Annotated in this window: 184 protein-coding genes, 2 tRNA genes and 2 pseudogenes; 99 read left to right on the top strand and 89 right to left on the bottom strand. The window is 63.2% G+C overall.

What is annotated here, in order from left to right:
* The first annotated feature begins 320 nt into the window (after nucleotides 1–320).
* Entirely contained in the window at nucleotides 321–1103 is a 783-nt protein-coding gene (locus IVB22_RS23575; protein WP_247519628.1) for a class II aldolase/adducin family protein, read from the top strand.
* A 152-nt stretch (nucleotides 1104–1255) separates the two neighbouring features.
* Here IVB22_RS23575 and IVB22_RS23570 read toward each other — a convergent pair whose 3' ends face one another.
* Nucleotides 1256–1759, bottom strand: coding sequence for a mismatch-specific DNA-glycosylase (locus tag IVB22_RS23570; protein ID WP_247519627.1), 504 nt, complete (start codon nucleotides 1757–1759; stop codon nucleotides 1256–1258).
* Nucleotides 1760–1772: 13 nt separating this feature from the next.
* Nucleotides 1773–2426, bottom strand: a complete 654-nt coding sequence (locus tag IVB22_RS23565) for a helix-turn-helix transcriptional regulator (RefSeq protein WP_247519626.1) — start codon at nucleotides 2424–2426, stop codon at nucleotides 1773–1775.
* A gap of 178 nt (nucleotides 2427–2604) precedes the next feature.
* Here IVB22_RS23565 and IVB22_RS23560 point away from each other — a divergent pair, with 178 nt between their 5' ends.
* Nucleotides 2605–2949, top strand: a complete 345-nt coding sequence (locus IVB22_RS23560) for a DUF952 domain-containing protein (RefSeq protein ID WP_247519625.1) — start codon at nucleotides 2605–2607, stop codon at nucleotides 2947–2949.
* Nucleotides 2946–4043 carry a quinone-dependent dihydroorotate dehydrogenase gene (locus IVB22_RS23555; protein WP_247519624.1) on the top strand — a complete coding sequence of 366 codons (1098 nt, stop codon included), beginning with the start codon at nucleotides 2946–2948 and terminating at the stop codon, nucleotides 4041–4043. Before IVB22_RS23560 ends, IVB22_RS23555 begins: the two co-directional genes overlap by 4 nt.
* Nucleotides 4044–4146: 103 nt before the next feature.
* On the opposite strand, the gene IVB22_RS23550 is transcribed toward IVB22_RS23555, so the two are convergent.
* The 5 genes from IVB22_RS23550 to IVB22_RS23530 form a co-directional block, all read right to left on the bottom strand.
* The gene (locus tag IVB22_RS23550; protein WP_247519623.1) at nucleotides 4147–5469 is read right to left on the bottom strand and encodes an MATE family efflux transporter; all 1323 of its coding nucleotides are present in this window, start codon (nucleotides 5467–5469) and stop codon (nucleotides 4147–4149) included.
* Nucleotides 5470–5471: 2 nt separating this feature from the next.
* A complete protein-coding gene (locus tag IVB22_RS23545) occupies nucleotides 5472–6206 on the bottom strand; it encodes an MBL fold metallo-hydrolase (protein ID WP_247519622.1) in 735 nt (244 codons plus the stop codon).
* 24 nt (nucleotides 6207–6230) lie between these two features.
* Complete coding sequence (locus tag IVB22_RS23540; RefSeq protein ID WP_214492052.1) at nucleotides 6231–6533, bottom strand: DUF6460 domain-containing protein; 303 nt, start codon at nucleotides 6531–6533, stop codon at nucleotides 6231–6233.
* A 96-nt stretch (nucleotides 6534–6629) separates the two neighbouring features.
* Complete coding sequence (locus IVB22_RS23535; protein ID WP_247519621.1) at nucleotides 6630–8282, bottom strand: cisplatin damage response ATP-dependent DNA ligase; 1653 nt, start codon at nucleotides 8280–8282, stop codon at nucleotides 6630–6632.
* The gene (locus tag IVB22_RS23530; protein ID WP_247519643.1) at nucleotides 8279–9316 is read right to left on the bottom strand and encodes a ligase-associated DNA damage response exonuclease; all 1038 of its coding nucleotides are present in this window, start codon (nucleotides 9314–9316) and stop codon (nucleotides 8279–8281) included. Before IVB22_RS23530 ends, IVB22_RS23535 begins: the two co-directional genes overlap by 4 nt.
* A 136-nt stretch (nucleotides 9317–9452) precedes the next feature.
* Here IVB22_RS23530 and IVB22_RS23525 point away from each other — a divergent pair, with 136 nt between their 5' ends.
* The 4 genes from IVB22_RS23525 (at nucleotide 9453) to pdeM (ending at nucleotide 15092) form a co-directional block, all read left to right on the top strand.
* Nucleotides 9453–10379 carry a class I SAM-dependent methyltransferase gene (locus IVB22_RS23525; protein ID WP_247519620.1) on the top strand — a complete coding sequence of 309 codons (927 nt, stop codon included), beginning with the start codon at nucleotides 9453–9455 and terminating at the stop codon, nucleotides 10377–10379.
* Nucleotides 10380–10486: 107 nt separating this feature from the next.
* Nucleotides 10487–11716, top strand: a complete 1230-nt coding sequence (locus IVB22_RS23520) for an ABC transporter substrate-binding protein (RefSeq protein ID WP_247519619.1) — start codon at nucleotides 10487–10489, stop codon at nucleotides 11714–11716.
* A gap of 73 nt (nucleotides 11717–11789) precedes the next feature.
* Entirely contained in the window at nucleotides 11790–14369 is a 2580-nt protein-coding gene (locus IVB22_RS23515; protein ID WP_374207617.1) for a ligase-associated DNA damage response DEXH box helicase, read from the top strand.
* A gap of 51 nt (nucleotides 14370–14420) precedes the next feature.
* Nucleotides 14421–15092 carry a ligase-associated DNA damage response endonuclease PdeM gene (gene pdeM / locus IVB22_RS23510; protein ID WP_247519618.1) on the top strand — a complete coding sequence of 224 codons (672 nt, stop codon included), beginning with the start codon at nucleotides 14421–14423 and terminating at the stop codon, nucleotides 15090–15092.
* A gap of 129 nt (nucleotides 15093–15221) precedes the next feature.
* Here the strand turns inward: pdeM and IVB22_RS23505 are convergent, their stop codons facing one another.
* Nucleotides 15222–16085 (bottom strand): LysR family transcriptional regulator, encoded by an 864-nt coding sequence (locus IVB22_RS23505; protein ID WP_247519617.1) that lies wholly within the window; start codon nucleotides 16083–16085, stop codon nucleotides 15222–15224.
* Nucleotides 16086–16182: 97 nt separating this feature from the next.
* On the opposite strand from IVB22_RS23505, the gene IVB22_RS23500 reads away from it, so the two are divergent.
* The 3 genes and pseudogenes from IVB22_RS23500 to IVB22_RS23490 all read left to right on the top strand — a co-directional run bounded on the left by IVB22_RS23500 (nucleotide 16183) and on the right by IVB22_RS23490 (nucleotide 19324).
* Nucleotides 16183–17115 carry a DMT family transporter gene (locus IVB22_RS23500; protein ID WP_247519616.1) on the top strand — a complete coding sequence of 311 codons (933 nt, stop codon included), beginning with the start codon at nucleotides 16183–16185 and terminating at the stop codon, nucleotides 17113–17115.
* Nucleotides 17112–17914, top strand: a pseudogene (locus IVB22_RS23495) (MBL fold metallo-hydrolase). Before IVB22_RS23500 ends, IVB22_RS23495 begins: the two are co-directional and overlap by 4 nt.
* A gap of 54 nt (nucleotides 17915–17968) precedes the next feature.
* Complete coding sequence (locus tag IVB22_RS23490; protein ID WP_247519615.1) at nucleotides 17969–19324, top strand: NRAMP family divalent metal transporter; 1356 nt, start codon at nucleotides 17969–17971, stop codon at nucleotides 19322–19324.
* A gap of 116 nt (nucleotides 19325–19440) precedes the next feature.
* Here the strand turns inward: IVB22_RS23490 and IVB22_RS23485 are convergent, their stop codons facing one another.
* The 5 genes from IVB22_RS23485 to IVB22_RS23465 form a co-directional block, all read right to left on the bottom strand.
* The gene (locus IVB22_RS23485; protein ID WP_247519614.1) at nucleotides 19441–20223 is read right to left on the bottom strand and encodes a TIGR02186 family protein; all 783 of its coding nucleotides are present in this window, start codon (nucleotides 20221–20223) and stop codon (nucleotides 19441–19443) included.
* Nucleotides 20220–21146, bottom strand: coding sequence for a sulfite exporter TauE/SafE family protein (locus IVB22_RS23480; protein ID WP_247519613.1), 927 nt, complete (start codon nucleotides 21144–21146; stop codon nucleotides 20220–20222). Before IVB22_RS23480 ends, IVB22_RS23485 begins: the two co-directional genes overlap by 4 nt.
* A 284-nt stretch (nucleotides 21147–21430) precedes the next feature.
* Complete coding sequence (locus IVB22_RS23475; RefSeq protein WP_247519612.1) at nucleotides 21431–22234, bottom strand: hypothetical protein; 804 nt, start codon at nucleotides 22232–22234, stop codon at nucleotides 21431–21433.
* A gap of 112 nt (nucleotides 22235–22346) precedes the next feature.
* Nucleotides 22347–25733, bottom strand: a complete 3387-nt coding sequence (locus tag IVB22_RS23470) for a tetratricopeptide repeat protein (RefSeq protein ID WP_247519611.1) — start codon at nucleotides 25731–25733, stop codon at nucleotides 22347–22349.
* A gap of 201 nt (nucleotides 25734–25934) precedes the next feature.
* The gene (locus IVB22_RS23465; protein WP_247519610.1) at nucleotides 25935–26531 is read right to left on the bottom strand and encodes a PadR family transcriptional regulator; all 597 of its coding nucleotides are present in this window, start codon (nucleotides 26529–26531) and stop codon (nucleotides 25935–25937) included.
* A 129-nt stretch (nucleotides 26532–26660) separates the two neighbouring features.
* Between IVB22_RS23465 and IVB22_RS23460 the strand changes: the two genes are divergently transcribed.
* From IVB22_RS23460 to IVB22_RS23445, 4 genes are all read left to right on the top strand, one after another.
* Nucleotides 26661–27047, top strand: coding sequence for a nuclear transport factor 2 family protein (locus IVB22_RS23460; RefSeq protein WP_247519609.1), 387 nt, complete (start codon nucleotides 26661–26663; stop codon nucleotides 27045–27047).
* Nucleotides 27048–27213: 166 nt separating this feature from the next.
* Complete coding sequence (locus IVB22_RS23455; protein WP_247519608.1) at nucleotides 27214–29004, top strand: acyl-CoA dehydrogenase C-terminal domain-containing protein; 1791 nt, start codon at nucleotides 27214–27216, stop codon at nucleotides 29002–29004.
* Nucleotides 29005–29067: 63 nt separating this feature from the next.
* Entirely contained in the window at nucleotides 29068–30276 is a 1209-nt protein-coding gene (locus tag IVB22_RS23450) for an acetyl-CoA C-acetyltransferase (RefSeq protein WP_247519607.1), read from the top strand.
* 161 nt (nucleotides 30277–30437) lie between these two features.
* Nucleotides 30438–32651, top strand: a complete 2214-nt coding sequence (locus IVB22_RS23445; protein WP_247519606.1) for an FAD-dependent oxidoreductase — start codon at nucleotides 30438–30440, stop codon at nucleotides 32649–32651.
* 219 nt (nucleotides 32652–32870) lie between these two features.
* Here the strand turns inward: IVB22_RS23445 and gstA are convergent, their stop codons facing one another.
* Complete coding sequence (gene gstA / locus IVB22_RS23440) at nucleotides 32871–33485, bottom strand: glutathione transferase GstA (protein WP_247519605.1); 615 nt, start codon at nucleotides 33483–33485, stop codon at nucleotides 32871–32873.
* Between the two features lie 122 nt (nucleotides 33486–33607).
* Here gstA and IVB22_RS23435 point away from each other — a divergent pair, with 122 nt between their 5' ends.
* The 3 genes from IVB22_RS23435 to IVB22_RS23425 all read left to right on the top strand — a co-directional run bounded on the left by IVB22_RS23435 (nucleotide 33608) and on the right by IVB22_RS23425 (nucleotide 36335).
* A complete protein-coding gene (locus tag IVB22_RS23435; RefSeq protein WP_247519604.1) occupies nucleotides 33608–34096 on the top strand; it encodes a MarR family winged helix-turn-helix transcriptional regulator in 489 nt (162 codons plus the stop codon).
* 96 nt (nucleotides 34097–34192) lie between these two features.
* A complete protein-coding gene (locus tag IVB22_RS23430; RefSeq protein WP_247519603.1) occupies nucleotides 34193–35563 on the top strand; it encodes a glutamate--cysteine ligase in 1371 nt (456 codons plus the stop codon).
* A gap of 214 nt (nucleotides 35564–35777) precedes the next feature.
* A complete protein-coding gene (locus IVB22_RS23425; protein ID WP_247519602.1) occupies nucleotides 35778–36335 on the top strand; it encodes a PAN domain-containing protein in 558 nt (185 codons plus the stop codon).
* 123 nt (nucleotides 36336–36458) lie between these two features.
* Here the strand turns inward: IVB22_RS23425 and IVB22_RS23420 are convergent, their stop codons facing one another.
* From IVB22_RS23420 to IVB22_RS23400, 5 genes are all read right to left on the bottom strand, one after another.
* Nucleotides 36459–37034 (bottom strand): nucleotidyltransferase family protein, encoded by a 576-nt coding sequence (locus IVB22_RS23420; RefSeq protein WP_247519601.1) that lies wholly within the window; start codon nucleotides 37032–37034, stop codon nucleotides 36459–36461.
* 97 nt (nucleotides 37035–37131) lie between these two features.
* On the bottom strand, nucleotides 37132–37473 hold the full coding sequence (locus tag IVB22_RS23415; protein WP_247519600.1) for an MmcQ/YjbR family DNA-binding protein: 342 nt from the start codon (nucleotides 37471–37473) through the stop codon (nucleotides 37132–37134).
* A 115-nt stretch (nucleotides 37474–37588) separates the two neighbouring features.
* The gene (lepB, locus tag IVB22_RS23410) at nucleotides 37589–38377 is read right to left on the bottom strand and encodes a signal peptidase I (RefSeq protein ID WP_247519599.1); all 789 of its coding nucleotides are present in this window, start codon (nucleotides 38375–38377) and stop codon (nucleotides 37589–37591) included.
* On the bottom strand, nucleotides 38374–39801 hold the full coding sequence (gene tldD / locus IVB22_RS23405) for a metalloprotease TldD (RefSeq protein WP_247519598.1): 1428 nt from the start codon (nucleotides 39799–39801) through the stop codon (nucleotides 38374–38376). The genes lepB and tldD overlap by 4 nt, the downstream gene beginning before the upstream one ends.
* Nucleotides 39802–40021: 220 nt before the next feature.
* Nucleotides 40022–40426 (bottom strand): helix-turn-helix domain-containing protein, encoded by a 405-nt coding sequence (locus IVB22_RS23400; RefSeq protein ID WP_247519597.1) that lies wholly within the window; start codon nucleotides 40424–40426, stop codon nucleotides 40022–40024.
* A gap of 135 nt (nucleotides 40427–40561) precedes the next feature.
* On the opposite strand from IVB22_RS23400, the gene IVB22_RS23395 reads away from it, so the two are divergent.
* The 3 genes from IVB22_RS23395 to IVB22_RS23385 are packed head-to-tail and all read left to right on the top strand — an operon-like array spanning nucleotide 40562 to nucleotide 42112.
* Complete coding sequence (locus tag IVB22_RS23395; protein ID WP_247519596.1) at nucleotides 40562–40954, top strand: DoxX family protein; 393 nt, start codon at nucleotides 40562–40564, stop codon at nucleotides 40952–40954.
* A 10-nt stretch (nucleotides 40955–40964) separates the two neighbouring features.
* A complete protein-coding gene (locus tag IVB22_RS23390; protein ID WP_247519595.1) occupies nucleotides 40965–41468 on the top strand; it encodes a DsrE family protein in 504 nt (167 codons plus the stop codon).
* 29 nt (nucleotides 41469–41497) lie between these two features.
* Complete coding sequence (locus IVB22_RS23385; protein WP_247519594.1) at nucleotides 41498–42112, top strand: TlpA disulfide reductase family protein; 615 nt, start codon at nucleotides 41498–41500, stop codon at nucleotides 42110–42112.
* A 32-nt stretch (nucleotides 42113–42144) separates the two neighbouring features.
* Here the strand turns inward: IVB22_RS23385 and IVB22_RS23380 are convergent, their stop codons facing one another.
* Nucleotides 42145–42669: an invasion associated locus B family protein gene (locus IVB22_RS23380; protein ID WP_247519641.1), complete on the bottom strand. Its 525-nt coding sequence runs from the start codon at nucleotides 42667–42669 to the stop codon at nucleotides 42145–42147.
* Nucleotides 42670–43218: 549 nt separating this feature from the next.
* Here IVB22_RS23380 and coxB point away from each other — a divergent pair.
* The 9 genes from coxB (at nucleotide 43219) to IVB22_RS23335 (ending at nucleotide 50531) form a co-directional block, all read left to right on the top strand.
* Nucleotides 43219–44055 (top strand): cytochrome c oxidase subunit II, encoded by an 837-nt coding sequence (gene coxB, locus IVB22_RS23375; RefSeq protein WP_247519593.1) that lies wholly within the window; start codon nucleotides 43219–43221, stop codon nucleotides 44053–44055.
* An 83-nt stretch (nucleotides 44056–44138) separates the two neighbouring features.
* Entirely contained in the window at nucleotides 44139–45758 is a 1620-nt protein-coding gene (gene ctaD, locus IVB22_RS23370) for a cytochrome c oxidase subunit I (RefSeq protein ID WP_247519592.1), read from the top strand.
* 63 nt (nucleotides 45759–45821) lie between these two features.
* Entirely contained in the window at nucleotides 45822–46760 is a 939-nt protein-coding gene (locus tag IVB22_RS23365; protein ID WP_247519591.1) for a heme o synthase, read from the top strand.
* A gap of 18 nt (nucleotides 46761–46778) precedes the next feature.
* Nucleotides 46779–46943 (top strand): CoxF protein, encoded by a 165-nt coding sequence (locus tag IVB22_RS23360; RefSeq protein WP_247519590.1) that lies wholly within the window; start codon nucleotides 46779–46781, stop codon nucleotides 46941–46943.
* Nucleotides 46944–46948: 5 nt separating this feature from the next.
* The gene (locus tag IVB22_RS23355; RefSeq protein ID WP_247519589.1) at nucleotides 46949–47599 is read left to right on the top strand and encodes a cytochrome c oxidase assembly protein; all 651 of its coding nucleotides are present in this window, start codon (nucleotides 46949–46951) and stop codon (nucleotides 47597–47599) included.
* A 105-nt stretch (nucleotides 47600–47704) separates the two neighbouring features.
* Complete coding sequence (locus IVB22_RS23350; protein WP_247519588.1) at nucleotides 47705–48595, top strand: cytochrome c oxidase subunit 3; 891 nt, start codon at nucleotides 47705–47707, stop codon at nucleotides 48593–48595.
* Between the two features lie 217 nt (nucleotides 48596–48812).
* Nucleotides 48813–49202, top strand: coding sequence for a DUF983 domain-containing protein (locus IVB22_RS23345; protein ID WP_247519587.1), 390 nt, complete (start codon nucleotides 48813–48815; stop codon nucleotides 49200–49202).
* Complete coding sequence (locus tag IVB22_RS23340) at nucleotides 49199–49966, top strand: SURF1 family protein (protein ID WP_247519586.1); 768 nt, start codon at nucleotides 49199–49201, stop codon at nucleotides 49964–49966. The genes IVB22_RS23345 and IVB22_RS23340 overlap by 4 nt, the downstream gene beginning before the upstream one ends.
* 181 nt (nucleotides 49967–50147) lie before the next feature.
* Complete coding sequence (locus IVB22_RS23335; protein WP_247519585.1) at nucleotides 50148–50531, top strand: nuclear transport factor 2 family protein; 384 nt, start codon at nucleotides 50148–50150, stop codon at nucleotides 50529–50531.
* 65 nt (nucleotides 50532–50596) lie between these two features.
* Here the strand turns inward: IVB22_RS23335 and IVB22_RS23330 are convergent, their stop codons facing one another.
* Nucleotides 50597–51949: a histidine kinase gene (locus tag IVB22_RS23330; protein WP_247519584.1), complete on the bottom strand. Its 1353-nt coding sequence runs from the start codon at nucleotides 51947–51949 to the stop codon at nucleotides 50597–50599.
* An 83-nt stretch (nucleotides 51950–52032) separates the two neighbouring features.
* Here IVB22_RS23330 and IVB22_RS23325 point away from each other — a divergent pair, with 83 nt between their 5' ends.
* Complete coding sequence (locus tag IVB22_RS23325) at nucleotides 52033–52677, top strand: response regulator transcription factor (RefSeq protein ID WP_247519640.1); 645 nt, start codon at nucleotides 52033–52035, stop codon at nucleotides 52675–52677.
* A 25-nt stretch (nucleotides 52678–52702) separates the two neighbouring features.
* On the opposite strand, the gene IVB22_RS23320 is transcribed toward IVB22_RS23325, so the two are convergent.
* The gene (locus tag IVB22_RS23320) at nucleotides 52703–52921 is read right to left on the bottom strand and encodes a hypothetical protein (RefSeq protein WP_247519583.1); all 219 of its coding nucleotides are present in this window, start codon (nucleotides 52919–52921) and stop codon (nucleotides 52703–52705) included.
* 359 nt (nucleotides 52922–53280) lie between these two features.
* On the opposite strand from IVB22_RS23320, the gene IVB22_RS23315 reads away from it, so the two are divergent.
* Nucleotides 53281–53493: a hypothetical protein gene (locus tag IVB22_RS23315; RefSeq protein ID WP_247519582.1), complete on the top strand. Its 213-nt coding sequence runs from the start codon at nucleotides 53281–53283 to the stop codon at nucleotides 53491–53493.
* Nucleotides 53494–53611: 118 nt separating this feature from the next.
* A complete protein-coding gene (locus IVB22_RS23310; protein ID WP_374207618.1) occupies nucleotides 53612–53827 on the top strand; it encodes a hypothetical protein in 216 nt (71 codons plus the stop codon).
* Between the two features lie 60 nt (nucleotides 53828–53887).
* Here the strand turns inward: IVB22_RS23310 and IVB22_RS23305 are convergent, their stop codons facing one another.
* Nucleotides 53888–54781, bottom strand: a complete 894-nt coding sequence (locus tag IVB22_RS23305; protein ID WP_247519580.1) for a LysR family transcriptional regulator — start codon at nucleotides 54779–54781, stop codon at nucleotides 53888–53890.
* Between the two features lie 224 nt (nucleotides 54782–55005).
* Between IVB22_RS23305 and paoA the strand changes: the two genes are divergently transcribed.
* From paoA to IVB22_RS23250, 11 genes are all read left to right on the top strand, one after another.
* Nucleotides 55006–55659 (top strand): aldehyde dehydrogenase iron-sulfur subunit PaoA, encoded by a 654-nt coding sequence (gene paoA / locus IVB22_RS23300; RefSeq protein ID WP_247519579.1) that lies wholly within the window; start codon nucleotides 55006–55008, stop codon nucleotides 55657–55659.
* A complete protein-coding gene (locus IVB22_RS23295) occupies nucleotides 55656–56606 on the top strand; it encodes a xanthine dehydrogenase family protein subunit M (protein ID WP_247519578.1) in 951 nt (316 codons plus the stop codon). The genes paoA and IVB22_RS23295 overlap by 4 nt, the downstream gene beginning before the upstream one ends.
* Nucleotides 56607–56609: 3 nt before the next feature.
* Entirely contained in the window at nucleotides 56610–58814 is a 2205-nt protein-coding gene (paoC, locus tag IVB22_RS23290; protein ID WP_247519577.1) for an aldehyde oxidoreductase molybdenum-binding subunit PaoC, read from the top strand.
* A 158-nt stretch (nucleotides 58815–58972) separates the two neighbouring features.
* Complete coding sequence (locus IVB22_RS23285; RefSeq protein ID WP_247519639.1) at nucleotides 58973–59368, top strand: cupin domain-containing protein; 396 nt, start codon at nucleotides 58973–58975, stop codon at nucleotides 59366–59368.
* 209 nt (nucleotides 59369–59577) lie between these two features.
* Nucleotides 59578–59832: a hypothetical protein gene (locus IVB22_RS23280; protein WP_247519576.1), complete on the top strand. Its 255-nt coding sequence runs from the start codon at nucleotides 59578–59580 to the stop codon at nucleotides 59830–59832.
* Nucleotides 59833–60176: 344 nt separating this feature from the next.
* On the top strand, nucleotides 60177–60560 hold the full coding sequence (locus IVB22_RS23275; protein WP_247519575.1) for a hypothetical protein: 384 nt from the start codon (nucleotides 60177–60179) through the stop codon (nucleotides 60558–60560).
* A 701-nt stretch (nucleotides 60561–61261) separates the two neighbouring features.
* Nucleotides 61262–62533 carry a lipoprotein-releasing ABC transporter permease subunit gene (locus IVB22_RS23270; protein WP_247519574.1) on the top strand — a complete coding sequence of 424 codons (1272 nt, stop codon included), beginning with the start codon at nucleotides 61262–61264 and terminating at the stop codon, nucleotides 62531–62533.
* Nucleotides 62534–62787: 254 nt separating this feature from the next.
* On the top strand, nucleotides 62788–64206 hold the full coding sequence (gene thrC / locus IVB22_RS23265; RefSeq protein WP_247519573.1) for a threonine synthase: 1419 nt from the start codon (nucleotides 62788–62790) through the stop codon (nucleotides 64204–64206).
* On the top strand, nucleotides 64203–65492 hold the full coding sequence (locus IVB22_RS23260; RefSeq protein ID WP_247519572.1) for a pitrilysin family protein: 1290 nt from the start codon (nucleotides 64203–64205) through the stop codon (nucleotides 65490–65492). The genes thrC and IVB22_RS23260 overlap by 4 nt, the downstream gene beginning before the upstream one ends.
* A 10-nt stretch (nucleotides 65493–65502) precedes the next feature.
* Nucleotides 65503–66090, top strand: coding sequence for a GNAT family N-acetyltransferase (locus tag IVB22_RS23255; RefSeq protein ID WP_247519571.1), 588 nt, complete (start codon nucleotides 65503–65505; stop codon nucleotides 66088–66090).
* 130 nt (nucleotides 66091–66220) lie between these two features.
* Entirely contained in the window at nucleotides 66221–66829 is a 609-nt protein-coding gene (locus IVB22_RS23250) for a hypothetical protein (RefSeq protein ID WP_247519638.1), read from the top strand.
* Between the two features lie 52 nt (nucleotides 66830–66881).
* Here IVB22_RS23250 and IVB22_RS23245 read toward each other — a convergent pair whose 3' ends face one another.
* The 5 genes from IVB22_RS23245 to IVB22_RS23225 all read right to left on the bottom strand — a co-directional run bounded on the left by IVB22_RS23245 (nucleotide 66882) and on the right by IVB22_RS23225 (nucleotide 69463).
* Complete coding sequence (locus IVB22_RS23245; RefSeq protein ID WP_247519570.1) at nucleotides 66882–67367, bottom strand: ATP F0F1 synthase subunit B; 486 nt, start codon at nucleotides 67365–67367, stop codon at nucleotides 66882–66884.
* A gap of 4 nt (nucleotides 67368–67371) precedes the next feature.
* A complete protein-coding gene (locus IVB22_RS23240; RefSeq protein ID WP_247519569.1) occupies nucleotides 67372–67920 on the bottom strand; it encodes a F0F1 ATP synthase subunit B' in 549 nt (182 codons plus the stop codon).
* A gap of 59 nt (nucleotides 67921–67979) precedes the next feature.
* On the bottom strand, nucleotides 67980–68210 hold the full coding sequence (locus tag IVB22_RS23235) for a F0F1 ATP synthase subunit C (protein ID WP_016847054.1): 231 nt from the start codon (nucleotides 68208–68210) through the stop codon (nucleotides 67980–67982).
* A gap of 56 nt (nucleotides 68211–68266) precedes the next feature.
* Entirely contained in the window at nucleotides 68267–69022 is a 756-nt protein-coding gene (locus IVB22_RS23230) for a F0F1 ATP synthase subunit A (RefSeq protein WP_247519568.1), read from the bottom strand.
* A gap of 69 nt (nucleotides 69023–69091) precedes the next feature.
* The gene (locus IVB22_RS23225) at nucleotides 69092–69463 is read right to left on the bottom strand and encodes an AtpZ/AtpI family protein (protein WP_247519637.1); all 372 of its coding nucleotides are present in this window, start codon (nucleotides 69461–69463) and stop codon (nucleotides 69092–69094) included.
* A 275-nt stretch (nucleotides 69464–69738) separates the two neighbouring features.
* Here IVB22_RS23225 and IVB22_RS23220 point away from each other — a divergent pair, with 275 nt between their 5' ends.
* From IVB22_RS23220 to IVB22_RS23210, 3 genes are all read left to right on the top strand, one after another.
* Nucleotides 69739–70362, top strand: a complete 624-nt coding sequence (locus IVB22_RS23220) for a 2-hydroxychromene-2-carboxylate isomerase (RefSeq protein ID WP_247519567.1) — start codon at nucleotides 69739–69741, stop codon at nucleotides 70360–70362.
* A 66-nt stretch (nucleotides 70363–70428) separates the two neighbouring features.
* The gene (locus IVB22_RS23215) at nucleotides 70429–70968 is read left to right on the top strand and encodes a hypothetical protein (protein ID WP_247519566.1); all 540 of its coding nucleotides are present in this window, start codon (nucleotides 70429–70431) and stop codon (nucleotides 70966–70968) included.
* Between the two features lie 160 nt (nucleotides 70969–71128).
* The gene (locus IVB22_RS23210; protein WP_247519565.1) at nucleotides 71129–71602 is read left to right on the top strand and encodes a secondary thiamine-phosphate synthase enzyme YjbQ; all 474 of its coding nucleotides are present in this window, start codon (nucleotides 71129–71131) and stop codon (nucleotides 71600–71602) included.
* Nucleotides 71603–71668: 66 nt separating this feature from the next.
* Here the strand turns inward: IVB22_RS23210 and IVB22_RS23205 are convergent, their stop codons facing one another.
* The 6 genes from IVB22_RS23205 to IVB22_RS23180 form a co-directional block, all read right to left on the bottom strand.
* Entirely contained in the window at nucleotides 71669–73459 is a 1791-nt protein-coding gene (locus IVB22_RS23205; RefSeq protein ID WP_247519564.1) for an MFS transporter, read from the bottom strand.
* Between the two features lie 176 nt (nucleotides 73460–73635).
* Nucleotides 73636–73995, bottom strand: coding sequence for a hypothetical protein (locus IVB22_RS23200; RefSeq protein WP_247519563.1), 360 nt, complete (start codon nucleotides 73993–73995; stop codon nucleotides 73636–73638).
* 105 nt (nucleotides 73996–74100) lie between these two features.
* A complete protein-coding gene (locus IVB22_RS23195; protein ID WP_247519562.1) occupies nucleotides 74101–74424 on the bottom strand; it encodes a hypothetical protein in 324 nt (107 codons plus the stop codon).
* Nucleotides 74421–74741 (bottom strand): hypothetical protein, encoded by a 321-nt coding sequence (locus IVB22_RS23190; RefSeq protein WP_247519561.1) that lies wholly within the window; start codon nucleotides 74739–74741, stop codon nucleotides 74421–74423. Before IVB22_RS23190 ends, IVB22_RS23195 begins: the two co-directional genes overlap by 4 nt.
* Before the next feature lie 174 nt (nucleotides 74742–74915).
* A complete protein-coding gene (locus IVB22_RS23185) occupies nucleotides 74916–76895 on the bottom strand; it encodes a sodium:solute symporter family protein (protein WP_247519560.1) in 1980 nt (659 codons plus the stop codon).
* Nucleotides 76896–76908: 13 nt separating this feature from the next.
* Nucleotides 76909–77187, bottom strand: a complete 279-nt coding sequence (locus tag IVB22_RS23180) for a DUF4212 domain-containing protein (RefSeq protein WP_247519559.1) — start codon at nucleotides 77185–77187, stop codon at nucleotides 76909–76911.
* 336 nt (nucleotides 77188–77523) lie between these two features.
* On the opposite strand from IVB22_RS23180, the gene IVB22_RS23175 reads away from it, so the two are divergent.
* From IVB22_RS23175 to IVB22_RS23160, 4 genes are all read left to right on the top strand, one after another.
* A complete protein-coding gene (locus IVB22_RS23175) occupies nucleotides 77524–78132 on the top strand; it encodes a hypothetical protein (RefSeq protein WP_247519558.1) in 609 nt (202 codons plus the stop codon).
* A gap of 69 nt (nucleotides 78133–78201) precedes the next feature.
* Complete coding sequence (locus tag IVB22_RS23170; protein ID WP_247519557.1) at nucleotides 78202–80334, top strand: DUF294 nucleotidyltransferase-like domain-containing protein; 2133 nt, start codon at nucleotides 78202–78204, stop codon at nucleotides 80332–80334.
* 229 nt (nucleotides 80335–80563) lie between these two features.
* On the top strand, nucleotides 80564–81238 hold the full coding sequence (locus IVB22_RS23165; protein ID WP_247519556.1) for a response regulator transcription factor: 675 nt from the start codon (nucleotides 80564–80566) through the stop codon (nucleotides 81236–81238).
* A gap of 57 nt (nucleotides 81239–81295) precedes the next feature.
* The gene (locus IVB22_RS23160; protein WP_247519555.1) at nucleotides 81296–81832 is read left to right on the top strand and encodes a transposase; all 537 of its coding nucleotides are present in this window, start codon (nucleotides 81296–81298) and stop codon (nucleotides 81830–81832) included.
* Between the two features lie 85 nt (nucleotides 81833–81917).
* Here IVB22_RS23160 and IVB22_RS23155 read toward each other — a convergent pair whose 3' ends face one another.
* From IVB22_RS23155 to IVB22_RS23130, 6 genes are all read right to left on the bottom strand, one after another.
* Nucleotides 81918–85427, bottom strand: coding sequence for a hybrid sensor histidine kinase/response regulator (locus IVB22_RS23155; RefSeq protein WP_247519554.1), 3510 nt, complete (start codon nucleotides 85425–85427; stop codon nucleotides 81918–81920).
* 173 nt (nucleotides 85428–85600) lie between these two features.
* Nucleotides 85601–86830, bottom strand: a complete 1230-nt coding sequence (gene hemA / locus IVB22_RS23150; protein WP_247519553.1) for a 5-aminolevulinate synthase — start codon at nucleotides 86828–86830, stop codon at nucleotides 85601–85603.
* Between the two features lie 203 nt (nucleotides 86831–87033).
* Complete coding sequence (locus tag IVB22_RS23145; protein WP_247519552.1) at nucleotides 87034–88095, bottom strand: MBL fold metallo-hydrolase; 1062 nt, start codon at nucleotides 88093–88095, stop codon at nucleotides 87034–87036.
* Between the two features lie 196 nt (nucleotides 88096–88291).
* A complete protein-coding gene (locus IVB22_RS23140) occupies nucleotides 88292–90418 on the bottom strand; it encodes a methyl-accepting chemotaxis protein (RefSeq protein WP_247519551.1) in 2127 nt (708 codons plus the stop codon).
* 215 nt (nucleotides 90419–90633) lie between these two features.
* The gene (locus IVB22_RS23135; protein WP_247519550.1) at nucleotides 90634–91359 is read right to left on the bottom strand and encodes an outer membrane protein; all 726 of its coding nucleotides are present in this window, start codon (nucleotides 91357–91359) and stop codon (nucleotides 90634–90636) included.
* Nucleotides 91360–91584: 225 nt separating this feature from the next.
* Nucleotides 91585–91905, bottom strand: a complete 321-nt coding sequence (locus IVB22_RS23130; RefSeq protein WP_247519549.1) for a DNA-binding transcriptional regulator — start codon at nucleotides 91903–91905, stop codon at nucleotides 91585–91587.
* A 100-nt stretch (nucleotides 91906–92005) separates the two neighbouring features.
* Between IVB22_RS23130 and IVB22_RS23125 the strand changes: the two genes are divergently transcribed.
* Nucleotides 92006–92239, top strand: coding sequence for a hypothetical protein (locus IVB22_RS23125; RefSeq protein WP_247519548.1), 234 nt, complete (start codon nucleotides 92006–92008; stop codon nucleotides 92237–92239).
* Between the two features lie 6 nt (nucleotides 92240–92245).
* Here the strand turns inward: IVB22_RS23125 and IVB22_RS23120 are convergent, their stop codons facing one another.
* Entirely contained in the window at nucleotides 92246–93709 is a 1464-nt protein-coding gene (locus IVB22_RS23120; RefSeq protein ID WP_247519547.1) for a GH1 family beta-glucosidase, read from the bottom strand.
* A gap of 12 nt (nucleotides 93710–93721) precedes the next feature.
* On the bottom strand, nucleotides 93722–94663 hold the full coding sequence (locus IVB22_RS23115; protein ID WP_247519636.1) for a family 16 glycosylhydrolase: 942 nt from the start codon (nucleotides 94661–94663) through the stop codon (nucleotides 93722–93724).
* Nucleotides 94664–95007: 344 nt separating this feature from the next.
* On the opposite strand from IVB22_RS23115, the gene IVB22_RS23110 reads away from it, so the two are divergent.
* Nucleotides 95008–96048 (top strand): HD-GYP domain-containing protein, encoded by a 1041-nt coding sequence (locus tag IVB22_RS23110; RefSeq protein WP_247519546.1) that lies wholly within the window; start codon nucleotides 95008–95010, stop codon nucleotides 96046–96048.
* 76 nt (nucleotides 96049–96124) lie between these two features.
* Here the strand turns inward: IVB22_RS23110 and IVB22_RS23105 are convergent.
* Nucleotides 96125–96199: transfer RNA gene (locus IVB22_RS23105), tRNA-Thr, on the bottom strand.
* A 279-nt stretch (nucleotides 96200–96478) separates the two neighbouring features.
* Between IVB22_RS23105 and IVB22_RS23100 the strand changes: the two genes are divergently transcribed.
* The 6 genes from IVB22_RS23100 (at nucleotide 96479) to IVB22_RS23075 (ending at nucleotide 101132) form a co-directional block, all read left to right on the top strand.
* Nucleotides 96479–96736 carry a hypothetical protein gene (locus tag IVB22_RS23100; RefSeq protein ID WP_247519545.1) on the top strand — a complete coding sequence of 86 codons (258 nt, stop codon included), beginning with the start codon at nucleotides 96479–96481 and terminating at the stop codon, nucleotides 96734–96736.
* An 83-nt stretch (nucleotides 96737–96819) separates the two neighbouring features.
* Nucleotides 96820–98526 (top strand): cyclic nucleotide-binding domain-containing thioredoxin-disulfide reductase, encoded by a 1707-nt coding sequence (locus IVB22_RS23095; protein ID WP_247519544.1) that lies wholly within the window; start codon nucleotides 96820–96822, stop codon nucleotides 98524–98526.
* Between the two features lie 51 nt (nucleotides 98527–98577).
* On the top strand, nucleotides 98578–98889 hold the full coding sequence (locus IVB22_RS23090) for a UBP-type zinc finger domain-containing protein (protein ID WP_247519543.1): 312 nt from the start codon (nucleotides 98578–98580) through the stop codon (nucleotides 98887–98889).
* A 194-nt stretch (nucleotides 98890–99083) separates the two neighbouring features.
* Entirely contained in the window at nucleotides 99084–99584 is a 501-nt protein-coding gene (locus IVB22_RS23085) for a hypothetical protein (RefSeq protein WP_247519542.1), read from the top strand.
* Between the two features lie 46 nt (nucleotides 99585–99630).
* Entirely contained in the window at nucleotides 99631–100455 is an 825-nt protein-coding gene (locus IVB22_RS23080; RefSeq protein WP_247519541.1) for an alpha/beta fold hydrolase, read from the top strand.
* Nucleotides 100456–100472: 17 nt separating this feature from the next.
* Nucleotides 100473–101132 carry an epimerase gene (locus IVB22_RS23075; protein ID WP_247519540.1) on the top strand — a complete coding sequence of 220 codons (660 nt, stop codon included), beginning with the start codon at nucleotides 100473–100475 and terminating at the stop codon, nucleotides 101130–101132.
* A 177-nt stretch (nucleotides 101133–101309) separates the two neighbouring features.
* Here the strand turns inward: IVB22_RS23075 and IVB22_RS23070 are convergent, their stop codons facing one another.
* Genes IVB22_RS23070 through IVB22_RS23055 form a run of 4 tightly spaced genes read right to left on the bottom strand, consistent with a single transcriptional unit; the run spans nucleotide 101310 to nucleotide 104343 of the window.
* Entirely contained in the window at nucleotides 101310–102071 is a 762-nt protein-coding gene (locus IVB22_RS23070) for an ABC transporter ATP-binding protein (protein ID WP_247519539.1), read from the bottom strand.
* Nucleotides 102068–103087 carry an iron ABC transporter permease gene (locus IVB22_RS23065; RefSeq protein WP_247519538.1) on the bottom strand — a complete coding sequence of 340 codons (1020 nt, stop codon included), beginning with the start codon at nucleotides 103085–103087 and terminating at the stop codon, nucleotides 102068–102070. Before IVB22_RS23065 ends, IVB22_RS23070 begins: the two co-directional genes overlap by 4 nt.
* A gap of 27 nt (nucleotides 103088–103114) precedes the next feature.
* Nucleotides 103115–104137 carry an iron ABC transporter substrate-binding protein gene (locus IVB22_RS23060; protein WP_247519537.1) on the bottom strand — a complete coding sequence of 341 codons (1023 nt, stop codon included), beginning with the start codon at nucleotides 104135–104137 and terminating at the stop codon, nucleotides 103115–103117.
* On the bottom strand, nucleotides 104134–104343 hold the full coding sequence (locus tag IVB22_RS23055; RefSeq protein WP_247519536.1) for a molybdopterin-binding protein: 210 nt from the start codon (nucleotides 104341–104343) through the stop codon (nucleotides 104134–104136). Before IVB22_RS23055 ends, IVB22_RS23060 begins: the two co-directional genes overlap by 4 nt.
* 293 nt (nucleotides 104344–104636) lie before the next feature.
* Between IVB22_RS23055 and murA the strand changes: the two genes are divergently transcribed.
* The 9 genes from murA (at nucleotide 104637) to IVB22_RS23010 (ending at nucleotide 111754) form a co-directional block, all read left to right on the top strand.
* Entirely contained in the window at nucleotides 104637–105926 is a 1290-nt protein-coding gene (gene murA / locus IVB22_RS23050; protein ID WP_247519535.1) for a UDP-N-acetylglucosamine 1-carboxyvinyltransferase, read from the top strand.
* Between the two features lie 18 nt (nucleotides 105927–105944).
* Nucleotides 105945–106391, top strand: a complete 447-nt coding sequence (locus IVB22_RS23045; protein WP_247519534.1) for a DUF2948 family protein — start codon at nucleotides 105945–105947, stop codon at nucleotides 106389–106391.
* A gap of 185 nt (nucleotides 106392–106576) precedes the next feature.
* A complete protein-coding gene (gene hisD / locus IVB22_RS23040) occupies nucleotides 106577–107872 on the top strand; it encodes a histidinol dehydrogenase (RefSeq protein WP_247519533.1) in 1296 nt (431 codons plus the stop codon).
* Nucleotides 107869–108372, top strand: coding sequence for a UPF0262 family protein (locus IVB22_RS23035; RefSeq protein ID WP_247519532.1), 504 nt, complete (start codon nucleotides 107869–107871; stop codon nucleotides 108370–108372). Before hisD ends, IVB22_RS23035 begins: the two co-directional genes overlap by 4 nt.
* 29 nt (nucleotides 108373–108401) lie before the next feature.
* The gene (locus tag IVB22_RS23030; protein ID WP_247519531.1) at nucleotides 108402–108866 is read left to right on the top strand and encodes a low molecular weight phosphatase family protein; all 465 of its coding nucleotides are present in this window, start codon (nucleotides 108402–108404) and stop codon (nucleotides 108864–108866) included.
* Nucleotides 108867–109049: 183 nt separating this feature from the next.
* Nucleotides 109050–110462: an amidase gene (locus tag IVB22_RS23025; protein ID WP_247519530.1), complete on the top strand. Its 1413-nt coding sequence runs from the start codon at nucleotides 109050–109052 to the stop codon at nucleotides 110460–110462.
* 261 nt (nucleotides 110463–110723) lie between these two features.
* Nucleotides 110724–111347 carry a Maf-like protein gene (locus IVB22_RS23020; protein WP_247519529.1) on the top strand — a complete coding sequence of 208 codons (624 nt, stop codon included), beginning with the start codon at nucleotides 110724–110726 and terminating at the stop codon, nucleotides 111345–111347.
* Nucleotides 111337–111540 (top strand): DNA gyrase inhibitor YacG, encoded by a 204-nt coding sequence (gene yacG, locus IVB22_RS23015; protein ID WP_247519528.1) that lies wholly within the window; start codon nucleotides 111337–111339, stop codon nucleotides 111538–111540. Before IVB22_RS23020 ends, yacG begins: the two co-directional genes overlap by 11 nt.
* Before the next feature lie 138 nt (nucleotides 111541–111678).
* Nucleotides 111679–111754 (top strand) — tRNA-Phe (locus IVB22_RS23010).
* A gap of 546 nt (nucleotides 111755–112300) precedes the next feature.
* Here the strand turns inward: IVB22_RS23010 and IVB22_RS23005 are convergent.
* From IVB22_RS23005 to IVB22_RS22985, 5 genes are all read right to left on the bottom strand, one after another.
* Nucleotides 112301–112606: a hypothetical protein gene (locus IVB22_RS23005; RefSeq protein WP_247519527.1), complete on the bottom strand. Its 306-nt coding sequence runs from the start codon at nucleotides 112604–112606 to the stop codon at nucleotides 112301–112303.
* 39 nt (nucleotides 112607–112645) lie between these two features.
* Nucleotides 112646–112960, bottom strand: coding sequence for a hypothetical protein (locus IVB22_RS23000; RefSeq protein WP_247519526.1), 315 nt, complete (start codon nucleotides 112958–112960; stop codon nucleotides 112646–112648).
* Nucleotides 112961–113236: 276 nt separating this feature from the next.
* Nucleotides 113237–114079 (bottom strand): tripartite tricarboxylate transporter substrate binding protein, encoded by an 843-nt coding sequence (locus IVB22_RS22995; RefSeq protein WP_247519525.1) that lies wholly within the window; start codon nucleotides 114077–114079, stop codon nucleotides 113237–113239.
* Between the two features lie 1711 nt (nucleotides 114080–115790).
* On the bottom strand, nucleotides 115791–116081 hold the full coding sequence (locus IVB22_RS22990) for a hypothetical protein (protein ID WP_247519524.1): 291 nt from the start codon (nucleotides 116079–116081) through the stop codon (nucleotides 115791–115793).
* Nucleotides 116082–116138: 57 nt separating this feature from the next.
* The gene (locus IVB22_RS22985; RefSeq protein WP_247519523.1) at nucleotides 116139–116735 is read right to left on the bottom strand and encodes a TetR/AcrR family transcriptional regulator; all 597 of its coding nucleotides are present in this window, start codon (nucleotides 116733–116735) and stop codon (nucleotides 116139–116141) included.
* Between the two features lie 197 nt (nucleotides 116736–116932).
* On the opposite strand from IVB22_RS22985, the gene IVB22_RS22980 reads away from it, so the two are divergent.
* Nucleotides 116933–117313, top strand: a complete 381-nt coding sequence (locus IVB22_RS22980) for a tautomerase family protein (RefSeq protein WP_247519522.1) — start codon at nucleotides 116933–116935, stop codon at nucleotides 117311–117313.
* Nucleotides 117314–117320: 7 nt separating this feature from the next.
* Here the strand turns inward: IVB22_RS22980 and IVB22_RS22975 are convergent, their stop codons facing one another.
* Nucleotides 117321–117605 carry a hypothetical protein gene (locus IVB22_RS22975; RefSeq protein ID WP_247519521.1) on the bottom strand — a complete coding sequence of 95 codons (285 nt, stop codon included), beginning with the start codon at nucleotides 117603–117605 and terminating at the stop codon, nucleotides 117321–117323.
* Nucleotides 117606–117763: 158 nt separating this feature from the next.
* Here IVB22_RS22975 and IVB22_RS22970 point away from each other — a divergent pair, with 158 nt between their 5' ends.
* Together IVB22_RS22970 and IVB22_RS22965 are read left to right on the top strand one after the other, a co-directional pair.
* Nucleotides 117764–117952 carry a hypothetical protein gene (locus IVB22_RS22970; protein WP_247519520.1) on the top strand — a complete coding sequence of 63 codons (189 nt, stop codon included), beginning with the start codon at nucleotides 117764–117766 and terminating at the stop codon, nucleotides 117950–117952.
* Nucleotides 117953–118274: 322 nt separating this feature from the next.
* Nucleotides 118275–118565 (top strand): hypothetical protein, encoded by a 291-nt coding sequence (locus IVB22_RS22965; RefSeq protein WP_247519519.1) that lies wholly within the window; start codon nucleotides 118275–118277, stop codon nucleotides 118563–118565.
* A 96-nt stretch (nucleotides 118566–118661) separates the two neighbouring features.
* On the opposite strand, the gene IVB22_RS22960 is transcribed toward IVB22_RS22965, so the two are convergent.
* From IVB22_RS22960 to IVB22_RS22950, 3 genes are all read right to left on the bottom strand, one after another.
* Nucleotides 118662–118907 (bottom strand): PilZ domain-containing protein, encoded by a 246-nt coding sequence (locus tag IVB22_RS22960; RefSeq protein ID WP_247519518.1) that lies wholly within the window; start codon nucleotides 118905–118907, stop codon nucleotides 118662–118664.
* A 126-nt stretch (nucleotides 118908–119033) separates the two neighbouring features.
* Entirely contained in the window at nucleotides 119034–120056 is a 1023-nt protein-coding gene (locus IVB22_RS22955; protein WP_247519517.1) for an aldo/keto reductase, read from the bottom strand.
* Between the two features lie 67 nt (nucleotides 120057–120123).
* A complete protein-coding gene (locus IVB22_RS22950) occupies nucleotides 120124–120549 on the bottom strand; it encodes a PaaI family thioesterase (RefSeq protein ID WP_247519516.1) in 426 nt (141 codons plus the stop codon).
* A gap of 80 nt (nucleotides 120550–120629) precedes the next feature.
* Here IVB22_RS22950 and IVB22_RS22945 point away from each other — a divergent pair, with 80 nt between their 5' ends.
* From IVB22_RS22945 to IVB22_RS22935, 3 genes are all read left to right on the top strand, one after another.
* Nucleotides 120630–121259, top strand: coding sequence for a CoA pyrophosphatase (locus tag IVB22_RS22945; protein ID WP_247519515.1), 630 nt, complete (start codon nucleotides 120630–120632; stop codon nucleotides 121257–121259).
* 120 nt (nucleotides 121260–121379) lie between these two features.
* Complete coding sequence (locus IVB22_RS22940; protein ID WP_247519514.1) at nucleotides 121380–122360, top strand: tripartite tricarboxylate transporter substrate binding protein; 981 nt, start codon at nucleotides 121380–121382, stop codon at nucleotides 122358–122360.
* A gap of 108 nt (nucleotides 122361–122468) precedes the next feature.
* Nucleotides 122469–123662 carry a hypothetical protein gene (locus tag IVB22_RS22935; protein ID WP_247519513.1) on the top strand — a complete coding sequence of 398 codons (1194 nt, stop codon included), beginning with the start codon at nucleotides 122469–122471 and terminating at the stop codon, nucleotides 123660–123662.
* Nucleotides 123663–123704: 42 nt separating this feature from the next.
* Here the strand turns inward: IVB22_RS22935 and IVB22_RS22930 are convergent, their stop codons facing one another.
* On the bottom strand, nucleotides 123705–124010 hold the full coding sequence (locus IVB22_RS22930) for a hypothetical protein (protein WP_247519512.1): 306 nt from the start codon (nucleotides 124008–124010) through the stop codon (nucleotides 123705–123707).
* A 199-nt stretch (nucleotides 124011–124209) separates the two neighbouring features.
* Here IVB22_RS22930 and IVB22_RS22925 point away from each other — a divergent pair, with 199 nt between their 5' ends.
* A complete protein-coding gene (locus IVB22_RS22925) occupies nucleotides 124210–124689 on the top strand; it encodes a hypothetical protein (protein WP_374207612.1) in 480 nt (159 codons plus the stop codon).
* A gap of 7 nt (nucleotides 124690–124696) precedes the next feature.
* Here the strand turns inward: IVB22_RS22925 and IVB22_RS22920 are convergent, their stop codons facing one another.
* The 3 genes from IVB22_RS22920 to IVB22_RS22910 form a co-directional block, all read right to left on the bottom strand.
* Entirely contained in the window at nucleotides 124697–125914 is a 1218-nt protein-coding gene (locus tag IVB22_RS22920; RefSeq protein WP_247519510.1) for an EAL domain-containing protein, read from the bottom strand.
* A gap of 474 nt (nucleotides 125915–126388) precedes the next feature.
* A complete protein-coding gene (locus IVB22_RS22915) occupies nucleotides 126389–127348 on the bottom strand; it encodes a TAXI family TRAP transporter solute-binding subunit (protein WP_247519509.1) in 960 nt (319 codons plus the stop codon).
* Between the two features lie 22 nt (nucleotides 127349–127370).
* Entirely contained in the window at nucleotides 127371–129398 is a 2028-nt protein-coding gene (locus tag IVB22_RS22910) for a TRAP transporter fused permease subunit (protein ID WP_247519508.1), read from the bottom strand.
* Nucleotides 129399–129655: 257 nt separating this feature from the next.
* Here IVB22_RS22910 and IVB22_RS22905 point away from each other — a divergent pair, with 257 nt between their 5' ends.
* Nucleotides 129656–130462, top strand: coding sequence for an SDR family NAD(P)-dependent oxidoreductase (locus IVB22_RS22905; protein WP_247519507.1), 807 nt, complete (start codon nucleotides 129656–129658; stop codon nucleotides 130460–130462).
* 136 nt (nucleotides 130463–130598) lie between these two features.
* On the opposite strand, the gene IVB22_RS22900 is transcribed toward IVB22_RS22905, so the two are convergent.
* Both IVB22_RS22900 and IVB22_RS22895 read right to left on the bottom strand, forming a co-directional pair.
* A complete protein-coding gene (locus IVB22_RS22900) occupies nucleotides 130599–132143 on the bottom strand; it encodes a sodium:proton antiporter (RefSeq protein ID WP_247519506.1) in 1545 nt (514 codons plus the stop codon).
* A 62-nt stretch (nucleotides 132144–132205) separates the two neighbouring features.
* Nucleotides 132206–132976 (bottom strand): hypothetical protein, encoded by a 771-nt coding sequence (locus IVB22_RS22895; protein WP_247519505.1) that lies wholly within the window; start codon nucleotides 132974–132976, stop codon nucleotides 132206–132208.
* A 230-nt stretch (nucleotides 132977–133206) separates the two neighbouring features.
* Here IVB22_RS22895 and IVB22_RS22890 point away from each other — a divergent pair, with 230 nt between their 5' ends.
* The gene (locus IVB22_RS22890; protein WP_247519504.1) at nucleotides 133207–133971 is read left to right on the top strand and encodes a tetratricopeptide repeat protein; all 765 of its coding nucleotides are present in this window, start codon (nucleotides 133207–133209) and stop codon (nucleotides 133969–133971) included.
* Nucleotide 133972: 1 nt separating this feature from the next.
* Here the strand turns inward: IVB22_RS22890 and trpS are convergent, their stop codons facing one another.
* The 4 genes from trpS to IVB22_RS22870 form a co-directional block, all read right to left on the bottom strand.
* The gene (gene trpS, locus IVB22_RS22885) at nucleotides 133973–134974 is read right to left on the bottom strand and encodes a tryptophan--tRNA ligase (protein ID WP_247519503.1); all 1002 of its coding nucleotides are present in this window, start codon (nucleotides 134972–134974) and stop codon (nucleotides 133973–133975) included.
* A 296-nt stretch (nucleotides 134975–135270) separates the two neighbouring features.
* Entirely contained in the window at nucleotides 135271–135570 is a 300-nt protein-coding gene (locus tag IVB22_RS22880; protein ID WP_247519502.1) for a hypothetical protein, read from the bottom strand.
* Nucleotides 135557–135973, bottom strand: coding sequence for a hypothetical protein (locus IVB22_RS22875; RefSeq protein ID WP_247519501.1), 417 nt, complete (start codon nucleotides 135971–135973; stop codon nucleotides 135557–135559). The genes IVB22_RS22880 and IVB22_RS22875 overlap by 14 nt, the downstream gene beginning before the upstream one ends.
* Before the next feature lie 56 nt (nucleotides 135974–136029).
* On the bottom strand, nucleotides 136030–136317 hold the full coding sequence (locus IVB22_RS22870; RefSeq protein ID WP_247519500.1) for a hypothetical protein: 288 nt from the start codon (nucleotides 136315–136317) through the stop codon (nucleotides 136030–136032).
* Between the two features lie 264 nt (nucleotides 136318–136581).
* Between IVB22_RS22870 and IVB22_RS22865 the strand changes: the two genes are divergently transcribed.
* A complete protein-coding gene (locus tag IVB22_RS22865; protein WP_247519499.1) occupies nucleotides 136582–138492 on the top strand; it encodes a propionyl-CoA synthetase in 1911 nt (636 codons plus the stop codon).
* A 44-nt stretch (nucleotides 138493–138536) separates the two neighbouring features.
* On the opposite strand, the gene IVB22_RS22860 is transcribed toward IVB22_RS22865, so the two are convergent.
* From IVB22_RS22860 to IVB22_RS22850, 3 genes are all read right to left on the bottom strand, one after another.
* Nucleotides 138537–140066, bottom strand: coding sequence for an ankyrin repeat domain-containing protein (locus IVB22_RS22860; RefSeq protein ID WP_247519498.1), 1530 nt, complete (start codon nucleotides 140064–140066; stop codon nucleotides 138537–138539).
* Between the two features lie 195 nt (nucleotides 140067–140261).
* Nucleotides 140262–140513, bottom strand: coding sequence for a hypothetical protein (locus IVB22_RS22855; protein WP_247519497.1), 252 nt, complete (start codon nucleotides 140511–140513; stop codon nucleotides 140262–140264).
* A gap of 100 nt (nucleotides 140514–140613) precedes the next feature.
* Nucleotides 140614–141642 (bottom strand): YafY family protein, encoded by a 1029-nt coding sequence (locus tag IVB22_RS22850; RefSeq protein WP_247519496.1) that lies wholly within the window; start codon nucleotides 141640–141642, stop codon nucleotides 140614–140616.
* A gap of 87 nt (nucleotides 141643–141729) precedes the next feature.
* On the opposite strand from IVB22_RS22850, the gene IVB22_RS22845 reads away from it, so the two are divergent.
* Complete coding sequence (locus IVB22_RS22845; RefSeq protein ID WP_247519495.1) at nucleotides 141730–142374, top strand: glutathione S-transferase family protein; 645 nt, start codon at nucleotides 141730–141732, stop codon at nucleotides 142372–142374.
* Nucleotides 142375–142394: 20 nt separating this feature from the next.
* Nucleotides 142395–142829: a DUF6157 family protein gene (locus IVB22_RS22840; RefSeq protein ID WP_247519494.1), complete on the top strand. Its 435-nt coding sequence runs from the start codon at nucleotides 142395–142397 to the stop codon at nucleotides 142827–142829.
* Nucleotides 142830–142839: 10 nt separating this feature from the next.
* Here the strand turns inward: IVB22_RS22840 and IVB22_RS22835 are convergent, their stop codons facing one another.
* Together IVB22_RS22835 and IVB22_RS22830 are read right to left on the bottom strand one after the other, a co-directional pair.
* Nucleotides 142840–143625, bottom strand: coding sequence for an enoyl-CoA hydratase/isomerase family protein (locus IVB22_RS22835; RefSeq protein ID WP_247519493.1), 786 nt, complete (start codon nucleotides 143623–143625; stop codon nucleotides 142840–142842).
* A 45-nt stretch (nucleotides 143626–143670) separates the two neighbouring features.
* A pseudogene (locus IVB22_RS22830) lies at nucleotides 143671–143835 on the bottom strand (cyclic nucleotide-binding protein); the annotation flags it as partial.
* Between the two features lie 313 nt (nucleotides 143836–144148).
* On the opposite strand from IVB22_RS22830, the gene IVB22_RS22825 reads away from it, so the two are divergent.
* Both IVB22_RS22825 and IVB22_RS22820 read left to right on the top strand, forming a co-directional pair.
* Nucleotides 144149–144814, top strand: coding sequence for a Crp/Fnr family transcriptional regulator (locus tag IVB22_RS22825; RefSeq protein ID WP_247519492.1), 666 nt, complete (start codon nucleotides 144149–144151; stop codon nucleotides 144812–144814).
* A gap of 19 nt (nucleotides 144815–144833) precedes the next feature.
* On the top strand, nucleotides 144834–145709 hold the full coding sequence (locus IVB22_RS22820) for a DUF6537 domain-containing protein (RefSeq protein WP_247519491.1): 876 nt from the start codon (nucleotides 144834–144836) through the stop codon (nucleotides 145707–145709).
* 2 nt (nucleotides 145710–145711) lie between these two features.
* On the opposite strand, the gene IVB22_RS22815 is transcribed toward IVB22_RS22820, so the two are convergent.
* Together IVB22_RS22815 and IVB22_RS22810 are read right to left on the bottom strand one after the other, a co-directional pair.
* On the bottom strand, nucleotides 145712–145870 hold the full coding sequence (locus tag IVB22_RS22815; protein WP_247519490.1) for a hypothetical protein: 159 nt from the start codon (nucleotides 145868–145870) through the stop codon (nucleotides 145712–145714).
* Nucleotides 145815–146849, bottom strand: a complete 1035-nt coding sequence (locus IVB22_RS22810; RefSeq protein WP_247519489.1) for a TAXI family TRAP transporter solute-binding subunit — start codon at nucleotides 146847–146849, stop codon at nucleotides 145815–145817. The genes IVB22_RS22815 and IVB22_RS22810 overlap by 56 nt, the downstream gene beginning before the upstream one ends.
* A gap of 669 nt (nucleotides 146850–147518) precedes the next feature.
* Between IVB22_RS22810 and IVB22_RS22805 the strand changes: the two genes are divergently transcribed.
* Nucleotides 147519–147872, top strand: coding sequence for a DUF3307 domain-containing protein (locus IVB22_RS22805; protein WP_247519488.1), 354 nt, complete (start codon nucleotides 147519–147521; stop codon nucleotides 147870–147872).
* A 197-nt stretch (nucleotides 147873–148069) separates the two neighbouring features.
* On the top strand, nucleotides 148070–148474 hold the full coding sequence (locus IVB22_RS22800; RefSeq protein ID WP_247519487.1) for a hypothetical protein: 405 nt from the start codon (nucleotides 148070–148072) through the stop codon (nucleotides 148472–148474).
* Nucleotides 148475–148565: 91 nt separating this feature from the next.
* Here IVB22_RS22800 and IVB22_RS22795 read toward each other — a convergent pair whose 3' ends face one another.
* Both IVB22_RS22795 and IVB22_RS22790 read right to left on the bottom strand, forming a co-directional pair.
* Nucleotides 148566–148913: a YkgJ family cysteine cluster protein gene (locus tag IVB22_RS22795; protein ID WP_247519486.1), complete on the bottom strand. Its 348-nt coding sequence runs from the start codon at nucleotides 148911–148913 to the stop codon at nucleotides 148566–148568.
* 59 nt (nucleotides 148914–148972) lie between these two features.
* Nucleotides 148973–149671 (bottom strand): YafY family protein, encoded by a 699-nt coding sequence (locus IVB22_RS22790; protein ID WP_247519485.1) that lies wholly within the window; start codon nucleotides 149669–149671, stop codon nucleotides 148973–148975.
* Nucleotides 149672–149773: 102 nt separating this feature from the next.
* Between IVB22_RS22790 and IVB22_RS22785 the strand changes: the two genes are divergently transcribed.
* Together IVB22_RS22785 and IVB22_RS22780 are read left to right on the top strand one after the other, a co-directional pair.
* A complete protein-coding gene (locus IVB22_RS22785) occupies nucleotides 149774–150022 on the top strand; it encodes a hypothetical protein (RefSeq protein ID WP_247519484.1) in 249 nt (82 codons plus the stop codon).
* A gap of 63 nt (nucleotides 150023–150085) precedes the next feature.
* Entirely contained in the window at nucleotides 150086–150817 is a 732-nt protein-coding gene (locus IVB22_RS22780) for a glutathione S-transferase family protein (protein ID WP_247519483.1), read from the top strand.
* On the opposite strand, the gene IVB22_RS22775 is transcribed toward IVB22_RS22780, so the two are convergent.
* Complete coding sequence (locus IVB22_RS22775) at nucleotides 150818–151438, bottom strand: pyridoxamine 5'-phosphate oxidase family protein (RefSeq protein WP_247519482.1); 621 nt, start codon at nucleotides 151436–151438, stop codon at nucleotides 150818–150820.
* Nucleotides 151439–151556: 118 nt separating this feature from the next.
* Here IVB22_RS22775 and IVB22_RS22770 point away from each other — a divergent pair, with 118 nt between their 5' ends.
* Nucleotides 151557–152450 carry a LysR family transcriptional regulator gene (locus IVB22_RS22770; protein ID WP_247519481.1) on the top strand — a complete coding sequence of 298 codons (894 nt, stop codon included), beginning with the start codon at nucleotides 151557–151559 and terminating at the stop codon, nucleotides 152448–152450.
* Nucleotides 152451–152518: 68 nt separating this feature from the next.
* Here IVB22_RS22770 and IVB22_RS22765 read toward each other — a convergent pair whose 3' ends face one another.
* Nucleotides 152519–152944, bottom strand: a complete 426-nt coding sequence (locus tag IVB22_RS22765; RefSeq protein ID WP_247519480.1) for a PaaI family thioesterase — start codon at nucleotides 152942–152944, stop codon at nucleotides 152519–152521.
* 282 nt (nucleotides 152945–153226) lie between these two features.
* Entirely contained in the window at nucleotides 153227–154396 is a 1170-nt protein-coding gene (pobA, locus tag IVB22_RS22760) for a 4-hydroxybenzoate 3-monooxygenase (RefSeq protein WP_247519479.1), read from the bottom strand.
* Nucleotides 154397–154663: 267 nt separating this feature from the next.
* Between pobA and IVB22_RS22755 the strand changes: the two genes are divergently transcribed.
* The 10 genes from IVB22_RS22755 (at nucleotide 154664) to IVB22_RS22710 (ending at nucleotide 164686) form a co-directional block, all read left to right on the top strand.
* A complete protein-coding gene (locus IVB22_RS22755) occupies nucleotides 154664–155680 on the top strand; it encodes a TRAP transporter substrate-binding protein (protein WP_247519478.1) in 1017 nt (338 codons plus the stop codon).
* A 77-nt stretch (nucleotides 155681–155757) separates the two neighbouring features.
* On the top strand, nucleotides 155758–156270 hold the full coding sequence (locus IVB22_RS22750) for a TRAP transporter small permease (protein WP_247519477.1): 513 nt from the start codon (nucleotides 155758–155760) through the stop codon (nucleotides 156268–156270).
* A gap of 3 nt (nucleotides 156271–156273) precedes the next feature.
* Complete coding sequence (locus IVB22_RS22745) at nucleotides 156274–157590, top strand: TRAP transporter large permease (protein ID WP_247519476.1); 1317 nt, start codon at nucleotides 156274–156276, stop codon at nucleotides 157588–157590.
* A 15-nt stretch (nucleotides 157591–157605) separates the two neighbouring features.
* Nucleotides 157606–158067 carry a DUF3237 domain-containing protein gene (locus IVB22_RS22740; RefSeq protein WP_247519475.1) on the top strand — a complete coding sequence of 154 codons (462 nt, stop codon included), beginning with the start codon at nucleotides 157606–157608 and terminating at the stop codon, nucleotides 158065–158067.
* Nucleotides 158068–158303: 236 nt separating this feature from the next.
* On the top strand, nucleotides 158304–159104 hold the full coding sequence (locus IVB22_RS22735; protein ID WP_247519474.1) for a crotonase/enoyl-CoA hydratase family protein: 801 nt from the start codon (nucleotides 158304–158306) through the stop codon (nucleotides 159102–159104).
* Between the two features lies 1 nt (nucleotide 159105).
* Nucleotides 159106–160992, top strand: a complete 1887-nt coding sequence (locus tag IVB22_RS22730; protein ID WP_247519473.1) for a feruloyl-CoA synthase — start codon at nucleotides 159106–159108, stop codon at nucleotides 160990–160992.
* A gap of 34 nt (nucleotides 160993–161026) precedes the next feature.
* Entirely contained in the window at nucleotides 161027–161788 is a 762-nt protein-coding gene (locus IVB22_RS22725; protein WP_247519472.1) for an SDR family NAD(P)-dependent oxidoreductase, read from the top strand.
* Between the two features lie 9 nt (nucleotides 161789–161797).
* Entirely contained in the window at nucleotides 161798–162217 is a 420-nt protein-coding gene (locus IVB22_RS22720; protein WP_247519471.1) for a thioesterase family protein, read from the top strand.
* An 89-nt stretch (nucleotides 162218–162306) separates the two neighbouring features.
* A complete protein-coding gene (locus IVB22_RS22715; protein WP_247519470.1) occupies nucleotides 162307–163458 on the top strand; it encodes an ABC transporter substrate-binding protein in 1152 nt (383 codons plus the stop codon).
* 199 nt (nucleotides 163459–163657) lie between these two features.
* Nucleotides 163658–164686, top strand: a complete 1029-nt coding sequence (locus tag IVB22_RS22710; RefSeq protein WP_247519469.1) for an IS110 family transposase — start codon at nucleotides 163658–163660, stop codon at nucleotides 164684–164686.
* A 362-nt stretch (nucleotides 164687–165048) separates the two neighbouring features.
* Here the strand turns inward: IVB22_RS22710 and IVB22_RS22705 are convergent, their stop codons facing one another.
* A complete protein-coding gene (locus IVB22_RS22705; protein ID WP_247519468.1) occupies nucleotides 165049–167622 on the bottom strand; it encodes an EAL domain-containing protein in 2574 nt (857 codons plus the stop codon).
* A gap of 336 nt (nucleotides 167623–167958) precedes the next feature.
* Between IVB22_RS22705 and IVB22_RS22700 the strand changes: the two genes are divergently transcribed.
* A complete protein-coding gene (locus IVB22_RS22700) occupies nucleotides 167959–168885 on the top strand; it encodes a hypothetical protein (protein ID WP_247519467.1) in 927 nt (308 codons plus the stop codon).
* Nucleotides 168886–169025: 140 nt separating this feature from the next.
* Here IVB22_RS22700 and pip read toward each other — a convergent pair whose 3' ends face one another.
* From pip to IVB22_RS22685, 3 genes are all read right to left on the bottom strand, one after another.
* The gene (gene pip / locus IVB22_RS22695; protein WP_247519466.1) at nucleotides 169026–169982 is read right to left on the bottom strand and encodes a prolyl aminopeptidase; all 957 of its coding nucleotides are present in this window, start codon (nucleotides 169980–169982) and stop codon (nucleotides 169026–169028) included.
* A gap of 190 nt (nucleotides 169983–170172) precedes the next feature.
* Nucleotides 170173–171813 carry a chaperonin GroEL gene (groL, locus tag IVB22_RS22690; protein WP_247519465.1) on the bottom strand — a complete coding sequence of 547 codons (1641 nt, stop codon included), beginning with the start codon at nucleotides 171811–171813 and terminating at the stop codon, nucleotides 170173–170175.
* A gap of 137 nt (nucleotides 171814–171950) precedes the next feature.
* A complete protein-coding gene (locus IVB22_RS22685) occupies nucleotides 171951–172268 on the bottom strand; it encodes a co-chaperone GroES (protein ID WP_074272317.1) in 318 nt (105 codons plus the stop codon).
* Between the two features lie 264 nt (nucleotides 172269–172532).
* Between IVB22_RS22685 and IVB22_RS22680 the strand changes: the two genes are divergently transcribed.
* Nucleotides 172533–172817, top strand: coding sequence for an usg protein (locus IVB22_RS22680; protein WP_247519464.1), 285 nt, complete (start codon nucleotides 172533–172535; stop codon nucleotides 172815–172817).
* A 110-nt stretch (nucleotides 172818–172927) separates the two neighbouring features.
* Here the strand turns inward: IVB22_RS22680 and IVB22_RS22675 are convergent, their stop codons facing one another.
* From IVB22_RS22675 to IVB22_RS22665, 3 genes are read right to left on the bottom strand one after another with little or no spacing between them, the layout of a single operon-like run.
* Nucleotides 172928–173659, bottom strand: coding sequence for an ABC transporter ATP-binding protein (locus tag IVB22_RS22675; protein WP_247519463.1), 732 nt, complete (start codon nucleotides 173657–173659; stop codon nucleotides 172928–172930).
* Nucleotides 173656–175425 carry an ATP-binding cassette domain-containing protein gene (locus IVB22_RS22670; RefSeq protein ID WP_247519462.1) on the bottom strand — a complete coding sequence of 590 codons (1770 nt, stop codon included), beginning with the start codon at nucleotides 175423–175425 and terminating at the stop codon, nucleotides 173656–173658. The genes IVB22_RS22675 and IVB22_RS22670 overlap by 4 nt, the downstream gene beginning before the upstream one ends.
* 5 nt (nucleotides 175426–175430) lie before the next feature.
* Complete coding sequence (locus IVB22_RS22665; RefSeq protein ID WP_247519461.1) at nucleotides 175431–176471, bottom strand: branched-chain amino acid ABC transporter permease; 1041 nt, start codon at nucleotides 176469–176471, stop codon at nucleotides 175431–175433.
* A 175-nt stretch (nucleotides 176472–176646) separates the two neighbouring features.
* Between IVB22_RS22665 and IVB22_RS22660 the strand changes: the two genes are divergently transcribed.
* Nucleotides 176647–177177, top strand: a complete 531-nt coding sequence (locus IVB22_RS22660; RefSeq protein ID WP_247519460.1) for a MarR family winged helix-turn-helix transcriptional regulator — start codon at nucleotides 176647–176649, stop codon at nucleotides 177175–177177.
* Nucleotides 177178–177186: 9 nt separating this feature from the next.
* On the opposite strand, the gene IVB22_RS22655 is transcribed toward IVB22_RS22660, so the two are convergent.
* The 4 genes from IVB22_RS22655 to IVB22_RS22640 all read right to left on the bottom strand — a co-directional run bounded on the left by IVB22_RS22655 (nucleotide 177187) and on the right by IVB22_RS22640 (nucleotide 183548).
* On the bottom strand, nucleotides 177187–179334 hold the full coding sequence (locus tag IVB22_RS22655) for an EAL domain-containing protein (RefSeq protein WP_247519459.1): 2148 nt from the start codon (nucleotides 179332–179334) through the stop codon (nucleotides 177187–177189).
* 181 nt (nucleotides 179335–179515) lie between these two features.
* Nucleotides 179516–180805, bottom strand: a complete 1290-nt coding sequence (locus tag IVB22_RS22650) for a glycerate kinase (protein WP_247519458.1) — start codon at nucleotides 180803–180805, stop codon at nucleotides 179516–179518.
* A 127-nt stretch (nucleotides 180806–180932) separates the two neighbouring features.
* Nucleotides 180933–182159, bottom strand: a complete 1227-nt coding sequence (locus IVB22_RS22645) for an ABC transporter substrate-binding protein (protein WP_247519457.1) — start codon at nucleotides 182157–182159, stop codon at nucleotides 180933–180935.
* Between the two features lie 159 nt (nucleotides 182160–182318).
* On the bottom strand, nucleotides 182319–183548 hold the full coding sequence (locus tag IVB22_RS22640) for an ABC transporter substrate-binding protein (RefSeq protein ID WP_247519456.1): 1230 nt from the start codon (nucleotides 183546–183548) through the stop codon (nucleotides 182319–182321).
* Between the last annotated feature and the right edge of the window lie 145 nt (nucleotides 183549–183693).

Here is a 183693-nt window from a genome sequence, read left to right as displayed (position 1 = left end):
GGGTATCGGGCGACATCGCCGCGCGCTTTGGCCGGTGGCCACCGGCCAAAGCGCTCAGTCGCTTCCATCGCACATTTTGCTCAATGGGCAGATACAAGGGGTCTGTCTCCGCGGAGAGAACCCCTCATCCGCCTCCGCTTCGCTCCGGCACCTTCTCCCACAAGGGGAGAAGGAAGAATCAAGCCGATGTACCCCGCAAACCGGGATGGCAGGCCCGCCGCAATTTCAGCCGCGGTCCGCGCCGGATTGCGCTACAATACCCCGCATAACAGCCGTCAAAGCCCCCGCGGAGGGGTAGGCCACACAGTGGGAGAAAGCTCATGCAGTTCAGGGTTTCGCCGAAGACGCTCAGCGAGTACAGCGCCGAGCAATGGCAGGCGCGGGTCGACCTCGCGGCCGCGCACCGGCTGGCCTTCATCCAGGGATTTTCCGAAGGCATCTTCAATCATCTGACCTTCGTGGTGCCTGATAGCACCGATCGCTACTATCAGATCCCGTTCGGCACGCATTGGTCCGAGGTCACGGCTTCCTGCTTCATGGAAGTCGGCATCGACGACGGCGAGGTCAAGCGCGGGGAGGGCGAAGTGGAGCGCTCCTGCTATTGCATCCACGCGCCAATCCACAAGGCTCTGCCGCAGGCGAAGGCGGTGTTTCACACCCACATGCCGCATGCCAGCGCGCTGACGCGGCTCGAAGACCCCCGCATCAAGGAGATCGGCCAGACCGAGGTCGGGCTGTCGGGCGCCATCGCCTATGACGACGAATATTCCGGCCCGGCGCTCGATCCTGCCGAAGGCGCGCGGCTCGCAAAAGTCATCGGCGACAAGACCGTGCTGTTCATGGCTAACCACGGCATCTCCACCGTCGGCGCGACCGTCGCGGAAGCCTACGACATGCTGTACTACGTCGAGCGGGCCGCCCAGGTGCAGATCTACGCGATGTGGACCGGCCAGAAGCTGAAACAGCTTCCTGCGCCTGTGGTGGAAAAAACCAAACGTGATTACAAGGACGAGCATCTCTACAAGGGACCGACCCCGGCCCAGCGGCATTTTGATGCGCTGAAGCGGATGCTGGACAGGAAAGAGCCTGATTACGCGACGTAATCGCTGCTGCCGTGTAGACGGCTTGTAGGGTGGGCAAAGGCGCGCTCTTCGCGCCGTGCCCACCATCTTCTATCCGGATTGGTGCTGCAAAGGGTGGGCACGCTTCGCTTTGCCCACCCTGCGCCTTCCTTCCTGTGGGAGAAGGAAGGCAGTCAGCCCGCCGCCCTGACGCCGTCCGCAAACTGGTGCCAGATCTCAGGCCGCCAGCTTCCATTGGCAGCGCCCGAGGTCGACGGCAATATCCATACCCTGGTGTCGCCGATCAGTTCCACCTGCTCGCCATAGTCTCGCGTGCCGTCGAAGAATTTCTGTCCGGCCGTCTTGCTGGTGAATGCCAGGAACTGCGGACGAAAGGTCGCGATGGCATTACTCAGGCGTAAGCGATCCGCCGCCGTCAGTTTGGGAAGCGTGGCGCGGTCCATCCCGGCGCCCGCTTTCACGAGATCAGTCAGGCCGATCCCATGTTGCAGCAGGCTGCGATATTGATGCGGCCGCAGCAGCTCCGGCGTAAGCTTTGTCTCGTGCAAGATCTTCCAGAACTTGTTTTGCCGGTGCGCGTAATAGGCCCGCTCAGCAGCGGACGTCGTGCCGGCCGCGGTTCCGCACAACACGATGCGAAGGGAATGTTGCAGCAGGTCGCTCAGCACATCAGTCACGCTAGCGACAATCCTATTGGCTCGCCCACACGATCCTTGCGATCCAGGCGACGTCGTCGGCGTCGAGCGTGCGATCGGCCTGGGACGGATTGAGCGACTGCAGTTCCAGCGTCTTGGTGGTGCGGCGCTTCAATTCCTTGACCATCACTTCGCCATCCGACGTTTTGAGCACCACGCGGTCGCCGCGCCGGATCGGCGTTCCCGGCGACACTACGATGATGTCGCCGTCGCGATAGGTCGGCTTCATCGAATCGCCGGATATCTCCAGCGCGTAGGCGTGTTCGTCAGAGGCCTGTGGCAGCGCGACCTCGTCCCAGCCACGGCCGGCGGGAAAGCCGCTCTCGTCGAAATGGCCGCCGCTGCCGGCTTGCGCCAGGGCAAGCATCGGCACCGATTGCAGGCCGCGTGCGCCGTCGCCGATCAACTGCACAAAGGTGTCGATCGACGAATTGGTCGCGGCCAGCGCCTTCGATACCGATTCGGTGGAAGGCCACCGCTCGCGGCCGTCAGCCGTGATGCGCTTGGATTTGTTGAAGGTGGTGGGGTCGAGTCCACTGCGTTTGGCGAGCCCCGAGGGCGACATGCCGGCGCGTTCGGCCAGCCGGTCGAGCGCGGTCCAGACCTGGCCGTGGGTCAAGATGCGCTGTGTCTTGGAATGCCTGGCCATCGAGAATCCCGAAATCGCCTAGGAATTATTGCCTCATTCGGCCCCTTTGCGCAAATCTCCGCGTTGGGCCTGCTGCGCAGCGCTTGAGTTAGCGGCCTGCGGCCTTTACGGTCTGCCGCCACCCCGGCCATTTCCGGGAAAATCCCAAGAGACTCAACGACAAGCCCCGGGAAAGGCCGTGCGAACCATTTATAAAATCACTCCGGCCTCGGCCTGGCGCGAGGCCGAACGGCAGGGCGTCTACCGGGGTAGTAGCGACGATCTGCGCGACGGCTACATTCATTTCTCCACGGCATCCCAGGTCGCCGAGACGGCGCGAAAGCATTATTTCGGCCAAACCGGCCTGTTCCTGGTCGCGGTCGACGCGGCCGCGCTGGGCGACGCCTTGCGCTGGGAGCCTTCGCGCAACGACGAACTGTTCCCGCATCTCTACGGCGAACTCGATCTCGGGGCGGTGACCGCCATCCTCGACATGCGCGCGCGATCCGATGGCACTCACGACATTCCGGAGCTTCTCCCGTGATCCGCGCCTTCGATGCCTTTTCGCTGCCGCTGTTGCGCTGGTTCGATCCGGAAGATGCGCATCGCATGGCGATCCAGGGGCTGCGGCTGCTGCCCCCGGTCAAGCCGCGCGCCGACGACCACAAACTGGCGGTGCGCGCCTTCGGCCTGAACTTTCCCAATCCGATCGGCATGGCCGCGGGCTTCGACAAGAGCGCGGAGGTGCCCGACGCGTTGTTGCGGCTCGGTTTCGGCTTCGTCGAAATCGGCACGGTGACGCCGAAGCCGCAGGGCGGCAATCCGCGGCCGCGGCTGTTTCGGCTGGAGCGGGATGAAGCCGTGATCAACCGCATGGGCTTCAACAATGACGGCGCCGAAGCCGCGCTGCGCCGGCTTGCGGCGCGCGCCAACCATGGCGGCATCGTCGGCGTCAATGTCGGGGCCAACAAGGATTCGTCCGACCGCGTCGCCGACTACGTCAAGCTGATCGAGACATTTGCGCCGGTCGCGAGCTATTTCACCGTCAACGTCTCCTCGCCGAACACGCCGGGCCTGCGCAACCTGCAGCAATCCGCAGCGCTTGACGACCTGCTCGCCAAGGTCATCGATGCCAGGGAGCGGGTGCGCAAGAATGCCGGCGATTCGCCGGTGCTGCTGAAGATCGCGCCGGATCTGAGTTTGACGGAACTTGACGACGTCGTGCACATCGCGCGCTCGCGCGGTGTCGACGGCATGATCGTCGCCAACACCACGCTGGCGCGGCCCTCGAGCTTGCGCGAACAGGCCCGCGCGAAAGAGCAGGGCGGATTATCGGGGCGGCCGCTGTTTCGATTATCGACCCGCATGGTGGCGGAGACTTTTGTCCGCACCGAAGGCGCGTTTCCGCTGATCGGAGTCGGCGGCATCGATTCCGGCGGTGCCGCGCTGACGAAAATCCGCGCCGGCGCCAGCCTGATCCAGCTCTACTCGTCGCTGGTCTACAAGGGCCTTGGCCTCGTCGACGACATCAAGAACGATCTGGCCTCGACCTTGCTGCGCACGGGACGTGACTCGCTGTCGGAGATCGTCGGCGCCGATGCGGCGACGATCACGGCAGAGGACTGGCCGGTTGTGTAGTTGCGTTCTCGTAGCCCGCATGGAGCGAAGCGCAATCCGGGATCGGACTCTCCGCTTGCACAAGGCCGCGGATTTCGCTTCGCTCCATCCGGGCTACGAGCTACTAGCCAAACGACTTCTTCAACAGCGCCGGATAGCGCAACGCCTCCAGCCCACCGCGGGCGGCGTAGTGCACGAGTAGCGCGCCCCATAGTCCGGCATTGCCGAACGAGCGCAGCGCGAACCATGCGGCAAGGAAGATCGCCAGCGAGGCCACCATCAGATTGCGCATGTCGCGCGCCCAGGTCGCGCCGATATAGACACCGTCAAAGGCAAAGGCGAACACGCCAAGCAGCGGCGCAAAAATCACGAACGGCAGATAATCGCGCGCGATGCGCCGCACCTCCGCGCTTGCCGTCATGATGTCGATAAACGCAGGCCCGAACAGCAGGAAACAGGCGGCGACCGCGAGCGCGAAGCCAAAGCCCCACATCACGACGAGCTTCACGGCGCCAGCGAAGGCCGCCTTGTCGCGTGCGCCATAGGCACGGCCGCAGAGCTGCTCGGCTGCGTTGGCGAGGCCGTCGAGAAAAAAGGCGCCGAACAGCAGAAAATTGTTGAGTACGGCATTGGCGGCGAGCGTCATGTCGCCGGCACGGGCGCCCTGCGCGGTGAAGAACAGAAACGCCGCGATCAGCGACGCGGTGCGGATCATGATGTCGCGGTTGACCGAGAGCATGCGCATCAGCTTGGTGCGGTCGAACAGCAACGCGCGGGAAGCCGCGAACTGCCCTTTCGAAAGGTGGCGCGCGATCAGCAAGCCGAGCAGGAGGCCTGCGGCCTCCGCGATCAGCGCCGCGATTGCAGCGCCGGCAATTCCGAAGTCGAAAACCAGCACCAGCACGACGGTCGCCGCCACGTTGATGAGATTGATGGTGATCTGCATGCCGAGCGCCAATTTGGCGCGGGCCTGCCCGATCAACCATCCCAGCACGACATAATTGCCGAGCGCCAGCGGCGAAGACCAGATCCGGATGATGAAGTAGGTTTTGGCCGCGCGCGTGACGCCCTCGCTGCCGCCCATCGCGTTGAGCAGAATAGTGGCGAGCGGAATCTGCAGGGCGATCAGCGTCGCGCCAACCAGCGCCGCAACGATCAACCCGCGCATCAGGATCGCGCGTAATTCCGACGTCTCGCCTGATCCCAGCGATTGCGCCGTGAAGGCCACCGTGCTCATGCGCAGGAACCCGAACAGCCAGAATACGCAGTCAAAAAGCACGGACGCCATCGCGACACCGCCGAGCAGCGTGGCGTCGCCGAGCCGGCCGATCGCCGTGGTCGCGACGATGCCGATCAGCGGCGTGGTCAGGTTCGCGACCATCGCGGGGCCGGCGATGGCAAATACCTGTGCCGTCGTGACTCTGGATGGAGTTACGGGCGAATGCATGCCTAGAGCTCGACGGCCATGCCGTCATGCGCGGCCGTGTAGGGCAGTTCGTCCAGCCGGCCGAGCATGTCGTCGCTCATATGCGTCAGCACCAGCTTTTTCGCGTTGATCTCAGGAAGGTGCGCTTCCAGCGTTTTCAGGCTGAGATGATTCCTGATGATTTTGTCGTAGTAGTAGGCCTCGGCAATGAACAGGTCCGCGCCGCGCGCCGCCGGGATCAGCATATCCGTCCACTCGGTATCGGCGCTGTAGGTGATGACGCGCCCCTCGGCCTCGACGCGATAGGCCAGGAATGGTCCGCCGGATTCGCCGTGGACCACGGGATATGGCGTCACCTTGACGTCGCCAAACGTCCGGCTCTGTTGCGGTTCAAGCGCAACGACCGAGAGATCGAATCGCTGCTTTGTCTTCGAGGAATGCTCGAACAGCGATTCCATCAGGTTGGCGAGCTTCGTCTCGATGCCCTGAGGACCTGCGATGACGAGCGGACGGGCGCGCCGTGTGAACTGCGCGTCTAGCAGCAGGAACGGCAAGCCGCCAAAATGGTCGCCGTGGAAATGTGTGATCAGGATCAGGTCGATCTCGTCGCGCGCGATGCCGAGACGCTTCAGCGCGGGCAGCGACGACGCGCCGCAATCGATCAGGAAATTGGCGCTAGCGCCCGTGACGTGGAAGCAGGTGTTGAACCTGCCGCCGGAACCGAGCGCGTCGCCGCAGCCGACAAATCGCAATTGCATCGGCTGCTCACCGCCTCCAAGTTACTATCGCCCGCGGGGGCTGCCGAACAGCCGCGACAACAGCCAGATCGGGATCACGATAACAGCGCCGAGCAGGAAGTAGCGCCACAGCCAGTTGACGGCGTCGAAGCCGAGATCCCATAGCCGTCGGAACAGCATCTGGATGCTGTGCAGGATATTCCAGGGATCGAAGCCGATGGCGGCGAGCACGACGCCGACCAGGATCGACAGCAGGATGAGCCGGAACGCCACCGCCAGCGGCGAGCCGCCGAGGAAGCGGTACAGGCCGTCATTGCTGGCCGGCAGGTCTCTGACGTCGTTGGGCATCGGTCTCTCCTCGCAGGTCGCGCGCATTATAGGCACGGCGGGGCAGATGGGGAACCCGCTCGTATCAGTCAATGGCCGCCATGCGCCCTTGGAATGTTAATTTGCCGTCACGTCCTTCAGCATTCGCTCCAGCGTCTCCAGCCGGTCGGCCTCGCGCGGCGGCTTGTCCCAGCGCAGCCGGCTGATGCGCGGAAACCGCATCGCGACGCCGGATTTGTGCCGCGGCGAGCGCGCCAATCCCTCGAAGGCGACTTCCAGCACCAGGCCCTGGTCCGGTTCGTGCACGACATGCCGCACGGGGCCGAACTTTTCCGTCGTGTTGCGGCGGACGAAACGGTCGATCTGCAAGAGTTCCTCGTCGGTGAAGCCGAAATAGGCCTTTCCGACCGGCACCAGCTGCTCGCCGTCCTCGCCCGAAGTCCAGACGCCGAAGGTGTAGTCCGAATAATAGGACGAACGCTTGCCGTGGCCGCGCTGGGCGTACATCAACACTGCGTCGATGATGTGCGGGTCGCGCTTCCATTTCCACCACTGGCCCTTGGGTCGCCCCGGCAGGTAAGGCGCGTCGCGGCGCTTGAGCATCACGCCCTCGACGGCTTCGGCATCCTCGCCCGCGCCAGCGCTTGAGGGATCGGCACGCGCGGCCATTAGCGTCTCCCAGCTATCGAAGGCGATCGTCGGCGAGAGATCTATGCGCGGGTCGTCAAGCTTCCTTACGAAGGCGTCGAGATGGGCGCGGCGTTCTGCAAACGGCAATTCGCGCAGATCGTTCTCGTCGTCGCCGAGCAGGTCGTAGGCGCGCAGATGGATCGGAAAATCCTTGATCAGCTTCGGCGAGACAACTTTTCGGTTCAGCCGCTGCTGCAGAACGTTGAAGGTCTGCACGCGGCCTTCGCGCAGCACCAATAGCTCGCCATCGATGGCGCCGGGCAGATGCAGCGACGGCACGAGGTCGGGAAAGCTCTTGGTGATGTCCTCGCCGGTGCGGGAATAGAGCCGTGCCTGCATGTAGCCGCGCTCGTCGCGGCCCGCGACCGCCTGCACGCGAATGCCGTCCCATTTCCATTCCGCGATGAAATCGGCCGGATCGAGACTGGCGAAATCCGTATCCTCGATCGCATGCGCCAGCATCACCGGGCGGAACGGCGCCGGGTCGCGGTTGACCGGCTTCTCGCCGCGGCCTTCCAGCCATGCGAAAAGGTCGAGATAGGGCGGGGCGAGCCCCGGCCAGATCAGTTCGATCTCGTGCGGGTCCTTGTCGCCCAGCGCGGCCGCCGCGGTTTTCGCAAGCCGCGCCGAAATCCCGATCCGCATCGCGCCGGTGACGAGTTTTAGCAGTGCCCAGCGCCCGATCTCGTCGAGCTCATCGAGCCAGCGCGCGAGCTGTTTTGGGAGGTCGGTCTTGCCGAGCGTGCGAAGGGTGGTGACGACTTCGGACAGGGTGGGGGGAGGCGGGTTGTTATGGCCGGCTGGTGCCGCCTTCGGCCACATCAGCGCGACCGTCTCGGATAAGTCGCCGACATAATCATACGACAGCCCAAACAGCACCGGATCGGTACGATCCATAATCAAATCGCGGATCAGCCCCGGCTTGGCGTGTTTGAACGACAGCGCGCCAGTCAGCGCCGCCAGCGCGTAGCCGCGGTCGGGATCGGGCGTGTCGCGAAAATAGGCCGTGATCAGCCGCAGCTTGTTGTTGCGGCCGGGCTCATAGGCGAGGCGATCCAGAAGTTCGGCGAAGCGGTTCATGCCTCGGCCTCGTCGGCCGCGACCACCTCGTGCTCCTCCTCGTCGCCATAGCCGACGAGATCGAGCGGCCGCGCGGCAAGCCCGCGGGTCTTGCACCAATGCACCAGCGCGTCTTCCTGCCCGTGGGTGACCCAGACTTCGCCGGCGCCGGTGGCTTCGATGGTCGCGGTCAGGCCGTCCCAATCGGCGTGGTCCGATATCACCAGCGGCAGTTCGACGCCGCGCTGGCGGGCGCGCGCCCGCACCCGCATCCAGCCCGAAGCGAATGCCGTGACCGGATCGGGAAATCGCCTGGTCCAGATGTCTGATGTGGCCGACGGCGGCGCCAGCGTGATGGTGCCGGCGAGATCGGCCTTCTTCACGCCCTTGACGGTGCGTAGCTCGCCAAGCGCGATGCCGCGGCTTTCATAGTAGTGCGTGATCTCTTCCATCGCGCCATGCAGATAAATCGGCGCGTCGCAACCTTCCTGGCGCAGCAGCGCGATCACGCGCTGCGCCTTGCCGAGCGAATAGGCCCCGACCAGATGCGCGCGCTCGGGAAACAGTGCGACGGATGCCAGCAGCTTCTTCACCTCGTCGGCCGCATCGCCATGGCGGAACACCGGCAGGCCGAACGTCGCCTCGGTGATGAAGACGTCGCAGGGCACCACTTCGAATGGCGTGCAGGTCGGGTCGATGGCGTCCTTGTAGTCGCCGGACGCGACGATGCAGGTGTCCTTGCAGCTCACCGCGATCTGCGCCGAGCCCAGCACATGGCCCGCGGGATGGAATTTGATTTTGACATCGCCGAGCCGGATTTCTTCGCCATAGCGCACCGCCTGCGTGCTGCGGGCAAAATTGTCGCCATAGCGCAGCCGCATCATGTCGAGCGTTTCCTGCGTGGCGAGCACGGCGCCATGGCCGGCGCGGGCATGGTCGGAATGGCCGTGGGTAATCACGGCGCGCTCGACCGCACGCACCGGGTCGATGTGGAAGCCGCCCGGTTTGCAGCACAGGCCGGCGGCAGCGGGGATCAGGATGTCCTGCGGGCGCATGCCAGACATATAGGTGCTTTGGCCGCAAAGTTTAGCTGTCGTGCGCGGGCTTGACCCGCGCATCCATCTTCGCGAAGAGTCCTTGCTTTGATGGATTGCCGGGTCAAGCCCGGCAATGACAAGCCTGGTTCCTGAAATGCCCGCCCGCGTTTTTCTGTCTTCCGGCGATCTGATGGCCGACCGCCGGTTCGAATTTGCCCGCGACCTGCAATTGAAGGGCGATCTGCCCACCGCTGCCGATCTGCTGATGCAGGCGATCGAGCTGGCGCCGAATTTCACATCCGCCTGGTTCACGCTCGCCGGCATCCGCGAAGAACTCGGCGAGCACCGGGCGGCGATTGCGGCGTATCAAAAGGCCCAGGCCGGCGATCCCGGCGACCGCCACGGCGCCGGGCTTCGATTGATGCGGCTCGGCGCCGAGCCCGTGTCCGGCATGCCGCAGGCCTATGTGCAGGCGCTGTTCGACCAATATGCGCCGCGGTTCGAAGCTTCGCTGGTCGGCGATCTCGGCTATCGCGGCCCGGCGCTGCTGTTCAAGGCGGTGCTGTCGGTGCGATCGGCCGCCGGCAAGCCGGCGTTATTCAAGCGCGCCATCGACCTCGGCTGCGGCACCGGGCTGGCTGCGGCCGCCTTCGCCCGCACGGTCGATCATTTCATCGGCGTCGACCTGTCGCCGCGCATGATCGAGCGGTCGCGCGCCACTTCGCTGTATGCGGAGCTGAAAGTCGCGGACATGTTGCAGGGCCTGCGTGCGCGGCCGGACGCCAGCGCCGATCTCATTCTCGCTGCGGACGCCATGGTGTACGTCGCCGAGCTTGCACCGGTTCTCGCGGAAGCCGCTCGCGTACTGGCCTCCGGCGGGCTGCTTGCTTTCACCACCGAAACCCATGACGGCGAAGGCGTCGTCATCGGCCACGGGCTGCGCTATGCCCATGCGGCGGCTTACGTGCGCGCCGCGGTCGAATCCGCCGGCCTCAAATTGCCCCTGCTGGAAGATCGCTCCGCCCGCAACGAGGACAACGCGCCGGTTCCAGGCCTCGTCGCCATCGCCGCGAAAACTTGAGTCTAGACGCTACGCAATGGCCGAATGGCGGCATTGCGTGCGACATGTCCGCTATTGCCAGTGGCGCCGGAATGGCTGATCAAGACTCCCATAAGGGAGAAACAACAATGAAGAACAAACAAACCCGGCGCGAATTCGGCGCCACCGCGCTCGCTACCGTCCTCGCATCCGCCATGCCCGCGCCATCAGTCTGGGCGGCCGAGAAAAAATACGATCCCGGCGCCAGCGACACAGAAATCAAGCTCGGACAAACCGTGCCGCATTCAGGTCCCGGCTCGCTCTATGGCGTGCTGGGGCGGGTCGGCGAGGTCTATTTCCAGATGCTGAATGAAAAGGGCGGCATCAATGGGCGCAAGGTGAAGTTCCTCTCCATGGACGATGCCTACAGCGCGCCGAAATGCGTCGAGGCGACGCGGCGGCTGGTCGAGCAGGAGGAGGTGCTGGCGCTGTATGGCTCGCTCGGCACCGCGCCGCAGACCGCCGTGCACAAATATCTCAACTCGAAGGGCGTGCCGCAGCTATTGCTCAACACCGGCGCGTCGAAATGGAACGATCCGAAGAATTTCAAATGGACCATGGCGGGGCTGCCGCTGTATCCGACCGAAGCACGCATTCTCGCCAAGCATGTCGTGGGCGTGAAGCCGAACGCCAAGATCGGCATCCTCTACCAGAACGACGATTTCGGCCGCGATTTCCTCGCGCCCTTCAAGAAGGTGCTGGCGGATGCCGGCGGCATCGCCAAGGTGATCATCGAGCAGACCTACGATCTGACCGAGCCGACGATCGATTCGCAGATCATCAATCTCTCGAAATCCGGCGCGGATGTTTTCTACAATATCTCCACCGGCAAGGCGTCGTCGCAGTCGATCCGTAAAGTCGCCGAACTCGGCTGGAAGCCGCTGCATCTGTTGTCGGCGGGCTCGACCGGCCGCTCGATTCTTGGCGCCGCCGGCCTCGAGAACTGCACGGGCATCGTCGCGATCCGCTACGCCAAGGAGGTCGGCGTGCCGCGCTTCGAGAAGGATCCCGACGTGATGGCGTTCGAGGAACTGCGCAAGAAATACCTGCCTAATGTCGACCCCGATAACACCATCGCCTTTGCCGGCTACGGCCAGGTAGTGGCGATGGCGGAGATCCTGCGCCGCTGCGGCGACGAGCTCACCCGCGCCAACGTTCTGAAGCAGGCCACGACGCTGGCGGGCTTCCATTCCCCCTACATGCTGGACGGCGTAACCTACAGCTACACGCCCGACGACTACACGCCGATGAAGACGCTCTACATCTCAATCTTCAACGGCAAGGACTGGGACATTTCCGACAAGCCGGTGACGGAGTAGAGGCGGCGGGCGCGCCGGCCGCTGCCACCTGCTGCCACTCGACGAAGCCGCCTGAACCGCTTACCTCTTAGGCGTGTCGACGCTCGATCTTTTCTCCGTCACGCCGCTCGAAACGGCCGACCTGCTGCCGCGCCGGTTTCGCGACTGGTTCGCCGCGCGCGGCTGGTCGCCGCGCGAGCATCAGTTGTCGCTATTGGCAAAAGCCCGCGACGACCGTTCGGCGCTGCTGATCGCGCCGACCGGCGCCGGCAAGACGCTGGCCGGATTTCTGCCGACGCTGGTGGAACTGTCTTCTACCGCTGACTCAAGGGGCGGAGGCGACAAGAGCCTCATCTCGACCGGCCGCGGCGTGAAGCGCACCGGCGGCCTCCACACCCTCTACATCTCGCCGCTGAAGGCTCTCGCGGTCGACATCGCGCGCAATCTGGAGACGCCGATCGCCGAGATGGGGCTGCCGATCAAGGTTGAGACCCGCACCGGCGATACGCCGGTGTCGCGGCGGCAGCGGCAGCGCCGCTATCCGCCGGACGTCCTGCTCACCACGCCGGAACAACTGGCGCTGCTGCTGTCCTCCGATGACGCACCGTTCCTGTTCTCTTCACTCAAGCGCATCGTGCTCGACGAACTGCATGCGCTCGTCACCTCCAAGCGCGGCGATTTGCTGTCGCTCGGGCTGGCGCGGCTGTGGCGGCTGGCGCCCGAGATGCGCGCGATCGGTCTTTCGGCGACGGTAGCGGAGCCGGAATCGCTGGCGCGGTTTCTGGTGCCGCAGCGCGACGGCAGGGAGGTCTCCGCCGACATCGTCGTGGCCGGCGGCGCGGCGGCGCCCGTCGTCGAGATGCTCGACACAAAAGAACGCCTGCCATGGGCCGGCCATACCGCGCGCCACGCGCTCGGCGAAATGTACGAGCTGATCAAGCGCAACAAGACCACGCTCATTTTCGTCAACACCCGCAGCCAGGCCGAAATGCTGTTCCAGGATTTCTGGCGGATGAACGACGACGGCCTCGCGATCGCCCTGCATCACGGCTCGCTCGATGTCGCGCAGCGCCGCAAGGTCGAGGACGCGATGGCGGCCGGAAAACTGCGCGGCGTGGTCTGTACCTCGTCGCTCGATCTCGGCATCGACTGGGGCGACATCGATCTCGTCATCAATGTCGGCGCTCCCAAAGGCTCCTCGCGGCTGATGCAGCGGATCGGCCGCGCCAACCATCGACTCGATGAGCCCTCGCGCGCGGTCCTGATCCCGGCCAACCGCTTCGAGGTGCTGGAATGCCGCGTCGCGATCGATGCGATCGCTGAAAATGCACAGGACACGCCACCCTTGCGCACCGGCGCGCTCGACGTGCTGGCGCAGCACGTGCTCGGCTGCGCCTGCGGCGAGCCGTTTCTATCCGACGAACTCTACGCGGAAGTCCTGACCTCGGCGCCATACGCGTCGCTGACGCGAACCGATTTCGACGACGTGGTCGATTTCGTCGCCACCGGCGGCTATGCGCTGAAGACCTACGAACGCTTCGCGCGCATCAAGCAGGACAAGCAGGGGCGCTGGCGCGTCGCCAACCCAAAAGTGCGGCAGAGCTATCGCCTCAACGTCGGCACCATCGTCGAAGAGCCCATGCTGAAGGTGCGCCTGGTGCGCGGGCGTGGCGGCGGTTCGGGATCGACCGGCGCACTCGGGCGCGGTGGACGGATGCTCGGCGAAATCGAAGAATATTTCATCGAGGGGTTGGTGGTCGGCGATACCTTTGTCTTCGGCGGCGAAGTGGTTCGCTACGAAGCGCTTGCTGAAGACCAGGTCTACGTCTCGCGCGCCAACGACATGGACGCAAAGGTGCCGTCCTATGCGGGCGGCAAGTTCCCGCTTTCCACGTATCTTGCCGAGCGTGTTCGCAAGCTGCTCGACGACCGCCGCGCCTGGAATGCGTTGCCGGATCAGGTGCGCGACTGGCTGTCGCTGCAAAAGCATTTTTCACTGGTGCCGGCGGTTAGGGAACTGCTGATCGAAACCTTTCCCCGCGGCAACAAGCACTACCTCGTCTGCTATCCCTTCGAGGGACGGCTGGCGCATCAGACGCTCGGCATGCTCTTGACGCGGCGGATGGAGCGCGTGCGGGTGCGGCCGCTCGGCTTCGTCGCCAACGAATACGCGCTCGCCGTGTGGGCCCTCGGCGACATGTCATTCATGATTCGGCACGGCAAGCTCGATCTCAACGCGCTGTTCGATCCGGACATGCTGGGCGACGACCTCGAGGCGTGGCTCGCCGAATCCGCGCTGATGAAGCGCACCTTCCGTACCTGCGCGGTAATATCGGGCCTGATCGCCCGCCGTTTCACCGGCGAAGAAAAATCCCGCCGCCAGGTGCTGTTCTCCACCGACCTGATCTACGACGTGCTGCGCAAGCACCAGGCCGACCACGTGCTGCTGCGCGCGGCGCGCGCGGATGCCGCCGCGGGTCTGCTCGATCTCAAGCGTCTTGGTGATATGCTGTCGCGCATCCAGGGACGAATCACCCATCGGGAACTTGAACATGTTTCGCCGCTCGCAGTCCCCGTGATGCTGGAAATCGGCCGCGAGTCAGTTTATGGCGAAGCGGGAGATGAGTTGCTGGCGGAAGCTGCCGATGAACTCGTCAAAGAGGCGATGGGATAGACGGGAAGGCACGTGACGGCAGGGGCGCAATCTTCGGGAGACGATCAACAGATGCGCGCCTCGAAGGTCATGGTTGCTGACGTGACGTTCGTTGCCGATCTCTCCGGCGCGCTGTTCTGGCAGGAGCAGCGCCTGCTCGTCGTCTCCGACCTGCACCTGGAAAAGGGCTCCAGCTACGCGAAGCGCGGCGTGCTGCTGCCACCCTATGACACGGTTGCGACGCTGGGCCGTCTCGCCGCCGTCATCGCGCGCCACGACCCGCGCATGGTGATCGCGCTTGGCGACAGTTTCCACGATCGCGATGCGCATGAGCGGCTGTCAGCGCCCGACCGCGACGCGCTCTCGGCGATGCAGGCGCGGCGCGACTGGATCTGGATATCAGGAAATCACGATCCCGCCCTGCCGTCCGATCTCGGCGGCGTGGTGGCGAGCGAAGTTGCGATCGGTCCAATCGCGTTCCGCCATGAGCCGACGGGGAAAGCGGGCGAAATCGCCGGCCACCTCCATCCCAAAGCCCGCGTCGCCACCCGCGGCCGGTCGATGGAGCGGCGATGCTTTGCTTCCGACGGCGAGCGTGCGGTGATGCCGGCGTTCGGCGCCTATACGGGCGGCCTGAGCATCCGCGATCCGGCGTTCGCAAAAATTTTCCAGACGCCGGGTTTCATGGCGCATGTGCTCGGCGACAACCGGCTGCACGCCATTGCGGCGTCCCGCTGTTATTGAAAATTCGTTGCGCGCCGCAGCGACGTAGGGTGGGCAAAGCGAAGCGTGCCCACCATTCACGCCAACGATTTCGGAGAGGTGGTGGGCACGGCGCTAGTGCGCCTTTGCCCACCCTACGATCTGCGTCCTTTACGCTGCCTTCGCCTGTACCGTGCCGCAGAACTCGGCGAGCCGATCCGCCAGCCGCAATGTCGCATGGCTGGCATCGGGGGCCGCCACCAATGCCACTTCGGTGCGGTCGATCGGTGCGAAGCCGTCCTTCGCGGTCAGCACGCGATGGTCGGCCTGGATCGCCATCTCGGACAAAATGCTGAGGCCCATGCCGGCGGCGACAGCGGCCTGGATGCCCGAGAGGTTGGAAGAGGTGTAGGTCATGTGCCAGCTCCGCCCGGCGCTTTCCAGCGCGTGGATCGCGCCCGCACGGTACAGGCAGCCGGTGGGAAAGCCGATCAGCGGCACCGAGCCGGTGCTGACATCGCGCGGATGGCTCTTGCTGGTGACCCAGTGCACGCGCTCCGGCCACACCGCAATGCCGCCCTTTTCCCCTGCAGCACGCTTGAACAATGCGAGATCGAGTTCGCCACGTTCGAGCTCCCGCTTGAGGTTGGCGCTTTGGTCGGCGCGGACGTCGAGCCGCAGGCCGGGATGCGAGCGCGAGAATGCCGCAAGCAGTTTCGTCAAGCGATAGGCGGCAAAATCCTCGGGCACACCCAGCCGCACCGCGCCCTCGCTCTCGGGGCGCGCCACCACGTCGCGCGCCTCTTCTGCGAGCGATAGCAGCCGCCGCGCATAAGACAACAGCCGCTCGCCGGCTTCCGTCGGCGTCACATCCTTGCCGTTACGGTTGAGCAGCGGCTGGCCGACATCGTCTTCCAGCCGCTTGATCTGCTGGCTGACGGTCGATTGCGTACGATGGACGCGCTCGCCGGCGCGGGTAAAGCCGCCGGAATCGACGACGGAGACGAAGCTGCGCAGGAGTTCGAGATCGAGCATCTGAATGCTCCATTTATAAATCCACTGAATGGCAGTTTATCATTTAATTTCCAAATATCAAGGCGAGGGCCTACCTGATTGGGAAAGGAGACTTCCCATGTCGCTCGCGCCCTCGGTCGCGGTTCCCCGCGCCGCCTTCAATCCGCTCCCGCTCTATATCGCGCTCTTCTGCCTGCTCTGGAGCTTCGCCTTCGTCGCCGGCAAGATCGGCGTCACCGATTGCCCGCCGCTTATCCTGCTCACGGCGAGATTCTCGCTGGCCGGCATCCTGATCCTCGGCGTCACCGCGCTGCGCGGCGAAGCCTGGTCCTCGCTCACCTGGCGCGATGCCGGCATTTTCGCGATCCTCGGCGTCGCCAATAACGCGCTCTATCTCGGCCTCGGTTATACCGGATTGCAGACCGTATCCGCCGGCCTTGGTGGCCTGATCGTCAGCGCCAATCCGGCGTTCACCGCCGTGCTCGCGGCGGCCTTTCTGGGTGAGGCGCTGACTTGGCGCAAAGTAATGGGCCTCCTGCTCGGCATATCCGGCGTCGGCTTCATCGTCTGGCACCGCATGTCGGTCGGTACAGACGACTGGCACGGCATCCTGTTCACGTTGGCCTCATTGGCCTCGATCGTGGCCGGCACCATCCTGTTCAAGGTGCTGGCGCCGAAGGGGAGTCTCTGGGTCGGCAACGGCGTGCAGAATCTCGCCGCGGGAATCGTGCTGCTGCCGTTCGCGTTCACCTTCGCCAGAGTCGGCGATATCGTGCCGAGCGCGCGGCTGCTGGGCGCGTTTGCCTTCCTCGTGCTCGGCGGTTCGATCCTGGCCTATCTGCTCTGGTTTCATCTGTTGAAGGTCTGTGGCGCGACGGCCGCGAGTGCCTATCACTTCCTGATGCCGCCGCTCGGCATGCTGTTCGCCTTCCTCGTGCTCGGTGAGCACGTCGAATTCCGCGACCTGCTCGGGATCGTTCCGGTGGCGCTCGGTATCTATCTGGTGACCCGTCCCGCGGCGTCGGCGTCGATCAAGAGGAGTACGACATGACCCTCACTATCACCCTGATCGGAGGCCCAACCGCCTTGATCGAGATCGACGGCTTCCGTCTCCTCACCGATCCGACCTTCGACGAACCCGGCGCCTATCAGTTGCCGCATGTGAAACTGGAAAAACTGACCGGGCCCGCGATGAGCGCGCGCGAGGTCGGCGCGATCGACGCGGTGCTGCTGAGCCATGATCAGCACTCGGATAATTGAGCCATGATCAGCACTCGGATAATCTCGACCATTCCGGCCGTGACTTTCTCGGCGAGGCGAAGCGCGTGCTGACGACGGAGGCGGGTGCAAACCGGCTCGGCTGCAAGACCGAGGGCTTTGCGCCCTGGGCATCGACCGAGTTGAAGAAGGGCGGCCAGTCGTTGACCATCACCGCAACGCCCGCGCGTCACGGGCCGGCCGGCATCGAGCCGCTGTCGGGCGACGTCATCGGCTTCGTGGTGGAATCGAGCAAGGCGGGGAGCCGCCCGATCTACATCAGCGGCGACACCACCTGGTTCGATGGCGTCGCAGAAGTCGCACGCCGCTTCAAATGCGGTGTGGTGTTGCCGTTCGCCGGCGCAGCCCAGACCCGCGGTCCGTTCCATCTCACCATGGATACCAACGACACCATCGAGACCGCGCGCGCCTTTGCCGATGCGGTGATCGTGCCCGTGCATACCGACGGCTGGGCGCATTTCCGCCAGAGCGCCGGCGATTTGCGCGCCACCTTCGACACGCTGGGCTTTGGATCGCGATTGCGGATCCTGGAGCCGGGCGTGGCGACGATCATCGAAACGGCGCCCGCGTAATGGCAGGTTCCTCTGTCAGGAACTTGCGCCATCCAGTTTCGTTATCGTGGCTGCATGGACCAGACGACATCGAATTCAAAACATCCCGGCAATGCAGGCGTTACGGGCGCGAGGTCGGCGGCGAAAGCCGGCCCTACCCGGCCGTTTCGCTTTCGCGATGCGGTCAAGGCGCTCGGCCCCGGCCTGATCACCGGCGCGTCCGACGACGATCCGTCGGGAATCGGCACCTACAGCCAGGCCGGCGCGCAGCTCGGCTACGGCATCGGCTGGACCATGCTGCTGACGTTTCCGTTGATGGCGGCGATCCAGGAAATTTCCGCGCGCGTCGGCCGCGTCACCGGCCACGGCCTATCGGGCAATGTGTGCCGGCATTATTCGTCATGGCTGCTCAATGTGGTGGTGGCGCTGTTGTTCATCGCCAACACCATCAACATCGGCGCCGATCTCGGCGCCATGGCGGACGCCACCAAACTGCTGATCGGCGGCCACGCCATCATCTATGTCCTGCTGTTCGGTGTGACGTCGGTGGCGGCGCAGATCTTCCTCGACTACAAACGCTATGTCTCGGTGCTGAAATGGCTGACGCTCAGCCTGTTCGCCTATGTCGCGGCGCTGGCGTTTGCGAAGGTGTCGTGGGGCGAGGCGCTGGCCGGCATCCTCGTTCCACGCGTGACCTGGAGCGCGGACTATTTCACCACCATCGTCGCGATCCTCGGCACCACGATCTCGCCCTATCTGTTCTTCTGGCAGGCTTCGCAGGAAGCCGAGGACCAACGCGTCGATGCGGCCAAGCGTCCCCTGATCGAAAAGCACTACGGCGCGCGAAAGGAATTTTCTCGCATCCGCGCCGACACCATCATCGGCATGGCGTTCTCCAATTTGATCGCGCTGTCGATCATCGTCACTGCGGCGGCGACGCTGCATGCGGCTGGCAAGACCGATATCCAGAGCTCGGCGGAAGCCGCCGAAGCGCTGCGTCCGATCGCGGGTGCGTTCGCGGAAGCGATCTTTGCGCTCGGCATCGTCGGCACCGGCCTACTGGCGATTCCCGTGCTCGCCGGCGCCACCGCGTATGCCGTCGGCGAGGGGCGGCGATGGCCGGTCGGGCTCGCGCGCAAGCCGAAGGAAGCCGCTGCCTTCTACGCCGTGCTGGCGCTGTCGGCGGGTATCGGCATCGCGCTGAACTTCACGCCGATCAACCCGATCTCGGCGCTGTACTGGAGCGCCGTCATCAACGGCGTCCTTGCCGTGCCGGTGATGGTGCTCTTGATGTTCATGGCGCGGCGCAAGGACGTGATGGGCCGCTTCGTCGTCGGGGGGCCGCTGTATTGGCTCGGCTGGCTGTCGACGGCAGCGATGATGCTTAGCGTGGTGGCGATGGGCCTCGGGTTTTTTGTCGGGAAGTCGTGACGACGGATGTGTAGGGTGGGCAAAGGCGCGCTTGCGCCGTGCCCACCATCTATCCAATTCGTTGTCGGAATGGTGGGCACGCTGCGCTTTGTCCACCCTACACGATGTGGCTCGCCTCAATCCTTCCGGAACACGATGGACGCCATCCATCCCGTCATCAGCGCCATGAAGGCGGTGATCAGCCCGTAGACGAAGCCGTGCTGCTGCGCCGTGGTGGCGACGAACTGCTCGAAGCCTACCTTGACGATTTCGAACGCGGTGTCGGTCTTGGTCACCAGCGCGCCATCGGCGAACAGCTTGATCTCGACGTTGTACAGACCTATCGGCACCTCGGCCGGCAGCGGAATGCTGGTGCGGAACAAGGTCGGCGTCAGGAACGTCACTGCCGAGGTCTCCTCGCGATACAACCCATGCTGCTTGCGCAACCGCACGAAGGCGCTGCGGAAGGCGTCGTCAGGCACCACGTCGGCGTAATCGCCGCCGACGCGCTGGGTCAGCAAGACGTTGTTCAGCCCGAGCTGCTGCCGCCGCTGCACCTCGGGCGAGGCGATGGCATCGAACGGCCGGTTGGAGAAAAGCGCCAGGTAGGCCGGCACTTTCAGGAACTGCCGGGAGTCGGTGTTGATCCAGATCCCGAACCGGCGTTCCTTGCGGCGGGTCACCATGTCGGCGCGCGGGCCGGCAATCGTCACCACCAGATCGTAAGTGCGATTGGCTGGCGTGTTGGCGTCCTTCTCCACCGAGCCAAACAGGACCAGTTCCTCGCCGGAGTAGTTCGGCGTCACGGTGACGCGATGGTTCGATACCGACACGATCAGCTTTTCGGCCCGCGCGGGCGTGACCGCGAGCGTGGCGCCCAGCGCAAGACCTCCAAGTATGAGCAGGAGGCGCGCGATCATCCCGTCACTCCGGTTTCCCGCACGGTGAAGAGATCCTCAGGCCGGATCACCAGTTCGACGGCAAAGCGGATGCCGACGGCGAGCACCAAGAGCCCGAGCAGGAGTCTCAAATGTTCGCCGCGGATTTTCTGCCCGGCGCGCGCGCCGAACTGGGCGCCGGTGACGCCGCCGACCATCAGGATCAGCGCCAGCACGGCATCGACCAGATGGTTGGTGACCGCATGCAGCATGGTGGCGAACACCATGGTGACCAGCGTGAGCACCATCGAGGTGCCGATCACGGTCGAGGTCGGCACCCGCAGCACGTAGATCAACAGCGGCACCAGGATGAAGCCGCCGCCGATGCCCATCACGGCGCCAATGAAGCCGATGACCAGGCCGATCACAACGACGGGAATCACGGACAGATAGATCTTCGAGCGCTTGAAGCGCATCTTCAGCGGCAAGCCATGGATCCAGACATGGCTGCCCGGGCGGCGCGTGGTGACCGGGCCGCCGCGGCGGGCGCGCAACAGCGCCCGCAGGCCCTCCCAGAACATCAGGCCGCCGACGGTGGTCAGCAGGATCACGTAGGACGTCGCGATCATGAGATCGAGCTGACCCAGCGAGCGCAGCAGCGTGAAGGTCCAGACCCCGAGCGCGGTGCCCATACTGCCGCCGGTCAACAGCACCGCCGCCAGCAGCGGATCGATGGCGCGCCGTCGCCAATAGGAGAGCGCGCCGGAAAACGACGAGGCGGCGATGTGGCTGGCGACGGAGGCGACCGCGACCGCCGGCGCAATGCCGACGAAGATCAACAGCGGCGTCATCAGGAAGCCGCCACCGATCCCGAACATGCCGGACACGAACCCAACCGCCGCGCCCATCGCCAGGATGAGGAAAACATTGACCGGAATGTCGGCGATCGGGAGGTAGAGCTGCACGCGCGTCTGCTTTTTTAAGCTTTGCCGCAAGAGACGGCCGGGGCCGCTCTTGGCACGGTTTCTGTTGTATTTGCCGGCAGTGGAAGCCGGTTCGCGCATGCACCCTTGCGTGCGCAGGGCCGGTTCCCGCGCCTTTGCATAACTGAATTCGGGGGGATGAGGGACTAAAAATGCCCGGGAAGGCAAATTTTTGCCTCACGCGGCCACGCGTCCGTCAGGACGTTGAAACGCTGTTACAAATCCGCGCGGCGCAGGTCGGTCGCCGGGCCCGGCGATTGGCCGGCTCAGGGCTTCCCGAGCGGGTCGGTGACGAGGTTCATCGCGAGCGCCTGCTTGGGGCTGAGCCAGCGAATCTCCCGTGTCTCGGACATCGCTTCCACAACGGAGGATGAGACCCCCATTTTGGTCATGTAGCCCAGCACCGCGCCGGAAATTCGCTGCGCCTCCGCGACGGGGTCGTCCACGGGCCGGGTTGTGACGAACCGATGAACGCCCAGGGCCGAGCCCAGTACGCCGAACCGGGTTTTGCCGCCGGCATAGACGAGCACGCAGGCGCTGGCGCAATAAGCGGGCTTGATGCGGCCCGAGGCATCGGCGCTGCCGACCGCGGTCACCAGGCCGCGCGACCTGATGATCTCGCCCATGATCACGGCCTGATTCAAATTGCCGCCGGGCGAGGACAACAGGATCATGTCACCGGCGGTGAGATTGAGCTGGTCTAGTCTGTCGCGGAACAGTTTTGCGGCGGCGGGGCCGATCGTCCCGCTGACCTGGAGCGCACGCCGGCCATGCGCGGCGCCGTCGAGATCGACCTTGGCGATCGGCGTGAACGTCATGCTCGACGAGACGTACTGATCCTTCCAGTAGTCCCAGGCTTCGGGATGTGACAGGTCGCGGTAGGCGCGAATGCAGACACCGGAAACCAGCAGGACGAAGATGGCAACCGTCCAGAAATGCGGTTTGCGGCGAGGCGGATGGACCGGCGGCGGGGGAGGTTGATGGAGCGGAATGCGAGGCGGTGCGACCGAAGGGCCTGTCGGCGGCCTCCGGAAATTATTCTCCCCGCCCTGGCTATTCTGGTGTGACAAACAATCCTCTTCGCAAGCCGAGCCGATTGGGATCGGGGTGGTCCGATCCGCTACACCAATTTATGGCCTGGGAGATGGCCATGCCAGCGGCATGGCCGCGACTTACGTAATCTTAATTCGCGGCGGCGGTGCGCTTGCTCGCGACCGGCTTGGCGCCGGGCTTGCCCGTGGCGGGCGCCGGTGCCGAATCCCAGCCCCCGGCAGGTGCTGCCACGTTGACGACGTCGTCGGGCTGCGGCTCCGGCGTAAAGGTCTGGATCGCGAGTCTCGCGGCCGCCAGCGACTGGACGTCCAGGCGCTTGGCGATATCGTCGCGCTTGCGCCCCGCATCCGCGTCGCCTTGGGCCGTGGCGAGGCTGAACCATTTGAAGGATTCGGCGAGGTTCTGTTCGACGCCGATGCCGCGGGCATAGAGGATGCCGAGGTTGAACTGGCTGTCGGCGACGCCGCGATCGGCGGCCTTGCGGAACCAGATCGACGCGCTCTTGTAATTGGCGCCCCTGCCGCCGCCATCGGCGTCGAGCACGGCCAGATTATGCATAGCCTTGGCGCTGCCGCGCTCGGCCGCCTGCAGATAATAACGCCGCGCGGTATCGACGTCCTTTTTCACGCTGAGGCCCTTCTCGTAGAAGGTCCCGAGCCGGAAGATTGCGGGCACCACGCCGGCCTGCGCCGCGCGGTCGTACCATTTTGCGGCCTGGTCGAGATCCGCGGCAACGCCCTTGCCTTCGGCAAAACGCACGCCGACTTCGTAAGCCGCGGCCGGGTCGCCCTTCAGCGCGGCGGCGCGCAATACCGGGCCGCCGATGCCGTCAGGCAGCCGCTCGGTCGGCGGCACGGCGATCATGGCAAGCTTGCCGCCGGTGGGGGGCATCGTCGTGATCGCGCCGGTGATATCGCTGGCTGCAGCAGGCGGCGGCGCGGCCTGCGGCGGGACTGCGATCCGCGCGCTATCGAGCGTGTTCGGTGCGGAAGAATTGTTCGACTGCTTCTCGACCGGCGTTGGCGAGATCATCAAGGGTCCAGGCGTCGCGGGCATCGCAGGCGCCGCAGGCATTGCGGGCCTGGCGTTGCTCTCCGACGGCGCAGGCGCCTGCACTGGTGCGGCTGGCTCGCTGGGCTGCTCCATCATCGGCAGTTGCAGCACGCTGCCGGTGTCGAGCAGCGTCACCGCCATCTTGAACGTGCCGAGCACGATCACGACCACGCTCGCGCCGACCAGCAGCGAGCGGATCTTGGAGGAAATGTTCGAGGGGTTCTTGTCGTCCGCCTTTTCGCCGCCCTTGGCCTTGTCGCCGCCCTTGTCCTTTGGCGCGGCCTTCGCCGAACGTCCTGCCTTCTCGGGAGGCGGCGCGGCGGCTGCGGCCTGCGCGGCGCGGCGCGCGGCGGCAATGAAGCTCGACGAACTGACCGGCTCCTTCGGAGCGGAAGCAATTTCGCTGATCGCGTTTTCAGAAGCGGCGATCCGCTCCGACGGCGAAGACATGCGCACGGGCGGCCGCGTGCCCGGCTCGAGCGGATGATCCGGCGGCAATTCCGGCGCGATCGCGGCGCGGGGCGCTGCGGCATGCGGCTCCAGGATTTCGCTGATCGCGCGCGGCGGCAATGGTGGGGCGGCCGGCGCGGCCGGCGGCTGCACCGCATGGAATTCGCGCGGCGCGGCGACAAAATGTTCCTGCGGGCCGGCTTGCAGCGCGGCGGGGTTCGGCAATTCCGGCTTCGATTGCTGCGGATAGGTCTGCAGCGGCGTCATCACGCGGGGCGCTTCCTCGCGCATTTCGGCGGCTGCAGGAGAAGAGGCGATCGCGGCCGGCGCGCTGCGAACCGTGCGCAGATCGCCTTCGATCATCGACAGGCGATCGACCACGTGGCCGAGCGTGCTGTGAACGGTTTCCAGTGAGTCCTGCGTGCGGCGATCGGTTTCCGACTGGCTGAAGCGGATGTCGGACAGCTCGCGCTTGACGAGATCGACGATGCCGGAGTCCATCGGCTGGGCCGTGTCACCGGAATTGCGGTTGTTGGATTCGGCGAGCGCGACCAGGCTGGCGTGCTGGCGTTCGAGCGAACGCAGAATATCGTGCAGCCCTTCCTCGACCCGCCCGAGGTCGATGGCGGGCGCGGCGGAACGATCGCCGGAGGCTTCCAGGCGCTCCAGCAGATAGGACACGCGCTGTTCGAGATGGGCAAACGCCGACGCATTGTCGTCGCCGGCCGGGATACGGTCGAGCCGCTCCGACAGCGTGCGCAGCGCGTTTTCGAGATATTCCGAATTGTCGCTCGCGGCCGGCGGCTGCCTTGTTTCCAGCGTCGAGGTCAGCGCGGCCAAGCGCTGCTCGAGCATGCCGAACGCATCGCTGTTGCCGTCAAAGCGGGAAAGCTGATCGACCTTGGCCGACAGCGTGTGCACGTCTTCGGCGAGCCGGGCCAGCGCGTCGTTGGAGGCGACGTTGGAGACGATGCCGCGCAACGCCGCGATGGCGCTTTCGAGCTGCTGCACCGTCGACGGATCGTCGTTCGAGCGCAGGATCAGATCGAGCTTGGCGCCGAGATTGCGGATCGCCTCGTCGTAGCCGGAGAGCTGCTCGGCCGGCGTCAGCGAGCGCAGCACCTCGCGGATTTCGCCGAGCGCGCGTTCGATACCGGTCAGCGTCTGGCCGTCGCTGCCGTGCTGCCTGTTTTCGTCGATGCGGCGGGATAGCGAGCGGATTTCGTTCTCGAGCGATTCGATCTCCCGGCGCGGCACCGCCTCGGTGATGGCCTGGCGGATTTCGGCGAGTTCGCTGCGGAATGCGGCAATCGACTGCTCGATGTGATCGGGACGCTGCAGCGCCTCGATCTGGCTGGTGATCTTGAGCAGGTGCTGTTCGAGCGAAGAAAAATCCGGACCGGCCGGCGCTGCCGGCATCATGGGCTGCAAAAAATTGGGCTGGGCGGAGGACGCCGCCGGTGCGGCATGGCGCTGCGGCATCTGCCGCGGCGGCGGACTGTCGAGTTCGTTCTGGCGCGCGGCGATTTCTGCGATCGCAAAATCCATCGAGGCCGGACTGAGCGGCGGCGCGGGGCGATAGACTTGCGCCGCGGCACGCTCGACAATCTCGGTCTGGCGCTGCTTTTCCTGCGCCTGGGCCTGACGGACCGGCGCCGGGTTTGAAATCTGCGACAGCCGCGCGTCGAGGCGCGAAATGGCGTCGTTGAGCTGTCGGGCCACAGTCGGCTCGCCACGGGCGGCTTCGCCGCGCGGCGTGGCCGGCCGCGAAATCTGCTCGATCTGCTTGGTGATCGAATCCAGCCGCTGGTGAATGTCCGCCACGTCGGGGATTTGCCGCGGCATCGCCGGCCGCGGCTCGGAAGGCGCGCCGAAACTGTGCGGGGCTGGTTCGCCGACGGTAGAATTGAGCCATTCGTTCAGCGACATGCCGGCGCGGCGCGCTGCCGCCTCGGCCCTTTCGCGGACGGAGGGATCGATGCCGTCAACACTCCACGATACGCGCGAATTCATGCTTTCGTCCGGTTCCGCTTCGGCGCCCCACCTGCGCCATCAGCCTCCCCGCGCGTCCCAGAGAAGAGACAATCGTATTTTCGCGCAGGTCGCCTGCCTCGGAACTGACTTTTGTTCCTTACGGTAAATAACGGGTTAAGGAATGGGACGGACGGCCCTAAAAGTTACCGGGCGGCCAAAATCGGCTGGCTGTAAAAGGCTCTAGCCGTTTTTTTCCCGCTGGCCGTCCTCGATCGGCACGACGTTGCTCCACCCCGCGCCGGCGGACAGCGCCGACAATGCTTCGATCGCCTCTTCGCACCATTCCGCCACGGCGCGCTCGTGGGCGAGGCCGATGCGAAGTCCGAGCAATTTGCCCACATCGGCCGGCGGCGCAGTACCATCCGGGAATCGTTTGTTGAGCAGGCGCTCGTAGCGGGCGAACCGGTCGCGGTGATGTTCCAGCCGCGCCATCAGGTCGGTGCGCAACGGTTCGACGTCGACGCTGTCGAGCGCGTAGAGCCGCACCAGCAGGTCGTCCTTGATCGAGGCCGGAACGCTCGGCCGCGCGGCCCAATGCCTGAGCGCGGCCCGGCCTTCCGGCGTGAGTGTATAGACCAGCTTGTTCGGCTTGCCTGATTGCACCACCTCGCGGCCCTGGATATGGCCGCGGTCGCGAAGTTTGGTGAGCTCGCGATAAATTTGCTGGTGGTCGGCCTTCCAGAAGAATCCAATGGAGTTGTCGAACGTCTTGGCGAGCTCATAGCCCGTCATCGGACGTTCGGTCAGGCAGGCAAGGATCGCGTCACCAAGCGCCACGACGCCGGCCTCCGGCTTTCAGTTTGTAATTTGACATTATGCATAAAGTTGCATATGCGTCAACGCGCATAATCGGACCGCGCCTTGCGCGAAGGCCCGAGCGCGTCATCGCCCGCCAGAGGAGACATGATGACCATGAGCGGCCTCGACAAGTGGTACGGCTACATGAAGTCCCATGACACGGCGGCGTTGTGGGACCTGCTGCATCCGGATGCGGTGTTCGAAAGCCCCGTCGTCCACACGCCGCAGCGCGGGCGCGACATCACCTTCAAATATCTGGCGAGCGCCGAGAAGGTTCTTGGCGGCCCCGGCTTCAAATACACGGGCGAATGGCGCAGTGCCAACGGCGCGGTCCTCGAATTCGAAAACGAGATCGAGGGAATCAAGATCAACGGCGTCGACATCATCACCTTCAGCGATGACGGTAAGATCACGCATTTCAAGGTGATGGTGCGTCCGCTGAAGGGAATCAACCTGCTGCACCGCTTGATGGGGGAGCAACTCGCCAGGCAGTGAGGCGAAAGTCCCCGGCGCCGTTTATGCCGCAATGGCTGCCCGGATATTTGCTGGTCTGCTCACTCCCTAGGACATCGGGAACCGGATAAGGTCGCTTTCCGGACACCGCAGAATTTCACAAGCGCCGCCGCCGATTTTTCAAGCTTGCCCCTGCCGGGAGAACATCATGCCGATCTACAAAGCCCCCGTGGAAGACGTCACCTTCCTGCTCAACGACGTGTTCCAGATCGATCGCTACGACAATCTGCCCGGTTTCACCGACGCCTCAGCCGATGTGCGCGAAGCGATCATCGGCGAGGCCGCAAAACTCTCCGAAGAGGTATTGCAGCCGCTCAACCGTGTCGGTGATCTCGAAGGCTGCAAGCGGCATGACGACGGTTCGGTGACAACGCCGAAGGGTTTTAAGGAAGCGTTCAAGCAGGTCGCCGAAGGCGGCTGGCTCGGGCTGTCGGCGCCGGCAGAATATGGCGGGCAGGGGCTGCCGGTGACGCTGAGCCAGGTCGTCACCGAATTCCAGAGCGCGGCCAACATGGCGTTCTCGATGTATGGCGGTCTCACCATGGGTGCGACCGCGGCGCTTCTGGTGCATGGCAAGCCCGAGCAGAAGAAGATGTTCGTGCCGAAGATGGTGGCAGGCGAGTGGACCGGCACCATGAACCTCACCGAGCCGCAATGCGGCACGGATCTCGGCCTGTTGCGCACCAAGGCGGTGAAGCAGGCCGACGGCAGCTACAAGATATCAGGCACCAAGATCTTCATCTCCGCGGGCGAGCACGATATCGCCGAGAACATCATCCATCTGGTGCTGGCGCGCATCGAAGGCGCACCAGCAGGCATCAAGGGCGTGTCGCTGTTCGTGGTGCCGAAGGTGCTGGTCAACGCCGACGGCTCGCTCGGCGCGCGCAACGGCGTGTCCTGCGGCTCGATCGAGCACAAGATGGGCATCCACGGCAACTCCACCTGCGTGATGAACTACGACAGCGCCACCGGCTGGCTGATCGGCGAAGAGAACAAGGGCATGCAGGGCATGTTCGTGATGATGAACGAGGCCCGCCTCGGCGTTGCCGTGCAGGGCCTCGCGCAGTCCGAGGTCGCCTATCAGAACGCCGTCAATTACGCGCGCGAGCGCTTGCAGGGCCGTTCGCTGACGGGCGCCAAGGAGCCGGAGAAGCCGGCCGACCCGATCATTGTGCATCCCGACGTGCGCCGCGTGCTGCTCACCATCCGCGCCTTCAACGAGGCGGCGCGCGCCATGGTGGTGTGGACCGCGCTGAAGAGCGACGTCGCCCACCGGTCGTCCGATCCGAAGGACCGCCAGGAGGCCGACGACCATATGGGCCTGATGACCCCTGTCATGAAGGGCGTGATGACGGACGTCGGATTCTCCAACGCGGTGCTGGCGCAGCAGATGTATGGCGGCCACGGCTATATCGCCGAACACGGCATGGAGCAGTTCGTGCGCGATGCGCGTATTGCCATGCTCTATGAGGGCGCCAACGGCATCCAGGCGCTCGATCTGGTCGGCCGCAAGCTGCCGCGCGACGGCGGCCGCGCCGTGATGGCGTTCTTTACCGAAGTCGGCGCCTTCGCCAAGGAGCATGGCGGCGATGAGGCGATGAAGCCGTTCGTCACGCCGCTGTCGGCAGCCCTCGGCCATCTGCAGCAGGCCACTGGTTGGCTGATGCAGAACGCGCTGACAAAACCCGACAATGCCGGCGCCGCCGCCACCGATTACATGCAATTGTTCGGCCTCGTCACCTTCGCCTACATGTGGGCGCGGATGGCCAAAGTAGCTCAGGACAAGATTGCGGCCTCCGGCGCCACGCCCTATCTGAGCACCAAGCTGGTGACCGGCCGCTTCTTCATGGAGCGGATGTTGCCGGAAACCCACGTCCATCTTGCGCGCATCCAGACCGGTTGCGCGACCACCATGGAATTGGCGGCGGAAGCGTTCTGAGATTTTTCGCCGTTTCCCCGTCCTTTCGCTATAATATTATGATCCTCATACCAGGAGGGCGTCATGCCTGAGGCATATATCTACGATCACGTTCGCACCCCGCGCGGCCGCGGCAAGGCCGATGGCGCGCTCCATGAGGTTACCGCGCTGGCGCTGGCGACGGTGCCGCTGCAGGCGCTGAAGGAACGCAACAATCTGGCCGAGGACGTCGTCGATGACGTGGTGCTCGGCGTGGTCGATCCGGTCGGCGAAGCGGGCTCCGACATCGCGCGCTTCGCGGCGCTGAAGGCAGGCCTCGGCGAGACCGTCCCCGGCGTGCAGATCAGCCGCTTCTGCGCCTCCGGCCTCGATGCCGTGAATTTTGCCGCCGCCCAGATCATGGCCGGCCAGCATGAGCTCGTGATCGGCGGCGGCGCCGAGTCCATGAGCCGCGTCGGCATCGGCGCTTCCGGCGGCGCCTGGCCGATGGATCCCTCGATGGCGGTGCCTTCCTATTTCATGCCGCAGGGTGTCTCGGCCGATCTGATCGCAACAAAGTATGGCTTCTCGCGCGACGACGTCGACGCCTACGCCGTGCAGAGCCAGCAGCGCGCCGCAAAGGCCTGGGATGAAGGGCGCTTCAACAAGTCGGTGGTGCCGGTCAAGGACATCAACGGCCTGACCATCCTGGCCAAGGATGAGCACATGCGCCCGACCACGACGATGCAGTCGCTGGCGCAGTTGCAGCCGTCGTTCGTCGTCATGGGCCAGATGGGCGGCTTCGACGCGGTCGCGATCCAGTCGCATCCGGAAATCGAGCGCGTCAATTACGTCCACCATGCCGGCAATTCCTCCGGCATCGTCGATGGCGCGGGCGCCGTGCTGCTCGGCAGCAAGGAAGCGGGCGCCAAGCACGGCCTGAAGCCGCGCGCCAAAATCCGCGCCTTTGCCAATATCGGTTCCGAGCCCGCGATGATGCTGACCGGGCCGGTCGACGTCACCGAAAAGCTGTTCGAGCGTTCCGGCATGAAGAAGTCGGACATCGACCTGTTCGAGCTCAACGAAGCCTTCGCCTCGGTGGTGCTGCGCTACATCCAGGCGTTCGAGATCGACAATGCGAAGATCAACGTCAATGGCGGCGCGATTGCGCTCGGCCATCCGCTCGGCGCGACGGGAGCCATGATCCTCGGCACCGTGCTCGACGAGTTGGAGCGCACCAACAAGTCCACCGCGCTGGTGACGTTGTGCATCGGCGGCGGCATGGGGACAGCTACGATCATCGAAAGAGTCTGAGAACGTAGGGTGGGCAAAGGCGCTCTTGCGCCGTGCCCACCATCACGCACTCCGCTGGGAATGGTGGGCACGTTTCGCTTTGCCCACCCTACGAGAGCTACGGGATCACAATTTAACCGCCGCGCCTGACATCGGCTGCCGGCATCGAGGGAGCAACCAACATGGCCTTCAAGAATTTCAAGCTAGAGACCGACGCCGACGGCATTGCGCTCGCCACCTGGGACATCCCCGGACGTTCGATGAACGTGCTGGATGAGACCTCGACGACCGAGCTCGAGGAGATCCTGAAGCAGACCACGGCCGACGCCGCAGTGAAGGGCGTCGTCATCACCTCCAGCAAGGAAGCCTTCTGCGCCGGCGCCGATCTTTCCATGCTCGAGGGCATGAACGTCGCCTATGCCAAGATGCTGAAGGAGAAGGGCGAGGAAGCTGCCAACCAGATGCTGTTCGACCAGAGCCGCCGCTTCTCGCTGGTGCTGCGCGGCATCGAAACATGCGGCAAGCCGTGGGCGGCCGCGATCAACGGGCTGGCGCTCGGCGGCGGTTTCGAGGTGACGCTGTCCTGCCACTATCGCGTCGCGGCTGAAAATCCCAAGACCCGGCTGGGCCTGCCTGAAGTGAAGGTCGGCCTGTTCCCCGGCGCCGGTGGCACCCAGCGCGTGCCGCGCCTGGTGCCGCCGCAGGATGCGATGACGATCCTGCTCAAGGGCGATCCGGTCACGGTCGACAAGGCCAAGGCGCTCAATCTGATCCACGCCATCGTGCCGGCGGCCGATCTGATCAAGGCGGCCAAGGACTGGATCAAGGGCGGCGGCAAGGCTGTCGCGCCGTGGGACGAAAAGGGTTTCAAGCTGCCGGGCGGCCCGGTGTTCTCCAAGGCCGGCATGATGATGTTCCCGGCCGGCAACGCCATCTATCGCCGCGAGACCTACGACAATTACCCGGCGGCGCGCGCCATCATGAGCTGCGTCTATGAGGGCCTGCAGTTGCCGATCGACGCTGCGCTGCGCGTCGAATCGCGTTACTTCACCAAGGTGCTGCGATCCAAGGAAGCCGCGGCGATGATCCGCAGCCTGTTCCTGTCAATGCAGGAACTGAACAAGGGCGCGCGGCGTCCGCAAAACGTACCGCCGACCAAGATCAAGAAGGTCGCCGTGATCGGTGCCGGCTTCATGGGCGCCAGCGTCGGCTACGTCTCGGCCCGCGCCGGTCTCGACGTCGTCCTGATCGACCGCGACCAGGAGAGCGCCGACAAGGGCAAGGCGCATGCGCAGAAGGTGATCGACGAGCAGATCGCCAAGGGCCGCGCCAAGGCAGGCGACCGCGACCCGCTGCTGGCGCGCATCACGCCGACCGCTGACTACGCCGCGCTCGGGGATTGCGACCTCGTCATCGAGGCCGTGTTCGAGGACCGCAAGGTCAAGGCGGAGACTTTTGCCAAGGCGCAGCAGTACTTGAAGCCTGAGGCGATCTTCGCTTCCAATACCTCGACGCTGCCGATCACTTCGTTGGCCGAAAGCTTCAAGGAGCAGGGCAAGTTCGTCGGCATCCACTTCTTCTCGCCGGTCGAGAAGATGATGCTGGTCGAAATCATCCTCGGCAAGAACACCGGGGACGTCGCGCTCGCCGCCGCCCTCGACTATGTCCGGGTAATCGGCAAGACGCCGATCGTCGTCAATGATTCGCGCGGCTTCTACGCCAACCGCTGCGTCGGCCGTTACATCGCCGAAGGCAACGAGATGTTCCTCGAAGGTGTGCCGTCGGCGATGATCGAGAACTGCGCCAAGATGGCCGGCATGCCGGTCGGTCCGCTGTCGCTGTCCGATGAAGTCGCCCTCGACCTCGGCCTGAAGGTCATCAAGGCAACCGAAGCCGATCTCGGTCCCAATTCCATCAACCCGGATCAGAAGAAGCTGATGGTGGAGCTGGTCGAGAAGCAGGGCCGCCTCGGCCGCAAGAACAGCAAGGGTTTTTACGACTATCCCGAGAAGGGCAAGGGCCAGAAGAGCCTGTGGCCGGGGCTATCAGCGCTGCAGCCGAAGCAGCTCGATCCGGATACTCTCGACATCGAGGAGCTGAAGCAGCGTTTCCTGGTGGTGCAGGCGGTGGAAGCCGCGCGCACGGTGGAGGACCACGTCATCACCGATCCGCGCGAGGCCGATGTCGGCTCGATCCTCGGTTTTGGCTTCGCGCCGTTCACCGGCGGCACGCTGTCCTATATCGACTTCATGGGAACGCGGAAGTTCGTCGAGCTCTGCCACAAGCTGGAGGCCAAATACGGCTCGCGCTTCACCCCGCCGAAATTGCTGGAAGACATGGCGGCCAGCGGCGAGACCTTCTACGGCCGCTTCCCGCCGAAGAAGGCGGCGGCGTAAGGCGGCAGCGCAAAATCCATCGTCGTCCCTGCGAACGCAGGGACCCATACCGCGTGATCTATCGATAAGACGTCTTGGTCGACGCCTTCGGCAAACAACAACTCCCTGTGGTTATGGGTCCCTGCGTTCGCAGGGACGACCACCGGAGAGAGCAGTGACACGAACAAAAAGGGGCCGGATCATCGATCCGGCCCTTCGTTCGTCGCAATCCTGAAACCCTCACGCGGCCTTCAGCAGCCCTTCCTTGGTCATCGCTTCCTGCACCTTCGGACGGGCGGCGACGCGGGCCTTGTAGGCCAGAAGGTTCGGCATATCAGAGAGATCGAACTTCAACCGGTCGGTTGCCCACATCAGCATGGTGAAGAGGTAGCCGTCGGCGACGGTGAACTGCTTGCCCATCAGGTAGTCGCGCCCCGTTAGCGCGGTTTCAAGATATTTGAACTTGCCCATCGCGCGGTCCTTGAAGAAGGGTTTGGCGTCGTCGGCGAGCAGCGGAGAGAACATCGGTCCGAGATTCTTGTGCAGCTCGGTCGTGATGTAGTTCAGCCATTCGAGCAGCTTGTAGCGCTCTTCCGAATCGCGGGAGGGCGCCAGATTCTTGCCCGCCTTATCGGCGATCATCTGCACGATAACGGGCCCCTCGGTGACCAGTTCGCCCGAATCGAGCGCCAGCACCGGCACCTGACCCTTCGGGTTGACCTTCAAAAAGTCGTCACCGTTTTCCAGCTTCTTGGCGCGCAGGTCGACCTTGACCAGATCGTAGGGCAGACCGGCCTCGAGAAGGGCGATATGGGGGGACAGCGAGCAGGCGCCCGGGGAATAATAAAGTTTCATCGGATTTTTCCTTCCCTCGACATTTTTGGTGGGCTGACTAAATGCATCTGCATGGAATAGTCAAGATTGATGCAGCTGCATTTAGTGCGGTACACTGATCTGTGACTGATACGGACTGGATGATGAAACGCAAACCATCGACCGAGGCGACCGCCGCCTGGATCCGCCTGATGCGGGTGCAGAGCCGGGTGCTCGATGCCGTCGAGCAGGATCTAAAGAGAGCCGGCTTTCCGCCGCTGGCCTGGTATGACGCGCTGCTGGAACTGTCGCGCGCCCCCTCCGGCGAGATGCGCCCGGTGGAACTGGAAAAGCAGATGCTGATCCCGCAATATTCCACCTCGCGGCTGATCGACCGTCTGGTGGACGAGGGCTTGGCGGCGCGGCGCGAGTGCAAGATCGACAAGCGCGGCCAGTTCGTGGAGATCACCGAGGCCGGGCGCGAACTGCAGAAGAAAATGTGGAGCGCCTATTCGGCGGCGATCGAAAAGCACGTCGGCTCCAAACTGTCCGATGCCGACGCGATGAAGCTTTGCGGTCTGCTCGACCGGCTGGGCTGCTCCTGCTCCGACGTCAAGACGGCCGCTGCCCGCGACGGCGTGCCGGCGCGATGACGGCCCTGATATGTTTCGTTGATGCGGACGTCGCCGTCCGCATTCCCTTGGCCACACGGCGCGTTCGGTCGAATCGCCAGTTATCCGGATTTTTTCATGGCGCGTGACCAGATCGATATGACGCCGCTGCAATCGCGTGACGAGCTCGTCGCGTGGTTCGAGGCGGGCATCAAGCCGCCGTCCGAGTTCCGCATCGGCACCGAGCACGAGAAGACCCCGTTCACGCTGGAGGGCCGCCAGCCCGTGCCGTATGAAGGCGCGCGCGGCATCGGCGCGCTGCTCGAAGGCATGCAGCTCCTGCTCGGGTGGGAGCCGATCATGGAGCGCGGCAACATCATCGGGCTCTATGACGTCACCGGCGGCGGGGCGATTTCGCTGGAGCCCGGCGGGCAATTTGAGCTGTCCGGCGCGCCGGTCGAAAACGTGCACCAGACCCAGGCCGAGCTGATGGCGCATCTGGCGCAGGTGCGCGAGATCGCGACGCCTTTGGGGATCGGCTTTCTCGGACTCGGCATGACGCCGTCCTGGTCGCGGGAGCAGATTCCGGTGATGCCCAAGGGCCGCTACAAGATCATGTCCAACTACATGCCGAAGGTCGGGAAATACGGCATCGACATGATGTACCGGACGTGCACGGTGCAGACCAATCTCGACTTCTCCTCGGAAGCCGACATGGTCAAGAAGCTGCGCGTGTCGATTGCGCTGCAGCCGGTCGCGACCGCCTTGTTTGCCAATTCGCCGTTTACCGAAGGCAAGCCCAACGGCTTCCTGTCGTTCCGCTCCGAGATCTGGCGCGACACCGACAATGCCCGCTCCGGCATGTTGCCGTGGGTGTTCGAGGACGGCATGGGGTTCGAGCGCTGGGTCGACTACGCGCTCGACGTGCCCATGTATTTCGTCAAGCGCGGCGAGACCTATATCGATGTCGCCGGCTCGTCGTTCCGCGCCTTCTTCGAGGGCCGCAACAACTCGCTTCCCGGCGAGCGTCCGACCTTGTCGGACTGGGCCAATCACCTCTCGACGATTTTCCCGGAAGTCCGCATGAAGCGTTATCTGGAAATGCGCGGCGCCGATGGCGTGCCATGGGGCCGGCTGCCGGCGTTGCCGGCATTCTGGGTCGGGCTGCTGTATGACGACGAAAGCCTGGATGCGGCCTGGGATCTGGTCAGTCACTGGACGGCGCAGGAGCGTCAGGCATTGCGCGACGACGTCCCACGCTTCGGCTTCAAGGCCAGGATCAGGGATCGCTACCTGTTCGAGATCGCCCGGGAGTGCCTGAAGCTGTCGCATGCGGGCTTGCGGCGGCGTGGCCGCATTGATCAACTCGGCCGCGACGAAAGCCGCCACCTCGAACCGTTGGAGCGCATCCTCGAATCGGGCCGCACGCCTGCGGAAGAGATGCTGGACAAATTCAACGGCGAGTGGGGCGGTTCAGTGGAGCCGGTCTATCAGGAATACGCGTTTTAATTGAACGGGTTGCTTAACCTTTGGGCCGTTCATCCACCGTACAGGTTGATGGCGCTCAAATGACGGCCGGATGTGGAGCATGGTCCCCGCGCAAACGCGTTTGCGCGGAGATCATGCTCGAATCAAAGGGCTGAGGCGGGACGACTTTTCGAAGAAGAGCCATCCCGCGCTGGAAACGCGTACTCGAAAGCAACGTACTCGAAAGCAACCGTGCATGGAGACTGTTCGCCTGCTCAGGGCGTGTCTGGTGACGCTCGCCTTTTTGGCGGCGGCCGTTGGCGCGCGCCCGGCGCTGGCGCAGGCCAATTTCGATCGTCCCGGCGGTGACTATCTCAGCGCGCCCGTGATCTCGGGCGATCCGGCAGAATGCGCGCTGGTGTGCGAGCGCGACCGCCGCTGCCGCGCCTGGACCTTCAGCTATCCGACTGACCTCGCCAACCGCGCGGTGTGCTGGCTCAAGAGCAACGTGCCGGCGCGGGTGCAGAGCGATTGCTGTGTCTCCGGCGTGCGCGGCGCCGGCGTGGTCGAACGGCGCAACGATAGCATCGAAACCTCGATCGACCGCTTCGGCGGTGACTACAAGAGCTTCGATCTCAAGAGCAGCGACGGCGGCGATGACGCCTGCAAGGCCGCCTGCGCCGCCGACAACAAATGCCGCGCCTGGACCTATGCCCGGCCGGGCTATGCCGGCAAGGAGGCGCACTGCTTCCTGAAGAAAGACATCAAGCCGCCGCGGCGGAAGGCGGGGTTTACTTCGGGCGTGGTGCGGTAGCGGGCCTGCAGAAAAATCGTAGCGAAACTTGTAGGGTGGGCAAAGGCGCACTTGCGCCGTGCCCACCATATCTCGCGCGCAATTGACATAGGAAGATGGTGGGCTCGCTTCGCTTAGCCCACCCTACGATTCCGTATCCGCCGGCAGCACCGTGATCTCAGGCCACAGCGCCTTCCAGCGCTCCGCCTTCGCTGCATAATTCGCCGCGGAAAAATTCGCGCCGGGATTGGGCCGCACGATCAGTGCGGCGACATCGTCGTAGCCATTCGGCGCATACACCTCGTAGGCCTCGCCCGTTCGCCGGATTCCGATCTGGGTGTTCTTGGTCAGGAAGCGGTCGATGCCTTGCGTCGAGCGATGCAGTTGCGGGTAGGGCAGGCCATGCTTTTCGGGGTACCAGAGATGAACGCGCGCCTGGTTGCGCGCCTCAACCGCAATGCCGCGGTTTGCAAACCGCTCCGAGAGCGTGCGGATCACCTTGTCCTCCGCCTCCCACGACGTATCGGGATCGAAATAGAACACGTCGTAATCGTTGATGCCGTAATCGACCGCGCGCTTCGTCAGCACGTTCCACACCGTCTGCACGAGGCATCCGGAGACCAGCCACGCATCCGGCAGCGCCAGCCGAAGCAGCTCTTTGGCAATGATTTCGTTGGCGGGATTGCGTAAGGCGGCGGTGAGGAATTGGTCGGTATTCATGATGATGCCGTAGGGTGGGCAAAGCGAAGCGTGCCCACCATTTCTCTCACGATCGTGGAAACATGGTGGGCACGGCGCTTGCGCGCCTTTGCCCACCCTACAAAGTCGTATCGAATTCCTTCACCGCCTTTTTCGACGCCAGCGTGCGCCAGTGCCGGCGCAGCAGCGGCTCGACGGTGGCGCGGCTTGCCTTCGACAGGCGGATCAGCACCATCGGATAATCGCGGTAGTGATCGGTGAAGTAAAACACCTTCGGCTGGCTTTCCACCAGCATCTCGCGCTCGTCTTGCGGCACGCCCGGCATCACCAGGCTGTCGTTGTCTTCCCTCAGCCGCGCCAGCATCTTCTTGCGCACCTTGAGGGCCGGCGTGCCGTAGGAGCTGCCGTCCTCGACCTCGGGCCAGAGAAGCGCGAATTTTCTGACGTCGTCGAAGGTCATGGGGTCAGTTGCGCCGTAGGGTGGGCAAAGCGAAGCGTGCACACCATGAGCTTAATCGCTGGAGAGATGGTGGGCACGGCGCAAATGCGCCTTTGCCCACCCTACGCGGTAGTGCTCAATGCACCGATGTGAAAAACCGCGCCAGCCGAAAACCCGACAGCCATGTCCACATCGGCTGGCTGCGCATGCCGAGATCCCACGAGCCGACCACCGCATCGGCCCGGCCGATCAGATTGTCGATCGGCAATAATCCCACGCCGCCGTCGCGCACCGCGACGCGGCTGTCGGCGGAATTGTCCCTGTTGTCGCCGAGCACGAACAGTTGGCCCGGCGGCACCGTCACCTCGGGCGTGTTGTCGAGCCTACCATTGTCGCGCATCTTGAAGATCGCGTGGCTGACGCCGTTCGGCAGCGTCTCGACGAAACGATAGGCCCGCTCGGTATTGCCGCGATCGTCTTCCGCTTCACCCATCCCATCGGGCTTCAACGCCGCCGCATGGTCGTTGATGAAGAGCTGACCCTCCCGCAACTGGATGCGGTCGCCCGGCAACCCCACCACGCGCTTGACCCAGGCCTGCGAGCGGTCGCCCGGCCAGCGGAACACGACGACGTCGCCGCGCTTGGGCGTGTCGCCGAACAGGCGGCCGGTTTCCGGCAGCGTGATCTGGATCGGCAGCGACGCCGCGCCGTAGCCGTAGGGGAATTTCGACGCCACCAGCGCGTCGCCGATCAGAAGCGTCGGCTCCATCGAGCCGGACGGAACATAAAACGGCTCGGCAATCGCGCCCTTGGCAACGAACACGACGGCCACGATCGCAGCTAACTGCACGGCCTGCGCGCGCCAGCTCACCGGCTTGCCGATCGAGCCCTCCTTCTGGTCATCAGCCACCTTCTCTTCGCTCATGCGCCGGTTCCTCCGACCGTGATCTTTTCCATCCGCAGCGTCGGCTGGCCGACGCCAACCGGCACGCCCTGGCCGTTCTTGCCGCAGGTGCCGATGCCGGTATCGAGCGCGAGGTCATTGCCGACCATGGTGATCCGATGCAGGTCGGTCGGCCCGTTGCCGATCAGCATCGCGCCCTTCAAGGGCGCGCCGAGCTTGCCGTTCTCGATCTTGTAGGCCTCGGTGCACTGGAACACATATTTGCCGGAGGTGATGTCGACCTGGCCGCCGCCGAAATTCGCGGCGTAGATGCCGTTCTTCACCGAGGCGAGAATTTCCGCGGGGTCGCGCTGCCCCGCCAGCATGTAGGTGTTGGTCATGCGCGGCATCGGCACGTGGGCATAGCTCTGGCGGCGGCCGTTGCCGGTCGGCTTCATGTTCATCAGCCGTGCGTTCTGGCGGTCCTGCATGTAGCCGACGAGAATGCCATCCTCGATCAGCACGGTGCGGTTGGTCGGCGTGCCCTCGTCGTCGATTGAGAGAGAACCGCGCCGCGAGGCCATGGTGCCGTCGTCGACCACAGTGACGCCCTTGGCCGCGACCTGCTTACCCATCAGCCCTGCGAAGGCCGAGGTCTGCTTGCGGTTGAAGTCGCCCTCGAGCCCATGGCCGACCGCTTCATGCAGCATCACGCCGGGCCAGCCAGCGCCCAGCACCACGTCCATCTCGCCGGCGGGGGCGGGGACCGATTCCAGATTGACCAGCGCCTCGCGGATCGCGCCGTCGGCGGCCTCGCGCCAAGCCTTGGTTTCGATGAAGCGCGCATAGCCCTCGCGGCCGCCATAGCCCTTGCTGCCGCTCTCCTGCCGGTCGCCTTGCCCTGCGACCACCGAAATATTGACCCGCACCAGCGGGCGGATATCGCGATAGCTCTCGCCGTCGGGGCGCAAAATTTCCACCACCTGCCAGGTGGCGCCCAGGCTGATCGAAGCCTGCCGCACCCGCGGGTCCTTGTCGCGCACATAGGCATCGATCTCGGCCAGCAACTTCACCTTGGCCTCGAAGCCCGGCGCATCCAGCGGATTGTCGTCGCCATAGAGCCGCACATTGGTATGCGCCGGTGCGGCGGCAAAATTGCCGCTGTAGCCCCCGCGCACGGCGGCCACCGCATCCGCCGCACGGATCAGCGCCGGCAGCGAGACGTCGGAGGAGTGCGCATAGCCGACCGCGTCATCCTTGACCGCGCGCAGGCCGAAGCCCTGCGAAGTGTCGTAAGTCGCCTGCTTCAGCCGGCCATTGTCAAAACCGAGCGCTTCGGTCTGGCCATATTCCAGAAACAGCTCGCCATCGTCGGCCCCCTCAAGCCCCCGCGCGATCTCGCGTTGGACGGCATCGCGGTCGAGATTGGCACGGTCGAGAAGGGAGGTCGTGGCGGGATTGGTCATGCAGACTCCGATTCAGCGCAAATGCTTGGTCGTCCCTGCCTGGTGCGGAATTCCGCACAGGCGCAGGGACCCATAACCACAGGCCTCGGTATTGTAAGCGCAGACCAACGGCGAGCTCATCTTACAACACGGTAACCTGTGGTTATGGGTCCCGGCTTCGCTTGGCCGGGACGACGATGATTCGAAAGATAGTCATGACCGCAGCGAAAGGGGAGGCCCCTCACGGCAGCTTGTCATTCCCTTTGCCGGCCGCGTTCGCAGCCTCTGCATCGGGCTCCGGCCTGGCGTGAGCATTGGCCCAGCGGAACAGCTCGTCGAACACGGGCCGCAACGCCCGGGCCGCCGGGGTCATCTCGTATTCCACCCGCGGCGGCACTTCGGGAAACACCGTGCGCTTCACCAGGCCTTCGCTTTCGAGGTCGCGGAGCTGGGTCGTCAGCATGTGCTGGGTCACGTCGGGGATGGCGCGCCGCAATTGGCCAAAGCGCTGCTTGCCGTCGACAAGCTGCCAGAGGATTTCGCCCTTCCACTTGCCCGAGAGCAGACGAAGCGCCCGATGCAACTGCGCTCTGGCCCGTTCGGAGGGGCATTCTCGCCCTTCACTCTCATTAGTCTGCTTTTTCATACTACCCCAGAAAAATCATCCTACTTGTCAATTTCATCTTAGTCCCGAATTTTGGGTTTGACAGCCCCTTGGGTTTTCTCTGCCGGCGGAAGGCGCTGCTGTCGGCCTCCGCTCTCACCATTCCGGGAGTTCTCGATGTCGACAATTGTTGCGCCTGCCAGACCGCGCTGGACCTCTGCCGCCCTGTGGGTCGTCAGGGGATTGCTTGCGCTCGCCTTTATGGCGGCCGGCGGGGCGAAGCTCTATGGCGTTCCCATGCTGGTCGAGGAGTTCCAGCACATCGGGCTCGGGCAATGGTTTCGCTATTTCACCGGCGGTCTCGAAATCATGGGCGCGATCCTGCTGCTTCTGCCGCAGAAGGCCGCCCTCGGCGCGCTGCTGCTGATCTGCATCATGATCGGCGCGGTGATCACCCATTTGTTCGTCATCGGCGGTTCGCCGGTGCCGGCCATTGTTCTGCTGGCGCTGAACGCCGTGGTCGCCTATGCGGAGCGCGGCCAGATCGCATGGCTTGCCGAGACCGCGTGAGGCTGCTGCGATGCGCATTTCTCGCCGCGAATTGACAACTGTTGCAGGGCTTGTGCTGGCCTTCGTCCTGCCGCTGACGGTGACCCTGTTACTGACAGGATCCGAAGCGGCGACCTCAAAACCGCAGGCGAAGCCCGCATTGCCCCCGATGCACCGGCTGGTGCTGCCGATCAACACCGATGACCCCACCACGATGCGGGCGCTGATCTCGACCTCGCTCAACCTTCCGAAATATTATCAGGAGCGGAACGAAGCGTTCACGATCGAAGTCGTCGCCTACAACGCCGGCGTTCACATGCTCCGCGCCGATACGTCACCGGTGAAGGACATGCTGCGCGTATTGAGAGCGGTCAATTCGAACATCCGTTTCGTGGTCTGCGAGGCGACCAAGCTTGGCATGGAGCGCCAGGAGGGGCGTCCACTCACGCTGATCGACAACGTCGATCTCGTGCCGAGCGGACCCGGACGCATCATTGAATTGCAGGAAGCCGGCTGGTCCTACATCCGGTCGTGACACCAGACCTGTACAGCAGAGCATCAGACATGACATCGCATCGCAGGCCGAACCGCCGCACCGTCGTTGCCGGCATGATGGGCGCGACCGCCTCGCTCGCAATGCCGGCGTTGCCGGCGCGCGCGCGGGCCGGCGGACCGCCGCCGTTCGCAACGGTCAGGCATCAGTTCACGGAGGTTCGCGGCGCGCGCCCGGTCCCGGCGGTGCCAATCCCGCGCCTCGGCGCCGCTGCGCTCGATCTGGCGTCCTTCCGCGGCAAGGTGGTGCTCGTCAATTTCTGGGCGACGTGGTGCCCGGCCTGCCGCACTGAACTGCCGATACTGGATCGGCTCGCGGGAAACGGCCGCGCCGACCTCGCGGTTATTGCCATCGCGACCGATCGCGATCGATCGCTGGTCGCGCCCTTCGTCAAAAAACTGAAGCTTCGCCACCTCACGATCGGCTTCGATCCCGGCGGGCTGGTGGCGCGGGCCGGCGCAAGCGACGGCATCGACACGCCGTTCGCGCTTTACGGCATGCCGATTTCCTTCGTGCTCGGCGTCACCGGGCAAGTCGAAGGCTACATGACAGGTGAAGCGGATTGGCTCTCGCAGGAGGCGGGCCGACTGTTCGACTACTACGCCAGCGCCGGCGCGGGCGACTAAGACGACCCGGCTTTGAGGCTAGCTCCGGCCCCTCACGGCAGCTTGTCATATCCCTCGCCAAGCCCGTTCAGGCTGAGCGGAAAGCCGATGCCCTCTTCGGGCGTCTCAAAAATAATAAAAGTCGCGGTTTTGGCCGACCGGAGCTGCCCGAGCAGCTTCTCGTCCATCACTACCTCGGCCACGCAGCCATTGGGCAGGCAGCGGACAAAGCCGGCGCGGCCGACGTCCTGGTTGTCGAGCTTCAGGCCGAGCCCGGACGGCAGCAGGACGCCCAGGGGCGCCACCACCCGCATCAGCTTGCTCTTCTGGTCGGCCGTCTTGAGCACGATCACGGTGAGGCCGGCGTTGGAGCGGTCCTCGGCCACCACGCTCTGGATCAGGGCGCATTGCTCGCCCTGCGCGCCCGGCGGGGTGTCGCAGCGGATCTGCCAGTCGCCATGGACCGACCGCACCGCGCCTTGCGCGCTCGCCGCCTGGGTCAGGCCGAGCAGGAGTGCCGCGGCGAACAGGCCGCCCAACCAGCGGGCCGGTTCCAGACCAAGTCCCGTCTGACGCATTCCCGACTGATGTTTCGAACGCCCCATCCGGGTCGATCCTCTTACCATTTCCGGCCGCGCCGGCGACATTTCCGCCAGCCCGGCACCACATTGTAATTGGGCTTACCGGACTGATACGCAATGACGGCGCCTTGAAGGCGGCCCGATAGCCGATCCACGCCGTCGAGGACCCACGCGAATCAGGCCGCTCGGGAGCGCCGTTCCTGTGCCTACATCCGGCAACCGGGCTGTCAAGCGGCGAAGCCTTGCAAAACGGCGGGTTTTTGCGGATTTGCCGGGAAAATCCGACATCCGGCGAATAGCAGGTGACGCATGGCTTTGCTCTCCACTACTGCATTGCGAGAGCCTTAGAATTATGGTTTGAGAGGCTGGATTTCGACGCGTTCTAACGATGTGGCCCAGGGTACTGTAGCAATGCTGTTGCAGGTACTTTTGAAGGTGTACTTCCAAAAGTACCTCCGGTAGGCCGTTTGTGAGGGCGGATCGTGCGGCATTCCCTGCCATTCGGTGGGAGTGCTTTGGGGATTTATTCAAGGGAGCGCGAGCGGCATGAAGATGTCGAGTGGCCAGATGGGCCGGCGGTTGCTGGGGTTGACGGTGGCGGGCATGACGCTCGCAGCCGGCGGGGCGGCTTTTGGGGCGCAGCCCAAGCCGTGGGAAATGACGCTGCAGGAAGCCGCGACCCCCGTGATGGAAAACATCATCAGCTTCCATAACCTGCTGCTGGTGCTGATCACGCTGATCACCCTGTTCGTGCTGGCGCTGTTGGTCATCGTGGTGGTGAAGTTCAACGCCAAGGCCAATCCGATCCCCTCCAAGACCACCCACAACACGCTGATCGAGGTGGCCTGGACGCTGATTCCGGTACTGATCCTGGTCGCCATCGCGGTGCCGTCGTTCCGCCTGCTGTTCCAGCAGCTCGACATTCCCAAGGCCGACTTGACGGTGAAGGCCACCGGCAAGCAGTGGTACTGGAGCTATTCCTATCCCGATAACGGCAAGTTCGAATTCGATTCGCTGATGGCGGCCGACAAGCTGCCGCGCCTGCTCGGCGTCGACAACGAGATGGTGGTGCCGGTCAACAAGGTGATCCGCGTCCAGACCACCGGCGCCGACGTCATTCATGCGTTCGCGGTGCCGTCGTTCGGCATCAAGATCGACTCGATCCCCGGCCGCCTGAACGAGACCTGGTTCAAGGCCACCAAGGTCGGCATGTATTACGGCCAGTGCTCCGAACTGTGCGGCAAGGATCATGCCTTCATGCCGATCGCGGTGCGGGTAGTGACCGATCAGGAATTCGCTTCCTGGGTTGAGGCGGCGAAAAAGAAATATGCGACCAACCCGGCGAACACGTTCGCTTCGGCTGGTGGTCAGGCCGCGCAGTAAGGCGCGGCCAAGGGATACGCTAAGGGACAAGGGCGACGGGACCTGAAAAGGTCCGAAAAGGGACTGCAAGGCAGGATTTCAAAATGGCAACGACCGCAGCGACACACCACGATCACGCCCATGATGACCACGCCCATGCCAATCCGACCGGATGGCGGCGCTGGGTCTATTCGACGAACCATAAGGACATCGGCACGATGTACCTTATCTTCGCGATCTTCGCGGGTGTCATCGGTGCGGCGATGTCGATCGCGATCCGTGTCGAGCTGATGTATCCCGGCGTCCAGTTTTTCCACGAGTCCCACACCTACAATGTGTTCGTGACCTCGCACGGCCTGATCATGATCTTCTTCATGGTGATGCCGGCGATGATCGGCGGCTTCGGCAACTGGTTCGTGCCGCTGATGATCGGTGCGCCGGACATGGCGTTCCCGCGCATGAACAACATCTCGTTCTGGCTGCTGCCGGCCTCCTTCGCGCTGCTGTTGATGTCGACCTTCGTTGAGGGTGAGCCGGGCGCCAACGGTGTCGGCGCGGGCTGGACCATCTACGCGCCGCTATCGACCTCGGGCCATCCGGGACCGGCGGTGGACTTCGCGATCCTGTCGCTGCATCTGGCCGGCGCTTCGTCGATCCTTGGCGCCATCAACTTCATCACCACGATCTTCAACATGCGCGCGCCGGGCATGACCCTGCACAAGATGCCGCTGTTCGTGTGGTCGATCCTGGTGACGGTGTTCCTGTTGCTGCTGTCGCTGCCGGTGCTCGCCGGCGCCATCACCATGCTGCTCACCGACCGCAATTTCGGCACCACCTTCTTCTCTGCCGACGGCGGCGGCGACCCGCTGCTGTTCCAGCATCTGTTCTGGTTCTTCGGCCATCCCGAAGTGTACATCCTGATCCTGCCTGCGTTCGGCATGATCAGCCAGATCGTCTCCACCTTCTCGCGCAAGCCCGTGTTCGGCTATCTCGGCATGGCCTATGCCATGGTCGCGATCGGCGGCATCGGCTTCGTGGTGTGGGCGCACCACATGTACACCGTCGGCATGTCGTCGGCGACGCAGGCCTATTTCGTCGCCGCCACCATGGTGATCGCGGTGCCGACCGGCGTGAAGATCTTCTCCTGGATCGCCACGATGTGGGGCGGCTCGATCGAGTTCAAGACGCCGATGCTGTGGGCGATCGGCTTCATCTTCCTGTTCACGCTCGGCGGTGTCACCGGCGTCGTGCTGGCCAATGCCGGCGTCGACCGCGTGCTGCAGGAAACCTACTACGTGGTCGCGCACTTCCACTACGTGCTGTCGCTCGGCGCCGTGTTCGGCATCTTCGCGGGCTGGTACTACTGGTTCCCGAAGATGTCGGGCTACATGTACTCGGAAACCATCGGCAAGCTGCACTTCTGGTTCACCTTCATCGGCGTGAATCTCGTGTTCTTCCCGCAGCACTTCCTCGGGCTATCAGGCATGCCGCGCCGCTACGTCGACTATCCGGATGCATTTGCGGGGTGGAACCTGGTGTCGTCGCTCGGTTCCTATATCTCGGGTTTCGGCGTGCTGATCTTCATCTACGGCGTGGTCGATGCCTTTGCGAAGAAGCGCGTGGCCGAGGCCAATCCGTGGGGCGCCGGCGCTACCACGCTGGAATGGACGCTGCCGTCGCCGCCGCCCTTCCACCAGTTCGAAGTGCTGCCGCGCGTGCAGTAAGGCAAACCGCGGCGCGCTCTCAAAGAAGGCGCGTCGCACTCTTTTAGGGAAAACGAGTCCATCGTGTCGGTTGTCGATCACCACGCCGTCGAGCTTGGCCCCCGGATTTCCGAGGCCGAGGTCGGTGATTACATCGCGCTGCTGAAGCCGCGGGTGATGTCGCTGGTGATCTTCACCGCGCTGGTCGGCCTCGTGATCGCGCCTGGCCACGTTCATCCGATCCTGGCGTTCACCTCGATCCTCTGCATTGCGGTCGGCGCCGGCGCCTCGGGCGCGCTCAACATGGCTCTTGAAGCCGACATCGACGCCCTGATGTCGCGCACCGCCAACCGGCCGATCCCGCGCGGACGCATCACCCCGCCGGAGGCCATGGCGTTCGGCCTGACGCTGGCGTTTTTCTCGGTGATGACGCTCGGCGTCCTCGTCAACTGGCTGGCCGGCGGACTGCTGGCGTTCACCATCTTCTTCTACGTGGTGATCTACACCATGTGGCTGAAGCGCTGGACCGCGCAGAACATCGTGATTGGCGGTGCCGCCGGCGCGCTGCCGCCGGTCGTGGCGTGGGCCGCGGCCACCGGCTCGCTATCGATGGAGCCGGTGCTGCTGTTCCTGATCATCTTCTTCTGGACCCCGCCGCATTTCTGGGCGCTGGCGCTGTTCCGCAGCGACGACTATGCCCGCGCCGGCATTCCGATGCTGCCCGTCGTCGCCGGGCCGGATGCGACGCGGCTGCAGATCCTGCTCTACACGATCGTGCTGGTCGCGATTGCGGCTGCACCCTGGCCGCTCGGCTATTTCGACGCGGTCTACGGCGTGACCTCGCTTCTGCTCGGCGCCGGCATGATGTGGCTTGCGATCAACGTCTTTCGCCACCGCGAGGGCAAGCAAGCGGTGCGCGCCACGCGCCGGCTGTTTGCTTTCTCGATTCTCTATCTGTTTGCGCTGTTTGCGACCCTCCTGCTCGAAGTGGTCGTCCGCGCCGTCGTACCTCTGATCGGGTAGGGGGCGAATGGCGAAGGCATGGACGACAAGCAGAAGTCAGATGGAATTGTCCTCACCGAGGCGCAGAAAAGAAGCCGCCGTCACCGCTCGATCGCCATTGCGCTCGCGCTCGGCGTGCTGGTCGTACTGTTTTTCGCGGTCACTATGGTCAAGGGGCCGGCCGTTCTCGTCCGGCCGATGTGATTGAGATGGAAAACCAGCCGCAGACGCACGAGGGCGTGGGCGTGACGGGAGGCGACAAGGTCGCTTCGCGTCGTACCCTGACGCGCGATGCGGTGGTGGCCTCGATCTGCGGCTTCGTCGTGGTGTTCATGGTCGGCGCGTCCTATGCCGCCGTGCCCTTCTATGACTGGTTCTGCCGCGCCACCGGTTTCAACGGCACCACCCAGGTCGCGACCTCGGCGCCGTCTGACGCGCCGTTGGCGCGCAAGATCGCGGTGCGGTTCGACGCCAATGTCGGCCCCGGCCTGCCGTGGAAGTTCGAGCCCGAGCAGAACGAGATCGAGGTCCGGATCGGCGAGGTCGTCACCGTGTTCTATACCGTGACCAACCAGGCCGCCCGCACCACCGCAGGCGTTGCTGCCTACAACGTCGCGCCGCTGACGGTCGGCGCCTATTTCCAGAAGATCAACTGCTTCTGCTTCAGCGAACAGACCATGGGCCCGGGCGAGAAGCGCGAGATGCCCGTGGTGTTCTACGTCGATCCGGCGCTGGCCAAGGACAGCGAGAACGACGGCCTGAACACCATCACGCTATCCTACACTTTCTATCCCGTGCGCGATCCGGCGCCGAAGCCGGTCGCAGCCGGCGAAGGCGACAAGCGCAAGGGAAACTTGTGACGGGAAACCTGTGACCGCCGGATTCCGTATCTAACGGGATTTCGGCTTTGAAATTTGAGACGAATATGTGCCGACGGGAACGGCGCATCTAACGGAGAGACCGCAATGGCTACGGCGCACGCGAAGCACCACGACTACCACCTCGTCGATCCGAGCCCGTGGCCGGTGGTCGGCTCGATCTCGGCCTTCATCATGGCTGTTGGCGCCATCGCCTGGATGCATAAGATGTTCGCCGGCGCACCGGTTGTCTTCGGCATCGGCACGATCGGCGTGCTCTACACCATGGCGAGCTGGTGGGGCGACGTGATCCGCGAAGCCCAGTACAAGGGCGACCACACGCGCGTGGTGCAGATCAGCCACCGCTACGGCATGATCCTGTTCATCGCCTCCGAGGTGATGTTCTTCGTCGCCTGGTTTTGGGCCTTCTTCAATTCCGCGCTGTTCCCCGCCGATGCGATCCATGCCACCCGCGACGCGGTGTTCGGCTGCGGTCCGGGCACGGCGATGGGCGCCTGCAGCGTGCCGGGCACCTGGCCGCCGAAGGGTATCGAGACCTTCGACCCCTGGCATCTGCCGCTCCTCAACACGCTGATCCTCTTGACCTCGGGCACGACCGTCACCTGGGCGCACCACGCGCTGCTCGAGGACGACCGCCAGGGCCTGAAATACGGCCTGATCCTCACCGTGCTGCTCGGGGCCGCTTTCACCGGCGTGCAGGCCTATGAATACGCCCACGCCACGTTCGGCTTCTCCGGCAACATCTACGGCGCGACCTTCTTCATGGCGACCGGCTTCCACGGTTTCCATGTGCTGGTCGGCACCGTGTTCCTGCTGGTCTGCCTGATCCGCGCCTATGCCGGCCACTTCACGTCGAAGCAGCATCTCGGCTTCGAATTCGCCGCCTGGTACTGGCACTTCGTCGACGTGGTGTGGCTGTTTCTGTTCATCTGCATCTATGTCTGGTTCCGCGGCGCGGGGCCGGTGGCCGGACACTGATACAGGCTTGACGTGCTACAAGGGGGCGGTCGGAAGGACCGCCCCTTTTTCTTTCTTCCCTTCTCCCCTTGTGGGAGAAGGTGGATCGCCGACGCGGAGCGGCGGCGAGACGGATGAGGGGTCTGTCTCCGCGGATAGAGACCCCTCACCCGTCTCGAATGAGCTGACGCTCATTCGATCCACCCTCTCCCACAAGGGGAGAGGGGAAGGACAGAGCATGACAGATAGTGCGGCAATCACCCTCACCCAGAGCGCGCTACGCGGCATGGCCTGCCGCTGCCCGCGTTGCGGCAAGGGCAAGCTCTATGCGGGCTTCCTGGACCTGCGCCCGAATTGCGAAGCGTGCGGGCTCGACTACGCCTTCATTGATGCCGGCGACGGGCCTGCGATCTTCATCATCATGCTGGCGGGCGCCATCGTCGTCACCGCGGCCCTGATCGTTGAAATCAAGTATCAGCCGCCGTTCTGGCTGCATGCGGCGCTCTGGCTGCCGCTGATTATCGCTACCACGCTGCTGCCGCTGCGCTCGATGAAGTCGCTTCTGATCGCGCTGCAGTTTCATCACAAGGCGGCGCCCGGCCGCCTGATCGACCGCGAGCCGAAATGACCGCGCTCTTGTCACGGCGGCCGGCGGTTACCGGTTTTGCCATCTTCACGCTGCTGATGGTCGCGGTCTTCACCGGCCTCGGCATCTGGCAATTGCAGCGCCGGGTCGAGAAACATGCGCTGATCGCGATGTTGAACGAACGGCTTGCGGCCGCGCCCGAGGCGCTGCCGGCGCAAGCGCAGTGGAATGCGCTGACGGCGGCCAAAGACCAATTCCGCCGCATCAGCTTTACCGCCACCTACGCGCCGTTGCCGGACGCGATGGTCTATAGCGCGGGCTCCGCGGTGCGCGACGACATCTCCGGCCCCGGCACATGGGCCTTCCTGCCGGCGCAACTCGCCGATGGCAACACCATCGTGATTAACACCGGCTTCGTGCAGAACACGATGCAGGACCGCGCCCAGCAGGATCGCGCCGTGAGACGGCTTATCACCGGTGATCCGGTGCAGTTCACCGGCTACATCCGCTTTCCCGAAAGCGCCGGCACGCTGACGCCGCCGGAGAGCGTGGCAAAACGGCTCTGGTTCACCCGCGATCATCTCGCCATGTCCCGTGTGCTCGGCTGGGTCGAGGGCGGCAAGGCTGTCGCACCGTTCTATGTAGATCTGGAAACGCCCGCGCCCGAGAGCGGCATTCCAAAACCCGGCCCGCTTTCGGTTCATCTCAAGGACGATCATCTGCAATACGCCATCACTTGGTTCACGCTGGCGTTTGCGGTCGTGATCGCGTTCGGCGTGTGGTGGCGCGGGCAGCGTCGCGGCTAAAGCTCCGTCCCCGTATTCACCCGGACTAGCTTGTCGGAACCTTTGTTCCGCACAATCGTTTGAGTTCCACGGTGCGTTCCGAAAGGCAGGCCGTTCAGTGTCCATTCACGACGATCACCATACTCCCTCACCCGCGTCGGCGCTCAGGACGAGGTATCGCGACGTGGATGGAGTCGCGGACTTGGCGGACGATTTCGATCAGATAGCCTTGGTGGTCGACTGGCTGGACGCATGCCGGAATCGTGACCTGTCGGCATTGCTCGAGCTCTATGCCGACGACGCGATGCTCAAATGCCAGTGCGGCGAGGTCAAGGTCAGCGAGGGCCGCGCCGGGCTCGAATCCTACTGGCGGCCGCGCCTCGATGCGCTCGCCTCGGATGCATTCGGGTTGGAGGAAATCACACCGACCGCTGAAGGCGTCGTGCTCGATTATCTCAGCCATGAAGGCAAGCCGGTGCGGATCGCATTTCGCTTCACCGCCGACGGGAAAATCCTGCGAAGCGATTGCCAGCCGGCGCCGGCCTCGTTGCCGGATGCGGCCGCCGTTCAGAATGAAGCCGGCTGATCACCCGGCGTTTGCATGCGCTGCAATCGTTGCCGGCTTGCGCGTTCTGCAGGATCGCTTCCCCGTTAGGCTTGCGCTGAGCCTCGCGCCTGTGAGGCGGAATCTCCCGCGGGAAGCCGGCAGCGAACGCAGGTGCGACCTTCTTCGCGCAGCAGTTCAAGCGTCCCGCTCAGCGCGCGAACGCGCTCCAGCATTCCCGTCAATCCCCGCCCGAACACCCGGTCCGCCGGAAAACCTATGCCGTCATCGGATACTTCCACGATCACTCCGGGGTCGTTGATCCCTGCCGTGACGTGCATCGCGTTCGCCTTGGCATGGCGAAGCACGTTTGTCACCGCCTCCTGGATAACGCGATAGATTGTCTGGGACAGCAAGCCGTCGACCTCGTTCAGCGTCGTGTCGATTTGCGACGTCACTTTGAGGTCAGGCGCCTGCGCCTTCGCGTTCTGCAGCAGTGTCTGGATGCTCTTCTCGAGGCCGAGCTCCTGAATGTAGAGCGGCCGCAGCCGGTCGAGGATGCGGCGGTTCGCCTGCTGCAATGTTTCGACCGACTGCAGAATGCCCTCGGCGGCGCTTCTCAACTCCGCCTGGCCGGACGGGATGGATTCCAAAAGCGCCACCGTGTTGGCGCGGATGCCGAACAACAGCGGCCCGAGTTCGTCATGAAGCTCGCGCGCCATATCCTGCCGCTCGTCGTCCTGCAGCGACACGATCCGGCGCAGCAGGCTGCGGTTATCCTGGCTGAGGCGATTGAGGGTGCGGGCGAGCTCGTTGGCTTCCTGCGCGCTCTTGCGGATCTCGGGCGGGCCGGCGGGAGCAATCGGCTGCTCGTAATCGCCGGTTCGCATTCGGGTCAGGCCGTCGCCCAGGCTCTGCAGCGGTCGCAATGCGGAGCGCGCAGCGAAATGGGCAATGGCCGCCGTCAACAGCATCAGGGTAATTCCGGAGCAGACGATCGCCAGAAACCCGATCCACTTCTCGTAGATGTCGGCGGCCATGTCGGGCGCAAATACGATGTCGCCGACCTGTTTTCCCTCGATCATCACGGGGAAGGCGGCTCTGGATTCGGGTATGACGAGGAGGCGGACGAACCAGTCAGGCACCGTTCCCAAGGGGGCCTGCGCCCCGGGCGGACGAGCATCGAGGTCGGTCCCGACGCGCCGAAACCGGATTGCTTCAGAGGCTCCTAGCGATTGCGCGAACGCGTCCAGCGTCGCTTGCGGATTGGTGGAGGTTCGAAGCGCGCCGTTGAGCGCAGCCGCAACCGCTCTGGCCGAGCGAGCCGCCGGCTCGACTTCTTCCATAAGTTGCGCCGTGGCAAATATCTGCAGCGAAACGCCTCCGGCCAGCAGAGCGGCCACGAACATCAGGCCGAGCGGCAGCAACAACCGCGTTCGAAGAGAAAGTCTTTCCCACATTTCGACTAATATAACTCCCGCAACCCAAGATTTCTCTTTTCAAATACCGCCAACCGCCTATTTAATCCTAAAGAGGATGGATGATGCAGAATTCTAGCAGATCGGCAACGAAGGTCCTGATCGTCGACGACCATCCGGTGGTCCTGTCGGGTTGCCGGTCGCTGTTTGCGTCGGACAATTCCGTGAAGATCGAAGAGGCCACCGACGCCAAGTCCGGCCACCGCGCCTACGTGGCGAAGCGGCCGGACGTCACGGTCATCGATATCAAGCTTCCGGATGTGTCGGGTTTCGAACTGATGCGCCGCATCCGCAAGGATGATCCGGACGCCAGGATCATCATGTTCAGCATGAATGACGACCCGGCGTTCGTGGTTCGCGCCATCGAGATGGGCGCGCAGGGCTATGTCTCGAAGGGCGACGATCCAAGGATGCTGGTGAAGGCCGTTCGCAAGGTGGCCGCGGGAGACAATTTCATTTCACCGCAACTGGCGGAGGCGGTAACCTTTTCAGGCGCTTCGATCAAGGCCAATCCGGCGTCGCAAATGACGGCGCGCGAGCTGGAAATCCTGCGGCTGCTCGGCCGCGGCGACAAGATCGTCGAAGTCGCCGATGCGCTCGAGATTTCCTACAAGACGGTCGCCAACACCACCTCGCTGCTCAAGCAGAAGCTCGGCGCTAAGAATCATTCGGACCTGATCCGGATCGCGGTGGAGATGGGGCTCGGCTGAGCACGGTCTGATTCAATCACTCTGATCACCGAACCGGCCGCGCCTCGAGGGCGCGACCGTTCGTGTCGCTGCCATCGCGTATCATCAGGGCAATGGGAATGACAAACGCGAAGACAGCGAGAGCCTTACCAGCGGCGATGGTGGCGCCATTTGTGGTGACCGCGACCTCTGTGCCATCCGTAATGGTGGCCGCGTCCGCGGTGCCAACCTCCATGGCCATGGCCATGGCCATGACCGCGCCCATGCTTGACCTCGATCACACCGCCATCCGGCGCAGCCATCGGGGCCATCCCCAATCTGGCGGAAGCAGATGCGGTCATGGCTAGCGAAGCAAGCAGCGCAGCAGCAATCAGAACGAAACGTCTCATCAAACTCTCTCCCCATCGCGTGATCGCGATGAGGCACAAGTTCCCGACAAGTAGATTTGTTCCGTGGTCACGAAACTAAATCATTAAGGGTATATTCGAGCGCAAGTTGCCGCTTATCCCCGCGAGTGCGAGGGCGCCGCCTACCAGTTTGCCGGCGCGATTTTGCCAAAACTTGCATGGAAATTTTCGGGAAAGACTGGCAAAACAGGCTCTCGTGATTTGCAGGGAGAGCTGGATGAACAGCCCGGATATCGCGGAAGCCGCCTTTGCACGAGCCTGGAGCGTCTACCGGCTGATCCACAGCGGTATTGATGAGAACGACTCGCGGCGCGCAAGTCTCCAGCGCTTTATCCGCCAGCGCTGCGAAGCGGGCGAGACCGACACGGAACTACTGGCGGTCGAGGGGCTCAAATATCTCAAGAGGCTGGAAGGTCTCCCGGAGGACTAGTCCGCGGCAGTGCCGAAAGCTCGTCCCGTATCGGGAAAAAGTGGAACTATTTGAATTCCTCGGGAGTTGCCGGTTGCAACGTGAGAAACTGGAGGAGGACGCCTTGAAGAAATTTCTGATGATCGGAACCTTAGTCGTTGCCGCATCGGTGGTCGCCGAAATCGCGGTAGCCGCCGAATTCTACGTCGTGCGCGACGCCTCCACCAAGAAATGCACGGTGGTCGATACCAAGCCGACGACGACCACGACGACGATCGTCGACAACGGCACGTTCAAGACCAAGACCGAGGCCGAGACGGGCATGAAAACCATGAAGGTCTGCACCACGAACTGACAGACCCTTCCAGGAGAGAGAGCCGTGGCGTTGCTGCTGCGGCCCTTTTCGTTTAGCGCATCAGCCCCGGTAACGCAGCGCCGCGACCAGCACGGCAAAGGCCGGAGTTGGCTGGCGGCGGCTCGGGTAATAGAGGTGATAGCCCGAGAAGGGCGGACACCAGTCGGCCAGCACGCGGATCAGGCGGCCGTCGGCGAGATGGGCCTGCACCTGGTCCTCGGGCAGGTAGGCGAGGCCGAGCCCGGCGAGAGCCGCATTCATCCGCAGCGTGATGTTGTTGAATACCAGCTGGCCGTCGACCCGGACCTTCAGGGCGCGTCCGCGCTTCTCGAACTCCCAGGCGTAGATCCCGCCATAGGTCGGCAATCGGATATTGATGCAGCTATGGGCCACGAGGTCCTGCGGCTTGGCGGGCTTGGGGTGAACAGCGAAATAGCCTGATGTGCCGACCACCGCCATGCGGAAATCCGGTCCGATGCGCACCGCGATCATGTCCTTGGCCACCTGCTCGCCGAGACGAACGCCGGCGTCGAAACGCTCCGCGACGATGTCGGTGAAACCGTAGTCGACGTTCACCTCCACCTTGATGTCGGGATATCGCGGCAGCAGTGTTGCCAAAGCAGGCCAGAGGATCGTTACGGCCGAATGCTCGGCCGCGGTGATGCGGATGGTGCCGGCCGGCTTGTCGCGCAATTCGGTCAGTGCGGAAAGCTCGGCGTCGATCTCCTCCAGCTTCGGCGCCACCGTTCGCATCAGGCGCTCGCCAGCCTCCGTCGGCGCGACGCTGCGGGTGGTGCGGGTCAATAACCGCAGGCCGAGCCGCTCCTCCAGCCCGCGGATCGTATGAGAGAGCGCGGATTGCGAAACATCGAGCTGCGCCGCTGCCCGGGTGAAGCTTTTCTCCCGCGCCACCACCAGGAACGCGAGGAGATCGTTGATGTTCTGGCGCGCCATTCATGAATCCATTTCATAAGTACAAGCTGATTGTACCACCTAATCGAAGCTCCGTGCAGCCGTTAGCTTGTGCGAAGCCGGCAAGCGCGGTCCTCCCGCGACAGCTCTTTCAAACGTGAACGCCGGCGAGGAACAGCCGAAACCCGGCGCGGTTACACGACGATAGATGCGGACGCCGGCACGGTCGCGCCGAACATCAACCGACAGCAAAATGGGAACACGACATGCAAGGTCCGAGCGACTTCGATCTATCGCGGCGGAAACTGTTGCTGGGAACCGCCGCATCGGTGGCCTTTGGCGCGGCACCCCCGGTGGCCAATGCGCAAACGCCGGTGGCTCCTGCGCAGGCCGCCCCCCAGGCTGTCCCGATGTCGAAGGTCTCCTTCAACGTGAATGGCAGGCCGCGCGAAGTCACGCTCGACACGCGCACCACGCTGCTCGATGCGCTGCGCGAGCACCTGCATCTCACCGGCTCCAAGAAGGGGTGCGATCACGGTCAGTGCGGTGCCTGCACGGTCATATCGGGGGGGCGGCGGATTAATTCCTGCCTGACCCTGGCGGTCATGCATGAGGGCGACGAGATCAGGACGATCGAGGGACTGGGTACGCCTGAGAACCTGCACCCGATGCAGGCCGCATTCGTAAAACATGACGGCTATCAATGCGGCTATTGCACGCCCGGACAGATCTGCTCGGCGGTTGCCGTGCTGGACGAGATCAAGGCCGGCATTCCGAGCCATGTCAGCGCCGACCTCAACGCGCCGGCGCAACTGACCAATGCCGAGCTCCGCGAGCGCATGAGCGGCAACATCTGCCGTTGCGGCGCCTATTCCAACATCGCCGAGGCGATATCAGAAGTTGCCGGGAGACCCGCATGAGATCTTTCACTTACGAGCGCGCCCGCACGCCGGCTGATGCCGCCGCTGCCGCCTTGCGCAATCCCGATACCAAGTTCATCGCCGGTGGCACCAATCTCCTCGATCTGATGAAACTCGAGATCGAGACGCCGGCCCATCTGATCGACGTCAACGGCCTCGCGCTCGACAAGATCGAACCGACATCGGAGGGCGGATTGCGTATCGGCGCACTGGTGCGCAACACCGATCTCGCCGCTGATAGCCGCGTGCGGCGCGACTATGGCGTATTGTCGCGCGCGCTGCTGGCGGGCGCCTCGGGCCAGTTGCGCAACAAGGCGACCACGGCGGGCAACCTGCTGCAGCGGACGCGCTGTCCTTACTTCTACGACACCAACCAGCCCTGCAACAAACGCCGGCCCGGCAGCGGCTGCGCGGCAATCGGCGGGTTCAGCCGCCAGCATGCCGTGTTGGGCGCAAGCGAAGCCTGCATTGCCACCCATCCGAGCGACATGGCGGTCGGGATGCGCGCGCTTGATGCGACGGTGGAAACCGTGCGGCCGGACGGCGCGACGCGAACGATCCCGATCGCCGAATTCTACCGCCTGCCCGGCGACACGCCGCATATCGAAACCACGCTGCAGCCGGGCGAGCTCATTACCGCGGTGACGCTGCCAAAACCCGTCGGCGGCAGGCAGGTCTATCGCAAGGTGCGCGATCGCGCCTCCTATGCTTTCGCGCTCGTCTCGGTCGCCGCGATCGTGCAGCGCGACGGCACCGGACGCGTGGCGCTTGGCGGCGTCGCCCACAAACCGTGGCGCGTCGAAGCGGCTGAGGCCGCAATGCCGCGCGGCGCCAAGGCCGTCGCCGCGCAATTGCTCGCCGATGCGAAGCCGACGCGCGAAAACACATTCAAGCTGTCGCTGGCCGAGCGCACGCTCGGCGCGGTGCTGACCGAAGCGAAGGGCTGACACATGAAATTCGAATCTCCCGCCACGACCAACCCGATTGATCAGCTCAGAATCGTCGGCAAGCCCGTCAGCCGGATCGATGGTCCGCTCAAGGCCACCGGCACGGCGCCCTACGCCTATGAGCGCCACGATGTCGTGGCAAACCAGGCCTATGGCTATGTCGTCGGTTCGGCGATCGCCAAGGGACGGATCGCCGGGATGGATCTGAGTCATGCCAAGGCCGCGCCCGGCGTGCTCGCGATCGTCACGGCTGACAACGCCGGCAAGCTCGACAAGGGCAGGCTCAACACGGCAAAACTCCTCGGTGGTCCCGAGATCCAGCATTATCACCAGGCCATTGCCGTCGTCGTCGCGGAAACGTTTGAGCAGGCGCGCGCCGCCGCGCAGTTGATCCGCGTCGATTACGTCAGGGAGCAGGGTGCGTTCGATCTCGCTTCTCTGCTGGATAAGGCAAAACCAAATCCCATCACCGGCGGTCCCGGCGATACGGCGGTCGGCGACTTCGCCGCGGCGTTTGCGGCCGCGCCGGTCCGGCTCGATGCGCGCTACAGCACGCCCGATGAAGCGCACGCCATGATGGAGCCGCACGCCACGATCGCCGCATGGGAGGGCGACAAGCTCACGCTATGGACCTCGAACCAGATGATCGCCTGGAACAAGGCGGAGATGGCCACAACGCTGGGCATTCCGAAGGAAAACGTCCGCCTCGATTCGCCGTTCATCGGCGGTGGTTTTGGCGGCAAGCTGTTCCCGCGCGCCGACGCGCTGCTCGCCGCATTGGGCGCGCGCGCGGCGAAACGGCCGGTGAAGGTGGCGCTGCAGCGTCCGCTGATGTTCAACAACACCACGCATCGCCCGGCAACGATCCAGCGCATCCGCATCGGGGCCACGCGGGACGGCAAGATCACGGCGATCGGTCATGAGAGCTGGTCCGGCGATCTGCCGGGCGGCAAGGCCGACGGCGCGGTCAGCCAGACCCGGCTGCTCTATGCAGGCACGCACCGCATGACCGCCACGCGGCTCGCGACGCTCGATCTGGCCGAAGGCAATGCGATGCGCGCGCCGGGCGAGGCGACGGGCATGATGGCGCTGGAAATCGCCGTCGATGAAATGGCCGAGAAGCTCGGGATCGACCCGATCGAGTTTCGCATCCTCAACGACACCCAGGTCGATCCGGAAAAGCCGGAGCGGCCGTTCTCGCAGCGTCAGCTCGTCGAGTGCCTGCGTACGGGCGCCGAGCGCTTCGGCTGGAACAAGCGCAACCCGCAGCCGGGCAGGGTCCGCGACGGGCGCTGGCTGGTCGGCATCGGCGCCGCCGCCGCGTTCCGCAACAATCTGCTGACGAAGTCGGCGGCGCGGGTGCGGCTCGACAAGAGCGGTGTCGTGACCGTCGAAACCGACATGACCGACATCGGCACCGGCAGCTACACCATCATCGCGCAGACCGCGGCCGAGATGATGGGCGTGCCGCTCGAGAATGTGAAGGTGCGTCTCGGCGACTCGGCTTTCCCGGTGTCGGCCGGTTCCGGCGGGCAGTGGGGCGGCAACAACTCGACCGCCGGCGTCTATGCCGCCTGCGTCAAGCTGCGCGAGATGATCGCGCAGAAGCTCGGGTTCAACTCCGCGGAGGCGGAGTTCGTCGATGGGGCCGTGCGCGCGGGCAATCGCAGCGTGCCGCTGATGCAGGCTGCGGCCGATGGCGGCATCTCGGCCGAAGACGAAATCGAATATGGCGATATCGCCAAGAAGTACCAGCAATCGACCTTCGGCGCGCACTTCGTCGAAGTCGGCGTCGATGCGGCGACCGCCGAGATCCGCGTGCGCCGCATGCTCGCGGTGTGCGCCGCTGGCCGTATCCTGAATCCAAAGACGGCGCGGAGCCAGGTGATCGGCGCCATGACCATGGGCGTCGGCGCGGCGCTGATGGAAGAACTTGTGGTCGACAAGCGCGCCGGCTTCTTCGTCAACCATGACCTCGCCGGTTACGAGGTGCCGGTGCATGCCGACATCCCCCATCAGGAAATGTTCTTCCTTGATGAGACCGATCCGATGTCGTCGCCGATGAAGGCCAAGGGCGTCGCCGAGCTCGGCATCTGCGGCGTGGCGGCTGCCGTTGCCAACGCGGTCTACAACGCGACCGGCGTGCGCGTCCGCGATTATCCGATCACGCTCGACAAGCTGCTGGAGCAAATGCCGGACGTGGGTTGAGCGCTTCGATTGCGTTGCTGCCGCGTATCTCGAAGCTCGCCGCAAGTGCGATTAGGGGAAGCACCATGTTCACGCGAAGACGCCTGCTCGCCACCACCGCGCTCGCGGTGGCAGCGGGCACCATGCCGGCTGTCCCGGCGAAGCCAAGGAACGGAACGATGGAAATCAAGCGAAGCGGTTCACGACCATCAGGCAAAGGGCCGGTGGAATACTTCACGGGCAATGTGCGCGTCGATCCGCTGATGCAGGCTCCCGGTCCCGCGCGTGTCGCCGGCGCCAGCGTCACCTTCGAGCCCGGTGCGCGGACGGCATGGCATACCCACCCCTTGGGCCAGACCTTGATCGTCACGTCCGGACGCGGCTGGGTGCAGGTCTGGGGCGGCCGTGTCGAGGAAATTCACCCGGGCGACGTCGTCTGGTTTCCGCCGGGTGAAAAGCACTGGCATGGCGCGACGCCGACGACGGCCATGACGCACATCGCCATCCAGGAGCGGCTCGACGGCAAGGCCGTCGACTGGATGGAGAAGGTCAGCGACGAACAATACCGGGCTTGATGGGGCGCGGTTGTCTCGAGGGTTTGATCGTGTGGTTCGATGGCATGTCCGCTATGCCCCGATAGCGACCAAATACCGGATCGCACCGAAATGACGGGACGTGCCACGTTCAGAGATCCGCAGGGCTACCGGGTTCCTCCTGACGCCTTTGGTTGTTGGAACAAACTTGGGTTAGGCTGGTTTCGTTTGCTGAATTGGAGAATGCACAGATGAAGCCCTTCTTGATGGCGTTCGGCGCTGCACTTGTAAGCAGCACTTTCGCGCTTGCTGACACCCCAGTGACACCGGCGGAGGCCGAGAAGATCAAAGCTGCCTTGGAAGTCCTTGGCTGCACGGGCGGCAAGATGGAAAAGGAAACCGAGGGCAGCGGTTACTTTGAAGTCGATGACGCCAAGTGCAAGGGCGGGCAGTACGACATCAAGCTCGACAAGGACTTCAATATGATCGCGATGACTCGCGACTGATCCTGCTCAAGACCTGTTCCGCAGTCGTGCTTTACCGAAACAACGGTAGCGGTCCAGCGATGTCCGTTTTCGGACACCGGCAAACCCGGACGTATTGGCGTGTCCGCTTTGGGGCCAAAGATCTAGACCGGCGGTTAACCCTGTCTGCAAACGCCCTGTACGTGGGTCGCGTTGTTAGGTCAGCCGCCGCCAAGTTGCCTCATTAGATCGGAGAATTTTCACCGGCACTAATTCAAGCCGGAGGGAGCATCATGCTGAGAATGATGTTGTTGGGCCTCCTCATCCCATTGGGTGTAGGAGTACTTGCGGCAATGGAACTCAGAGCCCCAGCGCGGAGTGCAGGAGTGGTCGTCCAGCCCGTTGTCGAGTCAACCGCAGCCATTTCCGATTCACGTGATGCGTTGGCGAAGGCTGATCGACTTGAAATTGCCGCTGCGAGCAGCGAGACACCAGCGCAGCCTGCTCTGGTCGACGAACGCATTTCTCCGTCGGAAGGCATCAGTGTCGGTCCTTCGGAGCCGCCGAGGGTGATCAACCGCCATCGGCACGATCCCAAATCAAAGAAGGTCGCTACCGCTGCCCTTCCCAAATCGAAGCCAAAGAAAGCCGATGTCAAGCGAACCGCAATTTCGGAGCGGCGAAAGGCCGCCAGCGACACCGGGCCCTGTCGGCTAAGCGCGTTTGGTGGCTTGCGCAAGGCTTTGAATTCAGTCGACTGCGAAATCTGATTTCACCGAGCCATAATTCCCCTTGAAACGGCTTCGGTCGCTCTAACCTGTTGTTATCTTCAGAACGGCGCGGCCGATGCCCGCTCTGGGTCAAACTGAGAAGAACTCGACGCGAACAAATGTCTTCCGAGTTACGCCTGAGAACGGACGTCGCTCAATACAGGCATGTGTCAAAAGTACCAATTGGTGACATCGCATGGGTTAGTCTGATACGAAAGACGCCGCCAACAGAGGTACTCCAAACTAGTTCGGAACGATCAACCGGGTTGCGGTAAATTGGCTGACCGTTGGCCGCTTGTTTCCGCGTTGCTGGCGGTTAAAATGGGCGGCCCCAGCTCAGCCCCTAGCCCCCCGCTGCTGGGGCCGCTTATCTCCGGCTCGTGAAATGAAAGGCCACCGACTGAGGCGGCCTTACTGCACTCCTCCTTGATCGCCAGAGCCGAAAAATCCGCGGGGTCACGCACGCCGGACGTGGAGGTCGCCCGGCGCGATAGTTCTGGGCGATGGTTTTGAGACCGCCACGATCGACGTCGTGCTTCATGCCGGCCGCAGCGCGGTCGATCATTATCCATCCCTGACCTCATTCCGCGCCCCGTGTGTTCGCGGCGCCCGATCCGGCATGGCGGGAATATGGCGGTGGATGAAGATCGTTCATCGAAGCGAGTGCTCGAATTGTACCAAAAAAGCGCTAAAGTGGAGCCATGGAAAAATCCCCGCGCCCGCTGCCTTTCTCGGCATTCGAATGGTTGGTTTCCGGGCGCTACTTGCGGGCGCGTCGCAAGGAAGGCTTCATTTCCGTCATTGCCGGTTTCTCGTTCCTCGGCATCATGCTCGGCGTTGCGACGCTGATTATCGTGATGGCCGTCATGAACGGCTTTCGCAAGGAATTGATCGACAAGATCGTCGGCCTGAACGGTCACCTTGTGATGCAACCACTCGAGTCGCCGCTGACGGATTGGAAGGACGTCACTGAGCGCATCAGCCAGGTGCCAGGCATCCGGCTCGCCGTTCCCGTGGTGGACGGACCTGCGCTGGCATCATCGGCGCACAATGCCTCAGGCGTGCTCGTTCGCGGCATTCGCGCCGAGGATATGAACAAACTCACCTCGATCGCCAGCAACGTCCAGCAGGGCTCGCTGGACGCATTTGTGCAGGGACAAGGGGTCGCCATCGGACGCAGGCTTGCCGATCAATTGTCGCTGCGTGCCGGCGACAACATCACACTGGTCGCGCCCGGCGGAGCCGTGACGTCGAAGGGGGCGGCACCTCGTATCAAGCCTTACAAGGTCGCGGCGGTGTTCAGCCTCGACATGTCGGAATATGATTCCGTGATGGTCTTTCTGCCGCTCGCCGAGGCGCAGGCCTATTTCAAGCGCGCCGATGACGTGAGCGCGATCGAAATTTTCATCGAAGCCAGCCCCGACAGGGTCGACGAATTCCGAAGGCCGGTGGCAGACGCCGCCGGGCGGCCGGTGTTCCTTGTCGACTGGCGACGGCGCACCTCGGCCTTTTTCGCCGCACTTCAGGTCGAACGCAATGTCATGTTTCTGATCCTGACCTTGATCGTGCTGGTCGCAGCGCTGAACATCGTTTCGGGCCTGATCATGCTCGTGAAGGACAAGGGCAGCGATATCGCCATTCTGCGCACCGTGGGAGCCTCGCGAGGATCGATCATGCGGGTATTCCTGATCGCGGGTGCTGCGATCGGCGTGCTCGGTACGCTGACCGGGCTTCTCGTCGGCATGCTGGTTTGTCTGAACATCGAATCGATCCGGCAGTTTCTGTCCTGGCTCACCAATACCGAATTGTTTCCGCCAAAACTCTACTTCCTGTCGAAGCTGCCGGCGGAGATCGATTTTGGCGAGACCGCTGCCGTTGTGGGCATGGCACTGACGCTGTCATTCCTCGCGACGCTCTATCCATCGTGGCGCGCGGCGCGGCTCGATCCGGTCGAGGCATTTCGATATGGGTAGTTGGACGCCGCCTCCGCTCTCGTAGGGTGGGCAAAGCGAAGCGTGCCCACCATTCAAAACGACGGTCGCGGATAGGTGGTGGGCACGCTGCGCTTTGCCCACCCTACCGATCCCACCCCCGATTTTTCGTCGTCATCCCCATTTCCCCTTCGCCCCAAAACGCTTTATGGTGCCCCTCACTTCGCGCTTGGCGAAATCTAATTCATGATCAATATCAAAGGCTTGGCGTGGGGCCTGTGCCTTTGGAGGGTGGTTTGACGCGCTATATTTCGACGCGGGGGGAGGCCCCCGTCCTGGGTTTCTGCGATGTGATGCTGACCGGGCTTGCCCGGGACGGCGGCCTCTATGTGCCCGAGGTCTGGCCGCAGCTCTCTCCTGAAACCATCGCCGGATTTTTCGGCCGGCCGTATTGGGAAGTCGCGGTCGACGTGATCAAGCCGTTTACCGCGGGCGAAATTTCCGACGCCGATCTCGGCCGCATGGCGAATGAGGCCTACGCCACGTTCCGCCATCCGGCGGTGGTGCCGCTCGATCAGGTCGGGCCCAATCAATTCGTGCTGGAGCTGTTCCACGGCCCGACGCTGGCGTTCAAGGACGTCGCGATGCAGTTGATCTCGCGGCTGATGGATCACGTGCTGGCCAAGCGCAACCAGCGCACCACCATCGTGGTCGCTACCTCAGGCGATACCGGCGGTGCTGCGGTCGATGCGTTTGCCGGCCTCGACAATGTCGATCTGGTCGTGCTGTTCCCGAACGGGCGTATCTCCGACGTGCAGCGTCGGATGATGACGACGACGGGTGCCACCAATGTGCATGCGCTCGCGATCGAAGGCACGTTCGACGATTGCCAGGCGATCGTGAAGGCGATGTTCAACCATCACGGCTTTCGCGACGCGGTCTCGCTGTCGGGCGTCAACTCGATCAACTGGGCGCGGATCGTGGCGCAGGTCGTGTATTATTTTACGTCGGCCGTCGCCCTCGGTGCGCCTGCACGCACGGTCGATTTCACCGTGCCGACCGGGAATTTCGGCGACATTTTTGCGGGCTATGTTGCCAAGAAGATGGGCCTGCCGGTTCGCTGGCTGCGCATCGCCTCCAACGTCAACGACATCCTGCCGCGCACGCTCAAGACCGGCATTTACGAAGTGCGCGAGGTTCACGCCTCCGCTTCGCCCTCGATGGACATCCAGATCTCCTCGAATTTCGAGCGCCTGCTGTTCGAGGCGAGCCGCCGCGACGCCGACAGCGTTCGCCGGCTGATGGGCTCGCTGAAACAGTCCGGACGTTTCGTGCTGCCGGATGCCATGCTGGCGGCGATCCGCGAGGAGTTCGATGCCGGCCGCGCCGACGAGACCGAGACGTCGGCTGCGATCCGGGCCGCCTGGCGCGAGGCGGGCGACCTCGTCGATCCCCATACCGCTGTCGCGCTGGCGGTGGCGGATCGCGACACCTCGGATTCGAATATCCCCAACATCGTGCTGTCGACCGCGCATCCGGCCAAGTTCCCCGATGCGGTGGAAGCCGCATGCGGTGTGCGGCCGCAACTGCCGGCCTGGCTCGACGGTCTCATGACCAAATCCGAACACATCACAGTGATGAAAAACGATTCAGCCGAAGTGGAGAGATTCGTGCGCTCGGTGAGCCGTGCCGCGAAGCAGGGAGTTTCCGGATGAGCGTTGACGTAACCAAACTGCCATCCGGCCTGACGGTTGTCACCGACACCATGCCGCATCTGGAAACCGCGGCGCTCGGCGTCTGGGCCGGCGTCGGCGGCCGGGACGAGAAGCCGAACGAGCATGGCATCTCGCATCTGCTCGAACACATGGCATTCAAGGGCACGACGCGGCGATCCTCGCGCGAGATCGTCGAGGAAATCGAGGCGGTCGGCGGCGATCTCAATGCCGGAACCTCCACCGAAACCACCGCCTATTATGCGCGGGTGATGAAGGCCGACGTGCCGCTCGCGCTCGACGTGCTCTCCGACATTCTCGCCAATCCGTCCTTCGTGCCTGATGAACTGGAGCGCGAGAAGAGCGTCATCGTGCAGGAAATCGGCGCGGCGCAGGATACCCCTGATGACGTCGTGTTCGAGCACCTCAACGAACTCTGCTTTCCGGACCAGCCGATGGGCCGCTCGCTGCTCGGCACCGCCAAGACGCTGAAGAATTTTGATCGCGACATGCTGCGCGGCTATCTCTCGACGCACTACCGCGGCCCCGACATGGTGGTGGCGGCCGCGGGCGCGGTCGACCACAAGCGCGTGGTGGAGGACGTGGCGCAAAGATTTGCCAGCTTCGACGCCACGCCCGCGCCGAATCCGGTGCCGGCAATGTTCGGCAAGGGCGGCTCGCGCGTGGTGCACCGCGACCTCGAACAGGCGCATCTGACGCTCGCGCTCGAAGGGGTGCCGCAAACGGATCTATCGCTGTTCTCGCTGCAGGTGTTCACCAACACGCTCGGCGGCGGAATGTCGTCGCGGCTGTTCCAGGAAGTGCGCGAGAAACGCGGCCTGTGCTACTCGATCTATACCTTCCACGCGCCCTATTCCGACACCGGCTTTTTCGGCCTCTATACCGGCACCGATCCCGGCGACGCGCCGGAGATGATGGAAGTGATCGTCGACGTCATCAACGACGCCGTTGAAACCCTGACCGAAGCCGAGATCGCCCGCGCCAAGGCGCAGATGAAGGCCGGGCTGTTGATGGCGCTGGAAAGCTGCTCCTCCCGCGCCGAACAACTGGCGCGGCACATCCTGGCCTATGGCCGGCCGCAGACGGTGGAAGAGCTGGTGGCGCGGATCGACGCGGTCAGCGTCGAATCGACCCGCAACGCCGCGCACGCGCTGCTGACCCGCAGCCGGCCGGCAGTTGTCGCGCTTGGCAGCGGCAGGGGTCTGGACACGGCGGTGTCTTTTGCGGAAGGATTGACGAGGTCGAAGGCGAAGACGCTGCTGCATTGAGGTAAAGGGCATGGCCCTGTTTCGTTTGCCAACCAGCGGACCGGCCGCGCTCGTGCCGCGCGGCCACGGCCTGCTGCTGCGCGCACCGCAAATGGCGGATTTCCTGCAATGGTCGCAGTTGCGCGAACAAAGCCGGGCCTACCTCACGCCGTGGGAGCCGATCTGGCCGTCGGACGATCTGACCCGCGCCGGCTTTCGCCGCAGGCTGCTCCGCTACGCCGAGGATATCGCCGCCGACCGCTCGTATCCGTTCATCATTTTCCGCGAGTCTGACGGCACCATGATCGGCGGCATCACGCTCGCCAATGTCCGCCGCGGCATCGTGCAGGCCGGCACCATCGGCTATTGGGTCGGCGCACCCCATGCCCACCGCGGCTATATGACGGCGGCGCTCCGGGTGCTGCTGCCGACGCTGTTCGGCGAGCTCAACCTGCACCGCATCGAGGCCGCCTGCATTCCCTCCAACTCGCCGTCGATCCGGGTGCTGGAGAAATGCGGCTTCACCCGCGAGGGGCTGGCACGGCGCTATCTCTGCATCAACGGCGTCTGGCAGGACCATTTGCTGTTCGGCCTGCTGCATGAGGATTTCCGCGGCTGAACCGTTGATTTCTAAGCCTTTTGGGTGCCTTGGGTTCGCCGCCATTGGGCTGCTATAACGCCGCCGGGAACAATGCGGAACGATGGGATTTCAGGGACGTCGCATGGGTAACAATCGTTTGGCCAAGGTGATGGCCGCGGCTGCGGTTGCGGGCGGGCTGGCCTGCCTGACAGCGGCGCCGGCATCGGCGCAATCGATCACCGATCGTTTCAAGAGCCTGTTCGGCGGCAAGTCGGACGAGGAGCCGGCCACCAATGCGCCGGCCGTGCCGCAGGACACCGGCGATCTGACCTGTCCGCCGGTCACGGTCCGGGCCGGCGCGTCCACTTATGCCGTGGCGGCGCCTGGCAAGCAGCCGGTCGGCAACGACCTGCGCTTTCAGGCGACGATCTCCAAAATGGCCCGCGAATGCAGCCTCAATGGCGGCGTGATCACCGCGCGGATCGGCATTCAGGGGCGCGTCATCGCCGGCCCCGCCGGCGCCCCGGCGTCGGTCCAGGTTCCGATTCGCGTCGCGGTGGTGCAGGGCGGCGTGTCTGAGAAAACCATCGCTACCAAGGCCTACCAAACCACCGTCACCATGACCGACGGCGGCAGCGAGCCTTTTACGCTGGTGGCCGAAGATCTCGCCTATCCCGCGCCTCCCGGTGCCGTCGGCGACAGCTACATCTTCTATATCGGCTTCGACCCGCAGGCCCTAAAGCCCGAACGCCCGGCGCCGAAAAAGAAGAAGCAATAAAAAAGCCGGCGCGATCGTCTCGCGCCGGCTTTGATTGATTGGTGGAAGCCGATCAGTTCAGCTTGGCGCGAACCTCGGCAATACCCTTGGAGAGCAGATCGTCGGCTACCGAGCCCTTGACCGACTGCGACAGGATGGTCGATGCGGCTTCGACCGCGGCGTTGGCGGCGGCGGCACGGACGTCGGCCAGCGCCTGGGCTTCGGCAAGCGCGATCTTGCTCTCGGCGGTCTTGGTGCGGCGGGCGACGAAGTCTTCCATCTTGGCCTTGGCCTCGGTCGCGATGCGCTCGGCTTCGGCCCTGGCGTTGGCGATGATTTCTTCGGCCTCGCGCTCGGCGCTGGCGCGGCGGGTCTTGTACTCGCCGAGCAGCTTGGCGGCCTCCTCCTTGAGACGGCGCGCGTCGTCAAGTTCGGCCTTGATACGCTGGGCACGATGATCGAGCGCCGTCAGTACTGTTTTATGGATGCCGAGATAGGCAAACAGCACCATGAGGATGACGAAGGCGATCGCGACCCAGGTTTCCGGTTGGGCAAACATCCGTCTATCCCTTCAACGTAGCATCGACGGCGCGGCTGACGGTTTTGCCGTCGGGCAGCACGCCGGTGAGGCGTTGCACGATCGCGCCGGCCGCATCCGCGGCGATGCCGCGGACATTTTTCATCGCGGTCTCGCGGGTCGCCGCGATCTGCTTCTCGGCGGCGGCAAGCTTGGCCGTGAGCTGGTCTTCCAGCGTCTTGCGCTCGGCTTCCGAGGCCGCGTTCAGCTTCTCGCGGGTCTCGTTGCCGATGGCCTGGGCGCGGGAGCGTGCCGAAGCGAGGTCCGTTTCATACGCCTTCAGCGCAGCGTCGGACTCGTCCTTCAGCTTCTGCGCCTGCGCCAGATCGCCCTCGATTGCGTTCTGACGTGCGTCGATCACGCTTTCGACGCGCGGTAGCGCAATGCGCGACACGATCACATAGAGCGCGACGAACGCGATGGCGAGCGACACCAGCTGCGAAGCAAACGTGCTCGACTCGAACGGAGGAAATCCTCCGCCATGGCCGCCATCTGCTTCGGTGTGGGCGCCGGTACCATGACTTTTTTCAGCCACGGGGTTCTCCTCTTGCTGTCAGCGCGCCGCCCGGACCGGGCGGCGCGATAGGGTGCAGCTCAGAGCGGAACGAACAGCAGCAGCAGCGCGATCAGCAGCGAGAAGATGCCGAGCGCTTCGGTCACGGCGAAGCCGAAGATCAGGTTGCCGAACTGGCCCTGCGCTGCGGAAGGATTGCGCACCGCTGCGGCGAGGTAGTTGCCGAAGATGATGCCCACGCCGACACCCGCGCCGCCCATGCCGATGCATGCGATGCCCGCGCCGATAAGTTTAGCTGCTGCCGGTTCCATTTCTAGAGCTCCTTGAGAGGGTAAGACAAAGTGTGGGTGGAAATTCCCCGGACCGCTTAGTGTCCCGGATGAATGGCGTCGTTGAGATAGATGCAGGTCAGGATCGCGAACACGTAGGCCTGCAGGAATGCGACCAAGAGTTCGAGCGCGGTCAGCGCCACGGTGAGCGCCAGCGGCAGCATGCCGCCGAACCAGCCGAGCGCGCCGAGCGACACGCCGAGCATGGCGACGAAGCCCGCGAACACCTTCAGCGCGATGTGGCCGGCCAGCATGTTGGCGAACAGACGGACGCTGTGGGAGACCGGCCGCAGGAAGAACGACAGGATTTCGATGAACATGACCAGCGGCAGGATGTAGATCGGCACGCCGGAGGGCACGAAAATCTTGAAGAACTTCAGGCCGTTCTTGTAGATGCCGTAGATCAGGACCGTGAAGAAAACCAGGAAGGCCAGCGCCGCGGTGACGATGATGTGGCTCGAAACCGTGAACGTGTAGGGGATGATGCCAATCAGGTTCGAGATGCAGATGAACATGAACAGCGAGAAGATCAGCGGGAAGAACTTCATGCCTTCCGCGCCGGCGGTAGAGCGGATCGTTGAGGCGACGAACTCGTAAGAGATTTCCGCGATCGACTGCAGCCGCCCGGGAACCAGCTGCCCTCTCGCCATGCCGCCGATCATCAATAGCGAAATCACCGCCACCGAGAGGAACATGTAGAGCGTCGAGTTCGTGAAGGCGATCGTGTGGTTGCCGATATGGCCGATCGTGAAGAGGGGTTCGATATTGAACTGGTGGATCGGGTCGATTTTCATCCGCGCGGCTCTTTATCCACCGGCTTGGCCGGCAATCGAATTTCAAATGTCGTGACTTCCCGTCGACGCTCAGCGTCTGCCTGGACCTGCGCCTGCAGTTCTCACCACGTTGACCACGCCGGCGACGAAGCCGAGCAGAAGAAACACGATGAAACCGAACGGCGATGTCGACAATAAACGGTCGAACCCCCAGCCAATCGCCGCTCCGACGACAACGCCCGCGACCAATTCCGAGGAAAGCCGGAAACCAAGCGCCATGCCAGAAGCTCTGGCCGCTCTGTCTCCGCTTTCAGTTCCGGGTTGATCAGTCCTGATTTTGCGGCTGTCACGAATTTCGGACAACCGTTGATCCAGACTTCCGAGCCTTGCGGAAAGCGCAGCTTCGTCGGAAGACGGCTGATCGCGATTGCCACTTACGTTGTCGTTTTTGTCTTCGGCCATGCCCAAGACAATAAACGATGCCAACGGTTGATGGAAATTACGCCCGTCACCCTTGAAAGCCGCGCGGACCATACTTACCGCGTCTATTCAAGTCAAGATTAGGCCGTAACCAGTTAGTTCTTTGATTTGATTGGATTTATTCAAGCGTCGCCTGCGACACTGTGGACCCGTCATCGCAGTGCAGCAGCTATTCCCGCATGGATCGATCTTGCGCCCGTTTGGGCGGTCTGTTGGGATGCTCCGAGTGAAGCGAAAATCCTTGTGCCGGAGCCCGCATGCCGCGTCAGGTCGATTACTATTTCTCGCTCCAATCTCCTTGGGCCTATATCGGACATCAGTCCTTTCGGCGCATGGTAAGTATTTATGATCTCAGGGTAAATCACAAGCCGGTGGTGCTGGTCGATCTGTTTTCGGAGACCGGCGGTCTGCCCTTGATGAGGCGCCACCCGGTACGGCAGCGCTACCGGATGGTCGAACTGCAGCGCTGGCGCGACAAGCGCGGACTGAAATTTCATCTGCAGCCGGCGCACTGGCCATTCAATGCACGCCTGGCCGATGGCGTCGTGATCGCGGCGCTCGAGGCCGGTCATGATCCCGACCGCTATTTGCGCCGGGCCTTTGCCGCCGTCTGGGAAGACCAGCTCAATCTCGTCGATCCCGCAACGATCGCGAAACTCGCCGACGAATCGGGGTTGCCCGGCAAGCAATTGGTGGAGCGCTCCGGCTCGGAGGAAATCACGGCGGCGTATGAGCAGAACCGGCAGGAGGCGCTGGCAGCCGACGTGTTCGGCTCGCCGGTCTATGTGCTGGAGGGCGAAGTGTTCTGGGGCCAGGACCGCCTCGAATTGCTGGAGGATGCGTTGAAATCCGGCCGAACGCCCTATAGCTCGAAGGTCTAGGAGCGCGCCTTGAAAGCGCCCCGGCGGTCGACGAAACCGCTACTGTCCTGCGGCGGGAGCAAGCCCATGAGCACAGCGAAATCGTCCTCGAAATTCTTAAGGCTCGTCGTGCTGGCCTGTTGTCTCACAGGCAGCGGGCACGCGTTCGCGGGAGCGCTGCCGGAAACCGAGAATGGCCGCTATGCGCTGTCACCGACGGGGGATGGCGTGCTCCGGCTCGATACAAGAACCGGTGCGATTTCGACCTGTAACAATTCGGGCGCGGGCTGGGCCTGCTACGCTGTCCCCGACGAACGCGCGGCGATGGACACCGAAATCGGCCGGCTGCAAGCGGACATTGTCCGGCTCCAGGCCGACAATGATAGGCTCAAGGCGGACCTCGCCTCGCGCGAGCCCACAGTGCCCGGCAAGATCGAAGAGCCGCTGCCGAAATCGGATTCGCTGAAGAAGAGCGAGCCGAAGGTTGTGGAGGGCGAGCGCAAGATCGAAATCCCGCTGCCGAGCGATCGCGACATGGATCGCATGATGTCGTTCCTGGAGCGGGCCTGGCGGCGCCTGATCGAAATGGCCAACCGGGTGCAACGGGACGTCAACGGCAAGATCTGAAGGGACGGCTCGCGCGCTCCTCGGGTCGTCCCTGCGAAAGCAGGGACCCATACGCCGCGGCTTTTCGAGTGAGGGTGGTCGAAGTCGATTTCGTTCGTAACAACGAACGCCTGTGGTTATGGGTCCCTGCGTTCGCAGGGACGACGTGTGGAGAGTGTTCGTGACATCGCCAAAATCCGTTTCCCGAACCGCTCCGTCGTCCGTCGCCGCCAACACCATCGTATCCTCGCTGCTGACCGTGCAGACTTCAGGCGCGGGCTTTACCGACCTCACCGCCGAGGTCACGAAATTCGTGCGCGAGGCCCGGGCGCGCGAAGGCGCGGCGACGCTGTTCATCCGTCACACTTCGGCGTCGCTGACGATCCAGGAAAATGCCGACTCGACCGTGCTCGTCGATTTGACGACGGCGCTGAACCGGCTCGCGCCCGAAAACGCCGGCTGGCGCCACGATACCGAGGGGCCGGACGACATGCCGGCGCATATCAAGACCATGCTGACCGGGACTTCGCTGCACATCCCGGTGCTGCAGGGCGCGCTCGCGCTGGGCACGTGGCAGGCGATCTATCTGGTCGAGCACCGCGCGCGGCCACATCGGCGCGAGATCGTGCTGCAGTTCATCGGCGCCACAAATTGAGGCACCCGCAAAAGCAAACCGGCCGCGGATCGCTCCGCGGCCGGTTCGTGTTTCCGCCTGGGTCGATTACTTCGTGATGTCGACGTCCTTGGTCTCGGGCAGGAAGAAGAAGCCCACGACCGCCGTAATCGAAGCGAAGATGATCGGATACCAGAGACCCGCGTAGATGTCGCCGGTCGAGGCCACGATCGCGAACGCGGTCGCGGGCAGCAATCCGCCGAACCAGCCGTTGCCGATGTGATAGGGCAGCGACATCGAGGTGTAGCGGATCTTGGTCGGGAACAGTTCGACCAGCATCGCCGCGATCGGCCCGTAAACCATCGTGACGTAGATCACCAGCACGAACAGCAGTCCGATGATGGCGGCTACCTGCGGTTTGAAGATGTCAAACGGGTGATTCATCTTCACGAGCGTCGGGTTGGCGCCCTGCTTCGGGTATCCCGCAGCCTGCACCGCCGCCAGCACCGCCGAATTCGATGTCTTGGCGTCCGTGTAGGCCACGTCCTTGCCGTTGACGACGACCTTCACCCCCGAGCCAGCAGCACCATAGGCGGTCGAGTACTTGACCGACTGCTGGGCCAGATAGGCGCGGGCCGTGTCGCAAGGTGCGGTGAATACGCGGGTGCCGACCGGGTTGAACAGGTCGCCGCAGCCTTTTGGATCGGCGACCACCTCGACCTTGACCGTCTCGATGGCCTTCTCCAGCGCGGGATTTGCGTTGGAGGTGATCATCTTGAAGATCGGGAAGAAGGTCAGCGCCGCAATCAGGCAGCCTGCCAGAATGATCGGCTTGCGGCCGATCTTGTCGGACAACGCGCCGAACACGATGAAGAAGCCGGTGCCGAGCAATAGCGACCACGCGATCAGCAGGTTCGCAGTGAACGGATCGACCTTTAGGATCGATTGCATGAAGAACAGCGCGTAGAACTGGCCGGTGTACCAGACCACGCCCTGGCCCATCACGCCGCCGATCAGGGCGATGATCACGATCTTGGCGTTGCTCCAGTTGGCGAAGGCTTCGGTCAACGGAGCCTTTGAGCTCTTGCCCTCGTCTTTCATTTTCTGGAAGACCGGCGATTCATTGAGCCGCAACCGGATCCAGACCGAGATGCCCAGCAAGATCACGGAAACCAGGAACGGAATTCGCCAGCCCCAGTTCTGGAAAGCCGTAGTGAAAACCTTGCCCGCGAGAGCAGGGTCACCAGCCGCCGGATAGGGAGCGGCTATGGACGTGCACTGGGTGCCCGCACACGCCGTGCCTGCGAAGTTGTTGTTGACGTATGCCGATACGAAGAGGATCACCAACAGCGACAGGAACAGGCCGAGCGTTGCCGTGGTCTGGATGAACGAGGTGTAGTAGCCGCGCTTGCCCATCGGGGCATGCTCCGCCACGTACGTCGCCGCACCGCCGTACTCACCGCCGAGCGCGAGGCCCTGCAGCAGGCGCAATGCGATCAGGATGATCGGCGCCGCAATGCCGATGGTCGCCGCGTTGGGCAATATGCCGACGATGAAGGTCGACAGGCCCATGATCAGTATTGTGACGAGGAAGGTGTACTTGCGGCCGACGATGTCGCCGACGCGACCGAACACGATGGCGCCGAACGGACGAACGATAAAGCCCGCAGCGAACGCCAGCAGCGCGAAAATGTCGCGCGTGGCCTGGTTGAACATCGGCAGATTTGTTGCGGGATCAATGACGCCGAAGAACTGCGCGCCGATGACACTGGCGAGCGAACCGAACAGATAGAAATCATACCATTCGAAGACGGTACCAAGCGAGGAGGCAACAATGACGAAACGTTCGTCTTTCGTCATTCCGGCGGCCTTGCCGGACGTGGCGGTCATTGTAGACATTTCCGATTCGCTCCCCTTTTTTATGCTCGCAAAGATGTGCGTTGCGTCAGATCACGCATTATGAATAGGGCTCACTACATGTTCGCGAAGCTTGGCCCAATAGTACTTTCGGTGGGACTGGCAGTGTTTTCCCGCCGTTTTGTCGTTGTTTCGCCGTTTGTCGGGGCAGCTTCGGACTAAAGTCCAATGACCGAGAAGACGAGCGCAAGGCTCCACATCAGGATGGAAATCATTGCGGTCCAGCTCGCGAACAGCAGATAGGTCTCGCGCATGACCATCGAAACCGTCCGTTGCGCGGAGGCTTGGGGCGGACGGTTCTCCTTGGGAAGATAGAGCCACATCTCGGTGCGGCGGTGATCCTTGGTCCGGGCTTCCCAGGCTTTCAACACCAGAACCAGCGTCATCAGGATGCTGAGAAAACCTCCTGCCTGGAAGGCGGAGCGCGGCAGGAATGACAATCCGATCATGACGCAGAAGATGGCGAGCGAGGCGAAGCCGCAGGCGCGAAGCACGGTTTCGTATGCGATACGGCGCATCTCTTCCACGGTCGGCCACCCCGTCAATCAAGGAAACATGCCGGTTCAAAAGCCGGCCACAGGGTAGCGGCAGCGCGGCCCGTGCTCAACACCGCGAACCGGTCGTTACAGGCCGATCTTGAGAAAGTTACCGGCGGCTGGCAGCGCCAAAAGAGCGGTTCCAGCAAGCCATATCCAGAGCGACGCGTCGCTTGATTCCGATGCGCCCGTGGCCCGCTCGTAGAGCGCCGCCGGAATTCCACCAAGAATGACGGTGGCGGTCGAGACCATCAGCGATGCGAACATCAGTGTCAGGGACAGGCTGCCAAACAGCAGCGGGCCGGCGAGCAACTGGACGTACAGCAGTGTGAAAATCAGCGCGAGCTGATTGAAGATGCCATTGATCATCCCGAAGAATGCGATGCCGATGAAATAGAAATTGCGGTTCATGATGCCGCTCCGCCAAACCGGGGCGCCAGATTTAGCAGCAGCAATGTGTAGTGAAGCGCGACGCGCAGCCAGAACAGCCAGACGAAGCCGAACAGCCAAACCACAACCGGCGGGGTAACCTTGGGCGTCACGATCGCGACGGCGGCGACGACGGGGTCGGTGATCCGGCAGAAAAATCGCCAGATGTAGTTCGGCGAGTCCGCATCCACCATCAGGCCGAGCAGGACGCGGCCAAGCATTGTGTACATCAGTGCGGCCAAGACGAAATTCGGCAGATGGAAATACCAGTAGGTGGCCAGCGATGTTGAAATACCCAAAGTGGGACTCTCCCAGAGGCTCGATCAATCGACGGACTGGCACGCGAAACAGCGACAGGCACGACACAACAATGGCAAGCGGCGACCTTTCGGGCAAGCGAAGTCACTCACGCTTACGCCAAAACAGAACGGGGCCTTGTTAGGCCCCGTTTGCCGAAACGCTTTGCCGCGCTTCTAGGTGGTTCTCTCCTCGAGCACCGTCCTGCCTCGCGGCTTGCGGATGTCGTCGACATAGGCTTGCATTTCCGCCGACGGCTCCTTGCCGAGCTTGCTGACGATGTAGATGACGGCGAAGCCCAGCGGCGTTCCCAACAACCCGCAGGCGATGTTGTTGAGATCGAACCACCCGATCTTGTTGGCCATCGGGTGGGCGAGGGTCGGGAAGCTTTCCATGGCGTTTGGCAACGCCATGGCTTTCGCAATGTCGACCAGCGGCGCCCCCGTCAGCGGGTTGATCAGCGATGTCATGCCGAAGTACTTCACGCCCATGCCCGGGAAGTACCTGGTCGTCACGAGGTAGAACAGGCAGAGACCGAAGCCGGCAATGATGCCGCAGACAGCCCCCGTTGCCGTCGTGCGTTTCCACCAGACGCCCATCACGAGTGCGGGGAAGTTGCCGGCCATCGCCAGCGAGAACGCCCAGCCGACCATGGCTAGAATGTCCCCGGGTTTGGTTGCGGCCGTCGCGGCTGCGATCACGGCGACGATCACGAGGAGACCGCGCGCCACGGTAAGGCGACGCATGGTCGGCGCGTTGGGGTCGATCATCTTGTAGTAGACGTCGTGCGACAGCGCGTTGGCGATGGCGAGCAGCAGCCCGTCAGCGGTGGACAGCGCGGCGGCGAGACCGCCGGCGGCGACCAGACCCGAGATCACATAGGGAAGTCCCGCGATCTCTGGCGTGGAGAGCACGATCACGTCGGTGTTGATCACGAAGTCCTGCAGCCTGACGACGCCGGGATGCCCGGCAATCGCTTTGCACGCCGCAACGATGGCGTCGATACTGGCCGCGTTCTTGCCGCAGATCTGGATCAGCCCGAGTTCGCCCCAGTTGAACAACCAAGGACGAATCGCCGTCAGATCCCGCCCGATGATGTTGGTGTAGACTTCCAGCTTGGAGAACGCCGCGTAGGCCGGCGCGGAGAAGTACAGCAGGAAGATGAACAGCAACGACCACGCCACGGACTGGCGCGCTTCACGTACCGACGGCGTGGTGAAGTAACGCATCAGGATGTGCGGCAACGAAGCCGTACCGACCATCATGCACATGATGATGGCGAAGAAGTTGAGCGGGCTATAGTTGATGAAAGGCTGGATGTGCGGCTTCAGCGCTGCGGCCGTCGCCAGACCTGCGGTCAACATTTGTTGCTCTCGCGCCGTGATGTCCGCGATCGCCTGTCCGTAAGTGAGTTGCGGAAGCGGAATTCCGTACTTCGCGGTGGACAGGATAATGATGGGGGTCAGGTAGGCGATGATCAGCACGATGTACTGTGCAATCTGCGTCCAGGTCACCGCCCGCATTCCGCCCAGCATCGCGCAGAGCAGGATGCCGACAAGCCCGGCGAAAACCGCAAGCTCGAACTGCATTCCGAGGAATCGCGAGGCAATCAGGCCGGTGCCGTAGATTTGCGCCGTCACATAGGTAAAGGAGCAGGCGACCAGCACGACCACGCCGAGCGCGCGGGCGAAATTGCCGCCGTACCGGAACGACAGGAAGTCGGGCACGGTATAGGCGCCGAACTTGCGCAGGTATGGCCCGATCAGGATCGACACCAGCACAAATCCGCCGGTCCATCCGAGCACCCATGCGAGGCCGTCGTAGCCAAGCAGGAACAACGTTCCGGCCATGCCGACGAAGGAAGCCGCCGACATCCAGTCGGCGCCTGTCGCCATGCCGTTGTAGAAGGCGGGCACACGCCGTCCGGCGACGTAGTACTCGGAGACTTCCGCGGTTCGCGTCATCACCCCGATGATGGCGTAAACCGCGAGCGTGAAGAACACGAACAGGTAGCCGAGGATCTTGTTTGGTACGCCAACCTGTTCGAGAACCGCGAGCAGAATGATGAACGCCAGGAACCCGCCGGTATAGGTCCCGTACATCTTGCCCAGATTCTTGATGAAATCTGAGGTGCCGGCAGAAGTTTGTGTGGCCATGATCTCTTCCCCCTCAATCTTCCTCGGCAAAGCCGAATTCGCGATCAATCTTGTCCTGCTGTTTCGCGAACACGAACAGCATGACCACGAACGCAATGAGCGATCCCTGCGCGGCCATGTAGAAGCCGAGCGGGAAACCGAGGATCGGAATGACGATATTGTTGAGAGGCTTCACGAACATGTGGATGACGAAGCCGAAGAAGAACCAGATGCCGAGATGCGTGAACATCAGACGCGAGGTCTTTGCCCAGTGAGCTTCTTCTCTTTGTTTCATGCTTGTAGAGTCAGCCATGGAATGCATTCCTTCTTCAAAGCACCGGTCAGCAAAGTGCGCCGGGATGAAACGATCGAGGGGAATGCAAATCCCTTCAGTGCGGCGCCCCCCTTGCCGCGGCTCTATCGGTCTGGTGCCGATTTTGGAGACAACGCAGGGTAACACCACGAATCGTCACGCCTTCATTAGACTTTCGGGGGTATTATTTGTTGCGTTTGCGAACGGGAGTAAAGCGTTGAGCAGTGGAAATTGCCGCAGCTGCTAACGGCGCGGCGTAGAGAACATTGAACTTGCCGGGACCAGATACGGTAAGTTGTAGAAGTCACACGGGTCGTCTGGCAGGATGAGGCCGCGATGAAGCTGTTCGAAAAACTGTTTCGACCCCGTCCGCCGATTCGAGACCGAGAGGCCCTCGCGGACTTCATTGATGCGCAATCCGCGTTCATCGTGCAAAAGGGCATCTACGAATATTCCCGAGCTCGGGCAGGCCACTACGCCAAGGTGCTGTTTGCCGAGGAGGGCTTTGCCAGGTCGGTTGAACACGCGCGCTGGCAGGCATTTCCGCTCGGCCTTTCAATGGTCGGCGAGATGGTAGACGTGGTCCTGCGTCCGCATGCCGGCGCCGATCGCCGGGCGGTTCTCGACCAGATCATCGCGGTCGTCCTTTCGGTCTTCGACCGTTATCCAATCCCGCCGTCGATCGGCGAGGCCGCCTGGCAAGAGGCGCGGCGGGAGTTGGCGCATCGGCTCGACCTGGTGGGGGGCCATGCGCCCAAGCGGGTGATGGACATTCCCGAACCGCTGGCGGAAAGCTATTTTGCCATGATGCCGATCCACGAAAAGCTGCGCGGGCGGGATTTCCAGACCACCCGCAATTACCTTCGCGTCAGCCTGTGCAACATCCATGATGAACTGGTCGATCGCATCGATGCGGCCGCGCTGGCCGGCGCGCTGCTGAAATAGGACCGGCCGGACTTTGCCAATGCCCGGCTAACGGCCGACATCCTCGGGACGACGGCGAAGGGAGGGGCAATGGACAGGACGGCTGGCGGTGCCTCGCTCTTGTCGCTCGACGCCGTTGTCATCGATACTGAAACCACCGGGCTTGATCCACGCAAGGCACGGGTGATCGAGCTTGCGGGCGTGCGGCTCCTGGCCGGAAAGCTGATTGCCGAGGATCGGTTTCGTCAATTGCTCCGACCGGCGAATGAGACGATCCCCGCCGAGACGACGCGCATCCACGGCATTGCCGACGCGGCGGTCGCCGGCGCGCCCTTGTTCGCCGAGGTCTGGCCGGGTTTCGAGACGTTCCTCGATGGCTTCCTCGTAATCGGTCACACCGTCGGCTTCGATCTCGCAATGCTCAAGCGCGAATGCGATCTGGCGGGGTTGCCGTGGTCGCGGCCGAGGACACTCGACACCAGGCTGCTGGCGCAGATCGCCGCCCCCGAACTGGCCGGCTACACGCTGGAGAAGCTCGCGGACTGGTTGGGCATCGACGCCGCCGATCGACACTCTGCGCTCGGCGACGCGGTCACGACCGCGCGGATATTCGTTGCGCTGGTGCCGAAGTTGCGCGAGCACGGCATCCGCACCGTCGCGGAAGCCGAACGCGCCTGCCGCGCGCTCACCGCCGTGCTCGACGATCAGGTGCGCAGCGGTTGGATCGAGGCGGTCGACGCCACGGCCCGCGTCGACGCCGAACAAACGCTGAAGCGCTTCGACAGCTATGCGTTCCGCCATCGCATCCGCGACATCATGCGGACGCCGGCGATCTTCGTGCCGCCGGACGCCATGGTTGGCGAAGCGCTGGCGCGAATGACGGACGAGAGGATATCGGCGGTCTATGTCGGCCGGCCGGAGCCGGGCCAGGAAATGAGAGCGGTCGAGGCGGGGATCGCCACGGAGCGCGACGTGCTGCGCGCCATCGCCCGGCTCGGCGCCGCGGCGCTGCAGCGGAGCGTCGCCGAGATCATGAACAAGCCGCTGGCGTCGGTTCCGGCGGATGCGTTCGTCTATCGTGCGATCGGCCGGATGAACCGTCTCAAGACCCGCCATCTCGGCGTCGTCGACGAGGCCGGCTACGTGGTCGGTGCATTGTCGGCGCGCGACCTGCTGCGCCTGCGCGCTGGCGACGCCGTATCGCTCGGCGACGAGATCGATTGTGCTGATGATGCGCATGCGCTGGCTGCGGCCTGGGCGAAGTTGCCGCGGGTAGCGGAAATGCTGCTGACGGAAGGCCTGTCCGGCCGTGACATCGCCGAAATCATCTCACGCGAACTGGGAGCTCTCTCCCGCCAGGCCGCCGTGATTGCGGAGCGGCGCATGCGGGAAAACGGCCGCGGCGAGCCGCCTTGTCGCTACGCCCTGCTGGTTCTTGGATCGGCCGGACGCGGCGAAAGCCTGTTGGCGATGGATCAGGACAACGCCTTGATCTTCGCGCAAGGCGAACCTGACGGCGAGGGGGATCGCTGGTTCGCGGCGTTCGGGACGCACATCGCCGATATCCTGCACGAAGTCGGGGTGCCCTATTGCAAGGGCGGCGTCATGGCGAAGAATGCGCCCTGGCGCGGCTCGGTGGCAACCTGGCAAGAGCGGATCGACAAATGGATCATGCGGTCGCGTCCGGCGGATCTGTTGTCCGTCGACATCTTCTTCGACCTGCGCGCCGTTCATGGCGATGGCACCCTCGCCGCCTCGGTGCGGCAGGCGGCCTTCGCGGCGGCCGAGGGCCAGGTGGCGTTCGCCAAGCTTCTGGTCGAGGACATCAGCATTCCGGCGAGCCTGAAGTTGCTTGGCGGCTTCCGCACGGTCGCCGGCCGTATCGATCTCAAGGCGGCCGGACTGTTCGGCCTAGTCGCCGCGGCGCGCGCGCTTGCGATCCGCTACCACGTGATAGAACGATCGACGCCGGCGCGACTGGCTGCGGTGAAGGCGCAAATCAAGCTCAGCGCAGGCGATCTCGACGCGCTCGCCGAGGCCCAGGGCGTCTTTTTCGATCTGATCGTTTCGCAGCAGATCGAGGATATCGCCCTCGGCATCCCTCCTTCGAACGCGGTTTCGGTGAAGCGATTGTCGGCCCGTGACCGCGACCGGCTGCGCGGGGCATTGCAGGCGGTCACGATTATCGATGATCTGACCCGCGATCTCCTGTTCAAGGGTTGAAGCGGCGGGAAGGGCGGCCATATCGCTTGCAGCTCGCGCTCCGCGTCGCGGCCGCCGTGCTTATTTTTGCACTGCACCATCGATCCGCAGGAACCCACGAATTAACTGCTTTTGCGCAACGCGGGAAAGGTTGCCTTGCAAGACGCTCCCTGACAGTGGACAATCAAATTGCTGTCAATCAGCAATGAGTTGCATGCTTTTCCGACTTGGCGTCGGTGCTCCGGATCAGATGACTGCTGTTGCAAACACCCACCTCGTCATCGCCGATGACCATCCGTTGTTCCGCGACGCCCTGCGGCAGGCGGTTGGCAGCGTCGTGGCGTCGGCCGTCATCAGCGAGGCGGGGTCGTTCGACGATCTCACCGCGCTGCTGGAGCGGGATTCCGACGTTGATTTGATCCTGCTCGATCTCACCATGCCGGGGATCTCGGGCTTCTCCGGCCTGATCTACCTGCGCGCGCAGTATCCGGCTATCCCAGTGGTGATCGTGTCCGCCAGCGACGATGCCGGCACGATCCGAAGGTCGCTGGATTTCGGCGCCTCCGGCTTTATCCCCAAGCGCTTCGGCGTCGAAACGCTGCGCGACGCCGTCATGAAGGTGATGGAGGGCGACGTCTGGGTTCCGCCGGACACCGATCTTTCGTCGGCCGACGATCCCGACATGGCACGGCTGCGCGATCGCCTGGTCACGCTGACCCCGCAGCAGGTGCGCGTGCTGATGATGCTGTCGGAGGGCCTGCTCAACAAGCAGATCGCCTATGAGCTCGGCGTGTCGGAAGCGACCATCAAGGCGCATGTCTCGGCGATCCTGCAGAAGCTCGGCGTCGAGAGCCGGACTCAGGCCGTGATCGCCGCCGCGAAAATCTCCGGCGGCCAGTGGCGCCAGGGCACGCCGACGGGGTAGTGACCGTAGGATGGGTGGAGCGCAGCGATACCCATCTCTCCACACGAGCATGCTTGCATGACCGGCTACCGCCGCAATTTCGTTGCCGGAGGCAGTTTCTTTTTCACCGTCAATCTGGCGGATCGTCGGCTCCAATTATTGACCGAAAGTATCGAAGCATTGCGAACAGCCTTCCGCGAGACGCAAAGGCATCATCCATTCGCGATCGATGCAATCGTCGTGTTGCCTGACCACCTCCACTCGGTTTGGACGCTACCGGAAGGCGATGCGGATTTCTCCACGCGCTGGCGGCTTATCAAAACGTCGTTCTCCCGCAAGCTCGCCGCCGGCGAGCCGATCTCAAGCAGTCGTATCGGCAAAGGCGAACGCGGTATCTGGCAGCGCCGCTATTGGGAGCGCACGATTCGCGACGAGATCGATTTTTCGCGCCACATCGATTACGTTCACATCAACCCTGTCAAACATGGGCTTGTGAAACGCGTCAGCGATTGGCCATATTCGTCGTTTCATCGCATGGTGAGAAACGGTGTCTATCCAGAGGACTGGGCAGGCGATGTTTCCGGCCTCGATGGGGAGTTTGGCGAGAGGCATTGAACACGTCGTGGCGAGGTGATGGGTATCGCTGCGCTCCACCCATCCTACGGTCTGCCTGGTGACGTCCGCGAGCCAGCGTCGGCTTCTATTCCGCCGCCACTAACTGCTGCGCCCGCCACTGGCCGAGCAGGGCGCGGAGCGAGGCCGGCTTCACCGGCTTGTTGAGGATCGCGATGTTTTCCTCGCGCGCGGCCGCCCGGACATTCGGGCTGCGATCCGCCGTGATCAGGATGGCCGGAATGTTTTCGCCGAAGCGGCGGCGGATTTCGCGGATCGCGGCAACGCCGTTGCCGCGATCGAGATGGTAGTCGACCAGAAGGCCCGTCACGCTGCTGCCGGAGGATTCGATCGCCGCGATCGCGGCGTCGGGGTCGGCCACCGCGATCACCTCGGCGTCCCACGCCGTCAGCAGCGTCTTCATGCCGTCGAGGATCGCCGGATCGTTCTCGATGCAAACGATCAGGGCGCCGCTCATCGGCGTCCTGGAAAGCGGCGTCGCGCTGGTGACCGCGGCGGTATGGTTGATCGCTGTCGCAACCGGCACCGTCACCGAAAACACCGAGCCGCCGCTGGCCGTGGCGTCGATCGTGATGCCATGGTTGAGCACGCGCGCCAGCCGTTCCACGATCGACAGGCCGAGACCGAGGCCGCGGGCGATCCGCGCGCCCTGTTCCAGGCGATGAAACTCCTTGAAGATCTCGCCGCGCTTCGCAACGGGAATACCGACGCCGGTGTCGTAGACTCCGATCTGCAGCGATTGTCCGTGGCGGCGGCAACCGACCAGCACGCGCCCCCGCGGGGTATATTTGATGGCGTTCGAGATGAAATTCTGCAGCAGCCGGCGCAGCAGCGAGCGGTCGGATTGCACCGGCAGCGAGCAGGGCACGAAGGTAAGCTCCAGCCCCTTGGCGCGGGCGATCGGCGCAAACTCGATCTCGAGCGAACGCATCAGGTCGGCCATCTTGAAGCTGGAGATCGAAGTCGCCATCGCTCCCGCATCGAGCCGCGAAATGTCCAGCAGCGCGCCGAGGATCTCCTCGATCGCCTCCAGCGAGTCATCGATGTTTTCGACGAGGCGCGAATCCTCGCCGCCACTCTGCCGCTCGACGAGGCTCGTCACATAGAGTCGTGCCGCGTTGAGCGGCTGCAGGATGTCGTGGCTGGCGGCCGCAAGGAATCGGGTCTTCGAGATGTTGGCGTCCTCGGCGGTGCTCTTGGCCTGCGCCAGCTCGGAATTCAGGCGGGTCAGTTCCTCGGTGCGGTCGCGGACGCGCTTTTCCAGCGTCGCATTGGCGCGTTCCAGCGCTTCGGCGGCCTCGAAGCTCGGCGTGACGTCTGAGAAGGTGACGACGAAACCGCCACCCGGCATCCGGTTGGAGCGGACTTCGATCACCATGTGGCGGTCCGGCAGGCGCTCCAGATAGGGCTCGCCCTCGGTGGTGTAGGCATCCAGCCGCCGCTGCAGCAAGCCATCGGGGGCGCCGAAGTCGGCCGGGCTGACGGCGCCCATGAATTCAAGTATTTCCTGCAGGGGGATGCCGAGCTGCACGAGATGCGGCGGCAGCGCGAGAATTTCGCCGAACTGGGCGTTCGAGCAGATCAACTGCAAATCCGCATCGAACACCGCGATGCCCTGGCGCACATGGTTCAGCGCGGTTTGCAAGATCTCGCGATTGAAATGCAGCGCGGCGTGGGAATCGTCGAGCAGCTTCAGCGCGGCCTTGGCGGAAACGGTTCGCTTGCGCAGCAACAGCGACATCACGAGGCGCGAGGAGGCGGCCCCGATCGAGGAGGCGATCAGGCGTTCGGCGTGTTGCAGCAGTTCGAAATCGGCGGGCGCGGCCGGATCGAGATTGCCGCGATGTCCGCCGGCAAAGGTCTCGAAAGCTTGGGCAGCGCGCTCGGGGCCGAGATATTGCGCCACCGTGCTCTGGATGTCCTGCACGGTAACGGTCGTCCGCCAGCGCCGGAACGTCGGTGCAATCGGCGCCAGCGTGTTGGGCACGAACAGATCCGCCTGCAGCCGTTCGATCGACGAAGGCCGTTGTGCGATCGACATCACGATGTAGGTCAGGATGTTGAGCGAGAGCGACCAGAGCACGCCATGCATCAGCGGCGGCAGGTCGGCGCCGAACAATGCCCGCGGACGCAGCGCCTCGATGCCGAACGGTCCGTGTTGCAGCAGCAGCAGGCCGGTGGGATTACCCTCCAGGAAGCTCGGCAGGAACAGCGTATAGGCCCACACCGCAAAGCCGACCAGCATGCCGGTCATGGCGCCGCGGGCGGTTCCCTCGCGCCAGAACAGGCCGCCGAAGAAGGCCGGCGCCAGCTGGGCAAGCGCTGCGAACGACAGCAGGCCGATCGCCGCCAGCTGTGCATTGCCGAGCGCGCGATAGTAGAAATACGCCATCACCATGATGGCGAAGATCGCAAAGCGCCGGATGCTGAGCAGGAAGTCGCCGAAATCCTTCCTTCCGTCGCGCGTCGCGCGGCTGCGCTGCAGCACCAGCGGCAAGACGATGTCGTTGGAGACCATGATGGAGAGCGCGACGCATTCCACGATCACCATCGCGGTCGCGGCCGACAGGCCGCCCACGAAGACGGCAATGCTGAGCAGCGGGGAATCCGCCTCGATCGGCAGCGCCAATACGTACATGTCGCTGTCCACGGCGCCGAACGGAAAGGTGACGAGGCCGGCGAGCGCGATCGGAATCACGAACAGGTTGATGGCGACCAGATAGAGCGGAAACAGCCAGCGGGCTCGGCTGACCTCCTCGGGGCTGGAGTTCTCGACCACGCTGACGTGAAACTGCCGCGGCAGCAGCATGATCGCGCAGAACGACAGCAGCGTCATGGTGAGGAAATTGCCGATCGACGGCGAATAATTGATCGCGCGCACCGCCTCCGGGGTCTTCATCGCGCGTTCGATCAGCTCGACGGGCGTGAACATCCAGAAGGTGACGAAGGCGCCGGCGGCGAGAAAGGCCACCAGCTTGACGATGGATTCGGTGGCGACCGCCAGCATGAGGCCGTGCTGGTGTTCGGTGGCGTCGGTCTGGCGGGTGCCGAACAACACCGCGAAGGCCGCCATCGCCAGTGTCACGACCAGCGCGATGTCGCCGATGATCGGGATCGAGGAGAACAGCTTGTCCTCGCTCAGGATCGTCTCCAGCGAGGACGCCACCGCCTTGAGCTGCAGCGCGATGTAAGGCACCGAACCTACGATCGCGATGACAGCCACCGTGCCGGCGACCGCCTGGCTCTTGCCGTAGCGCGCCGCGATGAAGTCGGCGATCGAGGTGATGTTCTGCGACTTGGCGAGCTGGATCACGCGCCGGAGCAGCGGCGTGCATAGCCCGATCATCAGGATCGGGCCGACATAGATCGCGAGGAAGTCGGTGCTGGTGCGGGTGGCGAAACCGACCGAGCCGAAGAAGGTCCATGAGGTGCAGTAGATCGCCAGCGACAGCGGATAGATCAGCATGCCGGCGCGGCCGCGCTGGCTCGGCGACAGCCGGTCGCCGTAGCTGGCGACGACGAACAGCAGGCCGATATAGGCGAACGCGGCGGCGATCACGCCCCAGTCGTGCAGCATCGCTGCGGGTCTCCCTCTCCCGGCACTTGATGCGGACGTGCTTTCTTCACGCCGATCGGACGCGCGCAAGCGCCAAAGCCCGAACTCATGGCCCGAAGAGGTGAGTATAAACGCTTTGGGCCGGCAGCGCACCGCGCTACCGGCCCAATTCGAAGGGATTAGGAGGGGTAGGGTTACTCGGCCGCCAGCGATTTCTGCTGTAGCGGCAGGCCGAGACGGTCCCAGACCTGCAGCAGCGCTTCCGCGAGCCGATCGATCAGGCCGTCGTCGTGGTAGGGCGAGGGCGTGATCCTTAAGCGCTCGGTGCCCTTGGCCACCGTCGGATAGTTGATCGGCTGGATGTAGATGCCGTGCTCCTCCAGCAGCATGTCGGAGGCCTGCTTGCACTTCTCGGGGTCGCCGACGAACAGCGGCACGATATGGGTTTCGCTCGACATCACGGGGAGGCCTGCGGCGTTGAGGATCGCCTTGACCCGGGCGGCGCGGTCCTGGTGACGCTCGCGCTCCCAGTTCGAGGTCTTGAGGTGGCGGATCGCGGCGGTCGCGGCCGAGCAGATCGCCGGCGGCAGCGCGGTGGTGAAGATGAAGCCCGGCGCGTAGGAACGGACGGCGTCGATGATCTCGGCCTTGCCCGCGATGTAGCCGCCGAGACAGCCAAAGGCCTTGGCGAGCGTGCCTTCGAGCACGTCGATGCGGTGCATGACTCCGTCGCGCTCGGCGATGCCGCCGCCGCGCGGGCCGTACATGCCGACCGCATGGACCTCATCGACATAGGTCATAGCGCCGTATTTCTCGGCGAGATCGCAGATCCTGGCCAGCGGGGCGACGTCGCCGTCCATCGAATAGAGGCTCTCGCAGGCGATCAGCTTGGGCCGGTCGGGGCCTGCCGCGATCAGCAGCTGTTCCAGATGCGCCATATCGTTGTGGCGGAAAATCTGCCGCTCGCAGCCGGCCTGACGCACGCCTTCGATCATCGAATTGTGGTTCAGCGCGTCAGAGAGAATGAGGCAGTTCGGGATCAGCTTGGCGATCGTCGAGATGCCGGTCTGGTTCGAGACGTAGCCCGAGGTGAACAGCAGCGAGGCTTCCTTGCCGTGCAGGTCGGCCAGTTCCTGTTCGAGTTGGACCAGCGGATGATGGGTGCCCGCGATGTTGCGGGTGCCGCCGGCGCCGGTGCCAACCCTTGTGGCGGTCTCGACCATGGCGCCGACCACTTTCGGGTGCTGGCCCATGCCGAGATAGTCGTTGGAGCACCAGATCACGACATTGCGCTGGCCCTTCGGCGAGTGCCAGACCGCGTGCGGGAAGCGGCCCGCGATTCGTTCGAGGTCGGCGAAAACGCGGTAGCGCCGCTCGTCATGCAGGCGGTTGAGAGCGGTACTGAAAAATTTGCTGTAATCCATCACAAAACCTGGAACCGGAACCGGGGATTGGCTTCGCGCCTTTTTAGAGCCTTTCCAGCTTGGGTGTCTATGCGAATTCCCACATTTCGGCGCGCCTCCGGGATGCTACCTAGGCGGAGCAAATGTTGATCGGGATCAAGGTGCTAGGCGAGATTTACGGTCCCGGTATTTCCATTCCGGAAACGCAATCGGCCTCTGCGGCGTCAGTTGGTCCGGAAACGCAGCACGCCGTCGTTGACTTCGCAGGTCAGGCGTCCCTCGACCAGCATGTAGTTGACATGCGCGACCAGTTCGCCGGCGGCAAAGCCCATCTGGTGCTCGTCCAGCACGTGCTTGTGGAACACGACCGGCACCAGCTCCTTCGAGGTCTGCGGCACTTCCCGGCAGGCTTCCGCGATCAGGCGGCAGCGGTCCTCGTGATGGTCGGCGAGCTGCTTGATCCGGGTCTTCAGTCCATAGAACGGCACGCCGTGGCCGGGCAGCACCATGACGTCGTAGGGCAGCGTGGTGGTGAGGCTCGCGAGTGAGGCCAGATATTCCCCGAGCGAGTTCTGGTCGGGCTCGACCGCCCAGACGCTGACATTGGGCGAAATCTTGCTCAGCACCTGGTCGGCGGACAGGAACAGCTTGTCGGCCGCGCAATACAGCATCACCTGGTCGAGCGCATGGCCGCCGCCGGTAATCACCTTGAAACGCCGCGTGCCGATCACGACCTCGTCGCCATGCGAGATGCGGCGATAGGACGGTGGCAGCACCGAAACCCGCTTCAAATAGTCCTGGCCGCGGCCGAGCAATCGGTCGGTCAGGCTCTCGTCCATGCCGTGACGGCGGAAGAACAGCCGCTGCGCATTGCGCCGCTCCTCGGTGCCGCGGTTCTGGTGATAGACCGATTGCAGGTATTCGACCTGCGACATCTGCAGCGGGCAGTCGAAACGCTCCGTGATCCAGCCGGCAAGGCCGACGTGATCGGGATGCGAATGGGTGACGATCAGCCGCGTGATCTTCACATGCCGCAGCGGCCCCTCGAACAGCGCAGTCCAGGCCGCAATGGATTCCTCATTGCCGAAGCCGGAATCGACCATCGCCCAGCCGTCGCCGTCGGCCAGCAGATAGATGTTCACGTGATTGAGCCGGAACGGCAGCTTGAGGCGGACCCAAAGCACGCCGGGCACCACCTCGACGACCTGATCGTGGCCGGGGTGATTTTCGAAGGGGTATCGCAGTGCCTCGGCCGAGGACTGCACCATGTCGGCTTTCGAATGCATACTACCGGCTTAGCGGTAGAGGCGGCGCCGCGCTAGCCGAAAAAAGCGGGTAGGGGATCGGCTCACGGCATGGGTTGCCGGTCCGTGCGGTATTGGGTAGCCCGGATGGAGCGCAGCGCAATCCGGGAAAACTCCATCAACCGGCGGGACGTTCCCGGATTGCGCTGCGCTCCATCCGGGCTACGGAATTCTACGACTACGCCGCTCGGATGTTCGACAGGAACGCGTCGATCTCTTCGCGCAGCACGTCGGCCTCGCGGCGCAGCGCGCCGGAGGCGGTCAGCACCTGGCCGGCGGCGGTTCCGGCCTGTGCCGAGGCGCTGGAGACGCCGACGATGTTGGTCGAAACCTCGCTGGTGCCGCCGGCGGCGTGCTGGATGTTGCGCGCGATCTCGCGCGTCGCCGCACCCTGTTCCTCGACCGCGGCCGCGATCGCGGTGGTCACCTCGTTGATCTCGCTGATCGTGTTGCTGATGTCCCTGATCGCGGAGACCGCCGTCGTCGTCACCGTCTGCATGCTGACGATCTGCTGGCGGATCTCGTCGGTGGCCTTTGCGGTCTGGTTGGCGAGGCTCTTCACCTCGGAGGCGACTACGGCGAAGCCGCGGCCGGCGTCGCCGGCGCGTGCCGCCTCGATGGTGGCGTTCAGCGCCAGCAGGTTGGTCTGCGAGGCGATGGTCTGGATCAGGTCGACCACCACGCTGATCCGCGCGGCGTTATCCGCAAGCCCCTGCATGGTGGCATCGGTCTCACCGGCGTCGTCGACCGCCTTGCGGGCGATCTCCGCCGAGGTGATGACCTGACGGCCGATTTCCTCGATCGAGGAGGACAATTCCTCGGTACCCGACGACACCGTCTGCACGTTGGCCGAAGTCTGCTCGGCGGCCGTCGCCACCGCGGTCACCAGCGCGCTCGATTGATCGGCGGTCGCCGACATGCTTTGCGCGGTCGATTGCATCGAGCCCGCCGCGGACTGCAGGCTGTCGAGCGCGGTGCGAACCGTGCTTTCGAACTCGACGATGCGCGCTTCCATGCGGCTGGCGCGTTCGCTCTTGGCGATGCGGTCCTTGTCCTGCTCGGCGGAGAGCGCGCGGCTCTGGATCATGCTCTCGCGGAACACCTGCAGCGAATCCGCCATGGCGCCGATCTCGTCCTGCGCGTGGCTTTGATAGACCTCCGCTTCGAGGTCGCCGCTGGACAGCACTTGCATCGAGTGCTGCAGATTGCTGATCCGCCGCAGGATGTTGCGGCCGACATAGAGCCAGACGAACAGGATCGAACCGACCAGCGTCGATACGCCGAGGGCGAGCATGACCATGGTCCCGAACGAAATCTCCTGACGCGCCTGCCAGGCCGCGGCGTCGGTTTCCTTCTGCACGGCGTCGACCAGTTGCTGCACGCTGATGCCGAGGCCGACATTGAGCTTGCGGGTTTCCTCCAGGATGGTCTGGCCGTAATCGTCCGCATCCAGTTCCTGCTGGCGGACCTTGAAGACGCCGGTCTTGCCGTCGGCAAGCGCCAGCAGGCTCAAGGTTGTGTTTTGAACGGACCGCATCGCCGTGGTCTTGGGCAACGCTTCGAGATTCGCCTTCACACGCGCCTGCGCGGTGCGGAAGTCCCTGCCGGTCGCCTCGAGTACATCGCCGTTGTTGGTCGACAGCGCGGCGATCATGTCGAACGCCATCAGATTGCCGCTGGCGGCGATGTCGGCGAGCTGGTCGGCCGTCTTGTGTGCCCGGATGGCCTCGGCTTGCGAGAAGTTGGGGGCAGCGTAGATGCTGTAGAGCTCGGTCTGCGCGTCGATTGCCGCAGGGCCGGCAGCGGCCACGAAGCGCCGCTGCGCCTTGCGCACCGCGTCGTAGAGCTTTTCGTGCTGGGCGCCCAGTTCGAGCCGCTCGCGCGCAGCCGAGCCGATGCTCTTGATCACCTCATCGATGTTCTTCATGTTCTCGGTGAGGGCCGCGACGACCGCCTTGTCGGCACCGAGTTCGACGATCTCGCCGAGCTTCTGCAGCGCGACCGCCTGGGTTTCCTTCATCTTTTTGGTTCGATCGTTGAGCGCCTCTTCGCTGCGCGCAGCCAGCAGCGCCGGCCCCTGGCTGGCGAGGCTCGCGCTCTGCGCAGATAGCTGCAGGCTGGCGGCGAGACGGGGGATGTCCCGTCCGCTCAGATCGACCATGGTCCCTCCGAGCCGCCCGAGCATCAGGCCGGCGCCGGCGGAGATGATGATCGCCATGCCGGCGATGACGGCGAAGGCGGCAAACAGACTGCCCCTGACGCCGAAGCGAAAACCCTTGAGCCGTGAATTGGATCGTGCCGCCATTTGCCCGCTGCCCCGTACGCTACCTTGAGATGTTTCCTCGCGCGGCAGTATCCCTGTACCCGGTTAACAAGTTTGGAAACCGGGAGGCTTTTCGCCGCATTTTTGACAGCGGATTGCTTGCATTTGACGGATTTTTTCCGCGAACCGGAAAACGGAGCCAAAAAACAAAAGGCCGGCATGAAAGCCGGCCTTCCGCAATTCGCAGTTGAAAGCGCTCAGTAGCGTGCCACCACCGGGCTCGCGAAGTTGAAGCGATAATTGATGCCGGCCTTCAGCGTGTGGTCGTCAGTGTGGAAGCTTCCGAACGGCGCCAGTGCGGCAGGGCTCACGAAGCGGGTGCTGCCGAAGTCATAATACATGTACTCGCCTTTGACCGACCAGTTCGGGGCGACCATGTATTCGACGCCGGCGCCGACGGTGTAGCCGTTGCTGTGGTTGCCATCGAGCAGGAAGGCGATCGGCGCGCCGCCCAGGGTCACTCTCTCGTTGTTGTCGGAATAGGCGTAGCCGCCTTTGACATAGACCAGGCCCAGACCCCAAGTGTAACCGATGCGGGCCGTGATCGAGCCGAGGCCGCGCTGATCGTTGGTGTAGACGTAGCCGCCGGGGAAGGTGGCGGTGAGGTTGTTCTTGCCGAGCCAGGAATACTGGCCCTCGGTGCCGAGCACCCAGTTCTGCGCGAACTGCCAATCCAGGCCGGCCTGAATGCCGCCGAGCAGGCGGGCGCTGGAATCGCTCAGAACGGCGCCGTTGAAGTCGTTGCTGCCGCTGAAGGCGCCGCCGAGATGGCCGCCGATATAGAAGCCGTTCCAGCGAGCGATCTGCTGCTCATAGACGGGCGGCTGTTTGTAGTAGGGGCGCGCGCCGAGATCGGCGCCAGTGGCGGGCGCGGCGGCGGTGAGGGCTGCGAAGGCCACGAGGGCTGCGAGGATCTTCTTCATTGTGTTGGTCTCCGAAAACCGTTCGGCGACACCCTCGTGCGGGGCGCCTTCCATGCCCACGCAATTAGACTGCATTTATCTAAAATGCTGTCACCTGGAGGTGACAGCGGGTGCTAACCCAACCCATTGGCAGACAAACGTTTTTTGTACTTAATGAAGGCCTAATCAAAGGTTAGGAAAGGCTTAATTTTCAGGCCCGCCCAAGGCCTCCAGGGCAAGCTTTGCTTAACCAATGCGGCGCCGGACGTCGCTGCGCATCTGTTCGCGGAAGGCCTGCCGGCGGGCGGGGCGGTCCTTCACCGGGACGTCGTGGCGGTCGAACACGTTGAACATTTCGAGGATCGGATAGTGATCGCTGGCCATCGCCAGGATGCGCAGCAGCTCCGCCACAGGCCCGGTCGGGCCGGTGACCTCCCATCGGCGGATGGTATCGGCGCCGTCGGAGGCCGGCAGCCCGCAGAGTTTGGCCATGTCGGCCACCGACAGCGGCTGGCCGATGGCCTCACCGAGATGCTCGCGAAGTTTCTTCAGTTCAGCTCCGGTCACGGGTTCTCCGTTCAAATCGACATCTGTGAAGTGCGTCACACACGGCTTCTGGCTTGGGGGCTATACGCAACGCATAAGGTTTCCTGATGAGGAGGCAACCATGCGCCGATTACTCGAAAGCCTGACCCCCGACGCCCGCCGGATCTACTGGCAATGGGTCGGCGGCATGTTCGCACTTTATGTCGTGCTGTTGCTCACCGCGGCAGGCGTATTCGTCGGTCACGAATCATCGCGCAAGCTGGCGCAGGAACCGGTCACGACTGTGGCAGTCGACGGCAAGCAGCGCTCCATCTCCGAGGTCTCGGCGCCGCTGCGGCAGGCCGCACGGTATTAATGGCGTTCAGACGCCGATCGCATTCCGCGCCACCACGTCGCGATAGAAGGCTGCGCTGAGTTTCGGCGTCCGGCGCTGCGTCGCGAAGTCGACATGGTAGATCCCGAAGCGCTTTTCGAAGCCGTAGATCCATTCGAAATTGTCCATCAGGCTCCAGAGGAAATAGCCACGGACCGGCACCCCCTCTGACGTCGCGCGCTGCAATTGCCTGAGATAGTTGCGCAGGTACATGATGCGATCGAGGTCGTAGACCTGGCCATCGTCACGGAGTTTGTCTTCCGACGAGGTGCCGTTCTCGCTGATATAGATCGTCTCGATGTTCCAGACCTTTGCCGCCAGACGCGGCGCCCAGTAGATCGTCTCGGGGCCGACCCTCAGCCAATCGGAATTCATGTGCGGGAATGAGGCCGGAAAAGGCAACACGCGCCAGCCCGGCGCCTTGTCGGACGCGGCGATGTAGAATTGCGGCGCGTAGAGGTTGAGACCGACGAAATCATTGGGCGAGGAAATGATCTTCAGCTCCTGATCTGTGAATTTCGGCGCGGCCTCGCCGGCGAACTGCAGAAATCCGTCAGTGTATTTGCCTTCCAGGATGACGCCGAGGAAGCCGGAGTTGAGTTCGCGCGTCGCTATCTCGGCCGCGCGCACATTGTCAGGCGTGTCGAATGCCGGCACGCAGGCCGCGATGTTTTCGGCCGGACCCACCCTGGTGCCCGCGCGTCCATGCGCGCGGATCGCCTGCACGGCGAGGCCGTGCGCCAGCGCCACATGGTGGCGGACCTGGTTGACGTCGGCGTCCGGCAGTTTGAGGCCGGGGGCATCGATGCCCCAGCCATAGCCGAAATTCACGAACCTTCCGGCTTCATTGATCGTGAAGATCGACCTGACGCGATCAGTGATACGCGCCGCCACGTGGCCGGCATAATCCCCGAATGCTTTGGACGTTTCGCTGGATCGCCAGCCGCCAACTTTATCCTCGAGCGCCTGCGGCAGATCCCAGTGATAGAGAGTCGCATATGGCTCGATGCCGTGCCTGAGCAGTTCGTCGATGAGGCGGTCGTAGAAGTCGAGGCCCTTGGGGTTCGGCTTACCCGTTCCTTCCGGAAACACCCGCGGCCACGCGATCGAAAACCGGTAGGCTTTTGCGCCGAGCTCGCGGATCAGTCCGATGTCTTCCTTGTAGCGGTGGTAGTGATCGTTGGCGAAATCGCCGGTGGTCTTGTCCTCGATCTTGCCGGGCGTGTGCGCAAAAGTGTCCCAGATCGAGCGGCCGCGGCCGTCTTCGTTCACCGCGCCCTCTATCTGGTAGGCCGAGGTGGCGGTGCCCCACACGAAATCTTTCGGAAAACTCGCAGGCGCGGGCCGCTCGGCTGCCGCTTGCGCGGCGGCGTCGGCCGGCGCAGCCGCGATGCCGAACGCGGACAAGCCCGCAAGCTTTGCAAAATTCCGGCGCGAGAATTTTCCGAACATCGTCATCTCCGGTCAGCGTTCGTCGATCTGGTAGGCGGATATCCTGTCGATCTCGAATGCGACAATATTGGGAGATTGACCATCGACGAATCCCACGCCCTCGAAAGTCTTCGAGCCCATGGCGAGGTTGACGATCATATACATGGGCACGCCGAAGCCGACGGGGACCTTTATCTCGGAGACCGGCTGGCGGTCGATGAAATAGGTGATGCGATCCGGCTGCCACAGCACGCCGTAGTCGTGGAAGGCGGTCGGGGCGTCCGGCACCCGGAAGTCGAACCCGCAGCGTTCCACGCGCTGCGTCTCCGGTATCCGCCAATGCGTCGTCATCACGATGTCGCCCGGCTGTTGCCCGCGGCCCTCCATGATGTCGACTTCCGGCGGCCAGCCGCCGTCATCGGCGAGCATCCAGAACGCCGGCCACACGCCGACGCCGACTGGTATCTTGGCGCGCATTTCGAAGTAGCCGTATTTCTGGGCAAATCGGCTCTGCGTCGTCAGGATGCCCGAGATATATTCATTGTCGAACAGCACGGTCCTTAGCGACGGCGGGGTGCGGCTGGCGACGATCGAGAGAATGCCGTCTTTGACCTTGAACGGATCGAGGCCGAGCGGCGTTGTTTCCCGCCCGCCATAGCGCGGGTCGACATAAATCTGCTGTTCGCCGTTATAACTGGTCTTGCGCCTGAAGTCGGAACCGTCGCCGCCCCAATAGCGCGCTTCCGGCCAGGAGGCGCCGCCGGCGTAATGCGGTGCCCATCTTTCGTTCAACAGGGGATGGGCATCGAAATCATCGTGGAAGGTCCGGTGTAGTGATACCGAAGCGAATGATGCGGGGTTCGGCGCCTCGACGCGGCGGCATTTTTCGCCGAGGATGGCGGTCGCGACCTGCAGCGTGAGTTTGGTTGTTGCGCCGGCGAGATCGGCCTGCGCGAACGCCGGGACGGAGAACATGCAGCCGATCGAGATCAAGGCGCACAGCGCCAATCTCTCGGTCCCCGGTTCGCTTCGGGGCGACAGGAGATCATTCACTGACGTTGCCCTCGATCTGACGATCCTTTGGAACCCGACCGACGTGCTCACCTGTTTGAGGTACGTAGTTATACGAGGTGGATGCTTAACGGCAAGGTAGCCAAGTCTAATGTTGATTAAAATGCTTGAGATGCTGATGGCGCCGAGTGTGGGGCGCCGGCGTCGGAATTATCGGCAAGACAGTTCATTTTCTTTTCATTTTCTTTTCAGTGCTTCAATTTTAAAGGGCAGCTACTTCACTATTACGGCGCACGGAAGTTCCTTGAATGCTCGTCTATTTTGTCACGGACGAACCGACGAAGTTACCGGCGATTCGTGCCATGCTCGAACCGCAACATGCCGTGGTCCCCTGGGTGCTGGGCGGCGACGGCACCGGGATACGGTCGCATGGCGTGCTGATGGTCGACATCGACCTGCGGCAGATGACTCGCGTCGATCAGCTCAGGTTCATTTTGCAACAGCTTGAGAGCATTCCCGAAAAGCTGTTCGTCGTTCACAATCTCTCCCGTTCGATGGTTGCGCAGGCCCATGCGCTCGGCGCGACCGGGGTCATTTCACGCCCCAAGGAAGCAATTCTCAAGGTCGCGCAGATCGAAGAGGCGGAAGCGGCTGAGGAGAATAACGCTGCAGATCCGGCAGTGGAGATGGACGAAGGTGTGGCCGCCTTCGCTTCGATGTTTTCGAATGTGCGCCGTGGCAAGCCACTGAACCTTGTCGATGCGAAGCGTGCGACGTCGAAGATCATCACCCGCGTCGGGCAGGACGGGCTTTCGTCGTGGCTCGACGAGGTGCGTCGCTATCACGAGGGCACGTTTCAGCACTGTCTGCTGGTGACCGGTGTTGCGGTCGCCTTTGGCCTGGATGTCGGATTCTCCGGCGGGGACGTCTCGCGGCTCGGAATGGCGGCGACCCTCCACGACATCGGGAAAGCGCGCATTCCGCTATCGATCCTGGACAAGCCGGGACGCCTCGACCCCGAGGAGGAGGAGATCATCCGGCGTCATCCCGTGATCGGATATGATCTGTTGAAGGGCGTATCGGGCATCAGTCCGGAAATTCTGGATGGCGTGAGGCATCATCACGAATATCTGGATGGCTCCGGCTATCCGGATGGACTGGCGGCCTCGCAGATTTCCGATCTGGTCAGATTGCTGACGATCTCGGATATCTTTGCAGCCTTGGTCGAGTCCAGGCCATACAGACCGCCAATGGCCCGGCAGGACGCCTACCAGATTCTCTGCGGCATGGAGGGCAAGCTGGAGGGGGCGTTGGTCAAGGCGTTCCGGAAAGTGGCACTGGCGGGGTGAACGAACGCCTGCCGGCACGCCACGCGATCCCGGGCTGGTTTCCCCAACCGAGGCAGGCCATTTCATTGGAAGGGGATGGTGCTGCCAGACAGGATTGAACTGTCGACCTCTCCATTACCAATGGAGTGCTCTACCACTGAGCTACGGCAGCATGCCCGGTATTGGGGGAATCGGCCCAAATGGCCGCCCACTAGGCGGCCGGTTCTTGCCACAAGGGCCCCTCTGGCGCAAGCACGCGGGCGGGCTGGGTAGGGTCCAAATTCGTCAAAAACCGGCGCTTGTTGCCGGCAAGCTCCCTTCAAAGCGGTCACCCTCGGGTCGATCCGGTTCCCAACCATCCGCGGCCGGCGTCTGGGGCACCGAATCATGACCTGGCATTGCCTTGCGGCGGCGGTGACGGTCATTGCGGCGGGGGACGGCGAAACCCACTATGTTGGTGCAGCGTTGCGGGCGGCGTGGTGCCCGGCCCAATCAAGGCATATTTTGGCGGACGATGAAGGACAATCAAGACAGGGCTGCGGAAAAGACCGGCGCGGATGTGAAGGATTCACGACGGGACCGGCTGAAGCTGGCCTTGCGTGAAAATCTCAAGCGGCGGAAATCGCAGGCCCGCGGGCGCAGCGATCCCGGAGCATCTTCCGAAAGCGCCGATGCCTCCCTAGATGACGCCAGCGGAGAAAAGCCTTAGCCAGTAGCGTAAAGAAATTTCGCTCGCCGGGTTGCATGGCTCGTGCTCTGCACGGTTCTGTTTCTTTTTTAGGCGGCGACAAAATGAGTGCAGACATCACGGCCGGTGCGGCGATCGGCGAGACTTCGATCGCGTTTCCACGCCATGAGCAGACCTTCCCGACACTGACGTCATACGAAATCGAGCGGATGCGCCGGTTTGCGGAGCTTCGGACCTACAAGGACGGCGACGCGCTGTTCGAAACCGGCAAGGTCGGTCCCGGCATGTTCGTGGTGCTGTCGGGCCACGTCGCGATCACCCAGCGCGACGGCCTCGGCCATGTCACCCCCGTCATCGAGCAGGGCGAGGGGCAGTTTCTGGCCGAGATCGGCCAGCTTTCCGGCCGTGTCGCGCTGGTCGACGGCCATGCCGAGGGCGACGTCGAAACGCTGCTGATCCCGCCGGATCAATTGCGCGCGCTGCTGGTCGCGGAGGCCGAACTCGGCGAGCGCATCATGCGCGCGCTGATCCTGCGCCGGGTCAGCCTGATCCAGGGCGGCGTCGGCGGCCCGGTGCTGATCGGCCCGGCTTCGCTCGGCGACACGGCGCGGCTGCAGAATTTCCTGGTGCGCAACGGCCAGCCGCACCACGTACTCGATCCCGCAACCGACAAGGACGCCGCCGATCTCGTCGCGCGCTACTCGCCCTCGCGCGCCGATCTGCCGCTGGTGGTGTGCCCGGACGGCACCGTGCTGCGCAATCCGTCCGAGACGTCGCTGGCGCTGGCGGTGGGGATGATCACCAACCAGGCGCATGAGAGGCTCTACGACGTGGCCGTCGTCGGGAGCGGTCCCGCCGGTCTCGCCACCGCGGTCTATGCCGCGTCCGAAGGATTGTCGGTCGCGGTATTCGATGCGCGGGCGTTCGGCGGCCAGGCCGGCGCCAGCGCGCGTATTGAAAACTATCTGGGATTTCCGACCGGCATTTCCGGGCAGGCGCTCACCGGCCGCGCCTACACCCAGGCGCAAAAATTCGGCGCGGACATGCTGATTCCAGTTTGTGTCAGGTCGCTGGATTGTTCGCAGCGCGACGGTGTGTTTGCACTGGCGACCGAATGCGGGCAGTCGTTGCGCGCCAAATCCATCGTGGTGGCGAGTGGGGCGCGTTACCGGCGGCCCGAGATCGAAAATCTCGAGAAATTCGAAGGCCGCGGCGTCTGGTACTGGGCCTCGCCGATCGAGGCCAAGCTGTGCCTGGGCCAGGACGTCGTATTGGTCGGCGGCGGCAATTCGGCAGGCCAGGCCGCGGTGTTTCTGTCCGGCCACGCGCGCAAGGTCCATATGATCATCCGCGGCGGCGGGCTGGGAGCCAGCATGTCGCGCTATCTCATTGAGCGCATCGAAGCGGCGCCCAATATCGAACTGATCTTCAACGCCGAGGTGGTTGCGGTTGAGGGCAGCGAGGATGGCTCCCTCGAACGCGTGCGCTGGAAGAGCCGCCTGGCGCCCGACCAGCACCATTTCGATGTCCGGAGCCTGTTTCTGTTCGTCGGCGCCGACCCGGCGACCCATTGGCTGAACGGCTGCGGCGTGACGCTCGACCGGGCGGGTTTCGTGGTGACGGGCGCGCAGTCCGAGCAAAATCTCGGCCGGCCGGTGCCGCAGCTGGAAACCTCGGTGCCCGGCGTGTTCGCGGTCGGCGACGTGCGCGCCGGCTCGGTCAAGCGCGTCGGCGGCGCGATCGGCGAGGGCGCGCAGGTGGTGGCGGCGTTGCACGGCTATCTCGCCGATGCCGCCAAACCGTCGCTATGATGCAGCGTAGTGGCGGAAGCCAGTACGCAAAGACGCGCGAGGTGTGAAGCGGTGACGAAAAAGGGCTGCAGCCATATCGCCGGCATTCAAGCGGTGACGCCGAGCGCGCTCGGTTGCGAGGAATGCCTGAAAAGCGGCAACCCGTGGCTGCATTTGCGGATCTGCCGCACCTGCGGCCATGTCGGCTGCTGCGACGATTCGCCGAACAAGCACGCGTCAGCGCACTTCCATGCCACCGGCCATCCCGTGATCGAAGGCTACGATCCGCCGGAAGGCTGGGGCTGGTGCTATATCGACGAAGTGCTGTTCGATCTGTCGCACCGCAAGACACCGCACAACGGTCCAATCCCGCGCCTTTATTAGATTCAATCATTCAACGTCGCGTCGCCCTGCTGTGGTTTGTGACATCAGTGCAAATATTTCGTGCATCATACAACTTTCGTTGATGCGTCATTCATGCACGCACATGCCTGTAATGCCGCCGCCGCACGCGATGCGTGTGGAAATTCTCCGCGCCGCGTCGTAACCTTTAGAAAGTTTTTAAACGGGGGCGCATCATGATACTGGGTATGAGTGTGGCGACGTTTGTGATGGTCCATGTGGTCATCAGCCTGATTGCCATTGTCGCGGGCCTGATCGTGATGTTCGGAATGCTCGGCTCCAACCGGATGCCGGGATTGACGGCGATCTTTCTGCTGTTCACCATTTTGACCAGCGCTACAGGCTTTGTGATTCCGCCTCTGTTGTTCGAAAAGATGCTGCCGTCGCACCTGTTCGGCATCCTCTCCTTCATCCTGCTCACCATTGCCTGCATCGCGCTGTATGGCATGAAGCTCGCCGGCGCGTGGCGCTGGATCTATGTGGTCACCGCCTTGGCCTCGCTTTATCTCAATGTGTTCGTGCTGGTGGTTCAGAGCTTCCTCAAGATACCCGCGCTGACGGCGCTGGCGCCGGGCAACCCGCCCGCGGGGCCGGTATTCGGGGTGGCCCAGGGCATCATGCTGGTGTTTTTCGCCGTCATGATCATCGGCGCATGGCGGCGCTTCCGCCCCGCGTGACCGGACTGCCGGCCGTTCACTGCAACCAAGCAAGAGGAGAATTCCCATGCCTGCCATCACGACCAAAGACGGCGTCGAGATCTTCTACAAGGATTGGGGCAAGGGGCAGCCTATCGTGTTCAGCCACGGCTGGCCGCTGTCGGCTGATGACTGGGACACCCAGATGATCTTCTTCCTCAACAACGGCTTCCGCGTCATCGCGCATGACCGCCGCGGCCATGGCCGCTCCAGCCAGGTGGCCGACGGCCACGACATGGATCATTACGCCGACGACCTCGCGGCGCTGACGGCGCATCTCGATCTGAAGAGCGCGGTTCACGTCGGCCATTCCACCGGCGGCGGCGAGGTGGTGCATTATATCGCCCGCCACGGCGAGAGCCGGGTGGCGAAGGCGGCGATCCTCAGCGCCGTGCCGCCGCTGATGGTGCAGACCCCGGCCAATCCGGGCGGCCTGCCCAAATCGGTGTTCGACGACCTGCAGGCGCAGCTTGCCGCCAACCGCTCGGAATTCTATCGCGCGCTGCCGTCGGGTCCGTTCTATGGCTACAACCGCCCGGGCGCCAAACCCTCGGAAGCCGTGATCGAGAATTGGTGGCGACAGGGCATGATGGGCGGCGCCAAGGCGCATTACGACGGCATCGTCGCCTTCTCGCAGACCGACTTCACCGAAGACCTCAAGAAGATCACGGTGCCCGTGCTGGTGATGCATGGCGACGACGACCAGATCGTGCCGTATGAAGACTCCGCGCCGTTGTCGGCGAAGCTTTTGAAGAACGGCGCGCTGAAGACCTACAAGGGCTTTCCGCACGGCATGCCCACCACGGAAGCCGCCACCATCAACGCCGACCTGCTCGCGTTCATCAAGGGATGAGCGGAGCTTACCCTGACATGAAGGTGATCCTGTTCGGCGCCACCGGCATGGTCGGGCAAGGCGTCCTGCGCGAGTGCCTGGTCGATGCCAGCGTCGCCGAAGTACTGGCGGTCGGGCGCAGCCCGACCGGGGGGCAGCACGCCAAGCTGCATGAGGTCCTGCACGACGATTTCACGGATTTCTCGAAGATCGAATCCCAATTGGCGGGATATGACGCCTGCCTCTTCTGCCTCGGCGTATCCTCCATTGGCATGGATCCGGAACGCTACCGGCATCTGACCTACGATGTCACCATGGCGGCGGCAAAAACGCTGGCGCGGCTCAACCCCGGCATGGTGTTCACCTACGTCACTGGCAAAGGCACTGATTCAACCGAGCAGGGCCCGTTGCGATGGGCGCGGGTCAAAGGCAAAACTGAGAACGATCTGCTCAAGCTGCCGTTCAAGGCGGCGTACATGTTCCGGCCGTCCGGCATCCAGCCGCTGCACGGCGTCAGGTCGAAGACCGCCTGGGTGAACGCGGTCTATGCTGTCACAGGGCCGCTACTGTCATGGATGGTGCGAGCCACGCCGAACCATATGACGACAAGCGAACAGCTCGGCCGCGCCATGATCAAGGTGGCGCGCGATGGGTATCCGAAGGCGGTGCTCGAGAGCGCGGATATCAACGCGATCTAGTTTAGGATGTCATTCCGGGATGATCGGTATCAAACCCTCGTCGTCCCGGCCAAGCGAAGCGCGAGCCGGGACCCATACTCCGCGGCCCTTCATTGGGGCACTATGGCAAAGATCTTTATTCAACAACAGACGACCGGGGTTATGGGTCCCTGCGTTCGCAGGGACGACATATGGTGCTCACCCTGGAATGAACGCCGTCCCTGTCGCATCGGTGATCATCTGCACCGGTGCGCCGTAGAGCGCTTCCAGCCGCTCCCGCGTCAAGATCTGCTGCACCGGCCCCTCGGCGAGGCGCTCGCCGCCGCGCAGCAGATAGGCGCGGTCGGCCGCGCGCAGCGCGTGATTGGGATCATGGGTGGTGAAGAGAACGCCAAGGCCGGAGGCCGCCAGCTCGCGGATCTCGCGCATCACCTTGCCCTGATTGCCGAAGTCGAGATTGGCGGTCGGCTCGTCAAGTACGATGAATTGCGGCTCCTGCGCCAGCGCGCGCGCCAGCAGCACCAACTGGCGCTCGCCGCCTGAAATCATGGTATATGGCCGTTGCGCCAATGGCGCGATCCCGAAGCGATCGAGCATGTTGGCGGCGACCTGGCGGTCCTTCGCCGTCGGCCGCGCGAACAGGTCGCCGTGGGCGGTGCGGCCCATCAGAACAACCGCTTCCACCGTGAATGCAAATGTCGCGACATGGGTCTGCGGTACATAGGCGATCAGGCGGGCGCGTTCGCGAACCGTGCGGGCGGACAGAACAGCGCCGTCGAGCCGCACCTCGCCCGCCTTCGGCGTCAACAGCCCAAGCAGCGTCTTGAGCAGCGTGGTCTTGCCGCCGCCGTTCGGTCCGAGTAGCGCCAGGACCTCGCCCTTTTGCAGTTTGACGTCGAGGCCCGTGCCGACGATGCGGTCCTGATAACCGATGGTGAGTTGATGCCCTTCGAGGATCATGACCAGTTCTTTTGCACGCTGGCGAGCAGCCAGATGAAGAACGGCGTGCCTATCACGGCGGTCAAGATGCCGAGCGGAATTTCGACCTGGGCCAGGGTGCGCGCCAGCGTGTCGATCAGCAACAGATAGCCGCCGCCAAGGATCGCTGACGCGGGCAGCAACCGCGCGAAATCAGGACCGACCAGCGACCGCGCCAGATGCGGCACGACGAGGCCGACCCAGCCGATGATCCCGGCGGTGGCGACGCTGGCCGAGGTGACGAGCGTCGCGGCAGCAACGATGGCAATGCGCAGCGGCCCGGTGGCGACGCCGAGCGCCCGCGCCTCCTCCTCGGGGAGCGACATCACATTCATGCGCCAGCGCAGCGCGATCAAAACGGCGGTGCCGGCGGCAACTGGGCCGACCAGTGGCAACAGGTCATGAACCCCGGTTGCAGACAGGCTGCCGAGCAGCCAGAACGTCATCGCCGGCAACTGGTTGTAGGGGTCGGCGAGATATTTCACCAGGCCGACGCCGGCGCCGAACAGTGATCCGATCACGACGCCAGTCAACACCAGCACCAGGATCGGATCGCGCGAACGTACCGATGTGCCGATCATGTAGACGATGCCGACCGCGATCAGCCCGCCGACAAAGGCGATCGCCTGGATCGCGAACACGCCGAGCGAGAGATAGATGCCGAGGACGGCGCCAAGCGCCGCGCCCGACGATGCGCCGAGGATATCTGGCGAGACCAGCGGGTTGCGAAACAATCCCTGAAACGCCGTGCCGGCCACCGCGAGCGCCGCGCCGACCAGCATCGCCGCCATTACACGTGGTCCGCGCACCTGCCATATGACGCTTTCGACCGCCGGCGATATCTCGCCGCGAGGGCCGCCCAGCTTTGCGGTGAGCACTCCGATGAGATCGCCAAGCGACACCGGATAACGCCCGACCGTCAGCGCAAGCACAAGGCCTGCGATCAGGACCGCGATCGCGATCGCAAATCCGGGCAGCGCGCTTCGGGCAGGAATCATTTGATACGGCTCATCCGGCGAAGGCTATCAATCCCGGCCGGCAAGTACATGGTCGATTTGCGCCGACGTCGGCGTCACACGGTAGAAGCGCGTGTAGAAGTCCGTTGTCAGCGCCCGCAGGTCTTCCGGGAAGCGCTCCGGATAGAGAATTTTTGCGAGCCACCAGAGTCCGATCAGGCGGTTGACGGAGGGCGGGAAATCCACCCAGCCGAACGGCATCTTGGGCGACAGATGAACCCGGTTGTCGCGCACCGCCTTGACCGCAGCCCAGGACGGATCGTTCCGCACACTCGCCGCGAACTCCTGATCGATAGTCACGATCACATCCGGATTCCACACCAGAACCTGTTCGATCGAAACATTGGCGAGGCCGCCCTGGGTCTCGCCGGCGACGTTGCGACCGAGCATTTCGATGGTCTCGACATTGATCGAACCGCCAAGCCCGGTCGAAAGTCCGCGCGGCCCCCGCGCATAATAGACTTTTGGCCGCTCGGCTGCTGCAAGCGGCTCAATGCGGCCGAGGATCGTCTTGAGCGTATCCTCGGCGTAGCGCGCGAGCTTCTCCGCATCCTCAGTCCGGCCGATCAGCGCGCCCAACGTGCGATAGGTCCCGGCGATGCCTGCAAAGCGGCCATCCAGCAATGCGTAGGGGATGCTGGTCTGCTCCTGCACGCGATCCGCCAGCGAGACAAAGGTGGCGCTGGTCGAACCGACGTCGAGAATGAGATCGGGCTTCAGCGCCAGCACTGTTTCCAGATTGGCGGTGTTGCCGCGCCCGGTGATGCGCCCCACCTCCGGTCGCGTGCAGATATCCGGCAGCATGTAGGCGCATTCTTCCGGACGGTTGGCACGGGGCCAGCCGATCAGCAATTCAGGCGCCAGCGTATAGAGCAGGATCGCCGCCGGCGGTCCGGCCGGAAACACGCGCGATACCTTTGCAGGGATCGCTACCGTACGCCCCGCGGCATCCCTGATGGTCTGCGCGAGTGCGCTGCGCGGCGCAATCAGCGCCGCCGACAGGCCCGCGATCAGGGTGCGGCGATCGATCAATCGACGCCCACCATCACGTCGCTCGCCTTGATCACGGCGACAGCCGCCTTGCCCTTGGCAAGCTTGAGATCGTCGACCGCCTCATTGGTGATGGAGGAAGTTACGATGACACCGCCGCCGATATCGATCCGGATATGGGAGGTGGTCGCGCCCTTCACGACATCGACGATGGTGCCCTTGAGCTGGTTGCGCGCGCTGATCTTCATTGGGAACTCCATCTCCTGTCCGGACAAGGTTGATGCCGAAATCCGTAGCCGGCAAGGATGCGCTGTCCTCCTGACGTCAGTATGAACAACGCGAACGGCCAGGCGCCGGGTGGCCATGATTGTCAAACCACAATCCGCGCTGACGGCCAAGGCGTCCGGGAGGTGCCATGATGTCGGGGGCAATGTCAGCCTGATCGGCCCAATCAGGCGTTGCCTCATCAAATAGCCGTAAATTTCCAAGCTTTTGCGAGTCGATCAATCCGATCATTTGTGCAGAGCAAAAGGGTTTTGGCATGGACCGCATTCGTATTGTCGGCGGCAGCAAGCTCAACGGCACCATCGCGATTTCGGGCGCGAAGAATGCAGCCCTGCCGCTGATGATCGCAGCCCTGCTGACGGAGGAAACCCTCATCCTCGACAACGTGCCGCGGCTTGCCGACGTCGCGCAGTTGCAGCGCATCCTCGGCAACCATGGCGTCGACATCATGTCGGCGGGCAAGCGGCCCGGCGACCGTGCCTATCAGGGCCAGACCCTGCACATTTCGGCGGCCGACATCATCGACACGACGGCGCCCTATGATCTGGTGTCACGGATGCGCGCCAGCTTCTGGGTGATCGCGCCGCTGCTGGCGCGGATGCACGAAGCAAAGGTCTCGCTGCCGGGCGGCTGCGCCATCGGCACCCGGCCGGTCGATCTCCTGATCATGGCGCTGGAAAAGCTCGGCGCCGACCTCACCATCGACGGCGGCTATGTTGTGGCCAAAGCACCCGGGGGCTTGCGCGGCGCGGCGATCGATTTTCCCAAGGTGACGGTGAGCGGCACCCATGTAGCCCTGATGGCGGCAACGCTTGCGAAGGGCACCACCATCATCACCAACGCGGCTTGCGAACCTGAAATCGCCGACGTCGCCGATTGTCTGAACAAGATGGGCGCGCGCATCACCGGCGCCGGCACGCCGCGGATCGTGGTCGAGGGCGTCGAGAGCCTGCACGGCGCGCGGCATACCGTGCTGCCTGACCGGATCGAGGCCGGCACCTATGCGATGGCGGTCGCCATGACCGGTGGCGACGTGCAGCTTTCCGGTGCGCGACCCGAATTGCTGCAGTCGGCGCTCGACGTGCTGGCGCAAGCCGGCGCCGACATCACCGTCAACAATGACGGTATTCGGGTGGCCAGGAACGGGGCGGGGATCCGGCCGGTGACGGTGTCGACCGCGCCGTTCCCGGGCTTTCCGACCGACCTGCAGGCGCAATTGATGGCGCTGATGGCCTGCGCCGGCGGTTCCTCGCAGATCACCGAGACGATCTTTGAGAACCGTTTCATGCATGTCCAGGAACTGGCGCGGTTCGGCGCGCGTATATCACTCGACGGCGAGACTGCGACCATCGACGGCACCGCCAGGCTGCGCGGCGCACCCGTGATGGCGACGGACCTGCGTGCCTCGGTGTCGCTGGTCATCGCAGGGCTTGCTGCCGAGGGCGAAACCATGGTCAACCGGATCTATCATTTGGACCGCGGTTTCGAACGGCTTGAGGAAAAACTCTCGGCGTGCGGCGCATCGATCCAGCGCATCAGCGATTAGAGGATTATTGAGGACCTTATGTCGGCACCCGAACAGCTCAAATTGATTGCGCTCGATGCCGATGATCTCGCAGTCATATCGGCCCATGTGCAGGACGCCCGCGTCCAGGCGTCCGACATCGTCTGGCGGCAGGACGAAAAGCGGCTGGTGGTCGGCCTGAACCGGCTGGACTGGGAGCAGACGCTGTCAGGCGGAACCGAGCCGCGCCGTTCGATCGCGGCGCTGCGCTTCGACCGCGTTCTGGCCTGCAAGTCGCGCAACATCGATCTGGCGCAGCCCAGAGCGGTGCTGGAACTGGTCGGGATCGAATTCCATCCCGGCGAGGCCCCCGGCGGCAGCGCACTTCTGCTGTTCAGCCATGGCGAGGCGCTGCGGCTGGACGTCGAATGCCTGGAATGCGAGCTGACCGACCTCGGCACCGACGATCTCGGCACCAGCGACCTTGCCATCGCGCCGGAGGGGTGAATCCGGTGCCGTAGGGTGGGCAAAGCGCAGCGTGCCCACCATCTTACGTCGCCCGCGGACCTTTTATGGTGGGCTCGCTTCGCTCAGCCCACCCTACGGGTTCTGTTTCCGGGCGGGCAAGGGTTGACGGCCCTTGGCCGCCGCGCCATTGAGCAGGGGCCTTCGCCGTCTCTCAGAAAGCCACCATGCCCGTTCGCCTGGATACCAGCAGCGCCGATTTCGAGCCACGCTTCAAGCAATTCCTCGCCGCCAAACGCGAGGTTTCGGCCGATGTCGAGCGCGCCACCCGCGCCATCGTCGATGACGTGGCCGCGCGCGGCGACGCCGCCCTGCTCGAGGCGACCAGGAAGTTCGACCGGCTCGACATCGACGCCTCCGGCCTGCGCGTCACCGCGGCCGAGATCGATGCCGCCGTCAAGGCTTGCGACACCGCAACCGTCGATGCCCTGAAATTCGCCCGCGACCGGATCGAGGCATTTCACCAGCGGCAATTGCCGAAGGACGAGCGCTTCACCGATGCGCTGGGCGTCGACCTCGGCTGGCGCTGGAGCGCGGTCGATGCGGTAGGCCTCTATGTGCCCGGCGGCACCGCCGCCTATCCGTCCTCGGTGCTGATGAATGCGGTGCCGGCCGGGGTTGCCGGCGTGCCGCGGGTCGTCATGGTGGTGCCCTCGCCGGACGGCAAGCTCAATCCGCTGGTGCTGGCCGCGGCACACCTAGGCGGTGTCTCCGAAATCTATCGCGTCGGCGGCGCGCAGGCGGTGGCGGCACTGGCTTACGGCACGGCGACGATCGCGCCGGTGGCAAAAATCGTCGGGCCGGGGAATGCCTATGTCGCCGCCGCCAAGCGGCAGGTGTTCGGCAAGGTCGGCATCGACATGATCGCCGGCCCCTCGGAAGTGCTCGTCATCGCCGACGACACCGGTAACGCCGGCTGGATCGCCGCCGATCTGTTGGCGCAAGCCGAGCATGATGCGAGCGCGCAGTCGATCCTGATCACCGACAGCGCCAGGATTGCCGCCGAGGTCGAAACCGCGGTGGAGTCGCAGCTCAAGACGCTGCCGCGCGCCGACATCGCCCGCGCTTCGTGGAACGATTTCGGCGCCATCATCATGGTCAAACAGCTCGACGCGGCGGTGGAGCTTGCGAATGCGATCGCCGCCGAGCATCTGGAGATCATGACCGCGGATGCGGAAGGCTTGTCGGCAAAAGTCCGCAACGCCGGCGCGATCTTTCTTGGGCCCCATACGCCGGAGGCGATCGGCGATTACGTCGGCGGCTCCAATCACGTGCTGCCGACGGCGCGTTCTGCGCGGTTCTCGTCGGGGCTCGGCGTGCTAGACTTCATGAAGCGCACCTCGATTCTCAAATGCGGGCCGGAGCAGTTGCGCGCGCTGGGGCCTGCCGCGATGACCTTGGGCAAGGCCGAGGGTTTGGACGCCCATTCACGCTCCGTCGGATTGCGCCTCAATTTGCCATGAACAAGCCGCCCCCAGACGATGACCAGCACAACCGCATCGTCGCGGTGACGCTTGACGAGGAATCGATCGGGCGTTCCGGGCCCGATATCGAGCATGAGCGCGCGATCGCGATCTATGACCTGATCGAGCAGAACGTGTTCGCGCCGCAAGGGACAGAGCAGGGGCCGTTCACGCTGCACCTCGCCATCACCGGCAACCGGCTGATGTTCGACATCCGCCGCGAGGACGGCACGCCGGTCGTCGCGCATTTGCTGTCGCTGACGCCGTTCCGGCGGATCGTGAAGGATTATTTCATGATCTGCGACAGCTATTACCAGGCGATCCGCACCGCCACGCCCGACAAGATCGAGGCGATCGACATGGGCCGCCGCGGCATCCATGACGAAGGCTCGCGCACGCTGCAGGAGCGGCTGAAAGGCAAGGTAAGAATCGATTTCGAAACTTCCCGCCGGCTGTTCACGCTGATCTGCGTCCTGCACTGGAAGGGGCAGGACGCATGACGCCCTTTGCGGCAAGGATTACGTGACGCATGGATGCGCCCCGCGCGCGCAATCCGCAGGCCGTGCTGTTCGCATGCGGCCTGAACAGCGTGCGTTCGCCGATGGCGGAGAGCCTGTTGCGGCAGATGTTCCCGCAGGCGCTCTACGTAAAATCCGCCGGCGTCAGGAAGGGCGAGCTTGATCCGTTCGCGGTCGCCGTGATGGCCGAACTCGGCCAGGACATTTCCGGCCACAAGCCCACGACGTTCGAGGAGCTCGAGGATTGGGAAGGGCTCAATTTCGATCTCATCATCACTTTGTCGCCCGAAGCCCATCACAAGGCGCTGGAGCTGACGCGCACCATGGCCGCCGACGTCGAATACTGGCCGACACCGGATCCGACCGGCATGGAAGGCAACCGCGAGCAGAAGCTTGCCGCCTATCGCGAGGTCTGCGACGGCCTGTCGATGCGCATCCGCCGCCGGTTTGCGAAGGCAGGCGCCGCGAGCGGGTAGTAACTCCTCTCGCGGTCGTCCCTGCGAACGTGTTCGCAGGGCGACGGAGATAGCTGGGCTTCAACTTGGCGAGCGGGTGACCGCTGGTCATGCCGTCGACATCAGGCCCGCGTAGCACTACGCTGACCGACGGGCGGGAGCGTTGCGCGCGACTTCGTTGCGCATTTGATGTTGGAGCAAGCGATGAGCGAGATCTGGCAACTCCCGGCCACTGAACTGGCGCAGCGCATTGCACGGCGACAATTGAGTTCGGCTGACGTGGTGGATGCCCATCTGGCGCGCATCGACGCGGTGAACCCGGCGCTGAATGCCGTGGTGCGCGTGCTGGCCGACGAGGCCCGCGCGGCTGCCGTTAAGGCCGACCAGAGGCTGGCGTCCGGCGAGACAATTGGCCCGCTGCACGGCGTGCCTTTCACGGTGAAGGAAAACATCGACATGGCCGGCCTGCCCACAACCTGGGGCGTGCCTGCGCTGGCCAAGGCGGTGGCGCCGGTGGATGCGCCGGTCGTCGAACGCATGCGCGCCGCCGGCGCGATACCGATCGCCCGCACCAATCTGCCTGACATGGCGCTGCGCGTGCACACTGATAGTTCGCTTCACGGCCTGACGCGAAATCCCTGGCATCCCGGCCGCACCGCAGGCGGCTCGAGCGGCGGCGAGGCCTCAGCGCTCGCCAGCGGCATGAGCCCGATCGGCCTTGGCAATGACATCGGCGGCTCGCTGCGAAATCCCGCGAATGCCTGCGGCATCGCTTCCATCCGTCCATCCGCCGGCCGCGTTCCCGATGCGGGTTATGTGCCGGCCGAAGACCGCTTGTTGGCGGTGCAATTGATGAACGTGCAGGGGCCGATGGCCCGCCGCGTGGCGGATGTGCGCCTCGGCCTGCAGGTGTTGATGGGTGCGCATCCGCGCGATCCATGGTCGATCGATGCCCCGTTCGAGGGACGAGCGTTGACGCGGCCGATTCGCGTGGCCGTGCTGCCCGAGCCGCCCGGCGGCGGCACCGATTCAAAGGTGGCGGCTGTGGTGCGGCGTGCCGCACAGGCGCTGGCCGATGCCGGCTATGTCGTGGAAGAAGCCTGCCCGCCACGCTACGAGGACGCAATCGGCTGCTGGCGCCGCCTGATCATGGGTGATTTCGGCTCAGTGCTGGCGTTGTTGTCCCCGATGATGGGCACTGAGGCGATGGCCTTCCTGAACAACTTCAATGAGGGCATACCGCCTTTGGCCGACACGGCGGCATGGTCGCAATTGATGGCCGAACGCGACGGCATCGCGCGCACATGGTCGACCTTCATGGCCGACCGGCCGCTGCTGCTGTCGCCGACCTGGACGCAATTGCCGTTCGAGCACGGTTTTGATTCGGCGACGCCGGCCGGAGCGGCCGCGACCAAGGAACTGATGCGCCCGGTGGTCCCGGCCAATTTGCTCGGCCTGCCTTCGGCCTGCGTGCCGGCCGGCCGCGACGAGGCGACGGGATTGCCGATCGGCGTGCTGATCACCGGGCCGCGGTTGCGCGATGATTTGTGCCTTGAAGCGGCCGAGGCCATCGAGGCCCGCCTCGGCGTCGCGACGCCGATTGATCCGGTGCGCTGAGCTTCCTGTCGTTCCTGCGAACGCAGGAACCCATACGCCGCGGCCGAGCGATTTAAGGCAGTGCCAGTTGCCTTGTCATTCCCATGACAACGGCCCGTGGTTACGGGTCCCTGCGCCCCGTGCGCAATTGCGCACTAGGCAGGGACGACGAAAGAATCGTAGTTCCCCCAACCACTTGTTCCCCGGTTGTGGAATGGAGTGCCTTCCGATAGGTTCCGCGCGCGCATCCCCATCCGAATCCAAATCCCCGACACATCCCGCATGCTTGGCCGTCCCAAAATCGTTCTCGCTTCCGGTTCGCCGCGACGGCTCAGCCTGCTCAACCAGGCCGGCATCGAGCCCGACGCGCTGCGCCCGGCCGATGTCGACGAGACCCCGAAGCGGGGCGAGCTGCCGCGCGCCTGCGCCAATCGCCTCGCCCGCGCCAAGGCCGACGCGGCGCTGAAATCCGTCCAGCTCGACGACGAGCTGCGCGGCTCCTTCATTCTCGCGGCCGATACGGTGGTCGCGGTCGGCCGCCGCATCCTCCCCAAGGCCAATCTGGTCGATGAGGCTGCGCAGTGCCTGCGGATGCTCTCGGGGCGCAATCACCGCGTCTACACCGCAATCTGCCTGGTGACGCCGAAGGAAGCGTTCCGCCAGCGCCTGATCGAGACGAAGGTGCGCTTCAAGCGCCTGAGCGAGGACGACATCCAGGCCTATATCGGCTCCGGCGAATGGCGCGGCAAAGCCGGCGGCTACGCCGTGCAGGGCATCGCCGGATCGTTCGTGGTGAAGATGGTCGGCTCCTACACCAATGTCGTCGGCCTGCCACTCTACGAATCAGTCACGCTGCTCGGCGGCGAGGGCTTTCCGATCCGGTTCGGCTGGCTCAATGCCAGCTAAACCCCCCGCCGATGCCGGCCCGGCCGGCGAATCGAAGGGCGGATCAAAGCCCTGCCCGGAATGCGGCAAGCCGGCGAGCCCGGCCACGGCGCCATTCTGCTCCCCACGCTGCCGGGACGTCGACCTGAACCGCTGGCTATCCGGCAAGTATGTCATCCCCGGCCGCGAGACGGACCCGGAGGACGCGGAATAGCCGTGTTTTCCCAACAATTTGTGGACGAGCCCGAGGCCGGGCATGCCGCGCCGAAGCCGCAGGCGAAGGCGGGTGGACAGGCGCTTCCGACCTCTCTATAAACCGCCCGCTCGCTTAGGCCTTTGGGCCCTCGAGTATGCCCAGGTAGCTCAGTTGGTAGAGCATGCGACTGAAAATCGCAGTGTCGGTGGTTCGATCCCGCCCCTGGGCACCATGACTTCCACCCACCAAATGTCGGTGGTTCGATTCCCGATCCAACCCCACATGAAGCGCTATGGAACGCGGTGAGTAACCGCAAGCGACTCTCCACATGGGTAGGAATCTGGGTAGCGACGAAAACCGAACTGGCGTCCTACCCACCCGATTTGTCCGTGGTTCGATTCCCACCTTTGACAACCCACACGAGCTGTTGCAGCCGCGCTTGCGCGTTGGCGGACGCATGAGAGAATGAATGCATATTAGCTAGCCCGTTCGTGTGTGCGCCTTGCGGCTAGCGGGCGCACGTACGAGCGCAATTACAATGTTGAATAACGATGTTTACGACGGTCGGGGCAACTTGCTCGGCTTCCGCTGTTTCACTTGCTACGAGGTATTCCCGAGCATGTGGGGTGAGACATGCAATCGCTGTCGCGATGTCGAACGACGGCACGAGGAGATGTTGGCTGCCATTAAAGCGGCCCGTAGCAACATCTGCGAGAGCGACGGCGTAGCCTGAACGCCCGCCCGTTGGACACCTCCCTGCATATGAGAACAGGGGTTTTCAAATCTTCTTATAGGGACTGAGATTGTCCGTGGTCAGCAGCAAGAGCTGATCGGTCCTGAATATCTGCCGAGCGATGTCTCTCACGATCTCGATGGCGTCCGAATCCGATTCCTGGATTCCGGATTGAATGCTCATTTCGCTCCCATCGTCGTATTTCCTCGCTTTCAAGGTTAGCCCGTGACCTTCGATGGTCACATAGTAGCCGTGGTAGCTTGGGCCACCGGGTTCGGTGTACTGATCGAACCGCTTGAGCGTGATGGAATAGTCCTTTCCGTTTACTGCTATGGTCTTGTTGTCCGTCATGCCGGTTAGCCTATCGCAGTCTTGCGCCGACTACAGAGATCAAGGTCGGTGGAATGCGCACCAAAGGTCCCAAATTTTCGCCGAGACGGAAGCATACTTCTCTCTTGGCCCAGCGGTGATCGGGTCGAACCACCGGCAGAACTCTTCGTACACGATCGCCTGAACATCCTCCGCTGACTTAGCCGAACCAAGGCGCGGGATGATCGTCCCTGCTTCCGGCTCGTATTCGTCTGTATTGTGGTCGAAGTTGATACCAATGGGATCGGCTTCGAATAAGGCGTCTGAAATCGACGCGAACAATGTGCCGTACTGGCGCTTGATTGCAGCGCGTTCTGTCTTCGTTGAGATCCTCATACGGTGCGTCATAGCACACCACTGCAACCCCCGCGCACATGGGTAGGAAGCTGGGTAGGTAATTTTCGTTCGCCTGAATTGTGAAGTGTCGTCAGCTACTTAGGAGATCAGTTATGGTCGGCCCCTGGGCACCATGTCCTTGGTTCGATTCCCAAAGGTTCCCGCCAAATAAGCATGCTTATCGCCAGATTTTTCCCTCCCCAAGGGCCTCTGGACAAGCATGCTTCTTTCGCATCACGTCGCTTCCAACATGAGTCGCGCCCACAGTGGCGCGTCTCACTTCTGCTCTTGCGCCTTCATCTCTTCCGCCAGAGGTCGCAGGGTTTGCGACATGTCGTCGAGACGCTTTTGCCATTCGGCGCCGGGCATGAAAGCGAGAACGGGGGCATCGCCGGGCGAGCTCTTGATGTATTCCGGATCGCGCAGGCCATCCGCAATGGCAGCTTCAAGCTTTTTGGCCACCTCATCCGAAACGGCCTTTGGTGCCGCGAAGCCGCGTTCCGCGGTCATCGTGACCGGGATGCCTGTTTCCTCTGCCGTCGGAACGTCCGGTAGCGACTGCGAGCGCTGCTTCGACAGGATGGCAATCGCGCGGAGCGGTCCCTTGTTGGTGCCGTGCAGCTCGGGGACTTCGCTGAGGCTTACCATTCCAACCTCCAGATGGCCGCCCAAAAGATCAGTCCTCTGCGCGGCCGTTCCGCGATAGGAAATTTCGTTGGGCTCGACCTTGCCGGCGTTCGCCAGCATGCGGATCGCCAGATGTCCATTCGTGCCTGCACCATTGTGACCGAATGTTACCGAACCCGGCTTGCTGCGCAGCGCAGCCAGAACGTCGGCAAGGCTCGTCAACTTGCTTTCCGCCGGCACGACTATCACGCTCGGGTCGTCGACCACGCGCGCGATCAAACGGATCTCGTCCATGCCGTACTGGGTCTTTCTCGTCATCGGGATGAAATTATAGCCGGGCACGTTGACCACGCCGATCGCGTAAGCATCCGGCGCGGCGCGAGCAATCGTGGCAAACGCGATCTCTCCACCGGCGCCAGGCTTGTTCAGCACGACAAACTTGGCCTTTCCGCCCAATCTCTGCTCGATGAACGGCAGCAGCTTGCGCGCCATGACGTCGGTTCCGCCGCCGGGAGCAAACCCGATGACAACTTCGATTGGCTTGTCGTCTGGCCATCCCGCCCAAGCTGGTCCGCATGCTGCGAATCCGACTGCTGCTGCAACCAGTGCGACGACCTTACCATGCATGACATTCCACCCTTTTCTTGTTGTTAGCCGGTCACCTAGCCGCCTGCGCAGTGCGACCGACGATTTACGCGTATCGCTTGTAACTGCTCGGCTTGGCGAAGAACAGCGAACAGCAAGCATAGCCGCATGAGCGAGACGGCATCCGGCTTTTGGTTGGTGTCGATTCCCTGATATCGCGAGCGCAATTGCGCTCGTCGCGGACGCACGTTCGCGCGACCCGTTGGCTCGTGCAGGTAACTTGCGCAGCTTTTATCGTCGCCGACGTGGTTTAGGTTTCGGAGGGTCTGTTCCGGTAATTGCCCGATACCACGCGGCGTCTGATTGCGCGAGCGCTCTGTCAGCGGCAAGATCCGATTGCGCACGGTAGTACTGACTTAGGGCGAGGTAGCAGTCGGTGCGTGCCGGTCCGCGAGGTATCGCCTCGCAATTCGGTTGCGCGTCCGCAACGGCAGGCGAGGCCACCAGCAAGACTGCGACGAGACTTGCGGTCCAGACACTTGCGGTCCGAGGTGTCATACTGCCTCCAAGCGCGCCCGCACGGGCAAGCCATCGGATTCAGTAATAACTATACCGGCGCATGTTCGCGTTGATCACACATTTGGTCACCTGCCGGTCGCAGCGCCAACATTTGTTCAGGCGTCCCCAGTCACTTATCCCTGCCAGCCTGTCGGTACAATTGCCCAAGCAATTCGCAAATCTGTCTTCGCATCGCCAATGCTGTGCTTCGGAAGGTGAGTTGAGGAGCACTCCGGTGCCTATGAGCGCAATCGCGAAAAAAAGGTGCCGTGTCATGATCGGACCTCCTGAGAAAGGCGCGGGCCGCTCTAATTCTAACCTCTCGCCGGGGCTAAATCCAGCAAGGCCATCGCTTCGGCCAGCGGACCTGCATCGGCGGCACGTAGCATGGGTGTGCGGCCCCGCACAGACGAGTTGTAGCTCTATGGCCACACCGGCGCGGCTTCACCGGGTAAGTGTCGGACAGCGTGCAGACGCGCCCCACCTGATTGGGAATGGTGTTCTTGCGTGGTAGTAAGGCAGCGGCGGCGGTTGCGGACTCGTTGAGGAAATCCTCCAGGCCTCGAACGAGTCCGCAAAGCGCTGGCCTGGACTGATTTAACTGGCCATCCAGCACGTCATAGCAGCGCGAAGGCCGCCGGGATTGCAGCGCAGCTGATGTCAGGGGCTATTTCACGGTAGACAATTTCGCGCAGACAAAAGACCGCCCAGGATCTCCCGGCTCTGCTGCGGGCTGATTTGCCTGAAGCGCAAGGACAGAGTGAGAGGGTAAGCGTCCGCGTTCTCGCGGCATCAAGCGCCCGAGCTTTGCTTAAGCTTCCGCCCTCCACAAAAACAAAGGGCGCAGGGAAAGCCGGATGCACGCTGCGCGCAGCGCGGCCCTCGAAGGGCGACGGCCACGGGCTGCTCATCCTTCGAGGTTTGCCTCGCTCGCACCTCCAGCGACAACGGCGAAGCCGTTGCGCGGGGATGACGGAGAGAGCTCCCGTTGCCTGGGCCTGACACATAATGCTTCAGGCGCTACACCGTTGCCAATCATCTCACGATGCGAGCGGCGGACCTAAAATCCGAACAGGCCAAGAATCGCCCCGAAGATCGCCGCGATGACGGCCAGCACGCCGAAGATGACGGAAGCGACGGCATCAAGCAGCATTTCGAACAGATCCGACACGGAGCTTGCCGCAACGATCACGACGCAGCAACCGGATCCGATCAGCAGCGACGTGACCATGCTGAACATCATGAACCACAGCACGACAAAGACCAGTCCGCTCAGAATCACCGCCACGGCGATGCGGCGGGCAGGGCTGCTGTTCGATGCCGTTCGGACGGCGGGCTCTGGCGAATTCATGACCGGCAATTCCCTAAGCGATGATGCGGATTTTGTCGTCGCGGCGCCGCAAAGGGTTCAACCCTTCTTGCCGAGCACGAGATCGACCGTATGTGCGGCAATCGTCCGAAGCTGGGCCTCATCGCCGAAGGCGCGTTCCAGCACGGCCAATCCGCGCGTCACGGTGACGATGTGCAATGCCGCGGTCTCGGGGTCTCCGTTGAACTCGCCCCGCTCGACGCCCTCCGACAAGGCTTCCTGAACCAGGTCGGTGATCCGCGCCACCAGATCCGCGAAGGTTTTGCGCCCGTTCTCGTCCAGCCCTTCGCCTTCGACCGACGTCAGCTCCATCAGTCCCCGCGTGGTCGGACATCCGCGGGGCGGCGAGCCGGAACGAAAATTCTTGATCGTCAGATCGAAAAACGCGGTGAGGCGCTCGCGCAAGGTCCCCGCGCCGAGCGCCTTCTGAAGCGAGCTCACATATTCGCCGGCATAGCGCTCGTAGGCGCAGAGAAACAGCGCTTCCTTGCTGCCAAAGGCATTGTAGAGGCTGCCGCGCTGAACGCCCGCGTCACGTGCGATGTCCGAGAGCTGTGTGCCACGCACCCCCTTGCGCCAGAATTGATCGAACGCGATGCGCAGCACGTCGTCGTGGTTAAACTCTCGCGGCCGCACGTTTCCCTCCGCTGCACACCATCGCCCAATCCGACTGCCTGACGCGGGCCAAATAGTATTTGACATGGCGTCAAGAACGCGGATACCATTTTTAGACAACGCGTCAAAAACTATTGATAGCTCATTTCGTCGACGGGGTGAACCATCCGCGCGGAAGCCGCCACGGCGGCGTTACCGGTTTTTCGAAAGGATCCGCGATGCCGCTCATTCACATCTCGCTGCGTGCCGGAAAGCCGGAAGCCTACCGGCGGGCGATCTTCGACAGCCTTTACCGCGCGATGCGCGAAACGTTGGACGTGCCCGAAGACGACCAGTTCATGACCATCAGGGAGCATGATGCCGCGAACTTCCGTTACGGCGCATCCTGTTTTGGAATCGCCCGCAGCGACGATGTCGTGTACATCCAGATCACCGTGTTCAACACCCGCACGACAGAACAGAAGAAAGCGCTGTTCCGGCGCACCGCGGAGTTGCTCGGCGAAAGCCCCGGCATTCGGCCGGAGGACGTGTTCGTGAACATTCTCGAGTCCGCGAAAGAGAATTGGTCGGTCGGCCAAGGCCTCGCGCAATTCGCTTGAGGCGACACTACATTTGAATGTCGGGCCTGAAGAGCGCGCGAACCGTCCATTTCATCCGCGGCTGACTCTGTCTGATGCAGAAGCGGCCGTCGACAACTGGCACCTTGATAATCGAGGAAGGTTTGTTGCCGCAGCAATGCTGGATGCTGTCAGGGAAACCCGGCTGGTAGATGTAGAAGCGGGCATAGAAGGGTTCGACAGTGACCATCAGCTCGATCGAATTCAGGCCACGAGGAATCTTGTCGCGCAGGTCAACCAGCCGGTCGCCAGGATTGCAGGCCAAGGCGGCCATGATCAGGAGCCATTTCATTCCGACAAAGTAAGCCATTTCGTGACAAAAGACCGGGCGCTGGTGCGTGCCGCGCGGGCCTTTTCGTGATCGAGGACCGGTAATATCTTGTCAGCGAGACCGTGGCGCATCTGGTCCGGATCAGCGCCAGGAGGTGTTCGATGACGGAATGGTATTTTGTCTGGATCGAAGGTCTGCGCGGGCCCGTGCCGCAGAAATGGTCGTCGGATGGGCTTTGGGGGCAGGTCGGCCGTCAGGATGTCATTGTCCGTTTCGCGCTGAGCGATGCGGAGGCGCATCTGTCGCTCGACGAATTGGCGAGGCTGCATCCCATTCCCGACGGGAGATAGCAGGCCGCGCCGTTACCCCGCGTGTTCCGCAGGGTTCCGCGCGGCAGTCGCAGGATTCGAACATGCCTTTCTGCGGAACATTGCCAATTTAATTTCGTTGCCGGGTTGAACGGGCGCAAAGAGGCACCATTGTCCCGTGTTCAATTCGCGCTGCTCGCGGATTGAAGGAGACCTTGCGAACCAGCGCGCTGTGCTGGTGGGGACGAGCGATCAGGATCCGACACCCTTGACGCCTTTCGTATCCTTCGCAGGAAGCAGCCGCGTGCGGTCTTAGCCGCCCACGCGGTCCTCAACCAACCAAGAAGCCAAGTAGGAGTCGTGCATGAAATTGAACTCGGCACAGGTGGAACGCGCTTTGAAGCAATTCGAAGCCCAGGCGCTTCCCGACGATCATCCGGTGGTCCCGCAACTGGCCAGCATGTTTGGCGATCACACGTTCTTCATCGACAGCGGCGGGCTCAACGTCCTGGAACCGACCGAGGCTTCCCAGCCGGAAGCGCCAGTCGGCATGATCGTAAACCTTGCCTATTGGAGCGATGAGACGCTGACGAAACTGTCGCCGCACGAGCCCGAGCCCACAGGCGTTATCGTCAGCCTCGAATCCAGACACTGACGCTTGAGGCTGCGAGGCGCGATCATTTCGCGGCGGGTCCGGTCACGACGTACGAGGCCGGATCTGCCGCGATTGTGCAAACGGCTACGGCGCCGTTCACGCTTCGAAATGAACCCCGATCCGCTTCTCTTTTCGCCAGACGACGCGACACGGCAGATGGAGTTGGTCGGCTTCGACCACCAGCGTGAAGCGTTCGGGAATGCCGACGGGGGAGGTCACCTCGAGCGCGGCACCGGTTTCGGATAGATTGCGGACCGTGCAATCGAAGGCGGCGCCGCCGCCAAACGAAATCTTGCCCGCCTTCAACAACCGCCGCCGTGGTGCCGTTCTGTGCTCGTCCACCGCATGGACCTCCGCCTGAACGGGGTAGTTTTCTACCGGCGAGGTTACTATCCCGTTACCGTATATCCGACCCTGATACAACGCAGGGTGGTGGTCTCGACAGGGCCGTTTTACTTGCTTATTTGCTCATCTGCCTTGGCCAGCCGTCCGCGCGCGCCGCCCCTCGATCGGATAGGCCGGGTCATTGAACCCCGGCGTCGAAGGGTGTCCGCTCACCACCAGCCGGTCGATCAGCGCCTCGTCCTCGGCCGTGAAGCGATAGTCGAGCGCCTTCAGGTAATCGTCCCATTGTTCCTCGGTGCGCGGGCCCGCGATGACAGCCGAGACGAATGACGAATTCAGCACCCATGACACCGCGAACTGTCCGGCGGTGATGCCGCGGGCCTCGGCGTGCCGCTTGATCTCCTGCGCGAGCTGCAGCGATTCCGGCCGCCATTCGGTCTGCATCATGCGCTTGTCGGCGCGGCCGGCGCGCGTCTCCCTGTCGGGTGCGGCGTCGGGCTTGTACTTGCCGGTCAGCACGCCGCGCGCCAAGGGGCTATAGGGCACGATGCCGAGGCCGTAATAGCCGCAGGCCGGAAAATGCTCGACTTCTGGCATGCGGTTCATGGCGTTGTAATAGGGCTGGCTGACGATCGGGCGATCGATGCCGTTTCTGTCGCAGATGTTGCAGATCTCGGCGACACGCCAGGCGCGGTAGTTCGAAACGCCGAAATAGCGGATCTTGCCCTGCCGCATCAGGTCGCCCATCGCCCGCACCGTCTCCTCCAACGGCGTCGCGTGGTCCTCCTTGTGCAGATAATAGATATCGATGAAGTCGGTGCCGAGCCGCTTCAGGCTTTCGTCCGCGGCCTGCATCACCCAGCGCCGCGACAGCCCGCCGCGATTGGGATCGTCGCCGATCTGGTTGGCGAGCTTGGTCGCCAGAATCCAGTTGTGTCTGTTGTTGGAGATGGCGCGGCCGACCACCTGTTCGGACTGGCCGCCATTATAGGCATCCGCGCTGTCGATGAAGTTGATGCCGGCCTCGCGCGCCTTCGCCACAATGCGCGACGACGTCGCCTCGTCGGTGGGTCCGCCGAACATCATGGTACCCAGACAGATCGGCGAAATCTTCAGGCCGCTGCGGCCGAGTTGGCGGTATTGCATGAAGTGGTCCTCCATATGCGCCGTCATTCCGGGTTCGATGCTGCGTATCGTCCCGGAATGACAGCGTCTAACCCTCGTTCTTCAATATCTTGAACACGCCGCTCGCCATCGCGATACAGCGTTTGTCGACGGTGACTTCCGTCGTGATGAAAATGAGGCTGCGGGTGGAGCGCACCACGTGCGGCTTCGACACCAAAACCTCGCCGATCTTGCCGGCTTCGACGAAGTGCGTATCGAGCTGCACGGTCGCCAGCGTAGGTTTGCCCGAGACGAAGCGGGCGGTCATGCCGCAGGTGCGGTCGGCGAAGGTCATGATCACGCCGCCCTGCACCAGGCCGCGGCGGTTGTGGTGCTTGTCCTCGGTTGCAAGTGCGTATTCGTGCGTTCCGTCGGCCACGCGCTGCCATAGCGGGCCGATCAGGTGCAGGAAACCTGACGTTTCGACGATCTTCCAGCCGTCGGATTTGAGTTTGTCCGCGGCCTTGGCTGTCATGTCGTGCTTTCCGTTTCCTGCGGGCTGTCATGCTGTCCGGGATCATTTCATCTGTTGCGCTTGTGTTGTAGTCAAGCGGGATGGCCCGGTCATTTGACGATACCACAAGGCGGAATATCGCAGAGCTCTGCGCGGCATTTTCGCGGGCGTCATCCGGCGAGGCGGTGTCTGGGCTGAAACGCGCTGCGGTGGCGATTGCGCTGACGGAAGCCGAGGACGGCGGAGGGACCACGTTTCTGCTGACCCGCCGCGCCGCGACCTTGCGTTCGCACGCCGCCCAATGGGCGTTGCCGGGCGGGCGCTGCGACCACGGCGAGACGCAGGCGCAGGCGGCGCTGCGCGAGCTTCACGAAGAACTCGGCGTCGCGCTGGGCGAAGACGATGTGCTCGGCCTGCTCGACGATTACCCGACGCGATCCGGCTATCTCGTCACGCCCGTGGTGGTCTGGGTGAGCAGCAGCGCCGATTTCGTGCCCAACCCTGCGGAGGTCGCCTCAGTGCATCGCATAGCCCTCGCGGATATCGAACGAAGCGACGCCTTCAGCTTCACCACGATCCCCGAAAGTACGCGGCGCGTGATCCGCTTCCGCCATGCCGGTCAGCACATCCACGCGCCGACGGCGGCGCTGATCTATCAATTTGCCGAAGTGCTGGCGGGAAGAAACACGCGCGTTGCGGAACTGGAACAGCCGGTATTTGCGTGGAGGTAGGATCGCGCATCCATCTCACGATGTGAGATGGATGGATTGCTTCGTCAACTTGCGAATACGGATCGTTTCAGCGACGATGGCCGCACCAACAATAAGAACAGTTTTGGGAGTGCGCGCATCATGTCCTCGTGGATCAAGAGCTTTTGTGTCGTCGCCGCACTGCTCGGTGTGGGCGTAGCCTTCGATTCAGCGCGAGCGCAAACCTATCCCGCCCGCGCCATCACGCTGGTCATTCCATTCGCGCCCGGCGGCAGCACCTCGATCGTCGGCCGCGCCATTGCCGACAAGATGAGCGAACTGCTCGGCGAGAAGGTCGTGGTCGACAATCGTCCCGGCGCCGGCGGCACGGTCGGCACCAAGGCGGTCGCCAAGAGCGATCCCGACGGTTACACGCTGCTGCTGGGCTACACCGGCACGCTCGCGATCGGCCCCTCGCTCTACAAAAATCCCGGCTACGATCCGCGCAAGGATTTTGCGCCGATCGGCATGATTGGCAACGCGCCGAACTCGCTGGTCGTGCATCCGTCGTTCCCCGCGAAGAGCGTGGCCGAACTGATCGCCCATGCGAAGGCCAATCCCGACAAGGTCAATTTCGGCTCGGCCGGCGCCGGTACCGCCAGCCATATCACCGGCGAATATTTTGCCCGCGCTGCCGGCATCAGACTGGTGCACATCCCGTACAAGGGCACCGGTCCGGCGCTGACCGATCTCCTCGGCGGCCACATCCCGATGGCATTCGCGCCGATTCCGGCTTCGCACACCAATGTCTCCGCCGGCAAGCTGCGCGCGCTTGCGGTGACCAGCATCGCCCGTTCGAGCCTGTTGCCCGACGTGCCGACGATGATGGAAGCGGGCCTGTCCAGTTTCGACGCCTCGCTCTATTACGGCCTTGTTGCGCCAGCCGGCACGCCGCGGCCGATCATCGACAAGCTCAACAAGGCGCTACGGGACGCGCTCGCCTCCGACGAGGTGAAGAAACAGTTGGGTAATGACGGCACCGAGATCACGCCCGGCACGCCGGAAGACTATGCCGGCTTCATCGACAAGGATGAGAAGAAGTGGTCGCAGCTCGTGAAGACCAGCGGCGTTGAACAGGAGTAGGCGGCTTCTTCCCTTCTCCCCTTGTGGGAGAAGGGAAGTAAGGCAGCGCCACCTATTGTCGCTCCCTTCAGGGGCTGACTTCGCGGGCCTGCTTGGTACAAGGGTGCCATGCGCCTGCCATTGATTCGCATGGGTTCCGGATTTGTCGCGCTCGCGCTGCTTGCGAGTGCGCCGCCTGCCGTGGCGACCGAGCCACTCCCTCCCTCAACCGCAGACGCGATGGCGCAAGCAGCCTCGCCGCAGGCGATTGCTGAATATCGCCGCAAGCTCAGGGAATATCAGGAAGCGCGTGCCGCGTTCGAGGAGCAGGCGGGGGCCTATTGGTCTTCGATCTCGGAGAAACGAAAGGGCCGCAATGCCAAGCGCCGGGAACGCCAGGCCATTGCGCTCGACGACTACGTGCTGACGCAGCCGCCGGCCTACACCGGTCCGAAGCGCCCGGTTAATCCGGAGCCGGAGGAAGAGAGGCCGCCGCGCGAGCGCAAGCCGCTGCCGGTGGTCGCCGATTTCCTGAAAGCCGCCGCCGACCATTTCCAGTTTGTGCCGCAGCGGCCGGCCGCCGAAGTCGACTTCAAGCGCGCCTATGCCCGCTACGCGCTGGCCGCCGGCCTGACGCGCGAGCAGGTGGTGCGGGTCTATTCGTTCGAGACTGGCGGCAACGGCAATTACGACATGCAATCGGGCCTGAGCGCGTCGCGGCCGGGCTCGCGCGCGATTTCGACCGCGATCGGCTACAACCAGTTGCTCACCACGAATAGCGTCGAGCTGTTGGCCGAGCAGGGCCACGAAATGATCAAGGAACTGACAACGAAGGCAGCAAGCCTGTCAGGTGCGCCGCGCAAGGCGATGGATCACAAGCTGGCCGTGCTGAAAAAGATGGTGGCGTTCTCGCGCACCGTGCCGGACACCTGGTCCGAGCATGAGAAACTCGCCAATACCCCGCAGGGCTGGGCGGTGCACGCCATGGTGCTCGATGTCGACGTCGGGCCGATGCTGCAGACCCACAAGCTCTTGACCTCGGTCCATTTCGCGCGCGCCAAGGGCTACAATCGCCCGCTCTCGGCCGCCGAGCTCGAAATGATGAACCTGACCGGCGACGGCACTGGCCTCGACATGGTGACCATGCCGCAGGCGATGCGCGAACGGGTGCCGACCTCGAATTTCTTCCAGCGCGGCGGCTACGAGCGCAACCCCGTCGCGATCCGCCACAATACGGTGGCGAAACTGCTCGCGGTCACCGACGAGCGCATGGATTTCAACTCTGGCAAGCCCGGCGCGAAGGAATTGGCGGGAGCGCTTTAGGTTGGCTCTTTCCTTCTCCCACAAGGGGAGAAGGAAGAAAGTTCAATCCGACCCGAACATGAACCTGCCGTCGCCCTCCAGATAGGGGCCGGAGCGCATATAGAGCTGTCCGTTCTGGCCGATGAAGAACAGCGTTCCCTTCGGCACCTTCTTGGCGCCTTTCAGCAGCAGGCCCGCATTGTTGGTGCCCATCTTGTAGACGAGCGTCTTGCCGTCCCTGCCGTAGGCATAGCCCATGTCCGACTTCAGCTCCCAAGGCGTCGGCGCGGCGCCTTGCGCAAATGCGCTGGTCGAGAACCCCGCCAGGACGGCCACCGCCAAAAACGCCTTCGTTGAAATGCTCGTCATCATCCATACTCCCCGCAGCCATTCGGCCTCTTGCCCCATGCTTTGAACAAATCACGAACGGTGTCGTGCCGTCAATTGGCACCTTCGACGCATCACACCGCCCTTGAGACTTTGTGATTTCCCGCGTTCGACTTCGCGACTATGTTCGCCTTTCCAGCTACAAGCATGCATTGCGAAGAACGTCTTAGGGATGGTCAGGATGAAACACGTCATGAAGATCGGTCTTGGTGTTGCGCTATCGTTCATGACGCTGGCTCAAGCGGCACAGGCCGACAATTTCAAGCTCAGCAACAACCAGCGGATTGCCTGCAGCCGCGGCTTGGCTCCGGGCAAGCTCAACACGGCGACCTGCAAATCCTATGCTTACGTGTTCAACGTCAAGACCTCTGAATATTTCCGCTGCCAAGTTTCGCTGGCGCTGACGCGGGACAACAAGGAAGTCATCAACGTGCAGGCCGATGGCGGCTGCACGAAGAAACCGCGCATCTTCGATACTGATGGCGACTATTCGTTCGATGCCACTGAAACCGAGCCGCCGAACACCAATTCGTTCTTCGGTCCCGGCGGCTATGCTGTATGGGCCAGCGACAACAATACGCCGAAGGTGCGCGGCTGCATCATCATCTCGTCCGGGCTCGGCTCCGACATCGTGAAATGTATCGACATGAAGTTCGAGTGAGCCTGGTTCAGGACGGCTTGTCGGAGGCGGTTGCCAGCTGAGGGCGGGAGCGAGCAAATTTCCGCACCGCCACCGGCTTGCCGAACAGGTAGCCCTGGACCAGATCGAATCCCATGTCGTAAGCGGCGAGAAAGTCGGCGCGGGTCTCCACGCCCTGGGCGATGGCGCGGGCGCCGTTGTCCCGGGCCAGTTCGACGATGCGCCGGCATACCGTCTGCTTCAGCCGGTCGTCCGCGCAGCCGTTGATATATTGCTGGTCGACCTTCAGCTCGGCGAACGGGAAGCTCCGAAGTTCCAGAAGAGACGGCCATTCCGCGCCGACATTGTCGATTGCGATCGCGATATTGGACAGGCGCAGCCGTCTTGCGGCGTCCACCGCGAGGTCCGGATGGTCGATCACCTCGCTGCTGTTGATTTCGATCAGGAGCCCGCCAAAGGCGGGGTGGGCCGGCATGGCACGGCACAGATCGCGCACCGCCGCGGCATTGCCGAAGAACGATACCGGAAGGTTGATCGAAAGGTCGACCGGACCCTGGCTTTCCAGCAGGTAGCGCCAGTCTTCGATGGCGCGACCGATCACGAATTCGGACAGAGCGCGAAAATGCGGATCCTTGTCGTCGGGAATGAAATAGGCCGGCGGGACTACGCCCCAGGCAGGGTGCCGCATCCGGACCAACGCCTCGGCTCCGCTCGGCGCCAGCGTGCGGGTGTTGATCTTCTGCTGATACCACAGTTCGAGCCAGCCGGCCTTCAAGGCCTCGGCGACATCGACGGCGGGGCTTGGCGCCGGCTCGGCCGGTAGCAGCTCCGCGACGCTGGCGCGCAGGCTCGCCGCGCCGAACGGCGTCTGCAGCGAGGGCAGCATGGCAATGCCGTATTCGTCGCCAATTTGCCTGACCGCCTTTACCATAATCGAGTCGGGTTGACCGATGACGAGGACCTTGCCGCCGAAATTCTTGCGGACAATGACTTCGAGAATTTCGCCGACATTGATCCCGTCGACACACACGCTGAGCACGATCACGTCCGGCTGCTCGGCCTGCAGAACGCCCGCCAAATCGCCAGCCTGACCGCATTCGCTGGTCACGAAGCCGAGATCCTCGAGAGCGTCGGAAAGGAACAACCGGAGGTGCTTTTTGCTGTCGACGACGCAGGCTCTCGGCGTCAGCTTCCGATGCCCGAAGTGCGCTGCGCGTGTATGCGCGTTAAAATTGATCTGCTCCATGGCCGCCCTCCCAACAGATACCCCGGCGCTAGTGGTACATCCGCGTTGGGGTCGCAATAATGGAATTTTGCGGGAGGTCACATGATTACTTCAGTAGGGTTAAAGCCGCCGACACGAATAAAATTTTACGGAAATTGCCCGCCGTGGCGGCGCGAGACGCCAGGCCAGACAAGCGCATTCGTCGATTTCATGAAGGCGACGGGCTGCTTCAATGAACCGACGCCGTGTCTGGGCATATTTGATCAGCCCCGCATGTTAACGCCTGTGGTCGCTTGTCGGCGCCGCGATGTTCGTGTTTTGAGATCGCTCTGTCGTGACGGCTTCGTGCTCCCTTCGCAGGAGCAGCAATGATGCGATGCACACAACCTTTCCGTCGGCAAAACAAAATGACCGCGGTCCTCGGAAGGCCGCGGTCACTGCCGTCTGCGTCCGGACACAGCGCTTCCGCGCTATCCGGGCGGCGAATATCGAAGCCTAGCCGCCGACACCTTTTTCCTTGAAGTATTTCAGCGCGCCGGGATGGAACGGGATTGGCGAACGCTCCTGCACCTGGTTGTCCAGCGTAAAACTCTCGGCTTCCTTGTGCACGGCGACGATGTCGGCCTTCTTCTCCACCAGCGTCTTGACGATGGTGTAGGCATCCTCATTGCTCATCTTGTCGCCGGTGACGATCAGGTTCCAGACGTCGGTGATGGAATTGTCCTTGTCGTAGCCCGGATACGACCCTGCCTTGATCTTGCTGGAAGAATAGAGCTTGCCGTATTTCGCGTTCATCTTCTCGGCCAGATCGCCATGGTCGATCAGCTTTATCTTCAGGCCGGGCGTCGCCGCGAGATCGGTGACCGCAGCGGTCGGGATGCCGCCGACCCAGAAGAACGCATCGATCTTGCGATCCTTGACCGCGTTGACGGATTCGGCAACGCCGAGCCGCTCGCGCTTCAAGTCCTTATCCTTGTCGAGACCGGCGGCCTCGATGACGCGGAACGCCATCACCTCGGTGGCGCTGCCGGGTGACCCCGTTGAAACGCGCTTGCCCTTGAGATCCGCCATGGTGTTGATGCCAGTGCCTTCCACCGTCACCACATGCATGCGGTTCGGGTAGACCACGAGCAGCGCCTGCAACGGCACCTTGCCGCTCTTGAACTTGTCCTCGCCCTTCAACGCATCGAGCGCGGCGTCGGCCATCGTGAAGGCCAATTCGCTCTTGCCCGCGCCGATCAGCTTGAGATTGTCGACCGAACCGCCGGTGACCTCGGCGGTGGCCTGCACGTTGGGAAGGTTCTTCGAGAGCACGTTGGCAACCGCGCCGCCGAGCGGATAGTAGACGCCGCCGGTGCCGCCGGTTCCGATCGACATGGTTTTCTGCTGGGCATGGGCTGCGCCTGCGAAGGCTAGCCCCAAAGCCATCGCCAGGATCGCTGTGGTCTTTTTCATTTTTGTCTCCTCAATCGCTTCTCTATGTTGTGAGCGCGGGTCGCTCTGGCGACCGCGTTCTGGACTGCCACAGCAATACGCCGAAACCGATGATCAGGCCCGGCACATAGGTGTAGCTGATATCGCGTCCGGTGATCCATTCGACGATTGCCTCAATCAGGCTCGGGAACACCAGCAGCAATCCGGATAGCAGAAGCAGGCCGCGCTCGACCGCTGTATTTTGTCGCAGCGCCCAGTTCTGGGCAAACGCGGCCAGCGCCAGCAGGCCCAGGCTCGTCTTGATCGTGATTTCGAGAATATCGAGCCACGAACCGCCCTTGGGAATCGACATCAGCAGCCCTGCGCCCTGCGGGTCAAGCACGAATACGAACGGCACCAGGAACGCCGGCAGCGTGTATTTCCAGGATTGCAGCGTGGTCTTGTAGGGATCCCCGCCGGTGATGGCCGCCGCCGCGAACGGCGAAAGCGCCGTCGGCGGCGATACCTCGGACAACACGGCATAGTAGAAGATGAACATGTGCGCGGCGTAGTCGGGCACGCCGAGCTTGACCAGCGCGGGCGCTGCGATCACCGCGCAGATGATGTAGGACGCGGTCACTGGCACGGCGAGGCCAATGATCCAGACGATCAGCGCGGTGTAGATCGCGGTCAGCAAGAGGCTGCCGCCGGCATAGGCGATGACAATCGACGAGAATTTGAGGCCGAGACCGGTCAGCGTCACGATGCCGACGACGATGCCGGCGCAGGCGCAGGTGGTCGCGGCATTGAGCGCGCCGATCGAGCCGTCGGCCAGTGCCTTCACCAGTTTGCTCGGTACCAGCGCGGTTTCCCTGCGCAGGAAGCTCAGCGCGAACGTAACGACAATGGCGTAGAACACCGACAGCGACGGCGAGTAGCCGATGACCATGAACACGACGACGGCGAGCAGCGAAATGAAGTGGAAGCCGTACCGCCTGGTCATCTGGCCGAGCGACATCTCGGGCGTGAACGTCACGTTCTTGGCGTGGAATTTCTTGGCGTCCAGTTCGACCATGAACAGCAGAGACATGTAGTAAAGACAGGTCGGGATGGTCGCCATCCAGATCACGTCGAGATAGCTGATCTTGAGAAACTCGGCGATCAGGAACGCAGCCGCCCCCAGCACCGGCGGCGACAGGATCGCGCCCAGCCCGCCGGCGGCCAGCAATCCGCCCGCGGCGTTCCTCTCGAAGCCGGCCTTGGCCATCATCGGATAGGCCACGGTGCCGATCATGACAGTGGTGGCGACGCCCGATCCGGAGGGGCCGCCGAGCAGGAACGACGACAGCACCACGGTGCGGCCGGCGCTGTTCGGCTTCCCGCCCATCAAGGCCAGCGAGAAATCGATGAAGAACTTGCCGGCGCCGGAATGCTGCAGGAACGCGCCATAGATGGTGAACAGGAGGATTAGTGTCGCCGATACGTCGACTGCGACGCCGAAAATGCCCTCCAGCGTAATGAAGAGGTGACCGACCAGCCGGGCCAGATCGTAGCCGCGATGGGTCCACGGCGCCGGCAGATACGGGCCGAGCATGGCGTAAGCGATGAACAGCAACGACACCACCGGCATGATCGCACCGGTGGTGCGCCGCGTCGCCTCCAGCAGAAGCACGATGAAGACGATGCCGACGATTATGTCCCAGCGGTCGGGCGTGGTGGCGCGGTCGGTGAAATCTTCGCCGCCCCACAGCGCATAGACGATGGTCGCGACCGCGACTATCCCGGGGACGATGTCCCACCAGCGCACGCGATTGCGAAAGCGTGTCGCCAGGGGAAACAGCAGGAAGCTCAGGACCAGCGTGAAGGCGACGTGGGTGTAGCGAAGTTCCTGGGTCGGGACGATGGCGTAGGCCGCGTAGAGGTGAAACAGGCTCATGACCACGGCAATCGTGGTCGAGATCCTTCCCGCCCATCCCATCAGGCGGTTCGCCGCGCCTTCTTCCGCCTCGACGAAGGATTCCGCCTTTTGCAGGGCTTCGTCGGATACCGTGACGACCTCGTCATTGGGCGGCGTTGTCTTGTCTGTTGCCATACTTTCCCCGGGGACCCTTTAATTCCCAGACCCGGTGTCCTGCGGGTCTTTCGCGGGCGCATTCAGTCCAATTTGGGTAACCGTGGCAAGGGCCTTGTTAGGCGTATGTCGGGGCATCTTTTTAGCTTATTGGATAGGTTGACCGTAGCCCGGATGGAGCGAAGCGCAATCCGGGAGCCACCGAACAAGATTCCCGGGTTGCGCTGCGCTTCACCCGGGCTACAAGAAAGCGAGAACGCGCAAGGGAGAAGAAGTCGATGGAACGGCTCAAGGGCAAGACGGCGATGGTGGTGGGTGCAGGCTCGATCGGTCCCGGCTGGGGCAATGGCAAGGCGACTGCCGTGACTTTTGCACGCCAGGGCGCGCAGGTGTTTTGCGTCGACCGTAACGCCGCGGCGGCGCAAGAGACTGTCGAAATCATTACGGGCGAGGGCGGCAAGGCGACCGCCTTCACTGCCGAAGTTTCCCGAGAAACCGAAGTCGAGGCGATGGTGGCGGCGTGCCTCAAGGCCTATGGCCGCGTCGACGTGCTCGACAACAATGTCGGCATCGCCGAAATGGGCAACGTCGTCGAGGTGAACGAGGCGAGTTGGGATCACGTCTTCGCCGTCAATCTCAAGAGCGCCTATTTCGCCATGAAGCACGTCATCCCCGTGATGCAGAAGCAGGGTGGCGGCTCGATCATCAACATCTCGTCGATCGCATCCATCCGCCACCTCGGAATTTCCTACGTCACCTATGGCGCCTCGAAGGCAGCGATGAACCAGATGACGAAGACGACCGCCGTGCAGTTCGCACGCGATCATGTCCGCGTCAACTGCATCCTGCCAGGCCTGATGAAGACGCCAATGGTCGCGCACTCGGCGGGACTCGCGGCCAGCTATTCGGCGGGCGACGTCGAGGCGATGTGGCGGGCGCGCGACGCACAGGTGCCGATGGGCCATATGGGGGACGCCTGGGACGTCGCCAACGCGGCGCTGTTTTTGGCGTCCGATGAATCGAAATACGTCACCGGGATCGAGCTCGTGGTCGATGGCGGTATCACGAGCAAGTCGGGCGCGTGACGCGCTAGAGCATGATCCGGAAGAGTGGGCACCGGTTTTCCCTCGCGACAAACGCGGAACGCGTTTGCGCGGAGATCATGCTCAAATCAAAGAGATAGAACGTGATGACGATTCGAAGAAACGTCATCACGCCCCGTTATGCCTGTGCGCTCAATTCGGCGCGGTCGAGCTCTTCTTCCACTTGGTGGAAGGCGTCGTCGCTGATTTCCTCGAACTGGCGCATCCTCAACAGCGCCTCTCGTGCCGCACCGATGGCGCGGCGGCGCAGAGGATCGGCCGGCAGCTCGCTGGTTGCGATGCCGATTTCGGGTTCGGTTTCGGCGCGCAACAGCACGGCGCGGTATTCGAGCCGCAGGATCTCGGCCTCCTCGGACGGATCGGATTCGATCGCCTCGAGCGCGGCGCGATAGGCGATGCAGCGCGCTTGAGCGGCCTCGCGCGCGACCGGATCGTCCTTCTCGAGTTTCAGCGCGAGGATCACCGGCCGCAGCGTCAGGCCCTGGATCACGAGAGTCCCCAGCACCACGGCAAAGGCCGTCAGCAGGATGAGATCGCGATACGGGAAGCTCTCGGGCAACGCGAAGGCGGCCGCCAGCGTAACGATGCCGCGCATCCCGCACCAGGACACGATAATGCCGCGTTCCACTGTGGGGACCGCGGGAGACACATGCGGAGGAAGCAGGCCGTGCGCGTTCAAGGCGCGCAGCAAGGCGCCATATGGCATCACCCAGGCGACGCGGGCGAGGATCACGACGCCGAGGATCGCGGCGGCAAAGCTGCAATACTTGAACCGCACCTCGTCGTCGAGCCCGGACCAGATCGGATTGAGCTGCATGCCGATCAGAATGAACGCCAGCACGTTGAGCACGAACACGACGGTTTCCCACACCGCATAGGAGGCCACGCGCAGCCGCGCCGGGGTACGCTCGGGCGCGGTGCGGGCGATCGTGATCGCATAGGCGACGATGGTGAGAATGCCGGACAGCCCGATATGCTCGGCGACGATCCACACCATGAACGTGCCGGCGAATTGCGTGATGATTGCGCTCGGCGCCTCGGTGATGCGGCGCGTGATCTTCGTCCAGATCCGCGCGAACAGGAAGCCGGCAATGAGGCTTCCGAACAGCGCCAGCGCAACGGACGGCACGAACTCGTGCACCTTCATGTGCTCTGCGGCAACCAGGCCGACCGCGACGCGGTAGATCAGGAGTGCGCTGGCATCGTTGAGCAGGCTTTCGCCCTCGAGGATCTTCTGGATGCGGTAGGGCAGGTTAACCTGGCGCAGGATCGCGGTGGCCGCCGCGGCGTCGGGCGGTGCCACAATGGCGCCGAGCGCGATCGCGACCGCCCATGGCATGTCCGGGCGAAGCCAGTGCGCGACGACAGCGACGGCGGCGGTCGTGACCCCAACCGCGACCAGCACCAGCGTCGAGACCGGTAGCCAGTTGTTACGGAGGTCGCGCAGCGAGGTATCGAAAGCTGCATCCAGCAGTATCGGCGCCACGAACAGCGCCAGTGCCAGATCAGGCTCCAGCGTCCACGACGGGCCCCCGGGCACGAATGCCAGCAGCATGCCGCCGATCGCAAGAAATGTCGGATAGGGTACCTTGAGCCGCCGCGCCAGCGCGGACAGCATCACCGCGCCAAGCAGCAGCCCGATAATCCATTCGAATGCTAGCAAATCTGGGATTCCTGCCGGTCGAGATCGATGTCACCATCAATCTAGCACCAAAACCGGCAAGTTTACTGTGCCATCGCCAATATGCCGCCGGCGAAGGAATGCCACAGCGGCGTGACACTGATCGGCCAGTTCAGGAGCTTGACGGCGATCAGCGCGATACCGCCGTAAACATAGACCGGATGCGGCCGGCCGCGCGTGCGCCAGTCGAAGACGATGGCGGCCACCAGCAGGAGATAGGCGACGAAGGCGGGCGGAATGGTCACGGGGACCGGCGGTGGGCCGAGCGGGCCGGGAGGCGCCAGGAAGGTGAGAAACCAGCGCGCGACCGCGGCGTCCAATAGCGAGATGCCGGCCAGCAGCATTAGCCGCTTGTGTGTCTCGGGCTTGCGGATGGCGGCAATGGCCAGTGTGAACACCACCGCGAAGAACAGAATTCCGCTAAGCGGAACAATCGCGAATGCGATTCCGTCATCGGTCAATCCCGCCGCGGCGGAGCGCTTCATCGCATTGACAGCCACCAGGAAGCCGAAGATTGTCATCGCGGTCGCCAGCGATACGCCGATCATTCCGATGGTGCGGTGCCGGGCGACCCTGCCGGACGCGGCGAGCCAGCTCTGGAATACGAAATAGAGCGACCAGGCGAAGAACAGCAGCCCGTGAAAATGGACGACCGGGGAAGCCGAAAACGAGCGATTGGCCAGCGGCAGCCAGTAGGTCGGTGCAACGCCGAGAAAGGCGACGGCCGTGCACGCCAGCGCCATGTAGAAATAGAAGTAACCTGTCTGGGATTGTGCGATGGCGCGCGGCGGATTGAAGTCGGTCAATGTGGTCATGGATATTGAGTCCGCGAAGCCTGCAAAAGGTTCACGACAAATTTCGTGACCAAGCCTATCCGTTCGCGTGCGGACAACCGTGTTTTCGCGCGCGTCACGTTTCGGCCAGAATCTGTCCCCGTACGAAAACGGATACGCGCACGCGCCCGTTGTCGAGAAAGCGGCTGGCTTGCTAGGATCGCGCCCGCCACTCCAAGACTTCCTGGATACAAGGCTTCCCGGATCAATTGATGCGATTCTATTCCGACATCCGCAGGCTGGTCGCGGCTTCCTTGCTATGGATCGCGTTTGCGCAGGGCGTTTCGGCGACCAGCGTCGAACCGGCCAAGGATTTGCGCGTCGATCCCGCGCTCTGCCTGGCCGCGGCGCTGGCGCGTAACGACGACAAGACCGTCGCGGCCTGCGGTGCGCTGATCGACAACGCAAAGACGGAAAAGGCCGACCGCATCAAGGCGCTGATCGCGCGTGGCGCTGCCTATGAGCACAAGGACATGGCCGACCGCGCCATCGCCGACTATGACGGCGTGCTGCGGCTCGATCCCTCACTCGCCGATATCCACAACGCGCGCGGCGAGCTCTGGCGCAAGAAAGGCGACCTGCCGAAGGCGGTGGCTGACTTTGCCGCGGCGATCAGGCTGAACCCGGACCACGTTGCGGCCAGGGCCAACCACAGGTCCATGGCGCTGGAGCTGGAACGGTTGGGCGCGCTGAAGGCGGTCGCCGGCAAGCCGAGCTTCAATTGCGCCACCGCCCGCCGCAAGGTGGAAAAGGCGATCTGCGCCAAACCCGAGCTCGCCGATCTCGATCGCGAGGTCCAGGGGTCGTATGTCAGGGCAGCGGCTGAGAAGATGACCCCGCAGCAGGCGCGCAAGCTGCGGCGAGAGCAGACGGAATACATCTCCCGCCGCAATGCGGAATACGGCAGGCCCGGCTACGATCTGAAAAAGGCGATGCGCGACCGCCTGCAACAGATCAACGGGATAGACGGGTATTAGCTTACAACATGAACAGTCCGAGGCCTTCGACAACTTCGCGCTTCGTTGTCTCGGTCCGGCTCCTCGCCTTTTCCGTGCCGCGGCGAATCACGTCGAGCACATAAGCCGGATCTTTCGCCAGTTGCGTCCTTCGTTCTCGCGTCGGTGCAATCAGCGCCTGCAAGATATCGTCGAGGCGGCGCTTGATCTTGCTGTCGCCTATTCCTCCCCGCCGATACTGCGCCTTTAGCTCTTCCAGCGTGGTGCGGTCCTCGTCGAAAGCATCCAGATAGGTGAAGACGACATTGCCTTCCACTTGTCCGGGATCTTCGACCCGCAGATGATTGGGGTCGGTGAACATCGCCTTCACTGCCGCTGCGATCTCGTCCGGCGAGGCCGAAAGGGTGATGGCATTGCCGCCGGATTTCGACATCTTCGCTTTTCCGTCGACGCCCGGCAGCCGTCCCACCTGCGGAATGACGGCCCGCGCTTCCGGCAGGATGGCCCGTCCGGCGGTGGTGTTGATACGGCGCACGATCTCGTTGGTCTGTTCGATCAGCGGCGCCTGATCCTCGCCCACCGGCACCACAGTTGCCTTGAACGCGGTAATGTCCGCCGCCTGCGCCGCAGGATAGCACAGGAAGCCTGCCGGGATGTCGCGCCCGAAGCCGCGGCCGCGGATCTCGTCCTTGATCGTGGGGTTACGCTCCAATCGGGCGACGGTCACGAAGTTCAAATAGAGCATCGACAGCTCAGCCAGCGCGGGCAGGTGGGATTGCAGGCAGATCGTGGTCTTGGCCGGGTCGATCCCGACGGCAAGGTAGTCGAGCGCCACCTCCATCACACCAACCCGCACGTTGTCGGGGGCGTGAGCATTGTCGGTCAGGGCTTGCGTATCGGCCAGGAGCAGGAACTGCTCGTGGGTGTCCTGAAATCGCAGACGGTTGAGCAACGATCCGACATAGTGGCCAATGTGCAGCGGGCCGGTGGTGCGGTCGCCTGTCAGAATAACGGATCTGGTCATGAGGTGTCCTCGTGAGATGAGGGGAACACCGCATGGGGGATCATCAAAACAAAAGGCCGCCCTTGCGGCGGCCCCAGATGTAATGAAACGTCCGGCCGCCCTGTCAGCAGGCCAGCCACCAAAGTTTGACGATGATCATCGTGCGTTTCATGGAAGTCTCCCTAGGCTATGCACGGATACAGGTCAACACATAGCGCCGCGTGACTGATGACAAGGGGCTCGGACCTCGCTTTATTAATGGTCCTGTGCCCAGGCCGTTTTTGGGCCCGATCGGGGGGCCCAGGCGATGGAGAAGCTCAATACGATCGCCCGGCAGTAGGTCCGGCGCTTCGAACATTCTCCGCGGCACCGTCGCGCCGAGCGACAATCTCGATCGTTCCTCGGAGGAAGCGGTTGAATTCGGCAATCCGCCCGGCCGGCAGGTCCCACGGACCGCCGCGCTGCGATTTCCAGAAGTTCATGAAGTCGCGACCAAGCATGTTGAAACGCGCGACAGCAACGCTTTCGGGATCTTCGAGCACGGCTGCGTATAGATCAGTTTTCTCCCACCGGTCGTACATCATGATGGTCAGCGTTGGACGATCAATGGGCGGCAATGCACGGAATCCGGCCGTTTCTCCATGCCAGCCCGGCGGCGGTCACCGCGCAGCAACCTTTCAAGCCACCGAAGCCGCCGCCTGTTATTCCCTCGTTAATCCACCAGTCGTTCTGCCAATCCTCGTAACCAAACAGCATGCCCTCGAGCCGTTCGAAGTATTCGTTCCAGCCGCCTGATTTGTCCGAGGCATCCGAGATCAGTTTGATCGCCGGGATGCGCCATTCTTCGCCCTTCGGCGTGTAGTAGACGGTCCGGTGTCCAAGACAGGTCTGACCGCGGGACGTCTGAACCGGCTTATCGAACGGTTGATTGACCTCCTCGCGGTGGAGCACGCCCTTGGCCACCCAATGGTCAAACCGGTCCTCGCCTTCGAATGTCATCGGCGGATACGCATCCGACATGCGCGCCAGTTTCTTTCGGCCCTCCAGCAGCAGCGGCAGTTCGTACCGCGTGTGGCTTAGGTATGGCAGGTATGGCGTCCGACCGGATAACCGCCAGCGGGACAGGCTGATCTCCAAATCTTTGGAATCTGCGCTGCATCGAAGCTGACATTGAATGTCGTAACGATGGCCGCGAGCTCCTCATCATCCAGCAAGTAGGTATCTTCCAGGTCGAGGTCGTCGTCCGCCGTTCCAGCCAGAATTGCGCGGAGCGCTTCCGGATCGTCTACAGGAAACAACGCCTGCAGAATGGGACACCATCGCTCACGGTCGAATGCTTCGATCAGGAATTGGGCCTGAGGCATGGGAATTCTTATGACGTTCTCGTTGATGAAGCTAATTATACCACCTACGGGCGCCCGCATTGAGCGGCTTCGCGGCAGGCGGTAAGATCGCTTTCGTCATCGTTAAATTTTCGGCAACCGGATCTATATTGATCGACTGGAACGCGGCGAGGCTTCCCCGGTGCAGAAAATCCCTTCTTTTTCCTTGATCCAGTTTAAAGTGGGCGTATCCCGGAACGGGAAGAAGAGCCGATAGCCGGTTATAGTTGCACGGGAAGCGACGCCATGAACATTCAGAACAACAGCCGCTATCACGACGTCTATGCCCGCTCGCTCAGGGACCCCGAGGGCTTTTGGGCCGAGGCGGCGCGCGAGATCGACTGGATCGAGCCGGCCAGGAAGATATTCGATCCCTCGATGGGGGCGTATGGCCGCTGGTTCGCCGGCGCCGTGGTCAACACCTGCTACAACGCGCTCGATCGCCACGTCGCGAACGGGCGCGCAGATCAGGTGGCGCTGATCCACGATTCGCCACTCACCAACTCGATCTCGAAATTCACCTATGCCGAGATGCTCAAGGAGGTGCAGACGCTCGCCGCCGTGATGGCCGATTTCGGCGTCGCCAAGGGCGACCGCGTCATTCTCTATATGCCGCTGGTGCCGGAAGCGGTGTTCGCGATGCTGGCCTGCGCGCGCATCGGCGCGGTGCATTCGGTGGTGTTCGGCGGTTTTGCCGCGAAAGAGCTCGCAACGCGCATCGAGGATGCCAAGCCGAAACTGATTTTTTCGGCAAGTTGCGGCATCGAGCCTGGCCGCATCGTGCAATACAAGCCGCTGCTCGACGAGGCGATCAAACTTTCAAGAGTCAAGCCGCAGGCTTGCGTTATCCTGCAACGGCCGCAGCAGGTTTGCGAACTCACGGCCGGCCGCGATCACGATTGGGCAATGCTCCGCAGCGCGGCGCTCGCTGCCGGCAAGGCCGCGCCGTGCACGCCGGTGCTGGCGACCGATCCGCTCTACATTCTCTACACGTCCGGCACCACGGGAATCCCGAAGGGCGTCGTGCGCGACAATGGCGGGCATCTGGTCGCGCTGAAATGGTCGATGTTCAACCTCTACGGCGTCAAGCCCGGCGAAGTCTGGTGGTGCGGCTCCGACATCGGCTGGGTCGTTGGCCACAGCTACATCGTCTATGGGCCGCTGATTCATGGCGCCACTTCCATCATGTATGAAGGCAAGCCGGTCGGCACGCCCGACGCCGGCGCATTCTGGCGCGTGATCTCGGAACACAAGGCGGTCGCCCTGTTCACCGCGCCGACCGCGTTTCGCGCCATCCGCAAGGAGGATCCGGACGGCGCGTTCATCCGCAAATACGATCTGTCGAAATTCCGCACGCTGTTCCTGGCCGGCGAACGCGCCGATCCGCCGACGGTGGAATGGGCGGAAGCGCAGTTGAAGGTGCCGGTCATCGATCACTGGTGGCAGACCGAAACCGGCTGGTGCATCGCCGGCAATCCGGTGGGGCTCGGCATGCTGCCGGTCAAGCACGGCTCGCCGACGGTGCCGATGCCGGGCTATCAGGTCGACGTCGTCGACGAGGCATCCAGGCCGGTGCCCGCGGGCACCATGGGCTCGATCGTAATCAAGCTGCCGATGCCGCCCGCCTGCTTGCCGACATTGTGGGAACAGGATGCGCGTTTCAGGGAAGCCTACCTCACGGAGTTTCCCGGCTACTACAAGACCTCTGACGCCGGCTACAAGGATGACGACGGCTATGTCTGGGTGATGGGCCGCACCGACGACATCATCAATGTCGCCGGCCACCGGCTCTCCACCGGCGGCATGGAGGAAATCCTCGCTTCCCACTCCGACGTTGCCGAATGCGCGGTGCTCGGCATCAAGGACGCGATCAAGGGCGAAGTGCCCTGCGGCTTCCTGGTGCTGAAGGCCGGCGTGACGCGAGCGCCCGCCGAGATCGAAAAGGAAATCGTGGCGTTGGTGCGCGACAAGCTCGGGCCCGTCGCAGCCTTCAAGCTCGCGATCACGGTCGGCCGACTGCCGAAGACGCGTTCGGGAAAAATCCTGCGCGGCACCATCAAGAAGATCGCCGACGGCGAGAGCTGGACCATGCCGGCCACCATCGAGGACCCCAAGGTGCTCGACGAAATCGGCGACGCGCTGAAGGGCAGAGTGTAGGGCTAAGCCAATCGCCGGCGCCGGCCATGTCTGGGCACGCGCAGCTAGCCCAGCAGTTCTTCGGTGACTTCGTCGGAAAACTGCTTTCGCACGCCGGCAATCAGCACCCGTTCGGGATCGTCAGGGATGGCTGTCGCGCCGGGCATGCCATGATCGAGCAGGGCGCGCGCGCAACCAACCCAATCTCCGCCTTCGGCCGGCTCGTTAAGGGATGCCCAGCCGAGAGTGCCGGATGCATTGTCGCCATAGCCGTGTTGTTCCGTCCACTTTGCTCCGTGTTCGAGCAGGAAGCGTGTCAAGGCGGCATTGCCGCTGAACACTGCGAGATTAAGGGCGGATGCATCCCAGTCGCCGCCGCGTACTGCGATGGGCCAGCCCAGCTTGACCATCAAGCGCACGGCGTCGTCGGCGCCTGCCGCGGTCATGTCAGGCAGCAATCGCAACTGCGCCGCCGAAAGCGAGGACGGCAGGTCGGGCCGCAGTACCCCGATCCTCCGCGCCTCGGCCTCGTCGCCACGCGTGCACGCCGCGACGAAACGTTCGTCGTCCGGAATGTCAGGCGCGTTGATTTGCGTGCGCAGCAAGTCCGCAACGTCTGTGAGCCCGAATTGCAGCGCCAGCCGGTACGGGCTGAGGCCTTCCGCCGTCGGCCGCGATGGATCGGCGCCCGCATTCAGCAGGGCCTTCACATGACGGGGTCGACGGCGATAGATGGCCCATGCGAGCGGCGAGCCCCACTCGGTGATCGGCGCATTCCGCGCCGGCTCGTTCGGATCGCCGCCATGCTGCAGCAGCAGCTTCAGCGCAGTGTCGTCATCGAGATCGATCGAGCGGTAGATCGCATTGCTTTTAGCGATGCGGGCGCCGTGCTCCAGCAGCAGACGTGTGCACGCTGGATTCTCCAGCGAATGATAAAGCGATTCGCCGTCATTGGGGTTCGCCCCGGCATCGAGCAATAATCTGGTCAGTGCCGGATCATGGTTGCTACCCGCGGCGCCATAGAGCGTCGATAGCGCACAGCTCTGATCGGGCTCGCTCAAGGATCCCGGCGGCCAGCGGCTATGAATGTGCTGGTTGACGTCGGCGCCATCAGCGATCAGCAATTCCGCGCTGCGATGCAGCCGTTCGCGAAATTCTTCCACGCGCAGCAGGCTCGAATGCGCGACGGCGAGAAGCGGTGGCAATCGCAGCGGGCCACCTGATAGGTTGACCCATGTCGGATCGGCCTGCGTCGCCTGCCGCAGCGCGCGTTCGTCGCCGATCGCGCAGGCAAGATAAGGATCATCAGCGACGAGGTCGGGGTCATCGGCCAGAATTCGTAAAGCAACGCGCGGGTTCGCGCAGTTGACCGTGCCGCTGACGTCGCCGGAATAAAGCAGCTGAGCCCAGTGCAGGACGCGAACGGCGCGCTCCTTCTGCGCGACCGCCTGCACCTCAACGTAACGCTTCAAGTCGGGCCAGGAAACGAACCCGTGTTCGCGGGCGATGCATGATTGCGCATCGTGCAGGCGAAATTCCCGGGATGAAATTTGGTGATCGCCGCTGCCGGCCGCTGCCGGCAGCGCCGGCTGCACAAAGGCTCTAGATGTCGTTCGAAAGCTGCAAGTGGGTTCAACCCTTCCCGCGGGCCCGGGAGCGGCTTGCACCGCAAGCACTACAATATGGCCAGCGCAGGCGATGGTCAACATGGCCAGACAAGGCACGATTCCAGCCGAAAAAATCCCGGCCGCGTGCAAGCGGCCGGGATCTTTATTTGCAAGAACGTTGGATCAGTAGGCGCAGACGTTCACGGTGCGCAGGCGCATGCCGCGGCGGGTTTCGACCCAGCGCTGCCGCAGGCAGCCGTTCAAACCGGTGTCGACATAGACGCCGCCAAAGCCGACGCCGATGGCGGGACCCCAGCCGTATCCATGTCCCCAGTGATGATGGCCGTGGTAGAAGCCGCCGGCGGAAGCAGGTGCTGCAGCGGCAAAGGTGAGCGAGGCGGCGGCGATCAATCCGAGGGTAACCTTGCGAAGCATCGTATTCTCCAGTTGGTTGGCGCGAGGCCGTTGTTGCGTCCCTGCCCATCAGTCGGGCCGACGACGTCCTGCGTTCACGCGCGAAGGGGAGAATCGTGTTTCAGGAATGTTTCGTGGCGCGAGATCTGCGGAAATCCTTATCGTCCTGGTAACCATCCTGCGCCGTCTGGTAGCGCGCGGCCATGGCCTGGGTGAGTTCGGCCATCTTGTCGCGCAGCTCGGCCGGTGCCAGCACCTCCGCCTCCGCGCCGAGACGCAGCAGCTCGGCGGCTGCGTGCCACACCGTTTTTCCGATCGGCACGACGGCGATCCGCCAGCCGGCGGCATCCGAGGTCTCCTCGATACGGGTGCGCGTCCTCACGTAAGGCTGGCTCAAGGCGTTGAGCAGTTTTATGCCCAACGGCGATAGCCGGACGGTGGCGCAGTTCGGATGCATCTCGGCTTCGAGCCGGGTCGTTGCGGCTTGCCAATAGGTGGCGAGATCGAAATCGGCGGGCCGGACGCCGCGCTCATCCAGAACGTTGCAGTCGAGAACACGCGCCACGCGATAGGTGCGCACGCTGCCATCGACGCTTCCGGCGAGATACCAGCTGCCGCCTTTCAGCACGAGACCGAGCGGCGCGACGCGGCGGCGCTTCTCGGCCTTCCAGCTCTGGTAGCGGATTTCAATCAGGTTCTCGCGCAGCACCGCACCGGCAATGGCGCGCAGATGCTTGGGCTGCTCGGCTTCGCCGAACCAGCTTGGGGCATCGAGATGAAAGCGTTCCTGCATCCGGCCGGCGTTCGGACGCAGATTGGCCGGCAGTGCCGCCATCAGCTTGGTCTGCGCCGCCAGCATCGCAGCGTCGAGGCCAAGCGCGGCGGCGGGCCCCGGCAGTCCCGTCATGAACAGCGCCTCGGCCTCCGGCTGTGACAGTCCGTTCAGCCGCACGCGATAGCCATCGAGCAGGCGATAGCCGCCTTCCGCGCCGCGCTCGGCATAGACTGGAATGCCGGCAGCGGCGAGCGCATCGATGTCGCGATAGATGGTGCGCACCGAAACCTCGCAAGCGTCAGCGAGTTCAGGCGCGGTGACCTGTCCCCGCGCCTGCAGGGTGGTGAGGATCGAAAGCAGCCGGCTCGCGCGCATGGTCCCTTAAATCATACCTGACACAGGATGTCAGGTATGGTCGGGCATACAAGGTCCGTTGCCCGCGAGGCCCAATGGAGACTGCCAATGACCAGCAAGGACCGCATCACGCTTTATTATTCGCCGCAGAGCCGCGCGACGGGCACACGGGTGCTGCTGGAGGAACTGGGAGCTCCCTATGATCTCCATGTCCTGAACATGAAGGCGGGCGAGCAGCGTCAGCCGGCCTATCTCGCCATCAATCCGTTGGGCAAGGTGCCGGTGGTCAGCCACGGCGAGGCGCTGGTGACCGAGCAGGTGGCCATCTACATCTATCTCGCCGACCTGTTTCCGGGAGCCGGCCTGACGCCCGCGCTCGACGATCCCTGCCGAGGTCCGTATCTGCGCTGGATCGCCTATTACGGTTCGTCCTTCGAGCCTGCCTTGATCGACAAGTTCATGAAGCGCGAGCCGGCGCCGCCGACGCATTCGCCATATTCCGATTACGACTCCATGCTTGGTGCATTGGAGGCGCAGCTTTCCAGGGGACCCTATCTGCTCGGCGAGCGTATGACGGCAGCCGACATTCTCTGGGGTGTGGCGTTCAGTTGGACGATGATGTTTGGCCTCGTGCCGCGAAAGGACGTATTCACGGCCTATGCCGAGCGCATCACGGCGCGTCCCGCCTTCCAGCGGATCAACGCTGCTGATGACGAAATGGCGGCCCAGCACGCCGCCGCCTGCGGCGGGTGAGCGGCACCACGGATTTCCTGATGACAAAGACAGTTCACACGACCAACTGCTTCGACACCTTCATCCAGGTCGCGGAGGATTGCCCCGCGCGCGCCGGCGAGGAACCGCCGCCGCGCGCGGGGAATCCCACGGTAGCCGGCCTGCAATACAAGATGATTGCAGAAGCGCCCTACACGTACACGTCGGACGACGTGATATTCGCGACCTCCGCCCAGGGCCGGCAGCTCGATGCAAAGGCGACGAAGAAGGAGCGAAGCCTTGCCCGCGACGAATTCTTCTCCAAGGGGCAGGCGTGCCTGCGCGCATCAGGGCTTGGCAAGCGCTTCGGCTGGGGCGTGCATGCCGATGCCAAGGGGCGCGTCGCGATCTATGCGATCGACAGCAAGCACTACCAGGCGCTTGCGCGGGATCCCGATATCAAGCAGGTCCGGGCGATGCGGACGAAGCGAGCCTGAATTTTTCCGGTTAGAATTTCGGCGGGCGTTTCTCGGCAAACGCTTTGATGCCCTCCTTGATCTCGTCGCTGCGCATGCTCTCGCGATGACGGAGGTCGGCGGCTTCTTCATCGAATTTGCCGCGGGCGAGTTCGTTGATGGCGCGCTTCATGCCCCGCATCGCGAGCGGCGCGTTGCCGGCCAGTATTGTGGCGAGCCGGTCGACTTCCTCGTCGAGCGCTTCCACCGGCACCATGGCGGTCAGGTAGCCGATCCGCAGCATTTCGGGTGCTGAGATTTTCTGCGCGGTGAGAAACAGCATTTTTGCGTTGTCGACACCGAGCCGCGACACATAGCGGACGATGCCGCTCTTGTAATAATGCAGGCCGAGCCGCGCCGCCGGCATGAACATTTCAGCCGTATCGACGCCGATGCGGAAATCGCAGGCCAGTGCCAGGTCGGTCGAGCCGCCATAGACGCCGCCATTGAGCCGGCAGATCGTCGGCACGCCAAGGTCCTCCAGTCGGTCGACCACCACTTCGAACGCCGATCCCGCGCTCGGTTGCGCCGTCGCACTGGTGGCGCGGTCGGCCACCGAATTGAGATCGTAGCCGGCGCTGAAGGCGCGGCCAGTGCCGGTCAGCACCAGCACGCGGATCGCGGGATCGGCCTCGATCCGGTCGAACAGCTTTACGAGATCGCCCAGATCCTCGCTCTGCAGCCGGTTCAGATGTTTCGGCCGGTTGAGGCGGATGGTGGCGCGCGCGCCGCTGATATCGAGGATGGGCGCGCTTGCCGCCCCGGCTGTTTCACGCATACTGTTCTCCATTGTTCTTGCTTGTTTGAACTATTTAGTATCGGTCCGCCCCTGCGGGACCATGTGGCGCAGCCGCACCAGCCATTCGAACACGAAATAGACGAGGCACGTCCAAAGCACCGCGCCGACCCGATGCGCGCGCCTCGTGTTGCGGCCAGCCGTCTTGGCGGTGAATTGAGCCAGTGCCGAGAGAACGAGCCGCTTGGACATCGGATGGAGAGAAGCCTGACGGGTGCGATACAAGCTGGGTAACGGTCAAGCCGCGGCGTGACCAATGCCCGCAAAGTGCCCGCCTGCGGGGAGGCCGTCAACGACGGCCTCCACACGTTGCTACACGTCTATGGGCAGCCGATCCGGCCGCGGCCGGGCGAGGGATCGAGGCCGAATTTTATCCGGGAATGGTAAGAATCCCGACAAATCGTCGTTCTTTCCTCGTATATCAAAATGGCCCCGCGGACATTACGATACCGGGCACCGCAAAGAATCGTGAAAACGCACACGTTTAGATATTGGTTGGCCTCCAATGGATACGTCTCATCTCGCACAGCACGCAGGAACCGCGGGCGCGCTGTTCGCGACAATTTTCGTGGTCGCCACCACCACGATGAAGACCATGATCCCGTTGCGGGTCTTCGGTATTCTCGCCAACGTCATCCTGATCCTGACCGCGATCCCGGCCCGCAACTATCTGGTCATGGTGGTGCAGGTGCTCATGCTGCTCGTCAATTCCTACCGTCTGCATCAGATGCTGCAGCTGGTGCGCGACGTGAAGAAGTCCGTCAACAGCGACCTCTCGATGGAATGGCTGAAGCCGTTCATGACCGAGCGTCAATGCGCAGCCGGCGAGGTCCTCTTCTACAAGGACGAAAAAGCCGAGGACATGCTCTATATCGTCAGCGGCAAGTTCAAGCTGGTCGAGTCGGGAATCGTGCTGCCGGTCGGCGCCATCGTCGGCGAACTCGGCATGCTGTCGCCGTCGAACATGCGAACCCAGACGCTGGAATGCGTGGAAGCCGGTCTTGTCCTGAGCGTCAGCTACACCAAGGTCGAGGAGCTCTACGTGCAGAATCCGGCTTTCGGCTTCTATTTCCTTCGCCTGGCCAGCGCCCGGCTGTTTCAGAACCTCGAGACGCTGCAGCAGCAGTTGAACCAGCAAACGACGTCCGCCGCGGCGCCGAAGCCCGCATAGAGGCCGGGAGCCCAAGGGAGTGTCAGACCGCGGTATCCTGTCGTCGTTGCGTTATCTATTCGCGGATTTCATCGGCGAGGATGGCGACACGCCGCCGTTCCTGCCCGAAGGGCTGCCGGAGCCGGTCATGGCGGCGGCGAGCGACGCCATCCATCTGCTGATCGACTATCAAGGAACAAGCTACGCCGAACTTTACGTCCACCGGCTGCGGCGGTTCGTCGGCAAGCAAGGCGTCGACGATGCCATGCTGACCGACATTGCGCGGCTGATGGCGGTGCGCATGGCCTATGAAGATCCGATCCGGATCGCGCAACTGAAGCTTGCCGAACTCGATCCGGCGTCCGGCAAACCGGCCAAGCCCGCCGTCGATATCAGGAAGTTCAGGCTCGCGGAATTGATCGGCGTGCTTCCCGCTGTCATCTCCGAGTATGTGCTCGATGCACTCGATTGGGCGGGCTGGTCGAACAAGCGGGTCTCCATCCGCTTCAGCACGGCAAGCCGACTCGGCATCCGCCGCCTCAAGATCGAGGCGGGACTGCGGCGATGGCGGCTGTTTTCGGTGCGTTATGCCAAGGAGCGGGTCTGGGTCGAACGCTGGCTGCACATGATCGACCGCAGCCTGACCAAGCAGCCCCGGGCTGCGTCCGCGATCGTGCAGACCGCGACCATGATCGAGAGCTATGGCGACGTCTATCGCCAGGGCCTGGCGGACTGGAATGCGATCATCGACGGCCTGGTCAAGCCGACCTTCGATGGCGTGCTGGCGCTGCATGATCTGGGGAGCGCGGTGACCGAGGCGCGCGCAGTCGCGATGCCGGACCCGCGGCAGTCGGCACTCAAGCGCAAGATCGCCGAAATCCGGGCGCGGGCATCGGCCGAGTCGAACGCGGCCTGATTTTACGCGCTCTGCGCGGTCTTCACGGCGACCACTTTGTCATCCTGGGACGGCGGGTGCCGCTTGATATGTTCGCGGCGCAGACCGATCTCGTCGCGCACGAACTCATAGCCGAGCTTGAAGGTGTCCAGTCCGTCGCTGGAAATGGTGCCGTCGCGCAACCCTATCACCACGCCGCGCAGGATTGTTTCCAGTTCGTCCTGGAGTTCGTCGAGGGCGTCCAGCGATTTGGCATATTCCATGCGCTCGCCGATATCGAGAATGGCGGTCGCGAGCTGGCTGGCCTTCTCCGGCGCGATCCGGGTGATCTTGGTGTAGATGGCGGCAAAGATCGTGCCGATGATGCTGAGTGCCGCCAGGGCGACATACATCAAATCGCTGTAGCGCTCGATAAAGGACTTGATTTCGTCGTTGATATAGGTCGGCGGCGCCCGGATGCGCCACGATGAAGGCGTCCTTGTCGGTTGCTGCCGGCTCGATCTTGGAGGCGAAGCCGTCGGTGAGCGAAAGCTCGGCCTTGTTCTCGTAGATAATCCGCGCAAGGTCGCTCACGGTGGTGGTCGAGAGCTTGGATTGGGCGACCAACAGCCATTCGAGCCCGATCGTGTCGACGTCTTCCGCAGGGACAGCGGGCGAGGCGGAAAGCATTCCGGTCGCCACCGTTTCCTCTGATATCGCCGGGTATTTCCTGGCGATCGCTTTCGCCGAATCGATCGCATTCAGGGTGAAGCCGCCGCGTCTGGTATATTGCTCGTAGCTCTTGTCCTTCACGATCTGCGAAGCGTGCGCGATCTTGACCACGGCGCCGAATCCTGCGGCGAACAGCTGGTCGAAGGTCGCGCCCGGCGGCGCCATCTGGACCCGCGCGCCCGCGTCCGGGGTGTCCGAGAGCTCGAGAATATTGCGCACCAGCGTAGCTCCGCTCTCGCCGTCGGCTATGACCGCGATCTTCTTTTTCTTCAGCTCGGCGATGGTTTTGATTTTCTTGCCGGTCGGGCTGATCAGCAGAAGCAGGTCATGTTCGAGGATCGCAACTGCGCGGGCGCGGGGCGGTATCCTGGCGTCGGTGCGCAATATCGCAAGGTTGGCTTCCTTGCGGTCGAACTGCGACAACGCCTTGGCATTGTCGCCGTTGGGCACGATCTTGAGCAGCAGCCGCGAGGAATTATTCTTCAGCACCGTCGCCAGCCGGGCGGCGAAGCGCGCCTCGGGGCCGTTGGCCTCGCCGACGGCAAACACCAGCGTCTCCGAATTGCGTACCCAGGTCCGCCCGCCCACACCACGGCCGCTGTCAGGACTAGTGTCAGGATGGAAAACAGCAGGATCTGGGTCCGATTGCTCTTGACGACCCGCACACGGCGACGCGGCATTTCCGGATGCGGCGTTGGGCCTTCAGCACTCATGGCTCGTACCGGGATCTGGGACCGCCGAGCAGGCCGCAGGCCGTCCGAACAAATTCGTAAATACCTAGAAAAGAACGATAATTTTGCCCGCTGCCCAATGATAGTCCGCTCCTATGGGATTGCAAACCGCGCCCACCGGTAACCTTACCGTGCGGGCCACGCTGCGCGCCCGTGCCGCAGTATCGCAGTTCCGCCACACCGAGCGATTTTCAGACTACCCACAGGTGCATTCCGGCGCGGGAGGTGTCATAAATCAACGTTCGAATAGTCCGGGTTTGACAAGAACATTGTGCTGACAGCCTAGGTCCCGGTTTTTTCGCCACCTCTCCAGTCCCAGCAAAGGGCGTCAGCTTTGTTGTTTCCTTCGATGTCGTCCTCGGTCCCGGTAGGTGCGCTGGTAGGATGGATGCTGCTTCTCACCGTGAAGCACGTCATTGCCGATTTCATGCTGCAAAATTCCTGGATGGCGATCGGCAAGGATCAAAAGACCGGTTGGGCCTTGCCGCTATTGGCGCATTGCCTCGTGCACCTCGCGGTATCGTTGGTGCTGATCCTGATCGTCGCGCCGCGCTTCTGGTTCGTCGCCTTCATCGACTTCGCCATTCACATCACCGTCGACCGTATCAAGGGGATCATCGCTTCCCGGTTCGGTGTGACGCTGGAGAACGAGCATCCGTGGTTCTGGACGCTGATCGGCGTCGATCAGGCGCTGCACCATCTCACCGGTTTCGGCCTGGCGATCTACATGGCGGCGAACTGATCCCGCGGTCGGCGGCATCGGCCTGCTTGTTTCAATCCTTCTCCGGCATCGGAAGCCGCGCATCCGCTTAAGGCTGCGAATCATTTCCCGATTCCAGTTCAGTCGTGACTGGCAAGTCCCCCGGAACACTACTGGTGGGCGTGGTTAACCTTTCATTAGAGTATTGCACTGCATCTTCCGGAAAGGGAGAACCCGCAATGTTTTCAAGCCGCGACGCATTCGAGAACGATTTTTGTCCGGTCCGCGACGAGCTGCTCGGCGAGATGTATCGCGCCAATGCAAACGGTCTGCCGCTTCTGGTGGAGAGCGTTTCGTCCGAGGTCCGTGCCATGCTGGCGCTATTCTGCTACCGGCGCAGCCATCTGCATGCGCTGGCTCTTGCCATCGCGGCGAGCTGTACCGAACGCGAGTTGGTCCATTTCGGCGGCCGGGTCGGTTCCACGCTCTATGCGCTGTCACGCGAGCCGGCCGCGCGTTCGGCCTCATCGTCATCCCACGGCAGCCGCAAGCCGATCACCCTTTCGACCAAGCCGCTCTCGACCTTCAAGCCGATCGATGACGCGATCGACGACGAAGATTTGGCTGAAGCGGTGACGGCGTAGGCTCTATCCGTCGTCCCTGCGAACGCAGGGACCCATAGCCACCGGCCGTCGCTGCGACAGAAGGTGTCGGCTACTCTGCCTTATCGATAGATCACGCGGTATGGGTTCCTGCGTTCGCAGGAACGACGGGAAGCACCGGCAATCCGTGCCGCTTTCGCGCCATCGCGCATTCGACATCGCCGGGCATGCAGGTGCGGCATACTTCGGGCCGCATCGCGTAGATCAGGCACGACGTCGCCTCGCCGACCTTGCCTGACAGCGCCGAACAGCGGTCGCCGTCGCAGCGCATGCCCGACAGTCGCGCGTTGACGAAATTTTCCGGGATCAGGTCGAGCGCCGCATCGTCCTCGGTGGTGAATCGCGGCCAGTTCTGCGAGTAGCTGCAGCAGGCGCCGCAGGCCTGGCAGGGGCTTTCATTGTCGGCGGCGATTCGATGCATGCCCCGCGTTTAGCCCCAAACGACGGCAACAGCCAGCGACCGGCGTCAGGTATCTTTGTTTAGGTATCCTTGGGCGCCTCCCAGACCAGGCTCCGCCGCCATTTTGCCCGCAACAGGCCGCGCCGCTCTGGATATTTTTCGTCGAGGTAGACTGCGTCGACGACGCGGTCGGTGCGGAAACTGCGGAAATCCTTCCGCAGTTCGCACCACGCTGCCAGGATGCGCACCGCCTCGTGATAGCCGACCGCGATCGGCCAGATGGTGCGCTGGCTGTCGCGGCCGTGCTCGTCGCGATAGTTCAGCGTGATCTTTTTACCCTCGTGGATCTGTGTCCGTGTCCGCACCATGTCGATGCGGTCGGGCTCCCGGTTCCATGCCCGCCGGGCGCGGCTGGCGGGCTCCAGCACGAATGGCCGCAGGCGCTCGGGCACGGTTTCGGCGACCTTGGCCATCAGGTCCTGCGCGGCGCGCGCCAGCGCGGGATCGGCGTGGCCGACCACCCATTGCGCGCCAAGCACGCAGGCCTCGATTTCATCAGGCGTGAGCATCAACGGCGGCAGGTCGAATCCCTTTTCCAGGATGTAGCCCACGCCGGCTTCGCCGCGGATCGGCACCCGCTGTTCGATCAGGGTCGTGATGTCGCGGTAGATGGTCCGCTTGGAGGTTTCCAGTTCGGCCGCAATCGCGTCCGCCGTCATGGGCTTCCGGGTGCGCCGAAGCACCTGAATGATCTGGAACAGCCGGTCGGCCCGTCGCATGGCTCGTTCTCTTTTCTAGAAGCACCTGCCCGATGCTGACAGCATGTTGGCAGCAGGGGGTGGGTATATCGGGACAACACCTCAAGTGAAGGGAATTTGTCCATGACGATTTTCAGTGAATTCGGCTTCCGGGGAAGCCGCGGACCTCTCGAAAATGCCCAGGTATTTGCATTGGAACAGCTGGTTTCCATCCAGTGCGTCACCACCGACCTGCGCTGGGCGATGGTCGAACTCGCGTGGCATTCATTCAGCGCAATGTGCGCCTTCGCGCAAGGGCAGCTTGTCTCGTGGGTGCGCAAGGCCCGCACGCCGCGGTCCGAGGAGGGCGGCGGGCGGCATTGCTGCTGCTGACACCATGGTGGCAGCAGGGGGGCGCTAGCCTCGGGGCACGTTTTTGGAGATCGGGAGACCAGCATGATTACCCTTTATGGCTTCGGCGCCGGTTTCGGCCTGCCGGAGATCAGCCCCTTTGTGACCAAAACCGAGGTCCAGCTGAAGATGGTCGGTCTTGCCTATCGCAAGGAGAAGGCCAAGCCGCCGGCCTCGCCGAAGGGACAGTTGCCCTACATCGTCGATGACGCCGAGACGATCGCCGATTCGACGTTCATTCGTGCGCATCTGGAAGCGAAATACGGTTTCGACTTCGACGCGCCGCTCAGCCTGCAGGCGCGTGCGCAGGCCTGGGCCTTCGAGCGGATGATTGAGCACCATGTCTATTGGGCGCTGGTCGGCGCACGCTGGGTCGATGGCGATAATTTTGCCAAGGGCCCTGCGCATTTCTTCGACAGCGCGCCGCTGCATCTGCGCGAAAAGATGCGCGAAGATGCGCAGTTCCGCGTTGCCGAGAATTACCTGCTTAGCGGCCTCGGCCGCCACGGCCCCGACGAGGATGTCGATCTCGCCGTGCGTTCGTTGTTTGCGTTGTCGGTGCAGCTTGGCGACAAGCCGTTTCTGATGGGCGAAACGCCATGCGGCATGGACGCCACCGCCTTCGGCGCGCTCGCCGGAATTTTGACGCCGTTCTTCGAATCGGAACTGCGGCAGCGGACGGAGCAATTCGCCAATCTCACCGCCTATGTCGACCGGATGATGCTGCTGTATTATCCGGAATTCGCCTGGGCGCCGGTGCAGCAACAAGCTGCGTGATTATGCGGGCTGGCCCTTCAAGGCAGCCAGCTCCTCCTCGAGTTCGGCGATGCGGGCGTCGCGCAAGGCAAGCGCCTGCGCGACGTCAGCGGCGTCGAACTTCTGCGGGATATGCTGCGGGCAGTTGGTGTCCCACGCCGAAATCCGAAACAGAATGACCTGCTCTGGGCGCGCCTTGTAGCCTTGTGGCATCAGCGATTTCGTCAGCGTCGGATCGTCTTCCACCACGCGCGCCTCGCCCCAGATCTTCACGCGGCGGCGATGCGCATAGTCCATCACGAAGATATGCGCTCTTGGATTCTCCGACAGATTGCCTTGCGTGATGTACTGCCGGTTGCCGCTGTAGTCCGCAAACGCGATCGTGTTCTTGTCGAGAATCTTGATGAAGCCTTTCGGCCCGCCGCGGTGCTGGATATAGGGCTGGCCGTCCGCTGATGCGGTCGCGAGATAGAAGCTGTTGGTCTCGGCGAGGAAGCCGGCGAGATTCTCGTCGATCTCGGTGCGCCAGCCGCCGCGCTCCTCGACATTTGCATAAGCCTCGCGCGAGCCCTTGCGGGCCTGGATCGTCTTCACCGCCGGGGTGAAGGCGACGTCGCTGGAATAGGTATCAACGTCAGCCATCTAAGCCCTCCCGTGATGGGGCGCAAAACGGTCGTCCTTCGCTTCAAGATGGGCGTTCCCATAACTAAAACAATCTTTGGAATTGACACTTCACTATTGCAGGATATGCAATGGTTGGATGGACCGGATCGATGCCATGCACGCTTTTGTCGCCGTGGCCGACCTGCAGGGCTTTGCCCCCGCGGCCCGGAAGCTCCGGCTGTCGCCGTCTGCTGTCACGCGGCTGATCGCGGCGCTGGAGGAGCGTCTCGGTGCGCGGCTGCTGCAACGGACCACGCGGCAGGTGATGCTGACCGACGCCGGCTCGCGTTACCTGGAGCGCGCGCGGCGGATTTTGGCCGATATCGGGGAGGCCGAGGGGGCCATCGAGGGCGAGCGCACCCGCCCCGAAGGGCAGCTCGTCATCTCGGCGCCGGTCGGGTTCGGCCGGCTGCATGTCAGCGGAATCGTGACCGCCTATCTGAAGCGCTATGGCGACGTCGGCGTCGACCTCCGTTTGTCTGACCGCATGATCAACCTCGTCGAGGACGGCGTCGATCTTGCGGTCCGGATCGGCCATCTCCCCGACTCGACGCTCGTGGCGCGCCATGTCGGGGAGATGCGGCGGATCGTGGTGGCCTCGCCCGGCTACCTCAGGAAGCGCGGCGAACCGGGGCGGCCGCGGGAGATTCCTTCGCATGACACGATTCAGTTTGGCGCGATGACGGCGGCGCTCGACTGGCGATTCGTCGAGGATGGCCGCGAGATCCGCGTCGCCAGCACGCCGCGATTCGCCACCAACAGCTCCGATGCCGCGATCCAATATGCGGAAGCGGACGGCGGGTTGACGCGGGTGATGGCCTATCAGGCTGCTGAATCGCTCAAAGCGGGGCGGCTCAGGATCATATTGGCGTCGTTCGAACAGCCGGCGATGCCGATCCAGATCGTCTATCCGACGTCGCGGCTATTGTCGGCGAAGGTGCGCACGTTCATCGATCTCGTGACCGAGATCGCCGACTGGCATTTCGGCTAGGCATCGTGCCCCGGACGCGGTGCATCGCTGAAGAAGCGCTGCACCGCGTCCGGGACACGGCGGCGTTGCTAGACGAGCTCCTTCTTCGGCACCACGCGAAACGTCGCGTTCGCCCGCGCGATCACGACGTCATCGGCCTTGATCAGGCTCTGTGCGAAGCAGATCGTCTTGCCGGTTTTGACGACGTCGCTCTCGACCGCGAGCCATTGCCCGACTTCGGCGGTGCCGACGAAATCGACTGCGAGCCCGATCGTCACCAGCGAGGACACCCCGCCCATCACATGGCCGCAGCTATGGCCCATGGCGTTGTCGGCAAGCGCTGCAATCAGCCCGCCATGAATCAGGCCGCGGCCGTTGGTGTGCGGTTTTGCGAGGCGTAGCCCGAGGATGACGGCTTTGTCGGTCCGCTTTGAATAAAGCGGCTCCCATGGGTCGGTCAGCGGGCTCTTGCGGGTGTGGCGCTCAAAGCCTTCGGGGATGGCGGTGACTGTCATGTGTGGCTCACGTGCTGACGATGTTTCTCGTCATTGAACGTACGTGGCTTGCGAAGTCACCGCCTACAAAGTTTTAAACGGGATTCGCATGGGTGTTTGAAATGGAATGATCGTATCGCCAAGCGAGCAGTGCTTCGTAGGGTGGGCAAAGCGACTTGTCCGCCGTAGCTCGAAGAGCGAAGGCGGAAGCGTGCCCACCATTCTTACTGCTGATGCGGATGGATGGTGGGCACGTCGCTAACGCTCCTTTGCCCACCCTACGGCTTTGCCCACCCTACAAGTTCAAAACGGCAATCCCACATAATTCTCCGAGAGCGAAGCCGAAGCCGCCTTCGAACTGACCAGATAATCCAGCTCGGCAAGCTGAATGCGCGCGCCGAATTCGCCCTCGTCGGGGAATTTGTGCAGCATCGAGGTCATCCACCAGGAAAAGCGCACCGCCTTCCAGACCCGCGCCAGCGCTTTTGCCGAATAGCCGTCGATGCCGGCGGAGGATTTTTCGTCGTAATACTCGCGAAACGCCTGGGAGAGATAATGCACGTCGCTGGCGGCGAGGTTGAGACCCTTTGCGCCCGTCGGTGGCACGATGTGGGAGGCGTCGCCGGCCAAAAACATCCGGCCGAATCGCATCGGCTCGGCGACGAAGCTGCGCAGTGGCGCGATGCTCTTTTCGATCGAGGGGCCGGTGACGAGTTCGTCGGCCGCCTTCTGGTCGATCCGACGCTTCAACTCGTCCCAGAAGCGTTCATCCGGCCATTGCGCGATATCGTCGTCGAGCGGGCACTGCACATAGTAACGGCTGCGCCGGGTCGAGCGCATGGTGCAGAGCGCAAATCCGCGCGCGTGGTTGGAATAGATCAGCTCGGGGCTGACCGGCGGGGTTTCAGAGAGGATTCCGAGCCAGCCGAACGGATAGATCCGCTCATATGTCTGGATCGCCGACGGTTTTACGCTGGCGCGGCTGATGCCATGAAAACCGTCGCAGCCGGCGATGAAGTCGCATTCGATCTCGTGGCCGAGGCCGTCCTTGACATAGGTGACGCGCGGACGGTCGGTATCGAAATCATGCGGTTTGACGTCGGCGGCCTGGTAGACCGTGGTGAGGCCGGCCGCCTTGCGGGCGTTCATCAGGTCGAGCGTCACCTCGGTCTGGCCGTAGATCATGACGGTCTTGCCGGTGGCGCCGTACATGTCGATACGATGCCGCGCGCCGCCGAACGCGAGCTCCACGCCATGGTGGACCAGCCCCTCGTGATGGGCGCGGGTGCCGGCGCCGACCTCGTCGAGCAGCGCCACGGTGCCTTCTTCAAGCAGACCGGCGCGGATACGGCCGAGCACATATTCCGGCGTCTGGCGCTCGATAATGATGTTATCGATGCCGTAAAGGTGTAATAGTTGCCCAAGCAACAATCCTGCCGGACCTGCACCTATGATTGCTACTTTTGTCCTCAATACCCGCTCCTCCCGGTATTATAGGTTAGGGGTCCGCGGGTAGCGGTCCCCGGACTTGCAGTGGTAGTTATATCATATAACGGTTTTGGCAAAGGACATTGGCGCAAAACAATGCGGTGCACTTCGCGGCAGTGCACCCATAGCAAACAGGGGAGAGCAGGCGCCGCGGCCGAATGTCTGTCTTGAAAACACCGGCGACTTAGATAACATGTTAACTAACAACATCGGGCATCGAAAAGAGTCCACGTGCCAAGGGAGAGAATGTCGATGAGGAAAACATTTCTGGCGCTGCTGCTGGCCGCCAGCGTGACGCCTGCGGTGGCGCAGGAGAAGAATATCGACCTGAAGATTTCGCACTGGGTGCCGGCTTCGCATCCGCTGCAGAAGTCACTGGAAGACTGGGCGGCCGCGGTCGAGAAGGATTCCGGCGGAACCATCAAGTCAAAAGTGTTTCCGGCCCAGCAGCTCGGCAAGGCGTTCGATCATTACGACATGGCGCGCGACGGCATCGCCGACGTCACCTACGTCAATCCCGGCTATCAGCCCGGCCGCTTCCCGATCATCGGCGCGGGCGAGCTGCCGTTCCTGATGTCGGACGCCAAGGGCGGCTCGATGGCGCTGGACGAATGGTACCGCAAATACGCCGACAAGGAGATGAAGGACGTCAAGTTCTGTCTCGCCTTCATCCATTCGCCGTCGTCGTTCCACTCGCGCACCAAGAAGATCGTGGTGCCTGACGACGTCAAGGGCATGAAGATCCGCCCCGCCCACGCCACCATGGCCAACTTCGTCACGTCGCTCGGCGGCACCAATGTGCAATCCTCGGCGCCGGAAGTGCGCGACATCATCGAACGCGGCGTCGCCGACGCGGTCACCTTCCCCTGGGGCTCGCTGCTTCTGTTCGGCATCGACAAGGTGACGAAGTACGACATGGACGCGCCGCTCTACGTCACGACCTTCGCCTTCGTCGTCAACAAGGACAAGTACAACCAGATGTCCGACAAGCAGAAGAAGGCGATCGACAACAATTGCAACACCGAAGCCTCCGGCCGCGTCGGCGAGTACTGGGGCAAGATGGAAGATGCCGGCATCGCGAAGATCAAGGCGGACACCAGCCACGAGGTCTACAAGCTCACGCCCGAGCAGATCGCGCTGTGGAAGAAGGCTTCCGAACCACTGACCAAGACCTGGGGCGACGGCGTCAAGAAGAACGGCGTCGATCCCGATCCGGCAATGGCGGAGCTGCGCGCGGCGCTGAAGAAGCACAATGCGCTCGCGGAGTAGCCTGATCCCGTAACCCCGGCGCGGCGGGACCTCCGCCGCGCCTTTTCCTTACCATTAATCAGCCTCTCGGAGCCGCCATGAGTCGCGCGTGGATGGACCGGTTCATCGACACGATCGAATGGATCGCAGCCGCCTTTGTCGGCATCGTTGCGCTGAACATTTTCCTGGCCGTGATCCTGCGCAACACGCTCAGCTACAACATTCCGGACTCGTTCGATATCGGTCGCATGCTGCTCGGGATTCTGATTTTCTGGGGCATTGCCGCCACCAGCTATCGCGGCGGCCACATCACCGTCGATCTGGTCTGGGCCAATGTCGGCCCGAAATACAAGCGCATGATCGACGTGTTCGCCACGCTGGTGCTGCTGTTCGTGGTGTCCGTGCAGACCTGGACGCTGTTCGACAAGGTGCGCGGCACCTACAACGACAACGTTCTCACCTTCGACCTGCACATGCCGACCTGGCCATTCTTTGCCGTTGCCTGGGCCGGCGATGGCGCTGCGGTGCTGCTGATCGCGATCCGCACCTATCGCCTGATCTTCCATCCGGAAGAGATGCAGGAAGAACCCAAGATCAAGGCCGTGGAGTAGGCGATGAGCACAGACGCGGTCGCCGTCCTCGGATTTGTCGCGCTGTTTGCGCTGATGCTGCTGCGCGTGCCGGTCGGCATGGCGATGGGCCTCGTCGGTGTCTGCGGTTTTGGTTACCTCGTCGGCTTCGCGCCGGCGCTGAAACTGGTCGGCCAGACCTCGATGCGCACGGTGACCGATTATACCTTCGGCGTGATTCCGATGTTCCTGCTGATGGGAGCATTCGTCAGCAATTCCGGTATGAGCCGCGAACTGTTTCGGGCCGCCAACGGCTTTGTCGGCCATTTGCGCGGCGGCCTGGGCATTGCGACGGTCGGCGCCTGCGGCGGCTTTGCGGCGATCTGCGGTTCGTCGGTAGCGACGGCCGCGACGTTTTCCGCTGTCGCCTACCCGGAAATGCGCCGTTTCGGCTATCCGCAATCCTTCGCCACCGGCGTGATCGCGGCCGGCGGCACACTCGGCGCCATGCTGCCGCCGTCGACCGTACTCGCGGTCTACGGCATCATCACCGAGCAGGACATCGGCAAGCTCTTCATGGCCGGCATCATTCCCGGCCTGGTAGCCATCGCCATGTACATGCTGACGATCGCGCTGATCGGCTGGCTTCGGCCGGGCTTCCTGCCGACCGGCCCGCAAACGAGCTGGCGCGAACGGTTCGCCGGCTTGAGGAATATCTGGGCGCCGGCGCTGCTGTTCGTCTTCGTCATTGGTGGTCTCTACGGGCTGCCTTTCCTGCCGCGCTTTACCCCGACCGAGGCTGGTGGTGTCGGCGCCACCGGAGCGTTCCTGATCGGCGTACTCACCGGACGGCTCAACAAGGACAAAATCCTCAGTTCGCTGCTGCAGGCGACCCGCACCGCCGCGGCGGTCTTTACGATACTGATCGGCGCGTTGATCTTCGGGTACTTCCTGACGGTGACGCAGACCCCGCAAAAAGTCACGGAGCTTCTCACCGGCCTCGGGCTCGGCCCCTACGGTGTCCTCGCCCTCATCATGGTGATGTATCTGGTGCTCGGCTGCCTGATGGACGCGATGGCGATGATCATCCTCACGGTGCCGATCATCTTTCCAGTCATCACCCACCTCGGATTCGACCCGATCTGGTTCGGTGTCATTATCGTGATGACGGTAGAACTCGGTCTGATTTCACCGCCGGTCGGCATGAACGTCTTTGTCATCAAGAGCGTGATCCCCGACGTATCGTTCGCCACGATCTTCAGGGGCGTGATGCCGTTCGTGGTGACCGACCTGATCCGGCTGGTGATCCTGATCGCATTTCCGATGCTGGCGCTGTGGTTGCCGCAACGGATGGCCGGATAGAGCAGGGCTAGCCCGATGACCCCACAGCTCTCGACCAGATACGTCTTTACCATCACCGCCCGGATCGGCGAGGTGACCTCGGCCGGCGAGATCGGCACCGGCGTGCGCCGGATCATTCCGATTATTGGCGGCGAGGTGAAGGGCGAGGGGATCAACGGCAAGGTCTGCCCTTTCGGCGCCGACTTCCAGATCATCCGGCCCAACGAACTGATCGAGCTCGAGGCGAAGTACGCCTTCGAGACCGACGACGGCGCGGTGGTCTATGTCGAGAACAAGGGCCTGCGCTTCGGCCCGGTCGACCTGCTGCAAAAGCTGAAGCGCGGCGAGCCGGTCGACCCCAACCTGATCTATTTCCGCACCGTGCCGCGGTTCGAGACCGGAGCCGCAAAATACCGCTGGCTGATGGAAAACCTCTTCATCGGCTCCGCCGCCCGCCACGCCGATCGCGTCGTCATCGACGTCCATCAGGTGCTGTGAGCCTTTCTTACCCTCCCCTGGAGGGGGAGGGTCGACGCGAAGCGGCGGGGTGGGGTGACGGTCTCTCCACATCTAACAGTGCCCGAGCTGAGAGATCACCTCACCCCGACGAGCATTCCGCTTCGCTTCATGCTCGCCGACCCTCCCCCTCCCAGGGGAGGGTAAACCTCCCATATTGACTCCTGCCAAAATCGTTATAAAATATAACTATTCTGGACAGGAAGTAAAACACGCCCATGGGAAACGCCTCCACCGCCGCCGCGGGTCAGTCCGGCCTGCTCAAGATCGAGCAGAAGGGCGCGGTGCTGACCGTGGGCCTCAACCGCCCGGCCAAGCGCAATGCGCTGAACGACGGCATCATCCTGGCGATCCAGGACTGCTTCTCCAATCTGCCTGATGGCGTTGGCGCCGTGGTCATCCATGGCGTCGGCGATCATTTCTCCTCCGGCCTCGATCTGTCCGAACTGACTGAGCATGACGCGACCGAGGGCCTGCGGCACTCCCAGATGTGGCACCGGGTGTTCGACCGCATCCAGTATAGCCGCGTTCCCGTGATCGCGGCGCTGAAGGGCGCGGTGATCGGCGGCGGCCTGGAACTGGCCTGTGCGGCACATATCCGCGTCGCCGAACCGTCAGCCTATTTCGCGCTGCCCGAGGGCCAGCGCGGCATTTTCGTTGGCGGCGGCGGATCGGTGCGGCTGCCGCGGCTGATCGGCGTGGCGCGGATGATCGACATGATGCTGACGGGCCGGGTCTATTCGGCCACTGAAGGCTCGGCCTATGGCTTTTCGCAGTACCTCACGGACGCCGACGGCGCGCTGCCGAAGGCGCTGGAACTCGCCGAAAGAGTGGCTGCGAACGCGCCGCTGACCAATTTCGCCGTGCTGCAGGCGTTGCCGATGATCGCGGAGGCCAATCCGCAAACCGGCCTGCTGATGGAATCCCTGATGGCAACCGTGGCGCAGAGCGACAAAGAGGCCAAGCGCCGCATTCGCGCGTTTCTCGACCACAAGACCGCAAAGGTGAAGCCGACCTGACATGAGCGCCACGCCCAGCATGTCCGCCTCGACCGATTCAGCCGCGCGCGCTGATCATCCGCTGCGCCCGATCTCGTTCGGCACGCCTGCGGTGCATGTCGAGCGCCGCGCCGACGGCACCATCTATCTGCGCCCGAAAGCGCAACTGCTCGACTATCCCGTGCGCATCACCGACCGCCTGCATCATTGGGCCGCCGCCACGCCCGATCGGGTCTTCATGGCGGAACGGAACGCCGCACGCGGCTGGCGGCAGATCACCTATGCGGAGCTGCTCGCGTCGTCGCGGCACATCGCATCCGCGCTGCTGGCGCGCGGTCTTTCGGCCGAGCGGCCGGTCATCATTCTCTCCGGCAACTCGGTCGATCATGCATTGATCGCGTTCGGTGCGCTCTATGCCGGTATTCCCTTCTGTCCGGTATCGCCGGCCTATTCGCTGGTGTCGCGGGATTACGGCAAGCTCAGCTATCTGATGAAGCTGTTGACGCCCGGTCTCGTGTTTGCCGACGACGCCACGAAATTCGCCGATGCGCTGGCCGCCAACGTGTCGTTCGGCACCGAAATCGCAGCCTCGCGCGGCGCCGTGCCCGGCCGCGACGTAACCACGCTGGCGGACCTGATGGGGACGCCGCTGCATCCGCGTCTTGACGCGGTGCACGAGGCCATAGGCCCGGACACGATCGCAAAATTCCTGCTGACTTCAGGCTCGACCGGAAACCCGAAGGCGGTCATCAACACCCAGCGCATGATCTGCGCCAACCAGGTGATGCTGCGCGAGACGCTGGCGTTCCTGAAGGATGAGCCGCCTGTTATCGTCGACTGGCTGCCGTGGAATCACACATTTGGCGGCAATCACAATATCGGGCTGACGCTGTACAATGGCGGCTCGATGTATCTCGACGAAGGCAAGCCGATGCCCGGCGGCATCGAGGAGACCGTGCGCAATCTGCAGGAGATTTCGCCGACGGTTTATTTCAACGTACCCAAGGGCTATGAATCGCTGTTGCCCTATCTGCGCGACGATGGGGCGTTGCGCAAAAAATTTTTTGGCCGGCTGCATGCGATGTTCTTCTCGGGCGCCGCGCTGTCGGCCTTTGTCTGGAACAGCCTCGACGAGCTTTCCGTTCAGGAAACCGGCTATCGCGTGCCGATGCTGACGGGCCTGGGCGCCACCGAGACTGCGCCGTTCTTCATGTCGGTCAATCCGCACACCAGTCGCTCCGGCCATGTCGGGCTGCCGGTGCTGGGCAACGACGCGAAACTGGTGCCCAACAACGGCAAGCTGGAGGTTCGCGCCAAGGGGCCGAACGTGATGCCGGGCTACTGGCGCCAGCCGGATATGACGGCGAAGTCCTTCGACGAAGAAGGCTTCTACAAAATGGGCGACGCGCTGAAGCCGGTCGACCCCGATGATTTCGACGCCGGTTTCGATTTTGACGGCCGCACCGGCGAAGACTTCAAGCTCGCCAGCGGGACCTGGGTCAGCGTTGGGCCGCTACGTGCGCGCTTCGTTGGAGCTTGCGCGCCGCTGGTGCGCGACGTCGTCATTGCCGGCATCAACCGCGACGAGATATCGGCGCTGGTGGTGCTCGATCTCGACGGTTGCCGCCTGATCAATCCGACGCTTCCACCTGACGACATTGCCACTGCTGCGTCCGACCCGCTGATCGTTGCGGCCTTCCGCGAACGCTTCCAGCAGCTTGTCTCGGGCGCGACCGGCTCGTCGACCCGGATCACGCGCGCGGTGCTGCTCGATCAACCGCTGTCGATCGATCGCGGCGAGGTCACCGACAAGGGCTCGATCAACCAGCGCGCGGTTCTGGAAAATCGCAACGTACTGATCGAGGAGATCTATTCATCGGTGCCGCCGGCGCAGGTGATCACGCTTTAGCAAATTCGAACAAGAGCTCGTCAGGGAGAACACCATGCAGTTGAAGGACCAGGCCGCCATCGTCACCGGTGGTGCATCGGGATTGGGCGCCGCGACCGCGCGCCGGCTCGCGGCGCAGGGCGCCAAGGTCGCCGTCTGCGATCTCAACGCCACGCTCGCTGAAACCGTGGCCGCCGAGATCGGCGGCACAGCCGTGATCTGCGATGTTTCCGATGCGGCCTCGGCCGAAGCCGCGATTGCCAAGGCCGCGGCGGCCCACGGCCCGGCGCGCGTGCTGGTGAATTGCGCCGGCATCGGCGTCGCCAAGCGCGTGATCGGCAAGGAAGGCCCGATGGCGCTCGGCGATTTCGACAAGGTGATCAAGGTCAACCTGATCGGCTCCTTCAACATGCTGCGGCTGGCGACGGCCGGCATGTCGAAGCTGGAGCCGCTTGCGACCGGCGAGCGCGGCGTGGTGATCTCCACTGCCTCGGTCGCGGCCTATGACGGCCAGATCGGTCAGTCGGCCTATTCGGCCTCGAAGGGCGGCATCGTCGCCATGACGCTGCCGATCGCGCGCGAACTGGCGCAGTTCGGCATTCGCGTGCTGACGATCGCGCCGGGCCTGTTCCTCACGCCGCTGCTCGCCAATCTGCCGCAGGAAGCGCAGGACTCGCTTGCGGCCTCGATCCCGTTCCCGCGCCGGCTCGGTCAGGCTGATGAGTTCGCCTCGCTGGCGCTGCACATGATCGACAACCCTTATCTGAATGGCGAAGTGGTGCGGCTCGATGCCGCGCTTCGCATGGCGCCGCGCTAGGGATATCGCATGTTCGTCAACCGGCGCGACGTACAGATCCAGTGGGGCGATTGCGACCCCGCCAACATCGTTTACTACCCGCGTTATTTCGCGATGTTCGACGATTCGACTTCGATCATGTTCGAAGCTGCCGGCTTTTCGAAACAGGACATCATCCACAAATACGGCCTGGTCGGCATACCCATGGTGGATACGCGGGCGAAATTCCACATTCCATCGACCCATGGCGACTGGATCAGAATCGAAAGCCGGATCGACAGCTTCAAGCGATCCTCTTTCGAGGTGGTGCACAATGTGTTCAAGGGCGAGGCGCTGGCGATCGAAGCGTTCGAGACGCGCGTGCTGGTCGGCAAGCATCCGGACGACCCCGCGAAGCTGAAATCGGCTCCGATGCCACCGGAGATCATCGAGCGATTCATGCGGGGCTGACTTAGGTCCCCCGCATGACCTAAAGAAGGGGCTGAATAGCCCAAAGGATTTTGCTTAAAACGACAAATAGATAATCCAGGGAGGAATGAATGAAGAAGGCTTTTCTGTCCGCTGCGTCTGTCGTAGCGGCCCTCGCTTTGCCGGGCTTGCCGGCCGTGGCGCAGACCAACGAGATTACGGTCGGCATTTCCATCACCACCACCGGCCCTGCCGCTGCGCTCGGCATTCCCGAACGCAACTCGCTCGACTTCGTGCCGAAGGAAATCGGCGGCGTGCCGATCAAGATCATCACGCTCGACGACGGCGGTGATCCGACCACCGCTACCACCAACACGCGGCGCTTCGTCACCGAGTCGAAGGCCGACATCATCATGGGCTCCTCGACGACGCCTTCGACGGTCGCGGTTGCGACGGTAGCGAACGAGGCGGGCATTCCGCATATCGGCCTCGCGCCGTTCCCGATCACCGAAGCGCGCATCAAGTGGTCGGTCGCGATGCCGCAGCCTATACCGATCATGGGCAAGGTGCTGTACGAGCATATGAAGGCGCATGGCATCAAGTCGGTGGGCTATATCGGCTACTCCGATTCCTACGGCGATCTCTGGTTCAACGATTTCAAGGCCCAGGCTATACCGATGGGAATGACGCTCGCCACCGAGGAGCGTTTTGCACGCCCGGATACGTCGGTCGCAGGACAGGCTCTGAAGCTCCTCGCCGCCAATCCCGACGCGATCCTGGTCGGCGCTTCCGGCACCGCCGCGGCGCTGCCGCAGACCACGCTGCGCGAGCGCGGCTACAAGGGCCTGATCTACCAGACGCATGGCGCCGCCAGCATGGACTTCATCCGTATCGCAGGTGCGGCGGCTGAAGGTGTGATCATGGCGTCCGGTCCGGTGATGTCGCCGGAAACCCAGCCCGACAGCGCGCTGACCAAGAAGCCGGGTCTGGCGCTCAACACCGCCTATGAAGCCAAGTATGGCGCCAACAGCCGGAGCCAGTTCGCTGGCCATTCCTACGACGCCTTCGAAGTGCTCAAGCGCGTGGTGCCGGTGGCGCTGAAGAAGGCCAAGCCGGGAACGCCGGAATTCCGCGAGGCGATCCGTCAGGCGCTGCTCACGGAGAAGGAAATCGCGGCCAGCCAGGGCGTCTACAACTTCACCGAAAAGGATCGCTACGGCCTCGACGACCGCTCGCGCATCATCCTGACCGTGAAGGACGGAAAGTACGTCCCGGCGAAGTGAGGAAGCGCGGTCTGTAGCGTTCTGTAGATGGGGTAACGGGCCCCCGGGTCCGCCTTCCAGGCAGGCCGCGCTTGCTACGGCGCTGTTGGGTGGCGCGCTTCGCGCGGCCTGCCTGGAAGGCGGGCGGTCGTCCCTCACATTGATGGTGTTACGGAGTCAGAGGGATGAGCCTCGCTCCAAGCATCAAGGAGAGACGACCATGGAGCATTATGCCGGAATCGACGTGTCATTGGAATGCTCGAGCGTGTGCGTTGTCGACGGCAATGGCAAGATCGTGCGCGAGGCCAAGGTGGCGAGCGAGCCGCAAGCCCTGATCGCCTGGTTCGGTTCGCTGGGCTTCGGCCTGGAGCGGATCGGGCTGGAGGCCGGACCCTTGTCGCAATGGCTGTTTGCGGCAATGAAGGCAGCCGGCCTGGCCGTGGAACTGCTGGAGACGCGGCACGTGCGGAAGGCGTTCGAGGCGATGCCGGTCAAGTCGGATCGCAACGATGCCCGCGGCATCGCGCAATTGATGCGACTGGGCTGGTTCCGGCCGGTGCATTGCAAATCGATGAGTGCGCAAGAGACCCGATCGCTGCTGACGGCGCGCAAGCTGGTGCAATCGAAGCTTCACGACGTGGAGAACAGTCTGCGCGGAATCCTGCGCGGTTTTGGTCTGAAGGTTGGCAAGACGACCGGGCAGAAGTTCGCGGGACGGATCGAGGAACTCGTGGCGGGCCACCCGCATCTGCAAACGATCGCCCGGGCGCTGCTGGCGGTGCGAGCGGTGCTGCGGACCGAGTTCGCAGCCTTCGAGAAGCAGACCCGCAGAATGGTGCGATCCGACATGCAGGCACGGCTGCTGACGTCAGTCCCGGCGGTCGGCCCGATCGTGGCGCTAACCTATGCCAGCGCGATCGACGATCCAGCCCGGTTCAAATCGTCGAAGCAGGCAGGAGCCCATTTCGGGTTGACGCCGAAGAAGCATCAATCCGGCGAGACCGACTACACCGGCCGGATCAGCAAGATCGGTGATGCTTCGGTGCGCACGGCGCTTTACGAGGCCGCCAACGTCATGCTGACCAAGCCGGTCAAAGGCTGCTCGCAACTGAAGAGCTGGGCCATGCGGATCAAAAGCCGCGCCGGCATGAGCAAAGCCAAGGTGGCGCTGGCGCGCCGGCTCGCGGTGATCATGCATCGCATGCTCGCCGACGGAACACCCTTTAACGCCGCTGCGGCGGCAGCCTGACAGGAGAGACACAACAGTTTTCGGGCGGGTCACGACACCAGGCCTTCTCGAAGCGAAGTCCCTTCGCCGGGACGATGGATCAGGTCAGGCCGTTGCCCACCAGGTCGCCTTCGTGAGCACGCTCAACGTAGATTGGCCGACCTATCCTCTTCCAACTCCATCAGGTGGCGGCCCTGGCGCCGACCCCGTACAGAAGCGAGACCCCGGCGGGCGGGCTACGCAAAGGGATTGACTAATCAAGGCCCGTTACAGAAGGGTGGGCAAAGCGAAGCGTGCCCACCATCGATCGGCGAGCAAGAAGGGATGGTGGGCACGGCGCAAGTGGGCCTTTGCCCACCCTACGGAAGCCGGAGACTGCTCGCCTAACCGCCCGTCGACGCAATCAGCAACGACGGCGTCGGCTGCGAGCGGGGCTCCTCGATGCTCCTGCGCATCGCGCGCATCTGTTCCGTGACATGATCGAGCAGCCACCGCTCGAACGCTTCCGGCGACATCGCGGGCGCGATGAGATAGCCCTGCACGACGTCGCAGCCGAGCCCGGCCAGCAGCTTGCGTTGCCCCTCGGTTTCGACGCCCTCAGCGACGACAGCCATTTTCAGGCTCTGGCCGACGCGGACGACGGCGGTCGCGATCGCGAGCGCGCTGGCGTCGCGCTCGATGTTGCGCATGAAGCTGCGATCGATCTTCAATTCGCGGATCGGCAAGTGCGCCAGCCGGCTCAGGCTCGAATAGCCGGTCCCGAAATCGTCCAGCGACAGGCCGACACCGAGCTTGCGGATCGCATTCATGCTGTCGATCGCGGCCGAACGTTCATTCACGAGCACGCCTTCGGTGATCTCGAGCATCAATGCCTGGGGCGGAAGGCCGTTGGCCGCGATGGTTTCGGCCACCACGGCGGCGAGCTTCGCATTCTGGAAATTGAGCGGCGACAAATTGACCGCGACGCAGGGGACATCCAGCCCGGCATGGCGCCACGCGGCCATTTGCCGGCATGCCTCGCGGATCGACCATAGGCCGATCTGCTCGATCAGGCCGACTTCCTCGGCCAACGGGATGAATTTCGAAGGCGGGACTTCGCCAAGCTCAGGATCGTTCCAGCGCGCCAGCGCTTCGACGCCGTAGAGGGCACCGTCGACGGTTCGGGTTTGCGGCTGATAGACGAGCTTCAACCGGTCATTGGCGATGGCCTGGCGGAGCGCAGCACTGAAGACGAGCCGCTGCTCGGCGAGCCGGTTCATGTCGGCGCTGAAGAAGCGATGGGTGGAGCGGCCCGCCTGCTTGGCCTTGTACATCGCCGCATCGGCCTGCTGTATCAGCGTATCGATATCGGTCGCGTTGTCGGGATAGATGCTGATGCCCATGCTGGCGGAAATCGGCACCTGCCTGTTGTCGATCCACAGCGGTGACGCCAGCGCTTCGGTGATGTTGGAAGCAACCAGCGAGGCGCGCGCGGGATCGCAGTTCGGCAACACGATGACGAACTCGTCGCCGCTCAGGCGTCCCAGCAGGTCGGACGGCTGGATGCGGGCGCGCAGTCGTTTTGCAAACTCGACAAGCAGCGCGTCGCCGGCCGAGTGTCCGAGCGTATCGTTGACGTCCTTGAAGTGATCGAGATCGAGAAACAGCAGCGCGAGTTGCTTTCCCCTGCAATCGTCGATCGCCTGGTTGACCAGTTGTCGCAACTGCGCGCGGTTCGGCAGCCCGGTCAGCATGTCGTGGTAGGCGAGCCGGGCAATCTGGGCCCGCGCCTCCTTTCGCTCGATCGCCAGCGCACCGAGGTGAACGCAGGCGTCGACGATCCGCTGATGCCAGCGGCTCGGCGCCCGGCGCTCCCTGAAATAGAAGGCGAAGGTTCCGATCACACGGCCATCCTTGGCCTTGATCGGCGTCGACCAGCAGGCCTTCATGCCGACCTCGAGCGGCCGCGTCTTGTACGGCTGCCAGCGCGGGTCGGTGTCGAGATCTTCGGCCAGCACAGGCTTGCCGTAATACGCCGCCGACCCGCACGAGCCGACGTCCGGGCCGATGGCGACGCCGTCGAGTGCGCGGGAGTAGTCGTCGGGCAGGCTGGGGCCGCCCAGCGGATGCACCAGCCCGTCGGAATCGACGTGCAGCACCGAAGCGACGACGTCAGGCGCAATGGCTTCGACGCGCCGGCAAAGCCGGTCGGCAATCTCGGTGAGCGGAAGTTCGTCGGCTAGCGCCCCCATGATCAGTTGCTGCAGCGACCTCAACTGCTTGTTCTCGGAGATGTCGGTCAACAGGGCGAAGATGTACTTGATCCGTCCGCGGGCGTTGCGGAACGGCTTGACCATGGCCGAGACCCAGATTTCGTCGCCATTTTTGTCGTAGGCAAGGATTTCTTCCTCCTCGCCGCCGCCGTCGCAGATTCGCCGTCGCAACCTCGCCAGGGTGTGGCGGTCAGTGAGCCGGCCGGCCAGCAATTGGTTGGCCTGCCGCCCCTGGATTTCCTCAGGCGAGTATCCGAACAGTCCGGAGAACGCGGCATTGGTGTAGATGATTCTCAGCTTGCGATCGGTGAGGACGACGGCACGGTTGGTCTTGTCGGCTACCAGGTTAAGCAGCGCGATCCTCTCGCGTCGTTCGACCTCTGCGGTGATGTCGCGAACAAAGACCATGTAGTTGCTGCGGCCGTCGATCTCGACACGCGAAACCGATACAGCGGCCCGAATCCGGCTGCCGGTACTGCGCCGGATCGTGATCTCGGAATCTTGCCTGAGGTCGTTGAGCCCGAGACAGCTTGCATCGAGGCCAAGAACCTCCTCGCGGCGCACGCCCCAGATCAACCCGGCCGCAGCGTTGAAGTGGCTTACACGCAGATCGCTGTCGACGATGACGACAGCCTCGCTCGCCTGCTCAAGCGCCGCCAGCAGGAATTCGGGGGTCTCGACCGTGGGGTAACCGGAAGCGCGCATCGTCTGACCTTGTGATCCCCTCAGTCCACCATCGGTGCCCCCGGCGCCGGGTGAAAAGTAGCTGTATTCATGGCAAGAATAGAAGGCTGCGAGTGATCAGTAGGTTGTGCAACTCACAACGAGCTGGTGGGAACAGCCGTCATGCTTAAGATTTCGTTAGCGAAGGCGGGCCGGGCGTATCCTCACTCATAAGCACTGCAACGGGCTCAGGCAGTTACAAAAAGTGAATTCTGGAGGCTTGCGATTCGAGCCGAAGGCTGTTGCGCGCATGCTTCGAGTGTCGTTGCTTTATGGGGTGGAGTGGGCTGGGAGACTCGTTCGAAAGGACGCTCCCCGATGGCACGACAGCAGATTGAGAGGTTGGATTTCGTAGACCTGAGCAGGATGACGGATCTCCGAATGGATCGGGAAACCGGATCTTGGTCTGACGCAGGAATTTATTTCAAGTTTTGCGAAAGCTGCCACCACATGGCGGCGACAATTACCCGGACGCTAGCCGACGCGATCCGGCCTCCTGATCGTTTCTTCGGATCGTATGCAACGGCTGCATCGTTCACGCCGGCGGACCAGAGGTTTGCCTGGGTCGGCGTCATGGCAGGCATCGCCGGGCTGGCTACGCTGCTTCTTTTCGTCTGGAGCGAAATTGGGGCAGGCACGGTAAGTGCGACCGAACGGCGCGCAGATCCTTCCAGCGTGGCCGCCGCCCCTCAGGTTGAAGCTCAGCCGGAGAGAATGGAAGCGATAAGGCGACGGGGTCTGGAATTATTGCGTGCGGACATTCCCGAAGACGAGCCGCCCCAATCGTTGGCGCGCGGTGACCGCCTCAAACTCCACGACGGGACCCTAAAGCCGGTCATGCGCATCGCAACGGCCGGCGAGGTCGATGGCAGCGTTGCTGCACCCGCTCCGTTGCCGACACAGCCTGCTGTGAGCAAACCTGCCAAAGCAAAGGAGAAGCATGCAGCGAAGGAGCGTCATGCGCGGCGCGCTGCAAAGGATTCCCGTGATCGGGTCAGGGTGGCAAACACCAAGAGCGTGCAGGTCGCGGCCGAGCCGAAGACGGCCCCAGCCGGCGGACAGCCGGCGGACCGCGCGCCGCCTGAGGAGAACAAGGCGTTCGGCTGGGTCAAGCTGCCGTCCTCGTGGACGGACGGATGGGAGAGCCTGTGGGCGAAAGGAAATGGCGGTGGAGGTTCATCCTGCGGCCCGTCTGCAAATCCGGCCGCAGGATGCCCGCGGGAGGCTCAAGCTAGCCCGCGATAGCGGCCCACAAGGCGCGGCGCGGGCGCGAAATCCGCTTTCAGGGGGCAAGCCGACATGGCGGGACTTAACGCTGACCTCGTCCAAGGCGAAATGACCCTTAGGCGAAAATATCTGACCATGGTCAGCTTGATGGTAACCGGTCAGACCTGCTGCGCAAAACGATCCGTCGCTTTAATCAGCGCATCAAGAATGCCTGGTTCGTTGTAGGCGTGGCCAGCGCCCTCGATCAGATGAAAGTCCGCTTGAGGCCAAGCCTTGTGCAACTGATACGCATAGCGTGCCGGGCATGGCATGTCGTAACGGCCGTGCACAATCGCGCCTTTGATACCATGGAGCCGGAAAGCATCCCGCAAAATCTGACCTTCTTCAAGCCAGCAGCCATTAGAGAAGTAGTGATTCTCGAGGCGCGCGAAGGCGAGGGCGAAGTGATCTTCGGAGTGCGCGCTCGACAGTTTCTTATTCGGGAGAAGCGTGATCGTTTCGCCTTCCCAAACGCTCCAGGCCCTTGCCGCTTCCAGCCGTATGGAAGGGTCGTCGCTCGTCAACCGCTTGCGATAAGCGGCGATCATATCGTCGCGTTCGGCCTCCGGGATCGGTGCCTGGAAGCGGTCCCATTTCTCGGGAAAAATCTCTGAAACGCCGTGTTGGTAATACCATTCGATCTCGGGCCGAGTGACAGTATAAACGCCACGCAGGATGAGTTCGGAGACGCGCTCCGGATGGGTCTCCGCGTATACAAGAGCCAACGTCGCCCCCCACGACCCGCCAAAAACAAGCCACTTTTCCACGGCTGCAATTTGACGTAGCCGCTCGATATCATCAACGAGATGCCAGGTCGTATTTGCATTGAGCTCGGCATGCGGTGTCGAGCGCCCACATCCGCGCTGATCGAATAGCATCACGTCGTAGAGGGAGGGGTCGAATAGCCGGCGATGATCTGGCGTAACGCCGCCACCCGGGCCGCCGTGAAGAAACACAGCTGGTTTGCCGCCGGGTTTGCCGCAGCGTTCGTAGTAGATCGTATGGCCGTCGCCGACATCGACAAAACCAACTTTGTACGGCTCAATCGGTGGATAGAGCGTGCGGAGTGCCGTCATTACCTGGCTCGCGAAAATTGACTAAGGCATGGTCGGAAATTCGCACTCTTCCAACCCTCCCTGCAACTCGATCCCTTGAGAGCGGTAACCTCCGTGCAGCTATCGTCGTCGAGATGGGCGTGTAGCTAACGCGGAAAGGCCCGGCGTCGCTGCCGGGCCTTTCTTATTGTCGTGCTCTGAATGGTTGGACTTAGAAGTCCATACCTCCCATGCCACCGCCCGGAGGCATGCCGCCAGCGCCGGCGTTCTTCTTCGGCACTTCGGCCACCATGGCTTCCGTGGTGATCAGGAGAGCCGCGACGGACGCTGCGTTCTGGATCGCCACACGAACCACCTTGGTCGGGTCGATGATGCCCTTGGAGATCAGGTTGACGTATTCGCCGGTCTGCGAGTCGAAGCCGTAATTGTACTGCTCCTTCTCGAGGATCTTGCCGACGATGACGGAGCCGTCTTCGCCAGCATTGATGGCGATTTGGCGGGCTGGATACGACAACGCCTTGCGGACGATTTCGACGCCGGTCTTCTGGTCGTCGTTCTTGGTGCGAAGTCCCTTGAGATGCTGGGAGGCGCGCAGCAGGGCGACGCCGCCGCCCGGCACGATGCCTTCTTCAACCGCCGCACGGGTCGCATGCATCGCGTCATCCACGCGGTCCTTGCGCTCCCTCACCTCGACTTCGGTCGCGCCGCCGACGCGGATCACGGCTACGCCGCCCGCGAGCTTGGCCAGACGCTCCTGCAGCTTCTCACGGTCGTAGTCCGAGGTGGTTTCCTCGATCTGCGCCTTGATCTGCTGAACGCGCGCCTCGATGTCGGCCCTCTTGCCGGCGCCGCTGACGATGGTGGTGTTTTCCTTGTCGATCATCACCTTCTTGGCGCGGCCGAGCATCTGCAGGGTGACGTTCTCGAGCTTGATGCCGAGATCTTCCGAGATCGCCTGACCACCGGTCAGAACCGCAATGTCCTGCAGCATGGCCTTGCGGCGATCGCCGAAGCCCGGAGCCTTGACGGCAGCAACCTTGAGGCCGCCACGCAGACGGTTGACGACGAGGGTGGCAAGCGCTTCGCCTTCGACGTCTTCCGCTATAATCACAAGCGGCTTGCCGCTCTGCACCACGGCTTCGAGCAAGGGAAGCAATTCATTCAACTGAGATAGCTTCTTTTCGTTGATAAGGACGTAGGCATCTTCCATTTCAACGCGCATCTTGTCGGCGTTGGTGACGAAGTAGGGCGAGATGTAGCCGCGGTCGAACTGCATGCCCTCGACGACCTCGAGTTCAGTCTCGAGCGACTTGGCTTCTTCCACCGTGATGACGCCCTCGTTGCCGACCTTCTTCATGGCGTCAGCCAGGAACTTGCCGATCTCGGCGTCGCCGTTGGCAGAGATAGTGCCGACCTGGGCGATTTCCTCGTTCGAGGTGACCTTCTTGGAGTTCTTGACGAGGTCGGCGACCACGGCTTCCACCGCCAGGTCGATACCGCGCTTCAGATCCATCGGGTTCATGCCGGCGGCAACCGCCTTGGCGCCTTCTCGGACGATCGCAGCCGCGAGAACGGTCGCGGTGGTGGTGCCGTCGCCGGCAGCGTCGGCCGACTTGGAGGCGACTTCGCGCACCATCTGCGCGCCCATGTTCTCGAACTTTTCATCAAGCTCGATTTCCTTGGCGACGGTGACGCCGTCCTTGGTGATGCGGGGTGCGCCGAACGATTTGTCGAGCACGACGTTGCGGCCCTTCGGACCGAGCGTGACCTTCACCGCGTTGTTGAGAATTTCGACGCCGCGCAGCATCCTGTCGCGGGCATCGACGCCGAATTTGACTTCCTTGGCTGACATAATGATCTCCGTATTCTCAGATCCCAAGGTCCGCGCGACTGGGCGGATTGCTGAGGGATGAGATTTGGATTGCAGGCCTCTTCCTTCGAGACGCCGGCTGCGCCGGCTCCTCAGGGTGAGGGAACGGGCTAAAGCGCTTAAGCGGCCTTCTTCTTGGCGGCGGGAACGTCGGTGAGAACGCCCATGATGTCGCTTTCCTTCATGATCAGAAGTTCCTGACCATCGAGCTTGACCTCGGTGCCCGACCACTTGCCGAACAACACGCGGTCGCCGACCTTGAGGTCGATCGGGATCAGTTTGCCAGCTTCGTCGCGGCCGCCTGGGCCCACGGCGACGATTTCGCCTTGCGAGGGCTTTTCCTTGGCACTGTCCGGAATGATGATGCCGCCTGCGGTTTTATCTTCGGCATCGATGCGTTTGACCACGACACGGTCGTGGAGCGGACGGAATTTCATGCGGTCCTCCTTGGCTTTTGTGATTTTCTGGATTGGCAGTCGCGATGCGCGAGTGCTAGCCGCTCTTCACATAGGCTTGTGACACCGGGGCGCAAGGGCTTCGGCACACGATGTTTGACTGCGACTTGAGTTTCTGGAGGAGGGGCGGCTGCTAGCAGGTGAAGTAACATGCTGCTAGCGCGTTGATTGCTATGACCTATTGAACGTTTCCCTTTTTGGCGAATTGAGAATCATGCAACTGCTTCAGTTGGGCTGGAGGTTGGCATGGTCGAGAAAGATGCGGTTTCCAAGGATTTCAGGAAGCAGGTCTTAGGCTACGGACTGACAACAGCGGAGATCGTTTATCGCCGTCCGGATCGGCGCTGGCTGCTGCAAACTTACGTCTGGCAGGACTACGATATGTTTCCGGATTTCCCGGCGTTAAAGGATTTCCTCGCGTTCTGGGAAACAAAGCTCGAAGGACCGCTGCTTGCGGTCACCGTCGCGCACTCGAAACTGATCAAGCCTGCCGAACTACGCGCCGTGGACGGTGTCTTCCGGCTGCATTAGCGCGAGGGCGCAGAGCTTTGGGGTGATCTCTGTCGCTCATGCGCAAAATGCTTGCGGGAAGTTTACTCTCTTCACGCGAGCCAATTCAGCGAGATCACAAGCACGCGCCCCTAAACTTCGCTCGCGCCCTCGTGCTGGAAGCCGAGATAGCTTGCCGCGACGCGCTGGTTGCTGGCGATGTCCTTTGCCGATCCGCTCAGGATGAACTCGCCGAGCTCCATGACATAGGCGCGGTCGGCGATCTTCAGGGCGGCCTGCGCGTTTTGCTCGACCAGCAGCACCGAGACGCCGGCGGCGCGGAGTTCGCCGATGGTGCGGAAGATGTCGGCGACGATGATCGGCGCCAGACCGAGGCTCGGTTCGTCGAGCATCAGCAATTTGGGGGCGCCCATCAGGGCGCGGCCCATCGCCAGCATCTGCTGCTCGCCGCCCGACAGCGTGCCGGCCAGCTGCTTGCGCCGCTCCTTCAAACGCGGAAACAGCGCATAGACGCGCTCGAACGATTTCGCGGCCGTGGCCTTTGGAATCCGGAAGGCGCCGAGCTCCAGATTGTCCTCGACATTCATGGTGCCGAACAGTTCGCGGTGCTCGGGCACCAGGCAGAGGCCCGCCGCGACCCGATCCTCGATGTCGAGCGGGGCCATGTCGGTGCCGGCGAAGGCAGCCGCGCCCTTCAGCGGCAGCACGCCCATGATGGCGTTCAGCAGCGTGGTCTTGCCGGCGCCGTTGGCGCCGATGATGGTGACGATCTCGTTGTCGGCGACGTCGAGCGAAACCGAACGCACGGCTTCGACCTTTCCATAGGAAACATGCGCATCGGAGACCGATAACAGCGCACTCATGCGGTAGCTCCGAGATAGGCCTTGATCACATCGGGATTGGTCTTGATCGTAGCCGGCGTGCCCTCGGCGATCTTGGTACCGAAATCCAGCACCACGATGCGATCGGCGAGGTCCATCACAAAACCCATGTCGTGCTCGACCAGCAGCACCGACATGCCGCCGTCGCGCAATTGACGGAGTAGCGCAGCGAGCCGCTGCTTCTCCATGTGACGTAATCCCGCGGCCGGCTCGTCGAGCAGCAGCAGCAACGGATCGACGCATAGCGCGCGTGCAATCTCGACGATGCGTTGCTGGCCGAGCGACAGGCTTCCCGCCAGCTGGTCGATCTGGTCGCCGAGGCCGACGCGCTCGATCTGGCGCGCGGCTTCCGCCAGCAGTTTCGCCTCGTCGGCCCGGTCGAGCCGGAACATGCTGGCGACCGCGCCCGAAGACCCTCGCAGATGCGCGCCGATCGCGACGTTCTCCAGCACGGTCATGTCGGGCACCAGCTTGACGTGCTGGAAGGTGCGCGCGACGCCGAGTTTCACCACTTCCTGCGGCGGAGCATTATCCACCTTGTGGCCGAGCACCGAGATGGTGCCGCCGGTCGTCGTCAGCACGCCCGTGATCAGGTTGAAGGTCGTGCTCTTGCCGGCGCCGTTGGGGCCGATCAGGGCGACGATCTCGCGGGCCTGAACGTCGAAGGAGACGTCGTTGACGGCAATCACGCCGCCGAACTGCTTGCGCGCTTTCTCGATCTGCAAGAGAGCGGTGGATGAAGCCGGCGCGCGCTCGCGCTTGGCAAGGGGAAGCGACGTATCGGGCACCTTGCGGCCCGGCTTGATCGGCAGACGCGCCATCAGCCAAGGCCAGACGCCGGTCGGCGCCAGCTGCAGCAGCACGACCAGCAGGATGCCGAACACGATGGTTTCGAGCTGGCTCTGGCCGCCAAAGATATAGGGCAGGTAACTCTGCAGGATTTCCTTCAGGACCACGACGATACCGGCGCCGAGCACCGCGCCCCAGACATATCCGGCGCCGCCGACCACGGCGATGAACAAATATTCGATGCCGGCATGGGCGCCGAACGGGGTCGGGTTGGCGGCACGCTGGAAATGCGCATAGAGCCAGCCGGACAGGCCGGCGAGAACAGCTGCATAAACGAACACCAGCAGTTTTGCGCGCGGCGTCTGCACGCCGAACGCTTCGCCCGCGATATGACCGCGCCGCAGCGCACGGATCGCGCGGCCGGTGCGGGAATCCAGCAGGTTCATTGTCAGCAGCGCCGAGATGAGAACCCCGATCCAGATCGCGAAATAGATCGTGCCGGGATCGAGCATTTTGAAATTGCCGATCGAGAGCGGCGGAATGCCCGATATGCCGTCATTGCGGCCGAGGAATTCCAGCTTGCTGAACAGGTAGAACAGGCCGATGCCCCAGGCGATGGTGCCGAGCGGCAGATAGTGGCCGGATAGCCGCACCGTGATGATGCCGAGCAGGACGGCTGCCACGCCGCTGACGAGCAGCGAGAGCGGCAGCGTCAGCCACGGCGAGAAACCGTAGGCAGTGGTCAGCACCGCCGTGGTGTAGGCGCCGAAGCCGCAGAAAGCAGCCTGGCCGAACGAGGTGAGGCCGCCGACGCCGGTGAGCAGCACCAGCCCCATGGCCACCAGGGCGGCGAGGCCGATATTGTTGAGCAACACGATCCAGAACGGCGGGACGCCCGGAATGAACGGGATTGCCGCCATGACGATCGCGAAGATGAGGACAGGAAGCCGCTGATGCATTGCCGTCAGTCCTTCTCTTCCTCGACCGCGGGCGCTGCGAGCGAACGCAGCACCAGCACGGGAAGGATCAGCGTAAAGACGATGACCTCCTTGAAATTGCTGGCGTAGAAAGAGGAAAAGGCCTCGACGCTGCCGACGATCAAGGCCGCCACCGCCGTCAGCGGATAGCTCACCAGCCCGCCGATGATTGCAGCAATGAAGCCTTTCAGGCCGATCAGGAAACCGGTGTCGTAATAGAGCGTGGTGATCGGCACGATCAGGATGCCGGAAATGGCGCCGATCAGGGACGCCAGCAGGAAGGCGATCTGTCCCGACAGCGTGGTGCGAATGCCGACGAGGCGGGCGCCGAGCCGGTTGACGGCGGTGGCGCGCAGTGCCTTGCCCATCAGCGTGAAGCCGAAGAACAGCCACAGCGCTATGATGAAGGCAATCGTCAGCCCGTAGACCGCAAGGCTCTGGCCGGTGAAGCGCAACGGACCGATCGTCAATGCGGTGTTGGACAGCGCCGGGCCGCGCAGGCCTTCGGCGCCGAAGAACACCAGGCCTAAGCCCTGCAAAGCGAGATGGCAGCCGACGGAGGCGATCAGCAGCACCAGCACCGAGGTATGCGCGATCGGCTGGAACGCGATGCGGTAGAGGAACAGTCCGATCGCCGCGACGATCAGCAGCGACAGCGCGATGTTGACCGCGATAGGAGTCTTGGGGCTGGCGAACCCGTAGGTTAGAGCCACGATGGCAGCCGGCAGGACGATGTTGAGGGCAAGGGAGCGCAAGATCTTCTTGAGCCGCAGCGATCGCCGCGCGTCAAACAGATCGAGCGCGAAGGCGACCAGGCCCATCGCCATGGCGAGCCACGCAGTGCCCGGCACCTTGCCGGTCGCCAGCACGGCATAGCTCAGCGCGCCGAAGGTGACGAATTCGCCCTGCGGGATCAGGATGACGCGCGTGACGGCAAACACCAGCACCAGCGCAAGCCCGAGCAGCGCATAGATCGCGCCGTTGGTGATGCCGTCCTGCAGCAGGAACAGCATGATCGTCGTGTTCAAGACTGGCGCTCCCCCTAAAAGCGTCGCCGGTCCTGACCTTTCGTGGTCCGCCGGCCGTCCCATATCTCGGCAGTTGAAAGCCGCCGATATTTGATATATTCAATAACAATTATCAAATATAACATCAAGGGCCCGGCCGCCGGCCAAGTCCTTTTTCGGGTGCGAGCCTCACGCCATGACAGTTTCCAAGGCAGCGACCGATGCCGTCAAGCCGCCGCGCAGCAACGGCAAGGAAATTGCGGGCGGCGTTGTGGGCGGCGCCGCTGACAATGCCGGGCTGCAGCTGGGCGAATTGGCCGAACTGCTTGGCTATTCGCTCAAGCGTGCACAGCTCAAGGTATTCGAGGACTTCCTGCGCTGCGTCGCGCCGCTGCAACTGACGCCGGCGCAATTCTCGGTGCTGCTGCTGCTCGATCGCAACCCCGGACGCAACCAGACCGAAATTGCCAACACGCTCGGCATCCTCAGGCCGAATTTCGTCTCGATGCTGGATGCGCTGGAGAGCCGCGGCCTGTGCACCCGGATGCGCTCGACCAACGACCGCCGCTCGCACATCCTGGTTCTGACCGACAAGGGAAGGGCGGTGCTGGCGCGCGCCAAGAAGCTCGTTGCCAGCAAGCACGAGGCACGGCTCAACGAACTGCTGGGCCCGGCCAACCGGGTCGCGCTGCTCGAAATGCTGTCGAAGATCGCGGCGGAATTCTGAGGGGCGCGATCAGGCCGCGACGATGCGGCCTTGAACGTCTCGCGGCCCGCGTCCCGACAGGAATTGCCGCTCGATCTCGGCGGCGGGAAGCGGCTTACTGAACAGGAAGCCCTGCATCTCGGTGCATCCTTCGGAAGCAATGCTGTGGAGCTGCTCCGCGGTTTCCACGCCCTCGGCGGTGGCCGTCATGCCCATTCCATTGGCGAGCGCGGCAACCGCCCGCACGATGGTGAGCGAGCTCGAATCCTCGTTGATGTTCTTGACGAACGAGCGATCGATCTTGATCTTGTCGAACGGAAAGCTCTGCAAGTACGTCAGCGACGAATATCCGGTGCCGAAATCGTCCATCGCGATCCGGATTCCGAGCGCCCGCAACTGATGCAGCACCGCAAGCGTCGCCTCCTTGTTGTGGAGCAACACGCTCTCGGTGATTTCGATTTCCAGCCGCGTGGCCTCGAGGCCGGAAGCCGCGAGCGCGCCGATGATCACCTGCATCAGGCCAGGACTGCGAAACTGGATCGCTGAAATATTGACGGCGACATGAAGGTTGTCGGGCCATTGCGCCGCGGTGGCGCAAGCCTGCCGGATGACCCACTCGCCCATCGGGACGATGAAGCCGATCTCTTCGGCCAGCGGGATGAAGTTGGCCGGCGAGATCAACCCCTTGGACGGATGATTCCAGCGTATCAAGGCTTCAAAGCCGCTGATTTCCTTGCTCGCCAGGTTGACAACCGGCTGGTAATGCAGCTCGAACTCGCCTGCCGGCAGCGCCTTGCGCAGGTCCTGCTCCATGACGCGGCGGGTCTGCATCTGCAGGTCCATCGCGGGCTCGAAGAAGCGGAACGTGCCGCGGCCGTCGCTCTTGGCGCGATAGAGTGCGAGGTCGGCGTTGCGCAACAATTTATCGGGATCCGATCCGTCGCCCGGACCGACCGAAATGCCGATGCTGACGCCGATCACGGCCTGTTGGCCATCGATGTCATAGGGCTCGCTCAGCGCGTCGATGACGGCCTGCGCCAGCGAAGTGGCGTCGGCGGGGTCCGCGATCGTGGCCTGCACGATCACGAATTCATCGCCGCCCATCCGCGCGATCGTATCGGCCTCGCCAACGAGCCCGCGCAGCCGTTCGGCGACGATCTTGAGCAGCTTGTCGCCGCAGGGATGGCCGAACGTATCGTTCACGGCCTTGAACTGATCGAGGTCGAGATGATGGACGGCTACCATTTCGTCGTGCTGAATCCTGCCCAGCGCGTATTCGAGCCGATCGTTCAACAGCACCCGGTTGGGCAAATCGGTCAGCGCATCGTGGTGCGCCATGTATTCGATCTTGACCTCGGACTGGCGCTGCTCGGTGATGTCCTCATGTGTCGCGACCCAGCCGCCGCCGGGCATCGGCCGGTGACGGATCTTGAAGGTGCGCCCGTTCATCAATTCGACGATGCTGTCCTTTGCCTCGTTGGAAACCGCCACATTGGTGCGCCAGCGCAGATACTCGTCCCGCGTCATGGCGGGAAAGCTGCCGGCTTCGAAGCGCAGGTCGACGATCTCGATCAGCGACATGCCGGGGCTGACGCGCTCGGGCGCGATATCGTACATCTCGACAAAGCGATCGTTGCAGACGATCAGGCGGTGGTCGGAATCGAAGAAGCACAGCCCCTGCGACATGTTGTTGATCGCGGTGTCGAACTGGAAGTTCCTGACGCGCAGCGTCTCTTCCTGCTCCCTGCCGAGTTCGTATTGTTTCTTCAGCCGGGCATTGAGCTCTTCGCGCTCGGTGATGTCCTCATGGGTCGCCATCCCGCCGCCGCCGGGTATCGGATAGACGGTGTAGGCGATGATCCGGCCGTCAGTGAATTCCTGCACCGTGGTGTCGAGTGCGATGTCATGGCCGACGCGCGCACGGATGTAATCATCGGGCGCGACCGGCACCTTCAGGCCGAGATCCAGCCGATGCCGGATCAGTTCACTGGTCGGTGTGCCCGGCTTCACCTGTTCAGGCGACAGCCCGTACATGTCCCTGTAACGGGCGTTGCAGAAAACGACTTCGCGTTTCTCGTCGAAAATGACGATCCCGAGCGATAAATGGTTGATCGCCTCCTCGAGCCGCGCACTCAAGGGCGCTGACCGCGGGGCGGTTATCTGGCCGTAATCCGTCATATAGCGTTTCCCCAGCCGCTATCGGCGGCTCTCCTCCCTCCAGGAGCGCGGCCATTAGAAGCCCAAGCTGGTGAATTCGCGCCTTCGAGATGGACAATGCGCGCCGGTTCTTCGCAACTTGCTCAACAGCGCGTTAACGTCGTTTTGGCACGTACAGGATGCTGGCAGCCGCGCGGAAAACCTAGGCGGGGTCCACCAGGATCACCCTGACGTCATTGACGTTGGTGAGCGTCGGGCCGGTCAGCAGCAGATCGCCGGTGGCTGCAAAGAACGCGGTGGCATCGTTGTTGGCGAGATAGGCCGCGGGTGAGAGGCCGAGCGACTTCATCTTCGCAAACGTCGTCTGATCGACCACGGCGCCGGCCGGATCGGTCGCGCTGCCGGCGCCGCCGTCGGCGCCGTCGGTGTCCGCGGCCAGCGCCACAATGCCTGAAGTGTCCTTCAGAAGATCCGCCAGCGCCAGCGCATATTCCTGGTTGGGGCCGCCACGGCCATTGCCGCGCACGGTCACCGTGAGTTCGCCGCCCGAAAGGATCGCGATGCGTTTGCCTTCGCTGCGTGCTTTCAGCGCCAGGCGCGCATGATCGGCCGCAACATCGCGCGCCTCGCCTTCGAGATCGGCGCCGAGGCCTATGACCTCATAGCCGGCGTCCTTTGCGACCTTGATGGCCGCGTCGAGCGACGCCTTCGGCTTCGCAATCATCTCGAATTGCGCGCGAGCAAACGCGCCATCGCCGGGCTTGCAACTCTCGTTCGCGGGATCCTCGAGCGCGCGCCTGACGGCATCGTCCACCGTGAGATTATACCGCGCCACCAGCGCGCGGGCGTCCGCCAGCGTGCTCGGATCCGGCACCGTCGGTCCTGATGCAATCGCGGACGGATCGTCATGCGGCACGTCGGAGATTGCGAGCGTAACGATCTCGGCGGCGCGCTGTCCGGCGCGGGCCAGCCGTCCGCCCTTGATCCGCGACAGATGTTTGCGGACGATATTCATCTCGCCGATCGGCGCACCCGAGCGCAACAATGCGCGGTTCACCTGCTGCTTCTGTACGAACGAAACGCCGTCGGCCGGTGCGATCCAGTTCGCGGAGCCGCCGCCGGACAGCAGCACCAGCAACAGATCGTCAGCGGTTGCCTCAGCGGCGAGGCGCAGCGTTTCATCGGCGGCTTTCAGCCCGGCTTCGTCGGGCACCGGGTGGCCGGCCTCGACGACCCTGATCCGCCGCGTCGGCACGCCGTGTCCGTGCCGCGTGGTGGCCAGGCCGGTCAGTCGCACGGGATCGAGCCCCAGCGTATCGAGGTAATGCCGCTCGGCTGCGGCGGCCATCGCCGCCGCGCCCTTGCCGGCGGCGAGGCAGATCACCTTACCCTTCGGCGCCGGGCGCAGATGCGCCGAGAGCACGACGTCGGGATGCGCGGCCGCAACGGCCGCGTCGAAGATCGCACGCAAAAGGGGACGCCGGTCGGTCATGGTCTACAACGGGGCTGCAGCGGGACGGGGGTCTGGTTATCCATCCAATCGCTCCAAAAGAAAACCCCCGCGGCGAGCCGCGGGGGTGCCTCAGGCCCGCAAATGGGCCGATCAGAACTCGAAATGACTAGCCGCCGACGTCGCCGCTCATGATCTCGCCGAACAACTCCCAGGCTTCGCCCTTGAACCGCTGCAGCTGGACCTGCGAGATCGGCGCGAAGTCGGTCGGCGAGGTGTTGACCTTGATGCCCGGCAACAGGCCACCGAGCTGAAGCTCCTTGATGTTGGCAGCCTGCTTCATAACGTTTTCGCGCGTCAGGTTGTCGCCGCATGCCTTCAACACGTGAACAAGTCCCTGCGCGACGGTGTAACCGAACATCACCGATCCGTCGATGCGGTTGCCTTCCGGGAAGTACTTCGTCAGGAACTCGTCGAACGCCTTCATGCCGGCATCGTCCTTCCACTGCGGGTCGGACGTGTCCTTGAGGTAGGCGGAGGAGATGATGCCCTGGCTGGCTTCGAAACCGGCGGGCTTCATGACGGCGCCAATCGAGGCCGAGACATTGTTGAGGAAGTGCGTGGGTTTCCAGCCGATCTCGGCGTTTTTCTTGATCGCCTGCGCCGCGAATTTCGGCGTGGTGATGTTGATGAACACGTCGGCGCCGGTCGCCTTCAGCTTGACGATGTGGGAGTCAATCGTCGGCTCGGATACTTCGTAGCTCTCTTCCATGACGATCATCGAGGCGGCCTTCGCACCGAGTCCGTCCTTGAAGCCCTTCAGATAGTCCTTGCCGTAGTCGTCGTTCTGGTAGAGCACGCCGATCTTGGCATTCGGAAAATTCTTCAGGATGTACTTGGCGTAGATGATGGTTTCGCTCTGGTAGTTGGGCTGCCAGCCCATCGTCCACGGGAAGGTTTTCGGATCGTTCCACTTGGTGGCGCCGGTCGCGACGAACAGTTGCGGCACCTTCTTGCTGTTGAGGTACTTCTGGATCGCCGTGTTCGGCGGCGTGCCGAGCGGGTTGAAGACGAGCAGGACTTCATCGCTCTCGACCAGCTTGCGCGCCTGTTCCACGGTCTTCGGCGGGCTGTAGGCGTCGTCATAGCTGATGAAGTTGATCTTGCGGCCGTTGATGCCGCCCTCGGCGTTGATCTTCTTGAAGTAGGCTTCCTCGGTTTTGCCGATCACACCATAGGCGGAAGCCGGTCCGCTGTAGGGCATGATGTTGCCGATCTTGATTTCGGTATCGCTCGCGCCGGAATCGTATTTCTTCTGTGCGAGCACGCTGCTCGACGATGCGGCGAGTAGTCCAAACGCCGCGGATAGAACCGCCAGTTTTTTGATTGCGGACATTACGTCTCTCCCTTTTCATTTAATAATGTTAACCGTCGGGCCCCTTGAATGAAGCTCTTTTTACGGCAATTTGCTTACCATCTTGCCGCAAGCCTCACAACAAAAAGCCCCTGCGGCAAGGCCGCAGGGGCTGCTTCTTTCGTAGACGGCCTCGGCGTGCTAGCCGCCGACGTCGCCGGAGAGAATCTCGCCGAAACGCTCCCAGGTTTCGCCCTTGAACCTGATCAACTGCAGTTGCGATAGCGGAGCAAAGTCGGTCGCCGAGGTGTTGACCTTGACCCCGGGGAGCAGGCCGCCGACTTCGAGGTCCTTGATGCTCGCCGCCTGCTTCATGACGTTAGCGCGGGTCAGGTCGTCGCCGCAGGCCTTCAGCACATGAACCAGGCCTTGAGCGACGATGTAGGCGTACATTACCGACGCGTCGGCGCGGTTGGCTTCCGGATAATACTTGTCCAGGAACTCGTTCCAGGCCTTCATCCCGGCATCACTCTTCCATTGCGCGTCGGTCGGATCCTTGAAGTATTGCGACGAGATGATGTCCTGTCCGTTCTCGAAGCCGGCTGGCTTCATCACGCTGCCGATCGAGCCCGAAACGTTGTTGAGGAAGTGCAGCGGCTTCCAGCCGATCTCGGCGTTCTTCTTGATCGCCTGCGCCGCAAACTTCGGTGTGGTGATGTTGAAGAAGACGTCAGCGCCGGACGACTTGAGCTTGACGATGTGGGAGTCGATCGTCGGTTGGGAGACCTCATAACTCTCCTCCAGGACGATCATCGATGCGGCCTTGGCGCCAAGTCCGTCCTTGAAGCCTTTCAGATAGTCCTTACCGTAATCGTCGTTCTGATAGAGGATGCCGATCTTGGCGTTCGGGTTGTTCTTCAAAATGTACTTGGCGTAGATCTGCGACTCGCTCTGGTAGTTGGGCTGCCAGCCCATGGTCCAGGGGAATTCCTTGGGGTCGTTCCACTTGGTTGCGCCGGTGGCGACGAATAACTGCGGTACCTTCTTCGTGTTCATATATTTCTGGATCGCCGTGTTCGGCGGGGTGCCCAGCGAATTGAAGACGAGCAACACCTCGTCGCTCTCCACCAGCTTGCGCGCCTGCTCCACTGTCTTTGGCGGGCTGTAGGCGTCGTCATAGCTGACGAAGTTGATCTTGCGGCCGTTGATGCCGCCCTCGGCGTTGATCTTCCTGAAATAGGCCTCTTCGGTTTTTCCGATCACGCCGTAGGCCGAGGCCGGCCCGCTGTAGGGCATGATGTTGCCGATCTTGATTTCGGTATCGCTCGCGCCGGTGTCGTATTTCTTTTGTGCCAATGCGCCGCTGCTGGTCGCGGCGAGCAGTGCGAGGGCAGCCGCAAAGGCTCCCAGTCGCAAATTGATAACGGACATTTTGATCTCCCTGGGATCACGATGGATGTGTCATCTTCTTTTTGATTGGAGCGCTTGGCGGCTCTTGGGGACATTGAATACCTTTCGGCCGCGTCCAGCAACAAAAAGCCCCCCGCGACTGCGTCGCGGGAGGCGATATTTAGTC

It is taken from the genome of Bradyrhizobium sp. 190, assembly GCF_023073415.1.
Lineage (GTDB): Bacteria > Pseudomonadota > Alphaproteobacteria > Rhizobiales > Xanthobacteraceae > Bradyrhizobium.
This window is presented reverse-complemented; position numbering and strand designations above follow the sequence as displayed.

What these genes read in the sequence shown, in the direction of transcription:
- IVB22_RS23575 (WP_247519628.1), top strand. Translation starts at nt 321, where the DNA reads ATGCAGTTCAGGGTTTCGCCGAAGACGCTCAGCGAGTACAGCGCCGAG.
- IVB22_RS23565 (WP_247519626.1), bottom strand. Translation starts at nt 2,426, where the DNA reads ATGGCCAGGCATTCCAAGACACAGCGCATCTTGACCCACGGCCAGGTC.
- IVB22_RS23550 (WP_247519623.1), bottom strand. Translation starts at nt 5,469, where the DNA reads ATGCATTCGCCCGTAACTCCATCCAGAGTCACGACGGCACAGGTATTT.
- IVB22_RS23545 (WP_247519622.1), bottom strand. Translation starts at nt 6,206, where the DNA reads ATGCAATTGCGATTTGTCGGCTGCGGCGACGCGCTCGGTTCCGGCGGC.
- IVB22_RS23540 (WP_214492052.1), bottom strand. Translation starts at nt 6,533, where the DNA reads ATGCCCAACGACGTCAGAGACCTGCCGGCCAGCAATGACGGCCTGTAC.
- IVB22_RS23535 (WP_247519621.1), bottom strand. Translation starts at nt 8,282, where the DNA reads ATGAACCGCTTCGCCGAACTTCTGGATCGCCTCGCCTATGAGCCCGGC.
- IVB22_RS23530 (WP_247519643.1), bottom strand. Translation starts at nt 9,316, where the DNA reads ATGCGCCCGCAGGACATCCTGATCCCCGCTGCCGCCGGCCTGTGCTGC.
- IVB22_RS23525 (WP_247519620.1), top strand. Translation starts at nt 9,453, where the DNA reads ATGCCCGCCCGCGTTTTTCTGTCTTCCGGCGATCTGATGGCCGACCGC.
- IVB22_RS23520 (WP_247519619.1), top strand. Translation starts at nt 10,487, where the DNA reads ATGAAGAACAAACAAACCCGGCGCGAATTCGGCGCCACCGCGCTCGCT.
- pdeM (WP_247519618.1), top strand. Translation starts at nt 14,421, where the DNA reads ATGCGCGCCTCGAAGGTCATGGTTGCTGACGTGACGTTCGTTGCCGAT.
- IVB22_RS23505 (WP_247519617.1), bottom strand. Translation starts at nt 16,085, where the DNA reads ATGCTCGATCTCGAACTCCTGCGCAGCTTCGTCTCCGTCGTCGATTCC.
- IVB22_RS23500 (WP_247519616.1), top strand. Translation starts at nt 16,183, where the DNA reads ATGTCGCTCGCGCCCTCGGTCGCGGTTCCCCGCGCCGCCTTCAATCCG.
- IVB22_RS23490 (WP_247519615.1), top strand. Translation starts at nt 17,969, where the DNA reads ATGGACCAGACGACATCGAATTCAAAACATCCCGGCAATGCAGGCGTT.
- IVB22_RS23485 (WP_247519614.1), bottom strand. Translation starts at nt 20,223, where the DNA reads ATGATCGCGCGCCTCCTGCTCATACTTGGAGGTCTTGCGCTGGGCGCC.
- IVB22_RS23470 (WP_247519611.1), bottom strand. Translation starts at nt 25,733, where the DNA reads ATGAATTCGCGCGTATCGTGGAGTGTTGACGGCATCGATCCCTCCGTC.
- IVB22_RS23460 (WP_247519609.1), top strand. Translation starts at nt 26,661, where the DNA reads ATGACCATGAGCGGCCTCGACAAGTGGTACGGCTACATGAAGTCCCAT.
- IVB22_RS23455 (WP_247519608.1), top strand. Translation starts at nt 27,214, where the DNA reads ATGCCGATCTACAAAGCCCCCGTGGAAGACGTCACCTTCCTGCTCAAC.
- IVB22_RS23450 (WP_247519607.1), top strand. Translation starts at nt 29,068, where the DNA reads ATGCCTGAGGCATATATCTACGATCACGTTCGCACCCCGCGCGGCCGC.
- IVB22_RS23445 (WP_247519606.1), top strand. Translation starts at nt 30,438, where the DNA reads ATGGCCTTCAAGAATTTCAAGCTAGAGACCGACGCCGACGGCATTGCG.
- gstA (WP_247519605.1), bottom strand. Translation starts at nt 33,485, where the DNA reads ATGAAACTTTATTATTCCCCGGGCGCCTGCTCGCTGTCCCCCCATATC.
- IVB22_RS23435 (WP_247519604.1), top strand. Translation starts at nt 33,608, where the DNA reads ATGAAACGCAAACCATCGACCGAGGCGACCGCCGCCTGGATCCGCCTG.
- IVB22_RS23430 (WP_247519603.1), top strand. Translation starts at nt 34,193, where the DNA reads ATGGCGCGTGACCAGATCGATATGACGCCGCTGCAATCGCGTGACGAG.
- IVB22_RS23425 (WP_247519602.1), top strand. Translation starts at nt 35,778, where the DNA reads ATGGAGACTGTTCGCCTGCTCAGGGCGTGTCTGGTGACGCTCGCCTTT.
- IVB22_RS23420 (WP_247519601.1), bottom strand. Translation starts at nt 37,034, where the DNA reads ATGAATACCGACCAATTCCTCACCGCCGCCTTACGCAATCCCGCCAAC.
- IVB22_RS23415 (WP_247519600.1), bottom strand. Translation starts at nt 37,473, where the DNA reads ATGACCTTCGACGACGTCAGAAAATTCGCGCTTCTCTGGCCCGAGGTC.
- lepB (WP_247519599.1), bottom strand. Translation starts at nt 38,377, where the DNA reads ATGAGCGAAGAGAAGGTGGCTGATGACCAGAAGGAGGGCTCGATCGGC.
- tldD (WP_247519598.1), bottom strand. Translation starts at nt 39,801, where the DNA reads ATGACCAATCCCGCCACGACCTCCCTTCTCGACCGTGCCAATCTCGAC.
- IVB22_RS23400 (WP_247519597.1), bottom strand. Translation starts at nt 40,426, where the DNA reads ATGAAAAAGCAGACTAATGAGAGTGAAGGGCGAGAATGCCCCTCCGAA.
- IVB22_RS23395 (WP_247519596.1), top strand. Translation starts at nt 40,562, where the DNA reads ATGTCGACAATTGTTGCGCCTGCCAGACCGCGCTGGACCTCTGCCGCC.
- IVB22_RS23390 (WP_247519595.1), top strand. Translation starts at nt 40,965, where the DNA reads ATGCGCATTTCTCGCCGCGAATTGACAACTGTTGCAGGGCTTGTGCTG.
- IVB22_RS23385 (WP_247519594.1), top strand. Translation starts at nt 41,498, where the DNA reads ATGACATCGCATCGCAGGCCGAACCGCCGCACCGTCGTTGCCGGCATG.
- IVB22_RS23380 (WP_247519641.1), bottom strand. Translation starts at nt 42,669, where the DNA reads ATGCGTCAGACGGGACTTGGTCTGGAACCGGCCCGCTGGTTGGGCGGC.
- coxB (WP_247519593.1), top strand. Translation starts at nt 43,219, where the DNA reads ATGAAGATGTCGAGTGGCCAGATGGGCCGGCGGTTGCTGGGGTTGACG.
- ctaD (WP_247519592.1), top strand. Translation starts at nt 44,139, where the DNA reads ATGGCAACGACCGCAGCGACACACCACGATCACGCCCATGATGACCAC.
- IVB22_RS23360 (WP_247519590.1), top strand. Translation starts at nt 46,779, where the DNA reads ATGGACGACAAGCAGAAGTCAGATGGAATTGTCCTCACCGAGGCGCAG.
- IVB22_RS23355 (WP_247519589.1), top strand. Translation starts at nt 46,949, where the DNA reads ATGGAAAACCAGCCGCAGACGCACGAGGGCGTGGGCGTGACGGGAGGC.
- IVB22_RS23350 (WP_247519588.1), top strand. Translation starts at nt 47,705, where the DNA reads ATGGCTACGGCGCACGCGAAGCACCACGACTACCACCTCGTCGATCCG.
- IVB22_RS23345 (WP_247519587.1), top strand. Translation starts at nt 48,813, where the DNA reads ATGACAGATAGTGCGGCAATCACCCTCACCCAGAGCGCGCTACGCGGC.
- IVB22_RS23340 (WP_247519586.1), top strand. Translation starts at nt 49,199, where the DNA reads ATGACCGCGCTCTTGTCACGGCGGCCGGCGGTTACCGGTTTTGCCATC.
- IVB22_RS23330 (WP_247519584.1), bottom strand. Translation starts at nt 51,949, where the DNA reads ATGTGGGAAAGACTTTCTCTTCGAACGCGGTTGTTGCTGCCGCTCGGC.
- IVB22_RS23325 (WP_247519640.1), top strand. Translation starts at nt 52,033, where the DNA reads ATGCAGAATTCTAGCAGATCGGCAACGAAGGTCCTGATCGTCGACGAC.
- IVB22_RS23320 (WP_247519583.1), bottom strand. Translation starts at nt 52,921, where the DNA reads ATGGGCGCGGTCATGGCCATGGCCATGGCCATGGAGGTTGGCACCGCG.
- IVB22_RS23315 (WP_247519582.1), top strand. Translation starts at nt 53,281, where the DNA reads ATGAACAGCCCGGATATCGCGGAAGCCGCCTTTGCACGAGCCTGGAGC.
- IVB22_RS23310 (WP_374207618.1), top strand. Translation starts at nt 53,612, where the DNA reads ATGATCGGAACCTTAGTCGTTGCCGCATCGGTGGTCGCCGAAATCGCG.
- IVB22_RS23305 (WP_247519580.1), bottom strand. Translation starts at nt 54,781, where the DNA reads ATGGCGCGCCAGAACATCAACGATCTCCTCGCGTTCCTGGTGGTGGCG.
- paoA (WP_247519579.1), top strand. Translation starts at nt 55,006, where the DNA reads ATGCAAGGTCCGAGCGACTTCGATCTATCGCGGCGGAAACTGTTGCTG.
- IVB22_RS23295 (WP_247519578.1), top strand. Translation starts at nt 55,656, where the DNA reads ATGAGATCTTTCACTTACGAGCGCGCCCGCACGCCGGCTGATGCCGCC.
- paoC (WP_247519577.1), top strand. Translation starts at nt 56,610, where the DNA reads ATGAAATTCGAATCTCCCGCCACGACCAACCCGATTGATCAGCTCAGA.
- IVB22_RS23285 (WP_247519639.1), top strand. Translation starts at nt 58,973, where the DNA reads ATGGAAATCAAGCGAAGCGGTTCACGACCATCAGGCAAAGGGCCGGTG.
- IVB22_RS23280 (WP_247519576.1), top strand. Translation starts at nt 59,578, where the DNA reads ATGAAGCCCTTCTTGATGGCGTTCGGCGCTGCACTTGTAAGCAGCACT.
- IVB22_RS23270 (WP_247519574.1), top strand. Translation starts at nt 61,262, where the DNA reads ATGGAAAAATCCCCGCGCCCGCTGCCTTTCTCGGCATTCGAATGGTTG.
- IVB22_RS23260 (WP_247519572.1), top strand. Translation starts at nt 64,203, where the DNA reads ATGAGCGTTGACGTAACCAAACTGCCATCCGGCCTGACGGTTGTCACC.
- IVB22_RS23255 (WP_247519571.1), top strand. Translation starts at nt 65,503, where the DNA reads ATGGCCCTGTTTCGTTTGCCAACCAGCGGACCGGCCGCGCTCGTGCCG.
- IVB22_RS23250 (WP_247519638.1), top strand. Translation starts at nt 66,221, where the DNA reads ATGGCCGCGGCTGCGGTTGCGGGCGGGCTGGCCTGCCTGACAGCGGCG.
- IVB22_RS23245 (WP_247519570.1), bottom strand. Translation starts at nt 67,367, where the DNA reads ATGTTTGCCCAACCGGAAACCTGGGTCGCGATCGCCTTCGTCATCCTC.
- IVB22_RS23235 (WP_016847054.1), bottom strand. Translation starts at nt 68,210, where the DNA reads ATGGAACCGGCAGCAGCTAAACTTATCGGCGCGGGCATCGCATGCATC.
- IVB22_RS23230 (WP_247519568.1), bottom strand. Translation starts at nt 69,022, where the DNA reads ATGAAAATCGACCCGATCCACCAGTTCAATATCGAACCCCTCTTCACG.
- IVB22_RS23225 (WP_247519637.1), bottom strand. Translation starts at nt 69,463, where the DNA reads ATGGCCGAAGACAAAAACGACAACGTAAGTGGCAATCGCGATCAGCCG.
- IVB22_RS23220 (WP_247519567.1), top strand. Translation starts at nt 69,739, where the DNA reads ATGCCGCGTCAGGTCGATTACTATTTCTCGCTCCAATCTCCTTGGGCC.
- IVB22_RS23215 (WP_247519566.1), top strand. Translation starts at nt 70,429, where the DNA reads ATGAGCACAGCGAAATCGTCCTCGAAATTCTTAAGGCTCGTCGTGCTG.
- IVB22_RS23205 (WP_247519564.1), bottom strand. Translation starts at nt 73,459, where the DNA reads ATGTCTACAATGACCGCCACGTCCGGCAAGGCCGCCGGAATGACGAAA.
- IVB22_RS23200 (WP_247519563.1), bottom strand. Translation starts at nt 73,995, where the DNA reads ATGCGCCGTATCGCATACGAAACCGTGCTTCGCGCCTGCGGCTTCGCC.
- IVB22_RS23195 (WP_247519562.1), bottom strand. Translation starts at nt 74,424, where the DNA reads ATGAACCGCAATTTCTATTTCATCGGCATCGCATTCTTCGGGATGATC.
- IVB22_RS23185 (WP_247519560.1), bottom strand. Translation starts at nt 76,895, where the DNA reads ATGGCCACACAAACTTCTGCCGGCACCTCAGATTTCATCAAGAATCTG.
- IVB22_RS23180 (WP_247519559.1), bottom strand. Translation starts at nt 77,187, where the DNA reads ATGGCTGACTCTACAAGCATGAAACAAAGAGAAGAAGCTCACTGGGCA.
- IVB22_RS23175 (WP_247519558.1), top strand. Translation starts at nt 77,524, where the DNA reads ATGAAGCTGTTCGAAAAACTGTTTCGACCCCGTCCGCCGATTCGAGAC.
- IVB22_RS23170 (WP_247519557.1), top strand. Translation starts at nt 78,202, where the DNA reads ATGGACAGGACGGCTGGCGGTGCCTCGCTCTTGTCGCTCGACGCCGTT.
- IVB22_RS23165 (WP_247519556.1), top strand. Translation starts at nt 80,564, where the DNA reads ATGACTGCTGTTGCAAACACCCACCTCGTCATCGCCGATGACCATCCG.
- IVB22_RS23160 (WP_247519555.1), top strand. Translation starts at nt 81,296, where the DNA reads ATGACCGGCTACCGCCGCAATTTCGTTGCCGGAGGCAGTTTCTTTTTC.
- IVB22_RS23155 (WP_247519554.1), bottom strand. Translation starts at nt 85,427, where the DNA reads ATGCTGCACGACTGGGGCGTGATCGCCGCCGCGTTCGCCTATATCGGC.
- hemA (WP_247519553.1), bottom strand. Translation starts at nt 86,830, where the DNA reads ATGGATTACAGCAAATTTTTCAGTACCGCTCTCAACCGCCTGCATGAC.
- IVB22_RS23145 (WP_247519552.1), bottom strand. Translation starts at nt 88,095, where the DNA reads ATGCATTCGAAAGCCGACATGGTGCAGTCCTCGGCCGAGGCACTGCGA.
- IVB22_RS23140 (WP_247519551.1), bottom strand. Translation starts at nt 90,418, where the DNA reads ATGGCGGCACGATCCAATTCACGGCTCAAGGGTTTTCGCTTCGGCGTC.
- IVB22_RS23135 (WP_247519550.1), bottom strand. Translation starts at nt 91,359, where the DNA reads ATGAAGAAGATCCTCGCAGCCCTCGTGGCCTTCGCAGCCCTCACCGCC.
- IVB22_RS23125 (WP_247519548.1), top strand. Translation starts at nt 92,006, where the DNA reads ATGCGCCGATTACTCGAAAGCCTGACCCCCGACGCCCGCCGGATCTAC.
- IVB22_RS23120 (WP_247519547.1), bottom strand. Translation starts at nt 93,709, where the DNA reads ATGTTCGGAAAATTCTCGCGCCGGAATTTTGCAAAGCTTGCGGGCTTG.
- IVB22_RS23115 (WP_247519636.1), bottom strand. Translation starts at nt 94,663, where the DNA reads ATGTTCTCCGTCCCGGCGTTCGCGCAGGCCGATCTCGCCGGCGCAACA.
- IVB22_RS23110 (WP_247519546.1), top strand. Translation starts at nt 95,008, where the DNA reads ATGCTCGTCTATTTTGTCACGGACGAACCGACGAAGTTACCGGCGATT.
- IVB22_RS23100 (WP_247519545.1), top strand. Translation starts at nt 96,479, where the DNA reads ATGTTGGTGCAGCGTTGCGGGCGGCGTGGTGCCCGGCCCAATCAAGGC.
- IVB22_RS23095 (WP_247519544.1), top strand. Translation starts at nt 96,820, where the DNA reads ATGAGTGCAGACATCACGGCCGGTGCGGCGATCGGCGAGACTTCGATC.
- IVB22_RS23085 (WP_247519542.1), top strand. Translation starts at nt 99,084, where the DNA reads ATGATACTGGGTATGAGTGTGGCGACGTTTGTGATGGTCCATGTGGTC.
- IVB22_RS23080 (WP_247519541.1), top strand. Translation starts at nt 99,631, where the DNA reads ATGCCTGCCATCACGACCAAAGACGGCGTCGAGATCTTCTACAAGGAT.
- IVB22_RS23075 (WP_247519540.1), top strand. Translation starts at nt 100,473, where the DNA reads ATGAAGGTGATCCTGTTCGGCGCCACCGGCATGGTCGGGCAAGGCGTC.
- IVB22_RS23070 (WP_247519539.1), bottom strand. Translation starts at nt 102,071, where the DNA reads ATGATCCTCGAAGGGCATCAACTCACCATCGGTTATCAGGACCGCATC.
- IVB22_RS23065 (WP_247519538.1), bottom strand. Translation starts at nt 103,087, where the DNA reads ATGATTCCTGCCCGAAGCGCGCTGCCCGGATTTGCGATCGCGATCGCG.
- IVB22_RS23055 (WP_247519536.1), bottom strand. Translation starts at nt 104,343, where the DNA reads ATGAAGATCAGCGCGCGCAACCAGCTCAAGGGCACCATCGTCGATGTC.
- murA (WP_247519535.1), top strand. Translation starts at nt 104,637, where the DNA reads ATGGACCGCATTCGTATTGTCGGCGGCAGCAAGCTCAACGGCACCATC.
- IVB22_RS23045 (WP_247519534.1), top strand. Translation starts at nt 105,945, where the DNA reads ATGTCGGCACCCGAACAGCTCAAATTGATTGCGCTCGATGCCGATGAT.
- hisD (WP_247519533.1), top strand. Translation starts at nt 106,577, where the DNA reads ATGCCCGTTCGCCTGGATACCAGCAGCGCCGATTTCGAGCCACGCTTC.
- IVB22_RS23035 (WP_247519532.1), top strand. Translation starts at nt 107,869, where the DNA reads ATGAACAAGCCGCCCCCAGACGATGACCAGCACAACCGCATCGTCGCG.
- IVB22_RS23030 (WP_247519531.1), top strand. Translation starts at nt 108,402, where the DNA reads ATGGATGCGCCCCGCGCGCGCAATCCGCAGGCCGTGCTGTTCGCATGC.
- IVB22_RS23025 (WP_247519530.1), top strand. Translation starts at nt 109,050, where the DNA reads ATGAGCGAGATCTGGCAACTCCCGGCCACTGAACTGGCGCAGCGCATT.
- IVB22_RS23020 (WP_247519529.1), top strand. Translation starts at nt 110,724, where the DNA reads ATGCTTGGCCGTCCCAAAATCGTTCTCGCTTCCGGTTCGCCGCGACGG.
- yacG (WP_247519528.1), top strand. Translation starts at nt 111,337, where the DNA reads ATGCCAGCTAAACCCCCCGCCGATGCCGGCCCGGCCGGCGAATCGAAG.
- IVB22_RS23005 (WP_247519527.1), bottom strand. Translation starts at nt 112,606, where the DNA reads ATGACGGACAACAAGACCATAGCAGTAAACGGAAAGGACTATTCCATC.
- IVB22_RS23000 (WP_247519526.1), bottom strand. Translation starts at nt 112,960, where the DNA reads ATGAGGATCTCAACGAAGACAGAACGCGCTGCAATCAAGCGCCAGTAC.
- IVB22_RS22995 (WP_247519525.1), bottom strand. Translation starts at nt 114,079, where the DNA reads ATGGCGCGCAAGCTGCTGCCGTTCATCGAGCAGAGATTGGGCGGAAAG.
- IVB22_RS22990 (WP_247519524.1), bottom strand. Translation starts at nt 116,081, where the DNA reads ATGAATTCGCCAGAGCCCGCCGTCCGAACGGCATCGAACAGCAGCCCT.
- IVB22_RS22980 (WP_247519522.1), top strand. Translation starts at nt 116,933, where the DNA reads ATGCCGCTCATTCACATCTCGCTGCGTGCCGGAAAGCCGGAAGCCTAC.
- IVB22_RS22975 (WP_247519521.1), bottom strand. Translation starts at nt 117,605, where the DNA reads ATGGCCGCCTTGGCCTGCAATCCTGGCGACCGGCTGGTTGACCTGCGC.
- IVB22_RS22970 (WP_247519520.1), top strand. Translation starts at nt 117,764, where the DNA reads ATGACGGAATGGTATTTTGTCTGGATCGAAGGTCTGCGCGGGCCCGTG.
- IVB22_RS22965 (WP_247519519.1), top strand. Translation starts at nt 118,275, where the DNA reads ATGAAATTGAACTCGGCACAGGTGGAACGCGCTTTGAAGCAATTCGAA.
- IVB22_RS22955 (WP_247519517.1), bottom strand. Translation starts at nt 120,056, where the DNA reads ATGCAATACCGCCAACTCGGCCGCAGCGGCCTGAAGATTTCGCCGATC.
- IVB22_RS22950 (WP_247519516.1), bottom strand. Translation starts at nt 120,549, where the DNA reads ATGACAGCCAAGGCCGCGGACAAACTCAAATCCGACGGCTGGAAGATC.
- IVB22_RS22945 (WP_247519515.1), top strand. Translation starts at nt 120,630, where the DNA reads ATGGCCCGGTCATTTGACGATACCACAAGGCGGAATATCGCAGAGCTC.
- IVB22_RS22940 (WP_247519514.1), top strand. Translation starts at nt 121,380, where the DNA reads ATGTCCTCGTGGATCAAGAGCTTTTGTGTCGTCGCCGCACTGCTCGGT.
- IVB22_RS22935 (WP_247519513.1), top strand. Translation starts at nt 122,469, where the DNA reads ATGCGCCTGCCATTGATTCGCATGGGTTCCGGATTTGTCGCGCTCGCG.
- IVB22_RS22930 (WP_247519512.1), bottom strand. Translation starts at nt 124,010, where the DNA reads ATGACGAGCATTTCAACGAAGGCGTTTTTGGCGGTGGCCGTCCTGGCG.
- IVB22_RS22925 (WP_374207612.1), top strand. Translation starts at nt 124,210, where the DNA reads ATGAAACACGTCATGAAGATCGGTCTTGGTGTTGCGCTATCGTTCATG.
- IVB22_RS22920 (WP_247519510.1), bottom strand. Translation starts at nt 125,914, where the DNA reads ATGGAGCAGATCAATTTTAACGCGCATACACGCGCAGCGCACTTCGGG.
- IVB22_RS22915 (WP_247519509.1), bottom strand. Translation starts at nt 127,348, where the DNA reads ATGAAAAAGACCACAGCGATCCTGGCGATGGCTTTGGGGCTAGCCTTC.
- IVB22_RS22910 (WP_247519508.1), bottom strand. Translation starts at nt 129,398, where the DNA reads ATGGCAACAGACAAGACAACGCCGCCCAATGACGAGGTCGTCACGGTA.
- IVB22_RS22905 (WP_247519507.1), top strand. Translation starts at nt 129,656, where the DNA reads ATGGAACGGCTCAAGGGCAAGACGGCGATGGTGGTGGGTGCAGGCTCG.
- IVB22_RS22895 (WP_247519505.1), bottom strand. Translation starts at nt 132,976, where the DNA reads ATGACCACATTGACCGACTTCAATCCGCCGCGCGCCATCGCACAATCC.
- IVB22_RS22890 (WP_247519504.1), top strand. Translation starts at nt 133,207, where the DNA reads ATGCGATTCTATTCCGACATCCGCAGGCTGGTCGCGGCTTCCTTGCTA.
- trpS (WP_247519503.1), bottom strand. Translation starts at nt 134,974, where the DNA reads ATGACCAGATCCGTTATTCTGACAGGCGACCGCACCACCGGCCCGCTG.
- IVB22_RS22875 (WP_247519501.1), bottom strand. Translation starts at nt 135,973, where the DNA reads ATGTCGGATGCGTATCCGCCGATGACATTCGAAGGCGAGGACCGGTTT.
- IVB22_RS22870 (WP_247519500.1), bottom strand. Translation starts at nt 136,317, where the DNA reads ATGCCTCAGGCCCAATTCCTGATCGAAGCATTCGACCGTGAGCGATGG.
- IVB22_RS22865 (WP_247519499.1), top strand. Translation starts at nt 136,582, where the DNA reads ATGAACATTCAGAACAACAGCCGCTATCACGACGTCTATGCCCGCTCG.
- IVB22_RS22855 (WP_247519497.1), bottom strand. Translation starts at nt 140,513, where the DNA reads ATGCTTCGCAAGGTTACCCTCGGATTGATCGCCGCCGCCTCGCTCACC.
- IVB22_RS22850 (WP_247519496.1), bottom strand. Translation starts at nt 141,642, where the DNA reads ATGCGCGCGAGCCGGCTGCTTTCGATCCTCACCACCCTGCAGGCGCGG.
- IVB22_RS22845 (WP_247519495.1), top strand. Translation starts at nt 141,730, where the DNA reads ATGACCAGCAAGGACCGCATCACGCTTTATTATTCGCCGCAGAGCCGC.
- IVB22_RS22840 (WP_247519494.1), top strand. Translation starts at nt 142,395, where the DNA reads ATGACAAAGACAGTTCACACGACCAACTGCTTCGACACCTTCATCCAG.
- IVB22_RS22835 (WP_247519493.1), bottom strand. Translation starts at nt 143,625, where the DNA reads ATGCGTGAAACAGCCGGGGCGGCAAGCGCGCCCATCCTCGATATCAGC.
- IVB22_RS22825 (WP_247519492.1), top strand. Translation starts at nt 144,149, where the DNA reads ATGGATACGTCTCATCTCGCACAGCACGCAGGAACCGCGGGCGCGCTG.
- IVB22_RS22805 (WP_247519488.1), top strand. Translation starts at nt 147,519, where the DNA reads ATGCTGCTTCTCACCGTGAAGCACGTCATTGCCGATTTCATGCTGCAA.
- IVB22_RS22800 (WP_247519487.1), top strand. Translation starts at nt 148,070, where the DNA reads ATGTTTTCAAGCCGCGACGCATTCGAGAACGATTTTTGTCCGGTCCGC.
- IVB22_RS22795 (WP_247519486.1), bottom strand. Translation starts at nt 148,913, where the DNA reads ATGCATCGAATCGCCGCCGACAATGAAAGCCCCTGCCAGGCCTGCGGC.
- IVB22_RS22790 (WP_247519485.1), bottom strand. Translation starts at nt 149,671, where the DNA reads ATGCGACGGGCCGACCGGCTGTTCCAGATCATTCAGGTGCTTCGGCGC.
- IVB22_RS22785 (WP_247519484.1), top strand. Translation starts at nt 149,774, where the DNA reads ATGACGATTTTCAGTGAATTCGGCTTCCGGGGAAGCCGCGGACCTCTC.
- IVB22_RS22780 (WP_247519483.1), top strand. Translation starts at nt 150,086, where the DNA reads ATGATTACCCTTTATGGCTTCGGCGCCGGTTTCGGCCTGCCGGAGATC.
- IVB22_RS22775 (WP_247519482.1), bottom strand. Translation starts at nt 151,438, where the DNA reads ATGGCTGACGTTGATACCTATTCCAGCGACGTCGCCTTCACCCCGGCG.
- IVB22_RS22770 (WP_247519481.1), top strand. Translation starts at nt 151,557, where the DNA reads ATGGACCGGATCGATGCCATGCACGCTTTTGTCGCCGTGGCCGACCTG.
- IVB22_RS22765 (WP_247519480.1), bottom strand. Translation starts at nt 152,944, where the DNA reads ATGACAGTCACCGCCATCCCCGAAGGCTTTGAGCGCCACACCCGCAAG.
- IVB22_RS22755 (WP_247519478.1), top strand. Translation starts at nt 154,664, where the DNA reads ATGAGGAAAACATTTCTGGCGCTGCTGCTGGCCGCCAGCGTGACGCCT.
- IVB22_RS22750 (WP_247519477.1), top strand. Translation starts at nt 155,758, where the DNA reads ATGAGTCGCGCGTGGATGGACCGGTTCATCGACACGATCGAATGGATC.
- IVB22_RS22745 (WP_247519476.1), top strand. Translation starts at nt 156,274, where the DNA reads ATGAGCACAGACGCGGTCGCCGTCCTCGGATTTGTCGCGCTGTTTGCG.
- IVB22_RS22740 (WP_247519475.1), top strand. Translation starts at nt 157,606, where the DNA reads ATGACCCCACAGCTCTCGACCAGATACGTCTTTACCATCACCGCCCGG.
- IVB22_RS22735 (WP_247519474.1), top strand. Translation starts at nt 158,304, where the DNA reads ATGGGAAACGCCTCCACCGCCGCCGCGGGTCAGTCCGGCCTGCTCAAG.
- IVB22_RS22730 (WP_247519473.1), top strand. Translation starts at nt 159,106, where the DNA reads ATGAGCGCCACGCCCAGCATGTCCGCCTCGACCGATTCAGCCGCGCGC.
- IVB22_RS22725 (WP_247519472.1), top strand. Translation starts at nt 161,027, where the DNA reads ATGCAGTTGAAGGACCAGGCCGCCATCGTCACCGGTGGTGCATCGGGA.
- IVB22_RS22720 (WP_247519471.1), top strand. Translation starts at nt 161,798, where the DNA reads ATGTTCGTCAACCGGCGCGACGTACAGATCCAGTGGGGCGATTGCGAC.
- IVB22_RS22715 (WP_247519470.1), top strand. Translation starts at nt 162,307, where the DNA reads ATGAAGAAGGCTTTTCTGTCCGCTGCGTCTGTCGTAGCGGCCCTCGCT.
- IVB22_RS22710 (WP_247519469.1), top strand. Translation starts at nt 163,658, where the DNA reads ATGGAGCATTATGCCGGAATCGACGTGTCATTGGAATGCTCGAGCGTG.
- IVB22_RS22705 (WP_247519468.1), bottom strand. Translation starts at nt 167,622, where the DNA reads ATGCGCGCTTCCGGTTACCCCACGGTCGAGACCCCCGAATTCCTGCTG.
- IVB22_RS22700 (WP_247519467.1), top strand. Translation starts at nt 167,959, where the DNA reads ATGGCACGACAGCAGATTGAGAGGTTGGATTTCGTAGACCTGAGCAGG.
- pip (WP_247519466.1), bottom strand. Translation starts at nt 169,982, where the DNA reads ATGACGGCACTCCGCACGCTCTATCCACCGATTGAGCCGTACAAAGTT.
- groL (WP_247519465.1), bottom strand. Translation starts at nt 171,813, where the DNA reads ATGTCAGCCAAGGAAGTCAAATTCGGCGTCGATGCCCGCGACAGGATG.
- IVB22_RS22685 (WP_074272317.1), bottom strand. Translation starts at nt 172,268, where the DNA reads ATGAAATTCCGTCCGCTCCACGACCGTGTCGTGGTCAAACGCATCGAT.
- IVB22_RS22680 (WP_247519464.1), top strand. Translation starts at nt 172,533, where the DNA reads ATGGTCGAGAAAGATGCGGTTTCCAAGGATTTCAGGAAGCAGGTCTTA.
- IVB22_RS22675 (WP_247519463.1), bottom strand. Translation starts at nt 173,659, where the DNA reads ATGAGTGCGCTGTTATCGGTCTCCGATGCGCATGTTTCCTATGGAAAG.
- IVB22_RS22670 (WP_247519462.1), bottom strand. Translation starts at nt 175,425, where the DNA reads ATGCATCAGCGGCTTCCTGTCCTCATCTTCGCGATCGTCATGGCGGCA.
- IVB22_RS22660 (WP_247519460.1), top strand. Translation starts at nt 176,647, where the DNA reads ATGACAGTTTCCAAGGCAGCGACCGATGCCGTCAAGCCGCCGCGCAGC.
- IVB22_RS22655 (WP_247519459.1), bottom strand. Translation starts at nt 179,334, where the DNA reads ATGACGGATTACGGCCAGATAACCGCCCCGCGGTCAGCGCCCTTGAGT.
- IVB22_RS22650 (WP_247519458.1), bottom strand. Translation starts at nt 180,805, where the DNA reads ATGACCGACCGGCGTCCCCTTTTGCGTGCGATCTTCGACGCGGCCGTT.
- IVB22_RS22645 (WP_247519457.1), bottom strand. Translation starts at nt 182,159, where the DNA reads ATGTCCGCAATCAAAAAACTGGCGGTTCTATCCGCGGCGTTTGGACTA.
- IVB22_RS22640 (WP_247519456.1), bottom strand. Translation starts at nt 183,548, where the DNA reads ATGTCCGTTATCAATTTGCGACTGGGAGCCTTTGCGGCTGCCCTCGCA.